This window comes from Citrobacter sp. wls619 (genome assembly GCF_005281345.1).
Taxonomy (GTDB): domain Bacteria; phylum Pseudomonadota; class Gammaproteobacteria; order Enterobacterales; family Enterobacteriaceae; genus Citrobacter.
In genome coordinates, this window is record NZ_SZXJ01000098.1 from 57,672 (window position 1) to 275,950 (window position 218,279).

At 51.9% G+C, this 218,279-nt stretch carries 223 protein-coding genes, 1 tRNA gene and 1 pseudogene (1 of these 225 only partly in view); 87 read left to right on the forward strand and 138 right to left on the reverse strand.

Annotated elements, in window-relative coordinates; all coding sequences use genetic code 11:
• A protein-coding gene (gene narP, locus FDX19_RS20145) for a nitrate/nitrite response regulator protein NarP (protein WP_137384101.1) crosses the window boundary here: on the forward strand, nt 1–153 show its final stretch. It extends 495 nt beyond the left edge of the window; 153 of the gene's 648 nt are visible here — the last part of the coding sequence; its start codon lies beyond the left edge, outside the window; it ends in the stop codon at nt 151–153.
• Nucleotides 154–248: 95 nt separating this feature from the next.
• On the opposite strand, the gene FDX19_RS20150 is transcribed toward narP, so the two are convergent.
• The 15 genes from FDX19_RS20150 to napF form a co-directional block, all read right to left on the reverse strand.
• Nucleotides 249–1,298, reverse strand: a complete 1,050-nt coding sequence (locus FDX19_RS20150; RefSeq protein WP_137384102.1) for a cytochrome c-type biogenesis protein CcmH — start codon at nt 1,296–1,298, stop codon at nt 249–251.
• Nucleotides 1,295–1,852 (reverse strand): thiol:disulfide interchange protein DsbE, encoded by a 558-nt coding sequence (gene dsbE / locus FDX19_RS20155; protein WP_005129316.1) that lies wholly within the window; start codon nt 1,850–1,852, stop codon nt 1,295–1,297. The genes FDX19_RS20150 and dsbE overlap by 4 nt, the downstream gene beginning before the upstream one ends.
• Entirely contained in the window at nt 1,849–3,804 is a 1,956-nt protein-coding gene (locus FDX19_RS20160) for a heme lyase CcmF/NrfE family subunit (protein ID WP_137384103.1), read from the reverse strand. The genes dsbE and FDX19_RS20160 overlap by 4 nt, the downstream gene beginning before the upstream one ends.
• Nucleotides 3,801–4,280, reverse strand: coding sequence for a cytochrome c maturation protein CcmE (gene ccmE / locus FDX19_RS20165; protein ID WP_005129319.1), 480 nt, complete (start codon nt 4,278–4,280; stop codon nt 3,801–3,803). The genes FDX19_RS20160 and ccmE overlap by 4 nt, the downstream gene beginning before the upstream one ends.
• The gene (gene ccmD / locus FDX19_RS20170) at nt 4,277–4,489 is read right to left on the reverse strand and encodes a heme exporter protein CcmD (protein ID WP_020996676.1); all 213 of its coding nucleotides are present in this window, start codon (nt 4,487–4,489) and stop codon (nt 4,277–4,279) included. Before ccmD ends, ccmE begins: the two co-directional genes overlap by 4 nt.
• Nucleotides 4,486–5,223: a heme ABC transporter permease gene (locus FDX19_RS20175; RefSeq protein ID WP_137384104.1), complete on the reverse strand. Its 738-nt coding sequence runs from the start codon at nt 5,221–5,223 to the stop codon at nt 4,486–4,488. Before FDX19_RS20175 ends, ccmD begins: the two co-directional genes overlap by 4 nt.
• 88 nt (nt 5,224–5,311) lie before the next feature.
• Complete coding sequence (gene ccmB, locus FDX19_RS20180; RefSeq protein WP_137384105.1) at nt 5,312–5,971, reverse strand: heme exporter protein CcmB; 660 nt, start codon at nt 5,969–5,971, stop codon at nt 5,312–5,314.
• Nucleotides 5,968–6,585 (reverse strand): cytochrome c biogenesis heme-transporting ATPase CcmA, encoded by a 618-nt coding sequence (gene ccmA, locus FDX19_RS20185; protein WP_249357585.1) that lies wholly within the window; start codon nt 6,583–6,585, stop codon nt 5,968–5,970. Before ccmA ends, ccmB begins: the two co-directional genes overlap by 4 nt.
• Nucleotides 6,586–6,598: 13 nt before the next feature.
• Nucleotides 6,599–7,201, reverse strand: a complete 603-nt coding sequence (gene napC, locus FDX19_RS20190; protein WP_005129332.1) for a cytochrome c-type protein NapC — start codon at nt 7,199–7,201, stop codon at nt 6,599–6,601.
• A 156-nt stretch (nt 7,202–7,357) separates the two neighbouring features.
• On the reverse strand, nt 7,358–7,807 hold the full coding sequence (gene napB / locus FDX19_RS20195; protein ID WP_048212558.1) for a nitrate reductase cytochrome c-type subunit: 450 nt from the start codon (nt 7,805–7,807) through the stop codon (nt 7,358–7,360).
• A 132-nt stretch (nt 7,808–7,939) separates the two neighbouring features.
• Entirely contained in the window at nt 7,940–8,791 is an 852-nt protein-coding gene (napH, locus tag FDX19_RS20200) for a quinol dehydrogenase ferredoxin subunit NapH (RefSeq protein WP_137384107.1), read from the reverse strand.
• The gene (gene napG, locus FDX19_RS20205; protein WP_137384108.1) at nt 8,778–9,473 is read right to left on the reverse strand and encodes a ferredoxin-type protein NapG; all 696 of its coding nucleotides are present in this window, start codon (nt 9,471–9,473) and stop codon (nt 8,778–8,780) included. Before napG ends, napH begins: the two co-directional genes overlap by 14 nt.
• A gap of 6 nt (nt 9,474–9,479) precedes the next feature.
• Entirely contained in the window at nt 9,480–11,966 is a 2,487-nt protein-coding gene (gene napA, locus FDX19_RS20210; RefSeq protein WP_137384109.1) for a nitrate reductase catalytic subunit NapA, read from the reverse strand.
• Complete coding sequence (gene napD, locus FDX19_RS20215; RefSeq protein ID WP_137384110.1) at nt 11,963–12,226, reverse strand: chaperone NapD; 264 nt, start codon at nt 12,224–12,226, stop codon at nt 11,963–11,965. The genes napA and napD overlap by 4 nt, the downstream gene beginning before the upstream one ends.
• Nucleotides 12,216–12,707, reverse strand: coding sequence for a ferredoxin-type protein NapF (napF, locus tag FDX19_RS20220; protein ID WP_137384111.1), 492 nt, complete (start codon nt 12,705–12,707; stop codon nt 12,216–12,218). Before napF ends, napD begins: the two co-directional genes overlap by 11 nt.
• Before the next feature lie 413 nt (nt 12,708–13,120).
• On the opposite strand from napF, the gene eco reads away from it, so the two are divergent.
• Nucleotides 13,121–13,618: a serine protease inhibitor ecotin gene (eco, locus tag FDX19_RS20225; protein ID WP_137384268.1), complete on the forward strand. Its 498-nt coding sequence runs from the start codon at nt 13,121–13,123 to the stop codon at nt 13,616–13,618.
• A gap of 44 nt (nt 13,619–13,662) precedes the next feature.
• On the opposite strand, the gene mqo is transcribed toward eco, so the two are convergent.
• Nucleotides 13,663–15,324 (reverse strand): malate dehydrogenase (quinone), encoded by a 1,662-nt coding sequence (gene mqo / locus FDX19_RS20230; protein ID WP_137384112.1) that lies wholly within the window; start codon nt 15,322–15,324, stop codon nt 13,663–13,665.
• A gap of 278 nt (nt 15,325–15,602) precedes the next feature.
• Between mqo and FDX19_RS20235 the strand changes: the two genes are divergently transcribed.
• Entirely contained in the window at nt 15,603–16,850 is a 1,248-nt protein-coding gene (locus tag FDX19_RS20235; protein ID WP_137384113.1) for a SulP family inorganic anion transporter, read from the forward strand.
• Here FDX19_RS20235 and mgtE read toward each other — a convergent pair.
• The 6 genes and pseudogenes from mgtE to FDX19_RS20270 all read right to left on the reverse strand — a co-directional run bounded on the left by mgtE (nt 16,813) and on the right by FDX19_RS20270 (nt 24,139).
• Nucleotides 16,813–18,249 carry a magnesium transporter gene (gene mgtE / locus FDX19_RS20240; RefSeq protein ID WP_137384114.1) on the reverse strand — a complete coding sequence of 479 codons (1,437 nt, stop codon included), beginning with the start codon at nt 18,247–18,249 and terminating at the stop codon, nt 16,813–16,815. The genes FDX19_RS20235 and mgtE overlap by 38 nt on opposite strands.
• A 105-nt stretch (nt 18,250–18,354) precedes the next feature.
• The gene (locus FDX19_RS20245) at nt 18,355–19,998 is read right to left on the reverse strand and encodes a multidrug ABC transporter permease/ATP-binding protein (protein WP_137384115.1); all 1,644 of its coding nucleotides are present in this window, start codon (nt 19,996–19,998) and stop codon (nt 18,355–18,357) included.
• A gap of 35 nt (nt 19,999–20,033) precedes the next feature.
• Nucleotides 20,034–20,724 (reverse strand): annotated as a pseudogene (alkB, locus tag FDX19_RS20250) (DNA oxidative demethylase AlkB).
• On the reverse strand, nt 20,724–21,788 hold the full coding sequence (ada, locus tag FDX19_RS20255) for a bifunctional DNA-binding transcriptional regulator/O6-methylguanine-DNA methyltransferase Ada (protein WP_137384117.1): 1,065 nt from the start codon (nt 21,786–21,788) through the stop codon (nt 20,724–20,726). Before ada ends, alkB begins: the two are co-directional and overlap by 1 nt.
• A 79-nt stretch (nt 21,789–21,867) precedes the next feature.
• Nucleotides 21,868–22,923, reverse strand: coding sequence for an FAD:protein FMN transferase ApbE (gene apbE / locus FDX19_RS20260; protein ID WP_137384118.1), 1,056 nt, complete (start codon nt 22,921–22,923; stop codon nt 21,868–21,870).
• Between the two features lie 115 nt (nt 22,924–23,038).
• A complete protein-coding gene (locus FDX19_RS20270; protein ID WP_137384120.1) occupies nt 23,039–24,139 on the reverse strand; it encodes a porin OmpC in 1,101 nt (366 codons plus the stop codon).
• A gap of 741 nt (nt 24,140–24,880) precedes the next feature.
• Between FDX19_RS20270 and rcsD the strand changes: the two genes are divergently transcribed.
• Together rcsD and rcsB are read left to right on the forward strand one after the other, a co-directional pair.
• Nucleotides 24,881–27,550 carry a phosphotransferase RcsD gene (rcsD, locus tag FDX19_RS20275; RefSeq protein WP_137384121.1) on the forward strand — a complete coding sequence of 890 codons (2,670 nt, stop codon included), beginning with the start codon at nt 24,881–24,883 and terminating at the stop codon, nt 27,548–27,550.
• Between the two features lie 16 nt (nt 27,551–27,566).
• Nucleotides 27,567–28,217: a response regulator transcription factor RcsB gene (gene rcsB / locus FDX19_RS20280; protein ID WP_003027592.1), complete on the forward strand. Its 651-nt coding sequence runs from the start codon at nt 27,567–27,569 to the stop codon at nt 28,215–28,217.
• A 112-nt stretch (nt 28,218–28,329) separates the two neighbouring features.
• Here the strand turns inward: rcsB and rcsC are convergent, their stop codons facing one another.
• On the reverse strand, nt 28,330–31,176 hold the full coding sequence (rcsC, locus tag FDX19_RS20285; RefSeq protein WP_137384122.1) for a two-component system sensor histidine kinase RcsC: 2,847 nt from the start codon (nt 31,174–31,176) through the stop codon (nt 28,330–28,332).
• Nucleotides 31,177–31,344: 168 nt separating this feature from the next.
• Between rcsC and atoS the strand changes: the two genes are divergently transcribed.
• The 6 genes from atoS to FDX19_RS20315 all read left to right on the forward strand — a co-directional run bounded on the left by atoS (nt 31,345) and on the right by FDX19_RS20315 (nt 38,608).
• Nucleotides 31,345–33,183, forward strand: coding sequence for a two-component system sensor histidine kinase AtoS (gene atoS / locus FDX19_RS20290; RefSeq protein ID WP_137384123.1), 1,839 nt, complete (start codon nt 31,345–31,347; stop codon nt 33,181–33,183).
• Nucleotides 33,180–34,565 (forward strand): acetoacetate metabolism transcriptional regulator AtoC, encoded by a 1,386-nt coding sequence (atoC, locus tag FDX19_RS20295; RefSeq protein WP_137384124.1) that lies wholly within the window; start codon nt 33,180–33,182, stop codon nt 34,563–34,565. The genes atoS and atoC overlap by 4 nt, the downstream gene beginning before the upstream one ends.
• Before the next feature lie 196 nt (nt 34,566–34,761).
• On the forward strand, nt 34,762–35,421 hold the full coding sequence (gene atoD, locus FDX19_RS20300) for an acetate CoA-transferase subunit alpha (protein WP_115601747.1): 660 nt from the start codon (nt 34,762–34,764) through the stop codon (nt 35,419–35,421).
• A 2-nt stretch (nt 35,422–35,423) separates the two neighbouring features.
• Nucleotides 35,424–36,074 carry a 3-oxoacid CoA-transferase subunit B gene (locus tag FDX19_RS20305; RefSeq protein WP_137384125.1) on the forward strand — a complete coding sequence of 217 codons (651 nt, stop codon included), beginning with the start codon at nt 35,424–35,426 and terminating at the stop codon, nt 36,072–36,074.
• Nucleotides 36,071–37,393, forward strand: coding sequence for a TIGR00366 family protein (locus FDX19_RS20310; RefSeq protein WP_137384126.1), 1,323 nt, complete (start codon nt 36,071–36,073; stop codon nt 37,391–37,393). Before FDX19_RS20305 ends, FDX19_RS20310 begins: the two co-directional genes overlap by 4 nt.
• Nucleotides 37,394–37,423: 30 nt before the next feature.
• Nucleotides 37,424–38,608, forward strand: a complete 1,185-nt coding sequence (locus FDX19_RS20315) for an acetyl-CoA C-acetyltransferase (RefSeq protein WP_137384127.1) — start codon at nt 37,424–37,426, stop codon at nt 38,606–38,608.
• 43 nt (nt 38,609–38,651) lie between these two features.
• Here the strand turns inward: FDX19_RS20315 and gyrA are convergent, their stop codons facing one another.
• The gene (gyrA, locus tag FDX19_RS20320) at nt 38,652–41,288 is read right to left on the reverse strand and encodes a DNA topoisomerase (ATP-hydrolyzing) subunit A (RefSeq protein ID WP_137384128.1); all 2,637 of its coding nucleotides are present in this window, start codon (nt 41,286–41,288) and stop codon (nt 38,652–38,654) included.
• A gap of 158 nt (nt 41,289–41,446) precedes the next feature.
• On the opposite strand from gyrA, the gene ubiG reads away from it, so the two are divergent.
• From ubiG to yfaE, 4 genes are all read left to right on the forward strand, one after another.
• On the forward strand, nt 41,447–42,175 hold the full coding sequence (gene ubiG, locus FDX19_RS20325) for a bifunctional 2-polyprenyl-6-hydroxyphenol methylase/3-demethylubiquinol 3-O-methyltransferase UbiG (RefSeq protein WP_137384129.1): 729 nt from the start codon (nt 41,447–41,449) through the stop codon (nt 42,173–42,175).
• A 419-nt stretch (nt 42,176–42,594) separates the two neighbouring features.
• Nucleotides 42,595–44,880 carry a class 1a ribonucleoside-diphosphate reductase subunit alpha gene (nrdA, locus tag FDX19_RS20330; RefSeq protein WP_137384130.1) on the forward strand — a complete coding sequence of 762 codons (2,286 nt, stop codon included), beginning with the start codon at nt 42,595–42,597 and terminating at the stop codon, nt 44,878–44,880.
• Between the two features lie 112 nt (nt 44,881–44,992).
• Nucleotides 44,993–46,123, forward strand: coding sequence for a class Ia ribonucleoside-diphosphate reductase subunit beta (nrdB, locus tag FDX19_RS20335; protein WP_003834668.1), 1,131 nt, complete (start codon nt 44,993–44,995; stop codon nt 46,121–46,123).
• Nucleotides 46,123–46,377 carry a ferredoxin-like diferric-tyrosyl radical cofactor maintenance protein YfaE gene (gene yfaE, locus FDX19_RS20340; protein WP_115643144.1) on the forward strand — a complete coding sequence of 85 codons (255 nt, stop codon included), beginning with the start codon at nt 46,123–46,125 and terminating at the stop codon, nt 46,375–46,377. Before nrdB ends, yfaE begins: the two co-directional genes overlap by 1 nt.
• 3 nt (nt 46,378–46,380) lie before the next feature.
• On the opposite strand, the gene FDX19_RS20345 is transcribed toward yfaE, so the two are convergent.
• A complete protein-coding gene (locus FDX19_RS20345) occupies nt 46,381–47,571 on the reverse strand; it encodes an MFS transporter (RefSeq protein ID WP_137384131.1) in 1,191 nt (396 codons plus the stop codon).
• 218 nt (nt 47,572–47,789) lie between these two features.
• Here FDX19_RS20345 and FDX19_RS20350 point away from each other — a divergent pair, with 218 nt between their 5' ends.
• Nucleotides 47,790–48,668 carry a LysR family transcriptional regulator gene (locus tag FDX19_RS20350; RefSeq protein WP_137384132.1) on the forward strand — a complete coding sequence of 293 codons (879 nt, stop codon included), beginning with the start codon at nt 47,790–47,792 and terminating at the stop codon, nt 48,666–48,668.
• Between the two features lie 62 nt (nt 48,669–48,730).
• Here FDX19_RS20350 and glpQ read toward each other — a convergent pair whose 3' ends face one another.
• Both glpQ and glpT read right to left on the reverse strand, forming a co-directional pair.
• Nucleotides 48,731–49,798 carry a glycerophosphodiester phosphodiesterase gene (gene glpQ, locus FDX19_RS20355; RefSeq protein ID WP_137384133.1) on the reverse strand — a complete coding sequence of 356 codons (1,068 nt, stop codon included), beginning with the start codon at nt 49,796–49,798 and terminating at the stop codon, nt 48,731–48,733.
• A gap of 3 nt (nt 49,799–49,801) precedes the next feature.
• Complete coding sequence (gene glpT, locus FDX19_RS20360; protein ID WP_137384134.1) at nt 49,802–51,160, reverse strand: glycerol-3-phosphate transporter; 1,359 nt, start codon at nt 51,158–51,160, stop codon at nt 49,802–49,804.
• A 272-nt stretch (nt 51,161–51,432) separates the two neighbouring features.
• Between glpT and glpA the strand changes: the two genes are divergently transcribed.
• The 4 genes from glpA (at nt 51,433) to FDX19_RS20380 (ending at nt 56,624) form a co-directional block, all read left to right on the forward strand.
• Entirely contained in the window at nt 51,433–53,061 is a 1,629-nt protein-coding gene (glpA, locus tag FDX19_RS20365; protein WP_137384135.1) for an anaerobic glycerol-3-phosphate dehydrogenase subunit A, read from the forward strand.
• Nucleotides 53,051–54,310 (forward strand): glycerol-3-phosphate dehydrogenase subunit GlpB, encoded by a 1,260-nt coding sequence (glpB, locus tag FDX19_RS20370; RefSeq protein ID WP_137384136.1) that lies wholly within the window; start codon nt 53,051–53,053, stop codon nt 54,308–54,310. Before glpA ends, glpB begins: the two co-directional genes overlap by 11 nt.
• The gene (gene glpC / locus FDX19_RS20375; RefSeq protein WP_048211095.1) at nt 54,307–55,497 is read left to right on the forward strand and encodes an anaerobic glycerol-3-phosphate dehydrogenase subunit GlpC; all 1,191 of its coding nucleotides are present in this window, start codon (nt 54,307–54,309) and stop codon (nt 55,495–55,497) included. Before glpB ends, glpC begins: the two co-directional genes overlap by 4 nt.
• 185 nt (nt 55,498–55,682) lie before the next feature.
• Nucleotides 55,683–56,624, forward strand: a complete 942-nt coding sequence (locus tag FDX19_RS20380; RefSeq protein ID WP_137384137.1) for an Rpn family recombination-promoting nuclease/putative transposase — start codon at nt 55,683–55,685, stop codon at nt 56,622–56,624.
• A 38-nt stretch (nt 56,625–56,662) separates the two neighbouring features.
• Here FDX19_RS20380 and FDX19_RS20385 read toward each other — a convergent pair whose 3' ends face one another.
• Nucleotides 56,663–57,859, reverse strand: coding sequence for a nicotinamide mononucleotide deamidase-related protein YfaY (locus FDX19_RS20385; protein WP_137384138.1), 1,197 nt, complete (start codon nt 57,857–57,859; stop codon nt 56,663–56,665).
• A 79-nt stretch (nt 57,860–57,938) separates the two neighbouring features.
• The gene (locus tag FDX19_RS20390; protein ID WP_048211092.1) at nt 57,939–58,481 is read right to left on the reverse strand and encodes a YfaZ family protein; all 543 of its coding nucleotides are present in this window, start codon (nt 58,479–58,481) and stop codon (nt 57,939–57,941) included.
• A gap of 318 nt (nt 58,482–58,799) precedes the next feature.
• Here FDX19_RS20390 and nudI point away from each other — a divergent pair, with 318 nt between their 5' ends.
• From nudI to arnF, 8 genes are all read left to right on the forward strand, one after another.
• Nucleotides 58,800–59,225, forward strand: coding sequence for a nucleoside triphosphatase NudI (gene nudI, locus FDX19_RS20395; protein WP_137384139.1), 426 nt, complete (start codon nt 58,800–58,802; stop codon nt 59,223–59,225).
• Between the two features lie 294 nt (nt 59,226–59,519).
• Nucleotides 59,520–60,659 carry a UDP-4-amino-4-deoxy-L-arabinose aminotransferase gene (gene arnB, locus FDX19_RS20400; RefSeq protein ID WP_137384269.1) on the forward strand — a complete coding sequence of 380 codons (1,140 nt, stop codon included), beginning with the start codon at nt 59,520–59,522 and terminating at the stop codon, nt 60,657–60,659.
• 2 nt (nt 60,660–60,661) lie between these two features.
• Entirely contained in the window at nt 60,662–61,645 is a 984-nt protein-coding gene (arnC, locus tag FDX19_RS20405; protein WP_137384140.1) for an undecaprenyl-phosphate 4-deoxy-4-formamido-L-arabinose transferase, read from the forward strand.
• Nucleotides 61,642–63,624, forward strand: coding sequence for a bifunctional UDP-4-amino-4-deoxy-L-arabinose formyltransferase/UDP-glucuronic acid oxidase ArnA (arnA, locus tag FDX19_RS20410; protein ID WP_137384141.1), 1,983 nt, complete (start codon nt 61,642–61,644; stop codon nt 63,622–63,624). Before arnC ends, arnA begins: the two co-directional genes overlap by 4 nt.
• A complete protein-coding gene (gene arnD / locus FDX19_RS20415) occupies nt 63,621–64,523 on the forward strand; it encodes a 4-deoxy-4-formamido-L-arabinose-phosphoundecaprenol deformylase (RefSeq protein WP_137384142.1) in 903 nt (300 codons plus the stop codon). Before arnA ends, arnD begins: the two co-directional genes overlap by 4 nt.
• The gene (gene arnT, locus FDX19_RS20420; RefSeq protein WP_137384270.1) at nt 64,520–66,175 is read left to right on the forward strand and encodes a lipid IV(A) 4-amino-4-deoxy-L-arabinosyltransferase; all 1,656 of its coding nucleotides are present in this window, start codon (nt 64,520–64,522) and stop codon (nt 66,173–66,175) included. Before arnD ends, arnT begins: the two co-directional genes overlap by 4 nt.
• Complete coding sequence (gene arnE / locus FDX19_RS20425) at nt 66,172–66,507, forward strand: 4-amino-4-deoxy-L-arabinose-phosphoundecaprenol flippase subunit ArnE (RefSeq protein ID WP_040230124.1); 336 nt, start codon at nt 66,172–66,174, stop codon at nt 66,505–66,507. The genes arnT and arnE overlap by 4 nt, the downstream gene beginning before the upstream one ends.
• Nucleotides 66,507–66,893 (forward strand): 4-amino-4-deoxy-L-arabinose-phosphoundecaprenol flippase subunit ArnF, encoded by a 387-nt coding sequence (gene arnF / locus FDX19_RS20430; RefSeq protein ID WP_137384143.1) that lies wholly within the window; start codon nt 66,507–66,509, stop codon nt 66,891–66,893. Before arnE ends, arnF begins: the two co-directional genes overlap by 1 nt.
• A gap of 2 nt (nt 66,894–66,895) precedes the next feature.
• Here the strand turns inward: arnF and pmrD are convergent, their stop codons facing one another.
• From pmrD to FDX19_RS20475, 9 genes are all read right to left on the reverse strand, one after another.
• Nucleotides 66,896–67,159, reverse strand: coding sequence for a signal transduction protein PmrD (pmrD, locus tag FDX19_RS20435; RefSeq protein ID WP_137384144.1), 264 nt, complete (start codon nt 67,157–67,159; stop codon nt 66,896–66,898).
• Nucleotides 67,160–67,265: 106 nt separating this feature from the next.
• Nucleotides 67,266–68,696, reverse strand: a complete 1,431-nt coding sequence (gene menE / locus FDX19_RS20440) for an o-succinylbenzoate--CoA ligase (protein WP_137384145.1) — start codon at nt 68,694–68,696, stop codon at nt 67,266–67,268.
• Entirely contained in the window at nt 68,693–69,655 is a 963-nt protein-coding gene (gene menC, locus FDX19_RS20445) for an o-succinylbenzoate synthase (RefSeq protein WP_137384146.1), read from the reverse strand. Before menC ends, menE begins: the two co-directional genes overlap by 4 nt.
• Complete coding sequence (menB, locus tag FDX19_RS20450; RefSeq protein ID WP_137384147.1) at nt 69,655–70,512, reverse strand: 1,4-dihydroxy-2-naphthoyl-CoA synthase; 858 nt, start codon at nt 70,510–70,512, stop codon at nt 69,655–69,657. Before menB ends, menC begins: the two co-directional genes overlap by 1 nt.
• A gap of 14 nt (nt 70,513–70,526) precedes the next feature.
• Nucleotides 70,527–71,285 (reverse strand): 2-succinyl-6-hydroxy-2,4-cyclohexadiene-1-carboxylate synthase, encoded by a 759-nt coding sequence (gene menH / locus FDX19_RS20455; protein ID WP_137384148.1) that lies wholly within the window; start codon nt 71,283–71,285, stop codon nt 70,527–70,529.
• On the reverse strand, nt 71,282–72,952 hold the full coding sequence (gene menD, locus FDX19_RS20460; protein ID WP_137384149.1) for a 2-succinyl-5-enolpyruvyl-6-hydroxy-3-cyclohexene-1-carboxylic-acid synthase: 1,671 nt from the start codon (nt 72,950–72,952) through the stop codon (nt 71,282–71,284). The genes menH and menD overlap by 4 nt, the downstream gene beginning before the upstream one ends.
• Nucleotides 72,953–73,039: 87 nt before the next feature.
• Nucleotides 73,040–74,338 carry an isochorismate synthase MenF gene (gene menF / locus FDX19_RS20465; RefSeq protein WP_137384150.1) on the reverse strand — a complete coding sequence of 433 codons (1,299 nt, stop codon included), beginning with the start codon at nt 74,336–74,338 and terminating at the stop codon, nt 73,040–73,042.
• 94 nt (nt 74,339–74,432) lie between these two features.
• Complete coding sequence (gene elaB / locus FDX19_RS20470; RefSeq protein WP_137384151.1) at nt 74,433–74,738, reverse strand: stress response protein ElaB; 306 nt, start codon at nt 74,736–74,738, stop codon at nt 74,433–74,435.
• Nucleotides 74,739–74,791: 53 nt separating this feature from the next.
• Nucleotides 74,792–75,253, reverse strand: coding sequence for a GNAT family N-acetyltransferase (locus tag FDX19_RS20475; protein ID WP_137384152.1), 462 nt, complete (start codon nt 75,251–75,253; stop codon nt 74,792–74,794).
• A gap of 67 nt (nt 75,254–75,320) precedes the next feature.
• Between FDX19_RS20475 and rbn the strand changes: the two genes are divergently transcribed.
• Together rbn and FDX19_RS20485 are read left to right on the forward strand one after the other, a co-directional pair.
• Nucleotides 75,321–76,238, forward strand: a complete 918-nt coding sequence (gene rbn / locus FDX19_RS20480; protein WP_137384153.1) for a ribonuclease BN — start codon at nt 75,321–75,323, stop codon at nt 76,236–76,238.
• Nucleotides 76,239–76,302: 64 nt separating this feature from the next.
• Entirely contained in the window at nt 76,303–77,307 is a 1,005-nt protein-coding gene (locus FDX19_RS20485) for a chemotaxis protein (protein WP_137384154.1), read from the forward strand.
• Nucleotides 77,308–77,365: 58 nt separating this feature from the next.
• Here FDX19_RS20485 and nuoN read toward each other — a convergent pair whose 3' ends face one another.
• The 14 genes from nuoN to lrhA form a co-directional block, all read right to left on the reverse strand.
• Complete coding sequence (gene nuoN / locus FDX19_RS20490) at nt 77,366–78,823, reverse strand: NADH-quinone oxidoreductase subunit NuoN (RefSeq protein ID WP_137384155.1); 1,458 nt, start codon at nt 78,821–78,823, stop codon at nt 77,366–77,368.
• 6 nt (nt 78,824–78,829) lie between these two features.
• On the reverse strand, nt 78,830–80,359 hold the full coding sequence (gene nuoM, locus FDX19_RS20495) for an NADH-quinone oxidoreductase subunit M (protein ID WP_005129465.1): 1,530 nt from the start codon (nt 80,357–80,359) through the stop codon (nt 78,830–78,832).
• A gap of 249 nt (nt 80,360–80,608) precedes the next feature.
• Nucleotides 80,609–82,450: an NADH-quinone oxidoreductase subunit L gene (nuoL, locus tag FDX19_RS20500; RefSeq protein WP_137384156.1), complete on the reverse strand. Its 1,842-nt coding sequence runs from the start codon at nt 82,448–82,450 to the stop codon at nt 80,609–80,611.
• Entirely contained in the window at nt 82,447–82,749 is a 303-nt protein-coding gene (nuoK, locus tag FDX19_RS20505) for an NADH-quinone oxidoreductase subunit NuoK (protein WP_006683663.1), read from the reverse strand. Before nuoK ends, nuoL begins: the two co-directional genes overlap by 4 nt.
• On the reverse strand, nt 82,746–83,300 hold the full coding sequence (nuoJ, locus tag FDX19_RS20510) for an NADH-quinone oxidoreductase subunit J (RefSeq protein WP_137384157.1): 555 nt from the start codon (nt 83,298–83,300) through the stop codon (nt 82,746–82,748). Before nuoJ ends, nuoK begins: the two co-directional genes overlap by 4 nt.
• Nucleotides 83,301–83,311: 11 nt before the next feature.
• Nucleotides 83,312–83,854, reverse strand: a complete 543-nt coding sequence (gene nuoI, locus FDX19_RS20515) for an NADH-quinone oxidoreductase subunit NuoI (protein ID WP_135321187.1) — start codon at nt 83,852–83,854, stop codon at nt 83,312–83,314.
• A gap of 14 nt (nt 83,855–83,868) precedes the next feature.
• Nucleotides 83,869–84,846: an NADH-quinone oxidoreductase subunit NuoH gene (nuoH, locus tag FDX19_RS20520; protein WP_003028063.1), complete on the reverse strand. Its 978-nt coding sequence runs from the start codon at nt 84,844–84,846 to the stop codon at nt 83,869–83,871.
• Nucleotides 84,843–87,569 carry an NADH-quinone oxidoreductase subunit NuoG gene (gene nuoG / locus FDX19_RS20525; protein ID WP_137384158.1) on the reverse strand — a complete coding sequence of 909 codons (2,727 nt, stop codon included), beginning with the start codon at nt 87,567–87,569 and terminating at the stop codon, nt 84,843–84,845. The genes nuoH and nuoG overlap by 4 nt, the downstream gene beginning before the upstream one ends.
• A gap of 183 nt (nt 87,570–87,752) precedes the next feature.
• Nucleotides 87,753–89,090, reverse strand: a complete 1,338-nt coding sequence (gene nuoF / locus FDX19_RS20530; protein WP_137384159.1) for an NADH-quinone oxidoreductase subunit NuoF — start codon at nt 89,088–89,090, stop codon at nt 87,753–87,755.
• Nucleotides 89,087–89,587, reverse strand: coding sequence for an NADH-quinone oxidoreductase subunit NuoE (nuoE, locus tag FDX19_RS20535; RefSeq protein WP_003028069.1), 501 nt, complete (start codon nt 89,585–89,587; stop codon nt 89,087–89,089). The genes nuoF and nuoE overlap by 4 nt, the downstream gene beginning before the upstream one ends.
• 2 nt (nt 89,588–89,589) lie before the next feature.
• Nucleotides 89,590–91,392, reverse strand: coding sequence for an NADH-quinone oxidoreductase subunit C/D (nuoC, locus tag FDX19_RS20540; RefSeq protein WP_137384160.1), 1,803 nt, complete (start codon nt 91,390–91,392; stop codon nt 89,590–89,592).
• A 211-nt stretch (nt 91,393–91,603) separates the two neighbouring features.
• The gene (gene nuoB / locus FDX19_RS20545) at nt 91,604–92,266 is read right to left on the reverse strand and encodes an NADH-quinone oxidoreductase subunit NuoB (protein ID WP_003028075.1); all 663 of its coding nucleotides are present in this window, start codon (nt 92,264–92,266) and stop codon (nt 91,604–91,606) included.
• A gap of 15 nt (nt 92,267–92,281) precedes the next feature.
• A complete protein-coding gene (gene nuoA / locus FDX19_RS20550) occupies nt 92,282–92,725 on the reverse strand; it encodes an NADH-quinone oxidoreductase subunit NuoA (protein ID WP_040230134.1) in 444 nt (147 codons plus the stop codon).
• A gap of 626 nt (nt 92,726–93,351) precedes the next feature.
• A complete protein-coding gene (gene lrhA, locus FDX19_RS20555) occupies nt 93,352–94,290 on the reverse strand; it encodes a transcriptional regulator LrhA (protein WP_005129482.1) in 939 nt (312 codons plus the stop codon).
• A 925-nt stretch (nt 94,291–95,215) separates the two neighbouring features.
• On the opposite strand from lrhA, the gene alaA reads away from it, so the two are divergent.
• Nucleotides 95,216–96,433: an alanine transaminase AlaA gene (alaA, locus tag FDX19_RS20560; RefSeq protein WP_005129483.1), complete on the forward strand. Its 1,218-nt coding sequence runs from the start codon at nt 95,216–95,218 to the stop codon at nt 96,431–96,433.
• 83 nt (nt 96,434–96,516) lie between these two features.
• Nucleotides 96,517–97,116 (forward strand): 5'-deoxynucleotidase, encoded by a 600-nt coding sequence (gene yfbR / locus FDX19_RS20565; protein ID WP_137384161.1) that lies wholly within the window; start codon nt 96,517–96,519, stop codon nt 97,114–97,116.
• 62 nt (nt 97,117–97,178) lie between these two features.
• Here the strand turns inward: yfbR and FDX19_RS20570 are convergent, their stop codons facing one another.
• From FDX19_RS20570 to yfbV, 4 genes are all read right to left on the reverse strand, one after another.
• Entirely contained in the window at nt 97,179–99,011 is a 1,833-nt protein-coding gene (locus FDX19_RS20570; protein WP_137384162.1) for an SLC13 family permease, read from the reverse strand.
• A 77-nt stretch (nt 99,012–99,088) separates the two neighbouring features.
• Nucleotides 99,089–99,766 carry a sugar phosphatase gene (locus FDX19_RS20575; protein WP_137384271.1) on the reverse strand — a complete coding sequence of 226 codons (678 nt, stop codon included), beginning with the start codon at nt 99,764–99,766 and terminating at the stop codon, nt 99,089–99,091.
• Entirely contained in the window at nt 99,759–100,253 is a 495-nt protein-coding gene (locus tag FDX19_RS20580) for a YfbU family protein (protein ID WP_003028086.1), read from the reverse strand. Before FDX19_RS20580 ends, FDX19_RS20575 begins: the two co-directional genes overlap by 8 nt.
• Before the next feature lie 83 nt (nt 100,254–100,336).
• Entirely contained in the window at nt 100,337–100,792 is a 456-nt protein-coding gene (gene yfbV / locus FDX19_RS20585) for a terminus macrodomain insulation protein YfbV (protein ID WP_003028087.1), read from the reverse strand.
• 339 nt (nt 100,793–101,131) lie between these two features.
• On the opposite strand from yfbV, the gene ackA reads away from it, so the two are divergent.
• From ackA to yfcC, 3 genes are all read left to right on the forward strand, one after another.
• The gene (gene ackA, locus FDX19_RS20590; protein WP_006683648.1) at nt 101,132–102,334 is read left to right on the forward strand and encodes an acetate kinase; all 1,203 of its coding nucleotides are present in this window, start codon (nt 101,132–101,134) and stop codon (nt 102,332–102,334) included.
• A 196-nt stretch (nt 102,335–102,530) separates the two neighbouring features.
• Nucleotides 102,531–104,672: a phosphate acetyltransferase gene (pta, locus tag FDX19_RS20595; RefSeq protein ID WP_137384163.1), complete on the forward strand. Its 2,142-nt coding sequence runs from the start codon at nt 102,531–102,533 to the stop codon at nt 104,670–104,672.
• 216 nt (nt 104,673–104,888) lie between these two features.
• Nucleotides 104,889–106,409, forward strand: a complete 1,521-nt coding sequence (gene yfcC / locus FDX19_RS20600) for a putative basic amino acid antiporter YfcC (protein ID WP_137384164.1) — start codon at nt 104,889–104,891, stop codon at nt 106,407–106,409.
• Nucleotides 106,410–106,464: 55 nt separating this feature from the next.
• Here the strand turns inward: yfcC and yfcD are convergent, their stop codons facing one another.
• Genes yfcD through yfcF form a run of 3 tightly spaced genes read right to left on the reverse strand, consistent with a single transcriptional unit; the run spans nt 106,465 to nt 108,327 of the window.
• Complete coding sequence (yfcD, locus tag FDX19_RS20605; RefSeq protein ID WP_137384165.1) at nt 106,465–107,019, reverse strand: NUDIX hydrolase YfcD; 555 nt, start codon at nt 107,017–107,019, stop codon at nt 106,465–106,467.
• 56 nt (nt 107,020–107,075) lie between these two features.
• Nucleotides 107,076–107,627, reverse strand: a complete 552-nt coding sequence (gene yfcE / locus FDX19_RS20610; RefSeq protein WP_137384166.1) for a phosphodiesterase — start codon at nt 107,625–107,627, stop codon at nt 107,076–107,078.
• A gap of 55 nt (nt 107,628–107,682) precedes the next feature.
• On the reverse strand, nt 107,683–108,327 hold the full coding sequence (gene yfcF, locus FDX19_RS20615; protein WP_137384167.1) for a glutathione transferase: 645 nt from the start codon (nt 108,325–108,327) through the stop codon (nt 107,683–107,685).
• A 134-nt stretch (nt 108,328–108,461) separates the two neighbouring features.
• Between yfcF and yfcG the strand changes: the two genes are divergently transcribed.
• The 4 genes from yfcG to FDX19_RS20635 all read left to right on the forward strand — a co-directional run bounded on the left by yfcG (nt 108,462) and on the right by FDX19_RS20635 (nt 111,014).
• Nucleotides 108,462–109,097 (forward strand): GSH-dependent disulfide bond oxidoreductase, encoded by a 636-nt coding sequence (gene yfcG, locus FDX19_RS20620; RefSeq protein WP_048211061.1) that lies wholly within the window; start codon nt 108,462–108,464, stop codon nt 109,095–109,097.
• 54 nt (nt 109,098–109,151) lie between these two features.
• The gene (folX, locus tag FDX19_RS20625; RefSeq protein WP_005129505.1) at nt 109,152–109,514 is read left to right on the forward strand and encodes a dihydroneopterin triphosphate 2'-epimerase; all 363 of its coding nucleotides are present in this window, start codon (nt 109,152–109,154) and stop codon (nt 109,512–109,514) included.
• A gap of 19 nt (nt 109,515–109,533) precedes the next feature.
• The gene (locus FDX19_RS20630) at nt 109,534–110,427 is read left to right on the forward strand and encodes a TIGR01777 family oxidoreductase (protein ID WP_137384168.1); all 894 of its coding nucleotides are present in this window, start codon (nt 109,534–109,536) and stop codon (nt 110,425–110,427) included.
• A 71-nt stretch (nt 110,428–110,498) separates the two neighbouring features.
• The gene (locus FDX19_RS20635; RefSeq protein ID WP_137384169.1) at nt 110,499–111,014 is read left to right on the forward strand and encodes a GNAT family N-acetyltransferase; all 516 of its coding nucleotides are present in this window, start codon (nt 110,499–110,501) and stop codon (nt 111,012–111,014) included.
• Nucleotides 111,015–111,047: 33 nt separating this feature from the next.
• Here FDX19_RS20635 and hisP read toward each other — a convergent pair whose 3' ends face one another.
• The 15 genes from hisP to pdxB form a co-directional block, all read right to left on the reverse strand.
• Nucleotides 111,048–111,821: a histidine ABC transporter ATP-binding protein HisP gene (gene hisP / locus FDX19_RS20640; RefSeq protein WP_137384170.1), complete on the reverse strand. Its 774-nt coding sequence runs from the start codon at nt 111,819–111,821 to the stop codon at nt 111,048–111,050.
• A gap of 13 nt (nt 111,822–111,834) precedes the next feature.
• Complete coding sequence (gene hisM / locus FDX19_RS20645) at nt 111,835–112,542, reverse strand: histidine ABC transporter permease HisM (protein WP_137384171.1); 708 nt, start codon at nt 112,540–112,542, stop codon at nt 111,835–111,837.
• Complete coding sequence (locus tag FDX19_RS20650; protein ID WP_137384172.1) at nt 112,539–113,225, reverse strand: histidine ABC transporter permease HisQ; 687 nt, start codon at nt 113,223–113,225, stop codon at nt 112,539–112,541. The genes hisM and FDX19_RS20650 overlap by 4 nt, the downstream gene beginning before the upstream one ends.
• A gap of 186 nt (nt 113,226–113,411) precedes the next feature.
• Nucleotides 113,412–114,194, reverse strand: a complete 783-nt coding sequence (hisJ, locus tag FDX19_RS20655; protein ID WP_137384173.1) for a histidine ABC transporter substrate-binding protein HisJ — start codon at nt 114,192–114,194, stop codon at nt 113,412–113,414.
• A gap of 247 nt (nt 114,195–114,441) precedes the next feature.
• Nucleotides 114,442–115,224 carry a lysine/arginine/ornithine ABC transporter substrate-binding protein ArgT gene (gene argT / locus FDX19_RS20660; protein ID WP_137384174.1) on the reverse strand — a complete coding sequence of 261 codons (783 nt, stop codon included), beginning with the start codon at nt 115,222–115,224 and terminating at the stop codon, nt 114,442–114,444.
• A gap of 287 nt (nt 115,225–115,511) precedes the next feature.
• A complete protein-coding gene (locus FDX19_RS20665; protein ID WP_137384175.1) occupies nt 115,512–116,081 on the reverse strand; it encodes a UbiX family flavin prenyltransferase in 570 nt (189 codons plus the stop codon).
• A 95-nt stretch (nt 116,082–116,176) separates the two neighbouring features.
• The gene (purF, locus tag FDX19_RS20670; protein WP_137384176.1) at nt 116,177–117,694 is read right to left on the reverse strand and encodes an amidophosphoribosyltransferase; all 1,518 of its coding nucleotides are present in this window, start codon (nt 117,692–117,694) and stop codon (nt 116,177–116,179) included.
• A 33-nt stretch (nt 117,695–117,727) separates the two neighbouring features.
• On the reverse strand, nt 117,728–118,216 hold the full coding sequence (gene cvpA, locus FDX19_RS20675) for a colicin V production protein (protein WP_005129678.1): 489 nt from the start codon (nt 118,214–118,216) through the stop codon (nt 117,728–117,730).
• Nucleotides 118,217–118,418: 202 nt separating this feature from the next.
• Nucleotides 118,419–119,087 (reverse strand): cell division protein DedD, encoded by a 669-nt coding sequence (gene dedD, locus FDX19_RS20680; protein ID WP_137384177.1) that lies wholly within the window; start codon nt 119,085–119,087, stop codon nt 118,419–118,421.
• A complete protein-coding gene (gene folC / locus FDX19_RS20685; protein WP_137384178.1) occupies nt 119,077–120,345 on the reverse strand; it encodes a bifunctional tetrahydrofolate synthase/dihydrofolate synthase in 1,269 nt (422 codons plus the stop codon). The genes dedD and folC overlap by 11 nt, the downstream gene beginning before the upstream one ends.
• A 69-nt stretch (nt 120,346–120,414) precedes the next feature.
• The gene (accD, locus tag FDX19_RS20690; protein WP_137384179.1) at nt 120,415–121,329 is read right to left on the reverse strand and encodes an acetyl-CoA carboxylase, carboxyltransferase subunit beta; all 915 of its coding nucleotides are present in this window, start codon (nt 121,327–121,329) and stop codon (nt 120,415–120,417) included.
• A 149-nt stretch (nt 121,330–121,478) separates the two neighbouring features.
• Complete coding sequence (locus FDX19_RS20695) at nt 121,479–122,138, reverse strand: DedA family protein (protein WP_003028140.1); 660 nt, start codon at nt 122,136–122,138, stop codon at nt 121,479–121,481.
• A gap of 24 nt (nt 122,139–122,162) precedes the next feature.
• Nucleotides 122,163–122,975, reverse strand: coding sequence for a tRNA pseudouridine(38-40) synthase TruA (truA, locus tag FDX19_RS20700; protein WP_137384180.1), 813 nt, complete (start codon nt 122,973–122,975; stop codon nt 122,163–122,165).
• Nucleotides 122,975–123,988, reverse strand: a complete 1,014-nt coding sequence (locus tag FDX19_RS20705; RefSeq protein ID WP_137384181.1) for an aspartate-semialdehyde dehydrogenase — start codon at nt 123,986–123,988, stop codon at nt 122,975–122,977. The genes truA and FDX19_RS20705 overlap by 1 nt, the downstream gene beginning before the upstream one ends.
• A 67-nt stretch (nt 123,989–124,055) precedes the next feature.
• Nucleotides 124,056–125,192 (reverse strand): 4-phosphoerythronate dehydrogenase PdxB, encoded by a 1,137-nt coding sequence (gene pdxB, locus FDX19_RS20710; RefSeq protein WP_137384182.1) that lies wholly within the window; start codon nt 125,190–125,192, stop codon nt 124,056–124,058.
• A gap of 108 nt (nt 125,193–125,300) precedes the next feature.
• Between pdxB and flk the strand changes: the two genes are divergently transcribed.
• Nucleotides 125,301–126,308, forward strand: a complete 1,008-nt coding sequence (gene flk, locus FDX19_RS20715) for a flagella biosynthesis regulator Flk (RefSeq protein ID WP_137384272.1) — start codon at nt 125,301–125,303, stop codon at nt 126,306–126,308.
• On the opposite strand, the gene FDX19_RS20720 is transcribed toward flk, so the two are convergent.
• Both FDX19_RS20720 and FDX19_RS20725 read right to left on the reverse strand, forming a co-directional pair.
• Nucleotides 126,305–127,483, reverse strand: coding sequence for an MFS transporter (locus FDX19_RS20720; RefSeq protein WP_137384183.1), 1,179 nt, complete (start codon nt 127,481–127,483; stop codon nt 126,305–126,307). The genes flk and FDX19_RS20720 overlap by 4 nt on opposite strands.
• Nucleotides 127,484–127,662: 179 nt before the next feature.
• Nucleotides 127,663–128,037: a hypothetical protein gene (locus tag FDX19_RS20725; protein WP_137384184.1), complete on the reverse strand. Its 375-nt coding sequence runs from the start codon at nt 128,035–128,037 to the stop codon at nt 127,663–127,665.
• A gap of 171 nt (nt 128,038–128,208) precedes the next feature.
• Here FDX19_RS20725 and FDX19_RS20730 point away from each other — a divergent pair, with 171 nt between their 5' ends.
• The 3 genes from FDX19_RS20730 (at nt 128,209) to FDX19_RS20740 (ending at nt 129,503) form a co-directional block, all read left to right on the forward strand.
• Nucleotides 128,209–128,466, forward strand: a complete 258-nt coding sequence (locus FDX19_RS20730; protein ID WP_137384185.1) for a helix-turn-helix domain-containing protein — start codon at nt 128,209–128,211, stop codon at nt 128,464–128,466.
• A gap of 150 nt (nt 128,467–128,616) precedes the next feature.
• The gene (locus FDX19_RS20735; RefSeq protein ID WP_137384273.1) at nt 128,617–128,985 is read left to right on the forward strand and encodes a hypothetical protein; all 369 of its coding nucleotides are present in this window, start codon (nt 128,617–128,619) and stop codon (nt 128,983–128,985) included.
• Complete coding sequence (locus tag FDX19_RS20740) at nt 128,985–129,503, forward strand: YbjP/YqhG family protein (protein ID WP_137384186.1); 519 nt, start codon at nt 128,985–128,987, stop codon at nt 129,501–129,503. Before FDX19_RS20735 ends, FDX19_RS20740 begins: the two co-directional genes overlap by 1 nt.
• A 45-nt stretch (nt 129,504–129,548) precedes the next feature.
• On the opposite strand, the gene fabB is transcribed toward FDX19_RS20740, so the two are convergent.
• Nucleotides 129,549–130,769 (reverse strand): beta-ketoacyl-ACP synthase I, encoded by a 1,221-nt coding sequence (gene fabB, locus FDX19_RS20745; protein WP_005129715.1) that lies wholly within the window; start codon nt 130,767–130,769, stop codon nt 129,549–129,551.
• Between the two features lie 159 nt (nt 130,770–130,928).
• Here fabB and mnmC point away from each other — a divergent pair, with 159 nt between their 5' ends.
• Entirely contained in the window at nt 130,929–132,929 is a 2,001-nt protein-coding gene (gene mnmC / locus FDX19_RS20750) for a bifunctional tRNA (5-methylaminomethyl-2-thiouridine)(34)-methyltransferase MnmD/FAD-dependent 5-carboxymethylaminomethyl-2-thiouridine(34) oxidoreductase MnmC (RefSeq protein WP_170974413.1), read from the forward strand.
• A gap of 120 nt (nt 132,930–133,049) precedes the next feature.
• Here the strand turns inward: mnmC and FDX19_RS20755 are convergent, their stop codons facing one another.
• The 6 genes from FDX19_RS20755 to prmB are packed head-to-tail and all read right to left on the reverse strand — an operon-like array spanning nt 133,050 to nt 137,603.
• A complete protein-coding gene (locus FDX19_RS20755; RefSeq protein WP_137384188.1) occupies nt 133,050–133,328 on the reverse strand; it encodes a YfcL family protein in 279 nt (92 codons plus the stop codon).
• A gap of 32 nt (nt 133,329–133,360) precedes the next feature.
• Nucleotides 133,361–133,909, reverse strand: coding sequence for an elongation factor P hydroxylase (locus FDX19_RS20760; protein ID WP_016153873.1), 549 nt, complete (start codon nt 133,907–133,909; stop codon nt 133,361–133,363).
• On the reverse strand, nt 133,909–134,718 hold the full coding sequence (locus tag FDX19_RS20765; RefSeq protein WP_137384189.1) for a sulfite exporter TauE/SafE family protein: 810 nt from the start codon (nt 134,716–134,718) through the stop codon (nt 133,909–133,911). Before FDX19_RS20765 ends, FDX19_RS20760 begins: the two co-directional genes overlap by 1 nt.
• Nucleotides 134,718–135,542 (reverse strand): penicillin-insensitive murein endopeptidase, encoded by an 825-nt coding sequence (gene mepA / locus FDX19_RS20770; protein WP_137384190.1) that lies wholly within the window; start codon nt 135,540–135,542, stop codon nt 134,718–134,720. The genes FDX19_RS20765 and mepA overlap by 1 nt, the downstream gene beginning before the upstream one ends.
• Nucleotides 135,543–135,545: 3 nt before the next feature.
• The gene (gene aroC / locus FDX19_RS20775; protein WP_137384191.1) at nt 135,546–136,631 is read right to left on the reverse strand and encodes a chorismate synthase; all 1,086 of its coding nucleotides are present in this window, start codon (nt 136,629–136,631) and stop codon (nt 135,546–135,548) included.
• Between the two features lie 39 nt (nt 136,632–136,670).
• Complete coding sequence (gene prmB / locus FDX19_RS20780; RefSeq protein WP_005129736.1) at nt 136,671–137,603, reverse strand: 50S ribosomal protein L3 N(5)-glutamine methyltransferase; 933 nt, start codon at nt 137,601–137,603, stop codon at nt 136,671–136,673.
• Nucleotides 137,604–137,769: 166 nt separating this feature from the next.
• On the opposite strand from prmB, the gene smrB reads away from it, so the two are divergent.
• A complete protein-coding gene (smrB, locus tag FDX19_RS20785; RefSeq protein WP_003839296.1) occupies nt 137,770–138,321 on the forward strand; it encodes an endonuclease SmrB in 552 nt (183 codons plus the stop codon).
• 94 nt (nt 138,322–138,415) lie between these two features.
• Here smrB and sixA read toward each other — a convergent pair whose 3' ends face one another.
• The 4 genes from sixA to FDX19_RS20805 all read right to left on the reverse strand — a co-directional run bounded on the left by sixA (nt 138,416) and on the right by FDX19_RS20805 (nt 143,028).
• On the reverse strand, nt 138,416–138,901 hold the full coding sequence (sixA, locus tag FDX19_RS20790) for a phosphohistidine phosphatase SixA (RefSeq protein ID WP_048211041.1): 486 nt from the start codon (nt 138,899–138,901) through the stop codon (nt 138,416–138,418).
• A gap of 208 nt (nt 138,902–139,109) precedes the next feature.
• Nucleotides 139,110–141,257: a fatty acid oxidation complex subunit alpha FadJ gene (gene fadJ, locus FDX19_RS20795; protein WP_137384192.1), complete on the reverse strand. Its 2,148-nt coding sequence runs from the start codon at nt 141,255–141,257 to the stop codon at nt 139,110–139,112.
• Entirely contained in the window at nt 141,257–142,567 is a 1,311-nt protein-coding gene (gene fadI / locus FDX19_RS20800) for an acetyl-CoA C-acyltransferase FadI (RefSeq protein WP_137384193.1), read from the reverse strand. Before fadI ends, fadJ begins: the two co-directional genes overlap by 1 nt.
• Before the next feature lie 176 nt (nt 142,568–142,743).
• The gene (locus FDX19_RS20805) at nt 142,744–143,028 is read right to left on the reverse strand and encodes a YfcZ/YiiS family protein (protein WP_137384194.1); all 285 of its coding nucleotides are present in this window, start codon (nt 143,026–143,028) and stop codon (nt 142,744–142,746) included.
• Nucleotides 143,029–143,399: 371 nt separating this feature from the next.
• Here FDX19_RS20805 and fadL point away from each other — a divergent pair, with 371 nt between their 5' ends.
• Nucleotides 143,400–144,731 (forward strand): long-chain fatty acid transporter FadL, encoded by a 1,332-nt coding sequence (gene fadL / locus FDX19_RS20810; protein WP_005129763.1) that lies wholly within the window; start codon nt 143,400–143,402, stop codon nt 144,729–144,731.
• Between the two features lie 60 nt (nt 144,732–144,791).
• Here the strand turns inward: fadL and mlaA are convergent, their stop codons facing one another.
• Nucleotides 144,792–145,547 (reverse strand): phospholipid-binding lipoprotein MlaA, encoded by a 756-nt coding sequence (gene mlaA, locus FDX19_RS20815; protein WP_137384195.1) that lies wholly within the window; start codon nt 145,545–145,547, stop codon nt 144,792–144,794.
• Between the two features lie 286 nt (nt 145,548–145,833).
• On the opposite strand from mlaA, the gene FDX19_RS20820 reads away from it, so the two are divergent.
• From FDX19_RS20820 to FDX19_RS20835, 4 genes are all read left to right on the forward strand, one after another.
• Nucleotides 145,834–146,775 (forward strand): formate/nitrite transporter family protein, encoded by a 942-nt coding sequence (locus FDX19_RS20820; protein WP_137384196.1) that lies wholly within the window; start codon nt 145,834–145,836, stop codon nt 146,773–146,775.
• Nucleotides 146,776–146,850: 75 nt separating this feature from the next.
• Nucleotides 146,851–146,925: transfer RNA gene (locus FDX19_RS20825), tRNA-Arg, on the forward strand.
• Nucleotides 146,926–147,085: 160 nt separating this feature from the next.
• On the forward strand, nt 147,086–148,243 hold the full coding sequence (locus tag FDX19_RS20830) for a tyrosine-type recombinase/integrase (RefSeq protein ID WP_137384197.1): 1,158 nt from the start codon (nt 147,086–147,088) through the stop codon (nt 148,241–148,243).
• Between the two features lie 237 nt (nt 148,244–148,480).
• Entirely contained in the window at nt 148,481–149,767 is a 1,287-nt protein-coding gene (locus FDX19_RS20835; protein ID WP_249357579.1) for a hypothetical protein, read from the forward strand.
• Nucleotides 149,768–149,801: 34 nt separating this feature from the next.
• Here the strand turns inward: FDX19_RS20835 and FDX19_RS20840 are convergent, their stop codons facing one another.
• From FDX19_RS20840 to FDX19_RS21030, 39 genes are all read right to left on the reverse strand, one after another.
• Entirely contained in the window at nt 149,802–151,673 is a 1,872-nt protein-coding gene (locus FDX19_RS20840) for a phage head-binding domain-containing protein (protein WP_137384198.1), read from the reverse strand.
• Nucleotides 151,674–151,829: 156 nt separating this feature from the next.
• Nucleotides 151,830–153,827 carry a lytic transglycosylase domain-containing protein gene (locus FDX19_RS20845; protein ID WP_137384199.1) on the reverse strand — a complete coding sequence of 666 codons (1,998 nt, stop codon included), beginning with the start codon at nt 153,825–153,827 and terminating at the stop codon, nt 151,830–151,832.
• Nucleotides 153,827–155,149, reverse strand: a complete 1,323-nt coding sequence (locus tag FDX19_RS20850) for a phage DNA ejection protein (protein ID WP_137384200.1) — start codon at nt 155,147–155,149, stop codon at nt 153,827–153,829. Before FDX19_RS20850 ends, FDX19_RS20845 begins: the two co-directional genes overlap by 1 nt.
• The gene (locus FDX19_RS20855) at nt 155,149–155,814 is read right to left on the reverse strand and encodes a DNA transfer protein (protein WP_137384201.1); all 666 of its coding nucleotides are present in this window, start codon (nt 155,812–155,814) and stop codon (nt 155,149–155,151) included. The genes FDX19_RS20850 and FDX19_RS20855 overlap by 1 nt, the downstream gene beginning before the upstream one ends.
• Nucleotides 155,815–156,192: 378 nt before the next feature.
• Nucleotides 156,193–157,038 carry a tail needle knob protein gene (locus FDX19_RS20860; protein WP_137384202.1) on the reverse strand — a complete coding sequence of 282 codons (846 nt, stop codon included), beginning with the start codon at nt 157,036–157,038 and terminating at the stop codon, nt 156,193–156,195.
• On the reverse strand, nt 157,038–158,456 hold the full coding sequence (locus tag FDX19_RS20865; protein ID WP_137384203.1) for a packaged DNA stabilization protein: 1,419 nt from the start codon (nt 158,454–158,456) through the stop codon (nt 157,038–157,040). Before FDX19_RS20865 ends, FDX19_RS20860 begins: the two co-directional genes overlap by 1 nt.
• On the reverse strand, nt 158,456–158,956 hold the full coding sequence (locus tag FDX19_RS20870) for a packaged DNA stabilization gp4 family protein (RefSeq protein WP_137384204.1): 501 nt from the start codon (nt 158,954–158,956) through the stop codon (nt 158,456–158,458). The genes FDX19_RS20865 and FDX19_RS20870 overlap by 1 nt, the downstream gene beginning before the upstream one ends.
• A gap of 3 nt (nt 158,957–158,959) precedes the next feature.
• Entirely contained in the window at nt 158,960–159,169 is a 210-nt protein-coding gene (locus tag FDX19_RS20875; RefSeq protein WP_137384205.1) for a hypothetical protein, read from the reverse strand.
• Nucleotides 159,170–159,211: 42 nt separating this feature from the next.
• On the reverse strand, nt 159,212–160,504 hold the full coding sequence (locus FDX19_RS20880) for a P22 phage major capsid protein family protein (protein WP_137384206.1): 1,293 nt from the start codon (nt 160,502–160,504) through the stop codon (nt 159,212–159,214).
• Nucleotides 160,501–161,412, reverse strand: coding sequence for a scaffolding protein (locus tag FDX19_RS20885; RefSeq protein ID WP_137384207.1), 912 nt, complete (start codon nt 161,410–161,412; stop codon nt 160,501–160,503). Before FDX19_RS20885 ends, FDX19_RS20880 begins: the two co-directional genes overlap by 4 nt.
• 13 nt (nt 161,413–161,425) lie before the next feature.
• On the reverse strand, nt 161,426–163,597 hold the full coding sequence (locus tag FDX19_RS20890; protein WP_137384208.1) for a portal protein: 2,172 nt from the start codon (nt 163,595–163,597) through the stop codon (nt 161,426–161,428).
• Complete coding sequence (locus FDX19_RS20895) at nt 163,597–165,045, reverse strand: terminase family protein (protein ID WP_137384209.1); 1,449 nt, start codon at nt 165,043–165,045, stop codon at nt 163,597–163,599. The genes FDX19_RS20890 and FDX19_RS20895 overlap by 1 nt, the downstream gene beginning before the upstream one ends.
• Nucleotides 165,014–165,499 carry a DNA packaging protein gene (locus FDX19_RS20900; RefSeq protein ID WP_137384210.1) on the reverse strand — a complete coding sequence of 162 codons (486 nt, stop codon included), beginning with the start codon at nt 165,497–165,499 and terminating at the stop codon, nt 165,014–165,016. The genes FDX19_RS20895 and FDX19_RS20900 overlap by 32 nt, the downstream gene beginning before the upstream one ends.
• Before the next feature lie 9 nt (nt 165,500–165,508).
• Entirely contained in the window at nt 165,509–165,967 is a 459-nt protein-coding gene (locus tag FDX19_RS20905; RefSeq protein ID WP_137384211.1) for a hypothetical protein, read from the reverse strand.
• The gene (locus tag FDX19_RS20910; RefSeq protein WP_137384212.1) at nt 165,967–166,188 is read right to left on the reverse strand and encodes a hypothetical protein; all 222 of its coding nucleotides are present in this window, start codon (nt 166,186–166,188) and stop codon (nt 165,967–165,969) included. Before FDX19_RS20910 ends, FDX19_RS20905 begins: the two co-directional genes overlap by 1 nt.
• Complete coding sequence (locus FDX19_RS20915; RefSeq protein WP_137384213.1) at nt 166,142–166,561, reverse strand: hypothetical protein; 420 nt, start codon at nt 166,559–166,561, stop codon at nt 166,142–166,144. The genes FDX19_RS20910 and FDX19_RS20915 overlap by 47 nt, the downstream gene beginning before the upstream one ends.
• A 3-nt stretch (nt 166,562–166,564) precedes the next feature.
• Nucleotides 166,565–166,807 (reverse strand): DUF2560 family protein, encoded by a 243-nt coding sequence (locus FDX19_RS20920; RefSeq protein ID WP_137384214.1) that lies wholly within the window; start codon nt 166,805–166,807, stop codon nt 166,565–166,567.
• A 234-nt stretch (nt 166,808–167,041) separates the two neighbouring features.
• Nucleotides 167,042–167,509: a lysis protein gene (locus FDX19_RS20925; RefSeq protein WP_137384215.1), complete on the reverse strand. Its 468-nt coding sequence runs from the start codon at nt 167,507–167,509 to the stop codon at nt 167,042–167,044.
• Nucleotides 167,506–167,982: a glycoside hydrolase family protein gene (locus FDX19_RS20930; RefSeq protein ID WP_137384216.1), complete on the reverse strand. Its 477-nt coding sequence runs from the start codon at nt 167,980–167,982 to the stop codon at nt 167,506–167,508. Before FDX19_RS20930 ends, FDX19_RS20925 begins: the two co-directional genes overlap by 4 nt.
• Nucleotides 167,966–168,289, reverse strand: a complete 324-nt coding sequence (locus tag FDX19_RS20935; RefSeq protein WP_137384217.1) for a phage holin, lambda family — start codon at nt 168,287–168,289, stop codon at nt 167,966–167,968. The genes FDX19_RS20930 and FDX19_RS20935 overlap by 17 nt, the downstream gene beginning before the upstream one ends.
• Nucleotides 168,290–168,489: 200 nt before the next feature.
• Nucleotides 168,490–168,666 carry a hypothetical protein gene (locus FDX19_RS25190; RefSeq protein ID WP_170974414.1) on the reverse strand — a complete coding sequence of 59 codons (177 nt, stop codon included), beginning with the start codon at nt 168,664–168,666 and terminating at the stop codon, nt 168,490–168,492.
• Nucleotides 168,667–168,939: 273 nt separating this feature from the next.
• Complete coding sequence (locus FDX19_RS20940; protein ID WP_137384218.1) at nt 168,940–169,629, reverse strand: bacteriophage antitermination protein Q; 690 nt, start codon at nt 169,627–169,629, stop codon at nt 168,940–168,942.
• Complete coding sequence (locus FDX19_RS20945) at nt 169,626–169,820, reverse strand: hypothetical protein (RefSeq protein ID WP_071685476.1); 195 nt, start codon at nt 169,818–169,820, stop codon at nt 169,626–169,628. Before FDX19_RS20945 ends, FDX19_RS20940 begins: the two co-directional genes overlap by 4 nt.
• The gene (locus tag FDX19_RS20950) at nt 169,817–170,041 is read right to left on the reverse strand and encodes a protein ninY (RefSeq protein ID WP_137384219.1); all 225 of its coding nucleotides are present in this window, start codon (nt 170,039–170,041) and stop codon (nt 169,817–169,819) included. Before FDX19_RS20950 ends, FDX19_RS20945 begins: the two co-directional genes overlap by 4 nt.
• Nucleotides 170,038–170,667, reverse strand: coding sequence for a recombination protein NinG (locus FDX19_RS20955; RefSeq protein WP_137384220.1), 630 nt, complete (start codon nt 170,665–170,667; stop codon nt 170,038–170,040). The genes FDX19_RS20950 and FDX19_RS20955 overlap by 4 nt, the downstream gene beginning before the upstream one ends.
• The gene (locus FDX19_RS20960) at nt 170,660–171,109 is read right to left on the reverse strand and encodes a recombination protein NinB (protein WP_137384221.1); all 450 of its coding nucleotides are present in this window, start codon (nt 171,107–171,109) and stop codon (nt 170,660–170,662) included. Before FDX19_RS20960 ends, FDX19_RS20955 begins: the two co-directional genes overlap by 8 nt.
• A 200-nt stretch (nt 171,110–171,309) precedes the next feature.
• Nucleotides 171,310–171,609, reverse strand: a complete 300-nt coding sequence (locus FDX19_RS20965) for a hypothetical protein (RefSeq protein WP_137384222.1) — start codon at nt 171,607–171,609, stop codon at nt 171,310–171,312.
• Nucleotides 171,602–171,985 carry a hypothetical protein gene (locus FDX19_RS25540; RefSeq protein WP_249357580.1) on the reverse strand — a complete coding sequence of 128 codons (384 nt, stop codon included), beginning with the start codon at nt 171,983–171,985 and terminating at the stop codon, nt 171,602–171,604. Before FDX19_RS25540 ends, FDX19_RS20965 begins: the two co-directional genes overlap by 8 nt.
• Nucleotides 171,982–172,212 carry a hypothetical protein gene (locus tag FDX19_RS20975; RefSeq protein ID WP_137384223.1) on the reverse strand — a complete coding sequence of 77 codons (231 nt, stop codon included), beginning with the start codon at nt 172,210–172,212 and terminating at the stop codon, nt 171,982–171,984. The genes FDX19_RS25540 and FDX19_RS20975 overlap by 4 nt, the downstream gene beginning before the upstream one ends.
• 1 nt (nt 172,213) lies before the next feature.
• Complete coding sequence (locus tag FDX19_RS25545) at nt 172,214–172,675, reverse strand: ead/Ea22-like family protein (RefSeq protein WP_249357582.1); 462 nt, start codon at nt 172,673–172,675, stop codon at nt 172,214–172,216.
• The gene (locus FDX19_RS20990; RefSeq protein WP_137384224.1) at nt 172,672–173,238 is read right to left on the reverse strand and encodes a gluconate 2-dehydrogenase subunit 3 family protein; all 567 of its coding nucleotides are present in this window, start codon (nt 173,236–173,238) and stop codon (nt 172,672–172,674) included. The genes FDX19_RS25545 and FDX19_RS20990 overlap by 4 nt, the downstream gene beginning before the upstream one ends.
• Complete coding sequence (locus FDX19_RS20995) at nt 173,235–173,789, reverse strand: hypothetical protein (protein ID WP_137384225.1); 555 nt, start codon at nt 173,787–173,789, stop codon at nt 173,235–173,237. The genes FDX19_RS20990 and FDX19_RS20995 overlap by 4 nt, the downstream gene beginning before the upstream one ends.
• Nucleotides 173,790–174,083: 294 nt before the next feature.
• Entirely contained in the window at nt 174,084–174,353 is a 270-nt protein-coding gene (locus tag FDX19_RS21000; protein WP_137384226.1) for a hypothetical protein, read from the reverse strand.
• Nucleotides 174,350–174,646 (reverse strand): hypothetical protein, encoded by a 297-nt coding sequence (locus tag FDX19_RS21005; protein WP_137384227.1) that lies wholly within the window; start codon nt 174,644–174,646, stop codon nt 174,350–174,352. The genes FDX19_RS21000 and FDX19_RS21005 overlap by 4 nt, the downstream gene beginning before the upstream one ends.
• 5 nt (nt 174,647–174,651) lie before the next feature.
• Nucleotides 174,652–176,526 (reverse strand): toprim domain-containing protein, encoded by a 1,875-nt coding sequence (locus FDX19_RS21010; protein ID WP_137384276.1) that lies wholly within the window; start codon nt 176,524–176,526, stop codon nt 174,652–174,654.
• A gap of 114 nt (nt 176,527–176,640) precedes the next feature.
• Nucleotides 176,641–177,504 (reverse strand): replication protein, encoded by an 864-nt coding sequence (locus FDX19_RS21015; RefSeq protein ID WP_137384228.1) that lies wholly within the window; start codon nt 177,502–177,504, stop codon nt 176,641–176,643.
• Nucleotides 177,497–177,643, reverse strand: a complete 147-nt coding sequence (locus FDX19_RS21020; RefSeq protein ID WP_137384229.1) for a DUF2740 family protein — start codon at nt 177,641–177,643, stop codon at nt 177,497–177,499. The genes FDX19_RS21015 and FDX19_RS21020 overlap by 8 nt, the downstream gene beginning before the upstream one ends.
• A 33-nt stretch (nt 177,644–177,676) precedes the next feature.
• Nucleotides 177,677–177,976 carry a CII family transcriptional regulator gene (locus FDX19_RS21025; RefSeq protein ID WP_137384230.1) on the reverse strand — a complete coding sequence of 100 codons (300 nt, stop codon included), beginning with the start codon at nt 177,974–177,976 and terminating at the stop codon, nt 177,677–177,679.
• A gap of 133 nt (nt 177,977–178,109) precedes the next feature.
• Nucleotides 178,110–178,346, reverse strand: coding sequence for a YdaS family helix-turn-helix protein (locus tag FDX19_RS21030; RefSeq protein WP_137384231.1), 237 nt, complete (start codon nt 178,344–178,346; stop codon nt 178,110–178,112).
• A gap of 117 nt (nt 178,347–178,463) precedes the next feature.
• Between FDX19_RS21030 and FDX19_RS21035 the strand changes: the two genes are divergently transcribed.
• The 21 genes from FDX19_RS21035 to FDX19_RS21125 all read left to right on the forward strand — a co-directional run bounded on the left by FDX19_RS21035 (nt 178,464) and on the right by FDX19_RS21125 (nt 187,041).
• Nucleotides 178,464–179,027, forward strand: coding sequence for a helix-turn-helix domain-containing protein (locus FDX19_RS21035; protein WP_249357586.1), 564 nt, complete (start codon nt 178,464–178,466; stop codon nt 179,025–179,027).
• A gap of 520 nt (nt 179,028–179,547) precedes the next feature.
• A complete protein-coding gene (locus FDX19_RS25195; protein WP_170974416.1) occupies nt 179,548–179,688 on the forward strand; it encodes a hypothetical protein in 141 nt (46 codons plus the stop codon).
• A 50-nt stretch (nt 179,689–179,738) separates the two neighbouring features.
• Nucleotides 179,739–180,011: an antitermination protein N gene (locus tag FDX19_RS21040; protein ID WP_137384232.1), complete on the forward strand. Its 273-nt coding sequence runs from the start codon at nt 179,739–179,741 to the stop codon at nt 180,009–180,011.
• A 20-nt stretch (nt 180,012–180,031) separates the two neighbouring features.
• The gene (locus FDX19_RS21045; RefSeq protein ID WP_137384233.1) at nt 180,032–180,295 is read left to right on the forward strand and encodes a hypothetical protein; all 264 of its coding nucleotides are present in this window, start codon (nt 180,032–180,034) and stop codon (nt 180,293–180,295) included.
• A gap of 43 nt (nt 180,296–180,338) precedes the next feature.
• On the forward strand, nt 180,339–180,611 hold the full coding sequence (locus FDX19_RS21050) for a hypothetical protein (protein WP_137384234.1): 273 nt from the start codon (nt 180,339–180,341) through the stop codon (nt 180,609–180,611).
• Nucleotides 180,612–180,751: 140 nt separating this feature from the next.
• Nucleotides 180,752–181,018: a hypothetical protein gene (locus FDX19_RS21055; protein WP_137384235.1), complete on the forward strand. Its 267-nt coding sequence runs from the start codon at nt 180,752–180,754 to the stop codon at nt 181,016–181,018.
• Nucleotides 181,015–181,173 (forward strand): hypothetical protein, encoded by a 159-nt coding sequence (locus FDX19_RS25200; RefSeq protein ID WP_170974417.1) that lies wholly within the window; start codon nt 181,015–181,017, stop codon nt 181,171–181,173. Before FDX19_RS21055 ends, FDX19_RS25200 begins: the two co-directional genes overlap by 4 nt.
• Nucleotides 181,170–181,304, forward strand: coding sequence for a host cell division inhibitory peptide Kil (locus FDX19_RS21060; protein WP_049041167.1), 135 nt, complete (start codon nt 181,170–181,172; stop codon nt 181,302–181,304). The genes FDX19_RS25200 and FDX19_RS21060 overlap by 4 nt, the downstream gene beginning before the upstream one ends.
• Nucleotides 181,305–181,306: 2 nt before the next feature.
• Complete coding sequence (locus FDX19_RS25550) at nt 181,307–181,624, forward strand: hypothetical protein (RefSeq protein ID WP_249357583.1); 318 nt, start codon at nt 181,307–181,309, stop codon at nt 181,622–181,624.
• A gap of 75 nt (nt 181,625–181,699) precedes the next feature.
• On the forward strand, nt 181,700–181,996 hold the full coding sequence (locus tag FDX19_RS21070; RefSeq protein WP_137384236.1) for a host-nuclease inhibitor Gam family protein: 297 nt from the start codon (nt 181,700–181,702) through the stop codon (nt 181,994–181,996).
• Nucleotides 181,997–181,998: 2 nt separating this feature from the next.
• A complete protein-coding gene (locus FDX19_RS21075) occupies nt 181,999–182,895 on the forward strand; it encodes a RecT family recombinase (RefSeq protein ID WP_137384237.1) in 897 nt (298 codons plus the stop codon).
• Nucleotides 182,888–183,370 carry a siphovirus Gp157 family protein gene (locus FDX19_RS21080; protein WP_137384238.1) on the forward strand — a complete coding sequence of 161 codons (483 nt, stop codon included), beginning with the start codon at nt 182,888–182,890 and terminating at the stop codon, nt 183,368–183,370. Before FDX19_RS21075 ends, FDX19_RS21080 begins: the two co-directional genes overlap by 8 nt.
• A gap of 12 nt (nt 183,371–183,382) precedes the next feature.
• A complete protein-coding gene (locus FDX19_RS25555) occupies nt 183,383–183,841 on the forward strand; it encodes a hypothetical protein (protein WP_249357588.1) in 459 nt (152 codons plus the stop codon).
• Complete coding sequence (locus FDX19_RS21090) at nt 183,838–184,584, forward strand: DNA cytosine methyltransferase (RefSeq protein ID WP_137384239.1); 747 nt, start codon at nt 183,838–183,840, stop codon at nt 184,582–184,584. The genes FDX19_RS25555 and FDX19_RS21090 overlap by 4 nt, the downstream gene beginning before the upstream one ends.
• A gap of 110 nt (nt 184,585–184,694) precedes the next feature.
• Entirely contained in the window at nt 184,695–184,967 is a 273-nt protein-coding gene (locus FDX19_RS21095; RefSeq protein ID WP_137384240.1) for a DUF5405 family protein, read from the forward strand.
• Nucleotides 184,964–185,185, forward strand: coding sequence for a TraR/DksA family transcriptional regulator (locus FDX19_RS21100; RefSeq protein ID WP_137384241.1), 222 nt, complete (start codon nt 184,964–184,966; stop codon nt 185,183–185,185). The genes FDX19_RS21095 and FDX19_RS21100 overlap by 4 nt, the downstream gene beginning before the upstream one ends.
• Nucleotides 185,185–185,841: a hypothetical protein gene (locus FDX19_RS21105; protein WP_137384242.1), complete on the forward strand. Its 657-nt coding sequence runs from the start codon at nt 185,185–185,187 to the stop codon at nt 185,839–185,841. Before FDX19_RS21100 ends, FDX19_RS21105 begins: the two co-directional genes overlap by 1 nt.
• Complete coding sequence (locus tag FDX19_RS21110) at nt 185,819–186,058, forward strand: DUF4222 domain-containing protein (RefSeq protein WP_137384243.1); 240 nt, start codon at nt 185,819–185,821, stop codon at nt 186,056–186,058. The genes FDX19_RS21105 and FDX19_RS21110 overlap by 23 nt, the downstream gene beginning before the upstream one ends.
• Nucleotides 186,059–186,067: 9 nt before the next feature.
• Entirely contained in the window at nt 186,068–186,274 is a 207-nt protein-coding gene (locus tag FDX19_RS21115; protein WP_137384244.1) for a hypothetical protein, read from the forward strand.
• A 109-nt stretch (nt 186,275–186,383) separates the two neighbouring features.
• Nucleotides 186,384–186,761: a hypothetical protein gene (locus FDX19_RS21120; protein ID WP_137384245.1), complete on the forward strand. Its 378-nt coding sequence runs from the start codon at nt 186,384–186,386 to the stop codon at nt 186,759–186,761.
• Nucleotides 186,762–186,840: 79 nt separating this feature from the next.
• The gene (locus FDX19_RS21125) at nt 186,841–187,041 is read left to right on the forward strand and encodes an AlpA family transcriptional regulator (RefSeq protein WP_137384246.1); all 201 of its coding nucleotides are present in this window, start codon (nt 186,841–186,843) and stop codon (nt 187,039–187,041) included.
• Nucleotides 187,042–187,166: 125 nt separating this feature from the next.
• On the opposite strand, the gene FDX19_RS21130 is transcribed toward FDX19_RS21125, so the two are convergent.
• Complete coding sequence (locus tag FDX19_RS21130; protein WP_137384247.1) at nt 187,167–188,546, reverse strand: diguanylate cyclase; 1,380 nt, start codon at nt 188,544–188,546, stop codon at nt 187,167–187,169.
• Between the two features lie 168 nt (nt 188,547–188,714).
• Between FDX19_RS21130 and FDX19_RS21135 the strand changes: the two genes are divergently transcribed.
• Together FDX19_RS21135 and FDX19_RS21140 are read left to right on the forward strand one after the other, a co-directional pair.
• Nucleotides 188,715–189,191 carry a WbuC family cupin fold metalloprotein gene (locus tag FDX19_RS21135; protein WP_137384248.1) on the forward strand — a complete coding sequence of 159 codons (477 nt, stop codon included), beginning with the start codon at nt 188,715–188,717 and terminating at the stop codon, nt 189,189–189,191.
• A 115-nt stretch (nt 189,192–189,306) separates the two neighbouring features.
• Nucleotides 189,307–189,846 (forward strand): DUF2058 domain-containing protein, encoded by a 540-nt coding sequence (locus tag FDX19_RS21140; protein WP_137384249.1) that lies wholly within the window; start codon nt 189,307–189,309, stop codon nt 189,844–189,846.
• Between the two features lie 99 nt (nt 189,847–189,945).
• On the opposite strand, the gene pgtA is transcribed toward FDX19_RS21140, so the two are convergent.
• From pgtA to pgtC, 3 genes are read right to left on the reverse strand one after another with little or no spacing between them, the layout of a single operon-like run.
• Nucleotides 189,946–191,193 carry a two-component system response regulator PgtA gene (gene pgtA, locus FDX19_RS21145; RefSeq protein WP_137384250.1) on the reverse strand — a complete coding sequence of 416 codons (1,248 nt, stop codon included), beginning with the start codon at nt 191,191–191,193 and terminating at the stop codon, nt 189,946–189,948.
• A complete protein-coding gene (pgtB, locus tag FDX19_RS21150; protein WP_137384251.1) occupies nt 191,183–193,192 on the reverse strand; it encodes a two-component system sensor histidine kinase PgtB in 2,010 nt (669 codons plus the stop codon). The genes pgtA and pgtB overlap by 11 nt, the downstream gene beginning before the upstream one ends.
• A complete protein-coding gene (gene pgtC, locus FDX19_RS21155) occupies nt 193,189–194,388 on the reverse strand; it encodes a phosphoglycerate transport regulator PgtC (protein ID WP_137384278.1) in 1,200 nt (399 codons plus the stop codon). Before pgtC ends, pgtB begins: the two co-directional genes overlap by 4 nt.
• Nucleotides 194,389–194,803: 415 nt before the next feature.
• Between pgtC and pgtP the strand changes: the two genes are divergently transcribed.
• Nucleotides 194,804–196,195 (forward strand): phosphoglycerate transporter PgtP, encoded by a 1,392-nt coding sequence (gene pgtP, locus FDX19_RS21160; protein ID WP_137384252.1) that lies wholly within the window; start codon nt 194,804–194,806, stop codon nt 196,193–196,195.
• A 115-nt stretch (nt 196,196–196,310) separates the two neighbouring features.
• On the opposite strand, the gene FDX19_RS21165 is transcribed toward pgtP, so the two are convergent.
• Nucleotides 196,311–196,553, reverse strand: coding sequence for a YfdY family protein (locus tag FDX19_RS21165; RefSeq protein ID WP_137384253.1), 243 nt, complete (start codon nt 196,551–196,553; stop codon nt 196,311–196,313).
• 440 nt (nt 196,554–196,993) lie between these two features.
• Here FDX19_RS21165 and lpxP point away from each other — a divergent pair, with 440 nt between their 5' ends.
• The gene (lpxP, locus tag FDX19_RS21170; RefSeq protein ID WP_005129779.1) at nt 196,994–197,914 is read left to right on the forward strand and encodes a kdo(2)-lipid IV(A) palmitoleoyltransferase; all 921 of its coding nucleotides are present in this window, start codon (nt 196,994–196,996) and stop codon (nt 197,912–197,914) included.
• Between the two features lie 41 nt (nt 197,915–197,955).
• On the opposite strand, the gene FDX19_RS21175 is transcribed toward lpxP, so the two are convergent.
• The gene (locus FDX19_RS21175; RefSeq protein WP_137384254.1) at nt 197,956–198,570 is read right to left on the reverse strand and encodes a lysozyme inhibitor LprI family protein; all 615 of its coding nucleotides are present in this window, start codon (nt 198,568–198,570) and stop codon (nt 197,956–197,958) included.
• A gap of 344 nt (nt 198,571–198,914) precedes the next feature.
• On the opposite strand from FDX19_RS21175, the gene ypdK reads away from it, so the two are divergent.
• Nucleotides 198,915–198,986, forward strand: coding sequence for a membrane protein YpdK (gene ypdK / locus FDX19_RS21180; protein ID WP_010723117.1), 72 nt, complete (start codon nt 198,915–198,917; stop codon nt 198,984–198,986).
• 67 nt (nt 198,987–199,053) lie between these two features.
• Here ypdK and alaC read toward each other — a convergent pair whose 3' ends face one another.
• Nucleotides 199,054–200,292: an alanine transaminase gene (gene alaC, locus FDX19_RS21185; protein WP_137384255.1), complete on the reverse strand. Its 1,239-nt coding sequence runs from the start codon at nt 200,290–200,292 to the stop codon at nt 199,054–199,056.
• 387 nt (nt 200,293–200,679) lie between these two features.
• Between alaC and FDX19_RS21190 the strand changes: the two genes are divergently transcribed.
• From FDX19_RS21190 to FDX19_RS25205, 3 genes are all read left to right on the forward strand, one after another.
• On the forward strand, nt 200,680–202,377 hold the full coding sequence (locus tag FDX19_RS21190) for a sensor histidine kinase (RefSeq protein ID WP_137384256.1): 1,698 nt from the start codon (nt 200,680–200,682) through the stop codon (nt 202,375–202,377).
• Nucleotides 202,378–202,391: 14 nt separating this feature from the next.
• Complete coding sequence (gene ypdB, locus FDX19_RS21195) at nt 202,392–203,126, forward strand: two-component system response regulator YpdB (protein WP_121584861.1); 735 nt, start codon at nt 202,392–202,394, stop codon at nt 203,124–203,126.
• Nucleotides 203,127–203,208: 82 nt separating this feature from the next.
• Nucleotides 203,209–203,382: a hypothetical protein gene (locus FDX19_RS25205; protein ID WP_170974418.1), complete on the forward strand. Its 174-nt coding sequence runs from the start codon at nt 203,209–203,211 to the stop codon at nt 203,380–203,382.
• A 105-nt stretch (nt 203,383–203,487) separates the two neighbouring features.
• Here FDX19_RS25205 and FDX19_RS21200 read toward each other — a convergent pair whose 3' ends face one another.
• Both FDX19_RS21200 and glk read right to left on the reverse strand, forming a co-directional pair.
• Nucleotides 203,488–204,114, reverse strand: coding sequence for a LysE family transporter (locus tag FDX19_RS21200; RefSeq protein ID WP_137384257.1), 627 nt, complete (start codon nt 204,112–204,114; stop codon nt 203,488–203,490).
• 468 nt (nt 204,115–204,582) lie between these two features.
• Nucleotides 204,583–205,548 (reverse strand): glucokinase, encoded by a 966-nt coding sequence (glk, locus tag FDX19_RS21205; protein ID WP_115643122.1) that lies wholly within the window; start codon nt 205,546–205,548, stop codon nt 204,583–204,585.
• Between the two features lie 204 nt (nt 205,549–205,752).
• Here glk and FDX19_RS21210 point away from each other — a divergent pair, with 204 nt between their 5' ends.
• Entirely contained in the window at nt 205,753–206,988 is a 1,236-nt protein-coding gene (locus tag FDX19_RS21210) for an ion channel protein (RefSeq protein WP_137384258.1), read from the forward strand.
• Here FDX19_RS21210 and FDX19_RS21215 read toward each other — a convergent pair whose 3' ends face one another.
• A complete protein-coding gene (locus tag FDX19_RS21215; RefSeq protein WP_137384259.1) occupies nt 206,989–208,641 on the reverse strand; it encodes an alpha-keto acid decarboxylase family protein in 1,653 nt (550 codons plus the stop codon). It abuts the gene before it with no gap.
• Between the two features lie 183 nt (nt 208,642–208,824).
• On the opposite strand from FDX19_RS21215, the gene mgrA reads away from it, so the two are divergent.
• The 6 genes from mgrA to FDX19_RS21245 all read left to right on the forward strand — a co-directional run bounded on the left by mgrA (nt 208,825) and on the right by FDX19_RS21245 (nt 215,376).
• Entirely contained in the window at nt 208,825–209,814 is a 990-nt protein-coding gene (mgrA, locus tag FDX19_RS21220; RefSeq protein WP_137384260.1) for an L-glyceraldehyde 3-phosphate reductase, read from the forward strand.
• A gap of 137 nt (nt 209,815–209,951) precedes the next feature.
• On the forward strand, nt 209,952–210,278 hold the full coding sequence (gene ypeC, locus FDX19_RS21225) for a DUF2502 domain-containing protein YpeC (protein WP_137384261.1): 327 nt from the start codon (nt 209,952–209,954) through the stop codon (nt 210,276–210,278).
• Between the two features lie 278 nt (nt 210,279–210,556).
• Nucleotides 210,557–211,762, forward strand: coding sequence for a PfkB family carbohydrate kinase (locus tag FDX19_RS21230; RefSeq protein ID WP_137384262.1), 1,206 nt, complete (start codon nt 210,557–210,559; stop codon nt 211,760–211,762).
• A 57-nt stretch (nt 211,763–211,819) separates the two neighbouring features.
• Nucleotides 211,820–212,770 carry a sugar ABC transporter substrate-binding protein gene (locus FDX19_RS21235; RefSeq protein WP_256376108.1) on the forward strand — a complete coding sequence of 317 codons (951 nt, stop codon included), beginning with the start codon at nt 211,820–211,822 and terminating at the stop codon, nt 212,768–212,770.
• Nucleotides 212,771–212,843: 73 nt separating this feature from the next.
• Nucleotides 212,844–214,370, forward strand: a complete 1,527-nt coding sequence (locus FDX19_RS21240; RefSeq protein WP_137384264.1) for a sugar ABC transporter ATP-binding protein — start codon at nt 212,844–212,846, stop codon at nt 214,368–214,370.
• Between the two features lie 13 nt (nt 214,371–214,383).
• Nucleotides 214,384–215,376 (forward strand): ABC transporter permease, encoded by a 993-nt coding sequence (locus FDX19_RS21245; RefSeq protein ID WP_061068251.1) that lies wholly within the window; start codon nt 214,384–214,386, stop codon nt 215,374–215,376.
• A gap of 51 nt (nt 215,377–215,427) precedes the next feature.
• Here the strand turns inward: FDX19_RS21245 and FDX19_RS21250 are convergent, their stop codons facing one another.
• Entirely contained in the window at nt 215,428–216,666 is a 1,239-nt protein-coding gene (locus tag FDX19_RS21250) for an Nramp family divalent metal transporter (protein ID WP_137384265.1), read from the reverse strand.
• A gap of 344 nt (nt 216,667–217,010) precedes the next feature.
• Between FDX19_RS21250 and nupC the strand changes: the two genes are divergently transcribed.
• On the forward strand, nt 217,011–218,213 hold the full coding sequence (gene nupC / locus FDX19_RS21255; protein WP_048210997.1) for a nucleoside permease NupC: 1,203 nt from the start codon (nt 217,011–217,013) through the stop codon (nt 218,211–218,213).
• The last annotated feature ends 66 nt before the right edge of the window (nt 218,214–218,279 follow it).

The following is a 218,279-nucleotide window of genomic DNA, read 5'->3' on the forward strand; positions in this document are numbered from 1 at the left end:
GCTCAGGGATTATCGAATAAACAGATTGCATCTGTACTGAATATTTCCGAACAAACGGTGAAAGTGCATATCCGCAACCTGCTGCGCAAACTTAACGTCCGCTCTCGCGTTGCCGCCACCATCCTGTTTTTGCAAACACGCGGAATACAGTAATCAATAAGATGCCGGATGCGACGCCGCAGCGTCTTATCCGGCCTACAAGACCCACACAGGCCCGAAAGCTGCGCGCCATCGGGCAATCTGAACGCTTATTTCTCCTGCGGTGCCAGCTGTTCCATCGCCTGTTTGATGCTGCGCTCAATTACCGCCCGACGGGTATCATTGGCGGGCAATAATTTCAGCATCATCTCCCACGCCGCAACCGCCTCACCGAAGCGCTGCTGTTCGAAAGCGTTAAACGCGTACATGCTCAGTACGCGCACATTCGCATGTTCGCCCCTGACCAATTGACGTAACAACTCCCCACCGCGACGGTTATCATCTGGATCGGAAGAACGGGTCAACGCTTCAGCATAACCCAACGCGGCATCGCTATTTTTAGGATCCAGTCGGTAGGCATTGGCATACGCCTCAGTCGCCGTACTGGCATTACCGAGAACCATGCCTACGCGCCCAAGCATAATCCAGCCTTCAACGTTCCCGGCATCGGTTTGCAGCCGGGTACGTAATCCCAACGCCAGACGCGCCATATCCTCTTCATTCAGCGGTTCAGCCTTTGGATCTAACGCCCGCTCCAGCAACGCCGGAGCCTGTGCAGTCGCCTGCTGCCAGACCTTAACCTGCTTATAGCTGCCGGTTTGGTAATAGCTCACCGCGCCCACCACCAGCGCCACGATAACGCCGGGTATAAAGAGTCCTAATCCACCGCGTTTGCCGTCGGGGGTAATCTCATCAGGAAATTCTTCCTGCTTCACTCGTACACGACGGCGTGAACGGGCAAAAATAATCCAGCCCCCCAGACCAATTGCCACAACGGGCATCACCCACAGCAGCACGGTCAGCGGCGTCAACGGCGGATCGTAAGTCACGAAGTTGCCGTAACGCGCCACCATGTAATCGACAATTTCTTTCTGGCTTTTCCCTTCCTGCATCAGTTCGTAAACCTTCTGACGCAGATCGGTGGCAATCATTGAGTTAGAATCAGCAATGCTGTTGTTCTGACACTTGGGACAGCGTAACTGTTCAGTGAGCTGACGGAACTGCTGTTCCTGCGCCTCATCTTTGAACTGCATCACGTCAATAGTGGCCAGCGCCGATCCCGAGATAACCAGCATCAGCAGGCCCAGAAAGAACCTCATTGCGCAGCCTCCTTACTGTATTTATCCCACAATGGTTTGATCTCGCTCTCCCACACCCTGGCGTTTAAGTCGCCGGCATGGCGATAGCGAATAATACCTTTACCGTCGATCAGGAACGTTTCCGGCGCACCGTACACCCCCAGATCCAGACCCAGCATCCCGTCGCCATCAAACAGACTTAAGGCATACGGATTGCCCAGTTCTTTCAGCCAGACGATGGCTTTTTGACGATCGTCTTTATAGTTCAACCCAACGACCCGCACGCCTTGCGCCGACAGCTGGTTCAGATACTGGTGCTCAGCGCGACAGGTCGGACACCAGGTCGCCCAGACGTTTAGCAGCACCGGTTTCCCCTGCGTCAATACATCAGCCTGGTAATGCTGGCCCGGATTTTCCAGCGACTCCAGACGGAACGTCGGCACCGGCTTACCGATTAACGCCGATTCCAGATTCGTCGGGTCGTCTCCCTGTGCGTTACGTGCCAGTTGCCACAGCAGCGCCGCGGCAATAATGAGAAAAATAATAAATGGGATTAACAATGCATTGCGCTTCATACAGCCTCCGGCGCGTTTTTTTGCGCAGCAGCACGAGGACGCGTGCGCTGGCGATAGCGTGGATCAAACAGGCAGAACAACCCACCCAGCGCCATCAGCAACCCTCCGGCCCAAATCCAGCGAATAAACGGTTTATAGTACAGACGCACTGCCCACGCGCCGTTGTCCAGCTCTTCGCCTAATGCCGCATACAGGTCACGCGTCAGTCCGCCATCGATCGCCGCTTCGGTCATCATTGAACTGGTGCTGTTGTAAAAGCGTTTTTCCGCATGCAGCGTCGCTTCCGGCTTGCCGTCACGGGTCACACCAATCACGGCCACGCCCCCCCGGTAGTTAGGTCCGGTAATATCTTTTACTTCGCGGAAAGTGAACTGATAATCATGGATACTGACGCTATCGCCCGCCTTCATGCGCACATCACGTTCAACGCTGTAGTTCTGGCTAAAGGCAATACCGACAATAGTTATCGCCAGCCCAACGTGGCCCGACACCATGCCCCAGTAGCTCGGCGTCAGCTTCGTGCCACGCGAAATACGCAGGAACGCCTCGGACATCGCCAGCACAAATATCCAGCATGCCATTGCCATACCCACGACCGTCATCGCGGCAATGCGATCTTCAAACAGCCACGGCAGCAGCACGGACAGTACCAGCGTGGTAACAAACGCGACAATCAGTAGCGTTTTCAGCTTACGCGGTCGGTCACGTCCCCAGCGCACCAGTGGCCCAATCCCCAGCAACAGCGCAAACGGCGCCATCAGCCAGGTAAACATAGTATTGAAGAACGGCTCGCCAATCGAAATACTGCCCAGCCCCAGCTGTTTGTGCACCAACGGTAACAGCGTGCCCAGCAGCACCACCAGCATCGCTGCAATCAACAGAACATTGTTCCCTAACAGCAGCGATTCACGCGACCATAGCGCGTTATTCACCCGCGAGCGAACCTTGTGACCGCGCACCGCAAACAGCAGCAGGGAACCGCCGATAACCAGTACCATAAAGGCAAGAATGAACATCCCGCGCGACGGGTCAGAGGCGAAAGCGTGCACCGACACCAATACCCCCGAACGCACCAGGAACGTCCCGAGCAAGCAAAGCGAGAAGGCGCATATTGACAGCAGCAACGTCCAGGCTTTAAAGCTGGCGCGTTGTTCGGTCACTGACAGCGAGTGCATCAGCGCCGTCCCCACCAGCCACGGCATAAACGAAGCGTTCTCTACCGGGTCCCAGAACCACCAACCGCCCCAGCCCAGTTCGTAGTATGCCCACGCAGAGCCGAGCACAATACCCAGCGTCAGGAACACCCATGCCGCCAGCGTCCACGGACGCGAAAAACGGGCAAAGGTGCTATCCAGACGCCCGCTCATCAGTGCGGCAATGGCAAAAGCAAAAGCCACAGAGAAACCGACATAGCCCATATACAGTAATGGCGGATGGAAGATCAGCCCCGGATCCTGCAACAACGGATTAAGGTCACGCCCTTCTATCGGGAAATCCGGCAGCGTGCGGGAAAACGGGTTGGAGGTAAACAGAATAAACAGCAGGAAGCCGACGCTGACCATGCCCATCACCGCCAGTACGCGTGCGACGATATCCAGCGGCATCCGCTGGCTGAACAGCGCCACAGCGAACGTCCAGCCGCTCATCAGCAACACCCACAGCAACAATGAGCCTTCATGCGCGCCCCATGTCGCGGCGACGCGATACCAGACCGGAAGTTGCGTATTGGAGTTGCTGGCGACATAGGTCACGGTAAAGTCATTGACCACAAATGCATTTACCAGCACCAGAAACGCACCCATCACACAGATAAACAACACCCAGGCAAAGGGTCGCGCAGAGGCCATCATCCGGACATCGCCACGCGCAACACCCCACAGCGGATAAACCGACAGCAACAGTGCAACGCCGAGTGCCAGACACAGTAGCCCATTGCCAATTTCAGGCATCATGACGTTTTATCCTTATATACACTTTCCGGGCGACGGTGGTTCTCCTGCATCGCTTTTTCGACTTCCGGCGGGGTGTAATTTTCATCATGTTTGGCAAGAACCTCTTTGGCCTGCACATGATTTCCCTGATCCAGTTCCCCCTGAACAACGACGCCCTGCCCTTCACGGAACAGATCCGGCAGGATACCTTCGTAGGTCACATCCACCACGCCTTCGGCGTCATAGATGCTGAAGTTAACTTTCAGCGACTGCGGGTCACGCTTCACACTACCCGGCATAACCATACCGCCAACGCGCAGGCGTTGACCGACTTCCGGCATCTGCTGAGTTTCGCGCTTGCCGTAGAGTATTTCTCCCGGCGTATAGAATAAATCGATATTGGAACGCAATGCGTAGAGCACCAGCGTGATGGTCAATGCCAGGCCCGCCAGTACCGCGCAGGCTATCCATAGCCGATTTTTACGTCGAATATTCACGCCGCCTCCCGTTGCACTTGCGCCGCACGCATGCGCGCTTCTCTCGCCCGCTGCTGCGCCACGCCGCGTAAAATTGCGCGATGCTGTAATGCAGAATGCAGCACCAGCACCACCAGCGGGATAACGCTCATGGCCACAGCCAGCCAGACATACAAGGCGTAACCGCCCATCGCGAAAAAATCACTCCATGATGCAAATGCAGGGGTCATTGGCGGCCTCTTTTTAAGATCAGTTCGCTCACCCATGGGCGGCGTTTTTCCATCATCAAAATCAGGTTACGCATGCGCATCAGCGCCAGCGTGACAAACAGTAACAGATAACCGACGATCGCCAGGCGCAGCGGCGTACGCATCGCCGGATCAATACTCTGCTGCATGCGGGTCGACCCCTGGTGCAACGTATTCCACCACTCGACCGAATAGTGGATAATCGGTAAGTTCACGACGCCAATCAGTACCAGAATACCGGCAGCACGTCCCGCCATGCGGCGATCATCAAAGGCATGCCACAGCGCAATGGCACCAACATAGAGAAACAACAGCACCAGCTCAGAAGTGAGTCGGGCATCCCAGACCCACCAGGTTCCCCACATTGGTTTTCCCCATGCAGAGCCCGTCACCAGTGCAATAAAGGTAAACACTGCGCCAATCGGCGCCATCGCTGCCAGCGCCAGATTGGCCATTTTCATCTGCCAGACCAGGCCGATAAATGCGGCAACCGCCATCGACGCATAAATACCCATCGACCAGATTGCCGCCGGGACGTGCAGATAGATGATGCGATAGCTCTGCCCCTGCTGATAATCCGCTGGCGCGAAGCCAAATCCCCAAACCCATCCTGTTACCAGTACCACTGCGCTGGCAATCGCCAGCCATGGGATAAACCAGCCACAGATCTGATAGAGACGTGGGGGCATCGCCAGTTGATGAAGTGTTTTCCACATAGTTCAGTCACCAGACTCAATAAATTAGTAAATTTCCGTTTTACCGGAGGGCGGCTTCGCCATGTCCGGCCCACAAGTCATATCTGCGCTATTGCACGCTGATACGTAACGCCGCCGCCGTCGCAAAGGGACTTAATGTGGCGCTTCCTACCAGTAGAGCGCCAAGAATCGCCATATACCCTTCAACGGGTAAGTGCATCGAGGCGGCGTCCATCGCAGCGGTCGCAAAAATCAGTAAGGGAATGGTTAACGGGAGTACCAGCACGCTCAGCAGCACGCCACCGCGTTTTAACCCCACCGTCAGTCCCACGCCCGGCGCGCCGAGAAAACCCAGCGTCGGCGTTCCAAGCAGCAACGTCAGCGCCATAATTTGCCAACCATACATATCCATGCCCAGCAGCAGCGCCACCAGCGGCGAGAGGATCAGCAGCGGCAAACCTGTTACAAACCAGTGCGCCATCACCTTCGCCAGCACCACGGCCGGTAGCGGCAATGGCAGCAGCATCAATTGTTCGAGGCTGCCATCCTGTAGGTCATCCCGAAATAAACGTTCCAGCGCCAGTAATGATGCCAGCAATGCGGCAACCCAGATAATGCCCGGTGCAATACGCGCCAGCAGCTGTGGCTCCGGCCCAATACTGAGCGGGAACAGCGTTATGACGATCAGGAAGAACCATAACGGATTGGCGATCTCTGCACTATGACGGAACGCAACCCGCAGTTCTAAACGGAAGATTTGCCACATCATTGCGCGACCCTCTCGCTGGTCAGCGCAATACGTCGCACTTTATCGGTCTCAACACCCAGAGGCTGGTGCGTGGTAAGGATCACAATACCACCCTGCTCTGTATGCTGTGCCATGCGCTGAGTCAGTCGCTCAACGCCGTGCACATCAATTGCCGTAAAGGGTTCATCGAGGATCCACAGTCGCGCGCGGGTCAGCCAGAGGCGAGCCAGTGCTACGCGCCGCTGTTGTCCGGCGGAGAGTTGATTAACAGGAATATCTTCATATCCGGCGAGACCTGCCTGCGCCAGCGCCGCCAGACAATCACCATCGTGATGAAAAAACCGCAGATTCTCCAACGCCGAAAGCCGGGTTTTTATCCCCGGCTGATGTCCGATCCACAGTAGTTCCTGATGGTAGCTGTCCCGCACCTGGTGCAGCGCTTTCCCTTGCCAGCAAACCTCTCCGGCGTCAGGACGAGCCAGCCCGGTAAGCAACCGCAGCAGGGTGGTTTTCCCTGCGCCATTACTCCCGGTAATTTGTACCCATTCCCCTGCATTGACGCGAAATGACAGATCGCTAAACAGTATTCTGTCATCTCGCTCGCAGAGCAGTTCTCTGGCCTCAAGCATCCTGATTATTTACATCCTGTTAAAAGCCCGGTTTGACTTCGCGCATATCAGGCAGTTTGTGGGCTATCCCTTTATGACAGTCAATACAGGTTTGCCCTTCTTTCACGGCCTGGTCATGCATTTTAGCCGCTACGCCTTTCTGGGCGGTTAAATCCATAAACTCGAAGTTGTGACAGTTCCGACACTCTTGCGAATTATTGTCTTTCATACGCCGCCATTCATTTTGCGCCATCGATAAACGGTGGTCTTCAAATTTTTGCGGTGTATCTATCAACCCCAGTGCTTTCGCGTACAGCTCCTTGCTGGCCTTGATTTTGCGGATCATTTTCGGACCCCACTCATGAGGGACGTGGCAATCAGGGCAAGTCGCGCGCACACCGCTGCGGTTGTTGTAGTGTACGGTTTCCATATATTCCTGGTATACCGTGTTGCGCATTTCGTGACAGCTAATGCAGAACTCTTCAGTATTGGCCTTTTCCATACCGGTATTAAAGCCGCCCCAGAAAATAATGCCGCCCACAAAGCCGATTAACAACAGCGTGCCGAGCGCCAGACGGCTGGGGCGACGCCACCATTGCCAGACGCGCTTAATCCAGCCTGGTTTACGGTTAGAATTTTCCATAATGACCTCCCGAGCCTATTCCAGTAGGCGTAAATTGTTGCAGCCAGTTTGGACACGGACAGCGCGGAACAACCGGAGCGTACATACAGTACGTGAGGACTGTGAGCACTGCCCTGGTCCGAAATGGCAAATAAAATAGCCTAATGGGACAGGCTCTCATTTCCCGTAACCTTTCGAGGGGGTAAAGGTATTTTCAACAATCGGTGCCGCATCAGCCTGCGGGACATGACACTGCAGGCAGAAGTAACGACGCGGAGCGACTTCAGCCAGTACCTTGCCGTTGCTGTCCATAAAGTGCGTCGGGCTGATACGCGGTGCACCGGTGGTGCGGTAGCTTTCAACACCGTGACACTGCAGGCAACGGTTGGTATTGGTCGTCACCTGGTAGCCGTCAACACTGTGCGGAACCATCGGTGGCTGATTCACATAATTCAGCGGCATACGCTCCTGCTCTTTCGGCATGCGAATCGCCCCTTCCTGTGTCCCTGAGACTTCCGGTGACTGGCTCAGATCCACTCCGTTTGCAGCCCAAACGGCCCCACTGACTACCAGGGCCAGCGCGGCTGTCCATTGACTCAGCGCTTTAATCAGGTCATGGCTTTTCATTGTTTAGCTCCCGAACTCCATCGCATTTACACTTCATCCTTTAAGCTGCCTCTTTGTTGGCTGCGCTCCGAAACCCCAGTCACATAGTTACTATGCTCCCGGGGATTTCCTCACTTGCCGCCGCGATGCATCTCAAATGATTTTGTGTATCGTTATTGTAAAAACATCCTCAGAACAGACATCCACACAGCGACCGCAGGCCATGCAATCGCGACTGGTCACCTGCACCGGGCTTTGCTCATCCAGCACCGGCGCACGTAGCACATGCGGTTCCGGGCAAACATGAAAACAATCCATACAGCGGTTACATCTCTGACGTTCTTTTGCCGATACGGTTAATGCACCTTTACTACCCAATACGCCATACAGCGCACCCAGGGGGCAGAGATGTCCGCACCAGCCATGCTCAACAACCAGTAAATCAAATAAAAACAGCGCGAGAATAAGCAGCGCCCCGCTGCCAAAGCCCATTACCAGGCTACGTCCCAGCAAAGAGACCGGATTTATCCATTCCCATAGCAGCGTGCCTGTCAGGGCAGAGCCGACCAGGATAACCACCAGCAGGACGTACCGTATATGGCGCGGCAAAGTTGCAGACTGATTCAGGTCAAATCTTCTGCGCAGCCAGCTCGCCAAATCAGTAACCGGATTCATCGGGCAGACCCAACTACAAAACAGTCGCTTACCTGCAAGGGCATACAGAACCGTAATAATGGCGGCCCCTGTTAACGCAACTGTTGCGGGCAGGTGCCCGCTGGCCAGGCTTTGCAGGGTGATCAGCGGATCGGTTAACGGAATGGTATCCAGCAACAGGCTGCTGCTGTAATTACCATGCAGGATCCACACCCCCAGCCACGGACCGCTGAGAAACATTGCCAGAACCAGAAACTGGCTCAGACGACGCAACACCAGCCAGCGATGGCTCCGCCACCAACCTTTTTTCGCTTGTGCTTCACGCCCCGCATCACGTTTACGATTTGCCATTGTTCCCCTCCAGCCAACCGAAGCGGTAATGGTGTCCCAACTCCCCTTTCGCCAGCGACAGCGGCAACACTTTTATTGCCGGCTGTTCCAGTACGCAGACTTTTTCGCATTTACCGCAGCCAGTACAGGCATCGCTATGCACGGTTGGAATAAACCGCGCATGCTTACCGGTACGCATGTTGCGATCCAACTCCAGGGTGATGGCCTCATCGATTTTCGGGCACTCGCGATAGCAAACGTCGCAACGCAATCCCTGATAGTTAAGGCAGTTCTCGTGATCCAACAACACCGCCAGCCCCATGCGTGAATCGTCAATAGACTCGATCTCCCTGTCCAACGCGCCGCTGGGGCAAACTTTGGCGCACGGAATGTCTTCACACATCTCGCAGGGGATGTCGCGAGCGACAAAATAGGGTGTTCCGGCCGCCAGCCCGGAGGCCAGCGTTGCCAGTTTCAGCGTGTCGTACGGGCAAGCCTGGACGCACTGACCACAGCGCACGCAGGCGCTGGCAAATGCGTCCTCACTCAGCGCCCCAGGCGGGCGCAGCCGCACGCCTGTTGCGCGTGCGGTTTGCTGTTGCAACCCCAGCGCCACGCCAACGACAGCCAGCCCGCCCGCTGCGCGAACCATGTCGCGCAGAAAGCGGCGGCGGCCATTTTGGGGTTTTGCTGACCGGGACATAACGCGTTACACCTTCGCCAGTTTCACAGCGCACTTCTTGAAATCCGTCTCTTTAGAGAGCGGATCCGTCGCATCCAGCGTCAGGTTGTTCACCAGCTGCGCGGCGTCGAAGAACGGCATGTACACCAGCCCCTGCGGCGGACGGTTGCGGCCGCGTGTTTCAACAATCGAAATCACTTCACCACGACGGGAAACCACTTTGACCTTGTCGCCACGGCGCAGATCGCGCGCTTTCGCGTCCAGCGGATGGATAAACAGTACCGCCTCCGGGAACGCACGGTGCAGTTCCGGTACGCGGCGCGTCATGCTGCCGGTGTGCCAGTGTTCCAGCACGCGACCGGTGGAAAGCCACAGATCATATTCTTTATCCGGTGCTTCAGCCGCCGGTTCAAATGGCAGTGCGAAGATGACAGCTTTCCCATCCGGTTTGCCGTAGAACTTGTAGCTTTCACCCGCCTTCACGTACGGATCGTTGCCTTCGCTGTAGCGCCACTGAGTCTCCTTACCATCGACCACCGGCCAGCGTAACCCGCGCGCCTTGTGGTAATCATCGAACGGAGCAAGATCGTGTCCGTGTCCGCGACCAAACCAGGCATACTCTTCGAACAGACCTTTTTGCAGGTAGAAACCGAGTTCGCGAGATTCATCGTTCAGTTGATCTTCAGCCAGTTCGCTGACCGGGAATTTCGTTACCGCAGGGGTGGCGAACAGCACGTCATACAACGTCTTACCGCGCAGCTCGGGTTTCTTCGCCAGCAGTTCCTCCGGCCAGACGTCTTCCGTTTTGAATCGGCGGGCAAACTGCACCATCTGCCACAGGTCAGATTTCGCTTCGCCCGGTGCTTTAATTTGCTGGCGCCAGAACTGAGTACGGCGTTCGGCGTTACCGTAAGCCCCTTCTTTCTCTACCCACATCGCTGTTGGCAGGATCAGGTCGGCCGCCAGAGCACTGACCGTCGGGTACGGATCGGAAACGATGATAAAGTTGCGCGGATCGCGCCAGCCAGGCATACGCTCTTCGTTGATGTTCGGCCCAGCCTGCATGTTGTTGTTACACATCACCCAGTAGACATTGAGCTTGCCATCTTTCAGCGCACGATCCTGCGCCACAGCATGCAGACCGACTTTCGCCGGGATGGTCCCCGCCGGAATGTTCCAGTGTTTTTCACAGATATCGCGGTGTTTCTCGTTCGTCACCACCATGTCCGCAGGCAGACGGTGAGAGAAGGTCCCGACTTCACGCGCAGTACCACAAGCAGAAGGCTGACCCGTCAGCGAGAATGGGCCGCAGCCTGGCTGAGAAATTTTACCGGTCAGCAGGTGCAGGTTATAGACCAGGTTGTTCGCCCATACGCCACGGGTATGCTGGTTAAAGCCCATCGTCCAGTAGGAGATGACTTTCTTCTTCGGATCGGCATACAGCTGTGCCAGCTGTTCCAGCTGATCTTTTGGCACGCCGGTCATTTCTGCGGTTTTGTCCAGCGTATATTCCGCAACAAACGCTTTGTACTCTTCAAAGCTGATCGGTTCAGAGGCGTCAGAACCTGGGTTTTTCGCCGCTTTTTCCAGCGGATGGGTAGGACGTAAACCGTAGCCGATATCCGTCGCCCCTTTACGCAGGTTAACGTGCTTGCTAAAGAAGTCCTGATTTATCGCATTGTTTTGAATGATATAGTTTGCGATGTAGTTGAGGATCACCAGGTCGCTTTGCGGCGTAAAGACGATGCCGTTATCCGCCAGCTCAAAGCTACGATGCTGGAAGGTTGAGAGAACGGCGACGTTGACGTTAGGATCGGACAGACGACGGTTGGTAATGCGCGACCACAGGATCGGGTGCATTTCCGCCATATTCGCGCCCCACAGGACGAAAGCATCCGCATGCTCAATATCGTCATAGCAGCCCATCGGCTCATCCATACCAAAGGTACGCATAAAGCCCACAACGGCTGACGCCATGCAGTGACGCGCGTTCGGATCGATGTTGTTCGAACGGAAACCGGCTTTGAACAGTTTTGCGGCAGCGTAGCCTTCCCAGATGGTCCACTGACCGGAGCCAAACATACCAATAGCATCCGGCCCTTTCTCTTTCAGAGACGCTTTAAACTTCTCTTCCATCACGTCAAAGGCCTGGTCCCAGCTAATCGGGGTGAATTCGCCTTCTTTGTGGTATTTGCCGTCTTTCATGCGCAGCATCGGCTGCGTTAAACGGTCTTTTCCGTACATGATTTTCGGCAGGAAATAACCTTTAATGCAGTTAAGCCCACGGTTAACCGGCGCATCAGGATCGCCCTGACATGCCACAACACGTCCTTGCTGGGTTCCTACCAATACGCCACAACCCGTACCACAGAATCGGCACGGGGCTTTGTCCCATTTGATCGCTTCTTGCTGACCGACTACCGCACGGGCAACGCCCGGCACGCTTAACCCGGCAGCCGCCGCAGCGGCCGCAACGGCGTTAGCTTTCATAAAGCTACGACGACTGAGTTTCATGGTGTTTCCTCACCTTGCTCATCCTGCTGGTGATAAACCAGCGACACCGCCAGCACGCCCGCAACGTTGCGCACTGACTCAATTGTTTTCATTAGCGTTTCACTATGCTCAGCTTCGACCACCACAATCAGCTGACCGCTTTCCACATCGCTGAGTGCAACGTCGCAACCCGCAAACGAACGTAACTGCGTGGCGATATCGCTGATGTGCTGACTTTTGGCCTGAACGACCAGGCTGCAGACCTGCCAGTTAGTGTCCATGGTTGTACTCCGCATTAATGGCTGATACCGGACAGATAGCGACACACGCGCCGCATCCGTTACAGGCCTGATTGTCGAGCTGTGGCTGATAAATACCGGACAGCGTGGGACGAAATGTAATGGCCATGGGTTCACAGCTATCCTGACAGCGATGGCATTCAACGGACTGATACGCGAGACAGTTGTCACCGATCGAAAAATTCAGATCCCATGCCCTGGTGTGGCGCGGAAGAAAAAGTGATTCGGGACAGGCCTCTGCGCAGGCGTAACAAAAGCTGCATTCGCCGTGTTTGAAATTTACGTTTGGATAACCGCCCTGGCCTCGCTGCAGGATGTCGGTTTCACACGCCTGGATGCAGGCGTCACAACGGAGGCAATTGGCCAGAAAGTGAGAGTCTTCCTTGCTCCACGGCGGACGAATCCCCGCGTTGGCTTTACGCCAACTGCCTGTCAACATGCCTCGACGGGATAAATCAACCATGACATTGTCCTTCCATAATGACGCTCTCCCTCGGCGGGTTGAACGACAATAAAAAACGCACTATTTATGAGTAGTTATTTTTAACCGTAAGATATTTCAGGATGTGTTAGAGGTGCATACCCCAATTGGGGTAAATGCTGTTGCCGGATCAAAAGAGTGTTGAGTTGGCGGGGAAAAGTGCGCTTTTGCTCACATTTCAATGAGTTATATAATGAATTATATAACGAAAGCATGGAACAGAGAATAATCTCATAATTCAGATAATTCCTGGCATTTATCGCTGCACAAATTCTAAACCTTTAATTAATGCACTTAAAATATAAGTAAATTTAGATTAATAGACGATATGAATATGCTAACCTGCCCTGGATACGTTCATAAGACAGAAGAAAGGAAACACTGTGAACAATAAGATGAAGACAATTGTCCCTGCCGTACTCTTTGCCGCCTTCGCCAGCACCACTGCGTGGGCGACAACCACCGATGCCAGCGCTCAGCCGCTGGAAAAAGTCGCCCCTTATCCTAAAGCGGACAAGGGAATGAAGCGTCAGGTTATTCAGCTTACTCCTGAGAAAGATGAATCTACTCTGAAAGTAGAACTGCTGATCGGACAAACGCTGGAAGTTGATTGCAACAAACATCGCCTTGGCGGAGAACTGGACAGCAAAACGCTGGAAGGTTGGGGTTATGACTACTATGTATTCGACAAAGTCACTTCTCCGGTTTCAACCATGATGGCCTGCCCGGACGGCAAGAAAGAGAAGAAATTCATCACCGCGTATCTGGGTGAAGACGGTATGCTGCGTTACAACAGCAAATTACCGATTGTGGTCTACACCCCGGAAAACGTGGAGGTGAAATACCGCATCTGGAAAGCAGAAGATAAGATTCAGGACGCCGTCGTGCGATAAGTGAGAATGTGCCGGATGGCGGCGTACCGCCATCCGGCCTTTTTTTACAGCGCGATATCCGCCACGGCTTTCTGCTCAGGTTGCGGTTGCGCCTGAGGTTTTAGCTGTGGTTTCGGTGCTTCATCAGCAACCTGTGGTTTATCGTACTTCAGACCCAGTACTTCGCTGGTGTATTGCAGCTCTTGCTCCGTCGCATCAACGTTGCCGTTCAGCTTGGTGCCATAAGACGGAATAATCGTTTTCAGCTTCGCCTGCCATTGCGGACTGGCAACTTTATCTTTAAACACTTTTTCCATCAGATGCAGCATGATCGGTGCCGCGGTTGATGCCCCCGGCGATGCGCCCAGTAGCGCAGCAATGGTTCCCTCTTTATCGCTGACCACTTCGGTTCCCAGACGCAGAACGCCGCCCTTCTCAGCATCGCTTTTGATGATCTGCACGCGCTGGCCCGCTTGCCACAAACGCCAGTCTTCTTTTTTCGCCTGCGGATAGTACTCCTGCAGAGCAGCAAAACGATCGTCGTCGCTGAGCATCACCTGGCTCACCAGATATTTGACCAGATCGAAGTTATCCAGACCCACGTTAACCATCGGCATAAAGTTCGAAGTGGTGGTCGAGCTGAGCAGATCCCACAAGGAGCCATTTTTCAGGAATTTAGTGGAGAAAGTTGCGAACGGCCCAAACAGCACCACGCGTTTACCATCCAGAATACGGGTGTCAATGTGCGGCACGGACATCGGTGGCGCGCCAACGGAGGCCTGACCATACACTTTCGCCAGGTGACGATTGACCACGTCCGGATTATCCGCCACCAGGAACTGACCACCCACCGGGAATCCGGCATAGCCTTTCGCTTCCGGGATATCGGTTTCCTGCAGCAGTTTCAGTGCTGCGCCACCGGCACCAATGAAGACAAACTTCGCCTTAATAGCGTGTTCCGCTTCGTTGTTTTTCAGATCGGCAACCGTGACGGTCCAGCTATTATCCGCGTTACGCTTAAAGCCGCGAACTTCGGTGCTCAGTTGCAGCGCAAAATTAGGCTTTTTCTGCAACGATGCAATCAGCTGGCGCGTAATTTCACCGTAGTTCACGTCAGTACCGATCTCGGTACGCGTTGCCGCAACTTTCTGCTGAGGATCGCGACCTTCCATAACCAGCGGCGCCCATTCTTTAATCTGCGCGTGATCTTCAGAGTAGCGCATACCGCGGAACAGGGTGCTTTGCTGGAGTGCCGTGTAACGGGCACGCAGGAAATTCACGTTCTCGTCGCCCCAGACAAAGCTCATGTGCGGAACGGTGGTGATAAACGAGCGGGGGTCATGCATCACGCCGTTGTTGACCTGATACGCCCAGAACTGGCGGGAAATCTGGAAGGCTTCGTTAATTTCGACTGCCTTTTCAATACTGATGCTACCGTCAGCCTTTTTAGGCGTGTAGTTCAGTTCCATAAGTGCGGAGTGGCCTGTTCCGGCGTTGTTCCAGCCGTTTGAACTCTCCTGAGCAACGCCATCCAGTCGCTCTACCATGGTCATTGACCATTGCGGCTCCAGCTCCTGTAAATAGGTTCCCAGTGTGGCGCTCATGATGCCGCCGCCAATCAACAGTACATCCGTTTCCTGCTCTTCCGCCGCTTTCGCTTTTGCTGCCATCGAGACAACATTCAGCCCTACGGCCATGGTGAAGAGCATGGCAGTCACTTTTTTCATAATGTTAATGCCTTACTTTTAGTATCGCTTTTTGCTTTTAGTGCAGGTGAAAATCGAGCGGTAACAACGGTAACACTTAAGTAAAAATAATTAAATATTGTTTATAAATTATATTTAAATTTTAAAAATGTTATTAATACGTTGATTCTTTATACGGTTATTGACAATCATTTCTGGAAACCTCCCCGTCAGACGGGTACTATGCTGCGCTTTGCTATTCACCGCACGGATGCCTGTCGGTCTGCTGTCATCAGGCCTTTTCTGACCTGAGAGTAACTATGTCTGCAACACACTCTTCCCCTGCCGCGGTGGCAGAACACACCACCCGCACCGTGTTACGCCAACCCCGCCTGCTGGTTCGTGAAACACTGGCTGGTGTGGTAACCGCCCTGGCGCTGATCCCGGAAGTGATTTCGTTTTCAGTTATCGCCGGCGTGGACCCTAAAGTCAGCCTGATAGCCTCGGTCGTACTGTGCCTGGCGATGTCCTTTTTAGGCGGGCGTCCGGCAATGGTTACCGCCGCTGCAGGATCGGTGGCATTAGTCATTGGCCCGATGGTGCATCAACACGGCGTGCAATACATCCTGCCTGCGGTAGTGCTGGCCGGGATGATTCAGATCCTGTTTGGTGTGTTAGGCATGGCACGTTTGATGCGGTTCATCCCCACGGCAGTGATGACCGGTTTTGTCAACGCGCTGGGTATTTTGATTTTCTTTGCACAGGTTCCGCACTTCTGGGGGAAAAGCCCGTTAATCTGGGGGCTGTTCGTCCTGACGCTGCTGATTGTGCTGTGGGTTCCGCGGTTTATTAAAGCAATCCCCGCGCCGCTTATCGCCATCGTGCTGCTGACCGTGTTCACTGTCACCAGCGGGCAACTGTTACCGACCGTCGGTGACGAAGGTTCCATGAGCGGCGGTCTGCCGGGCTTGACGCAGTTACTCGTACCACTCAACCTGCAAACGTTAGCCATTATCTGGCCCTGCGCGCTGAGCATCGCTTTTGTTGGGTTGATGGAGTCATTGTTAACCGCCCGTCTGGTTGACGACCTGACGGTCACCCCGTCGAATAAAAACCGTGAAAGCACGGGACTGGGCGTAGCCAATATTCTGGCCGGATTTTATGGTGGTATTGCCGGATGCGCGATGATCGGTCAAACGATTGTCAACGTTGAGATGGGTAAAGGACGCAGCCGCGTCTCGACGTTTGCCGCCGGGCTGGTGCTGTTGCTGCTGGTCACCGCACTCAGCGAGGTGATGGCAAAGATACCGATGTCAGTACTGGCGGGAATTATGGTGATTGTGGCGGTAAAAACGTTTAGCTGGCACAGTATCCGACCCACGACGCTGGCCAACATGCCGGTCGCCGAAACGCTGGCAATGTTGGTTACCGTCGCCGCGACAGTCTCTACCGGCAACCTGGCGATTGGCGTGGTTGCCGGCGTGGTTACGATGTTGATACTGCCGCGCATCGTCAGAGGGAAACGGGCGTCTACATCAAAAACAGCGTCGCCAGACCCAGAAAAATAAAGAATCCGCCAGTGTCGGTGATAGCGGTGATCATGACGCTGGAGCCGACCGCCGGATCGCGTCCGAGCTTGACCATCGTCATCGGAATGATAACGCCCATCAGCGCCGCCATCAGCAGATTGAGCATCATCGCCAGGGTCATCACGCCGCCCAGCGCCATATCATCGTACAGCCACCAGGTGATGCCGCCCATGATCCCGCCCCAGACAAGGCCGTTGATCAGCGCTACCCCCATCTCACGCAGGATCAGAAACGTCAGGTTGCCGGGCTGAATATTCTGCAACGCCAGCGCCCGGACGATCATGGTGATGGTCTGATTACCCGTATTACCGCCAATCCCTGCCACAATGGGCATCAGCGAGGCCAGCGCCACCAGCTGTGAAATGGTGTGCTCGAAACCGTCGATTACCCGCGAGGCGATAAAGGCGGTACAGAGATTAATTGCCAGCCACGCCCAACGGGTTTTTACCGCTTTAGTGACCGGAGCGAATACGTCCTCTTCGGCACTTAAGCCCCCCATTCGACGCAGATCGGTATCGGTTTCTTCGTAAACCACATCGACGATCTCATCGATGGTTAAGCGTCCCATCAGTTTGCCAGAGGGATCAACCACCGCAGCACTGACCAGGTTGTCACGTTCAAACGTACGCGCAGCGTTCTCGGCGATATCTTCCGGAGAAAATGTCAGCGGATCATCCTCCATCACTTCGCTGACTTTACGCTGCACGTCATTGAGCAAAATACAGGTTAGCGTCAGTTCGCCGACCAGCACTTTATTGCGATCGGTTACGAAGAGTTTATCGGTGTTCTCCGGCATTTTTCCCAGTCGCCGCAAGTACCGCTGCACCACTTCCAGCGTCACGTCCGGACGGACGGTGATGACTTCGAACTCCATGATCGCACCGACGCGATTCTTCTCGTAGTGCAGCACCTGACGTACGCGCGCCCGCTCTTCAGCAGGCAATGATGCCAGCAGTCGACCGGTAAGGTTACGGGGTAAATGCTGTACCAGATAAATCTGTTCGTCGATGTCGAGATATTGCAGCGCATCCAGTAGCTCGCGGTCGCTCATCTCGTCGATCAGGTCATCCCACACATTTTCAGAGGCTTCAAGCAGGACGTTGCCGCGTTTTTCACTTTCGACCAGTCGCCACAGGGCGTGACGCTCTTCGGAGGGCAGTGCTTCGAGGGTATCGGCCAGATCGGGTGGCGGCAGATGCGCCACCAGTGCCCCTACCTCAGCAATATCGTCGGCTAACGTACCGACGTCATATTGCTCAGCCAGGGTAAGCTTACCCAATAATGTTGAAATGATAGCTTTATCAGTGGTCAGTAGCCAGATAAGACGAGCACGTTCCTCGTCACGTAGCCTGGCGCTGTTTTTGTTTATTACGGACATCAATCATAAATCCATGATATGAAATATCATCAATCATGATGCCGAATTATGTAAATAACAATAAACGAGGCCGCCGGCTGGATAAAAAACCGGCGGCATGTGGGATCATGCTGTGCGAGCCACCGCATCACGTGAGGCTGCATCACGCTCATCGCCCAACAGTTCACTCAATTGCCCATTACGCATTTCCAGCAAACGGTCTGCATGAATAAAGTAATGATCGTCATGACTAATGGCAAAAATGGTTTTGCCCATCTCCTGCATCAGCGGCAACAATACCTGGTAGAATTCACGCCGGAAATGCGGGTCCTGATCGGCGGCCCATTCATCCAGCAGAATAATGTCGCGCTCCTCCGCTAATGCCAGCAACAGCGCCACACGCTTTTTCTGCCCTTTCGACAGCTTCAGGTTGAGAATGCGCCCGTCGTTCAGCTCCAGCTTGTGCGCCATTTGCAGATGTTCCAGCCACTTCGCGACCAGCGCCGGAGAAGCGTCTCTGCCTTCGGGCCCCAGCAATTTGTCAAACAGCCAGACGTCGGTAAACACTGCAGAGAACAGCTTACGGTAGTCCTCCGGTTTTTCGACAGCAACCGCCTTGCCATCCAGTAAAATCTCACCAGACTGCGGCTGGTACAACCCGGTCAGCAACATCGCCAGCGTGGATTTACCGCTGCCGTTACCGCCAATCAGGAAGATCAATTCACCACGACGAATGGTCAGATTCACTGGCCCAACGGAGAACGCATTATCCTGATAGTGGAAAACTACGTCACGCAACTCCAGCGTTTGCCAGTCCGGAAATGCGGTTGGCCGCGGGAATTCTGCCTTGAAAGGGGCCAGGGAGAACTTATTCAGCTTGTTGAACGCCACCTGTGCCGTCAGCAGCGTCGGCAGCGCGCCGACGGCAGAGAGCAACGGCGTGCGCAGGAATAGCAACGTCAGCGAATAGGTTGCCGCCACGGCGGTATCCGCCCAGCCCAGACTGTTGGCCATCCAGAATACCAGGCCAATGGCGCCCAACATCATAATATTCGACCAGTTGACCGCGCTCAGGTGGAAGGTATCAGCACGAATAATATGGTGGCGGTATTCTTTGGCATCCGGGACGTACAGCTGGTTAAAGATATGCTCGGCGCGCTCGCGGTTGAGCGTCAGCTCTTTGCGCCCTTCCAGCACCGTCTGGTAGTCGTTGTACAGCTTGTCTTCGGTTTCACGCAGGGTAGCCATGTGTTTATACACCCGCGCCACCAGCACAAACCCGCCCCAGATGGTGATTGCCATCCAGATTGCCGTCACCAGCAGCATTTTCGTCGACAACATGGCCAGATACGCCGCCGACCCCACGGTCAAAATAATCCCTTGTACCAGCTCAGGCAGGCGCACAAAGGCAATGGTAATGTTACGGATATCGCTGGTTAAACCGGCCAGTAACGAGGCGCTACCGATTTGCTCGATACGCTCGACGTGGGTGTCCAGAATACGTTTGATAAATTCGCTACGCAGACGGTAGACAAAGTGGTGTCCCAGCGTGGTGAGCGCCAGCTGTGAACCGAGGGTGACGACCATCAGTAACAGCAGCAGGCCAAGAAACTCCGGTAGCACCATCAGGGTGGTGTCGACCGTTTCAATCAAGCGCTGATTAATAAACGCAATCAGTCCAATCCCCAGCGCGGCACTGGCAAGGCTGAGCGCCATGACGCTGATAAATGGCCAGCGATACTGCCGCCAGACAAGAAGTAAAAGTTCCATGCAAACAACCCGGACAAGTAATAACAGCCCGCAGTTTAAACATCTCTTCGCTCACAGCAATAATAATTCTTATTTTTATTCTTTTTTACCCGCCTGACGAAACGTCAGGTTGTAGCGACAATCTCCGGTCAACGGATGATACCCTGTCTTAAGCGGCTGGACGCCGTGATAAAACAGCCGCGAGCTTCCCCCCCATACCACCACATCACCATGTTCCAGCAAAACTCGCTTTAAGGGATCGTTGCGCCGTAAGCCACCAAACTGAAAAATTGCCGGCAGGCCCAGCGATACAGAGACGATAGGCGCTCGCAGGTCAGGCTCATCTTTATCCTGATGTAAAGACAGTTTTGCCCCCGGCGTATAGCGATTAATAAGGCAAGCATCCGGTTGAAAATCAGGATAGCCTGCGGCCGTTGCCGCCCGTTGGCACAGCTCAGCAAAGACCTCGGGTAATGGCGGCCAGTGAGCGCCAGTTAATGGGTCGACCGGTGAATAGAGGTAGCCATGTTGATCCGTTGTCCAGCCCAGATGGCCGCAATTCGTCATGGCTACCGACATCGTATAACCGCCAGGGGTGACCATCTGGCGAAACGGCGACTGTCTGGCTGTCGCCGCGATTGCCTGCAGTAAAGCGGGGGCGGATTCAAATGCAAAACGCCGCAAAATCACCGCACCTGACGCCAGCGGCTCATGCCAGGGTTTCTCATCGGCAAAGAGATCGAGCATTAGGTTTCCTCGCGGGTGGCTTCACGTTGCAACAGCTGCGTCTTGCGCATTATTCCCCAACGATAGCCAGAAAGCGCGCCGTCGCCGCGGATTACGCGGTGACACGGGATCACAATGGCCAGTTTGTTCGCCGCGCAGGCGCTGGCGACGGCACGCACCGCCTTCGGCTTGCCGATAGTGCTGGCCAGTTGCTGATAACTCACCGTCTCACCACAAGGGATTGCCCGCAGCGCTTGCCATACCTGTTGCTGAAAGGCAGTTCCCTGAATATCCAGCGGCAGTGACAGTGCAGTATTGCGCGTGTTAATCACGGCGATCACCTCACGCACATGTTGTTGAAACTCCGCATCGGCGGGCTCGTCACGTGCCGTCGGAAACAGTTCATGTAATTCTGCGATCAGCGCAGCATCGTCGTCGCCCAGCAAGATTGCGCAGATACCCCGTTCACTTTCCGCGACCAGGCAGCGACCCAGAGCGCAATCTGCGAGGGTATAGCGCACAGAAACATTACCGCCGCCTTGACGAAATTGCCTGGCGGTCATGCCTAATGCCTGATCCGCTTTGCGGTAATAGCTGCTGCTGTCGGGGAATCCGGCGTCAAGAATCGCCTGTGTGACCGGCACGCCTTTTGCCAGCGCGTCACGCAGGCGGCGGGCACGCCATGACTGTTGCCAGGCTTTAGGGGTCATCCCGGTGATTGCTTTGAACAGGCGATGCAGGTGAAACGGGCTCATCGCCACATGCTGCGCAAGCGCCTCAAGTGTGAGGGGGGACTCCTGCTCCAGCAACTGACAGGCGTGGGCTATTTTGTCCAGCCGCTGCTGTTGTGCGCTGTCTTTGTCCGGCTGGCAGCGTTTGCAGGGACGAAACCCTGCCGCCTGTGCCTGCTCAGCATCCGCGAAGAAACTGACATTTTTGCGCAGCGCGTGTTTTGCCCGACAGGACGGCCGACAGAAAATGCCGGTCGTCTGAACAGCAAAAACAAACTGACCGTCAGCCCTGGCGTCACGGTCCAGCACAGACTGCCAGCGTTCATCATCAGTTATGTGTAAGAGATTTGTCATGATGGACTCCTTTGTTAAGCATAGCGCTTAGCCTCAGTGTGTCCGCATTGCGGGTTATAAAAACCCGCAATCTTGCTTTTTAATTTTTTTCGCTGACCAGGAAGCTTTTAAATTGCGGCGACATCCAGGTTTTAAACCCGTCGCCTTCTTTAACAATCATATACACCGCCAACCCTTCGCGACGCACGACTTCTTTGGCCTTTTGCGGGCCAAGGACCATCAATCCTGTATCCCAGCCATCGGCTTCCAGCGCCGTGGGTGCAATCACCGTCACAGAGACCAGATTGTGTTCGATCGGACGACCGGTTTGCGGATCGATGACATGGGACAGACGTTTACCGTCCAGTTCGTAATAGTTGCGATAGCTACCGGAGGTGCTGATGCCATGTCCGTTGATATCGACAATCGCCTGCACCGCGTTTTCACGATCGGTCGGTTTCTGTATTGCCACACGCCACGGTTGCCCCTCGGCATTCATTCCACGGCTGTTCAGAGCACCACCAACAGAAACCAGATAGCGGGCGATCCCTTCCTGTTCCATCAAGCGCGCCAGATGGTCAGCCGCATACCCTTCCCCCACGGTGGAGAGATCAACATACAGCGCCGGCAGATCTTTCTGCAGATAATTCTGGTGCGCCTCATTAACCACCTTCAGATGTGCGAGCCCGGTTTGCGCTTTGGCTGCGTCAATTTGCGCCTGAGTGGGAATATGCACCGGTTGCTTATCCGGACCAAAGCCCCACAAATTGACCAACGGTCCCACGGTAATATCCATGGCCCCATCGGTTTTTGCGCCAATGCGCAGCGCCGAAGTCACGATATCTGCCATGGCATCATTCACCGGCCACGGCGACAGACTTTTCGACAGGTTAAAACGCATCAGCGCAGAATCATTCTTATAGGTAGAAAGCAGTTGATCATCAGCATCGAGCTGCGTCTGGATCTTCGCCTGCAACTCCCCGGCGCGTTTGGCATCCACGCCAACCACACTGACCCGCCAGAAAGTGCCCATGGTTTTGCCTTCCAGGACTGTCGCGGTTGAGGACGGGGTCTGGGTTGATTTCGGGGCCTCATCGCACCCGACAAAAAAGAGTGTTACAGCCAGGAGCGCTGCACGACAAAAAATCATATCCATACGTGATTACCCTTATGAAAACGGGCGCAAGAGTACACCAAAAAAGAGTGTTTGTACGTCAGAAAAACGGCATTAAAAAAGGCCCCGTAGGGCCTTTGATAGAAATAAATGCAGATTAGAACTGGTAAACCAGACCCAGTGCTACGATATCATCGGTAGAGATACCGGCATTACGGGTGAACTGGTTGTCATCCAGCAGGTTGATTTTGTAATCAACATAGGTGGACATGTTTTTGTTGAAGTAGTAGGTCGCGCCAACATCAACATATTTCAGGATATCCTGGTCGCCGTAGCCGCTGTCCAGATCTTTACCTTTGGACTGCAGGTAAGCCACAGACGGACGCAGACCGAAGTCGAACTGGTACTGTGCAACAGCTTCGAAGTTCTGTGCTTTGTTAGCCCAGCCCAGTTTGCCCGCACGCGTTGCGTTGTAGGTCTGGGTGTACTGTGCTGCCAGGTAGACGTTGTTCGCGTCGTATTTCAGACCGCCAGTGTAGGTTTCAGCACGATCGCCGGTACCGAAGCCCAGCTTGTTCTGCTCATCAGTACGTTTGGAGCTGGTGACCGCGGTACCCAGGGAGAAGCCTGCGCCGATATCATAAGTGATAGATCCGCCAACGCCGTCACCGTTCTGATTCAGTGCGTCACGACCGTTGCCAGTCACGCCGGTCATGCCTTCACCTTCCGGACTACCGTTTTTACCCTGGTACTGCAGGGCAAAGTTCAGACCATCAACCAGACCGAAGAAATCAGTGTTACGGTAGGTTGCAAAGCCGTTACCACGCTGCTGCATGAAGTTGTCAGAACCGTAGGTATCGCCGCCGAATTCCGGCAGGACGTCGGTCCAGGACGTGACGTCATAAACCACGCCGTAGTTACGACCGTAGTCGAAAGAACCTGCATCAGCGAATTTCAGACCGGCAAACGCGACACGCGTCCAGGCGTTGTTTTCGTTTTCAGAGGAGTTACCCATGATCTGGTATTCCCACTGGCCGTAACCGGTCAGTTGGTCGTTAACCTGGGTTTCACCTTTGAAGCCGATACGCATGTAGGTCTGATCGCCATCTTTAGTAGAGTCATCAGAGAAATAGTGCAGACCGTCGACTTTACCGTACAGATCTAATTTGTTGCCGTCTTTGTTGTAAATTTCAGCCGCATTTGCTGCGCCTGCTACCAGCAGAGCCGGTACCAGGAGGGACAGTACTTTAACTTTCATGTTATTAACCCTCTGTTATATGCCTTTATTGCTTTTTTATGCCACTGCTCACTGGCTAACCCTCATTAACCAGTCGGCAACTTCATTCTCCGCAAAAACACAGAATAATCCAACACGAATATGATACTAATACTTTAAAGATGTTTCATTTATCGATGGAGATGTTTCAAAATATTAACAAAAGGGAACTTTTTTTAATTAAGAAAATGGAGAGAATAAGCACGAATAGTCAAGAATCATTACAAAAAACCTATAAATCAATCAGTTACACAAAACACAGCCATAGCACTGAATGATAAAACAAAATCTTCACTCGCAACTAAAATAGACTCGCTATCATCATTAACTTTATTTATTACCGTCATTCATTCATGAATGTCTGTTTACCCCTATTTCAGCCGAATGCTCTGCGTTCGGTTTTTTTTTACCCTTCTTTACACAAACGTCACGGTTCTGTGCTACCGATGAATAACTATAACGACTATTAACTATCTCACCTGTTCACCATCACATATAAATCAGACAAATAATTTCTTGTTATTTAATGCTAAATCTGTCGTTTTCATACCTCTATTTGTACCGATAGTGACCGGCTGTACATGTTTGCATTGCCTGCCTGGCAACGATACACAGCAATAAAAAATGCAGCTCAGCGGATGTTGCGTAAGTATGGCAATTCATACATTACCCTTTATACTGCCCCTTCATCTTTAGCGTCGTTTTAACAGGTCATAAACACGAATGAGTCAGTCTGACACAACGGCTTCTACCCGATTCTCCCTGCTTCCGGGAAGTATTACCCGTTTCTTCTTATTACTGATCGTGGTGCTGTTGGTGATGATGGGCGTGATGGTCCAGAGCGCGGTCAACACCTGGCTAAAAGATAAGAGCTATCAGATTGTCGATATCACCCACGCAATTCATAAAAGGGTGGATACCTGGCGATACGTGACCTGGCAAATCTATGACAATATTGCAGCGACAACCAACTCATCAACTGCCGACGGGTTACAGGAAACCCGGCTCAAGCAAGATGTCTACTATCTTGAAAAACCCCGGAGAAAGACGGAAGCGCTGATTTTTGGCTCGCATGACAGTTCTACGCTGGAAATGACCCAGCGTATCTCAACCTATCTGGATACGCTGTGGGGCGCGGAGAATGTCCCATGGTCAATGTATTATCTGAATGGTCAGGACAATAGCCTGATTCTTATCTCGACGCTGCCGCTGAAAGATCTCACCTCCGGCTTTAAAGAATCGACAATTGGCAACATTGTCGATTCGCGCCGCGCTGAAATGTTACAACAGGCCAATGCGCTTGATGAGCGTGAAAGCTTCTCGTCCCTTCGCCGGTTAGTCTGGCAAAACGGCCATTACTTCACGTTACGCACAACCTTTAATCAGCCAGGGCATCTGGCAACCGTGGTCGCGTTTGACCTGCCGATTAATGATTTGATCCCGCCGGGCATGCAGTTGGACAGCTTTCACCTGGAGCCGGATGCCACGTCTACGGCTGAGCATCTCAGTGAAAAAGAGTCGCCTGACAGCGTCAGCATCAACTTTAACAATAGCAAGATTGAGATCTCCTCAGCGCTAAATTCAACGGATATGCGACTGGTCTGGCAGGTTCCCTTTGGTTCATTGCTGCTTGATACGCTGCAAAGCATTTTACTGCCGTTGTTACTGAATATCGCTCTGCTGGCGCTGGCGCTGTTTGGCTATACCACTTTCCGCCACCTTCCTGCCCGCTCAAATGAAGTGGCGCCAAACCTTGTCGCAAATAATGAACTCCGGGTGCTGCGTGCAATCAATGAAGAAATTGTTTCGCTGCTGCCGTTGGGGTTATTGGTGCACGACCAGGAATCCAACCGCACGGTTATCAGCAATAAAATTGCCGACCATCTGCTGCCACATTTAAATCTGCAAAATATCACCAGTATGGCGGAACAGCATCAGGGGGTCATCCAGGCCACAATCAATAATGAATTGTATGAGATCAGGCTGTTCCGCAGCCAGATCTCAGCCCGCACGCAGATCTTTATCATTCGCGACCAGGATCGCGAAGTACTGGTCAATAAAAAGCTGAAACAAGCGCAGCGACTGTATGAGAAAAACCAACAGGCTCGCGCCGCCTTTATGCAAAACATTGGTAGCGCACTGAAAGATCCTGCCAAAACGCTGGCCACAAATGCTGCTGCACTCAATACGCCCGACAGCCACAAACTGGCAAACCAGGCAGACGTTCTGGTACGTATGGTCGATGAGATTCAGTTGGCCAATCTTCTGGAAAGCGATGACTGGAAAAGTGAATCAACGCTGTTTTCCGTGCAGGCGTTAATTGACGACGTCGTGCCTGAAGTACTGCCAGCCATCAAGCGTAAAGGGTTACAGCTGCTGATTAAAAATCACCTGAGCGCCAATGATGAGCGCCGCGGCGACCGCGATGCCCTGCGTCGTATTTTGCTGCTGCTCATCCAATATGCCGTGACCACAACGCAGATTGGCAAAATTACGCTGGACGTCGACCAGGATGAGTCGGAGGCAGAGCGTCTGACCTTCCGTATTCTGGATACCGGGGAAGGCGTCGCGCTGAATGAAATTGATAATCTGCACTTCCCGTTCAGCAATGACACCCAGAGCGATCGATATGGCAAAGCGAATCCACTCACGTTCTGGTTGTGCGATCAGCTCGCGCGCAAACTGGGTGGGCATCTGAATATTAAAGCGCGGGAAGAACTTGGAACGCGTTATATCGTCCATGTTAAGATGCCGCTGCATGACCAACATGCTGATAATGAAGAACGGCTGTTGGATGACGTCAGCGTGATGGTTGACGTCACCTCAAATGACGTACGCAGCATTGTATTGCGTCAGCTTGAAAACTGGGGAGCAACCTGCATCACGCCCGATGAGCGACTGAATAGTCAAGAATATGATCTCTTTATCACTGATAATCCGTCTAATCTTACTGCCTCGGGCTTGCTTTTAAGCGATGATGAGTCTGGCGTGCGAAAAATTGGCCCCGGTCAGCTGCGCGTCAACTTTAATATGAGCAATGCTATGCAGGAAGCTGTCCTGGAGCTAATAGAAGAACAACTGGCGCAAGAAGAAATCCAGGAACTCCCCCTCGGCGGTGATGAAAACGCCGAACTTCATGCCAGTGGTTACTATGCACTCTTTGTAGACACAGTACCGGATGATGTTAAGAGGTTGTATACTGAGGCAGCAACCAGCGATTTCGCTGCGTTAGCCCAAACGGCCCATCGCCTGAAAGGCGTGTTTGCCATGCTTAATCTGGTACCCGGCAAGCAGTTATGTGAAGCGCTGGAACATCTTATTCAAGAGAAAGATGCTCCAGGTATAGAAAAGTACATCAGCGACATTGACGTTTACGTCAAGAGCTTGCTGTAGCAAGGTAGCCCAATACATGAACACTATGAACGTAATTATTGCCGATGACCATCCGATTGTACTGTTCGGTATTCGTAAATCACTTGAACAAATCGAGTGGGTGAACGTTGTCGGCGAATTTGAAGACTCCACTGCACTGATCAACAATTTGCCTAAATTAGATGCTCATGTGTTGATTACCGATCTCTCAATGCCGGGAGATAAATATGGTGATGGGATCACGTTAATTAAATATATCAAACGCCATTTCCCGAGCCTGTCGATCATCGTTTTGACCATGAACAACAACCCGGCCATTCTGAGCGCGGTATTGGATCTCGACATTGAAGGGATCGTGCTGAAACAAGGTGCGCCAACTGACCTGCCTAAGGCGCTGGCGGCGCTGCAAAAAGGTAAGAAATTCACCCCGGAAAGCGTCTCTCGCCTGCTGGAAAAAATCAGCGCCAGCGGCTATGGCGACAAACGCCTGTCACCGAAAGAAAGTGAAGTTCTGCGCCTGTTTGCCGAAGGTTTCCTGGTGACTGAAATCGCTAAAAAGCTCAATCGCAGTATTAAAACCATCAGTAGCCAGAAAAAGTCTGCAATGATGAAGCTCGGCGTGGAAAACGATATCGCCCTGCTGAATTACCTGTCATCCGTGACGTTAAGCCCGTCAGATAAAGAGTAATTCGGTTTCATATCATCTGCCTGATGGCACCGTGTTTATCTGGCCTACGAACAATACAGCGTTGTGTATGTTCTGTAGGCCGGATAAGGCAAACACCGCTACCCTGCCCCTTTTATCCCCGCGTTTTTCTCACGCGTTCCGCATAGACCGTCAACGTCTGTTTTAGCACGTCTAACGTCACTGGCTTGGACAAACAGCTGTCCATTCCCGACTCCAGACAACGCTGCTTCTCTTCCGCTAGAGCATTGGCCGTCACACCAATCACCGGCAGCGTTAGCCCCAGTTGGCGAATACGCTGCGTCAAGCGATAACCATCCATATTCGGCATGTTGACGTCGCTCAGCACGATATCAATATGGTTTTTACTCAACACATTGAGCGCGTCCACACCGTCGTTGGCGGTTTTACACTGATACCCCAACGATCCTAGCTGATCGGCCAGTAAACGACGGTTAATCGGATGATCGTCAACCACCAGAATCATCATGTCATCGTTTGTGGCTCCCACTTTGTCCGGAGCTGGCAGCGCGGTGGAAAGCGCTTCACTGCCCAGTTCAACGCTGTAGATATGCGCCAGCAGCGCGGGCAACTCGTGCGGTGATGCCACGCTGTGCACCCACTCTCCAGGCGTTCTTTCCAGCGGAATACCAATGTGGCGACGACAGAAAATCACCGTGGCTCGTCCCTGCCACGTCTGATCCAGCACATCATCAGCAATCAATACATCATTTGCATCAGGTTGCTGCCCCTCATAACGCAGCACCGTCATCCCGGTACGCGTGAGGCTGGATTCGATAAAGTGATAGAGTGACGCGTTTCGCACCGCCAGCCAGCAGCGGGTACTGGCAAGACCCTCCACGCTTTTATTCTGTGGGTACTGGGCACCATACAGCGGTATCCGCAGCGTAAACTGGCTCCCCATCCCCGGTTCAGAATCGACGGAAATATCCCCGTCCATCATGCTGATCAGTTTCTCACAGATAGCCAGACCCAACCCGGTCCCCTGGAAATTACGCTGCACGCCCGTCCCCACCTGGAAGAAGGGATCGAACAGGCGAACGACTTCTTTAGCCGGGATCCCCACGCCAGTATCACGCACACGAATGCTGAGGTAGTCGCCGCTGCACTGAACATGCAGCACAATACAGCCGGTATCAGTGAATTTAATCGCATTACTCAACAGGTTAGAAATGACCTGCTGTAAGCGCATCGGATCGCCATTTAATGCCACAGGCACATCCGGTTCGATGAAACAGTACAATCCCAGTTGCTTGCGTACTACCAGCGGCAGATAGTTGGCCGTAATATGGCTCATCACTTCCCGCGGTGAAAATTCACGCGGTTCAATCTTCAACTGTTCAGATTCAATTTTCGAGAAATCAAGAATATCGCTGATAATCTTCAACAACAGGCTGGAGGAGTTATTCATCGCCGTCACCAGGCGATCCACTCCGCTGGGCAGTTCTTTCGTTTGCAGCAGGTCGAGGTTGCCGATAATGCCATACAGCGGCGTGCGTAATTCATGACTCACCGTCGCAAGGAACATTGATTTTGACTGGCTGGCCTGTTCCGCCGCCTGCGCCATCTCCTGTAACGACTCTTCCATTTTCACACGCGCACTCACATCGACCAGGACGCATATCGCTACGTTCTCATTGCGATAACGTGAATGCACAAAGCTGATTTGCAGATTGGTATTATTGCTGGTCAGCACATCGACGAAATTAACCTGCTGGCCGCAGATAATTTGCGTCAGCCGTTGCCTGTCTTCATGCGTCAGCATGTTGAGATAGGTATGTGCCAGCTCGTTGCTCAGAATGTTAATGCCATCAATTGTGCGCAGAATACAAATACCGACCGGCGCAGAAGCCACGATTTTACGGTTAAACTGCTCATGCTCTTCCAGGCGCTGGGCATCGCTTTCCGCTGGAATAAAAATACGCCGCTCATACATGCGCGTCAGCATAAACAACGCCGCACCTACCAGCACATTCAGCAGAACCGCATTCAGGATCATCATGCGTATCCGCTCCAGCACCAGATCGACCGGCACGGAGTACACAATACTGAGCGAGGACGGCGGCAGGTTTTTCTTCAACACCAGATTGCGAAAACCCGGCGTGTAGCCAAACCACGAGCGCTCCTGCATCCAGCGCGATTCAGACTGAATAGTGCCTTCAGGGCCGGTGAGTGAAATCAGCGCATGACCATTTTCATCAAGGATTGTCACCCCCATCGGCAAACTGCCCGGCGTGAAGAAGTTCTCCATACGAATCGGCTGTTCCACACCCAGCAACGCCTGCAGACGATTGGCAAGATAGACCGGCGTCAGCGCATAAAAATACCCCACCCCCGGACGCGGTCCCTGGCTTATCCAGAACAGGTTATTGCCGTTTTCTTCCTGCGGCGCATTGCGATACTTAATGATGCGTTCATGCAGCGCTTTCAGCGCCTCGTCACGTTCGACAGGCATATCCCGCAGACCAAAATTGGCCATACAGAGGTTATCGCTGCCGATCAGGAACACGCGGTTCAAATCATAAGCCGCTGAGAAATTGTCGCGCCAGTAGCGCATAAACCACGCCAATGACTCCAGCGAGCCACGCCAGGCATTACCCATCACCGCACAGTCGGAATCGGCAAACAGCGGTTCAAAATTCGGCACCACGGTTTTATCATCCCGTGCCCGCAATGACATCACGCCGTTTTCTGCCGTTAACCGGTTTTCAGCAATGTATTTCAGCTCTTTTATCACGTCAGAAGTACGCTGAATGTAGCGTTGGGCCTGATCGGAGCTGAGATTAAACTCCTGGCGGATCTCAGACTCTCGCTGGTGCAGCGCATTCACAATGTAGAACACCGACGCAAAAGCAATCAGACACCAGACCAGTAAGGCCAGCGCTCTGAACAGGTAGCGTGAGACTTTTAGGGTTGAATGAACGGAAGCAAGGTATTTCAAAGGGGCGAAGCTCCGCCTCAGGGTATCAATAGAGTGTGGTTAAGGTAGCGGTAAATGTCCGGCGTCGCAATGCCCTCTCTTTACGGGAATATGATACACCGCTCTGACACCGTTGTCTTAACCCCTGATAATCGTCGTTTGCCTAAAAAACACTGCACGGATGTGAGAATGCGCAAGCTGAGATGGCTGACGCGTCGTTTATACCCGCGACGTTTACGCAACCAAATGATCATGATGGCCATTCTGATGGTCATTGTGCCGACGATTTCTATTGGTTATATCGTAGAAACTGAAGGCCGGTCAGCAGTCTTATCTGAAAAAGAGAAAAAACTGTCATCGGTGCTCACTCTGCTTAACGGCGCGCTGGGCGATCGCTTTAGCCACTACGCGGAGTTACCGCGTGAAGCGCGCATTCGGGCGCTAAATCTTGAGTTGGGCCCCATCACCGAACGGATCACCCGGGCATTTCCTGGCATCGGCGCGGGATATTACAATAAAGCACTGGATGCAATCATCACCTACGCCCCCTCTGCGTTGTACCAAAGTAATGTCGGTATCACTATCACTGACGATCACCCCGGACGTGAAGTGATGCGCAACAACGCACCTGTGGTTTTTTCCGGACGACAGGTTCGTGGCGACATCCTCAACTCCATGATCCCCATCGAACGACAGGGTGACGTCATTGGCTATATCTGGGCGAATGAACTGACGGAAGATATCCGCCAGCAAGCCTGGAAAATGGACGTCAGGATCATTGCCGTACTGGCTGCCGGACTCATCAGTAGCCTGCTGTTGATTGTGCTTTTCTCTCGCCGTCTCAGTGCGAATATCGACATTATCACCGACGGACTCTCCACGCTGGCGCAAAAAACACCAGCACGCCTGCCTGAACTGCCCGGCGAACTGGGGCAAATCAGCCACAGCGTCAATGCGTTGGCACAAACGCTTCGGGACACCAAAACCCTTAATGACCTGATTATTGAGAACGCAGCAGACGGCGTCATTGCCATCGACAGACAGGGCGATGTCACCACCATGAACCCGGCGGCAGAGCAAATCACTGGCTATCAGTTGCATGAACTGGTTGGGCAACCCTATGCAACCCTCTTTGCCGATACTCAGTTTTCCAGCCCGGTACTGGATACGCTGGAGCACGGCACCGAACATGTCGCCCAGGAGGTAAGTTTTCCTGGTCGCGACCGCACCATTGAAATAAGCGTCACCACCAGCCGGATCCATAACGCGCATGGCGAGCTAATCGGAGCGCTGGTGATCTTCTCTGATTTAACGGCACGCAAAGAGACCCAGCGCCGGCTGGCACAAACGGAAAGGCTCGCGACGCTCGGCGAGTTGATGGCTGGAGTGGCGCATGAGGTACGTAACCCGCTGACGGCAATCCGTGGCTACGTCCAGATCATCCGCCAACAAACGTCTTTACCAGAACATCAGGAATATTTATCCGTTGTGCTGAACGAAATTGACTCAATCAATAAAGTCATCCAGCAACTGTTGGATTTCTCACGCCCGCGACAAAGCCAGTGGCAGCAGGTACGGCTCAACGCGTTGATTGAAGAAACGCTGATCCTCGTGCAAACCGCGGGCCTACAGGCTCGAATCGCGTTTACCACGGAATTTGATGCCGGCCTGCCAGCCATTGTCGCCGATCGCGAACTCCTCAAGCAGGTGATCCTCAATATATTGATCAATGCGGTCCAGGCGATAGCCGCACGGGGCGAAATTCGCATCCGCACCTGGCAATACTCAGCCTCACAGCAGGCGGTGATGATTGAAGATAATGGCAACGGTATCGATAGTGCCATTCAGAAGAAAATATTCGACCCCTTCTTTACGACCAAAGCGTCAGGTACGGGTCTTGGACTGGCGCTAAGCCAGCGCATTATCAACGCGCATCAGGGGGATATCCACGTGACAAGTATGCCGGGCTGCGGCGCGACCTTCACCCTGATTTTACCTCTTAACCCGCAGGGAAATCCGTCAGAATGAAAACGACCTACCGTATTCTCATCGTTGATGACGAAGAAAATGTTCGCCGTATGCTTACCACTGCATTTTCCCTGCAAGGGCATGAAACGCACTGCGCCAGCGATGGAAAAGCCGCGCTGACTCTGTTTGCTGATACGCATCCTGACGTGGTACTGATGGATATCCGTATGCCAGAGATGGACGGTATTGATGCACTGAAAGTCATGCGCGCCCAGCAGCCGCGGATCCCCGTTATTCTGATGACGGCCTACGCCGAAGTAGAAACCGCAGTGGAAGCTCTCCGTAGTGGCGCGTTTGACTATGTGATTAAACCCTTTGATTTGGATGAGCTCAATCTGGTCATTCAGCGCGCACTGCAGCTTCAGGCAATGAAGCAGGAGATCCGCAATCTGCATCAGGCGCTAAGCACCAGCTGGCAATGGGGGCATATCCTGACCAACAGCCCGGTGATGATGGATATTTGTAAAGACACGGCAAAAATCGCCCTCTCACAGGCGAACGTACTGATTAGCGGTGAAAGTGGCACAGGAAAAGAGCTGATTGCCCGCGCCATCCACTACAACAGCAGACGCGCCAACGGTCCCTTTATCAAAATCAACTGTGCGGCCTTACCGGAATCCTTACTGGAAAGCGAACTGTTTGGTCACGAAAAGGGGGCATTTACCGGCGCACAAACCCTACGCCAGGGACTGTTCGAACGTGCGCATCAGGGAACGCTTCTGCTCGACGAGATTGGTGAAATGCCGCTGGTGCTGCAGGCCAAACTGCTGCGTATTTTGCAGGAAAGAGAGTTCGAGCGCATCGGCGGACACCAAACTATCCGCGTCGATATCCGTATTGTTGCCGCCACCAACCGCTGCCTGCAAACAATGGTGAAGGAAGGAACGTTTCGCGAAGACCTGTTTTATCGGCTTAACGTTATTCACCTGACCCTTCCCCCGTTACGCGAACGCCGCGAAGACATCGCCCTGTTAGCGAATCATTTTTTACAAAAATTTAGTTCAGAAAATCAGCGGGATATCATTGAGATCGATCCAACGGCGATGTCCATGCTTACCGCCTGGCCATGGCCAGGGAACATTCGTGAACTGTCTAACGTCATCGAACGTGCAGTGGTCATGAATACCGGCGCGGTGATTTTTGCCGAAGACCTGCCTGCGCAGTTCCGATCGCCTGTCAGTACCGTAACAGAGGTAAAAGCAGTTCAGACCGGAGAACGCAATCTGAAGGAAGAAATTAAGCGTGAGGAAAAACGCATCATCCTTGAGGTGCTCGACAATCAGGATGGCAACCGCACCCGTACCGCGCTAATGCTGGGGATCAGTCGGCGCGCTCTGATGTACAAATTGCAAGAGTATGGTATTGACCCGTCAGGCTCCTGATACCTAAATTTGCTATGCAGAATTTTGCACACTGCGCAAAACTCTGCATAGCAACTCCCCCTTCCCCTCACCAGCCAGTAAAAAATAAATCATAAAATTCAAATAATTAAAAATTAATTTTGCCATTTGTCATTCTGGCACCCGGCTTGCAATTCCCTGAGCGTACCCAAAATGGAGTATGCAAAAGGGAAACATAATGAAAACAAAACTGATTACTCTACAAGACGCAGCGAGCTTCTTTCGTGACGGCATGACCATCATGGTCGGCGGTTTTATGGGGGTTGGCACGCCACCTCGCCTTGTCGAAGCCTTACTTGAATCTGGCGTCAGGGATTTGACGTTAATTGCCAACGATACCGCATTTGTCGATACCGGTATCGGCCCCTTAATCGTCAACGGCCGCGTGAGCAAAGTGATTGCCTCGCACATTGGCACCAACCCTGAAACCGGTCGCCGCATGATTGCCGGCGAAATGGACGTACAACTGGTGCCACAAGGCACTCTGATTGAGCAAATTCGCTGCGGTGGCGCAGGCCTTGGCGGTTTTCTCACACCAACCGGCGTCGGCACCGTAGTGGAAGATGGCAAGCAGACCATGACGCTCGATGGCAGAGTCTGGTTGCTCGAACGTCCATTGCGTGCCGATCTGGCGCTGATCCGCGCACACCGCGCTGACACGCTTGGCAACCTGACCTATCAACTTAGCGCCCGTAACTTTAACCCACTGATTGCCCTCGCCGCCGACATCACACTGGTTGAACCGGATGAAATGGTCGAGATCGGTGAACTCCAGCCAGACCAGATCGTCACCCCCGGTGCGGTTATCGACCATATCGTCATTCCACAGGAGAGCTAATCATGGATGCTAAACAACGTATTGCGCGCCGTGTGGCGCTTGAGCTTCACGACGGGGATGTCGTCAACCTGGGGATTGGTCTGCCGACGATGGTTGCCAACTACCTGCCCGCTGACATTCATATCACATTGCAGTCAGAAAACGGTTTTCTCGGTCTGGGGCCGGTCACGACCGCGCATCCCGACCTGGTAAACGCCGGTGGGCAACCGTGCGGGATTTTGCCAGGCGCAGCCATGTTTGATAGCGCCATGTCGTTTGCGTTAATTCGCGGCGGCCATGTCGATGCCTGCGTGCTCGGTGGGTTACAGGTCGATGAACAGGCCAACCTCGCCAACTGGGTCGTTCCCGGCAAAATGGTTCCCGGCATGGGAGGGGCGATGGATCTGGTGACCGGCGCACGCAAAGTGATTATCGCGATGGAGCATTGCGCAAAAGACGGCTCAGCGAAGATCCTCCGACATTGCACCATGCCGCTGACGGCACAACATGCGGTGCATATGCTGGTCACCGAACTCGCCGTTTTCCGCTTCATTGACGGAAAAATGTGGCTTACGGAAATCGCGGAAGGATGCGATATCGCCACGCTGCGTGAAAAAACCGAAGCGCAGTTTGATGTCGCCGCCGAGCTGACTATCCTGCGAGGTGATGCATGATCGGCCGCATTGCTCGTTTTATGACGCGCGTGGTCAGCCGCTGGCTGCCCGACCCGCTGATTTTCGCCATGCTGCTAACGCTGTTGACCTTCGGCATCGCGCTGTGGCTGACGCCACAAACGCCAGTCAGCATGGTGAGATTCTGGGGTGATGGTTTCTGGAACCTGCTGGCTTTCGGCATGCAGATGGCGCTGATCATCGTCACAGGCCATGCGTTAGCCAGTTCAGGACCGGTGAAAAGTCTGCTGCGTACGGCGGCCTCCGCCGCCAAAACCCCCGCTCAGGGTGTCATGCTGGTGACGTTTTTCGGTTCGGTCGCCTGCGTCATCAACTGGGGTTTTGGTCTGGTCGTGGGGGCGATGTTTGCCCGTGAAGTCGCACGCCGGGTACCCGGCTCCGACTATCCCCTGCTGATTGCCTGCGCCTACATCGGTTTTCTCACCTGGGGGGGTGGCTTCTCCGGTTCAATGCCATTGCTGGCGGCAACGCCAGGCAACCCGGTTGAGCACGTCGCAGGGTTAATTCCGGTCGCAGACACGCTGTTTACCGGTTTTAACATCTTCATCACCGTGGCGCTGATCGTCGTGATGCCGTTCATCACACGCATGATGACGCCAAAACCGTCTGATGTGGTAAGCATCGATCCGAAGCTGTTACTGGAAGAAGCTGATTTTCAGAAAAAACTGCCAGCCGACGCCCCGCCATCGGAAAAACTGGAAGAGAGCCGCATTCTGGCCCTGGTAATCGGGGCATTAGGGATTGCTTATCTGGCCCTCTATTTCACTGAGAAAGGCTTCAACATCACCATCAACACCGTCAACCTGATGTTTATGATTGCCGGTCTGCTGCTGCATAAAACGCCTATGGCCTATATGCGTGCCGTTAGCGCTGCCGCACGAAGCACTGCCGGCATCCTGGTGCAGTTCCCCTTCTACGCCGGTATTCAGTTGATGATGGAGCACTCTGGCCTCGGTGGATTGATTACCGAGTTCTTCATCAACGTCGCCAACAAAGACACCTTCCCGCTGATGACCTTCTTCAGTTCAGCACTGATTAACTTTGCCGTGCCATCTGGCGGCGGCCATTGGGTTATTCAGGGGCCGTTCGTCATGCCAGCTGCTCAGGCCCTTGGCGCCGATCTCGGTAAGTCAGTGATGGCTATCGCCTATGGCGAGCAGTGGATGAACATGGCGCAGCCGTTCTGGGCGCTACCTGCATTGGCCATCGCCGGATTGGGTGTGCGCGACATCATGGGGTACTGCATCACTGCCCTGCTCTTCTCAGGCGTCATTTTTGTCATTGGATTGACCTTGTTCTGACAGCCATTACTTACATAAAGGAACAGAAAAATGAAAAACTGTGTCATTGTCAGCGCGGCACGTACCGCAATCGGTAGCTTTAATGGCGCACTGGCGACCACCAGCGCTATCGAGCTGGGATCAACCGTGATAAAAGCGGCAATCGAGCGCGCTCATCTTGATCCGCAGCAGGTTGAAGAAGTGATTATGGGTAACGTGCTGCAGGCCGGGCTGGGACAGAATCCGGCGCGTCAGGCATTGCTAAGAAGCGGTCTTTCCGACACCGTTTGCGGCTTCACCGTCAACAAAGTGTGTGGCTCCGGTCTCAAAAGCGTGGCGCTTGCGGCTCAGGCGATCGCCGCCGGACAGGCCCAGGCACTGGTCGCTGGCGGAATGGAAAATATGAGTCAGGCCCCCTACCTGTTAGAGGCTAAAGCCCGCTGGGGATATCGTCTCGGTGACGGGCAATTGGCAGACGTCATTCTGCGCGATGGGCTGATCTGCGCCGAACATGGCTATCATATGGGGATTACCGCCGAGAACGTCGCTAAAGAGTACGGCATCAGCCGCGAAATGCAGGATGAACTGGCACTGTTATCACAACAGAAAGCCATTGCCGCAATAGAGTCCGGCGCGTTCCAGGCCGAAATCGTCCCTGTCAGCGTACAATCACGAAAGAAAACCCTTATTTTTGAACGCGATGAGTTTCCCAAGGCAGACTCCACGGCGGAAGGTCTTGCCGCATTGCGTCCGGCCTTCGACAAAGCAGGTACTGTTACCGCTGGCAATGCCTCGGGGATTAACGACGGTGCTGCCGCTCTGGTGGTAATGGAAGAGTCGGCAGCGCTGGCTGCTGGGCTACAGCCGCTGGCGCGAATCAAAGCCTGGGCCAGCGGCGGCGTGGCACCGGCGATGATGGGGATGGGGCCCGTTCCGGCCACGCAAAAAGCGTTACAACTGAGCGGACTTCAACTGTCGGATATCGATCTTATCGAAGCCAACGAAGCATTTGCCGCACAGTTTCTTGCCGTCGGCAAAACGCTGGGGTTTGATGCGCAAAAGGTCAACGTTAACGGTGGTGCGATTGCGCTGGGCCACCCTATCGGCGCCAGCGGCGCGCGAATTCTGGTCACATTGCTGCATGCGTTACAGGCACGGGATAAAACGCTCGGTCTGGCAACGCTGTGTATCGGCGGCGGCCAGGGTATCGCGATGATCGTGGAGCGGATGAACTAAAAAAAAGGGCCGGATTTCTCCGGCCCTTCTCATCACAACTTAATTACTCTTCTGCGTCATCTGCCGCATCATCGTCGCTCTCAGCTTCAGGAGCGATATCATCGTCCCCTTCCGCAGCACTACCGTCGATGGAGTCAAGTTCTTCATCATCAACCGGTTCAGCAACACGTTGCAGACCGACGACGTTTTCATCTTCCGCCGTGCGGATGAGGATCACGCCCTGGGTGTTACGCCCAACCACGCTGATTTCCGACACGCGAGTACGCACCAGCGTACCGGCATCGGTGATCATCATGATCTGGTCGGTATCTTCAACCTGTACCGCGCCGACAACAGAGCCGTTGCGCTCGGTAACCTTGATGGAGATAACGCCCTGCGTCGCACGAGACTTGGTCGGATACTCTTCTGCCGCGGTACGCTTACCGTAGCCGTTCTGCGTCACGGTCAGGATGGCACCTTCACCGCGCGGAACAATCAGAGAAACAACTTTATCCTCTCCTGCCAGCTTGATACCGCGTACGCCGGTCGCGGTACGACCCATCGCACGAACGGCATCTTCTTTGAAGCGCACCACTTTACCGGCAGCAGAGAACAGCATGACTTCGTCACTACCGGACGTCAGGTCAACGCCAATCAGCTCGTCGCCTTCGTTCAGGTTAACCGCAATGATACCGGCGGAACGCGGACGGCTGAACTCGGTCAGCGCGGTTTTCTTCACCGTACCGCTGGCGGTCGCCATGAAGACGTTCACGCCCTCTTCGTACTCGCGTACTGGCAGGATAGCAGTGATACGTTCATTGGCTTCCAGCGGCAGCAGGTTGACGATTGGACGTCCACGTGCGCCACGGCTGGCTTCCGGTAGCTGATAAACCTTCATCCAGTACAAACGACCGCGGCTGGAGAAGCAGAGGATCGTGTCGTGAGTGTTGGCCACCAGCAGACGGTCGATAAAGTCTTCTTCTTTAATGCGTGCTGCTGATTTACCTTTCCCGCCACGACGCTGTGCTTCGTAATCGGTTAACGGCTGATATTTCACGTAGCCCTGGTGAGACAAGGTTACAACAACATCTTCCTGGCTAATCAGATCTTCGATGTTGATGTCAGCGCTGTTCGCTGTGATTTCAGTACGACGCGCATCGCCGAACTGCTCACGAACCAGCTCCATCTCTTCACGGATAACTTCCATCAGACGATCGGCACTGCCCAGAATGTGCAGCAGTTCAGCGATCTGCTCCAGCAGCTCTTTGTATTCGTCGAGCAGTTTTTCATGCTCAAGGCCGGTCAGTTTCTGCAGACGCAGATCCAGAATTGCCTGGGCCTGCTGTTCAGTCAGGAAGTACTGACCGTCACGCACGCCAAACTCAGGTTCCAGCCACTCAGGACGCGCAGCGTCATCACCCGCACGTTCCAGCATGGCAGAGACGTTACCCAGTTCCCAGGAGCGCGCAACCAGCGCCGCTTTCGCTTCTGCCGGGGTCGGGGCACGACGGATCAGTTCGATGATCGGATCGATGTTGGCAAGAGCAATCGCCAGCGCTTCGAGGATGTGCGCACGGTCGCGGGCTTTACGCAGTTCAAAAATAGTACGGCGGGTAACCACTTCACGACGGTGACGAACAAACGCAGCGATAATCTCTTTCAGGTTCATGATCTTCGGCTGACCATGGTGCAGCGCAACCATGTTGATACCGAAAGAAACCTGCAGTTGGGTCTGGGAGTAGAGGTTATTCAGCACCACTTCCCCGACCGCATCGCGTTTCACTTCAATCACGATACGCATACCGTCTTTGTCAGACTCGTCACGCAGCGCGCTGATGCCTTCAACGCGTTTGTCTTTTACCAGCTCGGCAATTTTCTCGATCAGGCGTGCTTTGTTCACCTGATACGGAATTTCATGCACGATGATGGTTTCACGGCCAGTTTTCGCGTCAGCTTCGACTTCTGCACGTGCGCGAATGTATACCTTGCCGCGACCGGTACGGTAAGCTTCTTCGATACCACGACGACCATTGATGATCGCTGCGGTCGGGAAGTCCGGACCCGGAATATGTTCCATCAGCCCTTCAATGCTGATGTCTTCATCGTCAATATATGCCAGACAGCCGTTGATCACTTCCGTCAGGTTGTGCGGCGGAATGTTGGTTGCCATACCTACCGCGATACCGGACGAACCGTTCACCAGCAGGTTAGGAATTTTGGTCGGCATGACGTCTGGAATGCGTTCGGTGCCGTCGTAGTTATCGACGAAATCAACCGTTTCTTTTTCCAGGTCAGCCATCAGCTCGTGGGCGATTTTCGACATACGGATTTCCGTATAACGCATCGCAGCTGCGGAGTCGCCATCGACAGAACCAAAGTTACCCTGACCATCCACCAGCATGTAGCGCAAGGAGAATGGCTGCGCCATACGAACAATGGTGTCGTAAACGGCGGTATCACCATGAGGGTGGTATTTACCGATTACGTCACCAACGACACGGGCAGATTTTTTATAGGCTTTATTCCAGTCGTTGCCCAATACGTTCATGGCGTAAAGTACGCGACGGTGTACCGGTTTCAGGCCATCTCGGACGTCCGGCAGCGCACGGCCAACAATGACCGACATCGCATAATCCAGATAGGAGCTCTTCAGCTCTTCCTCAATGTTGACCGGTGTAATTTCTCTCGCAAGGTCGCTCATCTAACCGCTATCCCTCTACTGTATCCCGGATTCAAAGGTCGCAAATTATAACACACCCGTGCAGATTCAGGTAAATGGATTCCCCCAGACAGAGGCTTTATTCATCCCGTCAGGCTGATATACTCGTTTGCATTGCTAATTTAGGAGTAGAAGCCCCAATGAATGCCGAAAAACCGCCGGTAACTCACAACGTTGACCATGAAGAAATTGCCAAATTTGAAGCAGTCGCGTCGCGCTGGTGGGATCTTGAGGGTGAATTTAAGCCTCTGCACCGCATAAACCCGCTGCGTCTGGGCTATATCGCCGAACGGTCAGGTGGTCTGTTTGGTAAAAAGGTACTCGACGTCGGCTGCGGCGGCGGGATTCTGGCAGAAAGCATGGCGCGTGAAGGCGCAACGGTCACCGGCCTGGATATGGGGTTTGAACCCTTACAGGTGGCAAAACTGCATGCGCTGGAAAGCGGCATTCATGTTGAGTATGTGCAGGAGACTGTCGAAGAACACGCCGAGAAACATGCGCACCAGTATGACGTCGTCACCTGTATGGAAATGCTGGAACACGTACCGGACCCGCAGTCTGTAGTCAGAGCCTGCGCCAAACTGGTCAAACCCGGCGGCGAAGTATTTTTCTCCACGCTCAACCGTAACGGTAAGTCCTGGTTGATGGCCGTGGTCGGCGCGGAATATATTCTGCGCATGGTGCCGAAAGGTACACACGATGTGAAAAAATTTATTAAGCCGGCTGAATTGTTACAGTGGGTCGACCAGACGGTGTTGAAAGAGCGTCACATGACCGGTCTGCATTACAACCCCATTACCAACACCTTCAAACTGGGCCCCGGCGTGGATGTGAACTATATGGTGCATACCACCGCCAGGGTTGATTAACCGCTCCTGTAGGCCGGATAAGGCGCCCAACGCCGCCATCCGGCATGCTAACGGGAACAATGCCTGATGGCGCTTCGCTTATCAGGCGTACAAATCCTGTGCCAGATCATAAGAACTTTCTTTGCCTTAGATGAAGAAATCAGCACTCGATCAAATTTTCTATTTTTTTTCTCAATTATTGACATCCCCGCCAGGCCTTATAAGACGCGCACTTAGCGATTCTTACCCTTTTGCAACCTCAATTTAACCTCAAAATCAACTCTTGTGCTGAAAAGAATCCCTACTAGAATACTCACCATATAGCGTCTATTTTATCAAACAACCCCTACATATAGTATTTATCCACAGACTTAGTCACAACGTGGCACTGTGGATAATATGGGGGATATTTTTTCTTTCACGGACAGGTAAAAAACCACATGAATCAGAGTCTGCTGGTGACAAAGCGTGATGGTAGTACAGAGCGCATCAATCTCGACAAAATCCATCGAGTTCTGGATTGGGCGGCAGAAGGACTGAATAACGTATCGATTTCACAGGTCGAGTTGCGCTCCCACATTCAGTTTTATGACGGTATCAAGACTTCCGATATCCATGAAACAATCATCAAAGCAGCTGCAGACCTGATCTCCCGCGACGCGCCGGATTATCAGTACCTGGCGGCTCGCCTGGCCATTTTCCACCTGCGTAAAAAAGCCTACGGCGAGTTTGAACCGCCTGCACTTTACGACCATGTTGTGAAAATGGTTGAAATGGGCAAATACGACAATCATCTGCTGGAAGACTACACGGAAGAAGAGTTCAAGCAGATGGACTCGTTCATCGAGCACGACCGTGATATGACCTTCTCTTATGCTGCGGTGAAGCAGTTAGAGGGCAAATATCTGGTGCAAAACCGTGTGACCGGTGAGATTTATGAAAGCGCACAGTTCCTCTACATTCTGGTCGCTGCCTGCCTGTTTTCAAACTACCCGCGTGAAACCCGTCTGGAATACGTTAAACGTTTCTACGACGCCGTTTCTACGTTTAAAATTTCGCTGCCGACACCAATCATGTCCGGCGTGCGCACCCCTACCCGTCAGTTCAGTTCCTGTGTACTGATCGAGTGTGGCGACAGCCTGGATTCGATCAACGCCACGTCCAGCGCGATTGTAAAATACGTTTCTCAACGTGCTGGCATTGGTATCAACGCGGGTCGCATTCGTGCGCTGGGTAGCCCGATTCGCGGCGGTGAAGCGTTCCACACCGGCTGTATTCCATTCTACAAACACTTCCAGACCGCGGTGAAATCCTGCTCTCAGGGCGGCGTGCGCGGCGGTGCCGCTACGCTGTTCTACCCGATGTGGCATCTGGAAGTGGAAAGCCTGCTGGTGCTGAAAAACAACCGTGGCGTAGAAGGCAACCGCGTCCGTCATATGGACTACGGTGTGCAAATCAACAAGCTGATGTATACCCGCCTGCTGAAAGGCGGCGACATCACCCTGTTCAGCCCGTCCGATGTTCCGGGTCTGTACGACGCATTCTTCGCCGATCAGGACGAATTTGAACGCCTGTACACAAAATATGAAAACGACGACAGCATCCGCAAACAGCGCGTGAAAGCGGTTGAGCTGTTCTCGCTGATGATGCAGGAACGTGCTTCTACTGGTCGTATCTACATTCAGAACGTTGACCACTGCAACACCCACAGCCCGTTTGATCCGGCTGTCGCACCGGTACGCCAGTCCAACCTGTGTCTGGAAATCGCACTGCCGACCAAACCGTTGACCGATGTGAACGACGAGAACGGTGAAATCGCACTGTGTACGTTATCCGCATTCAACCTGGGCGCTATCGACAGCCTGGATGAGCTGGAAGAACTGGCCGTACTGGCTGTGCGTGCTCTCGATGCGCTGCTGGATTACCAGGATTATCCAATTCCGGCCGCTAAACGCGGCGCCATGGGCCGTCGTACGCTGGGTATTGGCGTAATCAACTACGCCTACTGGCTGGCGAAAAACGGTAAGCGTTACTCTGACGGCAGCGCGAATAACCTGACCCATAAAACCTTTGAAGCCATTCAGTATTACCTGCTGAAAGCCTCTAACGAACTGGCAAAAGAGCAAGGCGCATGCCCGTGGTTCAACGAAACCACCTATGCGCAGGGTATTTTGCCGATCGATACCTATAAGAAAGATCTGGATGCCATTGCCAACGAGCCGTTGCACCTGGACTGGGAGCAACTGCGTGAGTCCATTAAGACCCACGGCCTGCGTAACTCCACGCTTTCTGCGCTGATGCCGTCGGAGACCTCTTCGCAGATCTCCAACGCCACTAACGGCATTGAACCACCGCGCGGCTACGTGAGCATTAAAGCATCCAAAGATGGCATTCTGCGTCAGGTTGTGCCGGACTACGAACACCTGCACGACGCGTACGAACTGCTGTGGGAGATGCCGAACAATGATGGGTATCTGCAACTGGTAGGGATCATGCAGAAATTTATCGATCAGTCGATTTCTGCCAACACCAACTACGATCCGTCACGCTTCCCATCAGGAAAAGTGCCGATGCAGCAGTTGCTGAAAGACCTGCTCACCGCCTACAAATTTGGTGTCAAAACGCTGTATTATCAGAACACCCGTGACGGTGCGGAAGATTCTCAGGACGATCTGGTGCCGTCCATTCAGGACGACGGCTGCGAAAGCGGCGCTTGTAAGATCTGATGAATGATGCCGGGCGGCGCTACGCTTGTCCGGCCTATAAATTAATTCGCGGTAATGTAAGCCGGGTAAGCGAAGCGCGTCCGGCAATACATTCCAGACAGGATTCACATCAATGGCATACACCACTTTTTCACAGACGAAAAATGACCAGCTTCTGGAACCGATGTTTTTCGGCCAGCCGGTGAACGTCGCCCGCTACGACCAGCAAAAATATGACATCTTTGAAAAACTGATCGAAAAGCAGCTCTCTTTCTTCTGGCGTCCGGAAGAAGTCGACGTTTCACGTGACCGCATTGACTTCCAGGCACTGCCGGAACATGAAAAACATATTTTTATCAGCAACCTGAAATATCAAACGCTGCTGGACTCTATTCAGGGTCGTAGCCCGAACGTGGCGCTGTTGCCGCTAATTTCTATCCCTGAGCTGGAAACCTGGGTGGAAACGTGGGCATTTTCCGAAACTATTCACTCCCGCTCTTATACCCATATCATCCGTAATATCGTTAACGATCCCGCGGTAGTGTTCGACGATATCGTCACCAACGAACAGATCCAGAAACGCGCGGAAGGCATTTCCAGCTACTACGATGAGTTGATCGAGATGACCAGCTACTGGCATCTGCTGGGCGAAGGCACGCATACGGTCAATGGTAAAACGGTTGTCGTCAACCTGCGTGAACTGAAGAAAAAACTGTATCTGTGCCTGATGAGCGTGAACGCGCTGGAAGCTATTCGCTTCTACGTCAGCTTTGCCTGCTCTTTTGCTTTTGCTGAACGCGAACTGATGGAAGGCAATGCAAAAATCATTCGTCTGATTGCCCGTGATGAAGCCCTGCATCTGACCGGCACCCAGCATATGCTGAACCTGCTGCGCAGCGGTGTCGACGATCCAGAGATGGCCGAAATTGCCGAAGAGTGTAAACAAGAGTGCTATGACCTGTTTGTACAGGCCGCGCTGCAGGAAAAAGAGTGGGCAGATTATCTGTTCCGTGACGGCTCGATGATCGGTCTGAACAAAGATATCCTGTGCCAGTACGTTGAGTACATCACCAATATCCGTATGCAGGCTGTTGGTCTTGATCTGCCATTCCAGACACGCTCTAACCCGATCCCGTGGATCAATACCTGGCTGGTATCCGATAACGTCCAGGTTGCACCGCAGGAAGTGGAAGTCAGCTCTTATCTGGTCGGCCAAATCGACGCCGAAGTTGATACCGACGACCTGAGTAATTTCCAGCTCTGATGGGCCGCGTGACTCTGCGCATCTCTGGCACACAACTGCTGTGCCAGGATGAACATCCTTCCCTGCTCGCCGCGCTCGAATCGCACAACGTTGAAGTCGAGTATCAGTGCCGTGAAGGTTACTGCGGTTCCTGCCGCACCCGCCTGGTGGCGGGACAGGTTGACTGGATTGCAGAACCTCTGGCGTTTATTCAGCCGGGCGAGATATTGCCCTGCTGTTGCCGGGCAAACGGGGATATTGAGATTGAAATGTAGTGCTTAGTGGACTTCATGCGCGGAGACCAGTACCACGTCGCCGCGTTTTTTCATCTGCATGATATACAACGCCCCGGCCAGCACCACCAGCAAAGCCCCAACCAGGTAAATCGCCCGATACCCCACACCTTCAACCATCATGCCCATAATGAACGCACCAATCGCCATTCCCGCATCCATTGCACTGAAAAACAGCGAATTGGCAACACCGATTTTGTGCGGCTCCACCGAGCTAATAATTTGTGTCTGAAACACAGGCGTCACTGAGCCATAACCGATACCGATCAATCCGCCGGCCAGAATCATCATCATACTCCCGTTGGTGTAACCCAGCGCCACCAGCCCAGCGGTGAAGGCCAGCAAGCACGGGTAAACCACGTATTTCGGCCCTTTTTTATCACAGATATTGCCGGTAAAGGTTCGGCAGACCATCAGGCAAATAGCGTAGCAAAGCAGGAAATTACTGGCGGCCGCCATCAAATCCAATTCGCGGGCATACAATGCAAGGAAGGCTGAAACGCCCGCATAGGAAAAGGTCATAAAGAATGTCACCATCGCGAAAGGCAGCGCAGCGCGGTCAAACATGGCGGCAAAGCCCAGCTTCGGTTTAGAACCATCAGCGTGACGAATCACCGGCGGTACGGCGACAATCAGTGACAGCCCAATCCCCAGCGCCGCCACAGCCGTACACAGCCAGAATGCAGCGGTGTAGGCTTCCCAGCGCGCCATGTTCAGCCCGACCCATGGCCCAACAACCATTGCCAGTCCCATGGCTAACGAGAAAAAACTGATGCCCTCCCCACGTCGGGAGGCCGGTATCAACCGCGCGGAAATCGTTCCTTTTACCGTGGTTATAACGCCAAACGTTACACCATGAAGCACCCGAATCAGCAGGAGTGATTCAATTGAATGGCAAATCGGATACAGCGCAGTGACCACCAAAAAGGCCAGAGAAGAGAGCACCAGAATCGTTTTATTCGAATATTTCCCCACCCACTGCCCGGCAAAAGGACGGACAAGAATGGCAGCGCCCAAAAAGAACGTGACTAATAAACCGGCTTTATCAGGCGTCGCATGCAGGCGATCCGAAATATAGATCGGAAGCAGAGTCAGCAGGACATAAAAAACAAAAAAGATAATAAAGCTGATAATCGTTATTGCCCAAAAATCCTTCGTCCACAGTTTTTCTTTCATTTTTCGACAACCTGTTCAGACGGCGCACGCAGGCAACGCTCAGCTCAACTGAACCACGGACAGGTGCGTCAAAATGTGATTTATACCCGTCATACTTCACGTTGCTTACGTGTTGGCTACGCCAATTATTTTGGGTATTGAATGTAGAAAGTCAGTATAAACAGGCCTATGCTATTAGAGAAATTAATCATTTTAATTATATTGATTAGAGACAACTAATGACATTAACGCAGATCCACGCCCTGCTTGCCGTTCTTGAGTACGGAGGTTTTACCGAAGCCAGCAAACGGCTCTATACGACCCAATCGGCAGTGAGTCAGGCTATTTCAGCGCTTGAAGAAGAGCTGGGCATCGATATTTTGATCCGTGAGCGTCGAAAAGATATTCAGCTAACGCCAGCCGGTTCCCGACTTCTCCCACATCTGCGGGAGATTATCGTGCAAACGCACGCGGTCAAAGAGATTGCCGAGCAGGAGAAGCAAAACCCAATTCGTACCCTGCACATTGGCTGTTTTCCCAGCGCATGCGCCTGCATTTTGCCCGGCATCATCCGCTACTTTGAGCACCAGCACCCTACTATCAAAATCATACCCTACGAAGAAAACAGCAACGAGATAGTGGATTCACTTCGCAATGGCAGCATTGATGCAGGCTTTGTACACTTCCCGGTCAGTAATATGTATTGCGTCCCGGTCATTCGCGACAGATTCACCGTAGTGGTTCCCGAAAGCCACCCGCTGGCAGCCAACACCACCGTTTCGCTGGAAGAACTGATGGGAGAGCCGCTGATTATCAGTAAAGGCCGCTATGAATTAAGCATCATGACGTTGTTTAAAGAAAAAGGGATTGAGCCAGTTATTAAATACGAATTTAACCACCCGGATACCGCAATGAGCTTTATTCGCCAGGGGCTGGGGATTGCATTATTACCGGAACTCACGCTGAAGGCAGTAGGCGGGGAAATTCGCTCAGTGGCGCTGGAGCCAACGTTTTATCGACAAATATCATTATTGGCAAAAGAGCCGCCGGTAGACGGCAGCCCTTTATTTCTACTGCAGGCATATATGGAATCGTTGACTGCTGACGGCCTCATCTAGCAATCTGCTCACGCTTCACCAATAAGGCCTGCGAAAATACGTTCATCGCAGGCCTTCTGCCGTTACTCTTTATGCAGGAATTTCACCGCTTTGTCGGGGAAGTCGGTGAACAGCCCGTCAACGCCCGCCTTGTTGTACAACACGTCATACAACTGGTTTACATCAGTTGCATAATCCGGCAGCTGATCGGCACGAACAGTATAAGGATGCACCACCATCTTGTTCTGGTGCGCGTCCTGTACCATACCCGTTAATGAGATATTGCCCTTACTGGACTTCTCATCAACCAGCATATGGTAGTCCGGCCCAATGCCGTCCGCATACTCCGCCACCTGCTTCATGGCACCCGGTTTGAACATCCAGTCGTAGTTGTAATTCACCCAACTGCCGTCTGGCTTTTTCTCCTGAGTTTCATTCCAGTCAGTGTACGCAATCAACTGCACCAGATTGAGATCCATTCCCATCTTCGGTTCCAGTTCATTTTTGATGCGTTTTAACTCCGCAACATCAAAGCACTGCAGATAGACATTGTCTTGTTTACCGGTGTACCCGTACTTTTTCAGCACTTCCAGCGTTTTAGCGGCGATGTCCTTCCCTTCCTGGTGATGGAACCACGGCGCTTTCATTTCCGGGTAAATACCGATGTTTTTGCCGGTTGAATGATTTAATCCCTGAACAAACTCAATTTCTTCTTCGAAAGTGTGCACACGGAAATCAGATTTACCCATCGGGAAACGCCCTGGATATGTCTGTACCTTTTTGCCATTTTCGATATCAAAACCTTCGGTAAATTTCAGCGATTTGATCTCATCCAGCGTAAAGTCAATGGCATAGTAACGCCCATCTTTACGCGCACGATCCGGAAAGCGCTCAGCAACATCGGTTACGCGGTCAAGATAGTGGTCATGCAGGACAACCAGATGATCATCCTTGGTCATCACCAAATCCTGCTCCAGAAAATCCGCGCCCTGAGCATAAGCCATCGCCTTCGCAGGCAGCGTATGCTCCGGTAAATATCCGCTGGCGCCACGGTGCGCAATGACAATTTTATCTGCGGCAACCGCCGCACTGCTAACAACCATACCTGCCAGCATCAGCGCGACGCTGAGACTTTTCAATGTGGTTTTCATTCATTAGCCCCCGTTACGCTTCAGCATCATTTCTGCATGATGGCGTTTTTCACCAATCATGACGACCACCAGCAGAATCACCGCCAGTACGCTACCGCCAATCATTACCATGAAGCCGCCATCCCAGCCGAAGAAGTCAACGGTGTAACCGACAATGGCGCTCGCCGCGACAGAGCCGCCCAGGTAGCCGAACAGTCCGGTGAAGCCTGCCGCTGTCCCCGCCGCTTTTTTCGGTGCCAGTTCCAGCGCATGCAGACCGATCAACATGACCGGGCCGTAGATCAGGAAGCCGATGATAATCATACAAGCCATATCCACGTTCGGATTGCCTGCCGGGTTCATCCAGTAAACGACCGTCGCGATGGTGACCAGCGTCATAAAGAACACGCCGGTGGCACCACGGTTACCGCGGAAGACTTTATCCGACATCCAGCCGCACAGCAGCGTACCTGGGATACCGGCATACTCGTACAGGAAGTAAGCCCAGGACGATTTATCCAGTGCAAAATGCTTCACTTCTTTCAGATAGGTCGGTGACCAGTCCAGGATACCGTAACGCAGCAGATAGACGAACACGTTGGCGATAGCGATATACCACAACAGTTTGTTCGGCAGTACGTATTGCATGAAGATCTGCTTCGCAGTCAGCTCTTCTTCCGCTTTTTCGTTGTAATCATCCGGATAGTCGTTCTTGTACTCTTCGATAGGCGGCAGGCCACAGGACTGCGGCGTATCACGCATCATCGCAAAGGCGAACAGCGCAACGACTATCGCACCAAAGGCAGGCATGTACAGCGCCGCTTTCCAGTCGTTAAACCAGGCCATACCCAGCAGGAACAGCAGCGGAGGCAGACCGCCACCGACGTTATGCGCACAGTTCCAGACGGAAACGATGCCGCCACGCTCTTTCTGCGACCACCAGTGCACCATAGTACGGCCACACGGCGGCCACCCCATCCCCTGGAACCAACCGCAGAGGAACAGCAGCACAAACATGACGGCAATGCTGGATGTCGCCCACGGCACGAAGCCCATGAACAGCATCACCGCAGCAGCCAGAATCAGGCCCGCGGGCAGGAAAACGCGCGGATTCGAGCGATCCGAGACGGACCCCATGATGAATTTCGAAAATCCGTATGCAATGGAGATGCCGGACAACGCAAAGCCCAGATCGCCACGAGAGAACCCCTGTTCAACCAGATACGGCATGGCCAGAGCAAAGTTCTTACGTACCAGATAGTACGCGGCATAGCCGAAAAATATCCCCAGGAAAATCTGCCAGCGCAATCGACGATAAGTCGGATCGATCTCCGCTGCAGCTAAACGCGCTTTGTGTGGCGCAGGTTTAAAAATGCTCAACATATATAGTAGCCTCCGTGGCCGTCTTTCATTCGAAGGAAACACTGCAGATTGCCGTAACAACCCTACCGCTCCCAGTGTGGCCGCGATGTTAAGGAAACATTCCGGGCAATAATGTGAATTACAGCACAGATTGTTACACATTTATGACAAATGTTCATAAAAGCGCACGGAATCACGTTTCATTTTCGAATTATGAGCGATTATGCGCGAAATCAAACAATCCATGTTTTTTATGTGGCTAAATGATAAAAAACGAACTGTGAGGAAAAACAATGAAAACTCGCGACTCGCAAACAAGTGACGTGATTATCATTGGTGGAGGAGCAACAGGTGCAGGGATCGCACGCGACTGTGCCCTGCGCGGATTGCGCGTCATCTTAGTAGAACGCCACGATATCGCGACAGGCGCAACGGGCCGTAACCACGGCCTGCTGCACAGCGGAGCACGTTACGCCGTTACTGACGCTGAATCTGCCCGCGAATGCATTAGCGAAAACCAAATTCTGAAACGTATCGCCCGCCATTGTGTTGAGCCGACGGACGGTCTGTTTATTACGCTGCCGGAAGATGAACTCTCTTTCCAGGCCACCTTTATACGTGCCTGTGAAGACGCAGGCATCCGCGCAGAAGCGATTGATCCCCAACAGGCGCGTATTATCGAACCTTCGGTAAACCCACAACTGATTGGCGCAGTGAAAGTGCCAGACGGTACCGTTGATCCTTTCCGCTTAACCGCCGCCAACATGCTGGATGCACGAGAGCACGGTGCGATTATCTTAACGGCCCATGAAGTGACGGGGCTGATTCGTGAAGGTGCGACGGTGTGCGGGGTGAACGTACGCAACCATCTGACGGGTGAGATGCAGTCTCTGCATGCGCCGGTGGTCGTGAACGCCGCCGGGATCTGGGGGCAGCGCATTGCGGAATATGCCGACCTGAGCATCCGTATGTTCCCGGCGAAAGGTTCTCTGTTGATCATGGACCATCGTATAAATCAGCATGTTATCAACCGCTGCCGTAAGCCATCTGACGCCGATATTCTGGTGCCTGGCGATACCATTTCGTTGATCGGTACAACCTCGCAGCACATTGATTACGACGATATCGACAGCAACCGCGTCACCGCAGAAGAGGTGGATATTCTGCTGCGTGAAGGTGAGAAGCTGGCGCCAATTATGGCGAAAACTCGCATCCTGCGTGCTTACTCCGGTGTGCGTCCGCTGGTGGCCAGCGACGACGACCCGACCGGTCGTAACGTCAGCCGCGGAATTGTACTGTTCGATCATGCACAGCGCGACGGACTGGACGGATTTATCACCATTACCGGCGGTAAACTGATGACCTACCGCCTAATGGCGGAATGGGCCACCGATGCAGTGTGCCGCAAACTGGGCAATTCTCGCCCTTGTACGACCGCAGAGACAGCACTGCCGGGCTCACAGGAGTCGACCGAACACACGCTTAAACGCGTTATCTCTTTGCCAGCACCACTGCGCGGCTCGGCGGTCTACCGCCATGGCGACCGCACCCCGGCATGGCTTAGCGAAGGCCGTCAGCACCGCAGCCTGGTCTGTGAATGTGAAGCCGTCACCGCAGGTGAAGTGCAATATGCCGTTGAAAATTTAACCGTCAACAGTTTGCTCGATTTACGTCGTCGCACCCGCGTCGGGATGGGAACGTGTCAGGGCGAATTGTGTGCCTGCCGCGCCGCAGGTTTGCTACAACGTTTTAATGTCACCACCGCCGCACAATCTATCACCCAGCTTTCCGAATTCCTCAACGAACGCTGGAAAGGCGTGCAGCCTATCGCGTGGGGAGATGCACTGCGCGAAAGCGAGTTCACCCGCTGGGTTTATCAGGGGTTATGCGGTCTGGAAAAGGAGCACCAGGATGAAATTTGATACCGTCATTATCGGCGGCGGTCTCGCCGGGCTGGTGTGTGGCCTGCAACTGCAAAAAAGCGGGTTGCGCTGCACGATTGTTACCCGCGGCCAAAGCGCCCTGCACTTCTCCTCCGGCTCACTGGATTTGCTCAGCAACCTGCCGGATGGTCAACCGGTAACTGACATTGAAGCGGGGCTGAATGCGCTGCGTACTCAGGCACCGGGTCATCCTTATAGCACCATCGGAACCCACAACGTTCTGGAACTGGCCCAGCAGGCGCAGAATCTGTTGGAAGCGTGCGGAACACATTTGCACGGTAAGGTTCATCAGGCTCATCAACGTGTAACACCGTTGGGAACCCTGCGTTCAACCTGGCTTAGTTCAGCGGAAGTGCCGGTCTGGCCGTTATCAGCACAACGTGTCTGTGTGGTGGGAATCAGCGGCTTACTGGATTTCCAGGGGCACCTTGCCGCAGCCTCACTGCGCCAGCGTAACCTCAGCGTCGAAACGGCTGAAATCGATTTGCCAGAACTGGATGTCCTGCGTGATAACCCAACCGAATTTCGCGCCGTCAACATTGCACGTCTGTTAGATAACGAAGATAAATGGTCGCTGCTCTATGACGCCCTGCTGCCAATCGCAAAAACCTGCGACATGATAATTATGCCAGCCTGTTTCGGCCTGGCTGACGATCGGCTCTGGAAGTGGCTCAACGACCGTCTGCCCTGCTCACTGATGTTATTACCCACTTTACCGCCGTCAGTGCTGGGCATGCGCCTGCATAACAAATTGCAGCGCCAGTTTGTACGCCAGGGTGGGGTGTGGATGCCGGGCGATGAAGTGAAAAAAATCACCTGTCAGGATGGCGTTGTCAGCGAAATCTGGACCCGCAACCATGCCGATATTCCATTACGCCCACGCTTCGCCGTGCTCGCCAGCGGCAGCTTCTTTAGCAGCGGACTGGTTGCCACGCGGGAGGCCGTTCATGAGCCGATTCTCGGTCTGGATGTGCAACAAACCGCCACACGTGCGCAGTGGTATCAGCGTGACGTCTTTGATCCGCAGCCGTGGCAACAGTTTGGCGTAACCACCGATGCTGAACTGCGTCCATCGCTTGCAGGAAAAACAGTAGAGAATATGTTTGCCATCGGATCGGTACTTGGCGGTTTTGACCCTATCGCCCAGGGTTGCGGAGGCGGCGTGTGCGCTGTCAGCGCTTTACACGCCGCACATCATATTGCGAAACGTGCAGGAGGCCAGCAATGAGCGACACACGTTTTGAAAGTTGTATCAAATGCACAGTGTGCACCACAGCCTGCCCGGTAAGCCGTGTCAACCCAGGTTACCCTGGCCCTAAACAAGCCGGGCCTGACGGTGAACGCCTGCGTTTGAAAGATGGTGCGTTATATGACGATGCGCTGAAATATTGCATCAACTGCAAACGCTGTGAAGTGGCCTGCCCTTCGGATGTCAAAATTGGCGATATCATTCAACGCGCACGTGCCAAATACGACACGACGCGTCCGTCGATACGTAACTTTGTCTTAAGCCATACCGATTTGATGGGCAGTGTTTCTACGCCGTTCGCACCTATCGTGAACACCGCTACATCATTGAAACCGGTGCGTCAGCTTCTTGATTATGCGCTAAAAATCGATCATCGCCGTACGCTGCCGAAGTACTCCTTCGGGACCTTCCGTCGCTGGTATCGCAGCATAGCCGCGCAACAGGCGCAGTATCAGGATCAGGTTGCGTTTTTCCACGGTTGCTTTGTGAACTACAACCATCCGCAACTCGGTAAAGATCTGATAAAAGTGCTGAATGCGATGGGTACCGGCGTACAACTGCTGAGTAAAGAGAAATGCTGTGGTGTACCACTGATCGCCAACGGTTTCACCGATAAAGCACGTAAGCAGGCGGTAAGTAACGTGGCTTCACTGCGAGAAGCGATTGACGGAAAAGGCATCCCGGTTATTGCCACCTCTTCAACCTGTACCTTTGCGCTACGCGATGAATACCCTGAAGTACTGGATGTCGACAACTCAGGTCTGCGCGAACATATTGAACTGGCTACACGCTGGCTGTGGCGCAAGCTGGATGAAGGGAAAACGTTGCCGCTGAAAACGTTGCCGCTAAAAGTGGTCTATCACACACCCTGTCATATGGAGAAAATGGGCTGGACACTCTATACGCTGGAACTGCTGCGACAAATTCCTGGGCTTGAACTGACTGTGCTGGATTCACAGTGCTGTGGGATCGCCGGAACGTACGGATTCAAAAAGGAAAACTATCCGACATCACAGTCAATCGGCGCACCGTTATTCCGCCAGATTGAAGAAAGCGGCGCGGATATCGTCGTGACCGACTGCGAAACGTGTAAATGGCAGATTGAGATGTCTACCAGTAAGCGCTGCGAACATCCGATCACCCTGCTTGCCAAAGCGTTGGGTTAAACCTGTTGCCCGGTGTCATTTGCTACCGGGCATTTTTTTACGTAGCCCGTTCCGCTTAATTGAATACGTTGCAGTCGGGCGTATTTATCTCTGATTTACCCACGCAAAGACCCCATTTCCCGCATGCAGCGCATATTAAAAGTGGATACCGTCACGCCATCTTCTCTTTCTGGTGACGGACTACCATGGCTAAATCCACTACATCTACACCGCATGATGCCGTTTTTAAAAAGATAATGTCTTACCCTGAGATGGCTCGGGATTATCTGGATATACATCTTCCCACCGCATTACGTGAGATATGCGATTTACAAACGCTGAAGCTGGAGTCCACCAGTTTTATCGAACAAGATCTCCGCGCATACTACTCTGACGTAGTGTGGTCGTTAAAAACCCGCGAAGGCCAGGGCTATATCTATTGTGTTATTGAACATCAGAGTACGGCGGTACAGCACATGGCATTTCGCCTGATGCGTTATGCCACTGCTGCGATGCAGTATCATCTTGATGCCGGCAATAAAACGCTGCCGCTGGTAATCCCCATGTTGTTTTATCACGGTCAACAAAGTCCTTATCCCTGGTCACTCAACTGGCTGGATGAATTTGACAATCCACAGCTGGCACGACAGCTTTATTCAGAAGCCTTTCCGCTGGTCGACATTACCGTAATACCTGACGATGAAATCGCACAACATCGGCGTGTTGCACTGCTAGAGTTGATGCAAAAACATATACGCGATCGCGATTTGATGGGATTAGTGGACCGCCTGGTCTCGCTATTAGTTACAAGCACCGCTAATGACAGCCAGCTACAAACGCTATTTAATTACCTGCTACGGTACGGTGACGTTTCTCACGTCAGCGAATTTATCCATGAAGTTGCCGAACGTTCCCCCCACCATAAGGAGAAGTTGATGACAATCGCAGAGAGGCTAAAACAAGAAGGTCACCACAATGGGCTACAACAAGGGATACAGCAAGGGATACAACAAGGATTAGCGCAAGGAGTACAGAAAGGTACGCAAGAAGAAGCCTTACGTATCGCGCGCATGATGCTGGTAAATGGAATTGATCGTGATTTGGTTCGGTTAATTACTGGGCTATTGCCTGACGATGTCACAGAATGAGTCAGATTGGGAAGGTTTTTAGCCTTCCCTATCAATCATTAAATCGTGAGCGATTCAACCACGTCTATCCAGCCGTGTTCCCCGGCGATATCCTGACCATTTAGCCAACGCCGCAGCATATTAAGCGCCATCATTGCGCAAACTTCCTGACGAACAGCCAAACTGTAGCGATTTGCATTGAGTCGCACCCGCAAGGCATGCGTGCCGTCAGGTGTTGCCAGTGCGAAGTTAATATATTCGTTTTCGAAACCCGATACCGCCAGCGCCAGCTCGGCATAATGGTTGCCGCGTCGCTCGGTTATCCAGTGCGCCGTTTGTGCCAGCGTTTCTTCCTGAGATGGCACCACCTCGCTCGCTAACAGCGGGGCACTGGCGCGAGACAGCTGCAGGGCGATTAAGCCTCCGGTAAATTGCTCGCTCAGCGTCAGACTGTACTGGCGATCCTGGAGCTTACGGGCAATTTGCGCAGGTAGCCCTTCGGTACCTTCAAAAATCATATTCTGGCCAGCAACGCGTTTCACCTCTGGCCATAGCGCCAGCATCGCTTCACGTTGGGAATCGGGTCCGGTTAACTTCAGCTCGATAATCGGCATCGACGAGCGATACCCCATTGTCACTCCGGGCGGTAAAACCAGAGAGTCCAGGCTCTGCGCCAGATCGCTTTCAGAACGACCAAAGGTCGTTAAGCGCAGGCATAGCGGGGGCTGAGAGAGAGAAAAACGTTCACGCAGGCGCGGCAGGATCTCATGTTCAACCATGACTTTAAATTCTGACGGCACACCCGGCGTAAAGAACATCAGGCAGCGATTAAGCTTCACGGCGAACCCGCAGGCAGTTCCAACCGGATTATTGATAAACTCCGCGCTGGCCGGAAGCTCAGCCTGTTTGCGATTGCTCGGCGCCATCACACGTCCCCGCTCACGGAAAAAACGCGTCATTTCGGCCAGCCACGCTTCATGCAGAACCAGCCCTTCACCTTTTGCGGTTGCCGCCGCCAGTGCGCTCAAATCATCGCTGGTCGGCCCTAAGCCACCATTGACGATCAGCACATCAGCATGTTCGCTACGCTCACGCAGAATAGCGACCAAATCGTTCAGATTGTCGCCTACCGTATTGCGGCGTGTTAACGGTAATCCCTGATTAAAGAAAAAATCGGCCAGCCAGGCGGCATTGGTGTCGACGATTTGTCCGTGCAACACTTCATCCCCGGTGGATAGCATCTCCACGTTTAACATCGTGTTCTCCTGCTTTTATGATGAAAACACTATAACGCATGGAGGGGGGAAGGCGCGACTGAACGCCGCGCCTGGTCGATTAGAAACTGGCGTTAACCCCGATGTATGGGCCGTCAGCAATCGCGTTATCACGATTGCCATCTTTACCCGCCAGATTCAGGTAACGGTAACCTGCTTCAATGCTCAGCGGACGCATAATCGTCAGGCGCGCACCGGCATTTGCTTCTTCGTAGCTGTCGATCCCGCTGGAGAGTGAATCCGGGGAGTAGTAGTATTCGCCAAACAGACGGAAACTGTCGCCAATCGGCCACTGTAAACCACCACCGACAGCGGCCGCGTAGCCTTCATCACCGTCTTTCGGGTTGGTATAAATACCTTTCCCACCGACGGTTGCCAGCAACGGTCCCAGAGGGATATTCAGACCAAGGCCAAGCCCTGCAACATCACCGTCGTCATCGTTATGCATCCAGTTGCCGCTAACAGCCAGCCCGGTGGACTCAGTCCCCATACCGAAACCGAGGTTAGTGTAATCTTCGCCAGCCTGACCGCTAATGCTAATCGCATTCGCCGACGCAGAAACAAACAGCATTCCGGCAAAACCCAGTAATAAACTTTTTTTCATTTTCTATCCTTTCCAGCAAGAATCAAAACATAGCCCCAAAACCGCTGGATTGTACTGCCAGATGGCGAGGAATCAATGAGCTAAAAAAGCGATACAATGACATATTGTAACTAAATACTACCCGCAATGTTTCAGTAAGGTTAAGTTCTTGCCTGAAATAGAGGGTAAAAGGCACCTGATCGCCGTTTTCAACAGACAACGTTATTTTCCCCGGCAAAGCAGGCTTAAACAGCAATGAAGCGTTTTTTCTGTCGCCTGCAAAAGGTAAGATGTGTTAACGATGGACTCCTCCGCCCCTCCCCTACAAGGAACAGACTTATGCGTCAAAGAACGATTGTTTGCCCACTCATTCAAAATGAAGGCTGTTATTTATTGTGCAAAATGGCCGACGATCGCGGTGTTTTCCCTGGCCAGTGGGCGTTGTCTGGCGGCGGCGTTGAGCCAGGCGAACGTATCGAAGAAGCCTTACGTCGGGAAATCAGGGAAGAGCTGGGAGAACACCTCGAGTTATCGCAGATTGCCCCCTGGACCTTCAGTGACGATATTCGAACCAAAACCTATGCTGATGGTCGCCAGGAAGAGATTTACATGATTTATCTCATCTTCGATTGTATTTCCGCCAACCGTGAAGTGAAAATTAACGAAGAGTTCCAGGATTTCGCCTGGGTTAAACCGGAAGATCTCGCCCATTACGACCTAAACGTCGCCACACGTAAAACGTTAACATTGAAAGGGTTATTGTAAGTTCACAGGGTGATAGCAGCAGAATATTGCCCCTTCAGATCATGGCATTGCACTCATCATTCAGCAGCAGACCTGCGATGCCATAGCCACAACAAAACACGCGTAAAAATCATTTATTTTCAGACAAATAAAATAATCTCCTCCGCATTCCTCTTTATATCTCCAACCTTAAACTCTTAAGGATAAATTAACCTTCAGTCTTTAACCTTTGTGGCCTGATGAAATAATTAACGATGCCCCTGTTTATCACTAAAAATAAAACGGCGGTGGCGTTAAATGGCTGAAGGAATAATGATGTCTGACTTTTTGCCTTTCTCCCGTCCGGCAATGGGTGATGAAGAACTTGCCGCAGTTAAGGCGGTTCTGGATTCAGGGTGGATAACCACGGGTCCTAAAAATCAGCAGTTGGAAGACGCTTTCTGCCAGCTCACAGGTAACCAAAACGCCGTTGCCGTCTGTTCCGCGACGGCAGGTATGCACATTACGCTAATGGCGCTGGGTGTGGGTGAAGGCGATGAAGTGATCACCCCGTCGATGACGTGGGTATCTACACTCAACATGATTGTCCTGCTGGGCGCCACACCGGTTATGATCGATGTCGACCGCGATACGCTGATGGTGACTCCTGAACACATTGAAGCCGCTATCACCCCGCGTACCAAAGCCATTATTCCCGTGCATTATGCCGGGGCCCCCGCCGATCTTGATGCCATTTACGCCATCGGTGAACGCTACGGAATCCCTGTTATTGAAGATGCAGCGCACGCCGTCGGAACGTTATACAAGGGTCGTCATGTTGGTGCTCGTGGTACCGCAATCTTTTCCTTTCACGCGATCAAGAATGTGACCTGTGCCGAGGGTGGACTGATTGTTACTGACGACAGCCAGCTCGCTCAACGGCTTCGTAGCCTGAAATTCCACGGCCTGGGGGTAGATGCTTATGACCGTCAAACCTATGGTCGCGCACCGCAGGCTGAAGTTCTCGCGCCGGGATACAAGTACAACCTGACAGACATCAACGCCGCCATCGCCCTGGTGCAGTTGAACAAGCTGGATCGCCTCAACGCGCGCCGGGCGCAAATTGCGCAGCAGTATCAACAGGCGCTGGCCGATACGCCGTTTCAACCGCTCACCCTGCCACAGTGGTCGCATGTGCACGCATGGCATTTGTTCATCATTCGCGTGGATGAAGCCCGCTGTGGGCTGAGCAGAGATGCTCTGATGGAAGCACTAAAGGCCAGAAATATTGGCACAGGCCTGCATTTTCGCGCGGCCCACACGCAGAAATATTATCGCGAACGTTTCACCGATCTTTCTCTGCCTAATACCGAATGGAATAGCGCACGCATTTGTTCACTGCCGCTATTTCCCGACATGACCGACGATGACACACAACGCGTCATTACGGCACTTCGCCAGATTGCAGGACAATAAGCATGTTTGAAGCCTCACCGATTAGTAAAGTCTCGGTGGTCATTCCCGTTTTTAACGAACAGGAAAGCCTGCCAGAATTAATCAGGCGCACCAGCGCCGCCTGCGAAAAACTGGATACTGAATATGAAATCCTGCTCATTGATGACGGTAGCAGTGACAATTCAGCTCAACTGATGATGGACGCCTCCCAGGCACCGAACAGCCATATTGTCTCTATTCTGTTGAATCGAAACTATGGGCAACACTCGGCGATTATGGCCGGTTTCAGCCACGTCACTGGCGACCTGATCATCACGTTGGATGCCGATTTGCAAAACCCGCCAGAGGAGATCCCGCGGCTGGTTGCCACGGCAAAAGAAGGCTTCGATGTCGTCGGAACGGTGCGTCAGAACCGCCAGGACACCCGCTTTCGTAAGACCGCCTCACGGATGATCAATCATCTGATTCAGCGCACCACCGGTAAAGCCATGGGCGATTATGGCTGCATGCTGCGCGCCTATCGCCGTCACATCGTCGATGCCATGTTGCATTGCCAGGAGCGCAGCACCTTTATTCCGATCCTGGCTAACATCTTTGCCCGCCGAGCCACGGAAATCCCGGTGCACCATGCCGAGCGTGAATTTGGCGACTCTAAGTACAGTTTCATGCGTCTGATAAACCTGATGTATGACCTGGTAACCTGCCTGACCACCACGCCATTGCGTATGTTAAGCCTGCTGGGCAGCATCATTGCCGCCACAGGCTTTACCCTGTCGGTCCTGCTTGTTGTTCTTCGCCTGACGCTCGGCCCGCAGTGGGCGGCAGAAGGTGTGTTTATGCTGTTTGCCGTGCTGTTTACCTTTATCGGCGCGCAATTCATTGGCATGGGATTACTCGGCGAATATATCGGTCGCATCTATAACGATGTCCGCGCACGCCCTCGCTATTTTGTTCAACACGTTATCCGTCCGCAAACCACGCAGTCAACTGAGGAAAACCGCGCATGAAAGCCGTCGTATTTGCCTATCACGATATGGGATGTCAGGGGGTTCAGGCCCTGTTGGATGCGGGTTATGACATCGCTGCGATTTTTACGCATGCCGATAACCCAGGTGAAAAAGCGTTTTTTGGCTCAGTTTCCCGCCTCGCTGCCAGCGCAGGAATTCCGGTGTACGCTCCGGACGAGGTCAATCATCCGTTGTGGATCGAGCGGATCGGCCAGTTCGCCCCCGATGTGATCTTCTCATTCTACTATCGCAATTTACTCAGCGATGAGATCCTGCGTCTTGCGCCTGCGGGAGCCTTTAATCTGCACGGCTCATTGCTGCCCAAATATCGTGGCCGTGCACCGCTGAACTGGGTATTAGTCAATGGCGAAACCGAAACAGGTGTGACGCTGCACCGCATGGTCAAGCGCGCAGATGCCGGTGCCATCGTCGCCCAGCAACGCATTACCATTTCCCCCGATGACGTGGCGTTAACCCTGCACCATAAATTATGCCAGTCTGCCCGCGAGGTACTGGCGCAGGTGCTGCCAGCCATCAAAGCCGGTGATTTTCAGGAATACCCACAGCAGGAAGCCGACGCCACCTGTTTTGGTCGCCGCACCCCGGAAGACAGTTTCCTCGACTGGAACAAACCCTGCGCACAACTGCACAACATGGTTCGCGCCGTGTCCGATCCATGGCCTGGTGCATTTAGCTATGCCGGTACGCAAAAATTCACCATCTGGTCATCACGCCAGAGTGCAAATACATCTGCGGCGCTGCCGGGAACGGTTATCTCCGTATCACCATTGCTGATTGCCTGTGCCGATGGCGCACTCGAAATCATTACCGGGCAAGCGGCTGATGGCATTACCATGCAGGGCTCACAGCTGGCACAAGTTTTGGGTCTGGTTGCCGGTTCTCGCCTCAACAGCCAGCCCGTCTCCGCGAGCAAACGCCGCACCCGCGTGTTGATCCTTGGCGTTAACGGTTTCATTGGCAACCACCTGACCGAACGTCTGCTGCGCGAAGATAACTACGAAATCTACGGGCTTGATATTGGCAGCGATGCGATTGAGCGTTTTCTGCAACACCCACGATTCCATTTTGTGGAAGGTGATATCAGCATTCACTCCGAATGGATTGAATATCATGTGAAAAAATGCGACGTCGTGCTGCCACTGGTCGCCATTGCCACGCCGATTGAATATACCCGCAACCCGCTGCGCGTCTTCGAACTCGATTTTGAAGAAAACCTGAAAATTATTCGTTACTGTGTCAAGTACCGCAAACGCATCATTTTCCCGTCAACATCTGAAGTTTACGGTATGTGTACCGATAAAGACTTCGATGAAGACAGCTCCAACCTGATCGTCGGCCCGGTTAATAAACCGCGCTGGATCTACTCGGTCTCTAAACAACTGCTGGATCGCGTCATTTGGGCATATGGTGAAAAAGAAGGATTACGTTTCACCTTATTCCGTCCGTTTAACTGGATGGGACCGCGTCTGGACAGCCTGAACGCCGCACGTATCGGCAGCTCACGTGCCATTACCCAACTGATCCTGAATCTGGTGGAAGGCTCCCCCATCAAGCTGATTGAAGGTGGTAAGCAAAAGCGCTGCTTTACCGACATTCGTGACGGTATCGAAGCCTTGTTCCGTATCATTGAAAACGACGGTGAGCGCTGTGATGGCGAGATCATCAATATCGGTAACCCGGATAACGAAGCCAGTATTCAGGAACTGGCTGAAATGCTCCTCTCCTGCTTCGAAAAACATCCATTGCGCCAACACTTCCCGCCGTTTGCGGGTTTCCGCGACGTTGAGAGTAGCAGCTACTATGGCAAAGGCTACCAGGACGTTGAGCACCGCAAACCCAGTATTCGTAACGCCAAACGTTGCCTGAACTGGGAACCAACAATCGAGATGCAAGAAACGGTTGAAGAGACGCTGGACTTCTTCTTACGCAGTGTGGATATCACGGAACACACATCATGACCAAAGTGGGCTTGCGTATAGATGTCGATACATTCAGGGGGACACGCGAAGGCGTGCCCCGCCTGCTGGAGACATTGAACCGGCATAACGTTCGGGCAAGTTTCTTTTTTAGCGTCGGGCCTGACAACATGGGACGCCATCTCTGGCGTCTGGTGAAGCCGCAATTTTTGTGGAAGATGCTCCGCTCAAACGCAGCCTCACTCTACGGGTGGGATATTTTACTGGCCGGCACCGCCTGGCCTGGAAAAGAAATTGGCCTGGCCAATGCGGCCATCATTTCGCAAGCTGCCCGGTATCACGAAACAGGCTTACACGCCTGGGATCATCATGCCTGGCAATCACGAAGCGGCAACTGGAACGATAAACAGCTGATTGATGATATTTCGCGGGGCATTAATGCGCTCGAAACAATCATTGGCCAACCCGTTACCTGCTCTGCCGTCGCTGGCTGGCGTGCCGACTCGCGCGTCGTCGAGGCGAAAGAAACAATCCATCTGCGCTATAACAGCGATTGCAGGGGAACATCGTTATTCCGTCCTGTACTTGAAACAGGAGAAATGGGGACGCCACAAATTCCGGTCACGCTACCGACATGGGATGAGGTGGTTGGTCAGGAGGTACAAGCAGAGGACTTCAACGACTATATTCTCTCCCGCATTCAGCGGGACAAAGGCACCCCGGTCTACACGATTCACGCAGAGGTGGAAGGCATTGCTTTTCAACAGAAATTTGATGATCTGCTCATTCGTGCCGCCGACGCAGGGATTACGTTTTGTCCGCTGGGCGAACTGTTACCAGACGATATCAGTACACTGCCAACGGGCCAGATCGTTCGTGGTAAAATACCCGGCAGAGAGGGATGGCTCGGCTGCCAGCAACCCGCGAGTGTGACACCATGAAATCCGCACGTTACGCCCTGGCATTTGTCGCATTTATTGCACTGTATTTTATTTTACCCATCAATAGCCGCCTGCTCTGGCAGCCCGACGAAACGCGCTATGCTGAAATCAGCCGGGAAATGCTGACGTCTGGCGACTGGATCGTCCCACATTTTTTAGGGCTACGCTATTTTGAAAAGCCCATCGCGGGGTACTGGTTAAACAGCATCGGGCAATGGTTGTTTGGCGCAAACAACTTTGGCGTCAGGGCGGGGGCTATTTTTGCAACCCTACTGACTGCACTCCTGGTCGCCTGGCTGGCAATGCGGCTATGGCGTGATAAACGTACGGCCCTACTCTCTGCCGTTATCTTTCTAACGTTTTTTTCTGTTTACAGTATCGGAACCTATGCGGTACTTGATCCCATTATCGCGCTGTGGCTGATGGCTGGCATGTGCTGTTTTTGGGAGGGAATGCAGGCCACCACCAGAACAGGTAAAATTGTCGCCTTTTTGCTGTTAGGATTCACCTGCGGCATGGGCGTGATGACCAAAGGCTTTCTCGCGCTCGCTGTCCCCGTCCTCAGCGTGTTGCCATGGGTTTTCGTGCAAAAGCGCTGGAAAGAGATCTTTATTTACGGCCTGTTGTCGATTATCAGCTGTATTGCCATTGTCCTGCCGTGGGGGCTGGCGATTGCACAACGCGAGCCCGACTTCTGGCACTACTTTTTCTGGATTGAGCATATTCAGCGTTTTGCGCAGGATGATGCCCAGCATAAAGCACCCTTCTGGTACTACATACCGGTTTTCGTGGCGGGCGCCTTACCCTGGCTCGGGCTACTACCGGGGGCATTGCGTACCGGCTGGCGTGAACGGGATGTTCCACGTAGCGCCTTATACCTGCTGAGCTGGATTATTATGCCGATCCTGTTTTTCAGTATCGCCAAAGGGAAGCTGCCAACCTATATTCTTTCCTGCTTCGCACCGCTGGCGATCCTTACCGCACGGTTTGGCTTGCAGGCGGCTGAAAAAGGTTCTGCAGCGCTGCGCGTCAACGGTTGGATCAACATTCTGTTCGGTGTTATTGGTATTGTCGCCACATTTATCGTGTCCACGCTCGGGCCGTTGAAGACACCGGTCTGGTCGCATATCGAAACGTATAAAGTGTTTTGCTCATGGGGTATCTTTATCACCTGGGCGCTATTTGGCTGGTATACGCTTAACAACCGTGAAAAAAACTGGAAATTAGCAGCGCTCTGCCCGCTGGGGCTGGCGCTGTTGTTCGGCTTCTCAGTACCGGACCGGGTAATGGAATCCAAACAGCCACAGTTTTTTGTCGAGATGAGCAAAGAGTCGCTGGAGTCGAGCCGTTATATTTTCACCGACAGTGTTGGCGTTGCCGCAGGCCTGGCCTGGAGCCTGAAACGCGATGACATCAACATGTACGGGCAAACAGGTGAGTTAAAATACGGCCTTAATTATCCGGATGCCCAGGGACGCTTTGTTAGCCGGGATGACTTTGCCGGCTGGTTGGCGCAACATCGTCAGGAGGGGATCATTACGCTCGTGCTGTCAATTTCGAAGGATGAAGATATTAATCAGCTTGCCATTCCCCCCGCCGACTATATCGACAATCAGGGGCGTCTGGTCTTGATTCAGTACCGGCCTAAATGATCTGGCTAACCTTAGTCCTTGCCAGCCTGCTCAGCGTCTGTGGACAATTGTGCCAGAAGCAGGCCACCCGCCCGGTACCCGCCCACGCGCGAACACGCTATATCGCGCAGTGGATTGGTCTGGCGCTGGCCTGTCTGGGACTGGCCATGCTGCTCTGGCTGGCAGTATTGCAGAATATTCCCGTCGGCATCGCCTACCCGATGCTAAGCCTGAACTTTGTATGGGTCACGCTGGCGGCATGGAAAATCTGGCGCGAACCTGTCACAACGCGTCACTGGCTGGGGGTTGGGCTACTCATCACCGGCATCTTTATTCTTGGGAGTGCGGTGTAATGGGCATCTTTTGGGGGCTGTGCAGCGTGATTATTACGTCGGTTGCTCAGCTAAGTCTGGGTTACGCGATGGATAATCTGCCGCCCATGCTGCAACCGCTGGCGTTTATCTCCGCCGTTTTTTCAACCAGCAGCAGCGCATTCGCCTTGTATGGCGGGCTGGTAGGTTATTTACTGTCAGTGATGTGCTGGCATAAAGCCCTGCATCAGCTCGCGCTGAGCAAAGCCTATGCCTTGCTCAGCCTCAGCTATGTGCTGGTGTGGATCGCATCAATGATTTTACCTGGCTGGCAGGGAACCTTCTCAATAAAAGCCCTGGTGGGTGTGCTGTGTATTATGGCGGGATTAATGACCATATTCTTACCTGCCCGCCAACACACGCCCTGAGATCATTTATCGTCAGACAGTTGTCGCAGACGCTCCCATTCTTCACAGAGATACTGTCTGGCATCAATGATTTTAATCACTCGCGATGTGTCACGGTTAATACAATACTGGGCATCTTTTAGCGGTGACAGCAGATCGCCTACTTTTACACGCTCGCAGGCTTGCGCTTCAGCCAGCATTTTCAACGAACCACCGGTATCACAAAGTACAATATAGAGCCTCCCTGCTTTTCGGTTACAGCAAGACTTCTTCACATGCCATTCCATAGCGCACCTTTTGCTAATGATTTTCACAATAGGTTACACTTTAGCAGATAAACCAAAGGACAATGGCCCGGGAATGGCAATTATGCGGGATAAATTTAATGTTTTCTTAAGCTTTACCGCGGGTACGGACCCACTCCAGCAGCGCCCGGCGAGAAATCTTAATACCACCGCTTTTCAATTCTGCGGGTAAGGTTAGCCATCGAACGGGTTGCTGGAAACGTGCCAGCTTATCTTTCACCCATTCAGCCAGATCAATACTTCCGGCTTCGGCATCGTACTCCACAACCGCAACGGGGCGATGGCCAAACTCTTCATCTTCGATTGGCACAATAAAAGCTTGTAGAACATGGGGATGCGATACAATAACGCGCTCCACCTCTTCCGGTTGGATCCCTTCTCCGCCACTAAAAAACAGGTTGTCCATCCGCCCGACAATGGTTAACTTGCCATCATGCACGATGCCGCGATCGCGGGTGGCAAACCAGCCTTGCGCATTAACCAGCGGATAAAGCTGTCCGTTACGCCAGTACCCTTGCGCCATGCTGGCGGCACGCAGCCAGACTTCATCATCAACAATCCTGACTTCTCTGCCTGGTAGCGCAGTGCCGACATCCGCCTTACCATCGGCTTCTTTCGCACACACCGTGGAGGCAAATTCCGTCAACCCGTAACCGCACCAGCAGCGAATACCCTGCTCACGCGCTTGTTCCGTCAATTCAACAGGAATCGCGGCACCGCCCAGCAACACGGCCTTTAGCGATACCGGTGTGTTATTGACCAACAGCCGCCAAAGCTGCGTGGGAACCAGCGAAGCATGGGTACAACCCGCCAGCATCTGCTCTAACGGCTGCTTATCGCGCACGGTCATACGTGCCCCGGCAAACAACCAGCGCCACATAATCCCCTGACCGGAAACGTGAAATAACGGTAGCGAGAGCAGCCAGTCATCGTCTTCGCCAAATGGCATCAGTGACAGCACCCCCTGCGCACTCGCCAAATGCGCCTGACAGGTATGTACCGCTGCTTTAGGCAGTCCGGTTGAGCCGGAGGTTAACGTCATTGTGCTCAAGCGCTGAGGCAGCCAGACGGCAGCATGCTCGCCAGACTGTTCCAGCATTCGCAGCGGTGTCAGTCCCGGGAGCGGACTTTCGCCTTCCAGATCCAGCGCAAAACGCAGCGTCAGATCCGGGATTAACACATCCAGCAACGACTGTGGCAACTGCGGGTTCACAGGTAAAATTCGTGCCCCGCACTGCAACAATGCCAGCCAGGCCAGCAGCGGACGGGGATGATTCCAGGCGCGGAGCAATATGCCATCGCCCTCTTCCACCCCTTGAGCCGCAAAGCCACTTGCCAGACGATCGACTCGCGCGCAGAGATCGCCCCAGCTTAACACCTCATCGTTGAGGCGTAAGGCTGGCGCGTCCGCACGAGCCTGTCGCCAGTGACGCCACGGCCAGTCAGTAAAATCAGGCGTATCGGACAATCGCTCCAGGCCCGATGCGCTTGCGCCATCGGGCATTTCCCACTGGGTCATAGCAATCGTTCCAGCGCATCGACCTCATTGCACGGCAACGTACTGCCAGGCCAGGTGCGCACCTGCTGGCACTGCATCAGGCTGAGCGTATCCAGACCAGGGATAGTCTGTGGCGTCAACCAGGCAGCAATGCGCGCCAGCTGGGTTAAGCCCAGGCTCGATTCGATAGAGGAGCTGATCACGGCGGTGAGACCGAGCGCGTGTGCGGCTGCAACCTGCTCACGCACCTTGTCGAGGCTACCCGTCAGCGTAGGCTTGATGACGACAGCCTTCACGCCCTCTTCGGACATAAAGGTGAAATCGGCTTCACGCAGACTTTCATCCCAGGCGATGGCAATCCCTGTTTCACGCGAGAACGCACGGGAATCATCACGGGTTTTACACGGCTCTTCGAGGAAGGCAATGCGCCCGCGATACTCAGGATTGACATATTTCGCAAACTGCTGGGCTTTCAGCGGCGTCCACGCACGATTGGCATCGAGCCGCAGGTGCAGTTCCGGGATCGCCTCCAGCAACAGATTGACGACCATACCGTCGCGAACAGCTTCATACAGACCGACTTTTACCTTCGCAACTTTCTCGCCAGGCATGTCTGCCAGTTGCAGCACCAGATCGTCAGGATCACCGGTACACAACGGCGCAGCACGATAGTCCGCCGCCTCAGGCAACGTACCCTCAAGCTCGGCCAGCGCACAGCTAACACCAAATGCAACGGCAGGCAGTTGTGGTAAGGATGAATCCCCCTGCAGCCAACCGTTAACCCAGGCCAGCAGCGCAGTTTGCGCCTCTTCCCAGGTTTCCTGGCTGAAGCCCGGTAGTGGAGAGATCTCTCCCCACCCTTCGTGCTCGCCGTCACGAAGACAAACGTACAGCCCGTCACGCGTTTTTAACCGCCTGTCACGCAAAATCACCCCCGCGTCCATGGGGATCTGCCAACGGTATACCTGCGCGCTACGCATTACGGATTCCGTTTGAATTTGCTGAAGTCAGGCTGGCGTTTCTGGTTAAAGGCGTTACGGCCTTCCTGACCTTCTTCCGTCATGTAGAACAGCATGGTCGCGTTCCCGGCCAGCTCCTGCAGACCCGCCTGGCCATCGCAGTCGGCATTCAGTGCAGCTTTCAGGCAACGCAGCGCCATCGGGCTGTTTTGCAGCATTTCACGACACCAGCGCACCGTCTCTTTTTCCAGATCGACCAGCGGAACCACGGTATTGACCAGGCCCATATCCAGCGCCTGTTTTGCATCGTATTGACGGCACAGGAACCAGATTTCACGTGCTTTTTTCTGGCCGACGATACGCGCCATGTAGGATGCGCCCCACCCGCCGTCGAAGGAACCGACTTTCGGGCCAGTCTGACCAAAGATGGCGTTTTCAGCCGCAATGGTCAGGTCACACATCATGTGCAGCACATGGCCACCACCGATGGAATACCCTGCCACCATCGCGACAACCGGTTTCGGACAGGTACGAATCTGACGCTGGAAGTCCAGTACGTTCAGATGATGCACGCCGGAGTCATCCTGGTATCCGCCGTAATCGCCACGTACTTTCTGATCGCCGCCCGCGCAGAACGCTTTGTCGCCCGCACCGGTCAGAATAATCACGCCGATATTGTCGTCATAGCGCGCATCCGCCAGCGCCTGAATCATCTCTTTGACGGTGACAGGACGGAAAGCATTGCGTACCTGCGGACGATTAATGGTGATTTTTGCGATACCGTCGGTGGATTTCTCATAGCGAATGTCGGTGTAGCCTTCAGAGCAATCGAGCCATTCTACCGGTGCGTAAAGCATTGTTTCATCAGGATAGATCATAAAATGTCCTATAGTCAGCGACGCAGAATCTGAGCCAGACAGTCCACCACGCCAGCGGGATTGTCCCGATGCGCGTTGTGTCCGGCGTTACGAATCACATGGTTCGGTACGGATATTTCCGCCGCCAGAGCGCGGAATTTATCGTCACGTTCACCACATAAATAATAAAACGGAAATGTGCGCGTTTTCAGTTGCACACGTAAATCAGGTTGTACGGCCAGCGAGGTGGCTTCCAGCATTGCCGCCAACGTTTCACCCTTATTCTGGCAGCGTAAAGCGACCAACGCCTCTCTTTGTGTCGTATCCAGCGAAGCAAAAATCGGTTGCTGGTACCAGTCATTAAACACCTCACGCAACGGCTCACGGCGAAAACGTGCGGCCCAACGCCCATCTGCAAGGCGACGCTGAACGCGCTCATCTTCGTGTTGTAAACCAGGGTGCCCACCTTCAACCACCAGACCACACAGTCCAGGCATCTCCTGACAGGCTGCCATCATCGCGACTCTGCCGCCAAGGGAATATCCCACCAGCCAGTAGTTAAGTATGTTGTAACTAAGCAGCGTGTTACGCAACAAATCGCTGACGTCATCGAATCCGCTCACGCTGATGTCAGCGGAGCCGCCGTGGCCAGGCAGGTCGATATACAGCCGCGAATAATCCGGGAATGCTTCACCGACCGCCTGCCATTCCCGGCGATCGCCGGAAAATCCGTGCAGAAAAACCAGCCAGGGAAATCCTGGCTGGCCCGTGTTCGCCTGCGCGTGCAGGATCATAGATGACTGACCTGCGCCAGCAGCTGCTGCAGGGTTTGCGCCCCGTCAGTTTCATTCACGACCAGCTCAATCACCGTTGCCACCGGAGTACGCCAGGCGTTCGTCAGCGCGCTCTCCAGTTGCGCCCAGTTCTCCGGGCGGTGATATTTGAGGTCAAACATAGCCGCGGCATGCTCAAAATGGACGTTCTGCGGCATCAGGTAGAACCGTTCACGTTCGCCTGGCGGGGTTGGCAGCAGAGAGAAAATCTGTCCGCCGTTATTATTCACCACAATCAGGACAAACGGTGCGGAAACCTGGCGCAAAAGCGCCAGCGCATTCAGGTCATACAGCGCGGATAAATCGCCAACAATAGCCAGCGTCGATTTCGCACTGGCACGCTGTACGCCTGCCGCGGTTGATAGCAGACCGTCAATACCGCTCGCACCGCGATTGCTGTAAACCGGAAAACCCGCCGGAAGCTGAGACAGCGCGTCAATCAACCGTACAACCAGGCTGTTCCCTACGAACAACTGTCCCTGCTCTGGCAGATACTCGCGAATACGGTGCGCCAGCTGTGCTTCGCCAAACGTGTCGCGGCGGGCTTCTACCGCCTGCCATGCCTGTTGCGCCAGCCGCGGGATCTCCACACACCAGGGCTGGCGTTTCTCTGCCGGATGCAGCTCCAGCCAGTCGCCTACTTTTGCCACCAGCCGGCGTCCACGATGATGAGCCGGATCCAGACGTCCTTCGATATTGTCGACAATCCAGAATTCCTGTGGGTTGCAATTGGCCTGCCATTGCAGTAGTCGTTTACCGGTCAGACTACTGCCGAGCTGCACCACAATCTGCGCCTGCTCTAATTCAGCGACCGCTTTCGCGTTGCCCAGCCACAGATCGGCGCAGGGCAACGGCTGTCCGGTTTGCGACAGCACATCACCAATGAGTGGCCAGCCTAACGTCTGCGCCCAGAGCGCAACTTTCTTGCCCTCTTCGGCGCTCATGCGCCCGGCAAGGACCACACCACGTTTTTGCCGCCAGAAAAACCAGTCGCGCTGTTTATCACTTTCCAGTCGACGCGCTTCGCGCAACCAGGGTTTGTCATCCTGCCACCAGTCGCCCAGGCGCTGCTGCCACTCAATGCCCGTGTCGTCCATCTCGCCATACAGCGGCTCCGCAAACGGGCAGTTAATGTGTACCGCACCGCTGTGCAGTGAGGCCAGGGCGTTATCGAGGGTAGACACCAGCCAGCTCGCCGGAATGTCCTGCGTCGGACGCGGTAAAGAGAGCGTTTGCGACGGATGCGATGCAAACATGCCGGCCTGACGAATCGCCTGGTTAGCGCCACAGTCAATAAGCTCAGGCGGTCTGTCAGCGGTGAGTAAAATCAGTTTTTCACCGGTCAGTCCGGCTTCAATCAGCGCCGGATACAAATTCGCTACCGCCGTACCAGAGGTGACAATAACGGCAACAGGTTGCCTGCTGACTTTCGCCAGGCCTAAGGCGAGATGTCCCAGTCCGCGCTCGTCAAAATGGGTATGATGGATAAAAGCGGGATTTTCCGCTGCCGCTAAAGTCAACGGCGTCGAACGCGAGCCAGGGGCAATGCAAACATGCCTGACGCCGTGGCGAGTGAGTGCTTCCAGAATGACCGCCGCCCAGCGTCGGTTAAATGCGCTTACTGACATGAGATTGTCCGGTATCAATATTGCGACACAGTATAAAGAATCGAATAAATGGATTTTTGATATGAGTCGGGAATATACACGAAATCACTATCCTTCCATCTGTAATAAAGTACGTAACCCTGCCGCTTTATTATCTATTTCTTGCCATTCTTGCTCAGGATCTGAACCGCGCACGATCCCCGCCCCGGCATATAGCCGTACGACATTTGCGCTAATTTTCGCTGAACGTAATGACACGCAAAACTCGCTCTGACGCAGTGAAAGATAACCCGCAGAACCGGCGTACCACTCGCGTTCAAAGGGTTCATTATGTTGGATAAATTCACGCGCCAGCTCGCGCGGAATACCCGCTACGGCCGCAGTAGGCTGTAGCTGAACCAGACAGAGCGTATCATCCGCCTGATTGAGCGCAGTCCAGATACAGCGGCGCAGATGCTGTACTTTTCGCAGTCTGAGGACCTGCGGCGGCAGGACATCGAGGGTTTGCGTACAATTTTGCAGCCGTTGGCAAATATCTTCCACCACCAACATGTTCTCGCGCTGATTTTTATCGTCCTTCATCAGCCATTCACCAAGCTGCCAGGCGCGATGATCGTCAGGGTGATTGGCAACAGTTCCGGCCAGCGCCTCAGTGCGCAGTGCCGTGTCACGCCGTCTATACAGACGTTCAGGGGAAGAGCCAAGAAAAGCAGATTCGGCGGAAAACGCCATATAGAAGTGGTAACAGTTGAGATTTAAACGACGACTGGAGGCCATAACCGCCGCGGCATTAACCGGCTGAGAAAACTGTAAATCGGTCGCACGCGCCAGCACCACTTTGTCGAGTTCTTCCTCAGCGATGGTCTGCGTGGCAAGCTCAATCAGGCGAACCCAACCGTCTTTATCCGGCCAGTGCTGCTCTCCCGTCAAAATCAGACGCAATGGGGGAAGCGGTTTTACCTGCGCAAGCGTTGAAATAAACGCAGCGGCCTGCGCGGCATCTTCACGCAATGACACGTCGCTATACAGGTGGAGTCGTAAGGTCGCGACCCCGGCGCAGCGTCGCCATTCCAGTCGCGGCAGCAATAAATTACCGCGCTGCGGCTCAAACGCATTCAGACCCCAGATGCGCAGTTCGGGGTGATTATCATGTTGGCGTAAAAACCGTTGGGCAGATTCCAGTGAGGAGAATGTCGCCACTGCGCCCAGCACAGCCGCTTCTTCATCGCCGTTACGTTGCTGCCAGTAAAACTGAGGCCAGACGGGCTGGCTGGCCAGCCATCCTAACGCGTCAAAAGCATCGTTCAGTGGGAAAGGTATGTCGTAAATACGAATGCCAGGTGCTGCCGGTATCTCTTGCGACAAAATGCGCATCAGGCTTTCCAGCGCAGTAGTGATTGAATGCACGCGGACCTCTCCCTGTTAAAAACCTCTCATTATACGGGGTACTGAGCAGAAAAAGCAGTACCCCCGTATAGGGAGTGCGATGACAGCGCTATATTTATCGCCGTGCCAGCAATAATCCCATCACTAAACCGACTGTCGCCCCCACGCCGATCCCGCGCCAGGGTTTTTCGTGTACATAGTCATCTGCCCGGCAAACTGCCTGCTTTGCACGATAATAGTAACTGTCAGAGGCATGACTAACGCGATTTCTCACCTCTTCTAACGCCTGCTCAGCCCGCGCTTTTAACTCAAGGTACTTCTGGTCGGCAGGATCGCCGGAAGAACGTAGCACTTCTGCCAGCGTTTCGCTCAGCAATTCCAAATCGTCATCAATACGTGATTCGTAAGAATGAAAAGACATTATATTCTCCCTTTCTATTGACGTACCCGCTAACTATAGACGACAGGGGCTGTTTACGCTTGATGCCCCTCACGCGCCATGCCGATATGTGGAATACCATCTTCGTCATAGATCTCCGTGACTGGAACAAAACCAAATCTTGCATAAAACGATTGCAGATGCGCCTGAGCCCCCAGGTATAACGCCTTGTGCGGCCAATGCTGCGTACAGGATGCCAGCGTTTGCGTCATTAACTGCTGCCCTAATTTTTCGCCGCGTAGCGCTTCGCTGACAATCACCCGGCCAATCACTACCGGCTCCAGATCATCGTCACTTTTCAGAATCCTCGCATACGCCACCAGTTCATCATTATGCCATCCCAGAATGTGGCGGTTCTCGCCGACTAAGTCGTCGCCATCCACGTCCTGATACGGACATTGTTGCTCAACAACGAATACCGCACAGCGAAGCTGAAGAATGGCATACAGCTCCTGAACACTCAGCTTTGCATGATGGAGATCTTGCCAGTGGATCATTGTCTGCCCCTTTGTTGTGATAACCTGAACACCCTGCCTCATTGATGGCGAAAAGTGTAACGTAAAGATGGAATTACTATTCTTAGGTACGTCTGCGGGAGTTCCCACACGTTCTCGCAATGTAACGGCAATATTACTGAATCTGCAACACCCTACTCAGGCAGGTTTGTGGCTTTTTGATTGCGGCGAAGGGACGCAGCATCAAATGCTTAGCACCCCGTTCAACCCGGGCAAACTTGATCGTATTTTTATCAGTCATCTGCATGGCGATCACCTTTTTGGTTTGCCTGGGCTACTGTGCAGCCGTTCAATGGCCGGAAACGTCCAGCCGCTGACGCTTTATGGTCCGAAAGGATTACGGGAGTTTACCGAAACAGCCCTGCGACTGAGCGGCTCATGGACCGATTACCCGCTGGATATTGTAGAAATCACCGCCGGTGAGATTGTGGATGACGGCCTGCGCAAAGTGACCGCATTTCGACTGGAACATCCGTTGGAGTGCTACGGTTTTCGTGTTGAAGAACACGACAAACCCGGTGCGCTTGATGCCAACGCGCTCAGAGCGGCGGGCGTTAAACCAGGCCCTTGTTTTCAGGATCTCAAAGCGGGCAAAACCATTGTGCTGGAAGACGGGCGCACCATTAACGGGGCCGATTATCTCGCCCCGGCGATTAAGGGAAAGTCCGTCGCCATTTTCGGTGATACCGGGCCCTGTGCGAGCGCTATCGAACTGGCAAAAGGGGTGGACGTGATGGTGCATGAAACCACGCTGGATTCGTCAATGGAGGAAAAAGCCAACAGCCGCGGGCACAGCTCCACCCGGCAGGCCGCACAGCTGGCACGGGACGCCGGTGTGGGCAGACTCATCATGACCCACGTCAGCTCACGCTACGATGCAAAAGGCTGCCAGCGGCTACTTGAAGAGTGCAGAGCGCTGTTCCCGGCAACGGAACTGGCTCACGATTTCGCCATTTTCACCGTTTAACGCTTTATTTTTCCGCCTCAATGCCGATAACAGTGGAAAGGCTGGTTTTCACACTGAGGACAGGATGAACAATTTCCAGAAAGATATTGATGACAGGACCAATCTAACCTTGTCGAACCGCTTTGAGCTGCTGCTATTTCGCCTCGGCAAGTCGGTTGAAGAGCAGAAATCAGAGCTGTTTGGCATCAACGTTTTCAAACTCCGTGAAATCGTTCCGATGCCAACATTTACTCGCCCTGCCGGCATGAAGGCTCCGCTGTTAGGCATGGTGAATATCCGGGACCAGGTGATCCCGGTGATCGACCTGCCTGCTGTCGCCGGGTGTAAACCCGAAACCGGGCTTAATATCCTGTTGATCACAGAGTACGCCCGCAGCGTCCAGGCGTTTGCGGTGGAGTCAGTAGAGAACATTATGCGCCTCGACTGGCAGCAGGTGCACACTGCGGAGAAAGCCGTCAATGGTCGCTACATCACCAGTATTGCTTGTCTGGACGACGACAAAGAAACCAACAATTTGGCGCTGGTGCTTGATGTCGAACAGATCCTGTATGACATTGTGCCGTCCAACCACGATTTACGCGCAACCGACCTGAAAACCAGCAAATTCAATATCACGCCAGGTGCGGTAGCCATTGTTGCGGAAGACTCCAAAGTTGCCCGGGCGATGCTGGAGAAAGGACTGAACGCGATGGAAATTCCGCATCTGATGCATGTCACGGGCAAAGATGCCTGGGACAAAATTCAGCAACTCTCCGCAGAGGCTCAGGCGGAGGGTAAGCCTGTCAGCGAGAAAATCGCCCTGGTGCTTACCGATCTGGAAATGCCGGAGATGGACGGTTTCACACTGACCCGTAAGATTAAAACCGACGAACGTCTGAAGAAGATCCCGGTTGTCATCCACTCTTCACTGTCCGGTAGCGCCAACGAAGATCACGTCCGCCGGGTGAAGGCCGATGGCTACGTGGCAAAATTCGAGGTCAACGAATTATCATCTGTGATTCAGGAAGTGATGGAACGCGCAGCAAAAGATATTAGTGGTCCATTGGTGAGCCATCAGCTTTCCGCCTGATAGCCTTGCCCGCATAAAAAAACCCGCCGAGGCGGGTTTTTTCGTTTCAGCGTGTCGCTTACATCAGCGGCGTCGCCAGCTGCACGATACTGATCAGCGGTTGTGGGTAGATACCCAGCACCAGCACCAGCAGTGCGGAGATCAGCACCACGATACCGCCCGCGCTGTACTGCCAGTTAGACGGTGCATCGCGGTTCAGTTGCTGAGGTGCGCTCAGGTACAGGCTCACAGCAACGCGCAGGTAGTAGTACAAACCAATCGCGGAACCGACCACCACAGCAGCAACCAGCCACCACAAGTTGGCCTGCACACCGACAGCCAGTACGTAGAATTTACCGATAAAGCCCAGCGTCATCGGGATACCCGCCAGAGACAGCATCATCACCGTCATCACTGCCGCGAGGATCGGACGATGCCAGAACAGGCCGCGATAGGAGAACAGAGAGTCTGCATCCGGACCACGGTACGGGCTGGACATCAGGCTGACCACACCGAACGCGCCAAGGCTGCTGAACAGATAACCGGCCAGATACACGCCTACCGCTTCCATTGACATCTCGCCGCTCTGCAGGGCAATCAGCGCCACCAGCAGGTAACCGAGGTGAGAGATGGAAGAGTAACCGAGCAGACGTTTGATATTGGTCTGGCTCAGCGCCATCAGGTTACCGAAGATGATGGACGCAAAGGCAATTATACCCAGCACGATACGTACCGCTTCGCTGTCGCCAACCGGCGCGTACAGGAACAGACGCATCACCACGCCGAAGATAGCGATTTTGCTCGCCGTCGCCAGGAAGGTGGAAACCGGGGCTGGAGCACCCTGGTATACGTCTGGCGTCCACAGATGGAACGGAACCAGCGAAAGTTTGAAGCCGAGGCCCACGATCATCAGACCGAAGCCCGCCAGCAGCAGCGGCTCATGCAGCATGCCGTCGCCGAGGCTCTTACCAAGTGCAACGAACGACAGGTTGCCGGACTGTGCGTACACCAGCGCCATACCAAACAGCAGGAAGGAAGACGCTGCGGCAGACAGAATGGTGTATTTGATACTGGCTTCCAGCGAACGTTTTTGACGGAACGCATAGCCAACCAGACCAAACAGCGGCAGAGAGATCAGCTCAATACCAAGGAACAGCGCCGCCAGATGGTTAGCATTGGCGAGCAGAATTCCACCCAGCGCGGCAATCAGCACCAGCAGGTAGAATTCTTCCCGGTTGTCGTCGTAGCCTTCCAGCCACGGGTAAGCAAAGGTACAGGTGGCAAGGCTCGCCAGCAGCACCAGCCCGGTGTAGAGCATAGCGAAACCGTCAACCCGCATCAGCGGGGTGACGTCCATGGCGCCCGCCTGGCCAACAAACCAGAGCGAAACCAGCGCGGCGTTAAGCCCAATGACCGACAGCGTGGCATTGAGGAAGTGATTGCGTCGCCACGCAATGGAGAGCATCACAACCACCACCGTCAAGCCGACGATCAGCAGCGGTAGCAGCGCAATCAGGTGTTGTGGAGTTATTGTCATGGCGATTTACGGCCTTGTAGTAGTAACGGAATTAACAAACCACTGCTGGATGTTGCTCATCGCAGAATGCGAGGTATCCAGAATCGGCTGCGGATAGAAGCCAAGCAGTACCAGAAGCACAACCAGCAACAGGATGATAAACAGCTCACGCAGCGACATCCCTGGCAGTTCAACACTGGCAATCTGGCTTTTCGCCTTACCAAAGTAAGCGCGATGCAGCATCGCCAGCGAGTATACAGAAGCAAACACCAGACCAAAGGTTGAGATCACCGTAATGACCGGAACCACCTGGTAGCTGCCGAACAGAATCATAAATTCGCCAACGAAGTTACCTGTACCCGGCATACCCAGCGTACACACTGCGAAGAACATCGACAGCGCTGGCAACCATTTCATTTTGCCCCACAGGCCGCCCATCATACGCATATCACGCGTGTGCAGACGTTCGTACAGCTGACCACACAGAATGAACAGACCGGCTGCGGACAGACCGTGAGCGATCATCTGGATAACCGCACCCTGGTACGCCAGCTGGCTGCCAGTGTAGATAGCAATCAGTACGAAGCCCATGTGCGATACGGAGGTGTAGGCAATCAGACGTTTGATGTCGTACTGATTAAAGGCCATCCACGCGCCGTAGAAGATACCGATTACGCCAAGCCACATCGCGATAGGCGCAAACTCCGCCGACGCGTTAGGGAACAGCGGCAGAGAGAAACGCAGCAGACCGTAGGCCGCGGTTTTCAGCAAGATCCCCGCCAGGTCAACGGAACCTGCGGTCGGTGCCTGGGAGTGCGCATCTGGCAACCAGCCATGCAGCGGAACCACCGGCATTTTCACCGCAAACGCAATGAAGAAGCCCAGCATCAGCAGATATTCCACGCCGTGGGACATCGGGGTATTCAGCAGCTCTTCATAGTTGAAGGTCCACACACCGGTCGCTTTATAGTGCACAAACACCAGTGCCAGGATGGCAATCAACATCACCAGGCCACTCGCCTGGGTATAAATGAAGAACTTGGTCGCCGCCGTGATACGCGTTTTACCGTCAGAGGCTTTATGCCCCCACAACGCGATCAGGAAGTACATCGGCACCAGCATCATTTCCCAGAAGAAGAAGAACAGGAACATGTCGATGGCAAGGAACACGCCGATAACGCCGCCTAAGATCCACATCAGGTTCAGGTGGAAGAAGCCCTGGTATTTTTCGATTTCATTCCAGGAGCAAAGGACCGCCAGAACACCGAGCAGACCGGTCAGCACGACCATCAGCAGCGATAAACCGTCGATGGCTAAGTGAATAGAGATGCCGAAACGCGGGATCCACGGCAGGATAAACTCAGACTGCCACTGCGGAATGCCAGCGGATTGCGTCAGTGAATAGCCGCCCTGCAACCACAGTTGCAGGCCAAGCGCCAGCGTCAGTCCCATGGTAATCAGCGCTATCCAACGCGGCACCTTCACGCCAAAGCGTTCGGTCTGCCAGCACAGGAAGCCACCGATGAAAGGGATTAATATCAACCAAGGTAATAACATGGTGATCTTTGTTCCTTGTTTAAGTCCCGTTCAGGCTATCTCACTCGTCATAGCGAACCCCGGCTGTGCTCGCAACCCTAACGTACTTCAGTACGCTCCTGTTGCTGTGCGCAGGCGGTGTCCACTCTGACTTCGCCGATAACGCCTGTCCTTTTGGACCTGATTTTCAACGAATTTTAATAATTCTCTTTGGGTTTGTCGGCCGGATAAGCGAAGCGCCATCCGCAATCGTTCATCCAGCCAACAAACTCAACGCAGTACCATCAACAGTGCCAGCACAACGACAGCGCCAATGCTCATTGATGCCACATACCAGCGCAGATAGCCGTTCTCGCTTAACAGCAGGCCTTTACCTGCAAAGCGGGAAAGGATAGCCGGGATGTTCATCATGGCGTTCAGCGGATCGCGTTTCAGCAGCCAGGCAATGCCGAGGAACGGCTTAACGAACACTTTGTCGTACAGCCAGTCAAAGCCCCAGGCGTTATACCACCAGGTCCCCAGCAGACGGCCTGGCGCACTGTTGGCAATCGACGTCACCAGCGTACGTTTACCCAGCCACAGCCATGCTGCGATCAGGATGCCTGCAATCGCAACGATACCGGAGGTAATTTCCAGCGTCATAACGCGACCATGTTCAAGCTCGGTCGTTGCCGGCAGCACGCCATGCAGCGGCGGCACAATCAGCGCGCCAACGAAGGTGGACAGGATCATCAGCACAATCAGCGGCAGATGATGGGTAATCCCCTTCCCTGCGTGAGCGTGAATTTGTTCTTTACCGTGGAACACGATGAAAATCATACGGAAGGTGTACAGAGAGGTCATGAACGCACCGACCAGACCTGCGACCATCAGATTGATATGACCGTTCGCCATCGCACCGGCCAGAATCTCATCCTTACTGAAGAAGCCTGCGGTAATCAGCGGCAGAGCTGACAGCGCCGCGCCACCAATCAGGAAGCAAAGATACACCAGCGGAATAGACTTACGCAGGCCGCCCATCTTGAAGATGTTCTGTTCGTGATGGCAGGCCAGGATAACCGAGCCGGATGCCAGGAACAGCAGCGCTTTAAAGAAGGCATGCGTCATCAGGTGGAAAATCGCCGCATCCCATGCCTGTACGCCCAGCGCCAGGAACATGTAGCCAATCTGGCTCATGGTGGAGTAAGCGAGAACACGTTTGATGTCGGTTTGGACCAGCGCGGCAAAACCCGCCAGCACCAGCGTGATAGCACCAATAATCCCTACCAGATGCAGAATTTCCGGGGTCATCAGGAACAGACCGTGGGTACGTGCAATCAGGTAGACACCAGCGGTAACCATCGTCGCGGCGTGGATAAGCGCAGAGACAGGCGTCGGGCCAGCCATCGCGTCTGCAAGCCAGGTCTGCAACGGCAGCTGCGCGGATTTACCGACCGCACCACCCAGCAGCATCAGGGTTGCCCACATCAGCATGTTGTTACCGTCTGCAAAGTGCGCAGGCGCCAGTTCCACCATTTCGCGGAAATTCAGCGTACCCAGCTCGTTGTAGAGGATGAACAGCGCGAAGGCGAGGAATACGTCACCGACACGGGTTACCACAAAGGCTTTCATTGCCGCTGCGCCATTCTTCGGATCGGTATAGTAGAAACCGATCAGCAGATAAGAGCACAGGCCCACGCCTTCCCAGCCGAGATACATCAGCAGCAGGTTATCCGCCAGTACCAGAACCACCATGCTGGCGATAAACAGGTTGGTGTAGGCGAAGAAACGAGAGTATCCCTCTTCACCGCGCATATACCAGGAGGCGAACATGTGGATCAGGAAACCAACACCGGTTACCACCGAGAGCATAGTCAGCGACAGGCCGTCCAGCACCAGGTTAAAACCGATGTTGAAGTCGCCGACCGACATCCACGTCCATAGCGGCTGGCTGTAGGCCTGTTGGCCATTGGCAAAGAAGTCAACACCCACAAACGCGGTCACCAGCGCCGCCAGGCCAATCGACCCGACGCCCACGGTTGCGGACAGATTTTCTGACCAACGACCGCGAGAGAACGCCAGTAATACAAAGCCAATAAATGGCAGAATAATGGTTAAGGCAAGCATGTTCATCCACGCATCTCACTTACTGAATCGATGTTCAGGTTCTGGCGACGGCGATGAAGTTGCAGCAGCAGCGCAAGTCCAATGCTCGCTTCAGCAGCCGCGAGGCTGATGGCAAGAATGTACATCACCTGACCATCGGTCTGGCCCCAGTAGCTTCCGGCGACCACGAAGGCCAGCGCGGAGGCGTTAATCATGATTTCCAGCCCGATCAGCATAAACAGCAGATTGCGGCGGATAACCAGACCAGTTAAACCCAGTACGAATAAGACAGCCGCGAGGATCAGTCCATGTTGTAAGGGGATCATGCGTGCTCCTCCGTTTTTCTTTTCGCGCGGTCATCAGTGCGATTACTCAGCACTTCACCGGAACGTTCTTCGCGACCGACGTGGAAGGCCACAACCAGACCCGCCAACAGCAGCATCGAAGCCAGTTCAACCGCCAGAACATAAGGTCCAAACAGGGAAATGCCGACTGCTTTCGCGCTGATTGGCGTACCGTCAATGCCCTGATCGTTAACACCCAGGATGGCATACACAATCACCACCAGCATGATGGCCGACAGAATCGCCGGACCAATCCACACCTGCGGTCTCAGCCACTGACGTTCCTGTTCGATTTCAGCACCGCCCAGGTTGAGCATCATCACCACGAACACGAACAGCACCATGATGGCGCCCGCGTAGACGATAATTTCCAGCGCACCGGCGAAGTAAGCGCCCAGCGAGAAGAACACCCCAGAAATCGCCAGCAGCGAAATAATCAGGTACAGCAATGCGTGGACCGGATTGGTGTGGGTGATCACCCGCAAGGTTGCGAGAATGGCTATCAGGCCACAGATATAAAAAGCGAACTCCATTGCCCCTCTCCTTACGGTAACAGGCTCTTGACGTCGATAGGCTTAGCTTCGTTCTCTGCTTCGCCTTTATCTTTGCCGTCGATTGCCATACCTGCCATCCGGTAGAAGTTATATTCCGGGTATTTGCCCGGACCGGAGATCAGCAGATCCTCTTTCTCGTAAACCAGGTCCTGGCGCTTGTACTCACCCAGCTCGAAATCTGGAGTCAGCTGAATAGCCGTTGTCGGACAGGCTTCTTCGCACAGACCACAGAAAATGCAGCGTGAGAAGTTAATGCGGAAAAACTCCGGATACCAGCGGCCGTCTTTGGTCTCTGCTTTTTGCAAAGAGATACAGCCAACCGGACAGGCTACCGCACACAGGTTACAGGCAACGCAGCGCTCTTCACCGTCTGGATCGCGGGTCAGTACGATACGACCACGAAAACGGGGCGGTAGATAGACCGGCTCTTCCGGGTACATCTGCGTTTCGCGTTTCGCGAACGCATGCAGGCCGATCATCCAGATACTACGAAGCTGGGTGCCTGCGCCTACAAGTAATTCTTTTAAGGTCATGGTCTTTGTGTCCCTTATTGCGCCTGCCAGAGAATGACAGCCGCCGTTACCAGCAAGTTGACGAGCGTCAGCGGCAGACAGACTTTCCAGCCGAAGGACATTACCTGGTCATAACGAGGACGCGGTAACGACGCACGAATCAAAATGAACATCATCATGAAGAACGCGGTTTTCAGCGCGAACCAGACGAATGGCGGTAAGAACGGGCCATGCCAGCCACCGAAGAACAAGGTAACCATCAGCGCAGAAATGGTGACGATACCGATGTACTCGCCCACAAAGAACAGACCGAATTTCATGCCGGAATATTCAATGTGGTAACCATCGGCCAGTTCCTGCTCGGCTTCGGGCTGGTCAAACGGGTGACGGTGACATACCGCTACGCCCGCGATGGCAAAGGTGACAAAACCAAAGAACTGCGGAATAACGTTCCAGATATCAGCCTGGTTATTGACGATGTCGGTCATGTTAAATGAACCGGCCTGCGCCACCACGCCCATCAGGGACAATCCGAGGAACACTTCGTAACTCAGCGTCTGCGCAGACGCACGCATCGCACCGAGCAGCGAGTATTTGTTGTTGCTCGACCAACCGGCGAACAGCACCGCGTAGACCGCGAGGCCTGCCATCATCAGGAAGAACAGGATCCCGATGTTCAGGTCAGCAACCACCCAGTTCGGACTCACCGGCACGATGGCGAAAGCCAGCAGCAGCGAGGTGAAGGCGATCATTGGTGCCAGGGTAAAGATGACGCGATCCGAGAATTTCGGGATCCAGTCTTCTTTAAAGAACATCTTGATCATGTCCGCAACCAGCTGGAGCGAACCGCCCCAGCCAACACGGTTCGGTCCGTAACGGTTCTGGAACAGACCCAGCAGACGACGTTCACCAAAGCTCATGAATGCCCCGCAGGTGACCACCACCAGCAGGATCACCACCGCTTTGAGAATGCTCAGCAGGATCTCAATCAGATCGGGTGTAATCCAACTCATTGTTGTGCCTCCTGCAGATCCTCAAGACGCGCACCTGCCAGAACCGGCGCGATGCCAGGCATGCCCATCGGCAAACCAACCTGCCCTGCCGTTAAGCCTTCAGCGATTTCAACCGGCAGCGTGACCGTGTTGCCATCGTAGCTGAAAGAAACGCGCGTGCCGGCATTGACGCCCAACTTCGCGGCATCTGCCGGGTTGAGTTTGATGTATGGCTGCGGCATGCGGGTCTGGAAGACCGGCGCACGCTGGGACATTTCATCACTACCAAACAGATGGTAGTACGGTGCGATACGCCACTGACCATCCTGAGCCTGGAAGCTCGCCGGAACGGTAGTGAAGTAATCCAGGCCACCTTCAGATGCTTCAATCAGACGCACGCCCGGATCGCCATGACGCAGTTTACCGCCCACTTCATCCTGGAACTTGTTCCACGCTTGTGGGGAGTTCCAGCCTGGTGCCCAGGCAAACGGAATTTGTGAACGCGGTGCAGACGGCTGGTTGTTCCCTTCCATCGAGAAGGCGAACATGGTGTCTTTATCCTGCGGCTGGCGCGGCTCGTGCACACTGATGTTAGCGCGCATGGCCGTACGGCCACTGTAGCGGTGCGGTTCACGTGCCAGTTTCTGACCACGGATACGGAAGCTGGCATCCGGCGCGGCATCTTTAATACCCGCCAGCTGCGGCAGCTTCTCAACGACCGCATCGATAACGTGGTCGAGCTGCGTCCAGTCCACTTCACGGCTCTGTACGGTGCTGTGCAGCGAATGCAGCCAGCGCCAGCTTTCCAGCATGATGGTGTTGCTGTCGTAATAGGACGGGTCATAGACCTGGAAGAAACGCTGGGCGCGGCCTTCGTTGTTAATCACCGTGCCATCGCTTTCGGCGAAGCTTGCGGCGGAAAGCACCAGATGGGCATTTTCCATAATAGCCGTACGCTGATGGTCAATGACCAGTACCAGCGGCGCTTTCGCCAGCGCGGCGTTCACACGCGTGGCTGAAGCATGACGATGCAAATCGTTTTCCAGCACCACAACGGCGTCAGCACGACCTGTTTCCAGTTCAGTCAACGCATCGTCAAGGGAACCACCGCCAATCATGCCCAGGCCCATGCTGTTAACAGAGCGGGCAATCATGGTGATGCCGACATCTGCGCCACGGCCTTTCAGCGCCTTCGCCACGTTGGCAGCAGCCTGAATCACCTCGGCGCTACCGGCGTTGGTGCCGGAAATAATCAGTGGTTTCTTCGCCCCGGCCAGTGCCTGAACGATAACGTCAATTTTGTTCTGCAGGTCACGGTCGATGCCGTCAACCGCCGGTGCGTTGTTATCCAGCGCATGGGCGATAGCGAAACCTAAACGCGCCTGATCTTCAACCGGTGCACGGTAGGTCCATGCCGCGATATCATCCAGACGGGTGTTATCGACGTTGGTCACGAACAGCGGATGTTTGGCACGCTGGCCAATGTTAAGGATTGCGGCGATCTGCCAGTCGGCCACTTTCTGTGCCGCTGCCATTTCACGCGCTTTCCCCTTCACCGCCTGACGCACAGCCAGCGCAACACGCGCCCCGGTCTGGGTGACATCTTCGCCCAGCACCAGGACCGCGTCGTAAGATTCGATTTCGCGCAGCGCCGGGGTATAGATACCGCCGTCACGCAGCACGCTCAGCGCCAGTTGCAGACGTTCCTGCTCACCCTGGGCGATGCCGGTATAGAAGTTATCCGCACCCACCAGTTCACGCAGCGCGAAGTTGCTTTCAACGCTGGCACGTGGGGAGCCGATACCGATCACTTTCTTCGACTGACGCAGAATATCTGCCGCACCCTGCATCGCCTGCTCAGCGTTCAGGGTGATCAGATCATCGCCACGGCGCTGGACCGGCTGACGCGGACGGTCTTTCAGGTTCACGTAGCCATAGCCAAAACGACCACGGTCGCAGAGGAAGTAGTGGTTAACGGTACCGTTGTAACGGTTTTCGATACGACGCAGTTCGCCGTAACGCTCACCCGGGCTGATGTTACAGCCGATGGAACACTGCTGGCAGATGCTCGGCGCAAACTGCATATCCCATTTACGGTTATAACGCTCGGAGTGCGTTTTATCAGTGAACACACCGGTCGGGCAGATTTCTACCAGGTTACCGGAGAATTCGCTCTCGAGCGTACCGTCTTCCGGACGACCGAAATAGACGTTGTCATGTGCGCCATAGACGCCCAGATCCGCGCCGTCCGCATAATCTTTGTAGTAACGCACGCAGCGGTAGCAGGCGATGCAGCGGTTCATTTCGTGAGAAATGAATGGCCCCAGATCCTGATTGCGGTGAGTACGCTTAGTAAAGCGGTAGCGACGGAAGCTATGACCGGTCATAACGGTCATATCCTGAAGGTGGCAGTTACCCCCCTCTTCACAGACCGGACAGTCGTGTGGGTGGTTAGTCATCAACCATTCCACCACGCTTTCACGGAATTGCTTCGCTTCTTCGTCGTCGATAGAAATAAAGGTGCCTTCGGTAGCCGGTGTCATACATGACATCACCAGGCGACCACGCGTATCTTCCGCGTTTTGATATTGCTTCACCGCACACTGGCGGCAAGCACCGACGCTCCCAAGCGCCGGGTGCCAGCAAAAGTATGGAATATCAAGGCCGAGAGACAGACAAGCTTCCAGCAGGTTGTCCGCTCCGTTGACCTCATATTCTTTGCCGTCTACATGAATCGTAGCCATAGTCAGCATGCTTCCAGTTGGCTTAGTCAGTGACCAAGCGTTAATCGAATTTCTTTTCCGCTTTATCCTTCAAGCTGCCTCGGCGTTGGCTTCCCTCGTTCATCCCAGTCACTTACTTTAGTAAGCTCAGGGATTCTCTCGGTTGCCGCCTTGACGCATCTTGAATGCTTTCGCGTAAAACGTTTACCAGCGCTCTTTCAGCAGGTTCGGCTGAATACCACTAATTACGTGGGTATTGCTGAAAGTCTGCTTAATGCCAGCTTCGAATTCTTCGCGGAAATATTTAATGGCGCTCTGCAGCGGTTCAACCGCGCCCGGTGCGTGTGCACAGAAGGTTTTACCCGGGCCGAGGAAACGACACAGTTGCTCAAGTGTCTCGATATCCCCAGGCTGGCCTTCACCACGCTCCAGCGCACGCAGAATTTTCACACTCCACGGCAGACCGTCACGGCACGGCGTACACCAGCCGCAGGATTCGCGGGCGAAGAACTCTTCGAGGTTGCGCACTAGCGGTACCATGCCAATCTCGTGGTCAACCGCCATCGCCAGCGCGGTACCCAGACGGCTGCCTGCTTTACCGATGCTTTCGAATTCCATCGGCAAGTCGAGATGTGCCTCAGTGAGGAAGTCGGTTCCCGCTCCGCCCGGCTGCCAGGCTTTGAACTTCAGGCCATCGCGCATGCCGCCCGCGTAATCTTCGAGGATCTCACGCGCGGTAGTACCGAAAGGCAGCTCCCACAGTCCCGGATTCTTCACGCGACCAGAGAAGCCCATCAGTTTGGTGCCCGCGTCTTTGCTCTGCGAAATGTTCTGGTACCACTCCACGCCGTTGGCGAGGATAGCCGGTACGTTACACAGGGTTTCGACGTTGTTAACGCAGGTCGGTTTACCCCATGCACCAGAGCTTGCCGGGAACGGCGGCTTGGAGCGCGGGTTCGCACGGCGACCTTCGAGGGAGTTAATCAGCGCGGTTTCTTCACCACAGATGTAACGCCCTGCCCCGGTGTGGACAAACAGTTCGAAATCGAAACCGGTGCCCATGATGTTTTTACCAAGCAGACCGGCTTCGGTCGCTTCGGCAATTGCGCGGCGCAGATGCACAGCCGCTTCGATATACTCACCACGCAGGAAGATGTAACCACGGTACGCTTTCAGCGCGAACGCGGAGATCAACATACCTTCCACCAGCAGGTGCGGCAGCTGTTCCATCAGCAGGCGGTCTTTATAGGTGCCCGGCTCCATTTCATCGGCGTTACACAGCAGGTAACGGATGTTCATGGATTCGTCTTTCGGCATCAGGCTCCACTTCAGGCCGGTGGAAAAGCCCGCGCCGCCACGCCCTTTCAGGCCAGCGTCTTTTACCTGGTTGACGATTTCATCCGGTGACAGCCCGGTCAGGGCCTTACGCGCACCTTCATAGCCGTTCTTGCTACGGTATTCGTCCAACCAGACCGGCTGTTTATCATCGCGCAGACGCCAGGTCAGCGGATGTGTTTCGGGAGTACGGATAATGTCTTTCATTTATACCGCTCCAACAGTTCGGGAATGCCTTCCGGGGTCAAGTGAGCATGAGTATCTTCATCGATCATCATGTTCGGCCCCTTGTCGCAGTTCCCCAGGCAACAGGTCGGCAACAGCGTAAAGCGACCATCAAAGGTCGTCTGCCCCGGCTTGATGTTGAGTTTTTTCTCAAGCGCAGCCTGGATCCCCTGGTAGCCATTGATATGGCACACGACGCTGTCGCAATAGCGGATCACGTGGCGACCGACCGGCTGGCGGAAGATCTGGCTATAGAATGTCGCAACACCTTCGACGTCGCTTGCTGGGATACCCAGCACGTCAGCGATCGCGTAGATCGCCCCATCCGGCACCCAGCCACGCTGTTTCTGAACGATTTTCAGCGCTTCAATGGACGCCGCACGCGGGTCTTCGTAGTGGTGCTTCTCGTGCTCAATCGCTTCACGCTCAGCCGCACTCAGCTCAAAAGCCTCGGTTTGTGGTTGTTGATTCTCGTGCATAATTAGCGGTCCACATCTGACATAACAAAATCGATACTACCCAGGTGGACGATAAGATCGGACACCAGGCTGCCACGTACTGCTACCGGGATCTGCTGCAAGTGCGCATAACTCGGGGTACGGATACGCGTACGGTAACTCATGGTGCTGCCATCGCTGGTCAGGTAGTAACTGTTGATACCCTTGGTCGCTTCCACCATCTGGAAGGACTCGTTCGCCGGCATAACCGGGCCCCACGAAACCTGCAGGAAGTGGGTGATCAGGGTTTCGATATGTTGCAGCGTGCGCTCTTTCGGCGGCGGCGTGGTCAGCGGGTGATCCGCTTTGAACGGGCCTTCCGGCATGTTATTGAGGCACTGCTCAAGGATGCGCAGACTCTGGCGCAGCTCTTCAACTTTCAGCATCACGCGGGTATAGCAGTCGGATACACCGCCGCCAACCGGAACTTCAAAGTCAAAGTTCTCATAGCCAGAGTACGGACGTGATTTACGCACGTCAAAATCAATACCCGTCGCACGCAGCGCAGCACCGGTACAGCCCCAGTCCAGCGCTTCTTTTTTGCCGTAAGCGGCAACACCCTGCGAACGGCCTTTCAGGATGGTGTTACGCAGTGCGGCTTTCTCATAGGAATCCAGACGTTTTGGCATCCAGTCGAGGAAGTCACGCAGCAGTTTGTCCCACCCGCGCGGCAGATCGTGTGCGACACCACCGATACGGAACCAGGCCGGGTGCATACGGAAACCGGTGATCGCTTCGACAACGTCATAAATTTTCTGACGGTCGGTAAAGGCGAAGAATACCGGGGTCATTGCGCCGACGTCCTGAATGAACGTGGAGATGTACAGCAGGTGGCTGTTGATGCGGAACAGTTCAGAGAGCATGACGCGAATCACGTTCACGCGATCCGGTACGGTAATGCCCGCCAGCTTTTCGACTGCCAGCACGTACGGCATTTCGTTCACGCAGCCGCCGAGGTACTCGATACGGTCAGTGTACGGAATATAGCTGTGCCAGGACTGACGCTCACCCATCTTTTCAGCGCCACGGTGGTGGTAGCCGATGTCAGGCACGCAGTCGACGATTTCTTCGCCATCAAGCTGCAGGACAATACGGAACGCACCGTGAGAAGACGGGTGGTTAGGACCGAGGTTGAGGAACATGAAGTCCTCATTTTCGGTGCTACGCTTCATGCCCCAATCTTCTGGCTTGAAGGTCAATGATTCCATTTCCAGATCCTGTTTGGCTTTGGTCAGCTCAAACGGATCGAATTCAGTCGCGCGCGCTGGATAGTCTTTACGCAGCGGATGGCCTTCCCAGGTATGCGGCATCAGCAGACGCGTCAGGTGCGGGTGGCCTTCGATATCGATGCCAAACATTTCCCAGGTTTCACGCTCATACCAGTTGGCGTTCGGGAACAGTTTGGTGAAAGTCGGTACGCGCAGGTCGTTTTCAGACAATGCCACCTTGAGCATGATATCGCGATTGCGTTCAATGGAGATCAGGTGATAGAAAACGGAAAAATCCGCGGCGGGTAACCCTTCGCGGTGCGTACGCAGACGTTCGTCCATGCCGTGTAAGTCAAACAGCATGACGTAAGGTTTCGGCAGTCTCTTTAAGAAATCGCCAACTTCGAGTAACTGTTCACGCTTGACCCAGACAACGGGTACACCGGTGCGAGTCGCCTGAACGGTAAAGGCATCCGGCCCAAAACGGTTGCGCAGTTCGCCAATGACCGGGTCATCAAGGTGATCCCGTGTCTGCCATGCAGCGTCTTGCGCGGTTAAGTCGGTCATATTGTTCACCATTGCAAATGGTTCGTGGTAGTCGGCAGTGCTTCGCGCTGTTTATCCACTTCATCCTTCAAGCTGTCTCGGTGTTGGCTGCCTTCCCTCACCCCAGTCACTTACTGATGTAAGCGCCAGGGGATTCGCTCAGTTGCCGCCTTGATACACCTTGAATGATTTTGTGTATGTCTAATAGTTCACGAAGCGCAATGTTGCTGCCGACAGGCGCAAATTAAATCTCGTCTGGTGTACGAAGATTCGTTACAGCAATACGTTCGCCGCGTTTACGCTCGCGTTCTGACTGCATATTGGCGCGATAAACGCCCTGATCGCCAACCACCCAGGAGAGCGGACGGCGTTCTTTGCCAATGGAGTCTTGCAGCAGCATCAGTGCCTGCATGTACGCTTCTGGACGCGGCGGGCATCCCGGGATGTACACATCTACCGGAATAAATTTATCAACGCCCTGCACTACCGAGTAGATATCGTACATACCGCCGGAGTTGGCGCATGCGCCCATGGAAATGACCCATTTCGGTTCCAGCATCTGATCGTAGAGGCGCTGAATAACCGGGGCCATTTTGGTAAAGCAGGTTCCGGCTACGACCATCAGGTCAGCCTGACGCGGTGATGCACGCAGAACTTCCGCACCAAAACGGGCCACGTCATGCACGGCGGTAAACGAGGTCACCATCTCTACGTAGCAGCAGGACAGGCCAAAGTTGTATGGCCAAATTGAGTTTTTACGGCCCCAGTTAACCATGTCATGCAGTTTGCCCATGAACACGTTTTTGTTAACTTCTTGCTCCAGGGGGTCGGTTACGATCTCCTGTTTTTGCAGGGGGTAACGGTCGTTCTCACCGTTAGGATCTATGCGGGTGAGCGTATAATCCATCTTAATGCCTCGCGGTTAGCGTTGACGATTAGCGATACTGTTCGTTTCCGGGTTCATACGCTCGCGGCGTGAACGCGCGGGCGTCCAGTCCAGCGCGCCAATACGCACCAGATAAACCAGACCTGCCAGTAACACAAAAATAAAAATTGCAGCTTCCACAAAGCCAATCCAACCGCTTTCACGGATAGAAGTTGACCATGCGAACAGATACAGCGCTTCAACGTCGAAGATAACGAAGAACATGGCTACCAGATAAAACTTGGCAGACAGGCGCAAGCGGGCGGTGCCGACCGAGTCGATACCTGATTCAAACGGCACGTTTTTAGATCTCGCGCGTGCGCGACCACCTAAAAACCAACCGCCGACGAGCATCAGGCAGCACAGGCCAATGGCGACAATAAGAAAGATAGCGAATGCCCAGTGATGAGCGATGACTTCAGTGGATGTTGACATACTCATTGCTTACTCATCAAAAGTAGCGCCAAATTCTCTGCTCTTTTCGGCAGATGAACGCCACATCGATTCATGGGGAGGAATAAAAAAAACCTTACAATCACTGTAGAAAATCATTTATACAGCCAATTGATGGGGTTTTTTACTCCTTTCTATAACCTTTTGTCAACTTTAACAAAAGTTTCCTCACATTATTTTACACTGTTCCAACTTCATTAACATAAAGTGCTCTTTAGACTAATTCCGATCGCATCATCAGTCATTTTTAATGTTGTTGAATCGTGTCCGTTGTGAAGTAAAAAAGATAATACACGTCTATTTTGACAGGAATTCGCACAGATGCCTCCCCCTAAATGGGAGTATTTTCTTGATCTGTGACACGCTTTTGTTAATTCACCATAAAAAACAGCAACAATTTCTCTAGTTTTTTAACATGGAAATGAATAGCGCCTCGAGTGATTATTTTTTGCACTATCTGTGGGTGGCTTTTTTACCTACTGATTTTGTTAAGTTTTGGTATACAAAATGGCATCTCCGACCATTATTTGCATAAAAAAAGAGCCACTGGATGTTTTTTCATCACCAGCGACTCTTTTTTGCACTTACATTTTATAACGATTATTTATGGTACATCACTCGAAGTCGCCCTCAACAATCAGCGAATCATCTCCCCCTTCAGGGGTAAACTGGTTGTATTGCCACGGATTTTGATAGGTCTGCATCGACTTAAAGATCACCTGAGCCAGCTCATTTTGTGAGGCAGGGTCGCAGCACAGCAAGTACTCTGTTTCCGGCAACGGTGGCAATCCGTCCGCCGCGCCCAGTACGCGTAAATCCGGGCTCATCATTTCTACTGGACGGGCAGTCACGCCCAACCCCGCCTTCACCGCCGCACGCACAGCCGCTAATGTTGAAGCAACATAGGCCAGACGCCACGGGATCTGCGCAGCGTTCAGCGTTGCCAGCACCATATCGCGAAACGGACTCGGATCGTCCAGCAGCACCAGCGGCACCGGTTCACCTTTTTGTAAAATATACTCGGCCGCACAATACCAGTGCGTCGGTGAGGTACGCAGATTCAGACACTCAAAATCGCCTGGCCGGTTGGTTGTCACCACCAGATCAACGTCTTGTGACTTCAGCATATCCACCATGTAGGCGTTACGTTTCACTCTGACATCCAGCGCAAGCTTCGGATAAACCGAACTTATCCGGTTCAGCAGAAAAGGAAGGATGGTATCCGCTGACTCATCAGAAGCGCCAATAGTTAACACTCCCTGAAGATTGTTAAACATCAATGATGAGCATGCCTCATCATTAAAACGCAATATTTTTCTGGCGTAACCCAACAGCTGAATCCCATGCTCGGTCAGTAGTTTGTTACGTCCATGGCGCGCGAACAACTCTTTCCCCACTAGTTGTTCGAGGCGTTGCATTTGCTGACTCACCGCAGACTGAGTGCGACATACCGCAGCTGCCGCAGCCGCGAAGGTATTCAGATCGGCAACAGCAACGAAGGTTCTCAGCAGATCGAGGTCGAGGTTAATTATCGGACGATTTGCATTTATCATAATTTTTCACTTACTCGCGGGTCATACCGGGTTAATGCTGTGCATTCAGAAACAAACAACTCCATTTGTAATGGACCTCCCTCGCCGTTTCACCAAGTGTAACCGGGTGAAAATAAGGATGTATTTGCTTTAACAAACGAAACAATTCCTCTTCAGCGCTATTTAATACCCGTGGTACTCATCGGAATATAGCAACGAGAAAGAGTCACTTTTTAGCTATTGGATGATTCTGACTAATGGAAAACATGTAAACTTTGTAAATTTAAAAAATAGTTAACGAACACTAATTTACACATTAAAAACTAACTTTTCAGTATGTTAGAAACTCTCAACTAACATTAGAATTATCGCAAAACACAAGTTGCGTACCATTTCATGGGACTTATCTTAACCTAAAACCACTATATTTATAAGTGTTATCGCGAATTAATCGAAGCAAAAAGGTGTTAACTCAGACTAGTGGTTTTCGTATTATTAACGCGTTCAATAAATCCTGTTTAAATATTAAATAATAATTAATTAAGAATGCCACCATTCATTAATTATACTTAACAATAGATTCACACCGCGCCGTTGTCAGATCAGGCCGATAACAGTTTGTCAGGCTCAAACCTCAGTATTTTCGAATCGCGCAATACCGCAGAGACTGCCGACCGCGCACCGCTTTGCACACCCCACTATTTTCAGCCAAACAAATCACCACATCCAAGTCGCCATCGCGAAATATATAACCATAAAATACAAAATATCAAGATTATAATTCTATATTAAATTCATTATTTAGTTATTACCAGTTAATTATAACCTCGCAACTTTCGAAATCTTCTACTAAAGACCCTTCAAAACTCACCGTCGGGGGAGTACATTGTTCTGTGCTGACTTCCACGGCAGGGAGTGGCATTCACAGCTAAAAAGGTCAAGATTCATGTCCCCCATTGAAAAATCCAGCAAATTAGAAAATGTCTGTTATGACATTCGTGGCCCGGTTCTGAAGGAAGCAAAGCGCCTGGAAGAAGAAGGCAATAAAGTTCTGAAACTCAATATCGGCAACCCTGCGCCATTCGGGTTTGAAGCACCAGATGAAATTCTGGTCGATGTGATACGCAACTTGCCTACCGCACAAGGGTATTGCGATTCAAAAGGTCTTTATTCAGCCCGCAAAGCGATCATGCAGCATTACCAGGCCCGCGGGATGCGCGATGTTACCGTGGAGGACATTTATATCGGTAACGGCGTTTCTGAATTAATCGTTCAGGCGATGCAGGCGTTGCTGAACAGTGGGGACGAAATGCTGGTTCCTGCACCTGATTACCCGCTGTGGACAGCGGCAGTATCGCTCTCTGGCGGTAATGCCGTGCACTACCTGTGTGATGAATCGTCAGACTGGTTCCCGGACCTTGATGATATTCGGGCAAAAATCACCCCGCGCACGCGAGGGATCGTCATCATCAACCCAAACAACCCTACCGGTGCTGTCTACTCCAAAGAGCTGCTGATGGAGATTGTTGAGATTGCTCGCCAGAACAACCTCATTATCTTTGCTGACGAGATTTATGACAAAATTCTCTATGATGATGCCGAGCATCACTCAATTGCGGCAATGGCCCCGGATCTGCTGACGATTACCTTCAACGGCCTGTCAAAAACTTACCGTGTCGCGGGATTCCGCCAGGGCTGGATGGTACTGAACGGACCGAAGAAACATGCCAAAGGGTATATTGAAGGTCTTGAAATGCTGGCCTCCATGCGCCTGTGTGCCAACGTCCCGGCGCAACACGCCATTCAAACCGCGCTGGGTGGATACCAAAGCATCAGCGAATTTATCATGCCAGGCGGACGTTTGTATGAACAGCGCAACCGGGCCTGGGAATTACTGAATGATATTCCGGGCGTTTCCTGTGTGAAACCGCGCGGCGCGCTGTATATGTTCCCGAAAATTGATGCCAAACGCTTCAATATTCATGATGACCAGAAAATGGTACTCGATTTCCTGCTACAGGAAAAAGTCCTGCTGGTCCAGGGCACCGCATTCAACTGGCCGTGGCCGGATCACTTCCGTATCGTCACGCTACCGCGTATTGATGATATTGAAATGTCGCTGAGCAAGTTTGAGCGTTTCCTGTCCGGTTATCACCAGCTGTAATCATGCAAAGTGCTACCGGGTTTGCATCCGGTAGTACTCTCTGCGCAAAATACCGTTACTGAAGTCACAGAGTAAGGGTCGTTATGAAGCAGAGCCACTTTTTTGCCCACTTATCCCGTCTGAAGCTCATCAACCGCTGGCCGCTGATGCGTAACGTACGCACCGAAAACGTCTCCGAACATAGCCTGCAGGTCGCCATGGTCGCCCATGCGCTGGCCGCGATTAAGAACCGGAAATTTGGTGGTCAGGTTAACGCAGAGCGCATCGCGCTACTGGCGATGTACCACGACGCTTCCGAAGTACTGACCGGCGACCTCCCTACCCCGGTAAAATACTTCAACTCACAAATTGCTCAGGAATATAAAGCCATTGAGAAAATTGCCCAGCAGAAGCTGGTCGATATGGTTCCGGATGAATTACGCGATATCTTTGCGCCATTAATTGATGAGCACGCCAGCAGCGATGAAGAGAGATCGATTGTGAAGCAGGCCGATGCCCTGTGCGCCTATCTGAAATGTCTGGAAGAGCTTTCGGCCGGTAACAACGAGTTTCTGCTGGCGAAAACACGGCTGGAAAAAACGCTGGAGTCACGGCGTAGTGAAGAGATGGACTATTTTTTAGCGGTCTTTGTCCCAAGCTTCCATCTGTCGCTGGATGAAATCAGTCAGGATTCACCGCTGTAAGTTTGTGGCGACGTTATGTAGGCCGGATAAGGCGGCAGCCGCCATCCGGCGCATAATAAAAATCAAAACGGGAACAGCATCGGGATCATCACCACACACACCGCCATCACGATCACCGTAAATGGCACACCAATTTTCACGAAGTCACTAAAGCTATAGTTACCCGGCCCCAATACCAGCGTGTTGACGGGTGATGAGACTGGCGTCATAAAGGCTGCAGATGCCGCCATCGCAATGACCATCGCAAAAGGATACGGCGAAACGCCCATCGACTTCGCCGCCGCCAGCGCAATCGGCGCCATCAGCACCGCTGTTGCGGTATTCGAGATAAATAAGCCAATGGTCGCACACAGGACAAACAGACAACCCAGCATCATATACGGGCCATAGCCCCCACCGACGTCCATGAGTCCTTTTACCACCAGATCGACACCGCCGGTTTTTTGTAAAGCCAGCGCGAAGGGCATCATCCCGACGATCAAGATAATGCTTGGCCAGTGGATCGCCTTATAGGCGCTCTCTGCATCAATACATCGGAATTTCCCCATCAGCAGACAGGCGATAATCGCAGCAACCGTATTAGGGATTTCATCGGTGAGCATTAACGCGACCATCAGCACCAGACAGAAAATCGCGTGCGGTGCCTGGCTGTGTGCCGGAGACGCTTCACTGACTTCGACCGGCATGTTTAACACCACAAAGTCGCGGCCCTTTTTCCCAAGCGCGGTGATAAGTTTCCAGTTACCCACGACCAGAATAATATCCCCCATCAGCAACGGTTCATCCACTACCGCACCGTCCATCGCTGTACCATCACGCTTCACCCCGACGACGTTCAGGCCGTAACGCGTACGAAACGCGATTTCCCGTACCGTTTTACCGATTAATTCTGATTCCGGGATCAACGAAATCTCAGCCATCCCCACATCGAGCGCCTGTTCGGAAAAATACTCGCCGCGCAACACCATCGGCTCCAGCAATTGTTCGCTGCAGAATTCGCGCAGATCGACATCAGCGGCGGACATATCAATGAGCAAAACGTCGCGGGCACGGAACTCAGAAACCCCATTAACGTCCACAATCACGCGCCGAAAGCGACGCCAGCGCTCAACACCAATCACGTTCGCCCCGTAGCGCTCACGCAGCTTCAGGTCGTCAAGACGCTGGCCAATCATCGGCGAGCCGGGACGAATAGCCAGGCGGCGGGCGCGCCCCGTCAGACGATACTCTTTGATAAGATCGCGAAAGGTGCGGCGTTTCCAGCCATCCCCCTGCTGCCCGGAGTCCTCACCCTTGAGCATAAAACGCATCAGCAGCATGTAAATAATGCCGAGCACCAGAACAACCAGCCCCAACGGAGTCACGCTGAAAAAACTGAAGCCGTTAAGTCCTTCTCGCAGTAACTCACTGTTGACGACCAGGTTCGGTGGTGTCGCCACCAGCGTCATCATGCCGCTGATAAGCCCCGCGAAGCTAAGCGGCATCATCAGGCGTGAGGGAGAGGTTTGCATGCGCATAGATACGCTTAAAACAACAGGAATAAAAATCGCGACTACGCCGGTGGAACTCATAAAGGCACCGAGCCCGGCGACGGTGATCATCAGCAAAACCAGCATTTTGACTTCACTACTGCCGGCCACCTTCACCAGCCAGGCCCCCATCACGGTAGCCACCCCGGTACGCACCAGGCCGTCACCAATGATAAATAAGGCCGCAATCAAAATAACGTTCGGATCGCTGAAACCCGAAAAAGCCTCTGAGATGCTCAGTGTTCCACTCAGAACAAAGGCAATGATGACCAACAGAGCAACGGCATCCATACGCACTCTGCCAGTAGCAAACAAAACGACGGCAATCGCCAACAATGAGAGAACCCATATCAATTCACCGTTCACAACATATCCTTGTTAAATGAGAGGGATGGATTGAGTTTGCCATAAAAAAGCCCCAACAGTCTGGGGCTAAATCACGATCAGGTATTTCTTACCACGACCACATTTCCGTTGGGTTGCTTGGTCACGGAAATCTGTTCCAGACTGGTCAACGAAAAGTCGACCTCATCCAGACGCGGCGTGTCTGACGGCGCGTTGACCGCGATCACATGACATCCGGCAGCCAGGCCAGAGAGAACCCCAGCGGGCGCATCTTCAACCACGGTACACTCCTGCGGTGCCAGACCTAGCAGTTGAGCGCCTAACAGATATGCATCGGGCTCGGGTTTGCCCCTTTTTACCCGCTCAGCAGTGACAAACACTTCAGGCGCGGGAAGACCAGCAACACGATGGCGTGCCCGCGCAACGGGCATGGACCCCGAGGTCACAATCGCCCAAGGAATACCCGCTTTATTCAAGTGATGGAGTAACTCAATCGCCCCTGGTAGCGCGGTGATTCCATCCGTTTCAGTCGCTTCAATATGCTCCAGACGGGTGAATTCCGCCGCGATCTCCGCGTCAGACTTGCCAGGCATAAAGTGCCGCAAGGAGGTAATTGCCTGCTTGCCGTGAATAAAACCGAGCACCTCGTCATGATTGAGACCAAAACGATCGGCCCAGTTACACCACGCACGTTCTACTGCGGGTAAGGAATCGACCAGCGTCCCATCCAGATCAAACAAAAAGCCTTTGCACTGCACGCTCGCCCCCTCAGGCATTAATGATTTGGTTAATTTCATTCGCGCTCAGGTGATACTGACGCGGGCAGGAGTGCCAGACATTCAGCATGCGCTGATATTTTTCCCACATTGGGGTCTGAGCGTTGAAGCCATGTGTACCGGCATCAAAATGGGTATAACGGCCTTCCACGTTCACCATAAAACGAACGTACCCGAGGAAACGGGCTTCCGTTGCGGCATCAAAACCGAGGAAGGTCACGCGACGCTCATCAATAGCCTGTGCATCCTTAAGATTAGTCCAGGACACATGTAATGCGTGATACATCTCCATAATATCGATAATCGTACGACAGGTTTCTTCCGTCAGTTCACCAAACTCACGATCCAGCTCGCGCATCTGCAAGCCGTAACCGCGTTCAATAATCGTCTGCAAACGACGATAACGCTCGGCGTTGGTCGGATCGAGCATGGTCATCATTTTGTACTGGTTCGACAAAATAAGACGTTGAGCGTTGGTCATTTCCATTTGGGACTCCTGTATCACTACTACTGCGATGAAAAAAAAGAAGGCAACTTGTGCCTTCTTTTATATGCGTAATCAGGGGTCAATTACAAATCATCGAGGAAAGTTTTATCCAGTTGTTTGAAGGCGCGCTTAAGCGTGTCAGCCAGCGCCTGGTAATCCGGCTTCCCTTCAACCGGCGATAACGCCTGTCCGGCTTCTTGTAATTTTCCCCGAACTTCGTAGAACCAGTTGAGAATCGAAGGCGGCAGTGGCGTAACGGAACGTTTACCCAACCACCACATGCCCTGCATTGGCAGGCTTAGCGCAAACAGCGCCGTTGCCACAGCCGGTCCCAACTGACCACCTAACGCAATTTGCCAACATAACGTGAAGACGGCGATAGGTGGCATAAAGCGAATCGCATAGCGCGTCATGCGGATCACGCGATTCTCAACAAACACAGGCGCCAGGCGCTTTTCCATTGGCCACGTCTTTGCGTAGTGCTGTCCCCGGCGAAACAAGCTAAAAAAATTGACGGAGCGATTATCCGGTGTCGACATGGCGGTTACCTCAACTTCACATATAAAAATTAAAAAATTTGTGCAAAACAACAACTACAAAGGACATCGTTCAAAACATTTTGTCTTTGATACCCACATTCAGGTATCCTGTGCCGGCCTGTAAGGCCTTTAGTCCAAAATCATTGAGTCGTCAAATTAGCATACAGTATGCCATTGGCTGAAAAATACGCAAAATGGCATAGACTCAAAGGTATTTATTCCATCGTGCCCAAAAAGACCCTGGCGCATGATGTTAATCATAAACGTCGGTGTCATCATGCGCTACGCTCTATGACTCCCTGACGTTTTTTTAGCCACGTATCATAAATAGGTACTTCCATGTCGAGTAAGTTAGTACTGGTTCTGAACTGCGGTAGCTCCTCACTGAAATTTGCCATCATCGATGCAGTAAACGGTGAAGAATACCTCTCTGGTTTAGCCGAATGTTTCCATCTCCCAGAAGCACGTATCAAGTGGAAAATGGACGGCGGTAAACAAGAAGCGGCTTTAGGTGCAGGCGCCGCTCACAGTGAAGCGCTGAACTTTATCGTTAACACTATTCTGGCACAAAAACCAGAATTGTCCGCGCAATTGACTGCAATTGGTCACCGTATCGTACACGGCGGCGAGAAGTATACCAGCTCCGTGGTTATTGACGATTCCGTTATCCAGGGCATCAAAGATTCCGCCTCTTTCGCACCGCTGCACAACCCGGCTCACCTGATCGGTATCGCAGAAGCGCTGAAATCCTTCCCAAGCCTGAAAGACAAAAACGTGGCTGTGTTCGACACCGCGTTCCATCAGACTATGCCGGAAGAATCTTACCTCTACGCTCTGCCGTACAGCCTGTACAAAGAGCATGGCGTTCGTCGTTACGGCGCGCACGGTACCAGCCACTTCTTCGTGACTCAGGAAGCGGCAAAAATGCTGAACAAACCGGTTGATGAACTGAACATCATCACTTGCCACCTGGGCAACGGCGGTTCTGTTTCTGCAATCCGTAATGGTAAATGTGTTGATACCTCCATGGGTCTGACCCCGCTGGAAGGTCTGGTGATGGGTACGCGTTCCGGTGACATCGACCCGGCGATTATCTTCCACCTGCATGACACCCTGGGCATGAGCGTTGACCAGATCAACAAAATGCTGACCAAAGAGTCTGGCCTGCTGGGTCTAACCGAAGTCACCAGCGATTGCCGTTATGTTGAAGACAACTACACCACCAAAGAAGACGCTAAACGTGCAATGGACGTTTACTGCCACCGTCTGGCGAAATACATCGGTTCCTACACCGCGCTGATGGATGGCCGTCTGGATGCAGTTGTCTTCACCGGTGGCATTGGTGAAAACGCAGCGATGGTTCGTGAACTGTCTCTGGGCAAACTGGGCGTTCTGGGCTTCGAAGTTGACCACGAACGTAACCTGGCCGCACGTTTCGGCAAATCTGGTTTCATCAACAAAGAAGGTACCCGTCCTGCGGTGGTTATCCCAACCAACGAAGAACTGGTTATCGCGCAAGACGCGAGCCGTCTGACTGCCTGATTTAACACCGCCAGCTACACCCTAAATAATTCGAGTTGCAGGAAGGCGGCGACGCAGCAAATCCCCAGGAGCGTACATTAGTACGTGACTGGGGTGAGCGAGGAAGCCAACGCACATGCAACTTGAAGTATGACGGGAAGCTGGTGGTGCCGTTTTGTAACCCGCCTAAATTGGCGGTAACGAAAGAGGATAAACCGTGTCCCGTATTATTATGCTGATCCCTACCGGAACCAGCGTCGGCCTGACCAGCGTCAGCCTTGGCGTGATCCGTGCTATGGAACGCAAAGGCGTTCGTCTGAGCGTCTTTAAGCCAATCGCTCAACCTCGTGCCGGTGGCGATGCGCCAGACCAGACCACCAGCATCGTGCGTGCTAACTCTTCTCTGCCAGCCGCTGAGCCGCTGAAGATGAGCCACGTTGAATCTCTGCTGTCCAGCAATCAAAAAGATGTGCTGATGGAAGAGATTATCGCGAACTATCACGCGAACACCAAAGATGCTGAAGTTGTGCTGGTTGAAGGCCTGGTCCCAACCCGTAAACATCAGTTCGCCCAGTCTCTGAACTACGAAATCGCGAAAACGCTGAACGCGGAAATCGTCTTCGTCATGTCTCAGGGCACCGATACTCCGGAACAGCTGAACGAGCGTATTGAACTGACTCGCAGCAGCTTCGGCGGCGCGAAAAATACCAATATCACCGGCGTTATCGTTAACAAACTGAACGCACCGGTTGATGAGCAGGGCCGTACCCGCCCGGATCTGTCCGAGATTTTCGACGACTCTTCCAAAGCGAAAGTGATCAAAGTTGATCCGGCTAAACTGCAAGAATCCAGCCCGCTGCCAGTACTGGGCGCAGTGCCGTGGAGCTTCGATCTGATCGCTACTCGTGCTATCGATATGGCGCGTCACCTGAACGCTACTATCGTTAACGAAGGCGATATCAATACCCGCCGCGTGAAGTCTGTAACGTTCTGCGCACGCAGCATCCCGCACATGCTGGAACACTTCCGCGCAGGTTCCCTGCTGGTAACTTCCGCCGATCGTCCTGACGTGCTGGTTGCAGCATGCCTGGCGGCAATGAACGGCGTAGAAATCGGCGCCCTGCTGCTGACCGGCGGCTACGAAATGGACGCGCGCATCAACAAACTGTGCGAACGTGCATTCGAAACTGGCCTGCCGGTATTCATGGTGAACACCAACACCTGGCAGACCTCTCTGAGCCTGCAGAGCTTCAACCTGGAAGTGCCGGTTGACGATCACGAGCGCATCGAGAAAGTTCAGGAATACGTTGCAAACTACATCAACGCTGACTGGATTGAATCTCTGACCGCGACCTCTGAGCGCAGCCGTCGTCTGTCTCCGCCAGCGTTCCGCTATCAGCTGACTGAACTGGCGCGTAAAGCCGGTAAACGTGTTGTTCTGCCAGAAGGTGACGAACCGCGTACCGTTAAAGCAGCGGCTATCTGTGCTGAACGCGGTATCGCAACCTGCGTACTGCTGGGTAACCCGGATGAGATCACCCGTGTTGCCGCGTCTCAGGGCGTTGAGCTGGGTGCTGGCGTAGAAATCGTTGACCCGGATGTGGTTCGCGAAAGCTATGTTGCTCGCCTGGTCGAACTGCGTAAAAACAAAGGTATGACCGAAACCGTTGCCCGCGAACAGCTGGAAGACAACGTGGTTCTCGGTACTCTGATGCTGGAACAAGACGATGTTGACGGTCTGGTTTCCGGTGCAGTTCACACCACGGCAAACACCATTCGCCCACCGCTGCAGCTGATTAAAACTGCGCCGGGTAGCTCTCTGGTGTCTTCTGTGTTCTTCATGCTGCTGCCGGATCAGGTTTATGTTTACGGCGACTGCGCGATCAACCCAGATCCGACCGCAGAACAGCTGGCAGAAATCGCGATTCAGTCCGCTGATTCCGCGATTGCCTTCGGCATCGAACCACGCGTTGCAATGCTCTCCTACTCCACCGGTACCTCTGGTGCAGGTAGCGACGTAGAGAAAGTACGTGAAGCTACGCGTCTGGCGCAGGAAAAACGTCCTGACCTGATGATCGACGGTCCGCTGCAGTACGATGCGGCTGTTATGGCTGATGTAGCAAAATCCAAAGCGCCGAACTCTCCGGTTGCAGGTCGCGCTACCGTGTTCATCTTCCCGGATCTGAACACCGGTAACACCACCTACAAAGCGGTACAACGTTCTGCTGACCTGATCTCCATCGGGCCGATGCTGCAGGGTATGCGTAAGCCGGTGAACGACCTGTCTCGTGGCGCGCTGGTAGACGATATCGTCTACACCATCGCTCTGACCGCGATCCAGTCTTCCCAGCAGCAGTAATCTGCTGTGTACGCCGGATGGTGACCTAAACGCGTCCGTTGCGTTCTACATAGCGTGATTCTTGAAACCGGAAATAGCTGATATTTCCGGTTTTTTTATGCCTGTCCCGTTCATTAACAAATTCTGAAACATTTGCTTAGATGCGCTGCATCAATGAATAACTATTCTCCTGTTTGCATACTTAGCCTCTTTGCTTTGCAACAGGGATAGTCCTTCATGTCTGCAGTAACAGAATCACAACCCGCGAAAAAATGGGCCATGCCCGACACGCTGGTGATTATTTTTTTCGTCGCCATTTTAACCAGTCTGGCAACCTGGGTCGTTCCCGTCGGAATGTTCGACAGCCAGGAAGTGCAGTACCAGGTTGATGGACAAACCAAAACGCGTAAAGTGGTCGATCCCCACTCTTTTCGTATTCTGACCAACGATGCGGGGGAAGAGCAGTATCATCGGGTTAAGTTCTTCACCACCGGCGATGAAAGCCCTGGTCTGATGAATTTTCCGTTTGAAGGGTTAACCTCCGGTTCAAAATTTGGCACCGCCGTTGGCATCATTATGTTTATGCTGGTGATTGGTGGTGCATTCGGTATCGTAATGCGCACAGGAACCATCGATAACGGCATCCTGGCGCTGATCCGTCATACCCGGGGTAATGAGGTCCTGTTTATCCCAGTACTGTTTATTCTCTTCTCGTTAGGCGGTGCCGTCTTTGGGATGGGGGAAGAAGCGGTCGCTTTCGCCATTATCATTGCACCGCTTATGGTGCGGTTAGGTTACGACAGTATCACCACCGTTCTGGTGACCTATATCGCCACCCAAATTGGCTTTGCCAGCTCATGGATGAACCCATTCTGTGTGGTTGTCGCACAGGGTATTGCGGGTGTCCCTGTACTCTCGGGTTCGGGTCTGCGGATCGTAGTATGGGTTGTGGCGACGATGATCGGCCTGACGTTCACGCTGGCCTACGCGGCACGCATTAAGAAGAACCCTCTGCTGTCCCGGGTGCATGAATCGGACCGTTTCTTCCGTGAGCAGCAGGACGAGGTCGTCGAGCGACGTTTCACGCTGGGTGACTGGCTGGTCCTTTTCGTACTTACTGCGGTAATGATTTGGGTGGTCTGGGGCGTTATCGTCAACGCGTGGTTCATTCCTGAAATTGCCAGTCAGTTTTTCACCATGGGGCTGGTGATTGGCATTATCGGGGTTGTTTTTCGACTCAACGGTATGACGGTCAATATCATGGCCTCCTCGTTTACTGAGGGTGCGCGAATGATGATCGCGCCTGCCCTGTTGGTCGGCTTTGCCAAGGGAATATTGCTGCTGGTTGGTAATGGCGAAGCGGGTGATGCCAGTGTGTTAAATACCCTGCTGCACAGTATCGCCAACGGTATCAGTGGCCTGGACAACGCGATTGCGGCCTGGTTTATGCTGCTTTTCCAGGCTGTGTTTAACTTCTTTGTCACGTCTGGATCGGGTCAGGCAGCACTGACTATGCCGCTACTGGCACCACTGGGCGATCTGGTGGGGGTCAACCGTCAGGTCACCGTACTGGCCTTCCAGTTTGGCGACGGATTCAGTCATATTATCTATCCAACGTCGGCATCCCTGATGGCAACGCTAGGTGTTTGTCGGGTGGATTTTCGTAACTGGCTGAAGGTCGGCGCCACGCTGTTGGGACTGCTGTTTATTATGTCCAGCGTGGTGGTGATTGGCGCGCAGATAATGGGTTACCACTAAAAATGATTGCCCGGCCTACAGGATTTCTCAACGCTGTAGGCCGGATGAGCAGTTTTTACTCAGCTTCTTCCTGCTTTTCGGCTTTCGCACTTTCATTCTTGGCATTGCGTGTCATCCACAGCGCCAGTGCTTTCAGTGAGTCCGGTGTAAATTCATCACAGCGCGCGGTAATTTCTTCCGGCGTCAGCCAGCACACTTCACTAATCTCTTCTTCCTGCAGCGCAAACGGTCCGTGAGACACGCAGCTAAACAGTCCGCCCCAGACGCGACAGTTCTGGTCTTCAAAATAAAACTGACCGTGCTCGGCAAATGGGACGCCGGCAATGCCCAATTCTTCTTCCGCTTCACGACGCGCGGAGTCCAGAAGCTGTTCATCAGCCTGCACAACCCCCCCCGCGGTAGCATCCAGCATACCGGGCATAAAGTCCTTTGTCTCAGTGCGACGTTGAACCAGAATTTTACCCATACCATCATGTACAACAATATACGTTGCACGGTGGCGCAAGCATTGTGCCCGCATTTGTTCCCGGCTGGATTGTGCGATGACTTCATTGTCTTCATTCACAATATCCACCCATTCAGTACTTGCCAAACGACGCTGTTCCACCATCAGGAAACCTTCTTTTTTCTAGCGCTCTTACGGCGCGTTTACGTTTGTGGGGTAACTTACGGATTAATCTCGACCTGCGCAATAATACTTTGATCATTGAGTGCCATCACGCTGAGAACATTATCAGCCAGAATCCCATAGCTTGCCGTAAATCCCCCTTTCGGGATGCTTACCGAACCTGGGTTAAATTGGTAGATATCCCCACGTCGCTCTGCCACCGGCAAATGTGTATGCCCATAAACCAGCACATCGCCGGCGTTGAGCGGTGGTAAGTTATCCGGACCAAAAAGATGTCCGTGCGTCAGAAAGAGTCGCTGGCTGTCAGTCAGAATTTGCTGCCACGGCGCGGTTATTGGAAAATGCAGGAGCATCTGATCCACTTCGCTGTCGCAATTCCCACGCACCGCAATTATCCGCGACGCCTGCTCATTCAAACGCTCGGCGACCTGCGCTGGCGCGTAGCCCTGTGGCAGCGCATTACGCGGCCCATGGTTCAATACATCGCCCAGTATCACCAGCCATTGCGCACCGCTTTGGGCAAATCGTTCAAGTACGCATTCCGTAGCCGGCAACGAACCATGAATGTCCGATGCGAACATCAGTTTCATCACTCACCCCTCGTTGAAAAATACCTTTCAATGATACTGGATTACGCCCCTACTTTCAGCAGGAACGCTTCGCTGAAAGCGCGATAAAACGTTGTACCGAAGCGCGCTGCCACTGGAAGGTGGCATACTCCGCGAGCTGTTCTGGTACATCATCGCCATTCAGAACCAGTCGATTAAGCATTAGCGCTAAATCGCTGTCTGCAATACACCATTCACCAAACAAATTCTGCTTACCGTGCGCCAGTAAACTGCCCGCCGTAGCAAACAATTTTTCCGCACTGGCCCTGCCTGCTTCTGTCAACGGACCTTTCTTCACGCCACCAAAAACCACATCCGTCGAACGCTCTTCCCGGACAGGCATCAGATCGCTGCGGAGCCAGGCCTGAACCTGGCGGGCACGAGCCCGTTTTTGTAGATCGTGCGGATAAATGCGCTCCCATTGCGGCGGCGCGAAACGCTCTTCCAGGAATTCGGCAATCGCCGAGGATTCACTCAGTTCAAAACCGTCAATGTCCAGAACCGGTACGCGCCGCGTCAGCGCATACCCTTGCCATGAAGGTTGTAAGTGTTCACCACTATTGAGGTCGACAGTTTTCAGCGTAAAAGGCAGCCCTTTCTCTTGCAGAGCGACATAAACAGACAGCACATAAGGGGAGAAAAAGTTGGCATCTGACCACAGCGTAATTGCAGGTTTGCTCATAATGTCCTCTGACGTGTATTGGCTTGCTTTCAAAATATAGAGTCTTTCTCTCGCTGTCACTTGATGAAAACTCACGCACGTCGGCAGCTTCTATACTTGTAGTGACCCGGTTCATGACAAAACGGACGCTGACAATGATCGACCTCTACTACACGCCATCGCCAAACGGGCACAAAATCACACTGTTTCTCGAAGAGGCACAGTTAAAATACCGTCTGATTCATGTAGATATCAGCAGAGGCAGCCAGTTCCGCCCTGACTTTTTGCTGATTTCACCAAATAATAAAATTCCGGCCATCATCGACTGCGCCCCGGAGGATGGTGGAAAACCCATTAGCCTGTTTGAGTCTGGCGAGATTTTACTCTACCTGGCGGAAAAGAGCGGTAAGCTACTCAGCGGCGAATTACGCGAGCGCCATACCACGCTGCAGTGGCTGTTCTGGCAGGTCAGCGGGCTGGGCCCCATGCTGGGACAAAATCATCACTTCAGCCACTTCGCACCGCAGACAATCCCCTATGCCATTGAACGGTATCAGGTAGAAACCCAGCGACTGTACAACGTCATGAATAAACGTCTGGAAATATCCCCCTGGCTGGGTGGCGATCATTACAGCATTGCCGACATTGCCTGCTGGCCGTGGATTAATCTCCACCAGCGCCAGCGTATCGACCTCGACAACTATCCGGCGGTCAATAACTGGTACGAACGTATCCGCACTCGTCCCGCAACAGAACGGGCGATGCAGCAAGCGCAGAGCGAGAAAAGTTAACGCGATTCGGTTCTCGTGTATCATGAAAAGGTTCATACATGGAGGAAACCTGCAATGTCACAACCTGACGCAATTATTCGTATAAAAAACCTTCGTCTGCGCACTTTTATCGGCATTAAAGAAGAAGAGATCCTGAACCGACAGGATATCGTCATCAATATTGCCATCCACTATCCCGCAGACAAAGCCCGGACCAGTGAAGATATCAACGACGCGCTGAATTATCGCACCATCACCAAGAGCATCATTTCGCACGTTGAGAGTAACCGCTTCTCATTGTTGGAAAAATTAACGCAAGATGTGCTCGATATCGCACGCGAACATCACTGGGTCACTTATGCTGAAGTGGAGATCGATAAACTTCACGCATTGCGTTACGCCGACTCCGTTTCCATGACATTGAGCTGGCAGCGCTAAACGTAACCCGGGAGGCGACATGCAGATTCTGATTACCGGCGGTACTGGCCTGATTGGACGTCATTTGATCCCCCGCCTGCTGGAACTGGGGCATCAGATTACCGTAGTGACACGTACTCCTGATAAGGCTCGTCAGATTCTGGACTCTCGGGTCACACTATGGAAAGGGCTGGAAGAGCAGCAAAACCTCGATGGTATTGATGCTGTCATCAATCTTGCCGGAGAGCCTATCGCTGACAAACGCTGGAGCGCGGAGCAAAAAGAGCGTTTGTGCCAGAGCCGCTGGGGGATTACGCAGAAACTGGTCGATTTAATCAAGGTCAGCGACACGCCGCCCTCAGTGTTAATCTCCGGTTCCGCTACCGGTTACTACGGCGATTTGGGCGAAGTTGTGGTTACGGAAGAAGAGCCACCGCATAACGAATTCACCCATAAGTTGTGCGCCCGGTGGGAACAGATCGCCAGCGCTGCGCAAAGCGACAGAACGCGCGTATGTTTGCTGCGTACTGGCGTTGTATTGGCCTCTACGGGCGGGATCCTCGCTAAGATGGTCCCACCGTTTCGTCTGGGGCTTGGCGGTCCTATCGGCAATGGGCGTCAATACCTGGCCTGGATCCATGTTGACGATATGGTCAACGGGATTATCTGGCTGCTGGATAACGATCTGCGCGGTCCCTTCAACATGGTTTCGCCATACCCGGTTCGCAATGAGCAGTTTGCCCATGCGCTGGGTCATGCCCTGAACCGCCCGGCGATCCTGCGCGTTCCAGCGGCCGCTATGCGGCTGCTGATGGGCGAATCCTCGGTGCTGGTCCTCGGGGGTCAGCGCGCGTTGCCCAAACGCCTGGAAGCGGCCGGTTTTGCGTTTCGTTGGTACGATTTGGAAGAAGCGCTGGCCGATGTCATCCGATAATGTCTGATATCCCTTCACTGTTGCCATTGTGGTGGTATGGTTAAAAAACCGAATACCACGATGGCGACGTTATGGCGATAATATCAACACCCCGACTTACCCTCTCGTTGTACCAACTCGCTGACTGGCCTTTTTTCCAGCGGCTACGAGAAAATCCTGACGTCATGCGTTTCATGGGGGATATCGCCCCAACCAAAGATACTCGCCTGCTCTTCGCCAGACGCCTTTCCGCTCGACATACCTTTGTTATCCGGGAGCACAACAACACGACGCAACTGGGCGATATTGGCTTACAGATAAGCCATCTTTATCCTCAGGAAGCTGATATTGGCTACGCCATCACGCCGCGGGCGCAGGGAAAAGGTATTGCCAGCGAAGCCGTACGTGCCGTGTGCGATTATGCCTTTCAACAGGCTGGCGTAACGGCGATAAATGCCTATGTATTAGCCGGGAATACCGGATCGATACGCATTCTGGAAAAAACAGGATTCAAACGCACTCAGGTGCTTGAAAAAGCCTATGAAGTGAACGGCATAGCGCATGACGACTGGGTTTATCGTCTGGAGTACAGCGCGTTAAAACGGTAGGCCCGGCAAGCATAGCGCCTCCGGGCAACTCAATTACTTCAGCGATCCTTTAAGGAACTGCTGTAAACGCGGGCTTTGTGGGTTCCCAAACACCTGCTCCGGATTGCCCTCTTCTTCAATTTTTCCCTGATGCAGGAAAATAACGTGTGAGGAAACGTGGCGGGCAAACCCCATTTCATGCGTCACGACCACCATGGTTTTCCCCTCCTCAGCCAGCTGTTGCATGATGCGCAGCACTTCGCCGACCAGCTCTGGGTCTAGCGCCGAGGTGGGTTCATCAAACAGCAGAACTTCCGGCTCCATCGCCAGCGCACGGGCAATTGACACACGCTGCTGCTGACCGCCGGACAGATGCACCGGGTATTTCCCCTGCGCGCGCTCATCAATACCGACTTTGGCCAGATACTTCACCGCACGCTCGCGGGCTTCCTGCTTGCTCAGCCCCAGCACCTGAATCGGCGCTTCCATGACGTTTTCCAGCACCGTCATGTGGCTCCACAGGTTGAAGTGCTGAAAGACCATCGTCAGTCGCGTACGCAGCAGGCGCAGCTGATTTTTATCGGCAACCTTAAGCTGGCCGTCTTTGTCGCGCACCAGACCAATGTTCTGGCCACTGACGACAATCGAACCGGCGCTCGGTTTCTCGAGAAAGTTAATGCAGCGCAGGAAGGTACTTTTACCTGAACCTGACGAGCCAATAATACTGATAACATCACCTGCGTTGGCCTGCAGCGATACCCCTTTCAGCACTTCATGTTCGCCGTAGTGCTTATGTAAATCGATAACGTTTAATTTATTCTCAGGCATCGTGTTACTCGAACTATTTAGAGGATACATGCTGCAACCAGCGTTTTTCCGCTTTACGGAACAGACTGATCAGGACATACGAAATCATCAAATACAGTACAGCGGCAATACCGAATGCGGTAAATGGCTGGTAGGTTGCCGAGTTGATATCACGGGCGATTTTCAACAGATCAGGCACCGTTGCGGTAAACGCCAGCGCCGTGGAGTGCAGCATTAAAATCACTTCATTGCTGTAAGCCGGCAGCGCAATACGCAGCGCGGAAGGCAAGATAATGCAGCGGTACAGTTTGAAGGAAGAGAAACCGTAGGCGCGTGCGGCTTCAATCTCGCCATGGGGCACGGAACGGATAGCCCCGGCGAAGATCTCCGTCGTGTATGCACAGGTATTCAGCGTCAGCGCCAGTACGGTACAGTTAAGCCCGCTGCGGAAAAACGCGTTGAGGAAATCCGTGCCTTTAACTATCTCCAGCGTATACATCCCGGAATAAAACACCAACAGCTGAACATACAACGGCGTTCCACGAAAAATATAGGTGAACAGCCAGATGGGAAACTGGATAAACTTATTACTGGAAACACGACCAATTGCCAAAAACAGCGCCAGTATCCCGCCCATCACCACTGACGAAATCAGAAGCCACAGGGTGATAGCAACGCCGGTGTAGCGATATCCGTCGGTCCACAGCAGGGACTTCCAGTATTCCTGAATAATCTCAATCACAGGTCAGCCCTCTTCACACCCACGGAATAGCGGCGCTCAAGGTACAGCAGCACACCATTAGACACGGTGGTAAACACCAGATAGATGACCCCGCACACTACGGCAAAATAGAACGGCTCCCAGGTACTCTTCCCGGCAAGCTGAGTGGCTTTCACTACGTCTTCAAGTCCAAGCAACGACACCAGCGCCGTGGCCTTCAGAATGACCTGCCAGTTGTTGCCAATTCCCGGTAAGGCATAGCGCATCATCGCCGGGAACATAATGCGGCGAAATATTTGTGAGCTGGTAAAACCGAATGCCGTCGCCGCTTCAATATGACCTTTCGGTACCGCCATAAACGCGCCACGGAAGGTTTCAGTAAAATAGGCTCCGTAGATAAACCCGAGCGTAATAATCCCTGCGACCATCGGATCGATATCAATCTGACTGATACCCACTGCATCGGTAATGGTATTCAGCGCGATTTGTAATCCGTAGAAAATGAGCAGCATTAAGACGAGATCGGGAACCCCGCGGATAAGCGTGGTGTACCCTTCGAATATAAGCGCCAGCGCCCGGCTTTGCGAAAGCTTCGCTGCCGCGCCAACAAGGCCTATCATGACCGCCAGCACTACCGAGCTGAGAGCCAGCTCCAGCGTAACAATCGCACCCTGTAAAATAACACCTGAAAAGCCATACAACATGCTGCCTGTCCTGTCGTGTGTGGTGGAGTAATAAGCCTCTTTTGATTTCAGACTAACCGTTAAATGCCGGATGGCGGCTTTGCCTTATCCGGCCTACAAAATCACCGTAGGCCTGATTAGCGCAGCGCCATCAGACATCAATTCAACGCGTCAAAAATCTACGGGCTTTATCAGCACCTGCGGTGATTAACCGCCGTAAACATCAAAATCGAAGTACTTTTTCGCCAGCTTCTCGTAAGTACCGTCAGCTCGCATTTCGGCAAAGGCTTTGTTCAGCGCTTCGCGCAGCTCGTTGTCGTCTTTGCGCAGTCCCATACCGGTACCCACACCGAACAACTTCTCATCTTTCACAGACGGGCCGCTGAATTTGTAATCTTTACCAACTGGCTGCTTCAGGAAGCCTTCGCTGGCTGCGACTTCATCCTGGAATGCGGCATCAATACGCCCGGCAGTCAGGTCAGAATAGATATTGTCTTGCCCCTGATAGGAGACAATTTCGATGCCTTTTGGCGCCCAGTGTTCGTTACCGAACGTTTCCTGAGTGGTGCCCTGCAGCACGCCGACACGTTTACCTTTCAGAGACTCAATGGTCGGCTGAATAGCGGAATCTTTAGCAACCACCAGACGAGAGTCTGCTGCATAAAGCTTGTCGGTAAAGGCAATCTCTTGCTGACGTTTTTCAGTAATGGAAAGCGACGACATGATGGCATCGATCTTCTTCGCTTTTAACGAAGGGATCAGCGCATCCAGCGGGTTTTCCACGAAGGTACATTGTGTATTGATGCGTTTGCAGAGCTCTTTAGCCAGATCGATATCAAAACCGACCAATTCACCCTGTGCATTTTTCGATTCGAACGGTGCATAAGTAGGATCGGTACCGATACGAATTTTTTGCGGGATGGCTGCAAATGCTGCGGTAGCACTGGAGAAAGCCAGAACCAGAGAAAGAGACAACACCAGTTTTTTCATAACTATCCTCAACAGACTGTCTTTTATAGGGGATCTTTACAGGACCAGGTGCAGTTATCGTGCCATTAATCAGGCCGACAAGGCAAAGCATTCTACCTTGTCAGCGGTATTTATTTGCATGAAAAGCGCTTAAGTATGCACTCATGCTTATTAAGTCAGCGACAAAAGCACCAAAACAGTGCACTGAATTTATTATGCACCGTAATGGTTACCCGCAATGGTGCAGTCAATTCCCCTCTTCGGCGTATTAATCGCCGTAGACATTGAAGTTAAAATACTTGCTCGCCATTTTGTCGTAGGTGCCGTCTTTGCGCAGTTCGCCCAGCGCTTTATCAAACGCCGCTTTCAGCTCGACATCGTCTTTGCGTAAGCCAATCCCGGTCCCGTCGCCAAAATATTTTTTATCTTTAACTGACGGACCGGCAAACGCGTAATTTTTACCTGCAGGTTGTTTCAGGAAACCTTCACTGGCTGCGACTTCGTCCTGCAACGCCGCGTCCAGACGGCCTGCCGTCAGGTCAGAATAGATAAGGTCCTGGTTCGCATAAGCCACCACGTCCACGCCTTTGCTGCGCCAGTTGTCATTGGCATAGGCTTCCTGTGTCGAACCTTGCAGGACGCCAACATGTTTACCCTTGAGGGAGTCCAGAGTCGGCTGAATTGGGGAGCCTTTCGCGGCGATCAGACGTGAATCTGCTGCGTAAAGTTTGTCTGAGAACGCAATTTCTTGCTGGCGTTTCTCGGTGATGGAAAGCGAAGAGATGATGGCATCAATTTTTTTCGCTTTCAGCGACGGGATCAGCGCATCAAAATCACTGGCAACCCAGGTACATTTGATCTGTATACGTTTACACATCTCATTTCCCAGATCGATATCAAAACCGACAAAATCGCCTTTGGCATCTTTAGAGGAAAAAGGAGCGTACGTTGTATCTGTACCAATACGAACTGTCTGCGGAAGTGCTGCGTAGCTGGCCGCGGTGGCGGAGAGTCCTACCAGCAAAGACAAAGCAAGAACCGTCTTCTTCATACATAACCCTCAAGTGGCGTAATTTTATTATGTTTTACGTTGTGTTGTGTGTTTGCAGACTTTTTCATGCAGGTCTTATGCCATTTTCGCATCGATGAGGATATTCGACGTTAAATATGTTAATAAAACGTTGCAATAATGTCCTGATTTTGAAGATAGCAGGTCTGACGGTTGAACCGCAGCGTTTCGTTGCGTTTTAACGAATTAAATGTTGAGGATATGATCGCGGTTACAAAATTGCCCTGAAACAGGGCAACGGATGTTTCTTTGCACGCTGATGGAACGGCTTACGCCCCTTGCCAGCGGGTGAACAGGTCCTGCGGAAGAGCGATATCAAACTGATCAAGCACACGATTAACCGTTTGATTAATCACATCATCAAGCGTCTGTGGCCGATGATAGAAGGCGGGAACGGGTGGCATAATCACCGCGCCAATTTCTGCCGCCTGAGTCATAAGACGCAAGTGCCCGAGATGCAGCGGAGTCTCACGTACACACAGCACCAGGGGACGGCGTTCTTTCAGCACCACATCTGCCGCACGGGTAAGCAGTCCATCGGTGTAGCTGTGAACAATGCCAGAAAGCGTTTTGATTGAACATGGCAGAATAACCATTCCGGCGGTCTGAAAAGAACCGGAGGAGATACTGGCGGCGATATCGCGCGTATCGTGCGTCACATTCGCCAGGGCCTGCACGTCGCGTACAGAGAGGTCCGTTTCCAGCGCCAGCGTCTGCCGCGCCGCCTGGCTCATCACCAAATGGGTTTCCACATCGGTAACGTCACGCAAAACCTGTAGCAGGCGCACACCGTAAATTGCCCCGCTTGCGCCAGAAATACCAATGATGAGTCGTTTCATGTTTAATCGCCCTTGCTTGTTCAGGGCCGACTTTGCAGGAATTTACGGTGAGTTGCAAGCAAGGGTGCAGGTTGCCCCTTGCTTGCGATCAAACGTTAACCTTCGTTGTGCATCTCAAGATTTTCCGCTTCGTTCTGGCGCAATACCGCTTTGGCATCGTCATTACGCAAAGAGTCGAGGAAATCGAGATACTGCTGGTCAACATCTTTAGTGACATAGACGCCATTAAACACAGAGCATTCAAACTGCTGAATGTCCGGGTTCTCAGCACGTACAGCGTCGATCAGATCGTTCAGATCCTGGAAGATGAGTCCATCCGCGCCAATGATTTGACGGATCTCGTCCACTTCACGACCATGAGCAATCAGCTCCGTCGCTGTTGGCATGTCAATACCATAAACGTTCGGGAAGCGAATCTCCGGTGCGGCAGAGGCCAGATAAACCTTCTTCGCGCCAGCTTCACGCGCCATTTCGATAATCTGTTCTGAAGTCGTTCCACGCACGATGGAATCATCAACCAACAGTACGTTTTTATCACGGAACTCAGCACGGTTGGCATTCAGCTTACGGCGCACGGATTTACGGCGCAGCTGCTGGCCCGGCATGATAAAGGTACGCCCCACGTAGCGGTTTTTCACAAACCCCTGACGATATGGCTTACCGAGGATACGGGCAATTTCCAGCGCGATATCACAAGAGGTTTCCGGAATGGGGATCACCACGTCGATATCCAGGTCTTCCCACTCACGGGCAATTTTTTCGCCAAGCTTTGTTCCCATATTCACACGGGCGCTGTAGACGGAAATCTTGTCGATGAAGGAGTCAGGACGCGCGAAGTAAACATATTCAAACAGGCATGGGTTGCTGACCGGATTATCGGCACACTGGCGGGTAAACAGCTGGCCTTTTTCGGTGATATACACCGCTTCACCAGGAGCTACGTCGCGCAGGAATTCAAAGCCCAGCGTATCCAGCGCCACGCTCTCAGACGCCACCATATATTCGGTACGACCATCGCCGATATCGCGTTTGCCCAGCACCAGCGGGCGGATACCATTAGGATCGCGAAACGCCACCATACCGTGACCGATAATCATCGCCACGCAGGCATAGGCACCACGGATCTGACGGTTGGTCGCTGCAATCGCAGCAAAAATATTGTCGGCTTCCAGCGGATAATGGCGGAAGTTATCCAGCTCGCTGGCGAAAATATTCAGCAGAATTTCTGAATCTGAAGTGGTATTGATGTGACGGCGCTTTTCTTCGAACAGCTTTTTACGCAGCTCATGCGCGTTGGTCAGGTTGCCGTTGTGGGCAAGCGTGATGCCATACGGTGAGTTGACGTAAAAAGGTTGAGCTTCAGAGGCGCTGGAGCTGCCAGCCGTTGGGTAACGCACATGACCGATGCCCATATTGCCCTGCAAACGCTGCATATGGCGCGCTTCAAAAATATCGCTCACCATTCCGTTTGCTTTACGCAAACGGAAGCAGTTATTGGCATCAATGGTGATGATGCCTGCGGCATCCTGACCACGGTGCTGGAGCACCGTTAACGCGTCATAAATCGACTGGTTTACCGGCATAACACCGGCGATACCGACAATACCGCACATACGTCTTTTCCTCGTTCAGCAACGACCCAAAGTTTATACTTTGGGCAAGAAACTTGACGAGCTTTGCAGATAGTCAAAGAACCATCTGATGATGAAACTGAACTGCGGGATCAGCTGCGACTTACTCCAGTCTTCACTTTTCGACAGACCGGTAAACGTATCGAGAAAGAACAGTATGGCGGCGACGATCAGCGCCCCTCTCAGAGCACCGAAGCAGATCCCCAACACCCTGTCAGTACCCGACAGGCCTGTTTTCTCTACCAGTTGGCCTATCACAAAGTTAACGATAGCGCCGACGATAAGTGTCGCGATAAACAGTATCGCGATAGCAATCCCATTTCGAACCAGTTCGTCTTCAAAGCCCGTAAACCAGACAGACAGGTAAGTGTAGTAATGGCTGGCGACAAAGAAAGCACAACCCCAAGTCACCAACGATAATGCTTCACGTACAAAGCCACGGATCAGGCTAACCAGACAGGAAAAACCAATCACCGCGATAATGGCGTAATCAATCCAGACCATAAGTGTCCCACGATTTTACGCCCTGTCGTCCTGTTCGGGGCGCATTCTAACAGAAAAAGAAAACGTTTGCGTAGGGATTTCCTTTCCACGCGTAAATAAAAATGGCGCTGAAAAAATCTTCAACGCCATACGGTTTTATGCCTCTTCGGGCACTGCCGGATAGCGGTGTTAACACCGTACCCGGCCGACATGAGACTGCCCCTTAATTAGGGGTATACCCCATCACAACCCCACTCAGGCCGGAGATTTTCTGCAGTTCTCCCAGCGAGTTTTTCAGCTTATCTCTGGACGCATCAGGCCCAACGAGAATTCGGGTTATTTTACCCTGTACCGGCGTTGACGGGGAAGTATATACCCGGAAGCCCGCACCACGTAACTTACCGACGATCTCATTGACCTTATCCGCATTTTTCAACGCACCGAGCTGCACAACGTAGGCTTTCCCGGTTGGTGCCGGCGCGTCTTCGACAACCGGTTTCGGTGCTGGTGCAGGAACGGGCGTCGGCGCCGGAGCAGCGGCAACAGGTTGCGGCTTCGGTTTTGGTTTTGGCGGCTCCACAGGCGCAGGGACAGGATCGAACTCTGCGTTGTTTGCTGCCGTCAGACGCGACGGATCCAACGACGGCGCGGCCGCATCACCGGCACGTACCTCTTCTGCGGCACCTTCCGGCGGTTGCGTCGGCAGCGCCTGCGTCGCCGCAGGCATCATGTCCGGTTCATCGCGATCGCCAGGTTTTGGTACCAGCGGGATCGCCGCAAACTCATCCTGATAATGTTTTTTCTGCCCGTCTAGCAGCCCGGGAAGAACAATCACCCCAAGCGCGACCAGCACAATAGTGCCAACTAATCGATTCTGAAACTTACTCGCCACCGCTTCTCCCCACGTCTAGTACTTCCATGACATGTGCGACAGTGTGAAACGATCCACACACCAACACGGTATCTTCTGGTTTTGCCGCGGCCAGGGCCGCAAGCCATGCCTGAGCCACGCTGTCATAGGCTTCGCCATTACCCAGGTGCTCCAGCAGTTGTTCTGCCGTTGCACCACGCGGGCCTTCCAGAGGCGCACAATACCAGTCGTCAACCACGCTTTTCAACCAGGCTAACGTACCGGCAATGTCTTTATCATGTAGCATACCGATAACGGCAAGTACACGCCCGCTTTTCACTAACTTTTTCAGACGTTCAGTCAGATATTCCGCCGCATGCGGATTATGAGCAACATCAAAAATCACCCGCGGTGACTCGCTCACAATCTGAAAACGCCCCGGTAAAATAGCCTGCTCGATACCTTCGCGAATCGCCTGCTCGCTGACGTTAAGTCCGCTGGCTCTCAGTGCTGCCAGTGCGGTCGCGGCGTTAGGTTGCGGGACCTGCGGTAACGGCAGTTGTGTCAGCGTACCGTGGCTATCGCTGAATGACCAGTCGTTATCCGTAACCGAATAGCGCCAGTCCACGCCACGGCGCTGCAGTATAGCCCCTGTCTCTTGCGCCACATCCGCGATGGTATAAGGCATTTCCGGTTCACCGACGATAGCCGGTTTCTCTGCACGGAAGATCCCCGCCTTCTCACGGCCAATGCTTTCGCGATCGGGTCCCAGCCAGTCAGTATGGTCAAGCGCAATGCTGGTGACCACCGCGACATCGGCATCGACGATATTGGTTGCGTCAAGACGGCCGCCTAAACCCACTTCCAGAATCACCACATCAAGCTGCGCCTGTTTAAACAGCCACAATGCTGACAGCGTGCCGTATTCAAAGTAGGTCAGGGAAACATCACCGCGCGCCGCTTCAATCTCAGCAAATGAGGCGGTATGCGCAGACTCCGGCAACTCGCCCCCCTGCACGCGGACACGTTCCGTGTAGCGCACCAGGTGAGGAGAACTGTATACACCAACTTTATATCCGGCCGCGGTGAGTACGGACTCCAGCGTTCGGCAAGTCGTGCCTTTGCCGTTGGTTCCCGCGACGGTAAAAACAAACGACGCAGGTTTTAATACGCCCAGTTTCTGCGCCACCAGACTCACGCGTTCAAGACCTAAATCGATGGTTTTACTGTGCAGGTTTTCCAGATAAGAAAGCCACGAGGCCAGGGGCGACGCGGCTTGAGGAATACGTTTATTGTCCATGATGCCTGTAGATTCTTTACGTTGAGAAAAGCAAAAGGGCAGCGCCTGTGGCCCTGCCCTTTTCAGTTATCAGGCCTCTGATTCCTGATCGGGTACCGGAGGTACCACCTCGCCTTCACGCGGTTCATCCGGATTCGGCGCGGGCAGATTCATCAGCTTCGCCAGAACACTTGCCAGTTTCAGACGCATTTCCGGGCGGCGTACGATCATATCGATAGCGCCTTTTTCAATCAGGAATTCACTACGCTGGAATCCCGGCGGCAGTTTCTCACGTACGGTCTGCTCAATAACACGCGGACCTGCAAAGCCGATCAGTGCTTTCGGCTCAGCAATGTTGAGATCGCCCAGCATCGCGAAACTTGCAGAAACACCACCCATGGTAGGGTCAGTCAGTACGGAAATGTACGGTAAACCACGTTCCTGCATTTTTGCCAGCGCCGCAGAGGTTTTTGCCATCTGCATCAGTGACATCAGCGCTTCCTGCATACGCGCCCCGCCAGACGCGGAGAAACAGATCAGCGGGCAGTTGTCTTCCAGCGCCTGTTCGACCGCACGGACGAAACGCGCGCCGACGACAGAGCCCATGGAGCCGCCCATGAAAGCGAACTCGAATGCAGCTGCAACGACCGGCATGCCGTGAAGCGTACCTTTCATTACCACCAGCGCGTCTTTCTCACCGGTTTCTTTTTGCGCAGAAGCCAGTCTGTCTTTGTATTTTTTGGAATCACGAAACTTCAGCACATCTTTCGGCTCAAGCTCGCTACCCAGTTCCACAAGAGAACCTTCATCTAACAGGCTATGCAGGCGATTACGCGCCGACATGCGCATGTGATGGTCACACTTCGGACAGACCTCAAGATTACGTTCCAGCTCAGCACGGTATAAAACCTGACCGCAGCTATCGCACTTGGTCCACACCCCTTCAGGAATGCTTGCCTTGCGGGTGGGAGTAATGTTGCTTTTAATTCGTTCAATCCAGCTCATTGGTGACCTTTCTGCCTGAACCCTAGTCAGCTTTGTTATAAGGGGCGCATAATGCCATTTTTGCCCCTAACAGACCATGAATGTTGCACATTAAAACATAACAGCCCGAAACTTTGGATAAAAAAGTGGTCGAACCGCTGAGTTACTTTCTATTTTGCAGCCCGTGACGCAGCACGTTTATGGCGAATCACTTCAATTACCCCCGGCAATACGGAGAGGACGATAATTGCCACAATCAGTAATTTCAGGTTTTCCTGAACGATCGGCAGATCGCCAAACAAGTAGCCTGCATAAGTGAACAGCAATACCCACAGCAACGCGCCTACAACGTTATACATCGCAAAATGACGGTAAGACATGTGTCCCATACCCGCAACAAACGGTGCAAATGTACGCACGATAGGAACGAAACGCGCCAAAATAATCGTTTTGCCGCCATGACGCTCATAGAACGCATGGGTTTTATCCAGATAGCTGCGGCGGAAAATTTTGGAATTTGGGTTACTGAAAAGTTTTTCACCGAACAACCGGCCAATCGTGTAGTTCACCGCATCGCCCACAATCGCCGCCACAATCATCAACGCCACCATCAGATGAACATTGAGATCGTTCGTAGGCAGCGCAGAAAGCGCACCAGCGACAAACAGCAGCGAATCTCCTGGCAGGAACGGCGTCACCACCAGTCCCGTTTCGCAGAACAGAATCAAAAACAGAATAGCGTATACCCAGATACCGTATTCCGCGACCAGCTCCGCCAGGTGCACATCAATGTGCAGGATAAAATCGATGAGGAAGTAAATCAGATCCATAGTTATGCCTTTATACAATTCAAATTAGTCCGCCAGAAATAGCGGGCCCATTGGCGGTTTTGGCAGGTCAAATCGGTCAGGGTAATCTACCGCCACCAGATACAGACCTTCCGCCTTCGCCGTTGCTGCTGCTAACGTTCTGTCCTTCGCCGCTAACAGTTCTGCAATCCAGCTCTCCGGCTGGTTGTGGGCGCCTACTTCCATCAGGCTGCCGACAATATTCCTGACCATATGATGTACAAAGGCATTCGCTTTAATATCCACCACCACATAAGTGCCGAAACGCGCGACGTTTATATGCATCACGTTACGCCATGGCGTGCGTGACTGACACTGCACTGCCCGAAACGAGGTGAAATCATTTTCGCCAATCAGGCACTGAGCCGCACGATGCATACGCTCAGCATCCAGCGGCTCATAATAATGTGTCACGCCTTTACCCAAAACCGCAGGGCGCAACCGATGATTGTAGATGATGTAGCGATAACGGCGAGCCGTGGCGCTAAATCGGGCATGAAAATCATCCGGTACCGCTTTCACCCAGCGTACGGCGATGTCACCAGGTAAATTCGCATTTACCCCCAGCGTCCACGCCGCATCTTTACGTTGCGCGGTGGTTTCAAAGTGCACCACCTGTCCCGTACCATGAACACCCGCATCCGTGCGGCCCGCACAAAAGACAGTGATGCGTTCATTCGCAACCTGAGAGAGCGCTTTTTCCAGTTTTTCCTGAACGCTACGCACTTCGTTCTGGCGCTGCCAGCCATAATACTTGCTGCCGTCATATTCAATGCCCAGCGCAATTTTATGCGTTGACGGCTGTTGCAGGTCAGACATTAGTACAGGTACTCCTGCACCAGTTTTTCCGCAACTTTTACTGCCATCAATGCGCCGCCAAAGCGCACATTATCCGCCACGGACCAGAACTGAACCTGTTCCGGCATACCGTAGTCGTTATGTACGCAACCAATTGACAGGTGCGGCGTACCAGACGCATCGCCAACCTGGGTCGGGAAATCAGTCTCTTCTGACAGCACAATATCTTCACCACGAGAAAAGGCATCACGCGCCTCTTCTGCGGCCAGCGGGCGCAGCGCTTCAAAATTCACCATCTGCGCATGACCGTAGAACACCGGTGACTGCACGATGCTGGCTGAAATTAACAGGCCGTCATCTTGCATAATTTTACGGACTTCATCGACGATACGACGTTCTTCACGCACGCTACCTTCGCGATCGGGCAACAGCGGTAGCATATTGAACGCCAGTTGGCGGCCAAAGAAGTCATCCTCGTCAATCGGGATACCGTTGAGCAATTTCGCACTCTGGCCAGCCAACGCGTCTACCGCTTTTTTACCGTGGGCGGAAGCCGAGATAATGTTGGTTACCGTAATACGTGAGAGGCCACCGTCATCGATCAGCGGCTTCAGCGCGGAAAGCAGTTGACTGGTCAGGCTGTTTGGCACCGCGATAACGTTGCGATTGCGGTAATCTGCCAGTACAAATGGGTTAACGTCCGGGACGACCAGCGGAACGTCAGGCTCGAGCGCAAACAGACCGCTGCTGTCAATCACCAGACAGCCGGCATTGGTTGCTTCCTCCACCCATGCCGCAGTGGCTTCAACTCCCGCGACAAAAAATGCCAACTGAGCCTGGGTCCAGTCAAAGTCAGCGACATCCTGGACAATGACCGATTTACCGTTAAAACGCAGGTGTTCACCGGCACTTTCATTACGAGCCAGCGCATAGATTTCACCGACCGGGAACTGGCGTTCAGCCAGCGTATCGAGCAGGGCTTCGCCTACGGCGCCCGTTGCGCCCAGAATGGCAATATTCCAGCCTTCAGACATGGTGATTTACTCCAGAAATACATAAGCGTCCCTGTCGTATTATTCGACAGGGAGCATTAAGAAGACATTAATGTGCCGGATGATGAACGGCGTTAAAACCCAGCTTACACAGCAGGGCTGCGGCGGCAGCATCGTCACACATTACGTATAAAGACGACCATTCGCGACGTTCAAGATAATTCTTGCGCAGTTTATCAAATTCACCCGGAATTCCAGCAACTTTGCGCAGTGGCGCATCGTCGCGGCGCACATCATACACTAAATGAACCAGCCTTTTCAGTGTTGGCTGATCTAACGGACCATGCAAGGTAATACGGCCAAATTCCGGCGCGGGCAACAGCGTGTTTAACGCAACGTGCTGTTCACGACCAATAAATTTGCTATAGGCCTCAAAGACCTGCGTTGTCCCACGTGCTTTCCCTTCCAGGGTATAGCCCGCAATGTGCGCCGTACCGATGTCTGCTTTCTCCAGCAGCGCCACATTCAGGTCCGGCTCCCCCTCCCAGACATCCAGCACGACGCTCAGCGGCTGCCCGGCGTTGAGTCGGTTCAGTAAGGCGGAATTATCCACGACCGGTCCGCGGCAGGCATTAATCAGGATGGTGCCCGTTTTCAGGCGGCTAATCAGCGCTTCATCGGCCAGGTGCAACGTTTTGTACGGACCGTCTTTAAACAACGGCGTGTGGAAGGTCAACACGTCTGCTTGCTCAACCAATTCTTCCAGCGTGCAGAAATCGCCCTCGTCGCCCCGATCGGCACGCGGTGGATCGCACAGCAAAGTCCGGATCCCTAATGCTTCCAGTCGCGCCTGTAAACGCCCCCCCACATTACCTACACCAACAATACCGACCGTACGGTCACGTAACGCAAAACCGTCGCGCTCAGCCAGCATCAGCAGCGCAGAGAAAACATATTCCACTACTGCAATCGCATTGCAGCCGGGAGCAGCAGAAAAACCAATGCCTGACTGCGCAAGCCAGGCATCATCCACATGATCCGTGCCTGCCGTTGCCGTACCGACAAACTTTACCGGTTTTCCACTGAGTAGCGATGCGTTTACTTTCGTCACCGAACGCACCATTAACGCATCCGCATCATCCAGTTCGGTGACGGGAATCGGGCGACCGGGAACCGCTTTGACCTCCCCCAAACGACTGAACAGTTCGCGGGCATAGGGCATATTTTCATCAACGAGGATTTTCACGTCTTTCTCACCTGTTTGAGAACGAGAGTTAACCGGGCAAGTGTGCCATAATCTCGCCGCCAGGCATACTGCGAGACCTGGTTAGCACAGATTTAAGGAACAGAGATGATGCAGCCCATTTCAGGTATGCCCGCACGCCCTCCCGGCGAAGGCCAAAACCCTCCTTCCGTTGCCGGTGAACAGCCACTGTCCACGCAGCAGCGTACCGTGCTGGAACGATTGATTACCCGTTTGATTTCGCTTACCCAACAGCAAAGCGCTGAGGTGTGGGCTGGAATGAAGCACGATCTGGGCGTTAAAAACGATACACCGCTGCAGTCACGTCACTTCCCTGCCGCTGAGCAAAACCTGAATCAGCGTCTGGGGGTTGCTCAGCAGAATCATGCTAACCGTCAGGTTCTGTCGCAGCTCACTGAATTACTGAGTCAGGGAAATAATCGCCAGGCGGTGAGTGATTTTATCCGTCAGCAGTATGGGCAAACGGCGCTCAGCCAGCTCACGCCTGAGCAGTTAAAGAACGTGCTCACTCTGCTGCAGCAGGGGCAGCTTTCGATACCGCAGCCGCAGCAGCGCCCGGCAACCGACCGCCCTTTATTACCCGCCGAGCACAATACGCTAAATCAGTTGGTCACTAAGCTGGCGGCCGCCACGGGAGAGTCGGGGAAAATGATCTGGCAGTCCATGCTGGAACTGTCTGGTGTAAAAAGCGGCGAGCTGATCCCGGCAAAACAGTTCACCCATCTGGTGACATGGCTGCAGGCGCGCCAGACCCTCAGTCTGCAAAATGCGCCGACGCTGCAAACGCTGCAGGCGGCGCTAAAACAGCCGCTGGAGCCAAATGAGCTAACGGCCATCAAAGAGTATGCGCAGCAAACGTACCAGATCCAGCCGCAAACGATCCTGACGGCGGTACAAGTGCAGGACTTGCTGAATCAAATCTTCCTGCGCCGCGTGGAACGTGACCGGGAGCAGGAATTAAACGATCCGCGTCATCTTCAACCCATTTTCAGCCCGTTCGCACCGGTGATTGAAACAATAAAAACACTGTCGGCACGACCGGGGCTGATATTTGTCGCCTTGCTGGTAGCATTAGCCCTGTTCTGGTTGCTTGCTTAACCTTTTCGCAGAGTCAGCAGCGTCACGAAAATGCCCACCACCGCGGAAATCGCCCCGGCAAGGAATACCGAGGAGTAACCGTATGCAGTGGCCAGAACCCCGGCGACAGGACCGCTTATGCCGTAGGAAATATCCTGAAAAGCGGCGTAACCGCCGAGCGCCGTACCACGAACCTGGGCAGGCACTCGCTTCACGACCTCCACCCCCAGCGCCGGGAAGATCAGCGAACATCCGGCACCGGTTAATGCCGCTCCCAGCAGCGCAATCCAGGCAGATGGAGCCTGCCACAGTAGAATCAGACCCGCGGTTTCAACCAGTAAAGAGACAACTGCGACGTTAACCCCGCCAAACCTGTCTGGCATCCAGCCAAACAGAATACGCATCAGCACAAACGCCCCGCCAAATGCAGTCAGAGTGAAACCCGCCATCGTCCAGCCGTTGCTGACAAAATAGAGCGAAATAAAGGTACCGATTACCGCAAAACCAACGCCCTGCAGCGCCAGGCCCAGACCAGGTTTCCAGATAAGTCCCACCACGCTCCACAACGAAGGGCGTTCTCCTGCATGCGCAGGCACTTTACGCACGGTACCGTTGAACGCCCATGCCAGCAGCGGTAATACCATCGTGGTTCCCGCCAGCGCCGCGAAGCCAAAGTGGCTGTGGATCAGTAGCCCCAGCGGTGCACCGGCCGCCAGCGCGCCGTAAATCGCCATTCCGTTCCACGACATCACCTTACCGGAGCGCGTTGGCCCGACCAGCCCAAGCCCCCAGGTCAGCGTTCCGGTCAGTAGCTGGCTTTCACCAAAACCGAGGATCAAACGCCCAACGATCAACAACGCAAACTTCACCGGAACGGAGACGGGCAATAGCGCGGCTAACAACCACGCCGCGCCCGCCAGCGCACAGGCAAACATCCCCTGTAGCGCCGAACGTTTAGCGCCATATTGATCGGCTAAGCGCCCGGCGTAGCCGCGCGTTAATACCGTTGCCAGAAACTGGACGCCTACGGCGATACCGACCATGGTGTTGCCATAGCCCAGTTCCTGATGCACAAACAGAGGAATGACGGGCAAAGGTAAACCGACCGTCATATAGGTCAGGAAAACCGCAAAAGCGATACGAAACAGCGAAAAATTCGCCGAAGGTGTTTTTTCTTGTTGGGTTACAGCTGTCATGCGTTACTCCAAAATGCAGAGTAAGGCGAGGAATGTCCACGCCCCCTCTACCTGACTATCAGGATTAAGGTGCGTTGGATAACGTTAAACGCTTACGCATTATCAAGAGGATAATGTTGAAGCTGGAGTCTGCCTGCGAGTGGCCCTGGCTGTCAACTGTGAAAGCATCGCAGTGCGTTTCAACGCTGTGATTTCCCTACGAACAAAAAGGGAAATACCGCATCAATGCCTTTCGCTCTGAACCGCTCGGTTACCTGTTCACGCTGCTGCGGCGTCAGGAGCAGGAACATCATATCCCAAATCTCTTTGGGTCCTGCTTCCTGCACGATGTTGCGATCTGGTGCTTCGGTTTTCTCATTTTCATTCAGATACGAGCGTAGATACAGTGGGAACACAGAAATATGAAATTCCTCGGCCTTAGATTTCGCACGCTTGCGCTTAACGCCCTCTTTCCCTTCACTGTAGGTATTTAAGCGCAGGCGTACAGCGGGTGCGCTTCCAGGAAACCCCGGTAATTCAAGACACTCCTTTACCGTGAACCACTCTTTTACCATCAGTTTCTTTCCTTTCTGCTGATGAAATAAAAATATTTTTTCTTTTTCGCGAAATTTCAAATTAATTCTGGCACTATTCCTACGATAAAAAGAAAGTAACGTTCTTTTGTCTTTCTAATTTATAACCTGAAAAATATCGGTGCCGATAACACATCTTCTTAGGATTACAGAATGGAACACAAAAGCCAAGACTGGCATCGTGCAGATATTAAAAGTGCACTGGAAAAAAGAGGTATTACACTCAGAGAATTGTCACGTTCGGCGGGTTTATCTCCTGACTCGCTGCGTAATGTATTTACCCGCAGTTGGCCCCGTGCAGAACAGATCATCGCACAGGCGCTGGAAACCACGCCGGACGTAATTTGGCCGTCACGCTATCTTGCAAAATCAGCAAAAAAAACCGTTACAAAGAATAACCATCAATTATAAATATATTAACCAAAATTTACCCGGCGGATTTATTAATATCTCAATAAAATACATTTGCGATATTAATAGCACTATCGGCCCTTCCCATCAGATTAAATCCTGTTAAAGCAATACGCGAACTTATTACCTATTCCATTAACAGGAGTCATGATGAGCTGGAATAAAACAACCGCAGTTAATCACGCTAAATCACACGCGAGTTCACATTCTCAAGGACGCTGCGCGGAATTTACCCGCAAAGCCATTCAGGCAGGAGGTATCACTCTTGGGCATACTTATCATGCTAAAGATTATGGCCCCATGCTAAAAAGTGCCGGTTTCAGCGCCATTGGCCACTTTGAACAACCCCGGGAAGGAGATGTCATCATCATTCAGCCGTATGAGGGAGGAAACCCAAGCGGTCATATGGCGATATTTGACGGTCAGGAGTGGTACTCCGATTTTAGACAGCGTGATATGTGGGCGGGGCCTGGCTATCGGGCGGCAAAACCGTCATACACCATTTACAGGAAACAGTAATGAAAGCGTTCTCGTTGATTGCTCTGGTTTTGTTACTTTGTGGCTGTTCTTCATCCCACCGGGACAGCACTCAGGGTGTTAAACAATTCTATCTCGCGTGGATGTCCGCATACACACAAAATCGGGACACGTCCGCACTCATGCAACGCTATGTAGCGAAAGACGTTATCAATCGTCTGGCGCTGATTGATAGTCTTTACGAGCAGGAAATACGGGATTCTGACTACTTTATGTACGTGCAGGATTACGACCCAGAATGGATCCCGCTGTTACGGGTTGGAGCGGCTCAACCCTTTCTCGGTGGCGAAAAGGTGGAAGTACAATTAGGTGGGCCGACAGGTGAAGCCCCCATGCAGCTGGAAGTGTATACGCGTTGGGAAGACAGGCGCTGGAAAATTTATCGCGTTCGTGATATTCGCGATCGTTATGAACAGCCCATCTACAGTACCGGGGATATTACCCGTGCGAAAGCATGGTCTGCGGAGATCGCACCGGAGTACGAAAAGATGAATAAGTAAAAAAGGGAGCCATCAGGCTCCCTTTTGCATCTCATTTTTGCAGACTTACGCTTTCAGCTTACGCATAACCAGCGTGGCGTTGGTGCCGCCAAAACCGAAGCTGTTAGACATAACAGTCGTCAACGCTTGCTCGGTCGGTTTAGTCACGATGTTCAGACCTGCAGCCTGCTCGTCCAGCTCTTCAATGTTGATGCTCGGCGCGATAAAACCGTGTTCCAGCATCAGCAGAGAGTAGATAGCTTCCTGAACGCCAGCCGCACCCAGTGAGTGACCGGTCATGGCTTTGGTTGCAGAAATGGCCGGGCTGTTATCGCCAAAGACTTCGCGGATTGCGCCCAGTTCCTTCACGTCGCCTACCGGAGTGGAAGTACCGTGGGAGTTCAGGTAGTCAATCGGGGTATCAACACCGTGCATCGCCATCTGCATGCAGCGAACTGCACCTTCACCTGACGGAGCAACCATGTCAGCACCATCGGACGTTGCGCCGTAACCGACGATTTCAGCGTAGATGTGCGCGCCACGAGCCAGTGCGTGTTCCAGTTCTTCGACAACAACCATACCGCCGCCGCCTGCGATAACAAAACCGTCACGGTGTGCATCATAAGTACGGGAAGCTTGAGACGGGTTGTCGTTATATTTGGTAGACAGTGCGCCCATTGCGTCGAACTCGCACGCCATTTCCCAGCACAGCTCTTCGCCGCCGCCAGCAAAAACGATGTCTTGTTTGCCCAACTGAATTTGTTCAACAGCGTTGCCGATACAGTGTGCAGAAGTCGCACAGGCAGAGCTGATGGAGTAGTTGACGCCGTGGATTTTGAACGGTGTCGCGAGGCAGGCAGAAACGCCGGATGCCATCGCTTTGGTGACCACATACGGGCCAACCGCTTTCAGACCACGCGGGCTACGCATTGCGTCAGCGCCGAATACCTGAAAACGCGGGGAGCCGCCGCCGGAACCTGCAATCAGGCCAACGCGCGGGTTGTTCTGGTAATCTTCTGCAGCAAGGCCGGCATCAGCCACTGCCTGCTCCATAGAAAGGAAAGCATAGATGGATGCGTCGCTCATAAAGCGCACTACTTTGCGGTCAATGAGGCCAGTGGTATCCAGTTTTACGTTGCCCCAGACGTGGCTACGCATGCCGGAGTCCTTCAGCTCCTGAGAGAAAGTGATCCCTGAACGTCCTTCACGCAGAGATGCCAGGACTTCCTGCTGGTTATTACCGATGCTGGAAACGATGCCCAAGCCAGTAATCACTGCACGTTTCATTCAATACCTCTGTAAGTCGCACTATTTTAAAGTTTCGAGTGGCACAATAGCGTACACTTGTACGCCGAACAAGTCCGATCAGCCATTTAATGTGGAAATTTGCGCAGCCAGGCACTCCTCGTTAAGATCGGGGCACAGCCTGTCAGACGAGTAACTTACGTGAAACAATACGCTATACAACCTGCCAACCTTGAATTCAACGCTGAGGGTACACCTGTTTCCCGAGATTTTGACGATGTCTATTTTTCCAATGATAACGGGCTGGAAGAGACACGTTACGTCTTCCTTGGTGGCAACCACCTCACCGCACGTTTTCCTGTGCACCCACGCCCGGTGTTCGTGGTGGCAGAAAGTGGCTTTGGTACCGGTCTAAACTTCCTCACGCTCTGGCAGGCATTCGCCACCTTTCGCAACGCACACCCTGACGCTACCCTGGAAAGATTACATTTCATCAGTTTTGAAAAATTTCCGCTGACGCGTGAGGATCTAACATTAGCGCATCAGCACTGGCCGGAACTGGCGTCGTGGGCAGAGCAACTCCAGGCACAGTGGCCACTGCCGCTGGCAGGTTGTCATCGTCTACTGCTTGATGAGGGGCGGGTTACTCTGGATCTGTGGTTCGGCGACATCAACGAACTCACCGGTAAGCTGGACGAGTCCCTGAACCAACAGGTGGATGCCTGGTTCCTGGACGGCTTCGCCCCGGCAAAAAATCCGGATATGTGGACGCCAACACTCTTTAACGCCATGGCCCGACTGGCCCGACCGGGTGGTACGCTGGCGACCTTCACTTCGGCTGGTTTTGTACGCCGGGGATTGCAGGAAGCCGGATTTACAATGCAGAAATGCAAAGGTTTTGGTCGTAAACGTGAAATGCTGTGTGGCGTGATGGAACAGACGATGACGCACTCTTCATCAGCGCCGTGGTTTTTGCGTACAGGAACGGAGAAGCGTGCAGCGGCCATTATTGGCGGGGGGATTGCCAGTGCATTACTGTCTCTGGCGCTACTGCGTAGAGGCTGGCAGGTCACGCTCTACTGCGCTGACGATAAACCCGCGCAGGGTGCTTCCGGCAATCGTCAGGGCGCACTCTATCCGTTGCTCAGTAAACATGATGCGGCGATTACGCTTTTCTTCCCCACCGCATTTACCTTTGCTCGTCGCCTGTACGATGCCCTACCCGTTAATTTTGCCCATGACTGGTGTGGCGTCACGCAGCTCGCCTGGGATGAGAAAAGCCAGCAGAAAATCAGCCAAATGCTGTCCCTTGAACTGCCCAAGGCGCTCGCCGTCGGGGTGGACGCAGACCAAATTTTGCAAACAACAGGCGTTGTGACCGAATGTGATGGCATCCAGTACCCAGCCGGCGGATGGCTGTGTCCGGCACAACTTACCACCGCCGTTCTCGACTATGCGACAACGCTTGGGTTACGTACCCACTACCAACACACACTGACCTCACTTACTCATCACACCGATAGCTGGCAGCTGCAGTTCGCCAGCGGAGAAGCGGCAACACATGAGGTCGTGGTTCTGGCGAATGGGCACTCTATTCACCGTTTTGAACAGACTCAGTCACTGCCGGTGTATTCCGTTGGCGGCCAGGTAAGTCACATTCCCACGACGCCTTCACTTTCCGCACTGCGTCAGGTTCTGTGCTATGACGGCTACCTTACCCCGCAAAACCCGGAAAATCAGCAGCACTGTATTGGCGCCAGCTATCATCGGGGGAGTGAGGAGACGTCATTCCGTCATGATGACCAGCAGCAAAACCGTCAGCGTTTGATCGACTGCTTGCCGGATGCGGCATGGGTGAAAGAAGTGAATGTCAGTGACAATGCTGCCCGTTGCGGCGTCCGTTGTGCCACGCGCGATCACTTACCGATGGTCGGTAATGTGCCGGACTATAATACCACACTCGATCAGTATGCCCGGCTTGCAGAAGACAAAGAGCATGCTTTACGCGCACCGGTATACCCGGATTTGTTCATGTTGGGCGCACTGGGGTCACGCGGGCTATGTTCTGCCCCGCTATGTGCAGAAATTCTGGCCGCGCAAATGAGTGATGAACCGATCCCAATGGATGCCAGCACGCTGGCGGCGCTAAATCCGAATCGCCTGTGGGTACGGAAGTTATTGAAGGGCAAAGCGGTGAAGTAAGATACCGCCTCATCATTGCCTGATGCGCGGCGCTTATCAGGCCTACAAAACCAATCTGAATCGTCTGTGGGTAAAAAATCGTAGGCCGGGTAAGCGTAGCACCACCCGGCCTACGGGCAATTAGTGTTTCGTCGCCTTCTGGAACAGCGTGTCCCACATCTCTTTTACTAACGCCTGGTCGCGTGGCGAGAGTTCGCCCGCACTGATGGCTTTCTCCAGGCTGCTGGTCACATTGGCGTACAATGCTTCAGCGGAATGGTCCTCACCACCGTCCAGTTCAGCAACGGCCAGCGTCAGGTGCCCACGCAAGTAACCACTGGCAAACAACTCATCATCGCTGGCGTGCTCTACCATATCGTCGATTAATGCCAGAATGCGTGATTCAAACTCCGCGATCATCTTCTTTCCTCATTGTAAACGTGGCATCGGCATCAGTTGAGCGCTTCGGGCCACGGGAATTGTTCCGCCTTAAGTTCAGGCGTGTGATAATAATTTTGTAGTGCGTTAATGAAACGCGCCGGGCGTTCGGGGATCCCCTTTTCCAGATACTCCATCACCTGGGCATGAACGCGGCGCTGGAATACCACGCGATCTGGTTCAAAGTCCCCTTCCAGGTTGTCGCAACTGACGTTAAACGGGTAGCCCGCCGCCATGCAAAACAGCCAGTCAAACGCCTGCGGCTTCACTTCCACATCTTCAAACTGACATTGCGTCTTCGCGTCGCGGCCATCGGGGCAGTACCAGTAACCGAAATCGACCAGCTCACGGCGCGCCTTACCAGCGATGCACCAGTGTGAGATTTCGTGTAACGCGCTGGCGTAATAACCATGCGCAAAAACGATACGGTGATACGGTAATTCCGCATCAGCAGGAAGATAGATCGGTTCGTCGTCGCCTTTAATCAGACGGGTATTAAATTCATCGGCAAAGCAGCCGTTAAATATCTCAATTAACTGTTCGTAGTGATGGGTATTATTCATTAGTTCATCCCCAGCCAGTGGAGAATCTCCTGTCCATGATTATCATAAAGTAGCTTGGCGCTCATCACGGCGGAGACGATGACAATCATTGGCCGAATGAGTTTTTGTCCTTTGCTGAGCACCAGCCGCGAGCCCATCCGTGCGCCAATAAACTGGCCAATGAGCATCACAAATCCGGTCGCCCAAATCACTTTGCCGCCGAGAGCAAACAGCAATAGCCCACCGATATTCGATGTGGCATTTAATACTTTGGCGTGGGCCGTCGATTTCGCCAGGTTATAGCCGCATAACATGACAAAGGCCAGCGCGTAGAACGACCCCGCCGCCGGACCAAAAAAGCCATCGTAAAAGCCAACACAGCCACCGGCTACCAGCGCGAAAGGCAACCCGTGCAATCGACGCTGCCGATCTTCTTCGCCCACTTTCGGCATTAACAGAAAGTAAAGGCCAATACAGATAACCAGAACCGGCAGGATCTGACGCAGAATATCTGACTGCACGTGCTGAACCAATAGCGCGCCGCTCATTGACCCGATAAAGGTCATGAATATATTGAGCTTCTGATCCGCCAGGTTAACCACCCCACGACGAATAAAATAGAGGGAGGAAGAGATCGATCCGCCACAGGCCTGCAGCTTATTGGTCGCCAGCGCTTGTGCAGGTGGCATCCCGGCCGCCATCAATGCCGGAATGGTGAGTAAACCACCGCCTCCGGCCAGAGAATCAATAAAACCTGCCAGCATCGCCACAAAAAAAAGCACACCCAGCAGCAGCGGAGACACCATAAACAAATTGGCAAAATGATCCATTAGAGTACATGCTCGTCCAGTAGCGCCTGGCAGGAAGGCGGCAACGGCGGCGGTGTCTTCTTCTCAGGCTTGGTGGTTCCAGGTTTTGGAGGTTCGAACCAGCTTTGCAGCTCCGCGCCGCAGCCGTCACCCGGTGGCGGTAACGGTTGATCTTCGCACTCAAGACTGTCGGCAGGACAACGTAACCGGACATGCATATGCGCACGATGCTGGAACCACGGCCGCACTTTACGCAACCAGTCCCTGTCGGTCCCTGCATCCAGACAAAGTTGCTGCTTAATCGCCGGATTCACGAAAATACGCGTGACTTCATTATCTTTTGCCGCCAGCCTGATCAGGCTGAAAATCTCCGGCTTCCACAGTGACGGCACGACACGTTTGCCGTCCTGTGAGACCAGATCTAACGCCTGCGGCCGCAGCAGTTGCGACGGGGTCCAGCGCGTTTTTGGCAGCTGCAGGAAAATATCGACATCCAGCCCGGTCTGGTGACTGGCATGACCGCCATTGAAACGCCCACCGGCCGGCATACCCATATCGCCGATTAACACCGTGCCCAGCCCCAGATTATTAGCCTGATTACTCAGGCGCTGGATAAACATCACCAGGTCCGGATGACCAAAGTAACGACGCTGATCGGTGCGCATCACCTGATAGTGTTCTGACTGTACCGGCAGCGTATCCGCTCCCACGATACAGCCATTGGAGAATGCGCCGATAGACTGTGCGCTACCCGCAACCGGATGGGTAATTTTCTGCCAGGGCGTCGCCGCCAGACAGGCGGTGCTGGCAAGCAGAGCCAGCGCCGCGAGTGCCGTTTTTTTCATTTCTTACCAGCGTGGAATGTCAGTCTTCACGTCCGCATTTTGCGCCCGCTGACGCAGCAGGTGATCCATCAATACGATCGCCAGCATCGCCTCGGCGATCGGTACGGCGCGGATCCCAACGCACGGATCGTGACGTCCTTTGGTTACCATTTCGACTTCTTCACCAAAGCGGTTAATAGTGCGCCCTGGAACGGTAATACTGGACGTCGGTTTCAGCGCCATATGAGCAATGATTTGTTGCCCGCTGCTGATCCCACCCAGAATGCCGCCCGCATGGTTACTCTGGAAACCGTCTTTGGTGATCTCATCACGGTTCTGACTACCGCGCAGCGCCACAACGTCAAATCCGTCGCCAATCTCAACGCCCTTAACGGCGTTAATGCTCATCAACGCATGCGCGATGTCGGCATCCAGGCGGTCGAAGACAGGTTCGCCAAGACCTGCCGGCACACCATCAGCAACAACGGTGACTTTTGCCCCAATGGAGTCACCCTCTTTCTTCAGCCCACGCATTAGTTCGTCCAGCGCGTCGATTTTATCCGGGTCCGGGCAAAAGAAGGGATTCAATTCGACCTGGGACCAGTCTTTAATCTCCAGCGGAACATCGCCCATTTGCGTCAGGCAGCCACGAATTTTAACGCCGAATTTTTCCGCCAGATATTTCTTGGCGATTGCTCCCGCCGCTACGCGCATTGCCGTTTCACGCGCGGATGAACGTCCACCGCCACGATAATCACGCAGGCCGTATTTCTGCTCGTAGGTATAGTCGGCGTGTCCAGGACGGAAAACATCCTTGATAGCGCCATAATCCTGAGAACGCTGATCGGTATTTTCGATCAGCAGACCAATACTCGTACCCGTGGTGACGCCTTCGAATACGCCGGAGAGGATCTTTACCTGATCCGGTTCCCGGCGCTGGGTAGTGTAGCGCGACGTGCCCGGACGACGCCTGTCGAGATCGTGCTGCAGGTCGGCTTCAGTCAGAGGAATGCCCGGCGGAACACCATCAACGATACAACCGAGCGCCAGCCCGTGTGATTCGCCGAAGGTCGTTACGCGAAAGAGTTGCCCAATTGTATTTCCTGCCATCACGGCTCCGTTATGCGTGTTGTGTATCTGCGCGTGTAGTTAGTCTTTGTAAATGCTGAAGTGCTCACGAGCGGCTACTAACTGCTCTTTGGTCAGCATGAATACACCGTCTCCACCGTTGTCGAATTCCAGCCAGGTAAACGGCACATCAGGGTATTGCTCTATCAGATGTACCATGCTGTTTCCGACTTCACAAATCAGAATACCGTTATCAGACAGGTAGTCTGGGGCGTTCCCCAGAATGCGACGGGTAAGTTTCAGCCCATCGCTGCCGGACGCCAGACCCAGTTCAGGTTCGTGACGATATTCGTTTGGCAGATCAGACATATCTTCCGCATCGACATACGGCGGGTTAGTGACAATCAGGTCATACTGGATTTTCACCAGATCGCGGAACAGGTCGGAACGGATCGGCGTTACGTGATGGATCAGACCGTGCTCTTCAATATTGTGTTCAGTCACCGCCAGCGCATCCGTCGAAATATCAACCGCATCCACTTCAGCTTCCGGGAAGGCGTAGGCGCAGGCGATAGCAATACAACCGCTACCGGTACACATATCGAGGATATGCTGCGGCTGCTCGTTGATAAGACCCGCAAAGCGGTTATTGATCAGCTCGCCAATCGGCGAACGCGGAACCAGCACGCGTTCATCAACATAAAACTCATGCCCGCAGAACCAGGCTTTGTTGGTCAGGTAAGCCACCGGAATACGCTCGTTGACGCGGCGAATCACGCGTTCAACAATACGATGGCGCTCGCTGGATGTCAGACGCGCGGTACGCATATCTTCTGGAATATCCAGCGGCAGATAAAGAGACGGCAGCACCAGCTGTACGGCCTCATCCCACGGGTTATCCGTACCATGGCCATACCAGATGTTCGCCGCGCTAAAACGGCTGACCGCCCAACGCAACATGTCCTGAATGGTATGCAGTTCACTCACTGCTTCATCGACGAAAATTTTATCCACGTATTCCTCCAGGGCATGCTCGTATTAATTTCGGCGGCTAGTTTGCCACGAAGACGGCGATAAATCAGCATTCACACGGGGCCTGAACGCGAAAATTGCGTTTTAAGCGATCGGATGCCCGTCGAGTCGGGTTAAACTAACGGAAAATAAAAGTTGAGACTCTCGAATGAAAAAGAAAACATCGCTCAGCGAGGAGGATCAGACGCTGTTTCGCCAGCTGATGACCGGCACGCGTAAAATTAAACAGGACACCATTGTTCACCGACCTCCACGTAAAAAAATTGCCGAGGTTCCGGTTAAAAGACTGCTACAGGAGCAGGCTGATGCCAGCCACTATTTCTCGGATGAGTTTCAGCCGCTGCTGAATACGGACGGCCCGGTAAGATACCTGCGCGCCGACGTCAGCCATTTCGAGCTGAAGAAAATGCGCCGTGGCGATTACTCTCCGGAGCTGTTTCTCGATCTGCATGGGCTGACCCAGCAACAGGCCAAACAAGAGTTAGGCGCGCTGATTGCCGCCTGTCGTCGTGAGCATGTGTTTTGCGCCTGCGTGATGCATGGCCACGGAAAACATATTCTGAAACAGCAAACGCCGCTGTGGCTGGCACAACATCCGCATGTGATGGCCTTCCATCAGGCCCCGAAAGAGTACGGTGGCGATGCCGCGCTGCTGGTACTGATTGAGGTGGAAGAGTGGCTACCACCCGAACTTCCGTGATGCAGAAAAACAGAAAGAGCCGCATTTGCGGCTCTTTTATTTTTCGGATGGCGGCTTTGCCTTATCCGGAGGATGAAACATGGCACGGGTTCGATTAAATCGCTTTTGCCATTTTCAAATTACACGGGCTCATCTGCCAGTTAAAAATGCCCTTTCCGCTCTCATCAAGCGTTACGCTGGCTATTGCAGATGTGGTAAACATCGGCGGCGTTTCACCCGGGCAAAGCTCAGACACCAGATATCCCACTAACGGTAAGTGAGAAATCACCAGCGCCGTCGCGATACCTTCATTGGCCAGAGCCTGTAAATAGGCGCTGACCAGACCGACATCGCCGCAGGGAGTCAGCTCCGGCAAAACATCCACACCGGCTGGCAGGTTCATACACTCTCCCACCACATCCAGCGTCTGTTCGGCTCGTAGGAACGGGCTCACCAGAACACGTTCGATATCCACTTTTTGACCTTTCAGCCAGTTCGCCATCAGGCGAGATTCGTCACAACCACAAGAGGTTAAGGGACGAACCGAATCACTGGCGGCATCGAGGGCCGCGTCGCCGTGACGCATGATAAAAACTTGCATATTGCACCGCTTTTGTTAACCAGAATCACCAACACGTTTACACAAAGCCCCTATTGGCTGTGGTAACTATGTGGTGGCCGGCATTGTGCCTTATCCATTCACCGAATGAAACGCTGTTTTTTACCTCAACGGCGTAAGTATAGTCAATCTCTGTTTACATTTTGAGCGCGACACATACATTCGGTGCGGATTCATCCTACCTTTGACCTCATGAATTCAGGTCAGTTTCCCCGATATTCCAGAATCTTTCACCACGTTCCGCCATCTGCAATAACTGTTCACACGGAGTAAACCGTGAACCATATTGCGTGGACAGTCGTTGCAGAACCGCAACCACTTCACCCGCACCGAGAGAATCCATATACCGGAACGGGCCGCCGAGAAATGGCGGAAAACCAATACCAAATACAGCGCCGATATCACCATCACGTGCGCTGCGGACGACCTGCTCACCAAAACAGCGTGCTGCTTCGTTAAGCATTAACATGACACACCGCTCGGCAATTTGCGGGGCTGCGAGTTGGCCCTGACCCTGGACGCCAATAAGCGTATAAATTGCAGGGTCGACCTGTTTTTTGCTTTTACGCCCTTTCGCGCCATAAAGATAGAAACCCCGACCATTTTTTCTACCTTTGCGATCGTCATTCAAAATTGAAGCAACAACATTTGCAGGCGCGCTAAAACGTTCTCCATATGCGGCCTCAAGCACTGGTATAATTTTAGTGCCCGTATCAATTCCGACCTCATCCAAAAGTTGGATTGGCCCTACCGGAAAACCAAACTTAACCAGCGCGGCATCAATCGCGTCGACACGTTCGCCTTCGGTCAGCATGCGAATCGCTTCGTTGATGTAAGGCGCTAAAATACGGTTAACGTAAAAGCCAGCCTTATCCTGGACAACAATCGGCGTTTTTCCCTGTTTTTTCGCTAACTTAACGGTTGTGGCAATCGTCTGCTCAGAGGTTGTTGCATGCGGGATCACTTCCACCAGTGGCATTTTTTCTACCGGGCTAAAGAAGTGCAGACCAATGACCTGCTCAGGTCTGGCAGCATTAGCCGCAATATCGCCAATCGGTAAAGATGAGGTGTTCGATGCAAAAATAGTATGAAGGGCACAATTCTGCTCAATTTCTGCCACCATCTGTTGTTTTAATGACAGATCTTCGAATACTGCTTCAATAATCAGATCGCGATGAGCAAAACCGCGATAATCGGTGGTTCCCGAAATCAGCACCAGCTGTTTGTCACGTTCACCCGCTTTGATATGACGGCGACGAACCTTCGTTTCAAGTTGATCCCAACTGTACTTCAGCGCGTGGTTGATTCCTTTAGCATTAATATCTTTGATGCGCACCGGCAAGCCACCTTTACAGGCAGTGACGTAAGCAATACCGCCGCCCATCAGGCCACCGCCCAAAATACCGACGCTATTCAGCGGGCCGGGCTTCGCTTCACTACCGGGATCCTTTTTCACATCGGTATTGGCAAAAAAGATGTTCCGTAGCGCCTTAGACTGCGAAGTCATCGCCAGCTCGCCAAACGCGCGAGCTTCCGCCTCATAGCCGCTGCTGCTGCCCTGCGCGAGACCGGTTTCGATCACCTCAAGAATGCGGTCCGTTGCGGGGTAGTTGCCCAGCGTTTTTTGCGCCGTCTTTTTGCTGACCATACGAAACAGCAGCGCACGTCCCAGCGGCCCCGCCAACACGCGTTCACGTACGGGCAGAACCCGGTGCGCCGAACTGTCTTTTTTAGCCAGTTCAACCGCAGCTTCCAGCAAAATGGTCTGTGGTACAACTTCATCCACCAACCCCACTTTTAGCGCCTGTTTTGCCCGGAGCTGTTTTCCTGTCAGGATCATATCCAGCGCTGTACTGACACCAATAAGACGGGGCAATCGCTGGGTGCCCCCGGAACCGGGAAGCAGGCCTAACTGCACTTCCGGTAAACCCAGCACGGTTTTAACGTCATCGGTACAGATACGGTTATGGCAGGCCAGCGCCATCTCCAGCCCACCGCCCAGACAGGCACCATGAATCGCGGCGACAACCGGGATCGGCAATGCATTAATTTCCGCCATGATCTGCTGCCCCTGACGGGCCAGCGTTTCAGCTTCCTGTGCGCTGCGGCAATCACCTATCATGTTGATATCGGCACCGGCGATAAAATTATCGGGTTTCGCCGAAATGAACACGACGCCACGCAACGCTTTATTGTCGCGAATTTGTTTCAGAATGGCCCGAACCTGAGAAGCAAACTCCGCTTTCAGGGTATTCATTTTCTCTCCGGGCACATCAATGGAGACAACAGCGACGTTATCCAGACGCACGTTGAGCGTAAAAGCCGATGTCATTTCCATTATTCTGCCTCCAGAACCATTGCCGCACCCAGACCACCTGCCGCACATGCGGTGACTAAACCAAACCCACCGCCACGACGGCGTAGTTCATGGAGGGTTTGGGTGATCATTCGTGCACCGGTTGCGGCGAATGGGTGCCCATAGGCAATTGAGCCACCCAGCACGTTAAATTTACTGTCATCAACTTCGCCAGTGGCGTGGGAGCGTCCCAGCACTTCGCGGGCAAAACGCTCGCTGCCCAGCAACTGGAGGTTCGCCAGCGTTTGTGCGGCAAAGGCTTCATGCATATCAATAAGCGTTAAATCCGCCATGGTTAACCCTGCACGCTCCAGGGCAAGTGGTGTCGACCATGCAGGCCCCAACAGCATGTCCTGCCAGACATCAATAGCGGTAAAGGCAAAACTACGCAGATATCCCAGCGGTACCAGCCCTAACTCTTTCGCACGCGATTCCGTCATCAAAATCACGGCGGCAGCACCATCTGTTAACGGCGTGCTGTTGGCCGCCGTAACGGTACCGTGTTTTCTGTCAAATGCCGGACGCAACCTGGCGTAATCCGCCATCGTCGAGTTGCCGCGAATATTGTTATCTTCCGAAAAAGGATCTTTAAACGGCGGCGCATAGGTCGTCATCACCTCATCCGCTAGTTTTCCTTCAGACCATGCCTGTGCTGCGCGCTGATGAGAACGGTGCGCCAGGGCATCCTGTTGCTCTCGGGTAATACCATAGGTTTTGGCCATTTGCTCAGCCGTATCCCCCATACGCAAACCGGTGGAATACTCGGCGACGGCAGGCGGCACAGGCATCAGGTCACGCAAGCGTAGCCGGGAAAAGAGCTTCAGACGCTGACCGGTTGTGCGGGCTTTATTGACATCCACCAGTACTCGCGCCAGCTTTTTGCTGACGCCAATAGGCAGAACGGAAGAGGAGTCTGCGCCGCCGGCAATCCCAGCACGAATAGTACCGGCCATCAGGCTTTCAGCGACATTCGCCACGGCCTGAAAGCTGGTTGCACAAGCCCGACTTACGCTGTAAGCATCGGTATGCACATTCATCCCGGTTCCCAGAACGATTTCCCGAGCAATGTTGGGGGCTTCTGGCATTTGAACCACCTGGCCAAAAACCAGCTGTTCAATCACATCAGCAGGTATTTCGCTGCGGGCCAGCAATTCACCAACAACCATTTTTCCCAAATCAACGGCGGGAATGCCATGAAACGCGGTAGCCTGACGGGCAAATGGCGTACGCAATCCGCTCACGATGGCGATACGGTCGCCCTGGCGGGTAACCAGCGGTAAAGCCTGACTCATAACACTCCCCTGTAAAAAATAAAAATAAGTGGTCTGACCTGATCACAGTCTTAACCAATTTTTTACATTTAGCCAAGCGGGGAGAAAAGAAAGTGAGAGCTATGACACAGTGAATAGTCACTGACTGTTACGAAAATGCCCTTGCCACCAGGTGGCAAGGGCATGAGCAGAAGGGATTAACGCAGGCCCAGCTGGAAAATCAGCGTTTCAGCTTCACAGGCAAAAACAAAATCGATATCCAGACGCACACCCTCTGACTCTTCAGTGAAAGTCGAGGTGATTTTGCAAGGTTCAGATTCCACGCTACGTGCCTTCTCAGTCAAAGCGGCCAGCGTTTCTTCTGCCTCTGCGCGATTCGCGAACACGCGGCTGTAGGAAGCGGTGCAATCGGAGTTGTCCATGATGGTGCCAACATCCATACAGCAGCAAACCGGGGTTTCATCAGCACTGCATTTACTCATTGTAGATTTCCTCTGTATTCGCACCCGAGGTGCCAGATAAACGATAGGGACATTTTACGCTCCCATTATTCGCCTCTCCAGTCGTTAATTGTGCGAAATGAGATAAGTGACAGAAATCACACTTAAAAATGATCTAAAACAAAAATCGCCCAAACAGGTGAGTGCGCGTACCCGCAATTTTGCCAGCTGGATCGCGTTTCTTAGATCAGAATTGAAAATATTTATAAACATACTTGCAACATTCTGGCTGGTCCGACCTATACTCTCGCCACTGGTCTGATTTCTATGTGGTACCTCAGACCCTACACTTCGCGCTCCTGTTACGGCATGTAACATAGTTTGTATAAAAATAAATCTATGAGGTTATGGTCATGAGCCAGAAAACCCTGTTTACAAAGTCTGCTCTCGCAGTCGCAGTGGCAATTATCTCCACACAGGCCTGGTCTGCAGGCTTTCAGTTAAACGAATTTTCTTCCTCTGGCCTTGGCCGGGCATATTCGGGTGAAGGCGCTATTGCAGATGATGCGGGTAACGCCAGTCGTAACCCCGCGCTGATCATGATGTTTGATCGCCCTACTTTCTCTGCGGGTGCCATTTTCGTTGACCCGGATGTCGATATTTCCGGACGCTCACGTATTGGTAACGACGCCAGCCAGGACAATATCGCCCCAACCGCCTGGATACCGAACGTGCATTTTGTTGCCCCGATTAACGATCAATTTGGTTGGGGGGCGTCAGTTACCTCTAACTATGGTCTGGCAACGGAGTTTAACAATAATTACGCAGCCGGCTCGATGGGCGGAAAAACCGATCTGGAAACGCTCAACTTAAACCTGAGCGGCGCCTACCGTCTGAATAATCATTTTAGCTTCGGCCTCGGTTTTAACGCCGTCTATGCCAAAGCGAAGCTTGAGCGTTATGCAGGCGATCTGCCGCAGCAAATCGTTGCAGGCTCTGGTGGCCGGGTTCCTCCCGCACTGGCCGCACAATACCCGGCAGATACCCAGATTGCGCGCCTGAAGGGTGACGAATGGGGCTTCGGCTGGAACGCCGGTATTCTTTATGAAGTGGATAAAGACAACCGTTACGGTTTCACCTACCGTTCGGAAGTAAAAGTTGACTTCGACGGTGATTACCGCAGCAGTCTGCCATCAATGGACCGTATTCCAGCGCAGTTGCGCCCGGTGTTCGCTAGCCTGCCTGCTGGCACTAACGGCAACACAATCGACGGTTCGCTTGATCTGAATCTGCCAGAAATGTGGGAGTTCTCAGGTTATAACCGCGTTGCGCCACAGTGGGCGGTTCACTACAGCATGGCATATACCAGCTGGAGTCAGTTCCAGGAGCTTAAAGCAAAAGGCAGCAATGGCCAGACTCTGTTCTATAAAGAAGAAGGTTTCAAAGATTCTTACCGTATCGCGCTGGGGACGACCTACTACTACGATGATACCTGGACATTCCGTACCGGTATCGCCTTCGATGATAGCCCAGTTCCAGCTAACCGCCGTTCCATCTCTATTCCGGATCAGGACCGCTTCTGGCTGAGTGCGGGTACCACCTACGCGTTTAATAAAGATGCTTCATTGGATGTCGGCATTTCTTATATGCACGGTCAGAAAGTGAAATTCGAAGAAGGCCCGTACTCCTTCGAATCAGAAGGGAAAGCCTGGCTGTACGGTATGAACCTGAACTACGCATTCTGATTTTCATCAGACGTAAAAAAGGTGAGCTTTTTAGCTCACCTTTTTATTTGCCTCAATGCCTTACTCAGAATCGATCTCTTTTAACTCATCCTGAATATCTTTTGCGTTCGGGTTTTCTTCTGGTTTGAGTTTACCGCCATTCGCAATAAAGTCATGACGCTGGAAGTAAGCTTCACGCACCATGATGTAAGGATCTGAAGATTGACGCAGCAGACCGTCAGAATCGAGCAGTTGCGCACGCGTTTCAATGCCTTCAACCGTCCATTTACCTATCGACAACGGCCAGGTTAGCCAGGACAGAACCGGATACAGCGTATCCACCATATCGCCGCCATCATCACGCAGCGTGAAACTGCCGTAGAACGGAAGCTGCATATATGGACCGTAACCGACATCATAATGGCCTAATGTGCTGCCGAAGCGGTGTGGTTCAACACGCTGCAACTTCGGATTCGCCATCCCCGCCACATCAATAAACCCGCCCATACCTAACAAGGTGTTGAGGAAGAAACGGGTAAAATGCACCATCCCCTGATAGGGGTCGCCTTGCAGGAAATAGTTAACCATGACAGCCGGTTCTTCAAGGTTGCCAGTAAAGTTGCTCAAACCATTACGGGCCGGCTGCGGAACATAATCACGCCAGGCGACAGCCACCGGGCGAACAACGTATGGATCCAACACATTAAAGTTGAAGTTGTACATGGTGCGGTTGAACCCTTCAAATGGGTCCGAACGCCCCTGCTGTTCATTACCGGAGCTCGCACACCCCACCAAAAGTGTGGTTCCCAGCGCAAGCGCCGACAGGCGAAGCTTCATAAGTGTCTCCCTGTGTATTATGGCTATCGCTGATTGCCATCCATGACGGAACGATGATGTATCCGCCTGATTAGATGTGAGCGATTGTAACAGCACGTCAATCGATGTCTATATGCCCTAACTTACTGATTTGATCATAGCCTGGTAATACAGACACAGTGATGGTTCATTTTAACGAAGCCAATAAAAACATGCGTTACCATTTTTGCGATTTCAGACTTTATCCACCTGCCCTCAAATAAAAACCGCTACGCTTTAGCAATACGTGCTTATTCAGGATCCTGGTATGAATGACATCGAAAAAGAGAAGATTGATCGCCACAGCGACGAGCTCCAGGTGGAAAGCGAAGAAAAGCGGAGCGGAAAAAAGATAGAGCTCAATGAGGACAGGCTCCCCTCACGTGCAATGGCTATCCACGAACATATCCGCCAGGACGGAGAAAAAGAGATGGAACGCGACGCGATGGCGCTATTGTGGTCAGCCATCGCAGCCGGACTGTCAATGGGAGCCTCACTACTGGCAAAGGGAATTTTTCACGTACAACTGGAGGGTGTTCCCGGCGGATTTTTGCTGGAGAATCTCGGTTATACCTTCGGCTTTATTATTGTGATTATGGCCCGCCAACAGCTCTTTACGGAAAATACCGTTACCGCCGTCTTACCCGTTATGCAAAACCCGACCCTCGGCAATTTTGGTCTGTTGATGCGTCTGTGGAGCATCGTACTACTGGGTAATATTCTGGGCACCGGGGTTGCGGCATGGGCGTTTGAATACATGCCGATTTTTGATGAGGCGACCCGCGACGCCTTCGTCAAAATAGGCATGGATGTAATGAAAAATAGCCCGACGGAGATGTTTGCCAATGCCATTGTCTCCGGCTGGTTGATTGCCACGATGGTCTGGATGTTTCCCGCCGCCGGAGCCGCAAAGATTGTCGTCATTGTCCTGATGACCTGGCTGATTGCCTTAGGCGATACCACACATATCGTCGTGGGTTCAGTTGAAATTCTCTATCTGGTCTTTAATGGAACATTGCACTGGGGCGACTTTTTCTGGCCTTTTGCCTTACCGACACTGGCCGGGAATATCTGCGGCGGGACATTTATCTTTGCGCTGATGAGCCACGCGCAGATCCGCAACGATATGAGCAATAAACGCAAGGAAAAAGCCAGGTTGCAAGCAAAGCGGGAAGCACAACCACAGAAAAACCAGAAAAAACAGACCTGAATGGCGACTGTTTGAGCAGTCAGGCAGCCTGAGACTTACCGTTGAGAGTAAAAAACGCTATACTCGTGCCGCTTCGTCCCCTTAGTTAAATGGATATAACGAGCCCCTCCTAAGGGCTAGTTGCAGGTTCGATTCCTGCAGGGGACACCATTTCATAGTTCGCCACTCTCCGCAGTAGTTCGCAAAATCCCTTACGCAGCAAGCTCTCAATAAAATACCAGTTCGCCATAGTTCGCAATAGAACGTTGACAGCCGCATACTCCGGCGGGTAAAAAACGAGTAAATAATTTTACCCACCGGAATTTTACCCATGCTCACTATCAAGCAGATCGACGCGGCAAAGCCGAAAGATAAACCGTACCGGCTGCTCGACAGCAACGGGCTGTACCTTTATGTTCCGGTTACAGGAAAGAAAGTCTGGCAGCTGCGTTACAAGCTCGATGGTAAAGAGAAGGTGCTGACGGTAGGCAAATACCCGCTCATGTCATTGCAGGAAGCCAGAGACAAAGCATGGCTTGCCAAAAAGGATGTGTCTGTCGGTGTCGATCCGGTAAAGGCTAAAAAGCTCTCAGTTAAAGACAACTCTTTCAGCTCTATATACCAGGAATGGTACGATCACAAAAAACAGGTATGGTCAGAGGTATACAGCACCGAACTGTCACGCATGTTCCAAGATGACATTCTGCCGTTGATTGGGGGGATGGAGATTCACGAGATAGAACCAATGCAGATACTGGAAGTGATCCGCAGGTTCGAAGACCGTGGGGCAATGGAGCGGGCTAATAAGGCGAGGCGGAGGTGCGGTGAGGTATTCAGGTACGCGATTGTTACCGGTCGTGCAAAGTATAACCCTGCTCCTGACCTTGCGGATGCAATGAAGGGATACCGCAAGAAGAACTATCCCTTCCTTCCTGCAGACCAGATACCAGCATTCAACAAAGCCCTCTCTGGCTTCTCGGGAAGTATCGTATCAAAGATTGCGACACAGGTTTTGCAATACACGGTACTGAGGACTAAAGAACTCCGGTCCATGCAATGGTCGAACGTCGACTTTGAAACCAGGACGATTACGATCGACGAAGCGGTGATGAAGGGACGTCGGGTTCACCTTGTGCCGATGTCAGATCAGGTTGTCTCTCTGCTTGAAGTGCTGATGCCGGTAACGCAGCCGATATCAAACTTCGTGTTCGCCGGACGCAATGATAAAACAAAGCCGATCAGTGAGAATGCCGTATTACTGGTTATTCGACAGATAGGATATGAAGGCCTGGCAAGCGGCCACGGTTTCCGTCACCAGTTCAGCACCATAATGAATGAGCATGAGTGGCCCGCAGATGCCATTGAGAAGCAACTGGCGCACGCTAACAGCGGGTCGATCAGGGGTATATACAATCACGCTCAGTACATGGATAAGCGACGTGAGATGATGCAGTGGTGGGCAGACTGGGTTGATGAGAATGTATCATAGGAAATCAGAGCAAAGCCTTGCAAACCGATGCAAAGCTTTGTGCATCAATCTCTTGCCTAAATCAAAAACTTCCAAATCTGTATTTATTGGCTCTAATAAATTTCATTTACCCATGATCACATCACCTATTGGCTCTAATCAAGGAATACTCCTATATCAAAAAGTGTATAATCGCCACCCTCTATAACAAAATCATATCCTCCAACCGCTGGGTATTAGCAAGAAAAAGGACGCACGATGCGCAGGTCTACAATCATAGGAGCAATAGCCATTGTTGCTCTATGGATGGTAACGGCAATAACTTTATATAATTACAACTACGGATCACCATCAGACAAGAGCCACTGGAACCTGCGGTGGGAGAACAATGAAGCAGCGAGTCATTTTTTCAACACGTTGAAGCGATATGATACGTTGCCTTTTAGTAAACATTACTTTGCAGTTGGTCGCCCATGCACTGTTCTTAGCACCCCTTGCGTTGAAACAAAAGGCCCATCAGTACACGAGTCAGCCATTATCCCATCACCTAGAATAAATAATGACGCCGTATACTCATCATTTCCACCTGGAGCTATGATTATAGCTTATGGAGTAATAAAACCTGCATCATTATTGTCTGGCATACCTATTTCATGGGAGATGCTGCAATGGGTTAACATGCTGTTCTGGATTATCTCAGTAATCCTGACGTATTTTGCCATTTCTATTTTTACACAAAAATCAAAATACAGTGCTGTAATTTCTTTTCTTTCAGTCATTCCGATGATATACGCTGTAGAGCCAATGCACTCACACCAGATATCAATGTGGGCCCATCAAACATTCCAGATATTTGCATCGGCGGCATTGCTTTTATTGGCTATCGGGATAAACAGAAAAACTGTTATAGCGCTAGGGGTGTTGTCTGCAGTAGCTTGCTGGGTTGAGTGGACAGCATACCTGATGTGCGTAGCGGTATTTTTTGTGGTGCTTATTAGCGATATAAAAAATAAATCTGGCTATAAAAACACCATTATCTATTCTGGTATAGCCATTCTTGGCGGTCTGACTCTGTTGTGGTACTACTCGTTCATGGTAGGACTTGGTCCTTACTTCAAAGAGCTTTCTAACAGAGCAGCATCCAGGGGATTAGAGGTTGCGTATGTTGGATGGAATGACTGGTGGCTGTCAGTTTATCAGTCATATGGTCCATGGTTGATATCATCAATCCTCATGGTTGTTGCATCACTTTTTGTCAAAAAAAGCGATTCTTTCAGTAAAGATAACTATATAACTGCATACATTCTTATTGCTGTTGTTGGCATTCTACTGATAGAGAACGTAGCCATGTTTGAGCACGCGATAATTTACACATTCGACAGGCTTAAGATAGGGTTTTTGATAGCACTTCTTTTCGCGTTGTCGGCAATGAGAATGGAAAAAGCAGGCAGGTCTGCATTGATTCTTATTGCTGTCATCTGCGTTCTGGCATCAATGTTCAGTCTTAACCAATACCTTGAATATTACCCAAGATACTGGAAGTGATTGAAAGCGGCCATCAGGCCGCTTCTCATATTACTCATCGAATGGCTTTCCATCTCCACGCCGGAGCAGTTCCCGTATATCTAATGGCAATTTGCTCTCCAACATCGATGGTGAACTCACCACTTTTAAACCCCGTGTCCTCTCCATTGATGAAGATACTGGTAGTTCCAACCGCAAGGTAAACAAGAACCCTCTGCAATTGACCTGTTTTGTTTTGATAGGCTATATCAGTAGCAGGCACGGCTGGATTTGGTTGGTCTGGATAAAAACCAGTAACTATTGATTTTTCATGACTATGTGTTGGTCCAAAAAATTTACCAGTATAAAGATTTGAATAAACACGACCTAGCCTGATGTCATCAATTAAAACAGCCTTTCTGTCTCCCTGTTCAATATTTATTACATAGTTGTCTGACGGTTCATCATCAGCATCTGGATCTCGAATATCGACAAATGGAGAAATAAATCTAATCTTTTCGAGGTGAATATCTCTGCTATAGATACCATAATGAATATTCTCCATGTCCAGAGATGTAAACACTATGCTGTGGTTATTTGCTGACAACGCTCCAAAGTACAACCCATACTTAGCATTTGATATGCTACCTCCATTCCATGTTGTAAACTGAACTTTAACCATTTCTACGGCTTTGCCGTAATTAGGATATCCAGTAACAACAACGTTATTATATGTGCAATCAAAAAGCCAGTTAAGTTTCAGAGCGACTCTGTTATCTGTATCAGTGCCAATCCTAGTATCAGATGCAAAGTGAACCTGGTCGAAGCTCCAGTTACCAAAGTTGTCTGAGAGATCCTCAAGGCCAAATATAATTGCCGCTCCAGAAAGAGGGGATGCTGAGAACCCTATTCTGCTAATTTTACCCTGGAAACAGTCTGGCCCTTCAGCACCTTTAGAATTGTAAAAATGAATTGCATTGGCATCAGTTGCACTGGAGAACAGTATGCTTTCATATGCTCCATCGCCGTACAGTTCACCAAAGTTTCTGGTGGGGGATATATTCAGATCAAATAATATGCGCTCAACAGACCGGTAATTGCCTCTCGGAACATAGCCGTTCATGTTCTCAGACAGCATTTTGTTTACGAATTTTTTAATAGGCTTCGTATTGTCATCGGCATTAACTCGTGTAGCGCCATACCATAGGATATTGACCTTCCTTCCTGAAGCGCAACGAACCCAAGCACCCTTCCCGGTAGGTGATGTCTCGCCAACTTTATCCAGCCAGTTATCACGACCAGCCAGAGATCCATCCCAAGGTACTGTGGAGCTTACTATGAATGCCCCATCATGCTTGCTCTTTTCCATGTCAGGATCGAAAACGAAATGCCCACCTCCATATGGCCGGTAATTTCCAGTAGCATCAACTGACCATCCATCAAACATTGATATCACGTTTACAGTTATTTTCCTGTCTGGTGTGAAACCATAGAGATTGTGCACTGCCTGAATCGTAGAATTGTTGAGCCTTTCTGCTACCGTGCTATTACCTATACCAATTAAATCTGCACCGCCGGGACCAGCCAAATCCTGTCTTAACTGATCCGGGTCGTATTTCAGTATGTTTGGGAAGTAGTGCTGCTGAACACCCGAGGCGTCATATACAGACATTGCATATCCTTCAACGGTAACAAACTTTGAAATCTGCCCGTTGTAAACAGGATATCCGCCTGCATTGATGATAATTGGCTGAGAAACTGGGACGTGTGACCCATCCTCATTCTCCAGATAAACCTGCACATAGTTATCAGGATCAGTCATCTCACCAGGAGGTGTATCTATTTTTGAAATGTATATTTTGCCATTAAAGTTAGCTTTAAATGAGCGTGCCAAGGTAAACAATTGAGCTGGCATGCTTACAACAATATTGGCTGTAATGTCTGACATTTACTATGCTCCGGGCGCAGCAAAACTGCACAAGCTAAAACTTGCGCAACGTTGCGGTGAATTTGGATTATAATGATTTGAAATTCAGGAGGATTTATGGAACGTGATTTGCTGAACTTTGCTTTGTTACTCTGCGGTGTTGTTGTAGGAAAGTTGCTATTCGCTTAACGTTTCTGACTTAGCGCCCTGAGCAGCAGAGTTAACAACTCGCTCAACATCTGCTAACGCCTTCTCAAATGCCGTAGATCCACGAGGCGTGTTGGCAAGACGAAGCATTGCGTTACGTGCCGGTTCACTCTCATACATTCTCGCCAGCAATCCATAACCACCACCAACCCCAACGAGTGCCGGGTTAGTTGCAGATCCGATACCTAAAATGAACGGGATTGTCTGCTGACCTGTTGGCGTTGTTACCCCAGCCTGACCTGCTCGCTTGGTTGACTCAAGGTAGTTCTTGAGTCCTTTCAGGTATGCAGCATCACGGCCTTTAAAAGTGATTCCAGTCTGGTTTGACATCAGATTAACCTGGCGCAGGAATTGGTCTGGAGAACCCCCTGATTTCTCCATAGCCTTTCCGATGATGCCATTACGCATTTGAGCGCGGCCCACCTGTCCGACAGACCGATACAGATTCTGAACCTCTGATTTGTTCTTACTGAAAAGCATGTTGTTGACCACTTCAGGAGTTAAGTCTCCTTTCATGATCACATTCTTGAGGCGAGTATTCCGTAGTTTGTTGGCTTCGTCAGCGTAGATGGAGTTAGCTTGCTTATAACGACGCAAGGTGTCATTACCAAGATTCTGTCCGATAGCGCTGTCGATATCACCCGTCATTGCATTGTAAATACGCTGAATGGCTGCATCAGATCGGTTTGGTAAGACTGTCCTCTCGCCTTTAACGTCCTGCCTAAACTGGCTTCTCAATCCGCTTAACTGTTGCAAATCCATTGCCATTGGACCACTTGCTCCGGCATTGCGGGTAAGCTCATCGCGATATGCCTGAAGCTTCGAAATCGTATCGTTATCAGCAACCTTACCAAGCTTTTGCAAACTTGCTATTTCAGTATCAATCTGCTGAACAGCCTTTGACGGCTGGATGTTTACGCCTGTCATTGCGTTTTGAACTTGCTCCAGGCGATTACCAGCTGCGCGTTTAATTCCTGCTGTTTTAGCTTTCAGGCTACCAACCACAATCGACGGATCATAATCCCCAAATCGTGATGCAAACTCATCTACCAACTGGCTGCGAGCTTCCTGCTGTCCAGCTCGCATTGAGCTTGTGCCGGCGAACGGGATGTTTTCAGCGGTGGTTTGCGCCATGCGACCGACACGGGAATTTGGCTGCAAAACGTCAGTCGTATGCAGAGGAACGTCAGCAGCATTAGCGAACTGAATAGCCTGTTGCGCTTCTGGCGCTATCGTCCCGCGGATTCCACGATAGACAGCCCCGGCAGCATGGCCTAACTGGTTAATAGCCCCACCAAGTGCAACACCAGTACCGAGATCTACTGCCAGAGCTTCAGGATTATCACGTTCACTATTTGCAGCCAGAGAACCAACAGCATTCTCTGCAAGCAAACGTGACGCTCCCTGAGCTACACGTCCTGCAATAGATGGAGCCTGTGCTGCAATTCGTTCTGCTCCTACGGGTGTCAGGTATGGAAGCGCCTCTGAGAAGATTTTACCTTCTGTTGTCTGAGGAGTAAGCGCCCCCTGCTGCAAACCGAAGTCCTGTTCAATTCCTTGGGTCGTGACGCGTGGAGCTGGTTGATAAGTTCCATCTCCCATACCAAGCTTCTGACCAGCCCATGCCCCAGCACTGGCTACTGCATCAGCCATTGATGCCGGAATATTCGCCAGATTAACGCCAGCCTGAAGCAATCCGCGCCCAGTCTCTGCAGCAGCATTGCCAAGGTCTGACATGAAGTCGCCTTGTTGCTGTGGCTGCGCAGATTCCTGTGGTTGTTGTGCAGGTTGTTGGGTCGTTGGAGATGGATAAGCAGCATAGAAAGCCTGCTTGGCCTGCTCTGCATCGTTTCCGGCTTGCGGAGCTACTACTTCATTGAAGTATTGCTCCTGAGCCTGTGCTTTCTGCTCTGGTGATAATGCCTGGTACTGTTGAGAGGAAATAACGTCTTTCCATGCCTTAGCCATTAATCACCCCATAAAGACTGGTAACCCGATGTTTTAGGTTGCGTTGGTTGTTGTGCTGCCGGCTGTGATGTTTGCTGTTGCCGCTGTCCACCATTACCAACATCAACCTGATACTGCTGGTTGTAGTTGTTGGTGTATTGCTGAATTTCTCGAATAGACTGCTGCATAGCTTCCGGACTTGAATAGTCAACCTGCGGCATGCCCTGAAAGTACATCTTCGCCTCTGCGACGGTGTTGATGCCTGATGCGCCCATATCACGAGCAGCGGCAATGCCCTGATTTTGCATCTTGCCTTGAATTCGTTTTGTAGCGTTGAACAGTTGGCGCTGGTCACCACCACTCCACCGGCTTCGAGCTTCTGCATCCCATGATGGAGTCCCACTACCTCCAGTAATCCCCGTCATAAACCCCAATTGATCTGGTGATGCATTTGATATTGCATCAAGGTCTTTCTTCATCCCGTAATTTTGCGCACTGGCGGCCGATGTAGGAGGTGCAGCGATGGCATTGGCAGGAACTCTGACCATATTCCCATAGTCATCAACGCCCTCATAGAATGCATTAGCACCAGCTCCGTGGAGCTTTCCTCCAATATTTACAGTGCGTCCGTCAGCTAACTGAACTACCCGGCTTCCTGGACCAGAGCTCAAACTCGCTCTCTGATATGCCATGTCCTGACCGCGGCGAGTGGTGGATGCAGAGATATCCTGGCCTCTCGCGGTGATGTCTTGCCCCCTGGCTGTAAGTGATTCACTGGCCCGGTTACTGCGGGCGGCCTCATCAATCTGCTGCTGTTTCTGACCTACATCGACCTGCTTATCGAACGGAAGGGTAGCCAACTGAGCGCCCTTCAATATTCCATCGAAGCTTTGAGGATCGGATTGCAGTAACTGAATAGCCTGATCTGGTGTCATGTTGATAGATGCTAATGCTGGAGCGCTTTTCTGTATCGCGTCCTGCAACATCTGAGGGTTTCCGCTGGATCGAGCAATGGCAATGTTATTGAGTGATTTGTTAACGAAATTGGCATGCTCAGCATCTTGTATACCAATTTCCTGCTGAATGTTCTGCGCAAACTCCGGGAACTGTCGACGCAGTGCCGGCAACTGATCTGGTGTGGCGCTCTCAATTGCAGTATAGAAATCCTGGCGTCGCTGGTTATCTCTCTGCGCTTGCTGGTTTTGCATTTGAGAAGCGATGACTTGCTGCTGTCCAACTCTATTCTGCGTTTCCTGAAGAGCCTCTCTACGAAAGTCGGGGATCATGGTGTCGTAATAGTTGATGGGAGCGCCAAGCCCCTGCAATCCACCAAATTGAGCCATCAGAACATCCCTCCACCCATCATGCCACCAAACATTCCAGTAAACTGGTTAACATCAGACGCTGCGCCGTTATTGATGCTGCTGTTAGCGCTGGCTGCCACTTGCCACGGAAGAGCAGCCTTTCCTGCCATGATCTGACCTTTCTGCTGATACATTCCGGCCATGTTGTTACCCTGTCCAATGGCATAGTTACCAAGTGCGTTGGCTGCCTCAGCACCAAACCCTGACAACCCCATCAACTGTGCATACATGTTCTGCTGCTGATTTGTCATGTCAGCGAGATAGTTTTGCCCGAGGGTTGGGGCAATAGATGCCAGCATATTACCGGTAGCTGTGGATCCAAGGCCGCCAGTTGCTTCCGCTGCATTCAGTCCGCTATAACGAGCCTGGTCATTAAGCATCTGGTATTCTTGAGAATTGAAATAATCAGAAAGAAGTTTGTTTCTGTCTATCGGCTGGCCGGCGATAGCCTGCGACCCAGCAAGGCCAGTGCGTCCGGCTTCTTCATATGGTGATAGCCAATTTACGGCATTCTGATAGCCTTCTCGTGAAGCTCCCATAGCCCGGTCCTGATACTTCTGCTGCTGCTTGGCTGCTTTATTGGCTCCGATGCCACCAATCACACCAGATACCGCACCGCCGATACCACTAACTGCACCGCCCATGATATTCTCCCGGCTCGCGCCACATAATAAAAAAGGCGCTTTCGCACCCGTCAGTAGTTGTTAACCTTTCTGTCGTTCGCTCACCGAACCCCATTCGCTTGGCGTAGTTGCACACCTTTGGTCGATCAGTGAGAATGACGGCTCGCAACCGGTTCATTCCAAACATTTTCAGGATGTCTTCGCCAGCCTCACGACACTCACGCCATCGCCTCTTATCCATCGCGATATGAATATCGAAATACCCATGCTGTTGAACTAATGCGAACACGCAGCATCCATTCCAAAGGAAATAATCGGCCCCCGGATCAACCCACGATTCCACCCCCCATAGGCGCATTAATCCCTGCCCGGTGAGAGCATCAATTTTTGTGAGCATGATTATTGTTCCGCTATTATCTTGATGGTTGTAGCAGTGAATGCCGCACCATTGGCCTGGATTGTTATGGTGCTACCATTGGTGGCAAGGAATCCTCCCTGATCGACACTGAAGAATGTCGCAAGAAGAATGTTGTCTGTTGCCGTGGCCGCGTTACGACTGGCTACCAACGTGTCTGGAACTGCTCCGGAGAAAGTAAGCTGCATCGACCGGTTTGTCGTGCCTCCCGGGTAAGTGCCAATCATCGACAACTTGAAATTCAGCGTCTTGTTCTCGTTGTAAACAGTCAGCTTATCCGTAGTTGTGTTGAAGAACGGGAGCAGTGTTCCTGATGATGGGGTCAGTGCCTTGAGCATCGTGATCAGATTTGTTGCCGTGGTCGGGATTACCTGCGATATGCCAGTGTAGACCACCTCTGACTTTTTGCGAGTCGTGGCGTATTCCAGAGCATCAATTCGCGTTTCGTGGTCAGAAACCCGTGTTTCAAGGATTCCTACTCTAGTATTAAGCGATGATATATCACTCTCATTCTGAGTAATCCTTACCTCATGATCGGCTATCGAAACTTCAGCAGCACTAATGCGCACTTCATGGTCAGCAAGTGTTACTTCTGCTGCTGAAATACGCTGCTCGTGATCGGCAAGAATCACATCCTGCTCATCATTCTTAACCTGCGCATCATAAGCGCCTTGACCAGCCTCGTTTGCCTTGCCTGCTACGTTGGTGAAGTCGATAGCCTGAGACAAAATATATTGCGTATACGCCGGGCTATAACCAGCAGGAATTGACGTGGCATTTAGGCTAACGGCGCGGACGATGACCGGTTGATTTAGAGACGGATCGGCCATCACTCAATCCTTATTTGTGCGCCTGATAACGTGACAGGTGACTTGGTAATGATGCGTATTTTGAACCCGATGTTCTTTCTAACTCTCCCAATCCTCCGCCATATCTGCCTTTTGTCATACTGGAAAGGTGCATTCCAAGGAACCATTTGCTCTCTTCCATAATTTATTCCGTCGGTGGTTGCAGAATAAAACAGTCGTTCGGCAAACTGAGAAACACCGGGCGAAGACTCCAGTTCCAGATCGAAAATTCTCCCGTTGTCCGCCTTGAAAAGTGGCGTGAATAACAGGTGTTCTTGCTGCTTTTCGTACTGGCTGGAGATGTCGAACTGAAGGGCTCCCTTCACTGGTTCCAGTTTATCTCCGCAGGTGATCGTGTTTCCTTCATACATGAAGTCGATAGCGCGGTACACATCGTCGTAAAAACCGGTTTTCAGGATTGACCACTGAGCCCCGTTTTGTGATGCGGCTCCGTCGTAGACCAGAACATGGCGCGGAAGGTGGATCATCAGCAGCTCGTGTGAGTCGAAACGTAATGATTCCATTACCGTTGTGGCAAGCTCAGTTGCTGTGTAGCTACGGATTATCTTCTCAACACTGGCGGTGGCGATTTGAGTTGCTCGACCAGAGTCGATGATATATACCGACGGAGCACCGGTTGCAGGATTGCTGACTATGGCATAAGCATCCATGAATACGCATTTGCAGAACGTACCAGCTATACCTTTTGGCACCATATAAGCCGGGTTAGCAACATACAGCGCTGAACCAGCAGTGCTTGAACCTGTCAGAGAGAAGAACTCTGTGGTTGTTGCTCCGAAGCACACAACGAAGTCACGCCATGTTCCTATTCCGATTATGCCGTCAGGCTGGGACTCTGCCCTGTACTCTGCTGAGTTACGATCGGGATGTGATTCATCCTGAAGGTCGGAGATGAACCATGAATCAGTACCATCCTTTGCCCATGCGTATCTACCACGCAGCCTGGTTACATCCCTTGCTGACCCAAGCTCATATTGTGCAAATCCACTGGTTGGCGGCCAGTTATCAATAATCTTTTCAGTCCCATCGTATCGATATTCAATAATTTTACCGTCAACGCATACTGCCTGTGATGTTCTACCATGTGACATGGGGACTCTATGAATTCCAGGAACATCACCAACCTCAACAACACCTTGATATAACTTTCCTCCCATAACGCGATATACGGCATTCTGAGAGGTGTTGTACTCAGCACCACGAGAAGTGCCAGCAACATCCGATTGCTTAGCTACGCCTGGGAAGGAGCGCAGATAACCGTTGCTGTTGAGCACTTCTTTAGGTGTCGCCAGCATGTTGACAGGAAGATAGTCGATATAGTCGGCATTCTTGAAATTTTTGCCGAGCCCTTTCATTAGTGGAAGCTGCTGAACAGGCATTAGTCGCTCCCGTTATCACATGGGCCTTTGCGGTGGAAATAATTCCAGCCATTGTATGTGGCCAGTCGGTTTCCGCTGCCTATCGGCATGCGGTTTGGATATCCGGACTTACATTTGGCATCACGAGCACGAGACATTGCTGACAACTTGACGAGTTGCTCTTTACCGTAACGCGCTGTCGTAATGAGTTTGCCGGTTGCTTCCATCCCGTAATCTGGAGCAATTCTGCATGCGAGATTGGTAATCACAGCATTGAGCGCGTTGTTTGCCAGCCCATGGTCATCTCCAGTATCTGGTGACGTGTCTTGGGAAGCGAAGATATACCCAACGCTGATGCCCGGTGAATCATCACCGCCAAGCCACTCAGCCATCATCATCTCGAGGTCGTTAACTCCATCCTCCATCGACTGAGGTTCGACATCGGTTAGCGTGGCGTTTGAGGCGACACCGATCTTGCGCAGCGCGGCGAGAACGAGATCGCCTTTTGTCGTGAGGTTCATCTGCTACCCCTTAGGTTTTGGCCCCGGCTTCTTGCGCTCTTTTACTTCTTGCTCTGGCTCTGGCTCTGCAGAATCATTCAGCAGGTCATCTGGATGTGCAAACCAGCCGGCATTCAGATACTCCTGCAGGTCATCTTCGCTAATGATTTCGAAATCGTAGCCAACGCCCTTCCACTTCTTTGTGTCGCCGTGGCGAAATACCATCTGCGTCATGTTCAACTCCAGAAAAAATAAAGGGGCCGAAGCCCCTTATGGTTACGACTGATTCGGCAAGCCAACGACGATAGCTTCCGGACGTACTGCGCACGCCGAATACCATACGGCGATACGGCACAAGCCGGTGAGTGTGTTGATGTCACCCTGGGTGGCGAAGATGCCGTTAATGCCAACACCTGGAATGCTGAAAGTCTGTGTTTTCATGCCAGCAAACAGCTCGTGCGTTACCGGGATCGGCTGAGACAGCAGGCGGATAGAGTCATCGGCCCAGCCGATGTTTGCCGTGGTAGAGGCCACGTTCAGCAGGGTGATCGGCGCAGACGCTGCCAGCGAAGTGTTGACGTTAGCGTACGCCTTTTCTTCTGCTGTCAGAGTCGCGTCGTCCAGCGCCACCGGTTTAGGGGTGATCTCGATGTGAGTCCCATCGATAACGCGAGTGATGGAGAAAGTCGCATCATCGGTCAGCACGTTCTTAGCCATCTGAGACAGGTACTTCACGCCGGTGAAGCTGATTTTGTCACCGCGTTTCAGGCCAGCAGTAGCCGAAACCACCACGGTAGCCACACGGTTATCAACGTTCTCGTTGTTGCCATCGGTGTCAGTGGTAAACGCCTGCGGCTTGAACTTCTGCGCACCAGTAACGGTCACGCCAGTAACAGTAGAACCGACGACTGTTGGAAGTTTAGGAGAGCGCAGGACTTCATCGAACCCTGCGACCTGTTTCTGAATCGTACCGTTATGGTATGCATCTTCAGGAACGCGGCCGAAGATGTCACCAGCGGTAAGCTCACGACCAGCTTTGCGGTAATCTGAAGGGTTCAGGAAGTAGCTGATACCCATATCGCGGTTGAGTTCGCGAGCAAACATCAATTCTTCAGCAGAGGACAGGAAGTCCCAACCAGTAAGACCGGTTGCCGGGCCGATTGAACGAGCGTCATGAACAACCAGAGAGCCCATCTCGGTTGCCTGTTTGGCAATGGCGGTCTCGATGTTGTTCGCCAGCTTCTTCGCCGATGCCTGAATGCGACGGCGGTATGAGCGTTCATCACGCAGATCGTCAGCTCGCAGCTGGAAGAAGTCGTTATCCGGATCGCCCATGTTGCATTTTACGGACAACTCCAGCACGTTGGTCTGTTTGTTGGTCAGGTCCCAGCCGGTTTGCGTCGGCGCCTCCTGCTCAACAGGCATCCAAACGGTGTTACCAGAACGCTGCATGGATGATGCTGGCGGCGTGTACTTCGAGGTTTTAGACGCCATCGGCGTCAGGTTTTGCACTGTCTCGATGATTTCATCGATAGCGTAGGTGACCAGTTGGCCTTCTTTTAAGCTCATTTACGAGATCCTTTATTCAGTTGAGCCTTGAGCTTGCGATACGTCTCCGGGTCACCTCTTTCGGCTGCAGCGTTCATCTGCTTTTCAAGTGCAGACATGTGAGCCGCGACGGCTTGACCCTGCAATGGTTCATCAGGGTTAGGCGCTTCAGAGAGTTGCTTGCTTCGAGGCTTGAGAGTTAAACGTTCGGAAAGCAGCGTCATTTCGATTAACTGGCGCTGCGGATCCATTGAGAGGATTTGTCGGGCTTTCTCTGGGTTTGCGCCCAGGTGGTACATGATTGCCGCAGATTTCTCAGGGAACAGGCGCATGATGTCCACGTCATAGCCGGGTGCGACCTGACGGAATACATCTTCTTTGGCCTGATAGTCTGGAAGGTTTAACTTTTCTGCAGCGTCGTAGTGTTTACGTGCGGCCTCGACAACTTGTGCTGATTGCTGAGTAAACTGCTGAGTCTTACGCCCCTGCTCGGCTGCCGCATTACCTCGGGCATCCTGAGCCTTAACCAACCATTCGTTGTTCGCCTGCGTGAATGCAGCGTTAGCACGCACCTGGTCGTATCCGTACTTCTCCAGTGCTTCATCAGAGAAGAAGTCATTAACATCAGGCTGGGGTGGCAAATCAGGGTTTACTCGCAATGCCTCCGGCAACTCACCGCGCTGTACTGCCTCCGCCTGCTGCTCAAGCTCGCGCTGACGCTTGCGCTCAAGGCGACGCTGTGCAAATTGCGCGTTAGTTGCCGGGTCTTGTTTTGGCTTGTTCTCATCGTCTTTCAGGACGACATCGAAGCCCTCTTCCTGACCAGTTTCGCTATTGGCATTTAGCGAAGGATCGACTGCGGATGCCGCCGCGTTATCGACGGGCAGGAGTTGGTCTTCAGTTGCCTGAATTTCGGTGGTTTGGTCCATGTTTAGCTCTCTCTTATTGAGGATTCTCGGCTACGCTGCCGGAAGGATTGTTTTGTCTCTGCGATTGCAGGATGTTGGCGAAGTCCATGCGCTGTGAGTGGCGCTGACTGTCACCTTTGAGAAGTAACTCTGCGTTGGCCCGTGCATCAACTGCGCTTTCGTTCTGCGCCTTCTGCATGAGGTCGAGGAAGTCCCGGAAAGCGGCCTGCTTGTCGAGACTCATGTTGTTGAAGATTTCTGCAATCTTCGCTTGGTTAAGCTGATTGGCGCTTTCAACCTTGGCTGCATCCACCTGCAACTGTTGCTGCTTAACCTGCGCATTAAGCAGATCTGCCTGACCAGTTAGCAATACACCTTGTGCCTGCATCTCTTCTGCTGATGGCTGTTTAGGCTGTTGTTGTGCTTCCTGTACCATCTGCATTTCTTCAGGCGTTTCAGGTTTCTTGAGGCCCATCATGACGAGCTGCTTATTGGCGTACTCGCGCATCATCTCGACACCTTTACCGTCAAGTAGCGTGAAGTACTGCAACAGCAACATCTGCCATTCTGGCGTACCCTGAGGAACCTTCGTTAGCAACTCCTGAATCTCTGCGCGGTTCTGCTCCTTCATGCTCTGGAATGATGGTCCGGTGTCGGTGTAACACTCGTAACGACCACGAATATCATTGAGCGTTACGACGTCACCAGACTGCAGATCAACCATCTGCGTCATCACCTGCACATCTTTCTCGGTACCATCCTCAAGCGTCACGGTGACATTGCGAGGCACGTCGTAGATGTCGTTGACCATCGACTGGTAAATCTCACCATCACGCCGGAAAGCAGTGGCGAGGTTGTCCTGAAACACGTATGTCTCGAGGTCGGCCCGCATGTTTAGTTGGTTGACGGTATCGAAAGCCACCTGACCGTTTGCTGCTTCAGCATCAACACCAAGGCTAGCTACTTCCTTAACTGCGGCTGTGGCGGCCTCAAGCATGTAGGCGTTGGCCTGGGGAACCTCCGGGTTTTCCATGTAGGCGATTGGCCCCATAGGAAGGTCGTTATTGTTCTCGTCAGTACGGTTTTGCAGGTAGTACGGATAGTCATCATCACCACCGTACATATGCTCGTAGCCAAGGATTTGCTCAGGAGTGAAGAAAGGTTTCTTACGAGGGTTGCGAGCAACGATGTCGGCATTGAACGACATAATCATGTTGCGCAGGCGCTGCCCGTCTTTGGTCAGTCGCACAACACCTTCGTACACTTCCTTATCGCCAGCAAATCCCCACTCGCCATACGCTGGCACAATCGGTATGTGTTCACCGGCGATAAGCTCACGCTCTTTCAGAATCTCGGTGCAGGTAATGAGCGACTTATAGACCCGGCGACGTTTAACCTTCTTCTCCGCGACCTTAACGAAACCTTTGTCTGCCAGTTCATCGATAACATCTTTGATGTCACGCTGGTAGTAACTAACCGGCTCACCAGTAAGCGGATCGAGGTAGATGAATACCTTCTCGTTCTTCTCTTCGACCTCGTAGTATTCGCCAATGTAGACGACATCCTTCGAAATCCACGGGAACAGCCATTCCATGTCAGGGCTCTGGAATGAAGGGATGATATCAGGGTCAATATCGTTCTCTTCCGCAAAGACCTTCCACCCTTCCGTGCTGAAAGGCTGAATAACAGTGCAGTGCTTAGCGTCGCTCTTGTCCTGCTCCTTGCTGTTGCAATCCCAGACTACATGGTTGCATGACTCGTGAAGTGGGCGGCGGCGGATGACCTGATTGCGGCTGGTTAGGTTGTTGTCCTCGTACTCGGTAACGAGTCGCCAGTGACCAACGCCGCATTCAATCTGCTCACGAACTGCGACGTTAACAGCAGAGCGTGCAGCATTGTGACGCATGTCGGTGCGGTACATACCCATCAGCGTGTCGGCTGAGTCAGGCTTAGCCCCATCCTTAGGCCGGTACAGAACATCAATCGGGTTGCGTCGCATCTCTGCAACGAGCTTGCGCACTACCGGGCGAACCACATCGAATTGACCGCGGTACTGCAAAGTTGTGTATTCGCTCAGCCAGTCATCCCATTGGCTCACCCGACTAAAGTAAAGGTCGTTTGTCGCCTCGGTTCTGGCCTCATCGCCAGATGACCAATCTATGTCAAACTGGCACAGAATGGCGTTTAGGCGTTCGTTGTCTGCCATTATCTTCTCCGTGCGACAGGTTTAATCGGGGCTGGTGTTTTTTTCTCTTTGATTACTCCGATGTCGCCATATCGCTTGGCGAACCGGCGCATCATGTAGGCGTATCGGGTGGCATCTAACAGGTCGTCTCGAGTTTTTACGATGCGCCCACGTTCATCTCGATGGTAGAAATTGAACTCTTCGAACCAATCGCGTAGGCCAGAAAAAACTTTGAATCGGCCCGTGTTCATCAAATCGTGCAACTCGAATAAGCCTGGCTCTACAGATCGAGACCCATCAGGCCATTGAGCCGGGTCAGGGAGCATCTGGAACCCTGCGTCTTTGTAATACTCACGCTGTTGCAGGCCACTGCCCTTCTCCGTCTGTAATCCATCCTGAGGCCATGCCGTAGGCACCTTGTTAGCCCAAGCCTTGGTTGCGCCCCACGCTTCTGAGGGAGAAGTCTTGCTGGCCTTCCATGCCTTAGTTACGTAGAAGGTTTCAGTCTCCATATCGATTGCCAGCTGAATGCGGCTCTGCGGGTGATCCCAACCAAAGTCCATACCATCGATAACCATGTAATGCTTCGGTATCGGGAATGGCTCGCAAGTGATCGTCTCTTCGCTGAAATCGAATATGCGACCGTGACCAAGCATTGGAATACCTTTTGTGCGCATGTCGCGCTGATGCGGAGGATATGATTCGAGAAGTGATTTCTTCGTTTCTTCAGTCAGATGAGGAGCATCATCCCAGCCAACATTCATACAGAACTGAGAGTCAGCTGGAGTATCTAGCAACTGAATAACTAACTCGGTGCGGCCGTTCTCTGGTGTGAATGTCAGGATGCCTCGACCACCACGCCCCTGATCGCCTGTTGCGGTACGGGTCAGAACCTGAGGGTAAATCGTCTGGTCTTCCGGCTCCTCATCAATGTGGAACCAATCAATATCATCACCCATCAGAGCGTGCTGGCCCTGCGTGTAAGACCAGAATTGAACCTTGCTCAGGTCACCACTGGAATGCCTGATATAAGCTGAACGAACGGCATTCGGCGTTCCGGTCATTGGCTCTGTCGTGACAATTCGATCTGGAGGTATTAGGCCGCCAGTGAACTCACCATTCACCTTCTTACCGATAATGGCAGCTTGCAGCAAGTCGCGGCACTTCTCGCCGGAGTAACCCAGGCACCACATAAGGGGAGCATGATTAAAACGGTGCCCCTCCCACCCATCCGGGTACTCACCCAGAAGGTGGATAGCATCGATATAGGTTGCGGTATCTGTCTTGCCAACACGGTTTGCAGCAATTAGCGCGCACTGACGATATTCAGCAGTTGCAGCGATAAACTTACGTTGCCATGCATAACGAGTGTCGTAGTACTTGCGATATCGATAAACGCTTTCTCTTCGCTTCTTCTCCTCAAGAATATTCAGGAGCTCAAGCTTCTCCTCCCGGCTCAGACTGTGCATTGGTCAACTCCATAAGACGCTTGTCCAGTTCCTCGTCGGTGAGGTCGGTGATGGTAATTTTCTGATCGTGCTGAACTCTGTCGCCATAACGCTTTGGCGCAAGCTTGGATGCGTACCACTTGCGGGCGTCAACACGAAGGCGGGAACGGGCTACGCGCTCATGATTGGTCTGCTCTCGACCTTCGTCATCGACAATGACATCACCTGAACTGTCGTCGGCGATCTCGATGATTTCTTCGGCTAGAAGTTCGGCCTGAATTTCACGCGCGCGTGCGTACTGTTGCATAAAGTCTTCATGTCTCTGCAACCAATACATAACAGTTCTGATTGCTGGCATTCCCGGCCTTTTGCAAATAGAGCGCAGACTTTCACCCAACATGAGGAGATTGCAGATATCCTCTGCTACCTCTGGCATGTAATCCGTTGGGCGACCTATTTTCGCTTCAGTCGCCATATTCAGTCCTTAGCTAATCGTGCAAGGCGATGACTCAACGATTGCACCGTTAGCGTCTTTTACCGTAATGACGTAATCGCCAGCGGCTTTACCTGTCGTGTTGAACGAATATGTTTTAGCTTGCTGATTCACTGCGTCGTAAAGAGTGCCGGTGCTTTCGTCAACCGTCTTAACCTCATACGGCATTACTCCGCTTGTCCATGTCAGGGTTAACGTGTCGCCGATAGAGCCGGTTGATGGAAGGTTGGTGCCGATTTTCAGCTTCACACCATCTTTGTACGGGATGATGAATCCAGCCTTGTTAGTGGCTGAGCCCATATCAACCTTATCCAGCACATCAGGAAAAGGAATCACCGTACCGGTCGGATCGGTGTCGAGATAGATTGCGTTGTCGATGGCCTCATCTGCACGATACAGAAACACGCGCTGATTCTTAGGGTCATCAACAACAGTGAAGAAGCTACCCATTACTTAGCTCCTTTCTTCGGCTTCTTGAGCACCTTGTTAGCCTTGGTGTCGATCTTCGCTTTGGCTGATGGAGACAGCTTTCCTTCATTCTCCATCTGGGTAGCGCGAGCCTTCGCGTTAGCTGCGTGAGCTTTATCAGGCATCGGATAGCTACGTGTGCCAGGCATGCCGAATTCAGACTTTGGCATCTTCTTGCGCTTTGCTGTTGTGAGCTTTGCCATTTTGTTGCTCCTGAATAGATGGCAGGAAGTGACTGAACATGCGGTCGAGCATGTAGCAGTAAGTTTCGTTTGCGTCGCCTGGATAGGTTGTTACGCCCACATCGCGGCAGACATAGAATGCAACGTGAGCACATTCATGAACCAGCGTGGCAATGTCACCATTGAATACCCCCATCAAGTAAAGATTCTCACCCGTTTCGGTATTGCAATAGGACTGCGTTGCTCCAGCGAGCATCTCATTGCCACCACTATCAACGCCAAGGTGGATGCAGGCTTGCTCCCACTCTTCCTTTGACCGGCATAGATAGACGTTGCCGCAATGGAACAATGGCACGAAGAACCGTGGGAGTTTAGGCCACTTCGTTTTTGCCATTCGTTATGCTCCGGTAGAGAACAGAGTTAATGCTTCCTGCGCTTCACGAACAGCTTTATCAACCCGTGATACTGGAGTTGGTTGTGCCGCCGCAAGAACGAGCTGGTCTTTGAACAATTCAAACTTGAGCTTGTTACCAGCTACGAAGGTGATCGCCTTTTCTGCTGCTGCGGTATCACTCTGAACCAGGCGAAGGATATCGAGGTTCATCTGCTGTAATTCTGTCAATGCGGTAATCTCTGCCATTGTTGGCTCCGGTTGTTGTGTTGCATCGACTTACAGAAATGCCGATGACCAGATGAAGAATGCGAATCCTGACGCCGCGATAACAAGCGCAGATGCGATGTAGAAAAAGTGATGAATGAAGGTGATGATTCTGTCAGCCAGCGTTGGCTTTATCTCAGGATGATTGAGAACGTCATCGCGTATGAGTGATATTCCGTAGAGCAATGTTACTTCTCGCTCTCGCTTTCTCATCGCTTACCTCAGGCACTGCGTGTTGATGTATTCCTGCAGCGCTCTCAGTGATGCTTGGTCACTGACGATTCCGGATCGGATACCGAGAACGTTTCGTCCAGCAACTGGAGAGAGTTCGATGGTGGCATCATTGCCCATGCCGGTGGAGCTGGAGGTTTCGGCTGAGGTAGGCACTGGGCACTTTCCTTTGACGAGCACCCGACCACCATTATCAAGCTTGCGCTGCAGAGCATCATTTTCAGTTTTAGCATCTGCCAACTCCTTCGTGTATTTGGCATCCAAAGCAGCAACATCGCGCTGCCGGGTTGTCATGTCGGTGATGGTGGCGTTAGCCAGATTCAGCGCCTGAGCTTTTTCATCGCGCTGCTTCTTGTATTCGGTGGCGTTGTCGCGGTAGTGGTTAACAGCCCAACCAAGTGACACAATGATGCAGACGACAACGGCAATGATGATTGCTGTTAACCGGCTCATGATTTTGGCTCGTTTACCGTTCCGCCAGCCTCTTTGAATTTGGCGATAAGGTTATCTGCTTTGTGCTCAAACTGACCGTAACCTGCTCCGGGGAGTGATGCCCAAATATTGCTGCAGCGATCGATGGCCTGACGGATGTCGCCAGCGTCGATTAACTCCAGTGCTCGGCGTTCTTTTATCTGCTGCAATGCGACAGCATCCTGACTGGCAGGAGAGAAATCTTTCAGGCCAAGCTGCTTGCGGTAGGCATCCCACCAACGAGACAGCAACTGATACCGGCCGGCTGCCGTAGATTTCAGTTTCGGATTCAGCGTTACCAGCTTGCGAGGGTGATCTGAATAATCAGTGAATAACGATCCACCGACAATCACATCGTACCCGCGGTTGTTTGTAGGCTGTCCTTTTTTGTCAGTGCCTTCTGACCACGCCAGCATGTCTAAGAATGCTTTTCGCTGCTTATTGGTTTCCACCATCGTCAACTCCGGCTTTTTTGGCTGCGAAGCGTTTGATTAGCGATCCAATCGAGTCAGTACCGAGATAGCCGATAAACACGCTTGCGATATAAGCGAGATTGCTACTCAGGCCAGAGAAGTCGAGGAGGTCACGAACGAACCAGGCGATAATGGCGCACATCATTGCGTCGATTACTGTCTTAGTAAACGCACCGCCATTATATCTTCCGCGAAGGTACGCCATTGCAAACGCAAGGATTGCCCCTATGCCTTGTTCCTTGGCCGCCATGATGGCGGATAACAGGTCATGTTTTTCGGGCATTTTCATGTCTTACCCCCATAAGGGGATCTGTTCAAATTAGGAATAGGGATGATGGTCGATTGAACAAATCCAGGATACGTTCTCAGTAACGTGGTTTGTTCGTGACTAAAGGCATGAGCAAATCAGGCAGGAGACTGTTAGCGCAGTCTCTTGCCGCCCATTTTCACGAAGCCCGCCATTGAGCGGGTTTTCTTTTTTGAAGCGCACTAATCACCGTAGCCACAGATATTCAGCAATGAGTTGGTTGGGTCTGGTTCTTGGTGGTAATGCGCTTTAAAAAAGCCAGCGGCGATGCTGGCAAGATGAGGGTAGTGCGTTGAGCTTTCGCTCTTATGGTCCTGGTAGGTATTTGGTGTGTGGTGGCCGGTGCTGATCTCCGGCATGGCTTGTTGGCTCTTCTCGCTTCACCTTGGGCCATCGTCCTGAATTGTTCAGCGCTACCATTTAACGGCGCTCACCAGCCTGCGCATTCACCACAACGATAATTGCACTGCGCCTGTTTCGGTTAGCGTAACGGGATTAACCGGTCACCCCAATGCAATTACCTGTTGTGCAGATACGAAAAAGCCCCAGCGATTAACCGGGGCTTTTTGTGTAATTCGGTCGACAACAAAAGCTATGGCGACGATATCAGATTTACATGAAATATATGCTTTTCAATCCAGTTTTGCAAGACTTACATCTAAATTTGTCGCCTTTTGTTGTGAACGTGATCGCGTTACTTGCAATAAAGCGCTGCTATCTAGACGCATGAATGTGCGTTTCATCTCCAGCCATCTATCGGTAAATGTCTCAGACCAGTTCTTTGGTGTGACGCCAACAAGCTCTGCCAGTTGCTGATATTCGTAAGTTTCTCGCCCTGCAAGTTCTGCTTTCACGTCCTGCGCCGCTAACCATATAAGCGCCTTCAATCTATCCAGTGTCTTCCCTGCTACCTTCTTTGTGCCAAGAGAAGATTTAAACTCTGCCCAGGCCCATTGAGTGATAGAAACCTGATTTTCCCATCGAACATTCTCGCTATAGTTCCAGAGAAGCCACGCCTTCTGGTGCTCATCGATCGACAGCACTGCACGACGCCATGATGCTGTTGAATACTCAACCGGTTGCACCAGTGCGATAGATGAACCTTTTGCGCGTGATTGCTGCCCAGGAATTGGTGTGCTGGTTGGATTCATTAGGCGACCGTTAGCAGGATTAACCACCTTCAGGCGAGATCGGCTACGCGGTGTCGGTTCAAACATCGCATTCTCGGCAAACGCTACCAGCTGCCCTTTCGTTGCGCCACTCAGGTCAGCAGTCGCTACAATGAGCTGCTCGCGTACAAACTGCAGGTATTGAGTGTTCATGCTGACGGCCCCTTGTTCATGTTTGCGCGGTTGATGATTTCACGGCGTAATTCGTTGTTCCGATCGATGCGTTTCTGAAGCTCTGCTGTCTCACTATCAATCCGGGCTATTTCACTTCTTGCGTAAGGAGTCAGCCTGGTAGCACGCTCTACTGACGAGCGCTGATAGTTGTCGATATCGGTGCGGGTCATGCGGCCTCCGCCATCAACTGGTCATGAGTCAGGTAAAGCCCCCAACAACTGAACAGCACATTTCCCCTCACCACTGCGATTTCTTCGTTATGCCAGCGGCAGAACCATCTGAGTGCCGATTCAACTTCATTCGCTATCTGATGAGGACCGTCGAGGTTAATTGGGTAAACCACATCATCAAAAACAGCCGCGGTGGTCATTGGGTATTGTATTTTGCTCATGCTGCATGCTCCTGTTGACGGGCGCGACGCTTCTCAAGTTGTCGGGCTTTACGGGTGAAAATGGATTTAATGCGCTGCAGGTATGGGATATCGAACCGGCGAGACTCGTTGTCAGACTCAAGACGCTCGACACGCACCAGACCAATGCGATCGACCAGGCGAATACGGTACTCAACGGCATTGCCGCTTAATTCTCTGTTGCATCGAGTGCAGGCTGAGTGGACGTTAAACACGTTGAATTTGAGGTGTGATGCAGCACCGCGGGAACGGTAGTGACTGGCATCGATAGCACTACCGGTCAGATAGTTGCTTTTACCAATGAGGGGATTCCCGCAGCTGACGCATTCCTTCCCTTCGTCACGGATCCGGATATACCGGTTAAAGGCAGACTGAGCCTCTTTATCCCACTGTGACTTAGTCTTGAACGCAGCTTTTCTCACCTTCATCTCGCGGCGTTCCTGCTGCGCTTCCTGCTTACGTTTGCGCTCGGCTGCCAGTTTCTTCTTGGCTAACAGCAACTGACTGTACTCGAAGCCATGCTCAGGACAGCACCACCAGACGTTGTCGTAGGTGGCGGTGAATTTGGTTTTGCAGATTTTGCATCTGCGGCGGGTTGGTTTACGCATTGCGATCACCCCACTGCTTAGCCCATTCAATTTCAATGCGGGACTTGTCGCTGAATTTGACGTTCTGCTGAGTGCCGAACCAGTAAATGGCCTCGATGACTTCTACCATCTGGCGTACAGTCATCTTGCTGGTACGTTGACCGAACATCACAATGCCGCCATCCAGACCGGGAGCCATTCGTTGCTCCTGCTTTTTGGATTTGGCGACCATTGCGGTGATCAGATCTTTCCAGTCGTCTGAGTCGTATTTGTTGCCGAACCAGAGAACCTGATCGGAGAGGTCTTTCAAAAGCGGCCATAATTTGCTGTTTTGCTGAGCAGTACGCGTCATCTCTTTGATGTCGAGAATAAGAGGGCGCTTAGCGTCAACCGGCAACTCACGGATGTAGTTGATGGCGTTCTGCTTAACGGACTCGTTTACGAGGTGGAATTGTTGCTTCATACGCCACCTCCGAGAGGTAACGCAGAATGCAGAAAATCGCAGGTGCATTGCTGCATCTGTGACAGGCGGTTTGAAGTACTCTTTGTGTTTCGCATCTAATTTCCCAATCAGATGCAGAGGTCACAGCCGGGTGCTCAATCCGACTGCGACATAATTATAACATTAATTTTGAGAGTGGGTAATGTTGCTTGACGTTGCGTTTACTTCTTTCGCAGAGTTGCTGTCAACGTGCATTCACATTCAACAGTACCTAGCATTTGCGGACAGTGGTAAGTCCCATATCCTCCGCATTTTGGGCAATTGCTTGATGATTGCTTGATTTCGTCGCCAGAAGCGTTGCCATCACTGTCCTGATTGTTTGACGGTTGCTTGATGAGTTGTTCGGAATTACCGAACGACTGAAGCGCGATGCGAGCTATCTCACGCACTTCATCACTGACACACATCATTGGGTCATTGGCGAATTGAGCTATGCGATCTCTGGTTAATTCGCTATTCATCGTCTTTTATCCCCTTGCGCCACTGAAAATTATTACGGAACTCCTGCAGCTCTAACATGGCTGACAGCGTCACGCCGTGGATAATAGTCTGTACCTGATGACCTTCCTTTGAGTGATATTCAAACGTGCTACGGCGAAACTCGATGAGTTCCTGCAGTGTTTCATCGTCCAACTTCTCGTCGGCTATGGTTGGATGAACTGGAGGATTATCAGCCTGCCGACATTCCAGTACCTCATCAATCACCTTCACAGCATCAGCCATTGCGTAGCCGAGATTACCGCCGTCGCTTTGTGCTGATGCTTTGCTGAGTATTTCGCGTATCTGGTGCAGGCGCTCGAGTGATACAGGACCGTTCGCCGGGTGGTTAGTTGTCATAATTTACCCCATGATTTTGGTTTTTTATGCCCAGGAGCCAGCGCATGCATCTTGTTTCGGCTTAGTTTCCAGCCATAGCTACGTATTAGCGCGGCACATTCTGCGTAGGTCTCTCCGGCTGCGCTGGTCATTTCTTGACGACACCAACGCCCAACGGGGTCAATATTGGTTACGCATTGTTCGCAGTCGCAATAGGCATCAATTGAGTATCCTGATGTAATTGCCATCTCACTCCCCCTTCACGCCAATGCCAGCGGCGCTCTCAAGTAATTCGTCAGCGGCCTGAATTTCAGGATGTTCGTCATAATCAGGAAGATAGCGACGGGCTACAGCTGCAAGGCTGTTTAGCACCTTACGGTGTTCTGCTATGCGCTTCTCTGCTTCCCTGAATTTATCTGCCCAACGGTTACTGGCGGTGAAAGCCAGCTTCCTCTGGGATTCAAGTTCTTCAATTCGTGCCGACATTTCCGTGCACTCTTCAAAATTACTGATTGCCTTACATTCCCATTCGTCATGCTGTTCGCGGAGATAACCGTTTTGACGCTCTGCGGATTCCAGCTCATCCAGCAGCGCCAGAACGACATCAGGTGTTGCCTGGTCGTGAAAATTGTCATCGTCATACCCCCAGTCATCATTTGATTGGGCATGAATCGCCGATTCACGCAGCGCCTGTTTGTTGAGTGCTGTCATTGGGCTGCCTCCTGGGTATCTGCGAGAACTAAGCGCCCATCACAAAGAGCCTTGATGATTTCCTGATACTCCCAACCGAAATACATGCTTTCGACGTAAACTCGAAGCGGTGGGTAGTCGTGCTGTTTTCTTCTAATGAACGCCTCTGCTGCCTCTCTGGTAAGGTGCGCGTTTACGTGCTGCCATTCTTTTTTGAACCCGCTTACAGTATGATTTTCGAGATCTTCGAGAACAGACCACTGAGTATCTTCACTAAGATCTGTGAATGGCGTGTCGTATGTTTCCTCACATTCAGCATTGAGATCAGCCTGTTCATCATCGTCTAGGTCATACCAGTATTCTTGCGGGGAAAACCAGACGCTATCTTCGAACGCTACGAAACGACCATCGCAATAATCGGTGTCCATACCGTAAATTGTGGACTCCTTCTGAACCATGAAAATTGGGTCGGCGGTGATATGGCGGCTAACACCTTCTCCGCGATGGTGATATTTCAGACGCTCAATAAAATCAGCGAAGGTTTCTGGCGTAAGTTTTGCGCCATCTGCGATTGACTTGCTCATAGCGCGGCTCCTTTGCGAAGTTGGGCGGCGCGATTGCTGGCCTGCTGGAGAACCATCTTCCAACCAACAACCTCATGCATATCTTGTGAACACCGCTGATTGGAGAACTTGACCAACATTGTTTCAGCCACGCCAGCTAAGCTATCAAGTTCGCTGGCCCGCACTTCAGCCAGGAAAGCGTCTGTCGCAGGGGTTTCATCTGCAAACGTGTCGCAAATATTATGCAGGTATCCTTCATTGGTTGGCCTGATGCGATTCATCACTCCAGCAATGAAATATTCCCTGCATTCGCTGATGATTTTCTTTGCTTCTCCATTCTCCGCCGCCAGATCCCTGCACTTGCTCTCGGCGTTAGCGAGCTGTACTGCCATGTCTGTGAGCTTTTGTTGTGATGATAATTCAGCGGCTTTCCATGCCTCATGAGCCATTCGAACGCCAAGACGGTAATATTCGTCACCATCAGGGCAGCGCTCAAAAAGAGTTTCATGGTCATCTTCCGTGTGACCCCAATTTTCCAGATACCACGCTTCAAATTTTTCTCTGCTAGTCATAATCCTACCCTCATAAAAAAGGCCCGCATTGCGAGCCTGTTAATCGATTATTTGTGATTCGTACTTTCCGCAATGAGCGCATTGCATTCGTAAAATAAACTTAATTTTGTATGGCCCGGCGCTGGATGAGTATTTGTAATAGTGCTTCTCTTGCTTCTCTTTTAGCTGCCATTGGTGCATACCGAAGAAGCATTTCCAGTTTCGTGTATCGTTCACCATTTCCTCCGGGCATAAAAAAGGCCGACTATCACGGCCACGCTTGCAGATAGCTCTGCTATGTAAGGTTCAGTCATGTCAGCAATCCTTCACCTTGATTCCGGCGTTGGTGATCGCCCTCTTAGCACTTTCAATTCCAGCGTTGTAGAAATCGTAATTGGTGGCATCCTTTTTGGTTGCGATGAATGGTTCGCTAAGGATTTCAACATCAACTGATGCTCGTGATGCTGACCATGAAGCCCATAATTCTCTGGTTCTCCAGCTTTGATATGAATCACAACCAACCATTCTGGTAACTGAAATCAGCCGGTTTATACACCACGCTTCAAACTGCTCTCTGCTTGTCATGCTCGCTTCACTCCGAATGTCTTAACCAGTGCCGACTCCATGCGACCTACACAAGCGCGGATACGGGCTATCTCTGTCTCTGGAAACATGCTGGATGCCATCTGCTCAAGTGCGCCTTTAAGTGGCTTGCTCTCAACCTTTTCGATGCGTTCCAGAGCAAATGCCTTGAGTGACTGGATGCTGCGACCGTCTACGCGAGCACATGCGCGGCATAGTTCAGCGTGGAGGATGGTTTCAGGGAATTCCGGGTACTCAGCTTCGATAATTTCCCGGGTGTTACGTGCTTCTTTCATGTTTGTCACCTTACGTTGTTGCTTGCCCATACCTCGTCATATTCCGACTGCGGCATATTGGCGATGTAGCTAAATGGAGATGCGGTTTCGGTTGGTAAAAACTGGTGTGATGCAGGGTCGAGATACAGCGGAATTCCACCTTCCCATCCCTCGCCATTACGCTGCTTTTCAAGCATCAAAACTGAAGCAGGTGCAGCTAACGCTTTACGTTCCTTGTCATCCAGTTCTTCACCCTGCTGATCTTTCTGAATTGCCTTCTCACGAAGTTTGTTTCTCCAGATGATGAACAGGTTATCGGTTAGGTCGGTTATCGACCCTGACCCCTTAACGTCCATCTTCCCTGTAGGCTTCTCCTCGCTATCACCTTTGCGACTGTGAGTAACGAGTAGGACGTGGGTATTGGTTTTGTTTTTGAAGTCACACAGAGCGTCTACGAAGGCTTTCTGTCCGTTGTAGTCATCATCCCCTATTCCGCACTTCATCAGGCTGTCGATAATGAACAACTCAATGCCGTATCGCTTCCATGCGTAGGTGAAGATTTCGATCAGCCGATCAGCCTTTGCGGTTCCCGTCAGGCCGAATAGCCATAGCCGGTCGTCGTAAAATTTGAAGGCAGATTCAATTTCAAGTTGCGGGGGAAGTTTCAGGCAAGTTGATTGCCTGGTAAGGCGTTTAAGTAAAATGCCGGGCTTAATCTCCAGCGAGGCGATGCAGGTCTTAACCCCCTGACGCATGGCTTCCAGAGCTATATGACCAACTACTTCAGTCTTTCCATGCCCGTTAACGCCGTTAACCAGTGACAACTCAGCCTGGCGGAAGGCGAAATTGTGATTCAGGCATTCCCACGGGCTGTAAAACAGGCTTTGCTCTTTTCCGTAGAAGGCGTTGATAGTGTCCTGATAAAACTCTCTGGCACTGTAAAGTTCCTCCGGGTCAAAAAATGATGCCCGTTCAAGATATCCAACGATGTCGTCTGAAGAGATTCCAGCCATCAGACATTCATTGATATCTTTGTGAGGCAGTTTTACCAGCCGGCAGCGGTGTTCACCGAGACGAGTTGCAATCTCTCTGGCGGCAGCCTGGCCTACTTCGTCGCTGTCCATGCTGATCCAGATTTCGTCGAACCGGTCGAGGTTGTGATACTCGAACTCTATCCACTGCTGTTTTGCCCCCTTCCCCCCGCCGAACGGAACGGAAAGCGCAGGGAAGCCGTACTGGTAGTAACTCATGCAGTCGATTTCACCTTCACATAGGATGACGATCCGCATGTTCTTCGGTATAGCCTGCCAGCCATAAAGACACGGCTCACAATCACCCTCAGCCATGATGACCTTCTTCCCGTCAGGCCGTTCGGTGCTGATGCGCTTAACCTGCAACAACTCACCATCACGTTTGTAGGGAAATGCTAGTGCTTCCAGTTCACGCTCTCCATTCCAGACCTTAGCCGAAGCAACTTCGTACAGCTTCGCCGTCTCTGCGGAGATCCCTCGAGTGGCTAGATATTCGATGTGCTTTTCGGTTTTGGTGAGGTAACGGGCTACTTTCTTGCGGTCTGGTCGGGAAAATTTCTTTTGCTGCTTTGCTGAAAAGTGGTGATCGTCGTCCTTGATGCCCAAAAACTCTTTTGCTTCTGTCATCGCCTGGTGCAATCCACAATCCCTGACAGCTACCCACAAATCCAGCAGATCACCAGCGGTTCCTTCTGCAAAATCAGACCATACTTTCTTCCCTGCTAGGTTAACCTTGAGGCTCTTCCCTGACTCTCCGTTGATACTTCCTGCCACCCACTCGTGACTTTCTCGCTTGCCGTTTGGCAAAAGGTACTTCGCTACCCTTTCGACCTGATTCCATAACTGGTCGCTGAGTTCACTTGGCGTCATCATGATGCCCTCAAATCAAACTTGTTGAACCAGTACCGGACAAAACCATCACTCAGCAAGCCGTGGTTATAACCGGCGATCAGCAATGCCTTGAGTCGTGATTTCATCGTCACCTCAGTAGTAAACGTATCCGCTCTTACTGACGGTCACGGTCGGTTTCTGTCCGGAGGAATCAGGACCTGCTAATGGCTTCTCGTCCTCCCACCGCTTGCCGTTCAGGTAGGTGGTCGGGTGAAGCTTATCGAAGCCGAACTGTTTGCCAATTCGGGAAGAGATATCACCTGCAAGGAACATGGCGAATTGCTCAGGGGTGCCACCTTTAGCGCGACGCCACTCCTGGTACTGAGTTCTGAATGCAGACTTAGCGTTTTTCTTCCCTGTCTTGTGCATTCCTGCAAGCCAGAAAATCGACTCGAATGCTTCGTCAGTTGCCTGGTGTTTGTTTGTAGGCTGAAGTGATTTTTCTTCATCCGCTCGAACTTGTTCGGGCAGAGTGTTTTTACTTTCTTTCTTTTCTTTTGTAATAGTTTCTTTTGTGTGTCCCTGTTTTGGTGACATGGCTATCACCGTTTTGGTGACATTTTTTGTCACCAATGTAGTGACATTATCACCAGAGTAGTGACATCCTTCGATTTCCCATTCTGTGATGTTCTTGTTTGGCCCGATTTGACTACCTTCACGAATGATTACCTTCATTGCAATAAGCTCATTCTTGGCCTTGTTGACCTTCTGTCTTGGCAGCCTGGTAAGTTGAGCTAACTGGCTGTCAGATATGCGATCCAGCTTCTTACCAAAGCCGTATGTTTTACGGCAAATAGCATGAGCTACCTTGCTCTGATTCTTCGTTAAATCTGCGCCGATAAGCTCGTCATACAGGGCATTTGCAAGACGGGTGTATCCATCTTCAAGTTCTGCCACGCGACGCTCCACGACCGCTAGAGACGGTCTTATTGGTGTTACTGTTGCAGGGCTACTCATGACCGTTCTCCTTCCGCTTTAGTTCTTCGATGATGGCTCTCAGCTTTGTACCGACAGCCGGGTTACAGGATTTGATGAACCGGTCACGAGCAATATTTTTATGTACTGCCGCCTGGTAAAAACGAGTTTTCTTAGGCATAATTACTCCTGTGAATTGATCCAGTTATTCGACTTAGAATTGCATGGTGATTTGATCTGAATCCTCGGTTGCCGCCGGGGATTTTTTCTTTGTGAGCACCGCAGCAACTTCTCTTGCCAACCGCGCCATATCGTCATCAACGACACTCCATTCCAGAACTGCCAGCAGCATTGCCATCTTCGGCAGCCACGTTTCTTTCCAGCGGGTTATCTGTGCCTTATCGACGCCGATCTCTTTAGCTACGTTGTTGCCACCTTTCATGGCGATACGGTTAAGCAACCAGGACTCAATGCGACGGGCATTGACCTTGTTGCGGTTAATTGAGTTTTCCATTTGTTAAATTCCTTGGTGTTGAAATAGTTAAATGGCCAATGCGCAGACACGCATAGCCATGTTTGTTGTTTTTTTGAAGTTAGCTTTTCAGCTACGTAGGCCGGACGGCCATTGTAAAAAGAGCGGATGGTTCTTACTTCGTGTCTTGCTTATGCAGAGAGTTAAGAATCTCATATGCACTAATTCTTCCCTCTGTCGCGGTGACGATCGGGAGAATGTACTTGCCGGCAAAATCCGCACCGTGCAACCAGGCATGAACTGTTTTCTGGCTAACGCCTACACGCGCACCAAGTTCCTTCTGGCTGCCAGCTATTTTGATGGCTTTTTGAATGATTGGATTCACGGATGCTATTCCCTGAAGTTTAAACATATGGAGAGTATACTCATGGGTATAAATAATATCAATACCCAAAGTGATTTGACTGAAAATACCCTTCGGTATAGTTTTCACACCATGAAAACAATTGCAGAACGCCTTAAGTACGCCATGTCACAAGCAGATGACATATCGCAAACCGAACTTGCAGAGTCGGCTGGAGTGTCTCAACCCACGATATGGAAACTACTCAATGGAAAAACCAGGAAGTCGAAAGAGCTGCCATCAATAGCAGCCGCGCTTGGTGTTAATATGGAGTGGTTGGCTACTGGTAAGGGTGAGGTTATCGGTGGAGAGCAGATCGCATCTCCGAGGATTGATTTATCCAGGATGATTCCAGTTTGGTCTGATGACGGTGAAACTGATGATTTTGTTACGTCACCTGGCGATAAGCCCGCAAAGAGTTGGCGAGCATACAAAATGAAGCGTAACTCTGGTGTAGCTGAGGCACCAGCCGGATCAATCATTATTGTTGATACTTCAATCGAGCCAGGTACTGGAGATATCGTTCTGGCGATGATGTCCGGCAAAGTTTCAGCTTATCGTTACGTTACTGGCGCTGATGGGTCCGGGTTCTTATCCGTGGATGACAACCGCGTACCAATGGCTTCCGTTTCAAGTGATTCACTGATCGGCGTAGCCATATATTTGATCAGAGATTTACGAACGCAATAAACCTCTTCGTCGGGCGTATACTCTTTGTATACTCCTGGCGAGCACCTCTTCAAAACATTAATCATTTTTCAAACTCGCAGTAATAAAATTATATCTGCTTCATCTGTTTTACCCCTTCATTAACACCCACAAAAACCTACTTCATATCCTTCCATCCTCTTTGGAAGCACGATTCGTTAAAAAAACTACAGTATATCCATACAGTAATTCAAGCTCATTTTTCCAAACTTGCAAATTCCTCAATTACTTATCTTTATTTTTATACCTTTTAGAATAATTTTATCAAAACCACTTGCTATCGATTATACCCTTTAGTATATTTAACCCATCAGCAGGACGCACTACTCACCAGGACGGTGATGTTCTTTACACAACGTCGAACATTCGACTACGAGGCTGAAAAGCCTGACAAACAAGCAATGTGCTTTGGGGTGATGTGAATTGCAGCTGCAAGACAGCAATCACGGAGATAAGTATCGTGACACGTCACCACCAAAGCGCATTTCGAAAAGGAAAAATTATGAACGCCATGAAAGCCGCATTATTCATTGAAGCCAACTGCAAGACGGCACAAGAGAAACACATGATGTTGGACAGCCTCCTTGAGATGGGTCAGATAAAAGAATCTGTCTACCGAATCCTCAATAAAAACATCAAATGAACAAAGCGCCTCAATACGGGGGGCATTACTTCCAGATTTTTGAGGTTCCCATGACACGTAGAACATCATTCAACGGTTCAGCATCAGGACGTCGCAGAGAGCGTCGCGCAGCGTTACAGAACGAAGTGACGGCAAGCTCTGAAGCATTGCACCGCCCTACCGAGTCACGCGTTCAGTTGCAGTGCAAACGCAAGCCAGCGATGCGCTCAGAGGTGGTAACCATCACTACGATGGTGAATCAGTATTCAGGATCAACTTGCTTGCCAGATGTGGCGCTGTACGCCGCTGGCCATCGCAGCTGCAAATCGGTTACGGCGCGTTAATTAACTTATGAGGTGAGGCAATGGATATTAAAAACTTACTCCAAGAAATTGAAAACTTGGAATCAAACATAAGAAGCATAGATAACTTATTAGAAGCACATGGGCTGCATGGATTTAACTTGATTGTTGTTGCAGCTAACAATACGCAATACAGAGGCGCTGCAGATCAGGAGTTTCTAATTGAGGCACTCAAATCGAAAAGAAACGAGATGCACGAGAGGCTTGTGAAGTTGATTGATGCGGTTGGAGTTGTTGAAAAGGTAATTGATGGATTGGTCGCTTAGGCGGCCTATTTATTAGCTCACGATACAAACAGAGGGTAAGGCGATGGAAGTGCAAGTCAGCTTCAAAAAAGAGGTAAATGTTAAGCGCATAAAAACCTGCATCAAGGTGTGCGACAGGTTTACGGCAGATGTTCTCGATGAGACAGGGAATACTGTTCGAAGCATTGAGGATGAGTATGTTCCTGACTGCTTTCCCGGACAGCACTATGGCGATTACCTGGAACTTGATATCGATATCGAGACCGGGCAAATCCTTAACTGGAAAAAGCCTACGCCAGAGCAGCTAAGTCAACTGCTAGGCGAACAAGACGACTAACCCGCTACGGCGGGTTTTTTATTGCAGCATACCTCAGCGGCTTCTCAGAGGACGCTCAGTTATGAATGGCGGCTATCCACCGCCTGTTAGCGCAGAGGTCTTTTAACGTTCAGCGGCGCGGCTTAAGCGCGGAGATGATTATGACAATTGATATCGAATTTAAATGTAAAAGTGCAACGGTCAGCGGTAGCAAGTGGGGCGTGGTTAACGTCGAGATTGACTCAGTTGACGTACATGAACTTCTCGAAGCTATTGGTGATAAGAAGGTTTTCGAAAGCATTGAGCTTGATGACTACATCGACTGGGCTGAGTCAGCTGGGCATACGATTGACATTATAGAGCGACTTGACGCAGACGAAATTATTGGCTGGCTCAAGCACAATGGTCATCTGGATGCTGATTCATGACAGTCACCCACAACGGCAAGCAGTACCACGCATCAAAACTCAACGACAACGAGTGGCAACTCTCATCAGTCGATAAACCTCGCGAGAAAATCACCATGAACCGCTGGCAGATGCACATTGTCGGGTTATTGCAGCAGGTGGAGGGTAAATCATGATTAATCACAACATGCTTCGTGCAGCTCAGAACAAAGCGCTAATCGCAAGATTCATAGGTGATTCGGTGATGTGGATGTCGGCCTACAACGATATGAAGGCGGCAATTGGTTTTCCGTGGCACAGGAAATAATGATGAGCGAATTCAAAGGAACTCCGGGACCGTGGGAGTGGTGGACAAGCAATTCTTTCTTGCGGTTATCAAGCAAAGCAACCGGAAAGGATGGCGGGGTAATTGACTCCTACAAAATGAGCGATGGGCACACTTCTTTATCAGTGAAGTATGAAGACATGGCTCTTATCGCCGCGGCGCCTGAACTACTGGAAGCATGTATTAGGATGAGGAATCAACTTTATGCCGCCGGATACGAAAGCAAAGAAAAGTCGTTGAACCCTACTAAAGAGCTTCTTTGGCAGACAGAGCAAGCCATCGATAAAGCACTCGGCAAGTAATAACTACCTCATTCCGCCCTACTCGTCCGGCTTATCGCAGACGGGAAGCGCACAACCAAATTTTAGGAGCCGATTATGGCTGCATATCTCGTTCAAGACCGTATCGAGGCGCAGAACTGGACGCGCCATTATCAGCAAATAGCCAGAGAAGAGCGTGAATCTGAACTGGCTGATGACCTTGAGAAAGGATTGCCTCAGAGCAAGCTGGAATCGTTGTGCGTTGACGAGTTGCAGCGACGCGGTGCCAGCAAGAAGGCCATTTCAAAAGCGTTCGATGATGATGTCGAGTTCCAGGAAAAAACCGCAGAATTTATTCGCTACATGGCAGAGACAATTGCTCGCCACCAAACAGATATTGATGAGGGACAGTAACAATGAGCATCAGCATTGTTGAGTTCGTTAAACAACAGGAGCCGCTCTTTGTTGGCGCGGTTACTGACCAGTCAGTCACATGGGCTAAGGAAAGCCAGTTCGCTATTCAGTATTTCCAGCGCAACGACTATTTAGCCAAGACGGCGCTATCAAACCCTACCAGCGCACAGAACGCCATCATCAACGTAGCAGCGATAGGCATCACTCTTAACCCGGCTAGCAAGCTGGCTTATCTGGTTCCGCGCGACGGAATGGTGTGCCTTGATATCAGCTATATGGGCCTCCTTCATCTTGCTCAGTCCACCGGCTCCATTAAGTGGGGCCAGTGCAAACTGGTGTATTCAAACGACACGTACGAATCCAACGGACTTGATACCGCCCCTACCCACAAATACAACGCATTCGGCGATCGCGGTGATGTAGTCGGCGGTTACTGCACGGTTAAAACTGCTGACGACGATTACCTGACTGAAGAAATGAGCCTGGCAGAAATCAAGGCAACAGAAGCAACCAGTAAAGCCAAGAATGGCCCGTGGAAGAACTTCTGGGAAGAGATGGCGCGTAAGACCATCGTTAAGCGAGCCAGCAAGTATTGGCCCCGTGCTGAGCGTCTGGATAACGCGATCCACGTCATCAACGAAGATGAAGGTGTTTTTCAAGAACCGGTAATGCAGCACAAGTCAGAGGAAGACATCCGCGAGGATGAGCGCCGCAGACAACAGGAAGTCATCGATTACGTTCAAACTCTTTGCGACGAAATGGCGCAAGCGGAAAGCATGGACGACCTGAAACGCGTCTTTGCCGATGCCTACAAGCGTACTGCCGGCATGAAGCTGCAGCAGAACGTTCAGGCCATCTACGCAGAGTGCAAATCAAAGCTGGAGGTGACCAGTGAGTAAGCTCTACGAAATCGCCAATGACTACGCCAAGCTGATGGATTCAGACCTAGAAGCGGATGCGATCGCCGACACGCTTGAAGGGATGGAAGGAGAGCTTACAGATAAAATTGAGCAGTTGCTGGCTATCTGCAAGAACGAAACCGGATACGCAGAACGCCTCAAGGACGAGGCAAAATCACTCAACGAACGCGCAGTAGTCACGCTGAATAAAGTTGAAAACATTCAGGCTTACATAGCAACCGCATTAACCACAGCAGGAAAGAAGAAAATCAGAGCCGGTATTCACCAGGTAACAATTCGCTCTCCTTCTGAATCAGTGGAAATTGTCGACTCAAGCGCCCTTCCTCCAGAGTTTGTCGAATACGAAACCGTTATCAAGGCGGATAAATTAGCGATTAAGCACCAACTCAAAGCGGGCCAATCAATTCCCGGCGCTCAACTCAAGGTTGGCAAGCCATCATTAATCATCAAATAACAGGTGCTTTCCATGAGCGAACTTTGGCAACCGTGGGAAAATCTGTTCCTGCATGAAGTTGGCAGAACAATGCCGATTCAGGTTATCGCAGAAAAGCTTGAGCGTTCCGAATCGGCAATCACTCGCCAGGCATCACGTATAGGAGCACCACTCATCAGCAAGATGACCGGCAGACCATGGACGGCAGCCGAGCTTCATCTCTTTGGCCGGTTCTCAGAGGAAGAGATTGCCACTGCAACCGGTCGATCCATTTACTCAGTCAGAAGCAAGCGTGACGCACTGGCCCGCTCCGGAGGATTAACTATGCGTGAATGGTCAACGGAAGAGTTAGCGATCCTCATGCGCTACACCAACGCAGAAGTAGCAGAGATTACCGGTCGGAGTATCGAAGAGGTCGGAGATAAGCGGCTGCAGGTGAATATTGAGCGGAATGGATGGGATGCGAGAAATCCTGAACGGGAGGAAATGTGAATGAGTTGGCTCTTTTCGCAGGCGCTGGCGGAGGAATACTCGGTGGACACCTCCTTCGCTGGCGAACAGTTTGCGCAGTTGAACGTGATGCCTACGCCGCACAAGTTCTCGCGCAACGACAAAATGATGGAATTCTCCGACCTTTCCCGATTTGGTCTGACGTGTGCAGTTTTGACGGAAAACCGTGGCGTGGAATTGTTGATGTCGTTTCTGGCGGGTTTCCATGCCAGGACATATCGGGAGCAGGGAAAGGAGCAGGCATCGACGGAAGTCGATCTGGACTTTGGCGACAAATGGCAAGAATCATCGGTGAGGTACGACCTAGATTCGTGTTCGTGGAAAACTCACCTTTGCTTGTGGGAAGAGGACTTGCAATGGTCATTAGTGACCTTGCCAAAATGGGGTTTGATTCGGAATGGTGTTGTTTATCAGCATCAGACATTGGAGCGCCCCATCAACGTGACCGTATCTGGATTGCAGCCTACACCAAGGGCAAGCATGGGAAGTCATGGGATAGCATGGTGCAGAGCGAGAACCGGGGAGCACCGTCACAACCTGGAGGACTGGTTAGCATGGAAGCATTTGCAGGATGGCGGGGAGGAAACGCCTGGCCTGAACATCTGCCCAAACTACGCAGAGTGGCTGATGATGTGGCCTTTGGGGTGGACAGAATTAAAGCCCTTGGCAATGGACAAATTCCGCGAGTGGCAGCGGCAGCATTCTCCTTACTTAAACCGGATTGAGGACGCAGCATGACGCTAACCAAACGAATCACAAGGTCGCTAATGCGGCCTTTTTATTTTCTCGCGTTCACCTTCAACCGAATTAACCAACAGTTCATGGAGCACTGATTATGAGTGAAAAATTACGAATTGAACTTGGCGATAAGTACGTCGTCACCGGGTCTGCGCATGACCTTATTCTTAACGAGAAAAAGATTTCCAAGGAAGGTAAAAACGCCGGACAGGAAGTGCTTTCTCGCCTTGGTTACTACAGCAAGTTTGAGCATCTGGTGCGTGAATTAATGCACAAAGAGATTCTGGAATCCGAAGCGCAGACACTCACTGAATTACGCGACCATATCTATGAACTCAGCGAGAGGCTGGGTAAGGCTGTTGGACTATGACATCAGAAATCATCGATCAGGCCAGCGCTCTCGAAGAGATGATGCGCGACCATGCTATTCAGGCTCACAGACTCAACCACTCAGCAGTATCAGCAACGCACTGTGAGGAGTGCGATGAGGAGTTACCGGAGGCTCGCCGGAAAGCGTATCCGGGATGCACGATGTGCGTCGAATGCCAGAGCAATATGGAATTGCGTAAGAAGATTGGGAGGATGTGATGAAAGAGCGCGGAATGATTTTTAACGGCGAGATGGTGCGCGCCATTCTTGACGGGCGGAAGACGCAGACGCGCCGGATTATGAAAATTCAGCCGGAGCCATCGAAATCACGATCTGGGGATTTTTGGTTCCCCTCGAAAAAATTAGAGAGCATGGTGCACATATCTGACCTTGTCCCAGGAAATTCACCTATTGCAGACTGCCATCTTTTCTTTCAAGAGCACTGCTGCCCGTTCGGTGCTGCGGGCGATCGGATCTGGGTGCGGGAAACGTGGGCGGAAGCAGGTGCCGGGGCACCAGAACTGCAGTTATACCGGGCGAACTACCCTGCGCATGTTCCTTCACATTACGAGAACGTGCCGCCGGCAGAGGAAATACGCTGGACGCCATCAATCCACATGCCGCGCTGGGCCAGCCGTATTTTGCTGGAGATTACCGATGTGCGCGTGGAAAAGCTTGCCAGTGTCAGCGATGAAGATGCAGGAGAAGAGGGGTACCCAGCAGATCCGTCACCGTATGGAGGGCGTACGGATAAATGGCTGTGGTTCCGCCAGTTGTGGGATGGCATTTACCCAGAGCAAAGTTTCAAGCACAACCCCTGGGTCTGGGTAATCGAATTTAAGGTGGTGCCTAATGTTCAGGATAATCCAGCCTAATACGTATTACGTCGACATGAGCGGCACCCCTTGCAAGATAACCCGCACCACCTCCGACACAGTCCACTACCAGCGAAACGGTCATAACTGCATAGCCAGCATGATGCGGTTTCAATCGGACTTTGAATGGGTGGAGGCTGCGGAGCTAAAGCAGATATGGGATGACCTTGAGACGGCGGCACATTTGAAGAAGCTGCGAGCTATGCGGGCGGCATGAGGAGAGATTATGAACTTAACGATTAAAAATATTTACGAACTGGCTTGCTTTGCTGGTCTGCATTGCGCAAACCCTGCTGAATCTCATATTGATGAAGAAACAGAACTAAGTATCGATACAGGAGGAATCATTGGTAATGGTGATGAAGAGGACTACACGGGTCTGAGAGCTTGTTTTACCGAATATCCAGAAGAGGGTTATATCGCACTCGATTGATGATAACGCAACTGATAGCCAGTTATGAGCTGGCTATTGGGTGCGAAGCACTGCCACGTTATCCCCCATTTGCCCTCCAGTGTGAGGGCATTCTTTTACAGGTGAACCAATGAAGAAAGGATTGCTATTGCTGGGCGTTCTGGCGCTTTCGGCATGTGATGTCAATGATGCTGACGTAGCCAGTCGTAACGTTAGCAAGGCTGCAGATAACTTTGAATCTCAGCGCCGCTTTGTCTTCTATAACGGCATCACCGGCGAATTCATGCTGGAAATTACCGGCTTATGCTCGAAAGACAATACCAGCACCGATCGGACGCTGGGAGTAATTTGCAAAACTGGTCCGGGTGTATACAAAAAGCACATGCTTGGCCTGTCAGATAACGTCACATGGTTTATGGAGGATTTGAGCGGAACAAACGCCAGCGTCAATCACTACCGTGTGACATTCAAACCATCAGTAATTATTCCTGATATCGAAGTCAGATAAACAACTCTGCACCCGGCCATAGTGTCGGGTTCTTTTTGCCTGGCTTCCAGGTTCGATTTCCAAACCGGAGATGAAACCCATGCAACACCAATTACAGCCCGATTCACTGGTTGATCTGAAATTCATCATGGCAGATACTGGTTTCGGAAAGACCTTCATCTATGACCGCATCAAAGACGGCATCCTGCCAAAAAGCAAACTCATCCACGGCCGCGCCAGATGGCTATATAGTGAACACTGCGAGTTCAAACAAAAGCTCTTAAGCCGCCTCGATGGGTAAAATTGCGGGTAAAATAAAATACACTTCTGAAATTTCCCTTTCTATACAATCCCCTGCTATGCAAATTCGATGTATGCAGGGGACACCATCACATCTATCACGCAACGCTGCGATTTATTTCACCATCACGGTACTTGCCATAGCTCCACACAGTTTCTCCCCCGGCGTTTTGCGCCATATAGCGCTTCATCAGCCGCCTGGATAAGGCGCTCATAATCGGGATGTCCATTAAACATCGCTGCACCGATTGAAAGAGAAAGTAAAATGGGTTCGCCTGTCGGAGAGTTCACCTTAATTCTCTCCACGCCTTTGCGGATCCGCTCCGCAATGCGCAGAGTGTCTGCCACGGTGATTTCGGTCAGGATGATGAGGAACTCATCGCCGCCATAGCGAAAAACATAGTCGCAGGTACGCACATTGTCATAAAACGCACCGGCAACTTTACGCAGGATCTCATCTCCGGTGTTATGTCCCCACGTATCGTTGATCTGCTTAAATTTGTCGACATCAATCAGCAGCGTCGAAAGAGGTATCCCACTCCGACTGGCGTGAATGATTTCGCGTTTAAAAATGGTTGGCAGAAAACGACGGTTCAGCAAGCGCGTCAACACGTCCATCCCCACCTCATGTCGCGAGACTTCATCAAACAGTTCGCGCAGTAAAGTGACGATTTGCGAGAGTATGTTCCGTGTTTGCTGCAAAAACTTAACCCGCCGCGGTTTACTGGCGAGGGCATCGTCAGAGATGCGAATATCTTTAAAGATGTCATCAAAATCCTGGATCAGTCGGGATATATGTCCTGCCTCAGCAATCCCACTGAAGTAGTGACGTCCCTTATGGCTAAACCACAATCCGAAATCGGATTGACCAAGCGGGCTGCTATTCCCGATGCTGGAGTCAAACATGACTTTATAAAGCAGCGTCATTTCCCACGTCAGTAACGCGTTAGTCTGCCGTTCCTTTTCCTCTTCTGCGTTCTCCATCAGTGAGAAGATGCGATAGTTTTCGTCCTCTTTAGCCGCATTATTCTCACTGAAGACATACGCTCGTGACATAACCTCCATCGCCAGATCGATACTGTTGATGGCGTAGTGGTAAATGTTGAGTTTGATTTCAGAGGTGTGCGGGCTGGTATTAATCAGCGGCAGCAGTAATTTTTTTAGTACTCTGAAGCCCATTTCAACCAGATCAACAGAGATCCCGATACGAGCGTGAACATCCGCGGCACGCTGCTGGGCGCGCATCTGTTCTTCAACCTGTTCGACCTGGCAGGAAAGCACATCGATAAGCCAACGACGTAATGCTTCTTGTAGCTGCCTTTCCACCTGCTCGGTGGTTAAAAACTCAGCGGCATTAGGGTCGGCCAATACAACGCGGTAAAACTCTGCGATCAGCACCGGCGCATGAACGTGTGCCAGTTGTGCTGCAAGCTGATGGACGTATGGGTCCGTCTCATTAATCAACTGTACCCACTCGTCCTTCACGGTTTGCAAATAGGTTTCCATAGGATAGCCCTCAGGGTAAGTTGTTACCGTTTTCAGTACGGCTGGCAAATTATAGTCTGTTATGATTATTGGGTATGAATGCCTTCCCTACCAATATCGCCTTCACATACACTGCTTTGCACAATCCAAACAGACTGACTGACACTGGACTCCTTTCTGGCGGCTAACATGAAACAAATAACCTTCAGCGATCTGCAACAACAAAGTGAAGCGGCAGCCCATTCTCCTCGCTTGCGCGCACATCGTAATTTTCATCCGCAACTAAGCGATCCCGTTCAGCGTCTGGCGATTGCGATGGAACCCGGAACCTATGTCCGTCCTCATCGCCACCCACATACCTTTGAGCTGTTATTACCTCTCAGCGGACGCTTTGTGGTATTGAATTTTGATGAGGCTGGCGTCGTCACGCGCCGTGTTGTGTTAGGAGAGGACTGTATGGCGCTGGAGATGGATGCCGGTACCTGGCACGCCGTCTTGTCCCTGGATAAGGGGGGCGTTATTTTTGAAGTTAAACACGGTGGTTATCAACCCGTGGCCAAACAAGACGTTGCGGCCTGGGCGCCTGCCGAGGGCGAACCCGGCACGACTGAGCTGATGGCCTGGTATCAGCATGTTCAGCCCGGAGATATGCCGTTTAGCGCCTGAGCATTTCGCGATGCCAGACAGGAGCCAGACCGATTTGGCAAACCCCGTATTCTGGCATCCCATTGGACGTTAAGGTTATAATCCTGACAACGATTTTATTGGATCAGACGCAAAAATGACAAAACTCACCCTACAAGAGCAGATGCTGAAAGCTGGCTTAGTCTCCAGCAAAAAAATGGCGAAAGTACAGAGAACGGCGAAAAAATCGCGCGTGCAGGCCCGTGAAGCCAGAGAAGCGGTTGAAGAGAATAAAAAAGCACAAATTGAACGGGATAAGCAGTTAAGCGATCAACATAAACAAGCGACGCTGTCGAAAGAATACAAAGCGCAGATTAAGCAGCTTATTGAAATGAACAAAATCACCCTTTCCAAAGGTGATATTGGGTATAACTTCACCGATAATAATCTGATTAAAAAAATCTACGTAGATAAGGTGACACAGGCGCAATTGATTAAAGGGCGTCTGGCTATTGCCCGGCTGACCGCCGAAAGCGACCGTGACAGCGAATATGCTATTATCCCGGCCGTCGTTGCCGATAAAATTGCACAACGTGACGACAGCTACATCGTCTTAAATTGTGAGCTGAGCCAGGAAGCGAAAGACGAAGACGATCCGTATGCTGACTTCGTCGTACCTGACGATTTAATGTGGTAAGCGAAAAATGCCGGATAATAAGTCCGGCATTTTTTCTAATAATGAGGTGACGACTCAGATGTTCATTCAATTACCCTTATCATAACCGCCCTCCTCTCTCTAGAACTTATAATGCTCTTTACTTAGCCCGTATTTTCTCATCCGCAAATACAGTTTTTTGCGCGGAATTTGCAGATATTCTGCCACTTCATTAATACGCCCTTGATGAATATTTAGCGCTTCGGTAATGATTTGCCGCTCATACTCTTCAACCCGACGATCCAACGGTGTTGGTTCCGGCATATGCAACTGCGGATTGGCGGTTTCCGCCAATGGCAGCAACCCAACGGCAAAAAGCTCTGCGGCGTTTGCCAGCTCTCGCACATTACTCAACCACACACGACGTCGCATCCCTTTCAGCAATTCTCCGTCGACCTGCGGAATGGGGTGGTTCAGACGCAGACAGGCTTTTTGCAGGTAATGGCGAAATAGCGGCTCAATATCGTCCGGGCGCAGGGATAGCGGCTGGCAGGCGATTTGCGTCATGGCGAAACAGTAATACAGTTCGGCCACGATCTGGTTTGTTGCCGCCAGCTCCACCAGCGATGTCGTGCCAATACCAATTAACCGAAAAGGACGTCGCTCCTGGCTTTGCAGGTGAACCAACTGGTGCTGTTGCTCGCGCGTCAAACACGCGATATGGCTTAATACCAGCGTCCCGCCTTGCGCCTGGGCGATCAGCTCACCGAGCTGATCGGTGTTCCCGGCGGTGAGCTCTGCGCGGATAAACGGCCCCGGGGCGCTACGTCCCAACTGATGCAGATAACGGGCTCCCGTCATGCGTCCCGTCCCCGGCTCCCCATAAAACCAGACGGCAAGATCCGTTTCTGCCAGTTGCTGCAGGCGTTGACGGTACTGATTTATCCAGTCGCTGTAGCCCACCAGCTCAACCTGCAGCTTTTGTTGGCAGTAATGACGACGGGCAATCACAGATTTTCGCTGTTGCAACGCCTCTGCAACCTGCAACAGCAGCTTGCCGGGATCGACCGGCTTTTGCAGAAAATCCCATGCCCCTTTTTTCACCGCATCCACCGCCATCGGCACATCACCATGTCCGGTAATCAGCAGGATCGGCAGCTGGTTGTCATCCTGATGAAAAAGAGCCATCAGTTCGATACCGTTGCAGCCGGGCATACACACGTCACTCAGAACGATACCGGGCCAGTCAGCCTGTAGCCAGTTTCGGGCATCATAGGGGTTATTGCACGCGCATACCCGATAGCCTGCCTGCTCGAGCAACAAGGTGTAAGCATCAAGGACATCGGCATCATCATCAATCAGCAGAACAGAATATTCATCACTCAACATCTTCTACATCCGTCAGGTTGAATTGCAGTACCACGCAGGCATTGCGCCCCAGCGTTGACGCCAGGCGTAGCTCGCCGTTCATCTGCGTCATTAACGAGACACAAATTGATAGCCCAATACCGAGACCAACATCTTTACTGGTGGTAAACGGTTTTAATAGCGACGGTAGCAGTGCAGCAGGCCAGCCGGGGCCATTATCGCTGACAAAGACACACACCGTGCTGCCCTCGACCTGCCAGTGAACGTCAATCTTCGCAGCAACCGGACAGGCATCCAGCGCATTTGCCAGTATGTTGACCAGGACTTGCTGAATTCTCACTTCATCGCCCGTAACCCACACGCGCTCAACCGGCAGCGAAAGCGTACCCTGCTGCGGTTTATGCCGCATAGACAATAGCTCCCAGGCCGCGCTGAAGGTTTGTCGTAAATCGACCGGATGCAGTGGTGCCCCCGGCTCGGCCCGGCGCGCAAACTGCCGTAATGAGCGAATAATGGCATCGATACGGGTAATGAGTCCTTCAGCTTTGGTTAACGTGCTTCTGGCCTGCGCCAACTGCTCCTGTTCAATTGCCCTGCCCGCAGTAAACAGATACATCGACAATGCATTCAGTGGTTGATTGATTTCGTGGGCCAGCGTGGTCATGGTCTGTCCAACCACCGCCAGTTTCGCCGTCTGAATCAATTCGCCCTGGGTCGCTCGCAGATCGGCTTCAATCTCCTTACGCTCTGCCACTTCCTGCTCGAGCTGACTTTTTTGCGTATTGAGCTGACCCAGCGTATGGCGCAGTAACCCCGCAATGCGCCCTAGCTCATCACGACCATAAACCGGGATCGAGGCATCGGTTCTGCCAAGACCAATTTGCACCACGGCCTGGTTGAGTGCGGTAAAACGCTTCACCAATCGTGAACGGATAAAGTAGTGGTTGAGTCCCCAGGCAAGAAGCAGCGCCAACAGCGTCGCCAGCAGAATAAGCCCGCCGCTGACGCGAACAATCTGCTCCAGCCGCTGGTTAAACATCTGCATTTGCTGATGACTACTTCCCAACTGAGCCTCAAGCAATGTTCGAAAACGACCAAGTGTAGCTTCTCTGGCATGACTGGCATCAACCAGCGCTTTTTGCGCCGCGACGTAATCGCGCATCGTATCGGGCATTTTGTTTTTCATCATCCCGATTTCCAGCAATTCGTCGATGGTTTGTCGCAACGTGATAGTGCTGGGCCAGTCGTCCAGGGTGCGGATATTTTCATCCGCCGTTTTCTTCAGATTTTCCAGATAGCGAATATGATTCTCCACCAGCATGCCGTCGTCGCTAGCTGACTTCAGTTCATTCAACCTGTCGCGTAAATCATCGACGATCTGGTTTTCAATTCTTGCCAGCGTGTACACCTGTTGCTGCTCATTTTGCACCTCCCTGGCGCGTTTCAGGTACAACGCCGCGTCGCCATTTTTCGCTTCAATTTGATCCAACAACGTTCCCTGCTGCCAGGTGAAATCCTGCACCAGAGAGTTCAGTTCTGTCGTGAAATCATCATGTAACCAGTCAATTCGCGCAGAAAGTTCGCTGACTTTTTCGCGTACCAGGAACATGTTGTAGAGCACCCTGTCCAGCTCGGTCATCAGCGCCCGGCTATCCTGCAAAATCACCGCCAGCTGTTGCTGTTCCGTGGGTTGCAATCCCCGGCTCAACAGTTCAATTTTGTCCAGATGCTCGATGATCTGATTGCGCAGTTGCAGCCGTACGGTCGTATTGGGGGCCAGCAGGAATTCATTAAGCTGATCGACAACCAGGTTAAGATTCCCTTCAATCAAAAAAGCGGAATGCACGCGCGGGAAATAGTCATCGAGCGAATAGCGAATTTGCGAACTTTGCTCATGCCAGGAATACAAACTGACACAGCTCACGCTCAGCGTCAGTAAAGCCCCCGTCAGAAAAGCCCCCCGCAAACTGCTGCTGATACTGAGCTGACGAAGACGTTGCCATAGCGAACCGCCTTTCATTGTAGTTCTTCCAGTTTTGATATCGCCAGGCGCTGGTTTTTAAGAAACCAGAGTTGCCACTCCATCATTTGCTGTTCAGCAAAACTTTTATTATCGAATTGAGCAAGCCAGGCTTCATCTTCGCTGCTCCTGGCGTCGATTGGGACCTGGGTTAACAGCGATCTGATTTCGGGCAACGGGTGCTTCAGACGAGCTTCCGCACTGTACAGCGCTCGCCAGGCATCCTTAAGCTGCGCGAGGCGGAAACTGATGGCCGTATCAAACATCCGCTGGACCAGTTGTTGACGCTTCAGGATCAGACGGTAATTAAGCGCTGGCTGTTTCATCAAAATGGCCTGTTGGGCTGCTCGTGGGTTATCTGCTGCCAGCGACGTTACCGGATATTTACCGGTATTCGCATCGGCAAGGATCCGCTGCCCTTCCGGGCTCAATAGATAGCGGATAAAACGTTGTGCTTCATTGGCACGCGGGCTGTTTTTCAGCACGGCTACGTAGGTCGGCGAGACCGCAGAGTGTGGGAAGTAAGTAAAGGTCAGATTGGGGTCATTGAGTAGCAGATTGGCATAGTTATCAATAACCGGTCCCGCAACGCCCAACCCGCTCTTAATTTTGTCCGCAACACCAAAGCTACGTGATGAGATGGTCACCAGGTTTCCGGCACTGGCCAGCAATGTCGCCCAACCTTCTTGCCACCCTTTTTGTTGCAGCAGTGATTCAACCATCAGGTGATTGGTATCAGAGCGCGATGGGCTACTCATCAGCAGGGCATTTTGATATTTAGGATGCGTTAAATCCCCCCAGTCTGTCGGTGGTGGCAGATGTCGCGCCGTCAGTGCTGAACGATTAATCAGCAGACCAAATCCCGAGAGAGCCACGGCTACAGACGTCGACCGTATTGACTCAGGCACCAGCCGCTGGCTTTCCGGCAGTGCATTATCAAAAGGAGCAAGTTTCTGATGCTCCTGAAGATGCTGCAGTAGCATCGGCGAAGAGGTTAAAATCAGGTCAACGTTTTCCGCATTCGCGGTATCGAGCAGTTGTTCGAGAGAAGAACTGGTCCGGTTTAGCGTGCGGATCATCACTGACCCCGGCTCCGTTTGCCAGCGCTGAATAATCCAGGCCGTTGCCCCCGGGGAAAACGTCGTCGCCATCACCAGCTCCTTCCCCTGTGCCAGGCAGGTCGCCGACAGCGACATAAAACACAGTGACAGCGCCAACAAACTACCCCGACAGAAAAGTCTGTTTGTGATCCTGTTCATAAATACCAACATCTTCGAAAAATAATATTGAGACAAAACTTACCCGTTTATCACAGCAGGTGGAAAAGATAAAACTGCTATCAAAATAACCAGACGGAATGCGATAACAGAGATAAAGAATACCTGAAAATGTCGTTTGAATTTGTTAATACCCGCACATGCTGATGATAAAAACGCATTAAGAATAATAGTTCTGACCTCACCATAATTCAAAAGGGTCAAAATTAGTCACATTTTCAGCAAATTGAGTCAATAGTGACACATTTCTTCAGTTTGAATTTCTTCACCACCTATTTCACTCTTCACTGCGAAAAATCCTGATATTCACATCAATATAAATTTAGGTGATGATATGTTATCAATATTTAAGACAGGGCAATCGGCAAATAAAGTCCCGGAAGAAAAAATCCAGGAGACTTATGGTCGATACCGCATTCAGGCGTTACTTAGCGTATTTCTTGGTTATCTTGCGTATTATATTGTACGCAATAACTTCACCCTCTCCACCCCGTACCTGAAAGAACACCTGGATCTCAGCGCAACACAGATTGGTTTACTCAGCAGTTGTATGCTCATTGCCTATGGGATCAGTAAAGGCATCATGAGCAGCCTGGCAGACAAAGCCAGCCCGAAAGTCTTTATGGCTTGCGGCCTGATCCTGTGCGCCATTGTCAACGTTGGCTTAGGGTTCAGCACCGGATTCTGGATTTTTGCCGCACTGGTGGTCTTCAACGGACTGTTTCAGGGAATGGGCGTCGGTCCCTCGTTTATTACCATCGCCAACTGGTTCCCACGCAAAGAGCGCGGACGCGTTGGCGCATTCTGGAATATCTCTCACAACGTCGGTGGCGGTATTGTCGCCCCCATTGTTGGCGCCGCCTTTGCTATTCTCGGCAGTGAACACTGGCAAAGCGCCAGCTATATCGTCCCAGCCTGTGTTGCGGTGCTGTTTGCTTTTATCGTTCTGATGTTGGGCAAAGGCTCACCGCGCGAAGAAGGCTTGCCTGCTCTGGAACAGATGATGCCGGAAGAAAAAGTCGTGTTAAATGCCCGGCACGTAACCCAGGCGCCGGAAAACATGAGCGCCTTTCAAATTTTTTGCACCTACGTGCTGCGTAACAAAAACGCCTGGTATGTTTCATTGGTAGATGTTTTTGTCTATATGGTGCGTTTTGGCATGATCAGTTGGTTACCGATTTATCTGTTAACTGAAAAACATTTCTCGAAAGAACAAATGAGTGTGGCGTTCCTGTTTTTCGAATGGGCCGCAATTCCTTCCACACTGCTGGCAGGCTGGCTGACCGATAAACTGTTTAAGGGTCGTCGCATGCCATTGGCCATGATTTGTATGGCGCTGATCTTCGTCTGCCTGATCGGTTACTGGAAAAGTGAATCCCTGCTGATGGTCACTATTTTTGCCGCCATCGTCGGGTGCCTGATCTATGTACCTCAGTTCCTGGCGTCGGTGCAGACCATGGAAATCGTCCCCAGCTTTGCTGTCGGTTCTGCGGTCGGATTACGCGGTTTTATGAGCTACATTTTTGGTGCATCGCTGGGAACCAGTCTGTTTGGCCTCATGGTCGATAAAATGGGATGGCATGGCGGTTTCTATCTGCTGATGGGCGGGATTGTCTGCTGCATTCTGTTCTGCTATCTGTCTCACCGCGGGGCGCTGGAACTCGAACAACAACGAAAAAATGCCCAACAACAGGACACGGAGCTGCAGCTTGCTGCTGCCAGATAATCGGCTTTAGAGAGAAAAAGGTGCCAGCGATGCTGGCACTTTAGTTTGCTCAGATGGAAGCCAGACAATCAGTCAATGGGGTACACAATTGCGTTTTCAGTTATGAACCTGCGATTTAATGCTTATCATCCCCCACCATAAAGCGAATGATCAATCCGCATGTCGGGGCAAGAAAAAGAAATAGTCCCGTTACCATTTCGTTTCCGTCAGTCAACCGCATGGTAAAGAAATAAATTAATGCCGTAAGGATAGCCATGCCGAAAAAAGAACTAATTGACGCGGCAGCGCCCATTACCTGCCAAATATAGCAACTAACGCACAGAATGCTCAATGCGAGGAAAGTCCAAAAATAGAACATAGCGTTACCTCCTGTCTGCCGTAAAAATCGACGTAAGTCCTTACACTTCCTTGATTTTATAGTCTAAGACAATTCCTATCCGTTCGCAATTCAAGCAACATTTTCGCTACAATAACTGTTCATTTTCTGAACCGAGCATTCTCCGTTGACTTTTATTTAATCGTCATAAAAACAACAAATTATCTATAAGCCTATTCTTGCTTTTTATCGACCAAAAAACATTTACGAAACTTGAGGAATTATTTCTGGATGACATTAATCTTCGGGTGTACATTGAGCGTCCGATCATTCATACCCCTCGTGGTTTGTCCTGACTCAGTTTTACACTCTTTACAGGAACCATTGTCGCTCATAGCGACCTAACTGTTCAGTGTCAGAGAGTAACGCTGTAGACAAAGAATCTTCGCGATACATTATTTTCGTACCAACAACAGGTGCTTATGTTCCCCCAATGTAAATTTTCACGCGCGTTTTTGCATCCGCGCTACTGGCTCACATGGTTCGGTGTCGGTGTGCTCTGGTTACTGGTGCAGCTCCCTTATCCTGTTTTATGTTTTCTGGGCACCCGTACAGGTACGCTGGCGCGCCCATTTTTAAAGCGCCGGGAATCCATTGCCCATAAAAATCTCGAACTCTGTTTCCCGAATCTGTCACAAGAAGAAAGGAACAAACTGGTCGACGAGAACTTCCGCTCACTCGGCATGGCATTGCTTGAAACCGGTATGGCCTGGTTCTGGCCAGATCGCCGGGTGCGTAAATGGTTTGATGTTGAAGGCCTGGACAACCTGCAACGCGCTCAGGCGCATAACCGTGGCGTAATGGTAGTCGGCGTGCATTTTATGTCGCTGGAACTGGGAGGCCGTGTGATGGGTCTTTGCCAGCCAATGATGGCAACCTACCGCCCGCACAACAACAAATTAATGGAGTGGATACAAACCCGCGGTCGTATGCGCTCGAACAAAGCCATGATCGGCAGAAATAATCTGCGCGGCATTGTCGGCGCCCTGAAAAAAGGGGAAGCCGTATGGTTTGCACCCGATCAGGATTATGGCCGTAAAGGCAGTTCATTTGCGCCATTCTTCGCCGTCAAAGATGTTGCGACAACCAACGGCACCTATGTGCTGTCACGCTTGTCGGGGGCGAAAATGCTGACCGTCACCATGGTGAGAAAATCTGATAACTCCGGTTACCGTCTGTTTATCACGCCAGAAATGGAAGGTTACCCGGAAGATGAAAACCAGGCCGCAGCCTATATGAACAAAATCATTGAGAAAGAGATTATGCGGGCACCCGAGCAGTATCTCTGGATCCATCGTCGTTTCAAAACCCGCCCGATGGGTGAAGCCTCGCTATATGTCTAAAAAGAAAGGCCGAATGGCCTTTCTTTATTTCTGCGCCTGAATTACTTAACACCCCACTTGTTCTGTAATTCAGTCATTCGTTCGCTATATTCTCTGGCAAGGCAGGCGGGCTTATCCTGCTCTTTCCAGCATTCATTACGTCCTTTGATCCAGCCTCGTTGCTCTGCTTTTAGCGTTGGATCATTTTTCGATTTAGCCAGCGCTTGCTTGTAGACCCCGTTCAATTTTAAATCCATTGCGGAAAGCGACGGGCTCTGACAGATAATCTCTTCCATACTTCCCTTTTCCACTGCAGAACAGGAGAACGATGGGCCAGCATGGGTCGATTTTTTCGCCGGAGAGAAATCAACATTATCTTCAGGCTGACAAATCCCATGCTTGCGGTTTGGGCCAGCCCAGGATACTTCCGGGTTTCCGTCATCTTTTCTGGAAATAGAGACGGTATTTTTACCGCTCTTCGCCTCCCAGTAATTTTCATTGAAGGTCTTAATGGTCGCTTTTGCGCCATTAATCCATACATTGCCGTTACCATCGCTATTCACACCACCAATACTTGCGCAGCTGAAATTGAACGCTTGTGGTGCAGCCGCCATCGACGTCAATGGCGCAAGAACAAGTGCTAACATCATTAATCTGGTCATTTTTAACCTTTTCATTATCAAATTCCGCGAGAAAATTAACCGCATTAACCTCAAGGTGATATGAGAATTCTCTGAGTAACAACTGCGTCGCTCAATAGCAATTTATTACCGTCGGAAATTAAACTGTCGCCGAATCACGACACTTGTAAGTTACTAAAATTAAATAAAAAAATGCCTCTTGTTTCACCTCATTTTTAGGCGTACATTAGCGCCGTCTGGAGCATTAAAGCTCAGAATTCTGAGGTGATGCAGCCAAGCAAACGCGGGGTATTCTCCCTTTCGTTTATGCTCGCATCAGCTCTCTGTCAGGTAAGCATATGTTCATTTAGGCGTACTCATCGTATGCGGAGAGATGAAAAGTGAAATATTTCTTTATGGGCATTTCTTTTATGGTCATCGTGTGGGCCGGTACTTTTGCCCTGATGATCTAAATTGAAAGATGCAGAAAAAAAACAGGAGCCATTTGGCTCCTGTTTGCGTTGTAAGGTGAAGGTTTTGCTAGTCGGTACTTTCAGTGGCTGATTTCGGGCTGGCCGGCAGTAAACCATCTGCGCGGAACATGGCTTTGATTCCGCGGATTGCCTGGCGGGTACGGTCACGGTTCTCAATCAACGCAAAACGCACGTGTGTATCACCATAGTCCCCAAAGCCAATCCCCGGCGAAACACAAACCTTCGCTTCATTCAGCAATTTTTTGGCAAATTCAAGCGACCCCATTGCGGCGTACTGCTCCGGAATTTTCGCCCACACGTACATCGACGCTTTTGGCATTTCAACCATCCAGCCCGCTTCATGCAGCCCTTTGACCAGCACATCGCGACGACGCTTATATTGCTCAGCGATATCCCGTACGCACTGCTGATCGCCTTCCAGCGCGGCAATAGCAGCTACCTGCAGCGGTGTAAACGTTCCGTAATCGTGATAGCTCTTAATGCGCGCCAGTGCGTTTACCAGCGTTTTATTGCCAACCATAAAGCCAATGCGCCACCCCGCCATGTTATAGCTTTTCGACAAGGTGAAAAATTCAACGGCAACATCACGGGCCCCCGGAACCTGCATAATCGATGGCGCTTTCCAGCCATCGTAGACAATATCGGCATAGGCCAGGTCGTGAACCACCAGCACATCGTAGCGTTTAGCCAGCGCGACGACCTTTTCGAAAAACTCCAGCTCGACACACTGCGCCGTCGGGTTGGACGGGAAGCCTAAGATCATCATCTTCGGTTTCGGATAGCTTTCGCGAATCGCACGCTCCAGTTCATTAAAGAAGTCGACCCCTTCCACCAGCGGCACGGAACGCACCTGGGCTCCGGCGATAACCGCACCATAAATATGGATGGGGTAACTGGGATTCGGCACCAGGACCGTGTCGCCGTGATCCAATGTCGCCAACATCAGGTGAGCCAGCCCCTCTTTGGAGCCAATCGTTACAATCGCTTCGGATTCAGGATCGATCTCGACGTCATAGCGTTCCTGATACCAACGAGAAATCGCCCGACGTAAACGAGGAATACCACGCGACGTTGAATAACCGTGGGTATCCGGGCGCTGCGCCACGGTACACAGTTTTTCGACAATGTGAGGAGGCGTGGCGCCATCCGGATTCCCCATGCTGAAATCGATAATATCTTCGCCGCGCCGACGCGCAGCCATCTTCAGTTCAGCGGTAATGTTAAAAACGTAAGGGGGAAGACGATCAATACGCGTAAAACGACGTTCAGGGCGGGAGTCAGCCATAATATCCTCAGATGTACGTTAGCGCCCGGACCGTCCGAGCGACGCTGCCACGATGGTGGCACGTTTAGAAAATAGCCTGATTAATTTCCTTCTGTCGAGAGGTACAGCAAAATATTTTTTATCGGCATAAAAGAGGAACAGCTTTTCTAAAATGGGAAATGCATGGATATCTAACTCTCATGAAATCACCATTTTTTAACATTTTGTTGTTAAATAAATTACGTTGAAGTTCGCCTTCTCTGGAGAGATATTGTAAATACAACAATCATGCAACAATCCCCTTTTAATATTATGGTTTTTCCTCATTAGCCTGTGCTGACAGGGATGCTGGTCATCCTGCCTCAGGTTACCTATCATAGAGGTTTACCCCCTTCGCAAGAGTCACCTGTGCACGAAATATTCAATATGCTGCTGGCGGTCTTTGATCGGGCAGCGCTGATGCTGTTCTGTCTGTTTTTCCTGATTCGTATCCGCCTGTTCCGCGAACTGTTGCACAAGTCAGCTCACTCGGTGAAAGAGCTGCTCGCCGTTACGGCCATTTTCTCCATGTTTGCCCTGTTCAGCACCTGGTCTGGTGTACCGGTAGAAGGCTCACTGGTGAACGTGCGTATTATTGCCGTGATGTCAGGAGGAATTCTGTTCGGTCCATGGGTCGGTATCATTACCGGACTCATCGCGGGTACACACCGTTATCTGATTGATATTGGAGGTGTTACCGCCCTTCCCTGTTTTATTACCAGTATCCTTGCTGGCTGTATTGCGGGTTGGATCAACCGAAAAATCCCCAAGGCACAACACTGGCGCGCCGGTATTTTAGGCGGGATGCTGTGCGAATCATTGACCATGATTCTGGTGGTCGTCTGGGCCCCCACCACCGAACTGGGGCTGGATATCGTCTCGAAAATCGGTATCCCAATGATCCTTGGCAGCGTCTGTATCGGCTTTATCGTCATGTTGGTACAAAGCGTGGAAGGAGAGAAAGAGGCCAGTGCGGCAAAACAGGCTAAACTGGCGCTGGATATCGCCAACAAAACCCTGCCGCTTTTTCGTCAGGTCAATAGCGAGTCGCTACGCCAGGTGTGCGAAATTATTCGCCATGATATTCATGCAGATGCCGTCGCGATCACCAATACCCAGCACGTTCTGGCCTATGTCGGCGTTGGCGAACTGAACTACCGTGATAACGATGATTTCGTTAGCCCTACCACCCAGCAGGCAATAAATTACGGAAAAATCATCATAAAGAACAATGATGAAGCACATCGCACACCGGAAATACACTCCATGCTGGTAATACCGTTGTGGGAAAAAGGTGTGGTCACCGGTACGCTGAAAATCTACTACTGCCATGCCCACCAGATCACCTCTTCATTACAGGAAATGGCTATCGGTCTGTCACAAATTATCTCGACTCAGCTTGAGGTTTCCCGCGCCGAACAGCTACGCGAAATGGCAAATAAGGCAGAGTTGCGGGCACTACAAAGTAAAATAAATCCCCATTTTCTGTTTAACGCGCTAAACGCGATCTCATCGTCAGTGCGGCTGAACCCGGACACGGCACGCCAGCTCATTTTTAATTTATCTCGCTATCTTCGCTATAATATTGAATTAAAAGATGATGAGCAGATCGACATCAAGAAAGAGCTGTATCAAATTAAGGATTACATTGCCATTGAGCAGGCCCGTTTTGGCGATAAATTGACGGTTATTTATGATATTGATGAAGAGGTCAGCTGTTTTATTCCCAGCCTGCTGATTCAACCATTAGTTGAGAATGCCATCGTCCATGGGATCCAACCCTGTAAAGGGAAAGGTGTAGTCACTATCAGCGTGGCGGAATGTGGTAATCGGGTACGCATTGCCGTCAGAGATACCGGCCATGGCATCGATCCGAAAGTCATTGAACGCGTTGAGTCCAATGAAATGCCGGGCAATAAAATTGGCCTGTTGAATGTGCATCACCGCGTTAAGCTCCTGTACGGCGAAGGGCTACATATCCGCCGTCTTGAGCCGGGCACAGAGATTGCCTTTTACGTGCCAAACCAGCACTCACCTGCAGCGGCCCCGGCCACATTATTGCTTTAACCAGGAGTTAAGTTGTGAAAGTCATCATTGTTGAAGATGAATTCCTGGCCCAACAGGAACTTAGCTGGCTGATAAAAGAGCACAGCCAGATGGAGATTGTCGGCACATTTGACGACGGTCTGGATGTCCTTAAATATCTGCAGCACAACCGCGTTGACGCTATTTTTCTGGATATCAATATTCCGTCACTGGATGGTGTGCTGCTGGCGCAAAACATCAGTCAGTTTGCGCATAAGCCCTTTATTGTGTTTATTACAGCCTGGAAAGAACACGCTGTTGAAGCCTTTGAACTGGAAGCATTTGACTACATTCTGAAACCGTACCAGGAATCACGGATTGTCGGCATGTTGCAAAAACTGGAGGCGGCCTGGCAGCAGCAGCAAACAGGAACCCCTCTTACCAGCCCGGTGACGCGTGAAAACGATACGATCAACCTGATCAAAGACGAGCGGATCATCGTTACGCCAATCAACGATATTTACTACGCTGAAGCCCATGAAAAGATGACCTTCGTCTACACGCGACGCGAATCGTATGTCATGCCGATGAACATCACCGAATTTTGCAGCAAACTGCCTGCCTCACATTTTTTCCGCTGCCACCGCTCATTCTGCGTAAACCTGAACAAAATCCGCGAGATCGAACCGTGGTTTAACAACACCTATATTTTGCGATTAAAAGATCTGGAATTTGAAATCCCGGTTAGCCGGAGCAAAGTAAAAGAATTCAGGCAATTAATGCATTTATAGAGCGATTAGTCATGACCGCGCGGATCGGTGTAAAATGGCGATCTCCTGCCGGTGCTATAAAATGTAATAAAGTGAATTTTCAATGAAATACAGACATGCGCTATCCCAGTTGTGTTTTCAGATGCTGGAAATGGGTGCGGATCGCCGTACGGTGAAAAAAGCCCTCACCTCCCGTCGAATGAAGGCTCGTCAGGCTGTCGTACTGCTGTGCAAGCAAGAGATGGTGCTACTGAGAGCCGGGAAACTGCCGATATAAAACGCAATAAGCACGACATCTCACTGACAATAACCGGTCGCGAGCTAATTAAACCCTTAACTCGCGGCCACTTAGTGTACAGGGCATGCTACAGGCTAAACCGAATTAACTAAGAGCAACCTTAATACCGAGAGCAATCAGCAGACCGCCCAGCATTTTATCGATCACTTTCTGCGCCTTTGCCAGGCCCGCGCGAACTGGCGCACTTTGGATAAGGATCACCAGTACCGGCCACCAAATCACTGACACCATCAGGATAACGCCGGCATACCAGGCTTTTTCCGGAAAACCAGACTGGACGCTCAGCACCTGAGTGAAGATCGACAGGAAAAACAGCGTCGCTTTTGGATTAAGCAGGTTGCACAAATAGCCCTGCAGAAATGCTTTACCTAACGTCACTTCCTGGCGCGCAACCTGAGTCATATCCATGCTGTTGTGCCCGCGTGACAGCAGAGCCTGCAGCCCCACCCAAATCAGATACGCAGCCCCCGCATATTTCAAAATATCAAACAGCCAGGGGGTAGTGGTAATAACAACCGCCAGCCCTGCCACACAGTAGGACATATGGGTCGCCACACCACCGACGATGCCAAGAGCTGTCATCATGGCCTGAAGACGCTGGTAGCGCGCCGCATTTTTAATCACCATGAAGAAGTCCGGGCCGGGAGAAAGAATGCCCAATGTGGCAATCGAAGCAACAAAGGCCGTCGCACTAACAGAAGGAATAAACATATTTAAAAATTCGCCAGGCTGAAATGTATTACCAATAAATCAGGAAGTTTATTCTAGCTCACCAGCCTCTTTAAGCTCCATCACTTTTACCGCTTACTAAATATACTAAAAAGAAATCCTCGCGATAAATCGATTCTTATTGCAGCAATCTGGCCTGGATAATACAACCTTATCCCGATGTACCACTGTAAATAAGATGTCCGTTCTCATAAAGGTAACAGTATTAAATTTACGCTAACTTAATGATATTTCGACACGTTATTCATCAGAGTGTTATTTATACTTTTTCTTATTATTGCGGTAACCTTTTGCGGTTGTGCCCGGATATTTAATGTCAACACAATGACATTTGTAATAATTGATAATACAAAAAATCGCCCACTTCCTCAGAGCGTCTCCGTTTTAACCGTCAACGGAATTATTTTCGTTGTTGGCCGGATAAGCGCAAAGCGCCATCCGGCACGGGCTTTACAGAATGTGTCCCAGCGTCTGGCGTAAATGCGCGCCGGAACCAAGCAGGCCTGGATTATCATGCACAATCAGATATACCGGGATATCCTGCACATAGGCTTTAAAACGCCCTTTATCCTCAAAACCGCCGCGAAAACCCGACGCTTTAAAGAATTCCAGGAAGCGCGGCACTATGCCGCCTGCAATGTACACCCCGCCAAACGTCCCCAGCGTTAATGCCAGATCGCCGCCAAACCGGCCCATAATGACGCAAAACAGCGACAGTGCGCGACGACAGTCAATACAGGAATCAGCCAGGGCGCGTTCCGTAATGTCTTTCGGTTGCAGATTTTCCGGCAGACGTCCGTCGGATTTCACAATCGCACGATACAGATTTACCAGCCCAGGACCGGACAGCACGCGCTCCGCCGAAACGTGACCAATCTCAGCCCGCAGCACTTCCAGGATAATCGCCTCTTCCTCACTGTTCGGCGCAAAATCCACATGCCCCCCCTCGCCTGGCAGGCTCACCCAGCGTTTATCCACATGTACCAGATGCGCCACGCCGAGACCGGTACCTGCGCCATAGACCGCAATGGGTTTGCCCTCGACAGGCTCAGCGCCGCCAAACTGGATCAAATGCTCTTTTTTCAGCATCGGGATTGCCATTGATACGGCAGTAAAATCATTGATGATTTCCAGATGGCTAAAGCCCAGATTCTTTTTCATCTCGGCAATAGAAAATGCCCAGGTATGGTTGGTCATAGCCACCCAGTCACCGGTTATTGGGCAGGCAATGGCGATACAGCCATCTTTGACGCTAACGCTATGCTCATCCAGGTACACGCGCACAACGGCTTCAAGGCTTGGGTAATCCAGCCCGGAATAGGTTTTCGCCTGCGAAATCTCGCCGCTGGCAATATCGCACAGAGCAAGACGCGCGTTGGTGCCGCCAACATCACCCACTAAAGCATATTTTGTCATTCTTTCACGGCTCCGCTAAAGTCAGAATAAATCTTTGTCACACTGTAAATTCATGGGGGCATAACAACAACGCCCTGAAGGCTGATGCCCGTGGAATATCGATCCAGGTCACAGAATTACTTTATCGTTTCAGCACCATTTGCAGCGATGCCGTTGGGCAGGCTGTGCAAACTACGTCTATGACTCTGCATTAAGGAATAGAAAATGCTCCATCCACGAGCCAGAACGATGCTCTTGCTATCAACACCTGCGCTGCTGATTGGTGTAGCGTCCAGTCTGGTGCTGATTGCGGTGATGAAAGTGGCTTCCGTTTTACAGCAGTTTTTGTGGGAACGTCTGCCCATAAGCATCGGTATTACCCAGGATTCTCCATTCTGGATTATTGCTATGCTCACGCTTGCCGGGGTCATGGTCGGGCTCATCATCCGCTACAGTCATGGTCATGCTGGCCCTGACCCAGCCTGCGAACCTTTAATCGGTATGCCCGTCTCGACGTCTGCGTTGCCGGGACTGCTGGCCGCCCTGATTATTGGCCTCGCAGGGGGTGTCAGTTTGGGTCCAGAGCACCCCATCATGACCGTTAACATTGCGCTGGCAGTGGCAATGGGTAGCCGCATGTTTCCACGAATTGCAAAGCTGGACTGGACCATCCTCGCCTCTGCTGGCACCATCGGGGCGCTATTTGGTACCCCGGTTGCCGCTGCGCTGGTCTTTTCGCAAACGCTGAACAGCTCCAACGATGTCCCCCTATGGGACCGTCTGTTCGCACCGTTAATGGCCGCCGCGGCAGGATCACTCACCACCAGCCTGTTCTTTCATCCCCACTTTTCATTGCCCATCGCGCACTATACGCAGATGCATCTGGTCGATATCTTCAGCGGCACGGTCGTTGCGGCCATTGCTATCGCGGCGGGGATGGTAGCCGTGTGGTGCCTGCCTCGTTTACACCATCTGATACATCGCCTGAAACACCCGGTGCTGATCCTCGGCGCTGGGGGCTTTATTCTCGGTATTTTGGGTGTTATCGGAGGTCCACTGACCCTGTTTAAGGGGCTGGATGAGATGCAGCAAATGGCATTTAGCCAGACGCTGGGAGCCTCGGACTATTTCATGCTGGCGGTGATAAAGCTGGCGGCGCTGGTCGTGGCTGCAGCGAGTGGTTTTCGCGGTGGGCGAATTTTCCCCGCAGTATTCGTTGGCGTCGCGCTGGGGCTGATGCTGCATGCCCATGTCGAAGCCGTTCCTGCCGCGATTACGGTCTCCTGCGCCATTCTGGGATTGGTACTGGTCGTCACTCGTGATGCATGGCTGAGCCTGTTTATGGCGGCAGTGGTGGTGCCGGACACCACCCTACTCCCACTGTTGTGCATCGTCATGCTTCCGGCCTGGCTGCTATTAGCCGGAAAACCAATGATGATTGCTGACCGTCCCGATAAGTAGTTATCCCCCGTTGCGGGATTCCAGCGCACGGGTCACCGTGCGCAAGAGTTCGGGAAGGTCAGCTTTCGGCAACACCACTTCTATCAACGAGAGGCGTTGCGGTTTTGCCAGACGAGCCAGAACCTCTTCCAGTTGGACAGCCTGCTTCACGCGCCAGCATTCCGCCTGGCATTCACGACTTAGCGCCTGTGGCACCAGCGTCCAGCTCCATCCGGCGATATCATTGTATCGTTGGTTCGCACCATGAATGGCACGTTCCACGGTATAACCGTCATTATTGAGCAGTAAAATAACAGGCGTTTGCCCGTCTCTAAGCATGGTTCCCAATTCCTGAATGGTGAGCTGTGCCGCGCCATCGCCAATAATCAGGATCACCCTACGGTGCGGGAAGGCTGTTTGCGCCCCAAATGCAGCAGGCAAAGCATAACCGATTGACCCCCACAGCGGCTGGACCAGTACTTCCGCCCCGGCAGGAAGTGACAGCGCAGCTGCGCCAAATGCTGCGGTCCCCTGATCGACAAGAATAATATCGTCAGGGGCCAGATACTGTTGCACCGTATGCCAGAAATTTCCCTGCGTCAGAGGGCCTTTCTCAACCTGCAGACGCCCGGCACAAGGACGTTCAGGCGGAAGCGAAAACGACATTTCCAGGCACAGTTCCCGTAGCGTAGTAACCGCCTGTTCCATCGGGATGTTAAACCAGCTTCCCCCAACCCGCGACGCATGGGGTTGAACCTCAATCGTTCGCTCGGGAGGTAAGTTTTGCGTAAACCCGGCGGTCAGGGTGTCAACAAACCGGGTGCCGACGCAAATAATCGTATCGGCATCTTCTATCGACTGGCGCACATAATCACTGCTGGCCCCCGCACTGTATGTGCCCACAAACGCCGGATGTCGCTCGTCAAACAATCCTTTGCCCATCAACAGCGTGGCATGAGCCATCGGCGTTTCCGTCATCCAGCGTTGTAATACGGGCTGCAAGCCAAAGCGTAGCGCGAGAAAATCGGCTAATAGCGACACCCGCGAACTGTCCAGCAACTGCTCACGCGCCTGATAGCGAAACGCAGCAGCTACACTACTTTCCGGCTCGCTCAAGGGAACAATGAGTACGTCACTCGGTGGTGTAGCAGGTTGTTTCGCAACATCCGCTGGTAGCATCAGGTAACCCGGTCGTCTTTCAGTCAACATCGCCTGCAACACGCGGTCAATTTCATAGCAGGCATTTTGTTCATCCAGCACTGCACTGGCGACCGTCACTGACTGTTGCATCCGGTAGAAATGCTGAAAGTCACCGTCGCCGAGGGTGTGATGCATTAACTCGCCACGACGCTGAGCGCGGCGACACGGCGCCCCGACAATGTGCAGGACAGGAACGTATTCCGCGTAACTTCCGGCAATACCATTAATTGCGCTTAACTCGCCCACGCCAAAAGTGGTAAGCAACGCTCCCGCTCCAACTACCCTGGCATAGCCATCCGCGGCATACGCCGCATTCAATTCATTCGCACACCCGACCCAACGCACGCTTGAGTGGTCAATGACGTGGTCAAGAAACTGCAAATTGTAATCGCCCGGCACACCAAACAGATGGTCAATGCCACAGCCTGCCAGCCTGTCCAGCAGATAATCAGCAACGGAATACGGGGTTTGCATGACAGCTATCCTTCTGACGGTAACCTCATGTTGAGTATCGAAGAACTGTGATGACTGTCCAGGAATGTCGCTGCGAAGGAGGTGGAAAGCAGGGTGTACAGTTTTGACGTTCAAAATGTCCTTGAAGAATCGATTGTGTAACCGTATACACTGAAAGACACCTATGTTCTGGAAGGAGGCAACATGGTTTATCAGGCTAACGAAAATCGCTATCACACAATGGAATACCGCCGCTGCGGTCAGAGCGGGCTCAAACTGCCGATTGTCTCCCTGGGTCTGTGGCACAATTTTGGTGATACCACTCAGGTCGAAAACAGCCGGGCCTTATTACAGCACGCCTTCGATCTGGGGATCAGCCATTTTGATCTGGCGAATAACTACGGCCCGCCGCCGGGTTCGGCTGAACGAAACTTCGGTCGCATCCTGCAGGAAGATTTTTTATCGTACCGGGATGAACTGATAATCTCGACCAAAGCGGGCTATACCATGTGGGAAGGTCCCTACGGTGATTGGGGATCGCGCAAGTACCTGATTGCCAGCCTCGATCAAAGTCTGAAACGTCTGGGGCTGGAGTATGTTGATATCTTCTATCATCACCGCCCCGATCCCCAAACACCGCTCAGAGAAACCATGACCGCGCTGGATCATATTGTGCGTCAGGGGAAAGCGTTGTACGTAGGACTCTCTAACTATCCTGCGGATCTCGCCAGGCAGGCGATCGAAATACTCGATGATTTAGGGACGCCATGTCTCATCCACCAGCCGAAATACTCCATGTTTGAGCGCGGAGTTGAGGGGGGACTGCTGTCACTCTTGCAGGAAAAAGGTGTGGGCAGCATCGCCTTTTCCCCGCTGGCTGGCGGGCAATTAACTGACCGCTATCTGAACGGTATTCCGGCGGATTCCCGGGCAGCGAGCGCCAGTCGTTTTCTCAACCCAGACCAGATCACCCCACAAAAACTGGAAAAAGTCCGTGCCCTTAATGCGCTGGCCGGGCGCCGGGGACAAAAACTGTCCCAGATGGCGTTAGCCTGGGTTCTCCGCGATGATAAGGTGACGTCAGTACTGATTGGCGCCAGCAAACCTGCGCAAATTGAAGATGCCGTTGGCATGCTGGCAAACCGTCATTTCTCTCCCGAAGAGTGTGCGGAGATCGACGCCATCCTGGGTTGATGGAAATAAAGACACATTTATTAACAAAAAGTGCGCTCTCTGACGATTTAAGAGTTAAGGCGATGAAACGGGGCTTTACTGCCCCGTAATATTGCGTTAACAGGCCGGCTACGGCTCGATCGTGAAGGAGAGAAACAATGTTCAGGTCACTGATTCTGGCGGCAGTCTTATTGGCTTTTACACCGCTGGCCGCAAACGCTGGCGAAATCACCCTGCTGCCGTCGATTAAATTACAAATTGGCGATCGCGATAACTACGGCAACTACTGGGACGGTGGGCGCTGGCGTGACCGGGATTACTGGCACCATAATTATGAATGGCGTAAAAATCGTTGGTGGCGTCATGACAACGGTTATCATCGCGGCTGGGATAAGCGCAAAGCTTATGAGCGCGGCTATCGTGAAGGCTGGAACGATCGCGATGACCATCGCGGGCGTGGACGTGGCCACGGGCACCGCCATTAATGTAACAAATCCCCATCATGCGGGGAGCACTGTTCACAAAAATCATCGAGTCACCGAGGGCCTGTGTCTATACCCAGGCCCTTTTTTGCATCACGCTTTGCCCATCGCCAGATGACGAGCGCTCACCTCCACTCGCCCCTGTTTTCCCGTAAATTTCCTGTTCATTTCACAAATTCGCAAAATCGGAAAAAAAAATTCCGATTTATCGTGTTTTTTTTGAACTTTGCGCGATAAATATTAACATTAATTTAATATTATAAAACCTGGGGTGAGCGCTAATGAAAAAACAAGAAAGACAAAAGGCCATTCGGGTTAAGTTAGTCACCGACAAAAAGGTTTATGTTAGCGAATTAGCAAAGGAATTATCTGTCACAACTCGTACGATCCGTAATGACTTAAATGAATTAAGTCAGAATAGCCTTTTCTCGTTATTTCATGGCGGAGCACAATTAAAAAGCGCATCTGATGAATCATTGTTTGAGCAGTCTTTCACCAACACCATATTGAATGGATTCAAAAGCCACAAAGAAATTGTATCGGTTTCTACTTATGCCAAACAAAATAGCTATATAGATGATAGCATTTACATACTTGGTTCATTTAATATAGATATTGTTTCTGAAACGACGACATTTCCTCAGATTGGCCAGACCATCCGAGCCTCTGCAACCCGTTTTTATGCCGGAGGAAAAGGCACAAACCAGGCGGTTGCCGCGGCTAAAATCAATAATAATGTTCATCTTACCGTTAAGTTAGGATCCGATGAGTTTTCCAAAAAAGCCAAAAGATATTTAACCAATACTGAAATTTCTTCTTTTTCTTTTTTTGAAAATGAAATGTCATCCACCGGCATTGCAATGGTATGGGTTTCAGGTGCCACGGGTGACAATATGATCAGTATCGATCTTGGGGCCAATGAAACATTTACCCAGGAAGATATTTTATTAGATATTGATATCATCCGTAATTGCAAAGTTTTTTTAACTCAGCTGGAGAATAATTTTCCGATCACGCGTTTCGCCATCATGCAGGCAAAACTCGGAAAATCGCTGGTTGTCCTGAACCCGGCGCCTTATGTTTCAGAGATCAAAGAAATATTGCATTTAATTGACATTATTACACCGAACAAAATTGAAGCTGAAGCGTTATCTGGTATCAACATTGTTGATATCTATTCGGCCAAAAATGCCGCCAGGAGCATTTATGTGCAAGGCGCAAAATGCGTCATTATCACGTTAGGTAGCGACGGTTGTCTGATCTTTGATGGCACAGTTTTCACGCATATTCCTGCCTATAAATCAGCCGTGGTCGATACCAGTGGAGCAGGCGATGCCTTTACCGGGGCACTGGCTGCATGCATTGCAAACGGTAAAGGACTCATCAATGCAGCGCAGTATGCTTCTGCGTTTGCCTCGTTGAAAGTTGAACGTAAAGGTGCATCAAACATGCCCAACAATTCACTCGTTTATCATCGTATGCAGTAGCTGTTTAGAGCATCATTCAGCCCCCTACACCTATAGGATAATTTCATGAAAAATAAAATGTTTTATCGTGTTATCGGTGCCACAGTCGGTTTAGCGCTTTCCGCCACTTTCACCGCCCCCGCTTTTGCCGCCGATACTCAGACGCATAAACCTAAAGTCGCGCTGGTGATGAAGTCACTGGCAAATGAGTTTTTCCTGACCATGGAAACCGGAGCAAAAGAGTATCAGAAAAAAAATGCCGACAAGTTTGATTTGATTTCTAACGGCATCAAAAACGAAACGGATACGGCAAATCAAATCCAGATCGTTGAACAAATGATTGTCTCGAAAGCCGATGCGATTATCATTGCGCCATCAGACTCGAAAGCCCTTGTACCGGTCATTAAGAAGGCAATTGATGCCGGTATTATTGTCATCAACATTGATAACAAATTTGATGACGGTGTACTTAAAGATAAGAACCTGAATATTCCTTTTGTTGGCCCGGATAACCAAAAAGGTGCAAAAGAAATTGGCGATTATCTAGCGAAGCATCTTAAGGCCGGCGATCAGGTTGGTATTATTGAAGGCATCCCTACCTCCAGCAACTCTCAGCAACGTACTCTGGGCTTCCAAAATGCAATGGCCCAGGGCGGTATGAAAGTCGTCTCTGTTCAATCTGGCCAGTGGGAAATTAACAACGCCAATGCGGTCGCGGCGGCAATGTTAAGTGAATATCCTGATATCAAAGCACTGTTAGCCGATAACGATAATATGGCATTAGGCGCCGTTTCCGCCATCCGCTCTGCCGGGAAAAAAGGACAGGTTCTGGTTGTCGGCTATGACAATATCGAAGCGATTAAGCCTATGTTAAATGACGGTCGTGTTTTAGCCACTGCGGACCAATTTGCCTCTCAACAAGCGGTATTTGGTATTGATGCCGCCCTTGATGCCTTAAAAAATGGCAAAAAACAGAGTGAGCTCTCCAGCAACGTAGAAACGCCAATAAAACTGATCGTCAAACAATAAGCGGATAACAGTGCGCCGCTGTGGTACTGCCATCAATTGAGTATCAGAGCGGCTTACCGGATAAGGCCAGAATATGAAAAGTGGGCAAGAAATCCTCACGATACAGGGAGTAGGTAAAACCTACAGTGAACCTGTTCTGGTGGATGTGACGCTAGCATTATATCCAAGAAAAGTACTGGCCCTGACGGGAGAAAACGGTGCCGGGAAAAGTACGTTATCAAAAATTATTGGCGGGTTAACCCACGCAACGACCGGGAAAATGGTTTATCAGGGGCAGCCTTACGCACCTGCGAGCCGAAAAGAGGCAGAAAAGCTGGGTGTTCGCATGGTTATGCAAGAACTCAATTTACTGCCTACGTTGTCGGTTGCAGAAAACTTATTTCTCGAACAACTTCCGCATCGATTCGGCTGGATCGATCGTAAAAAGCTAGCAGAAATGGCCCGCCCGGTAATGGCAATGGTTGGGCTGCAATCAGTCGATCCAAATACGCTGGTGGGCGAATTGGGTATTGGTCACCAACAGATGATCGAAATCGCCAGAAACCTGATTGGTGAAAGCCGGGTACTGATTCTGGATGAACCGACGGCCATGCTCAGTAGTCGTGAGGTCGAACTGCTGTTTAAACAAATCGCGCTCTTCAAAGCCCGGGGCGTTTCAATAATTTATATTTCTCACCGACTGGATGAGCTTGCGATGATTGCTGATGACATCGCGGTGCTACGTGATGGCCATTTGGTTTGCGTGGACGATATTAAACGCTATACCCGCGATCAACTTGTTTCGTTGATGGTCGGCCGTGACTTAGAAAGTTCATTTGATTTAAGTGGACGCCAGGCAGGTCAACCCATCCTGAAAGTGGAAAATTTTAAGCGTGGGAAAATCATTCGCGACACGTCGTTTACCTTGCACAGTGGCGAAGTGCTCGGCATCAGTGGCCTTGTCGGCTCTGGCAGGACAGAGCTGCTACGCGCTATTTTTGGCGCGGACAAAATAGACAGTGGCACATTACTGATTGGCACTCCACTAAAACCGGTGGTGATCCGTTCGCCTGCGCAAGCTATCCAACACGGTATCGCCTTAGTCACGGAGGATCGTAAAGGTGAAGGGCTTCTGCTACCACAGTCGGTTGCCGCAAATATCTCGTTGGGTAACAGCGACAAAATTAGCCATCTATCGGTCGTCAACACATTGAGTGAAACCACATTAGCGAATAAGCACATCAAAAGTTTAGGCGTTCGTACAACGAACACCTCACAGGCCGTGGAAAGCCTGTCAGGTGGTAATCAGCAGAAAGTTCTCATTAGCCGCTGGCTGGAACGAGACTGTGAAGTCGTCTTATTTGATGAGCCGACTCGCGGTATTGATGTGGGTGCCAAGCAAGATATTTATCAATTACTGAATACGTTAACGGCGAAGGGAAAAGGCGTTGTTGTCGTTTCCAGTGATCTACGCGAGTTGATGCTGGTTTGCGATCGTATTGCGGTCATTTCCGATGGCAAGTTAGTGAACACATTTACACGTGATAACTGGAGCCAGGATCGCATTTTAGCGGCTGCATTTTCGGCCTATCAGCATTCAGAAGAGACTGTCAGCGAGTAGCCGGGGATAAAAAATGAAAAACAATTTTGCGACAAAACAAGCGGCAGCAGAGAAAAGAAATACACCGACGTCATGGAAAGGCCTAAGTAGCTATATCGGGCTGCTCGGGGCGTTAGCCGCCATGATCGTCCTATTTTCATGCCTCAGTTCTCATTTCTGGAGCATGAACACTTTCAGCACTATTGCAAATCAGATCCCCGATTTAATCGTCATGTCGGTGGGGATGACATTTATCTTAATCATTGCCGGCATCGACCTTTCCGTTGGATCGTTGCTGGCGCTTGCTGCTGCAGTCGTCAGCGTCACCTATTTAAATTTTCATTGGACGCCCTGGCTGGCCGCGCTTTCAGGCGTAGCGCTCGCCACATTCGTTGGGGCCCTAACGGGACTGATTACCGTTGCCTGGCGTATTCCGGCGTTTATCGTCTCACTGGGCGTTCTGGAAATGGCCCGCGGAGCAGCGTATCAGTTAACTGACTCGCGGACCGCGTATCTCGGTTCTATTTATGATTATTTAGCCGACCCCATTCTCTTTGGCGTCTCCCCTTCTTTTATTATCGCAATCGTTGTCATTGTTGCCGGGCATCTGGTGCTGACGCGAACCGTATTTGGTCGCCATTTGATCGGTATTGGCACCAATGAAGAAGCCGTACGATTATCAGGTATAAATCCAGGTCCTTATAAGATCGCAGTCTTTGCCTTGATGGGGGGATTATCCGGTCTGGCGTCGCTGTTTCAGGTTGCCCGCCTTGAAGCCGCCGACCCCAATAGCGGCGTTGGCATGGAACTACAGGTGATTGCCGCCGTTGTGATTGGTGGCACGAGCCTGATGGGAGGACGTGGCTCGATTATCTGTACGTTTCTTGGCGCGTTGATTATTTCCGTTCTGGCTGCAGGGCTGGCGCAAGTTGGCGCAAGCGAGCCGACAAAACGTTTTATCACAGGAGCCGTGATAATCGTTGCAGTGGTACTTGATACATACCGTAGCCACTTAAATAAAAAATAATCATGAGGGTTACCCGGTTTGACCGGGTAACCACAGCAGATGAAAGCCCTGCTACAACCCAAGCGCGGTCCCGACCAGCAGCCAGATATTCAGTGCCACGACCAGCACCACAATCACCCAGCCTATCTGTTTCACCCAACGGCTATTAACTAAATCCCCCATCAGTTGGCTGTTGCTGGTAAAAATCAGTAGCGGTACCAGCGCCAGCGCGATACCAAAGCTGAGTAATACCTGACTCATCACCAGTATCCGGGTGGGATCAAGCCCCATTAAAATCACAATAAATGACGGCATCATGGTGACGCTACGGCGCACCCAGAGCGGGATATGAAAGCGGATAAACCCTTGCATAACCACCTGCCCCGCCAGCGTGCCAACCACGGTAGAGGAAAGCCCTGCCGCCACCAGGCTTAAACCAAACACGGTAGCCGCAGCATGACTCAGCAGCGGCTCAAGCGTCAGATAGGCCTGGTCCAGGTCTGCGATCCCGGTATGCCCGCTAAAGTGAAACGCGGCTGCTGCGGTCGCCATCATTGCCAGATTGACAAATCCGGCAATCGTCATGGCAATAGCCACATCCCATTTTGTCGCCGCGTAACGCTGCTGGCGCGTACCACCGTGCAAATGCTGGGTTAAGGAGGAGTGCAGATAAATGACGTGCGGCATGATGGTGGCACCAAGCACACCGGCCGCCAGGAACACCGCTTCGGAATTGGGCAGGCTTGGTATAACCATCCCTTTGCTAAGCTGCGCAAGGTTTGGTTGGGAAAAGATCAGCTCAACAATATATGCCGCTGCCACGAACAACAACAAACCGCCGATCACTTTTTCCAGGGGTTTTTGCCCGCGACGCTGCAGCATCAGAATTAAAAATGTCGCAATACCCGTGAGCACAGCCCCCTGCAGCAGCGAAACGCCAAGGATGAGTTTAAAACCAATCGCAGCGCCAATAAATTCTGCAAGATCGGTCGCCATCGCAATAATTTCGGCCTGTACCCAGTAAAACCAAACCACTGGACGAGGATAGTGATCGCGGATCTGTTCCGCCAGGTTTTTGCCGGTGGCAATGCCAAGCTTCGCCGACAGCACCTGAATCAGCATCGCCATCAGGTTTGCCCAGACCACAACCCACAGCAGTTTGTAGCCAAAGCTGGCCCCTGCCTGGATATTCGTAGCAAAGTTACCGGGATCGATATATCCGATAGCCGCGATGAACGCAGGTCCCATTAATGCGAGCTTCAACTTGCGCGCTGCCCGTCCACTGCTACTCTCAACGCGATCGTTAGTCATTTTAGTGCCTCAGAAACATAGCCTTTGCTATGTTTCAAGCTACGCCTATTGAGAATGATTATCAAATTCATTTTAATGGGTGAAGTTGATTTCTCTGATAGCGTTTGTCTATGGAACGGTAAGAAATTTGGAAATGCCGGTAAGATGTTTGATTATTGTTATGAGATTAGCACAGTGACATAACTTTTCACTTCCATACTAAACATAACGGAAGTGTATCACCGATCACTAATTTTGAATCTCGTCACAGGTCCTTATTATAGTGTGTGTTTGATCTCGTTTTCTTTACTGTTGTTACATAGAATGTGCACGAAAACTAAATCTGCCTCAAATTTGGAGCAAATATGGACCGCGTTCTTCACTTTGTCCTGGCCCTTGCCGTGGTTGCGGTACTCGCACTGCTGGTAAGCAGTGACCGTAAAAAAATCCGCATTCGTTATGTTATTCAATTGCTTGTTATCGAAGTGTTACTGGCATGGTTCTTCCTGAACTCTGATGTCGGGCTGGGCTTTGTAAGAGGCTTCTCCGAGATGTTTGAAAAACTGCTCGGATTCGCTAATGAAGGGACCAACTTTGTCTTCGGCAGTATGAACGATAAAGGCCTGGCATTCTTCTTCCTGAAAGTGCTTTGCCCAATCGTCTTCATTTCCGCCCTGATCGGTATTTTGCAGCATATCCGTGTTCTGCCGGTTATCATCCGCGCGATTGGTTTCCTGTTATCCAAAGTGAACGGTATGGGCAAACTGGAATCCTTCAACGCCGTTAGCTCCCTGATCCTGGGGCAATCCGAGAACTTTATCGCCTATAAAGATATCCTCGGTAAAATGTCTCGCAACCGCATGTACACCATGGCAGCAACGGCGATGTCTACCGTTTCCATGTCTATTGTCGGCGCGTACATGACGATGCTGGAACCAAAATACGTTGTTGCTGCGCTGGTTCTGAACATGTTTAGCACCTTTATCGTTCTGTCACTGATCAACCCTTATACCGTTGATGCCAGCGAAGAAAATATTCAGATGTCCAATCTGCACGAAGGTCAGAGCTTCTTCGAAATGTTGGGTGAATACATTCTTGCAGGTTTCAAAGTTGCGATTATCGTTGCAGCAATGCTGATTGGTTTCATCGCGCTGATCGCTGCCCTGAACGCCCTGTTCGCTACCGTTACCGGTTGGTTTGGCTACAGCATCTCCTTCCAGGGCATCCTGGGTTACATCTTCTACCCTATTGCTTGGGTGATGGGTGTACCGTCCAGCGAAGCGCTGCAGGTGGGCAGTATCATGGCAACCAAACTGGTTTCCAACGAATTCGTCGCAATGATGGACCTGCAGAAAATCGCCTCTACGCTCTCTCCGCGCGCTGAAGGCATTATCTCTGTGTTCCTGGTTTCTTTCGCGAACTTCTCTTCTATCGGTATCATTGCAGGCGCAATTAAAGGCCTGAACGAAGAGCAAGGTAACGTGGTTTCCCGCTTTGGTCTGAAACTGGTATACGGTTCTACGCTGGTCAGCGTACTGTCTGCTTCCATTGCAGCACTGGTGCTGTAAGACGACATTAATACAGCCGTTACCAAACCGGGGAGATTTGAACTGACCCCATAATGTTGGACAGTT

Bases quoted from the DNA above. Each gene is read 5' to 3' on its own strand.
- flk (WP_137384272.1), top strand. From the start codon at position 125,301: ATGCAGCCCATTTCAGGTATGCCCGCACGCCCTCCCGGCGAAGGCCAA.
- FDX19_RS20975 (WP_137384223.1), bottom strand. From the start codon at position 172,212: ATGGCAATTACATCAGGATACTCAATTGATGCCTATTGCGACTGCGAA.
- fadI (WP_137384193.1), bottom strand. From the start codon at position 142,567: ATGAGTCAGGCTTTACCGCTGGTTACCCGCCAGGGCGACCGTATCGCC.
- FDX19_RS25200 (WP_170974417.1), top strand. From the start codon at position 181,015: ATGACAGTCACCCACAACGGCAAGCAGTACCACGCATCAAAACTCAAC.
- FDX19_RS20475 (WP_137384152.1), bottom strand. From the start codon at position 75,253: ATGATCCACTGGCAAGATCTCCATCATGCAAAGCTGAGTGTTCAGGAG.
- FDX19_RS21040 (WP_137384232.1), top strand. From the start codon at position 179,739: ATGACACGTAGAACATCATTCAACGGTTCAGCATCAGGACGTCGCAGA.
- nuoH (WP_003028063.1), bottom strand. From the start codon at position 84,846: ATGAGTTGGATTACACCCGATCTGATTGAGATCCTGCTGAGCATTCTC.
- yfcC (WP_137384164.1), top strand. From the start codon at position 104,889: ATGTCTGCAGTAACAGAATCACAACCCGCGAAAAAATGGGCCATGCCC.
- nuoE (WP_003028069.1), bottom strand. From the start codon at position 89,587: ATGCACGAGAATCAACAACCACAAACCGAGGCTTTTGAGCTGAGTGCG.
- FDX19_RS20575 (WP_137384271.1), bottom strand. From the start codon at position 99,766: ATGCCTGAGGGGGCGAGCGTGCAGTGCAAAGGCTTTTTGTTTGATCTG.
- yfaE (WP_115643144.1), top strand. From the start codon at position 46,123: ATGGGCCGCGTGACTCTGCGCATCTCTGGCACACAACTGCTGTGCCAG.
- FDX19_RS21015 (WP_137384228.1), bottom strand. From the start codon at position 177,504: ATGAGTAGCCCTGCAACAGTAACACCAATAAGACCGTCTCTAGCGGTC.
- FDX19_RS20835 (WP_249357579.1), top strand. From the start codon at position 148,481: ATGCGCAGGTCTACAATCATAGGAGCAATAGCCATTGTTGCTCTATGG.
- menC (WP_137384146.1), bottom strand. From the start codon at position 69,655: ATGCGTAGCGCGCAGGTATACCGTTGGCAGATCCCCATGGACGCGGGG.
- sixA (WP_048211041.1), bottom strand. From the start codon at position 138,901: ATGCAAGTTTTTATCATGCGTCACGGCGACGCGGCCCTCGATGCCGCC.
- FDX19_RS20310 (WP_137384126.1), top strand. From the start codon at position 36,071: ATGATCGGCCGCATTGCTCGTTTTATGACGCGCGTGGTCAGCCGCTGG.
- FDX19_RS21215 (WP_137384259.1), bottom strand. From the start codon at position 208,641: ATGCAAACCCCGTATTCCGTTGCTGATTATCTGCTGGACAGGCTGGCA.
- arnF (WP_137384143.1), top strand. From the start codon at position 66,507: ATGGGCATCTTTTGGGGGCTGTGCAGCGTGATTATTACGTCGGTTGCT.
- gyrA (WP_137384128.1), bottom strand. From the start codon at position 41,288: ATGAGCGACCTTGCGAGAGAAATTACACCGGTCAACATTGAGGAAGAG.
- hisP (WP_137384170.1), bottom strand. From the start codon at position 111,821: ATGCCTGAGAATAAATTAAACGTTATCGATTTACATAAGCACTACGGC.
- FDX19_RS21110 (WP_137384243.1), top strand. From the start codon at position 185,819: ATGTTCAGGATAATCCAGCCTAATACGTATTACGTCGACATGAGCGGC.
- atoD (WP_115601747.1), top strand. From the start codon at position 34,762: ATGAAAACAAAACTGATTACTCTACAAGACGCAGCGAGCTTCTTTCGT.
- FDX19_RS20870 (WP_137384204.1), bottom strand. From the start codon at position 158,956: ATGAACCTCACGACAAAAGGCGATCTCGTTCTCGCCGCGCTGCGCAAG.
- napG (WP_137384108.1), bottom strand. From the start codon at position 9,473: ATGTCCCGGTCAGCAAAACCCCAAAATGGCCGCCGCCGCTTTCTGCGC.
- FDX19_RS20850 (WP_137384200.1), bottom strand. From the start codon at position 155,149: ATGGCTCAATTTGGTGGATTGCAGGGGCTTGGCGCTCCCATCAACTAT.
- napA (WP_137384109.1), bottom strand. From the start codon at position 11,966: ATGAAACTCAGTCGTCGTAGCTTTATGAAAGCTAACGCCGTTGCGGCC.
- smrB (WP_003839296.1), top strand. From the start codon at position 137,770: ATGAAAAAGAAAACATCGCTCAGCGAGGAGGATCAGACGCTGTTTCGC.
- FDX19_RS21250 (WP_137384265.1), bottom strand. From the start codon at position 216,666: ATGACTAACGATCGCGTTGAGAGTAGCAGTGGACGGGCAGCGCGCAAG.
- FDX19_RS20175 (WP_137384104.1), bottom strand. From the start codon at position 5,223: ATGTGGAAAACACTTCATCAACTGGCGATGCCCCCACGTCTCTATCAG.
- pgtC (WP_137384278.1), bottom strand. From the start codon at position 194,388: ATGTCGCTGTCGGCGACCTGCCTGGCACAGGGGAAGGAGCTGGTGATG.
- FDX19_RS20900 (WP_137384210.1), bottom strand. From the start codon at position 165,499: ATGGCGACTGAAGCGAAAATAGGTCGCCCAACGGATTACATGCCAGAG.
- FDX19_RS20580 (WP_003028086.1), bottom strand. From the start codon at position 100,253: ATGGAAATGACCAACGCTCAACGTCTTATTTTGTCGAACCAGTACAAA.
- glpQ (WP_137384133.1), bottom strand. From the start codon at position 49,798: ATGAAAACCACATTGAAAAGTCTCAGCGTCGCGCTGATGCTGGCAGGT.
- mlaA (WP_137384195.1), bottom strand. From the start codon at position 145,547: ATGAAGCTTCGCCTGTCGGCGCTTGCGCTGGGAACCACACTTTTGGTG.
- FDX19_RS21000 (WP_137384226.1), bottom strand. From the start codon at position 174,353: ATGACAAGCAGAGAGCAGTTTGAAGCGTGGTGTATAAACCGGCTGATT.
- FDX19_RS20765 (WP_137384189.1), bottom strand. From the start codon at position 134,718: ATGGATCATTTTGCCAATTTGTTTATGGTGTCTCCGCTGCTGCTGGGT.
- menE (WP_137384145.1), bottom strand. From the start codon at position 68,696: ATGACCCAGTGGGAAATGCCCGATGGCGCAAGCGCATCGGGCCTGGAG.
- argT (WP_137384174.1), bottom strand. From the start codon at position 115,224: ATGAAGAAGACGGTTCTTGCTTTGTCTTTGCTGGTAGGACTCTCCGCC.
- nuoF (WP_137384159.1), bottom strand. From the start codon at position 89,090: ATGAAAGACATTATCCGTACTCCCGAAACACATCCGCTGACCTGGCGT.
- nuoJ (WP_137384157.1), bottom strand. From the start codon at position 83,300: ATGGAGTTCGCTTTTTATATCTGTGGCCTGATAGCCATTCTCGCAACC.
- FDX19_RS21200 (WP_137384257.1), bottom strand. From the start codon at position 204,114: ATGTTTATTCCTTCTGTTAGTGCGACGGCCTTTGTTGCTTCGATTGCC.
- FDX19_RS20955 (WP_137384220.1), bottom strand. From the start codon at position 170,667: ATGCGTAAACCAACCCGCCGCAGATGCAAAATCTGCAAAACCAAATTC.
- glpA (WP_137384135.1), top strand. From the start codon at position 51,433: ATGAAAACTCGCGACTCGCAAACAAGTGACGTGATTATCATTGGTGGA.
- aroC (WP_137384191.1), bottom strand. From the start codon at position 136,631: ATGGCAGGAAATACAATTGGGCAACTCTTTCGCGTAACGACCTTCGGC.
- mqo (WP_137384112.1), bottom strand. From the start codon at position 15,324: ATGAAAAAAGTGACTGCCATGCTCTTCACCATGGCCGTAGGGCTGAAT.
- alaC (WP_137384255.1), bottom strand. From the start codon at position 200,292: ATGGCTGACTCCCGCCCTGAACGTCGTTTTACGCGTATTGATCGTCTT.
- accD (WP_137384179.1), bottom strand. From the start codon at position 121,329: ATGAGCTGGATTGAACGAATTAAAAGCAACATTACTCCCACCCGCAAG.
- FDX19_RS20920 (WP_137384214.1), bottom strand. From the start codon at position 166,807: ATGGCAGAGATTACCGCATTGACAGAATTACAGCAGATGAACCTCGAT.
- mepA (WP_137384190.1), bottom strand. From the start codon at position 135,542: ATGAAAAAAACGGCACTCGCGGCGCTGGCTCTGCTTGCCAGCACCGCC.
- FDX19_RS20270 (WP_137384120.1), bottom strand. From the start codon at position 24,139: ATGAAAGTTAAAGTACTGTCCCTCCTGGTACCGGCTCTGCTGGTAGCA.
- pgtB (WP_137384251.1), bottom strand. From the start codon at position 193,192: ATGAAAGGCGGTTCGCTATGGCAACGTCTTCGTCAGCTCAGTATCAGC.
- rbn (WP_137384153.1), top strand. From the start codon at position 75,321: ATGGAATTACTATTCTTAGGTACGTCTGCGGGAGTTCCCACACGTTCT.
- FDX19_RS21005 (WP_137384227.1), bottom strand. From the start codon at position 174,646: ATGAAAGAAGCACGTAACACCCGGGAAATTATCGAAGCTGAGTACCCG.
- ubiG (WP_137384129.1), top strand. From the start codon at position 41,447: ATGAATGCCGAAAAACCGCCGGTAACTCACAACGTTGACCATGAAGAA.
- FDX19_RS20345 (WP_137384131.1), bottom strand. From the start codon at position 47,571: ATGAAAGAAAAACTGTGGACGAAGGATTTTTGGGCAATAACGATTATC.
- atoS (WP_137384123.1), top strand. From the start codon at position 31,345: ATGCGCAAGCTGAGATGGCTGACGCGTCGTTTATACCCGCGACGTTTA.
- FDX19_RS20385 (WP_137384138.1), bottom strand. From the start codon at position 57,859: ATGTTAAACGTGGAGATGCTATCCACCGGGGATGAAGTGTTGCACGGA.
- FDX19_RS21055 (WP_137384235.1), top strand. From the start codon at position 180,752: ATGACAATTGATATCGAATTTAAATGTAAAAGTGCAACGGTCAGCGGT.
- menD (WP_137384149.1), bottom strand. From the start codon at position 72,952: ATGTCAGTAAGCGCATTTAACCGACGCTGGGCGGCGGTCATTCTGGAA.
- FDX19_RS21165 (WP_137384253.1), bottom strand. From the start codon at position 196,553: ATGTTCTATTTTTGGACTTTCCTCGCATTGAGCATTCTGTGCGTTAGT.
- FDX19_RS20160 (WP_137384103.1), bottom strand. From the start codon at position 3,804: ATGATGCCTGAAATTGGCAATGGGCTACTGTGTCTGGCACTCGGCGTT.
- FDX19_RS21060 (WP_049041167.1), top strand. From the start codon at position 181,170: ATGATTAATCACAACATGCTTCGTGCAGCTCAGAACAAAGCGCTAATC.
- arnA (WP_137384141.1), top strand. From the start codon at position 61,642: ATGAAAGCCGTCGTATTTGCCTATCACGATATGGGATGTCAGGGGGTT.
- FDX19_RS21135 (WP_137384248.1), top strand. From the start codon at position 188,715: ATGAAACAAATAACCTTCAGCGATCTGCAACAACAAAGTGAAGCGGCA.
- FDX19_RS25545 (WP_249357582.1), bottom strand. From the start codon at position 172,675: ATGACAGCACTCAACAAACAGGCGCTGCGTGAATCGGCGATTCATGCC.
- FDX19_RS20635 (WP_137384169.1), top strand. From the start codon at position 110,499: ATGGCGATAATATCAACACCCCGACTTACCCTCTCGTTGTACCAACTC.
- FDX19_RS21100 (WP_137384241.1), top strand. From the start codon at position 184,964: ATGACATCAGAAATCATCGATCAGGCCAGCGCTCTCGAAGAGATGATG.
- pmrD (WP_137384144.1), bottom strand. From the start codon at position 67,159: ATGGAATGGCATGTGAAGAAGTCTTGCTGTAACCGAAAAGCAGGGAGG.
- FDX19_RS20720 (WP_137384183.1), bottom strand. From the start codon at position 127,483: ATGACAGCTGTAACCCAACAAGAAAAAACACCTTCGGCGAATTTTTCG.
- elaB (WP_137384151.1), bottom strand. From the start codon at position 74,738: ATGTCTTTTCATTCTTACGAATCACGTATTGATGACGATTTGGAATTG.
- fabB (WP_005129715.1), bottom strand. From the start codon at position 130,769: ATGAAACGTGCAGTGATTACTGGCTTGGGCATCGTTTCCAGCATCGGT.
- FDX19_RS21025 (WP_137384230.1), bottom strand. From the start codon at position 177,976: ATGGAAAACTCAATTAACCGCAACAAGGTCAATGCCCGTCGCATTGAG.
- arnT (WP_137384270.1), top strand. From the start codon at position 64,520: ATGAAATCCGCACGTTACGCCCTGGCATTTGTCGCATTTATTGCACTG.
- FDX19_RS20760 (WP_016153873.1), bottom strand. From the start codon at position 133,909: ATGAATAATACCCATCACTACGAACAGTTAATTGAGATATTTAACGGC.
- FDX19_RS20650 (WP_137384172.1), bottom strand. From the start codon at position 113,225: ATGTTGTATGGCTTTTCAGGTGTTATTTTACAGGGTGCGATTGTTACG.
- FDX19_RS20485 (WP_137384154.1), top strand. From the start codon at position 76,303: ATGAACAATTTCCAGAAAGATATTGATGACAGGACCAATCTAACCTTG.
- FDX19_RS20725 (WP_137384184.1), bottom strand. From the start codon at position 128,037: ATGGTAAAAGAGTGGTTCACGGTAAAGGAGTGTCTTGAATTACCGGGG.
- FDX19_RS21230 (WP_137384262.1), top strand. From the start codon at position 210,557: ATGAAAAAACAAGAAAGACAAAAGGCCATTCGGGTTAAGTTAGTCACC.
- truA (WP_137384180.1), bottom strand. From the start codon at position 122,975: ATGTCTGACCTGCAACAGCCGTCAACGCATAAAATTGCGCTGGGCATT.
- nuoK (WP_006683663.1), bottom strand. From the start codon at position 82,749: ATGATCCCCTTACAACATGGACTGATCCTCGCGGCTGTCTTATTCGTA.
- arnB (WP_137384269.1), top strand. From the start codon at position 59,520: ATGTCTGACTTTTTGCCTTTCTCCCGTCCGGCAATGGGTGATGAAGAA.
- FDX19_RS21035 (WP_249357586.1), top strand. From the start codon at position 178,464: ATGTCACAAGCAGATGACATATCGCAAACCGAACTTGCAGAGTCGGCT.
- glpB (WP_137384136.1), top strand. From the start codon at position 53,051: ATGAAATTTGATACCGTCATTATCGGCGGCGGTCTCGCCGGGCTGGTG.
- FDX19_RS21020 (WP_137384229.1), bottom strand. From the start codon at position 177,643: ATGCCTAAGAAAACTCGTTTTTACCAGGCGGCAGTACATAAAAATATT.
- FDX19_RS20965 (WP_137384222.1), bottom strand. From the start codon at position 171,609: ATGAATAGCGAATTAACCAGAGATCGCATAGCTCAATTCGCCAATGAC.
- nuoC (WP_137384160.1), bottom strand. From the start codon at position 91,392: ATGGTGAACAATATGACCGACTTAACCGCGCAAGACGCTGCATGGCAG.
- FDX19_RS21210 (WP_137384258.1), top strand. From the start codon at position 205,753: ATGCTCCATCCACGAGCCAGAACGATGCTCTTGCTATCAACACCTGCG.
- nuoL (WP_137384156.1), bottom strand. From the start codon at position 82,450: ATGAACATGCTTGCCTTAACCATTATTCTGCCATTTATTGGCTTTGTA.
- hisJ (WP_137384173.1), bottom strand. From the start codon at position 114,194: ATGAAAAAACTGGTGTTGTCTCTTTCTCTGGTTCTGGCTTTCTCCAGT.
- napB (WP_048212558.1), bottom strand. From the start codon at position 7,807: ATGAAAAGCCATGACCTGATTAAAGCGCTGAGTCAATGGACAGCCGCG.
- yfcG (WP_048211061.1), top strand. From the start codon at position 108,462: ATGATCGACCTCTACTACACGCCATCGCCAAACGGGCACAAAATCACA.
- nuoG (WP_137384158.1), bottom strand. From the start codon at position 87,569: ATGGCTACGATTCATGTAGACGGCAAAGAATATGAGGTCAACGGAGCG.
- FDX19_RS25550 (WP_249357583.1), top strand. From the start codon at position 181,307: ATGAGCGAATTCAAAGGAACTCCGGGACCGTGGGAGTGGTGGACAAGC.
- atoC (WP_137384124.1), top strand. From the start codon at position 33,180: ATGAAAACGACCTACCGTATTCTCATCGTTGATGACGAAGAAAATGTT.
- nrdB (WP_003834668.1), top strand. From the start codon at position 44,993: ATGGCATACACCACTTTTTCACAGACGAAAAATGACCAGCTTCTGGAA.
- napF (WP_137384111.1), bottom strand. From the start codon at position 12,707: ATGGTTGATTTATCCCGTCGAGGCATGTTGACAGGCAGTTGGCGTAAA.
- fadJ (WP_137384192.1), bottom strand. From the start codon at position 141,257: ATGGAAATGACATCGGCTTTTACGCTCAACGTGCGTCTGGATAACGTC.
- FDX19_RS21105 (WP_137384242.1), top strand. From the start codon at position 185,185: ATGAAAGAGCGCGGAATGATTTTTAACGGCGAGATGGTGCGCGCCATT.
- FDX19_RS20735 (WP_137384273.1), top strand. From the start codon at position 128,617: ATGAGCTGGAATAAAACAACCGCAGTTAATCACGCTAAATCACACGCG.
- FDX19_RS21240 (WP_137384264.1), top strand. From the start codon at position 212,844: ATGAAAAGTGGGCAAGAAATCCTCACGATACAGGGAGTAGGTAAAACC.
- FDX19_RS21235 (WP_256376108.1), top strand. From the start codon at position 211,820: ATGTTTTATCGTGTTATCGGTGCCACAGTCGGTTTAGCGCTTTCCGCC.
- lpxP (WP_005129779.1), top strand. From the start codon at position 196,994: ATGTTCCCCCAATGTAAATTTTCACGCGCGTTTTTGCATCCGCGCTAC.
- purF (WP_137384176.1), bottom strand. From the start codon at position 117,694: ATGTGCGGTATTGTCGGTATCGCCGGTGTTATGCCGGTAAACCAGTCG.
- FDX19_RS20380 (WP_137384137.1), top strand. From the start codon at position 55,683: ATGGCTAAATCCACTACATCTACACCGCATGATGCCGTTTTTAAAAAG.
- FDX19_RS20860 (WP_137384202.1), bottom strand. From the start codon at position 157,038: ATGGCCGATCCGTCTCTAAATCAACCGGTCATCGTCCGCGCCGTTAGC.
- pgtA (WP_137384250.1), bottom strand. From the start codon at position 191,193: ATGTTGAGTGATGAATATTCTGTTCTGCTGATTGATGATGATGCCGAT.
- arnD (WP_137384142.1), top strand. From the start codon at position 63,621: ATGACCAAAGTGGGCTTGCGTATAGATGTCGATACATTCAGGGGGACA.
- yfcD (WP_137384165.1), bottom strand. From the start codon at position 107,019: ATGGTGGAACAGCGTCGTTTGGCAAGTACTGAATGGGTGGATATTGTG.
- FDX19_RS20820 (WP_137384196.1), top strand. From the start codon at position 145,834: ATGAATGACATCGAAAAAGAGAAGATTGATCGCCACAGCGACGAGCTC.
- FDX19_RS20875 (WP_137384205.1), bottom strand. From the start codon at position 159,169: ATGACGCAGATGGTATTTCGCCACGGCGACACAAAGAAGTGGAAGGGC.
- FDX19_RS20805 (WP_137384194.1), bottom strand. From the start codon at position 143,028: ATGAGTAAATGCAGTGCTGATGAAACCCCGGTTTGCTGCTGTATGGAT.
- FDX19_RS20840 (WP_137384198.1), bottom strand. From the start codon at position 151,673: ATGTCAGACATTACAGCCAATATTGTTGTAAGCATGCCAGCTCAATTG.
- folC (WP_137384178.1), bottom strand. From the start codon at position 120,345: ATGGACAATAAACGTATTCCTCAAGCCGCGTCGCCCCTGGCCTCGTGG.
- nuoI (WP_135321187.1), bottom strand. From the start codon at position 83,854: ATGACCTTAAAAGAATTACTTGTAGGCGCAGGCACCCAGCTTCGTAGT.
- rcsB (WP_003027592.1), top strand. From the start codon at position 27,567: ATGAACACTATGAACGTAATTATTGCCGATGACCATCCGATTGTACTG.
- nuoA (WP_040230134.1), bottom strand. From the start codon at position 92,725: ATGAGTATGTCAACATCCACTGAAGTCATCGCTCATCACTGGGCATTC.
- nudI (WP_137384139.1), top strand. From the start codon at position 58,800: ATGCGTCAAAGAACGATTGTTTGCCCACTCATTCAAAATGAAGGCTGT.
- mgrA (WP_137384260.1), top strand. From the start codon at position 208,825: ATGGTTTATCAGGCTAACGAAAATCGCTATCACACAATGGAATACCGC.
- rcsD (WP_137384121.1), top strand. From the start codon at position 24,881: ATGAGTCAGTCTGACACAACGGCTTCTACCCGATTCTCCCTGCTTCCG.
- FDX19_RS20865 (WP_137384203.1), bottom strand. From the start codon at position 158,456: ATGCCTGTTCAGCAGCTTCCACTAATGAAAGGGCTCGGCAAAAATTTC.
- arnC (WP_137384140.1), top strand. From the start codon at position 60,662: ATGTTTGAAGCCTCACCGATTAGTAAAGTCTCGGTGGTCATTCCCGTT.
- eco (WP_137384268.1), top strand. From the start codon at position 13,121: ATGAAGACAATTGTCCCTGCCGTACTCTTTGCCGCCTTCGCCAGCACC.
- pgtP (WP_137384252.1), top strand. From the start codon at position 194,804: ATGTTATCAATATTTAAGACAGGGCAATCGGCAAATAAAGTCCCGGAA.
- FDX19_RS20845 (WP_137384199.1), bottom strand. From the start codon at position 153,827: ATGGCTAAGGCATGGAAAGACGTTATTTCCTCTCAACAGTACCAGGCA.
- FDX19_RS20350 (WP_137384132.1), top strand. From the start codon at position 47,790: ATGACATTAACGCAGATCCACGCCCTGCTTGCCGTTCTTGAGTACGGA.
- FDX19_RS21010 (WP_137384276.1), bottom strand. From the start codon at position 176,526: ATGACGCCAAGTGAACTCAGCGACCAGTTATGGAATCAGGTCGAAAGG.
- nuoB (WP_003028075.1), bottom strand. From the start codon at position 92,266: ATGGATTATACGCTCACCCGCATAGATCCTAACGGTGAGAACGACCGT.
- lrhA (WP_005129482.1), bottom strand. From the start codon at position 94,290: ATGATAAATGCAAATCGTCCGATAATTAACCTCGACCTCGATCTGCTG.
- FDX19_RS20930 (WP_137384216.1), bottom strand. From the start codon at position 167,982: ATGGTGGAAACCAATAAGCAGCGAAAAGCATTCTTAGACATGCTGGCG.
- FDX19_RS21115 (WP_137384244.1), top strand. From the start codon at position 186,068: ATGAACTTAACGATTAAAAATATTTACGAACTGGCTTGCTTTGCTGGT.
- glpT (WP_137384134.1), bottom strand. From the start codon at position 51,160: ATGTTGAGCATTTTTAAACCTGCGCCACACAAAGCGCGTTTAGCTGCA.
- FDX19_RS20695 (WP_003028140.1), bottom strand. From the start codon at position 122,138: ATGGATCTGATTTACTTCCTCATCGATTTTATCCTGCACATTGATGTG.
- FDX19_RS20390 (WP_048211092.1), bottom strand. From the start codon at position 58,481: ATGAAAAAAAGTTTATTACTGGGTTTTGCCGGAATGCTGTTTGTTTCT.
- FDX19_RS21070 (WP_137384236.1), top strand. From the start codon at position 181,700: ATGGCTGCATATCTCGTTCAAGACCGTATCGAGGCGCAGAACTGGACG.
- FDX19_RS21075 (WP_137384237.1), top strand. From the start codon at position 181,999: ATGAGCATCAGCATTGTTGAGTTCGTTAAACAACAGGAGCCGCTCTTT.
- FDX19_RS21125 (WP_137384246.1), top strand. From the start codon at position 186,841: ATGCAACACCAATTACAGCCCGATTCACTGGTTGATCTGAAATTCATC.
- napC (WP_005129332.1), bottom strand. From the start codon at position 7,201: ATGGAAAATTCTAACCGTAAACCAGGCTGGATTAAGCGCGTCTGGCAA.
- ccmB (WP_137384105.1), bottom strand. From the start codon at position 5,971: ATGATGTGGCAAATCTTCCGTTTAGAACTGCGGGTTGCGTTCCGTCAT.
- nrdA (WP_137384130.1), top strand. From the start codon at position 42,595: ATGAATCAGAGTCTGCTGGTGACAAAGCGTGATGGTAGTACAGAGCGC.
- FDX19_RS20315 (WP_137384127.1), top strand. From the start codon at position 37,424: ATGAAAAACTGTGTCATTGTCAGCGCGGCACGTACCGCAATCGGTAGC.
- menH (WP_137384148.1), bottom strand. From the start codon at position 71,285: ATGATCCTGCACGCGCAGGCGAACACGGGCCAGCCAGGATTTCCCTGG.
- yfbR (WP_137384161.1), top strand. From the start codon at position 96,517: ATGAAGCAGAGCCACTTTTTTGCCCACTTATCCCGTCTGAAGCTCATC.
- FDX19_RS20830 (WP_137384197.1), top strand. From the start codon at position 147,086: ATGCTCACTATCAAGCAGATCGACGCGGCAAAGCCGAAAGATAAACCG.
- glk (WP_115643122.1), bottom strand. From the start codon at position 205,548: ATGACAAAATATGCTTTAGTGGGTGATGTTGGCGGCACCAACGCGCGT.
- yfcF (WP_137384167.1), bottom strand. From the start codon at position 108,327: ATGAGCAAACCTGCAATTACGCTGTGGTCAGATGCCAACTTTTTCTCC.
- FDX19_RS21045 (WP_137384233.1), top strand. From the start codon at position 180,032: ATGGATATTAAAAACTTACTCCAAGAAATTGAAAACTTGGAATCAAAC.
- FDX19_RS21140 (WP_137384249.1), top strand. From the start codon at position 189,307: ATGACAAAACTCACCCTACAAGAGCAGATGCTGAAAGCTGGCTTAGTC.
- menB (WP_137384147.1), bottom strand. From the start codon at position 70,512: ATGATCTATCCTGATGAAACAATGCTTTACGCACCGGTAGAATGGCTC.
- napD (WP_137384110.1), bottom strand. From the start codon at position 12,226: ATGGACACTAACTGGCAGGTCTGCAGCCTGGTCGTTCAGGCCAAAAGT.
- FDX19_RS20740 (WP_137384186.1), top strand. From the start codon at position 128,985: ATGAAAGCGTTCTCGTTGATTGCTCTGGTTTTGTTACTTTGTGGCTGT.
- FDX19_RS25555 (WP_249357588.1), top strand. From the start codon at position 183,383: ATGAGCGAACTTTGGCAACCGTGGGAAAATCTGTTCCTGCATGAAGTT.
- mgtE (WP_137384114.1), bottom strand. From the start codon at position 18,249: ATGTCCGTAATAAACAAAAACAGCGCCAGGCTACGTGACGAGGAACGT.
- FDX19_RS25190 (WP_170974414.1), bottom strand. From the start codon at position 168,666: ATGCCGGAGATCAGCACCGGCCACCACACACCAAATACCTACCAGGAC.
- FDX19_RS20895 (WP_137384209.1), bottom strand. From the start codon at position 165,045: ATGCACAGTCTGAGCCGGGAGGAGAAGCTTGAGCTCCTGAATATTCTT.
- nupC (WP_048210997.1), top strand. From the start codon at position 217,011: ATGGACCGCGTTCTTCACTTTGTCCTGGCCCTTGCCGTGGTTGCGGTA.
- FDX19_RS21095 (WP_137384240.1), top strand. From the start codon at position 184,695: ATGAGTGAAAAATTACGAATTGAACTTGGCGATAAGTACGTCGTCACC.
- glpC (WP_048211095.1), top strand. From the start codon at position 54,307: ATGAGCGACACACGTTTTGAAAGTTGTATCAAATGCACAGTGTGCACC.
- dsbE (WP_005129316.1), bottom strand. From the start codon at position 1,852: ATGAAGCGCAATGCATTGTTAATCCCATTTATTATTTTTCTCATTATT.
- FDX19_RS25540 (WP_249357580.1), bottom strand. From the start codon at position 171,985: ATGACAACTAACCACCCGGCGAACGGTCCTGTATCACTCGAGCGCCTG.
- yfbV (WP_003028087.1), bottom strand. From the start codon at position 100,792: ATGTCGACACCGGATAATCGCTCCGTCAATTTTTTTAGCTTGTTTCGC.
- cvpA (WP_005129678.1), bottom strand. From the start codon at position 118,216: ATGGTCTGGATTGATTACGCCATTATCGCGGTGATTGGTTTTTCCTGT.
- FDX19_RS20925 (WP_137384215.1), bottom strand. From the start codon at position 167,509: ATGAGCCGGTTAACAGCAATCATCATTGCCGTTGTCGTCTGCATCATT.
- FDX19_RS20890 (WP_137384208.1), bottom strand. From the start codon at position 163,597: ATGGCAGACAACGAACGCCTAAACGCCATTCTGTGCCAGTTTGACATA.
- FDX19_RS20705 (WP_137384181.1), bottom strand. From the start codon at position 123,988: ATGTCTGAAGGCTGGAATATTGCCATTCTGGGCGCAACGGGCGCCGTA.
- FDX19_RS20940 (WP_137384218.1), bottom strand. From the start codon at position 169,629: ATGAACACTCAATACCTGCAGTTTGTACGCGAGCAGCTCATTGTAGCG.
- FDX19_RS20880 (WP_137384206.1), bottom strand. From the start codon at position 160,504: ATGAGCTTAAAAGAAGGCCAACTGGTCACCTACGCTATCGATGAAATC.
- FDX19_RS20665 (WP_137384175.1), bottom strand. From the start codon at position 116,081: ATGAAACGACTCATCATTGGTATTTCTGGCGCAAGCGGGGCAATTTAC.
- apbE (WP_137384118.1), bottom strand. From the start codon at position 22,923: ATGGATATGATTTTTTGTCGTGCAGCGCTCCTGGCTGTAACACTCTTT.
- FDX19_RS20935 (WP_137384217.1), bottom strand. From the start codon at position 168,289: ATGAAAATGCCCGAAAAACATGACCTGTTATCCGCCATCATGGCGGCC.
- FDX19_RS20885 (WP_137384207.1), bottom strand. From the start codon at position 161,412: ATGGACCAAACCACCGAAATTCAGGCAACTGAAGACCAACTCCTGCCC.
- FDX19_RS20960 (WP_137384221.1), bottom strand. From the start codon at position 171,109: ATGAAGCAACAATTCCACCTCGTAAACGAGTCCGTTAAGCAGAACGCC.
- FDX19_RS20730 (WP_137384185.1), top strand. From the start codon at position 128,209: ATGGAACACAAAAGCCAAGACTGGCATCGTGCAGATATTAAAAGTGCA.
- FDX19_RS20755 (WP_137384188.1), bottom strand. From the start codon at position 133,328: ATGATCGCGGAGTTTGAATCACGCATTCTGGCATTAATCGACGATATG.
- FDX19_RS20910 (WP_137384212.1), bottom strand. From the start codon at position 166,188: ATGGCAAAGCTCACAACAGCAAAGCGCAAGAAGATGCCAAAGTCTGAA.
- ackA (WP_006683648.1), top strand. From the start codon at position 101,132: ATGTCGAGTAAGTTAGTACTGGTTCTGAACTGCGGTAGCTCCTCACTG.
- arnE (WP_040230124.1), top strand. From the start codon at position 66,172: ATGATCTGGCTAACCTTAGTCCTTGCCAGCCTGCTCAGCGTCTGTGGA.
- napH (WP_137384107.1), bottom strand. From the start codon at position 8,791: ATGGCAAATCGTAAACGTGATGCGGGGCGTGAAGCACAAGCGAAAAAA.
- FDX19_RS20235 (WP_137384113.1), top strand. From the start codon at position 15,603: ATGTCTGCAACACACTCTTCCCCTGCCGCGGTGGCAGAACACACCACC.
- folX (WP_005129505.1), top strand. From the start codon at position 109,152: ATGTCACAACCTGACGCAATTATTCGTATAAAAAACCTTCGTCTGCGC.
- FDX19_RS21120 (WP_137384245.1), top strand. From the start codon at position 186,384: ATGAAGAAAGGATTGCTATTGCTGGGCGTTCTGGCGCTTTCGGCATGT.
- FDX19_RS20630 (WP_137384168.1), top strand. From the start codon at position 109,534: ATGCAGATTCTGATTACCGGCGGTACTGGCCTGATTGGACGTCATTTG.
- FDX19_RS21245 (WP_061068251.1), top strand. From the start codon at position 214,384: ATGAAAAACAATTTTGCGACAAAACAAGCGGCAGCAGAGAAAAGAAAT.
- ccmD (WP_020996676.1), bottom strand. From the start codon at position 4,489: ATGACCCCTGCATTTGCATCATGGAGTGATTTTTTCGCGATGGGCGGT.
- yfcE (WP_137384166.1), bottom strand. From the start codon at position 107,627: ATGAAACTGATGTTCGCATCGGACATTCATGGTTCGTTGCCGGCTACG.
- FDX19_RS20245 (WP_137384115.1), bottom strand. From the start codon at position 19,998: ATGGAACTTTTACTTCTTGTCTGGCGGCAGTATCGCTGGCCATTTATC.
- FDX19_RS21130 (WP_137384247.1), bottom strand. From the start codon at position 188,546: ATGGAAACCTATTTGCAAACCGTGAAGGACGAGTGGGTACAGTTGATT.
- nuoM (WP_005129465.1), bottom strand. From the start codon at position 80,359: ATGTTATTACCTTGGTTGATATTAATCCCTTTCATCGGTGGCTTCCTG.
- fadL (WP_005129763.1), top strand. From the start codon at position 143,400: ATGAGCCAGAAAACCCTGTTTACAAAGTCTGCTCTCGCAGTCGCAGTG.
- FDX19_RS21175 (WP_137384254.1), bottom strand. From the start codon at position 198,570: ATGAAAAGGTTAAAAATGACCAGATTAATGATGTTAGCACTTGTTCTT.
- FDX19_RS25205 (WP_170974418.1), top strand. From the start codon at position 203,209: ATGAAATACAGACATGCGCTATCCCAGTTGTGTTTTCAGATGCTGGAA.
- FDX19_RS20995 (WP_137384225.1), bottom strand. From the start codon at position 173,789: ATGACTAGCAGAGAAAAATTTGAAGCGTGGTATCTGGAAAATTGGGGT.
- FDX19_RS20945 (WP_071685476.1), bottom strand. From the start codon at position 169,820: ATGACCCGCACCGATATCGACAACTATCAGCGCTCGTCAGTAGAGCGT.
- nuoN (WP_137384155.1), bottom strand. From the start codon at position 78,823: ATGACAATAACTCCACAACACCTGATTGCGCTGCTACCGCTGCTGATC.
- FDX19_RS20915 (WP_137384213.1), bottom strand. From the start codon at position 166,561: ATGGCAAAAACGAAGTGGCCTAAACTCCCACGGTTCTTCGTGCCATTG.
- FDX19_RS25195 (WP_170974416.1), top strand. From the start codon at position 179,548: ATGAACGCCATGAAAGCCGCATTATTCATTGAAGCCAACTGCAAGACG.
- FDX19_RS20990 (WP_137384224.1), bottom strand. From the start codon at position 173,238: ATGAGCAAGTCAATCGCAGATGGCGCAAAACTTACGCCAGAAACCTTC.
- FDX19_RS20150 (WP_137384102.1), bottom strand. From the start codon at position 1,298: ATGAGGTTCTTTCTGGGCCTGCTGATGCTGGTTATCTCGGGATCGGCG.
- FDX19_RS20305 (WP_137384125.1), top strand. From the start codon at position 35,424: ATGGATGCTAAACAACGTATTGCGCGCCGTGTGGCGCTTGAGCTTCAC.
- ypeC (WP_137384261.1), top strand. From the start codon at position 209,952: ATGTTCAGGTCACTGATTCTGGCGGCAGTCTTATTGGCTTTTACACCG.
- ada (WP_137384117.1), bottom strand. From the start codon at position 21,788: ATGACAAATCTCTTACACATAACTGATGATGAACGCTGGCAGTCTGTG.
- FDX19_RS21030 (WP_137384231.1), bottom strand. From the start codon at position 178,346: ATGTTTAAACTTCAGGGAATAGCATCCGTGAATCCAATCATTCAAAAA.
- FDX19_RS20905 (WP_137384211.1), bottom strand. From the start codon at position 165,967: ATGGGTAGCTTCTTCACTGTTGTTGATGACCCTAAGAATCAGCGCGTG.
- alaA (WP_005129483.1), top strand. From the start codon at position 95,216: ATGTCCCCCATTGAAAAATCCAGCAAATTAGAAAATGTCTGTTATGAC.
- FDX19_RS20950 (WP_137384219.1), bottom strand. From the start codon at position 170,041: ATGAGCAAAATACAATACCCAATGACCACCGCGGCTGTTTTTGATGAT.
- FDX19_RS20855 (WP_137384201.1), bottom strand. From the start codon at position 155,814: ATGGGCGGTGCAGTTAGTGGTATCGGCGGTGCGGTATCTGGTGTGATT.
- FDX19_RS21050 (WP_137384234.1), top strand. From the start codon at position 180,339: ATGGAAGTGCAAGTCAGCTTCAAAAAAGAGGTAAATGTTAAGCGCATA.